The sequence below is a fragment of the Solwaraspora sp. WMMD1047 genome (genome assembly GCF_029626155.1).
Lineage (GTDB): Bacteria > Actinomycetota > Actinomycetes > Mycobacteriales > Micromonosporaceae > WMMD1047.
In genome coordinates this window covers 3,373,187-3,603,872 of sequence record NZ_JARUBL010000001.1, presented here as the reverse complement: position 1 = coordinate 3,603,872, position 230,686 = coordinate 3,373,187, and the positions used below count along the sequence as shown (strand labels likewise).

Below are 230,686 nucleotides of genomic sequence, written 5' to 3'. Positions count from 1 at the left end.
CAGCGCGTTGCTGCCGCCCTCGGGCAGCAGGTGGAACCGACCCCACCGCCGACCCAGGCCGGCGAGGATCGACGCTTCGTGTTTGCGCCGGTACGTCGTCCGGTCCAGGTACGTCAACCGCATCCCCTGGCCCACCGCGTACGCCAGGGACGGGTTGAGCGGCAGCCGTGGCTCCCCCCGGATCACCCCGACCGTGCCGAAGCCGAAGCGGCGGCCGGCCGCCGCGGTGGCCCGGATGTGGTTCGAGTACGCCCCGCCGAAGGTCAACAGCGTGTCGTGTCCGGCGGCGGCCGCCGCCGTGAGGTTGTGCTTCAGCTTGCGCCACTTGTTGCCGGGCAGCTCGGGGTCGATCAGGTCGTCCCGTTTGACCAGCACCCGGACGCCCGCCCGGTGCAGCCGCGGGTCGCGCAGCTCGACCAGGGGCGACGGCAGCCGCGGCGCCGGGCCGGTCAGGAGACTCCGATCGGGCCGTCCCGGGGGCCGTCCTCGTTGGCGGGCTGCACCGACAGCGACGGGAAGTCGGCCAGTTCGCCGCCCGGCTCGGCGTCCCATTCCGGGAAGACCAGGTCGCTCTGCAGGTACAGGCAGGTCAGCTGGGCGAGGTGCCGCAGCCCGTCGAGGTGGGTGCGCTCGTGGCCGTGGGTGGCGTCGACGCCGAAGCCGAGCAGCGCCACCCGGGCGTGCGCGCCGGCCTCCAGCGCGGCGGCGACGTCGGAGCGGTAGTAGTCGAAGACGTCCCGGACCAGCTCGACGCCGTGCTCGGCGGCGAGGTTCGCGAGCTTGCGGGTGAGGTGGTAGTCGAACGGCCCCACCCCGTCACCCATCGCGACGACCGCCGCGTCCTCCCGGGACTGCTGCCCGGGCGCCACCACGGCGGCGTCCACCGAGACGATCTCCGCGACGTCCGGGTCCAGCCCGTGGCTGGCGCCGTGCCCGATCTCCTCGGTGCAGGTGATCAGCAGGTGGGCGGTGACCGGGGGCTGCAGCCCGGCGTCGACCATCGCCTTGAACGCGGTGAGCACGGCCGCCACGCCGGCCTTGTCGTCCAGGTGCCGGGACCGCACGTAGCCGCTCGGGGTGATCGAGGGCTGGGGCAGGATCGCCACGAAGTCGCCGACGTCCACCCCGAGCGCGCGCAGGCCGGCGATGTCGTCCACCCGCTCGTCGACCCGCACCTCCACCTGCTCCCAGCCGACGCCCTGCAGGTCGACGTCGTCGTTGTAGCGGTGCCCGCTGGCCTTCAGCGGCAGCACCTGGCCGGTGAGCACCCGCTCCAGATCGTCGGTGAAGATCCGCACGTAGGCGCCCTCGGCGAACCGGGCGCTGTGCGTGCCGATCGGCTTGAGCTCCAGCCGGCCGTTCTCCTTCAGCCGCTTGACCATGCCGCCGATGGTGTCGGTGTGCACCACGACCGCCCGGTCCGCCCCGGTGTTGCGCGGGCCCGGCAGGGAGGCGCTGAGCGCGCCCCGGCGGGTCACCGTGAAGGGGATGCCGAGGGCGTCCAGCCGCTCCCCCACGTACTGCATGACGTGGTCGGTGCGGCCGGAGGGACTGGGAATGTCCAGCAACTCCAGGAGCACCTGCCGCAGGTATTCCAGGTCGAGCTTGAGCGGCTCGGGGGCGCGCGGAGTCACGGGCATCGGTACACCATCCTTTGCGGGCGGCCGGCTGACACGGCCGCGAGCGGGGCTCATCGCCCAACCGCCGGCAGGCCGCCGAATCCGGCGACCGTGAACGGGTGGGTGGGGGCGACCGCGCGGGTCGCCCGACCGCACCGTACCCGTCCCGCCGTCAGTCCGGTGGATTCGCCTCGCCGGGACCGGCCGGCGTCCACCGCCGCTGCTGCGCGCTGGTCCCCGGGAAGAGCAGGTCGACGAAGCGTTCGGCGGTCGGCTGCGGCTCGTGGTTGGCCAGACCCGGCCGTTCGTTGGCCTCCAGGAAGACGTAGTCCGGGTGCCGGGGCGAGGGAACCAGCAGGTCGAGCCCGGTCACCGGGATGGCCAGCGCCCGGCTCGCGGTCACGCAGGCGGCGGCGAGGTCCGGGTGCAGCTGCCCGGTGACGTCGTGGATGGTGCCGCCGGTGTGCAGGTTGGCGGTCCGGCGGACCGCGAGCACCTCCCGCTCGGGCAGGATGTCGTGCATCGCGTACCCGGCTTCCCGGACGACCTCCCGGGTCATGTCGTCGACCGGGATCCGGGACTCGCCGCCGGTGGCCGCGGCCCGGCGCCGGCTCTGCCGGTCGATCAGGGTGGCGATGTCGTGCACGCCGTCGCCGATGACCGACGCCGGCCGGCGGACCGCGGCCGCGACCACCTCGTGGTCGATCACCAGGACGCGCAGGTCCTCGCCCTCACAGAGCTCCTCGATCAGGACGTCCGGGCAGTGCCGCCGGGCCAGCTCCACGGCCGCGCGCAGCGCCTCGGCGGTGCGCACCCCGACCGTGATGCCGGCGCCCTGCTCGCCGCGGGCCGGCTTGACCACCACCGCCCCGACGTCGGTCAGGAACTCGACGTCGGCCTCGTCGCCGGTCGCCTTGCGCCCGCGCGGGATCCGCAGCCCGGCGTCGGCGAGCACCCGCCGGGTGACCCGCTTGTCATCGCAGCGGCTCATCGCGACCGCCGAGGTCAACTCGGACAGCGACTCGCGGGTGACCACGATCCGGGCGCCGTTGGTCAGCCGCAGCTCCCCCCAGGCCGGGTCGATGACCTCCACCCGGATGCCCCGCCGCATCGCCTCGTCCGCCACGATCCGGGCGTACGGGTTCAGCTCGTCGTAGCCCTCGGGCAGGCTGGCGATGAAGAGCCGTTCGTTGATCGGGTTCTTCCGCTTGACGCAGAGCATCGGGATCCGCTCGAAGCCGATCCGCTCGTAGAGCCGGATGGCCCCCTCGTTCTCGGCCAGCACCGACAGGTCGACGAAGAGGCGGCCCCGGGCGGTCAGCCGGGCGGCCAGGTCCAGCAGCAGGGTCTGCCCGGTACCCGGCGGCGCGTGGTTCGGGTCGACGGTCAGGCACCAGAGGCTGGCGCCGTTCTCCGGGTCGTCGAAGACGGCCACATGGTCGACCCCGGTGATGGTGCCGACCACCTCGCCGGTGGCCGACTCGGCGACCAGGTGCAGGAACTGGTCGGTGGCGGCGTTCTCGACCAGCACGTCCACCGGGGCGGTCACCATGCCGTTGCGGGCGTAGATCCCGTTCACCGCCTCGGCGTCCGCCTCGTCGCGCAGAGTCCGGATCCGGAGCCCGGGATCGCCGACGTCGGTCGGGCGGACCGTGCTCAGGTCGAGGCGGTAGGTCAGGGACGGGTCGATGAACAGCTCGTCCGGCAGTCGGGAGACCAGCACGTGCGGGTCCGGCAGGTAGACACAGATGTCCCGGGAACCGGCAGCCTCGGAGCGCAGCACGTCGGCCACCCCCGACGGGTACGCGAAGGTCTGCCCGAACACCAGCCGGCCCCAACCGCAGTCGAGCACCACGTCGGTGCCCGACCCGGTGCGGCGGCGGTGCTCGCCGGGCACCACCGGATCGCCGCCCGGTCCGACGTGTTCGCGCCGCTGGGCCGGGGCGGCACCGGCGGGCGGCGGTGCGTGGGCGTTGTCGATCCGCATGCCGTCAGTCGATTCCATGAGTCTGTAGCCACATCTCCAGGAGTCCGAGCTGCCACAGCTTGTTGCCCTGCAGCGGCGTGAGTTCGGCGTTCGGGTCGCGCAGCAGCGCATCGACGTACTCGCCGCGGAACAGGGCCCGGCCGCGGGCCTCGGGGGCGGACAGCGCGTCGCGTACCCGGTCGAGCAGCTTGCCTTCGAGATGGGTGAGACCGGGAACCGGGAAGTAGCCCTTGGGCCGGTCGATCACCTCGTGCGGCAGCACCCGGCGGCCGATCTCCTTGAGTACCCCCTTGCCGCCCTGGGCGAGCTTGAGCTCCGGTGGGCAGGTGGCCGCGAGTTCGACGAACTCGTGGTCGAGGAACGGCACCCGGGCCTCCAGGCCGTGCGCCATCGTCATGTTGTCGACCCGCTTGACCGGGTCGTCGATGAGCATCACGGAGGTGTCGATGCGCAGCCCGGCGTCGACGGCGGTCTGGGCGCCGGGTCGGGCCAGGTGCGCGGCCACGAACTCGCGCGCCGGGTCGCCGGGGGCGAGGTGGTCGGGGTTGAGCACCCGGGCCAGACCGGCGGCGTCGCGGTCGAAGAACGCCTTCGCGTACGTCGGCAGCGCCTGGTCGCGGTCGACCTCGGCCAACGGCGGGTACCAGTGGTAGCCGCCGAGGATCTCGTCGGCGCCCTGGCCGGACTGGACCACCTTGACGTGCCGGGACACCGTCTCGCTGAGCAGGTAGAACGCCACGCAGTCGTGGCTGACCATCGGCTCGCTCATGGCGTGCACGGCGGCTTCCAGCGGCGGCACCAGGTCACCCGCGGCGACCCGGATCTGGTGGTGGTCGGTGCCGAACCGGGCGGCCACCTGGTCGGAGTAGACGAACTCGTCGCCGCTGCGGCCGCCCACCGCGTCGAACCCGATCGAGAAGGTGGCCAGGCCGCGCTGGCCCTCGCCGGCCAGCAGGGCGACCACCAGGCTGGAGTCGAGGCCGCCGGAGAGCAGCACGCCGACCGGGACGTCGGCGACCATCCGACGCTGCACGGCGGTGGTGAGCGAGCCCAGCAGGGCGTCCTGCCAGTCCCGCTCGGTCCAGTCCGCCCGGTCCGGGTGCCGGGTGAACGGCGGGTCCCAGTAGACCCGGTCCCGCTGCCGGCCGTCCGGCTCGTAGATCCGCACGGTGGCGGGTGGCAGTTTGGTCACCCCGCGCAGGATGGTCCGGGGCGCCGGCACGACGCTGTGGAAGCTCAGGTAGTGGGCCAGCGCGACCGGATCGATGGAGGTGTCCACGCCGCCGCCGGCCAGCAGCGCCGGCAGGGTGCTGGCGAACCGCACCACGCCCGGCGTCTCGGCCAGGTAGAGCGGCTTGATCCCGAGCCGGTCGCGGGCCAGCACCAGCCGGCCGGTGTCCCGTTCGGCGATCGCCACCGCGAACATGCCGATCAGATGGTCGACGAACTCGATCCCCCACTCGGCGTACGCCTTGACGACCACCTCGCTGTCGCCCTGGGAGAAGAACCGGTGGCCCTTGGCCTGCAGCTCCGTCCGCAGCTCACGGTAGTTGTAGATGCACCCGTTGAAGACCCCGGTCAGGCCGGCCACCGAGTCGACGATGGGTTGCCCGCTCGCGGTCGACAGGTCGATGATCTTGAGACGCCGATGGCCGAGGGCCAGTCCGCCGTGCGACCACGACCCCCCGTCGTCCGGTCCCCGGTCACCCATGGTGGCCGCCATCCGCTCGACCGTCGCCACGTCGGCGCGGGAGCCATCTCGGCGGGCCTCGCCAGCCAGTCCACACATGCGTCCCGATCCTGCCAGACGCGAGGGCCGGTCGCCCACTCGACCATGATCGGCTCAGGAACCGGGTGTGTCCGAGCCCACACGGTAAGCTGCGGCGAAAAGCCCTGGCAACACGCCGGAATCACGACGTTCATGCGCGGCCGACGGGGTCAGTGGGCGCCGGCCACATTGAGGATCACCACGCCCGCGATGATCAGGACGATGCCGGTGACCTTGGCGACGGTGATCGGTTCGGCGAGGAACAGCGCGCCGATCACCGCGATCGCCGCCGTGCCGAGGCCGGACCAGATCGCGTACGCGACGCCGACCTGCAACTGCCGGAGCGCGAGGCTGAGCAGGTAGAACGACCCGGCGTAGCCGGCCAGGCAGGCCAGCGTCGGCCCGAGCCGGGTGAAGCCCGCGGTGCTCTTGAGCAGGCTGGTGGCGGCCACCTCGAAGGCGATCGCGGCGCCGAGGAAGAGCCAGGCCATGGCGGCGGCTACCCGGCGTAGAGCCGGCTAACCGTCTCCGCCACGCAGACCGGCTTGCCGCCGGCGTCGGACTCGACCGTCACCGCCAGCACGAGCTGCGCCCCGCTGTCCACCGGCTCGGCCGAGGCGATCACCGCGCCGGCCCGGATCGCCGTGCCGACCCGGACCGGGGCCGGGAAGCGCACCCGGTTGAGCCCGTAGTTCACCGCCATCCGGACCCCGTCGACCCGGTAGAGGCCGCCGACCAGCGCCGGCAGCAGCGACAGCGTCAGGAAGCCGTGCGCGATCGTGCCGCCGTACGGGCCGGCCGCGGCCCGGGCCTGGTCGAGGTGGATCCACTGGTGGTCGTCGGTGGCGTCGGCGAACCGGGCCACCCGGGCCTGGTCGATGGTGAACCAGTCGCCGGGGCCGAGCTGCTGGCCGACCGCGCCGGTCAGCTCGTCGAGCGAGGCGAAGCGTCTCATGCCAGGTGTCCTCCGATCGCGGTGTAGCCGCGCAGCAGGTCGCGGGAGATGATCAGGCGCTGCATCTCGTCGGTCCCCTCGAAGATCCGCAGCAACCGGACCTGCCGGTACCAGCGCTCGATCGGGAGTTCCCGGGTGTAGCCCATCCCGCCGTGGATCTGCATCACCCGGTCGACCACCCGGTTGACCATACCCGCGCCGTAGAGCTTCGCCATCGAGGACGCGTGTCGGGGGTCGGCGCCCTGGTCCACCGTCCAGGCCGCCCGCAGCACCAGCCAGCGGGCCGCCTCCAGCTCGGTCTCCGAGTCGGCGATCATCCACTGGATCGCCTGGTTGGTGGCGATCGGCGCGCCGAAGGTGACCCGGGTGTTGGCGTGGTCGATCGCCATCCGCAGGGCCCGCTCGGCGATCCCGAGGGCGTGCGACGGGATGATGTAGCGCCCCTTGCCGATCCACTGCATACCCAGGGCGAACCCCTGGCCGAGCTCGCCGAGGATGTTGCGGGCGGGCACCCGCACGTGGTCGAAGACCAACGAGGCCGGGCCGCCCTCGCCCATCGTGTCGATCGGGGTGGAGGTCCAGCCCATCGAGCGGTCGACGAGGAACGCGGTGCTGCCGCCGCCGCGTACCCCCTTCTCCCGGTCGGTGACGGCGACGACGATCGCGAAGTCGGCGTCGTTGCCGTTGGTGATGAAGGTCTTCTCGCCGTTGAGGATCCAGTCGTCACCGTCGCGGCGGGCGGAGAGCCTGATGTTCGCCGCGTCGGAGCCGGCGCCCGGCTCGGTGATCGCGAAACAGGAGATCCGCTCCCCCTCGATGGTCGGGAGCAGGAACTCGCGCCGCTGCGCCTCGTCGGCGTAGAACAGGATGTTGTCGGCCTCGCCGCCGAACCGGAACGGCACGAACGAGCGGCCGATCTCGGTCCAGATCAGCGACTGGACGACGGCCGGCAGGTCCATCCCGCCGTACTCCGTCGGGGTGGCCAGGCCCCAGAAGCCGAACTTGCGGGCCTTGAGCTGGAGTTCACGAAGTTCGTCGCGGCGCAGGCCGGGCTGGTGGGCGCGCTCGCGGCGCAGCACCTCCTGCTCCAGCGGGACCACCTCCCGGGTGATGAAGTCGCGGGCGGTGTCGCGGATCGCGCGCTCGGTGTCGGTGAGCGAGAAGTCCACGGTTTCCTCCGGTGGGCTCGTGGCGGCTAGCGGGCGCCGCCGTTGACGTAGAGGGTCTGCCCGGAGACGTACGAGGCGTCGTCGCTGGCCAGGAAGGCGACCACGGCGGCGATCTCCGCCGGCTGGGCGACCCGGCGCAGCGGGGTCTGCTCCGCCGCCCACTGCTGGTGTTCGGCCGGGGTGCTGCCGACCCGCTCGGCGGTGGCAGCGGTCATCGCGGTGGCCACGTAGCCGGGGGCGACGGCGTTGACGGTGATGTTGAACGGCCCCAGCTCGATGGCGAGGGTGGCGGTCAGTCCCTGTACCCCGGCCTTGGCCGCGGCGTAGTTCGCCTGGCCGCGGTTGCCGAGGGCGGACCGGCTGCTGAGGTTGACGATCCGGCCGTACCGCTGCGGCACCATCTGCTCCTGGGCCGCCTGGCAGCAGTGGAACATGCTGGTCAGGTTCGTGGTCAGCACCGCGTTCCAGTCGGCCGGCGACATCTTGTGCAGCAGGTTGTCGCGGGTGATGCCGGCGTTGTTGACGAGCACGTCGAGCCGGCCGAAGGAGTCGACGACCCGGGCGACGGCCGCCCGTACCGCGTCGCCGTCGGTCACGTCGCAGCCGAGCCCGAGGGTGGTCGCGCCGGTGGCCCCGATCTCGGCGGCGGCCACCTCGGCGCGACCGGCGTCAAGGTCGACGACCACGACGGTGGCCCCCTCGTCGGCGAGCCGGCGGGCGGTGGCCGCCCCGATACCCTGTGCCGCGCCGGTGACGACGGCGACCTTCCCGGCGAATCTGGTCACGACGGCTTCGACCTCCTGCGCTGTGGTGGCTCGGCCACTAGAGTGGCTTCGGCCACTAAACTAGCGCTGTAAGTTTTAGTAGTCCAGCGATTGTGAGGAGGTGCGATGCCCCGCCCTCGGCAGGCCCTGCTCAGCCGGGACCGGATCGTCGAGACGGCCATCACCCTGATCGACGCCGACGGGCTGGACGCGTTCTCCACCCGCCGGCTCGCCGCCGAACTCGGCGTCGCCGGGCCGTCGCTCTACAACCACTTCCCCACCAAGGACGCCATCCTGGACGCGGTCGCCGAGACGATCACCGCCCGGGTCGACGTGTCGTTCTTCGGCACCCTCGACTGGCGGGAGGCGCTGCGGCGCTGGGGACTCTCCTACCGGGCGGCGCTCGCCGACCACCCGCACATCGTGCCGTACCTGGCCCAGGGACCCGGCCGCCGGCCGGCCGCGCTGGCGATGGCGGACGCGGTCTACGGCGCGCTGGTGGCGGCCGGCTGGCCGCCGGCCCGGGCGACCCACATCGGCGCCGCGATGCGCTATTTCGTCGCCGGATCGGCGCTCGGCTCGTTCGCCCGCGGCTTCGTCGAGGACCCCACCGTGTACGCCGAGCAGTACCCACACCTGGCCCAGGCGCACCGCCTCGCCGAACACCAGCGCAGTGTCGACGAGGGCGCCTTCGTACTCGGCCTGGACGCGCTGATCGACGGGCTGTCGCGCAGCTACCAGGAGACCGTCGGCGCGAACGCCAACCGCCCGCCCGCACCCGATGGAGCCTGATGGATCTCACCCGGAACGCCATGTATGTCGACGGACGCTGGACCGCGCCGTCGTCGACCGACACCATCGCGGTGGAGAACCCCGCCACCGAAGAGGTCATCGCCACCGTCCCGGCCGGCACCCCGGTCGACGTCGACGCGGCGGTCCGCGCCGCCCGCGCCGCCTTCGACGGCTGGGCCGCCACCGACCCGGCCGACCGGGCCGCCGCCCTGGACCGGTTGCACCGGGCGTTGACCGGCCGGGCCGACGAGATCGCCCGGACCGTCGCCCTCGAACTGGGTGCGCCGCTCAAGGTCGCCACCCGGGTGCAGACCGGCCTGCCGCTGACCGTGCTGCGCAGCTTCGTCGAGCTGGCCGGTCAGCCACCGGCGGCCGAGATCATCGGCAACTCGCTCGTGGTCCGGGAGCCGGTCGGTGTGGTCGGCGCGATCACCCCCTGGAACTATCCCCTGCACCAGGTGATGGCGAAGCTGGCCGCCGCGCTGGCCGCCGGCTGCACAGTCGTGCTCAAGCCGGCCGAGCTCACCCCGCTGGTGTCGTACCTGCTCTTCGACGCGGTCGACGAGGCCGGCCTGCCGCCCGGGGTGGTCAACCTGGTCGCCGGCACCGGACAAGTCGCCGGCGAGGCGCTCGCCGGCCACCCTGACGTCGACCTGGTCTCGTTCACCGGGTCCACCGCCACCGGCCGGCGGATCGCGCACCTGGCGGCCGACCGGGTGGCCCGGGTCGCGCTGGAACTCGGCGGCAAGTCGGCGAATCTGATCCTCGACGACGCCGACCTCGCGACCGCGGTGAAGGTCGGCGTCGGCAACGCCTTCCTCAACTCCGGCCAGACCTGTACCGCGTGGACCCGGATGCTGGTCCACCGCGACCGGTACGCCGAGGCGGTCGACCTGGCGGCCGCGACCGCGGCCGGCTACCGCCTGGGTGACCCCTTCGACCCGGCGACCAGGCTCGGGCCGCTGGTCTCGGCCGAGCAGCGCGACCGGGTGCTCGCCCACGTCGAGCGGGGACTGGCCGACGGCGGCCGGCTGGTCACCGGCGGGCCGGGGGCCGCACGGCCGGACCGGGGCTGGTTCGTCGCGCCGACCGTGCTCGCCGATGTCGACCCGGACAGCGCGCTGGCGCAGGAGGAGATCTTCGGGCCGGTGCTGGCCATCCTGCCGGTCGACGACGACGACCACGCCGTCGCGGTGGCGAACAACTCCCGGTACGGGCTGGCCGGCGCGGTCTGGTCCGGCGACCAGGAGCGGGCCCTCGGGGTGGCCCGCCGGCTGCGGACCGGCGCCGTCGACATCAACGGCGCCGCCTTCAACCCGCTCGCACCGTTCGGCGGCTACCGGCAGTCCGGCTTCGGACGGGAACTCGGACCACACGGCCTCGCCGAGTTCCAGCAACTCAAGGCGATTCAGCGATGACCGGCGGCCGGGAGTCGACGGTCCGGGCGCTGGTGGTCGACGGCCCCGGGGCGCCGCCGACGGTACGGCCGGTGCGGCTGCCGGCGCCGGGCGCCGGGCAGGTCCGGGTCCGGGTCCGCGCGGCCGGCGTCTGCCACTCCGACCTGTCCATGGCCGATGGCACCATCGCCGCGCCGTACCCGCTGGTGCTGGGGCACGAGGCCGCCGGGGTCGTCGTCGAGGTCGGGCCGGCGGTGACCCGGGTGGCGCCGGGTGCGCACGTCGTCCTGAACTGGGCGCCGCCGTGCCGGGCCTGCTGGTTCTGCGGGCGCGGCGAACCCTGGCTCTGCGCGGCGATCGGCGGGCCGGCCGCCCGACGTGGGCGCACCGCCGGCGGCGATCCGTTGCACGTCGCCCTCGGGCTGGGCGCCCTGGCCGAGGAGGTGGTGGTCGAGCAGGCGGCGGTGATCCCGGTCCCGGCCGACCTGCCGTTCGAGGCGGCCGCGCTGCTCGGGTGTGCGGTGCTTACCGGGTCCGGGGCCGTGCGCCGCACGGCCGGGGTGGCCGCCGGCGAGTCGGTGCTGGTGATCGGCCTGGGCGGGGTGGGGCTGGCGGCGGTCGCCGCGGCCCGGGCGGCCGGCGCCGACCCGGTGCTGGCGGTCGACCGCGCCGCCGCGAAACGGGAGTTGGCGCTGGCGGCGGGGGCCTCGGCGTTCCTGCCCGCCGACGACACGCTGAGCCGCGCGGTACGGGAGCTGACCGGTGGCCGCGGGGTCGACCACGCGCTGGAGTGCGTCGGGCGGGCCGCGACGATCCGCGCCGCCTGGCGGGCGACCCGGCGCGGCGGGCAGGTCATCGTGGTCGGGATGGGCGCCAAGGACGACCTCGTCGGGCTGAGCGCGCTGGAGATCTTCCACTCCGCCCGGACGCTGCGCTCCTCGGTCTACGGCTCCTCCGATCCGGACCGGGACCTGCCGGAGCTGGCCGGCGCGGTGCTGTCCGGCCGGCTCGACCTCGCTCTGCTGATCTCGGCCGAGACCAGTCTCGACGGTGCGGCGGCGGCGCTGGACCGGCTGGCCGCGGGCGAGGGAGCGCGCACCGTCGTACGTCCCTGACCGGCCCCGCCGCGCAGGTCCGCAACCACCGTTGCGTAATCACGAATGGTTACATTGACGTTCTTCACCGTGTGGCCTAGCGTCCTGACCGACGTGCTTCTCCGAGCCGCAAAACGTTGTCGTGCAACGGATCTCGGCCCGCCGTCGACCGAACCCACCACCTCGGCGAAGGAGTACCCAGAGTGAAAGTCACCCTGTTCCGGCATCGACTGGCGGTCGGCCTGACGATGATCCTCGCGATGCTCGCCGGCTCGCTGCTGGCCGCCGCCCCGGCCCACGCCACCTACGGCGCGCAGCTGCCCGTGAACGTCGGGGTCTCCGCCTACAGCGCGAGCCGCGGCAGCGTCTCGGGGTGGGTCCAGTTCGACGACGGCCGGACCCAGTTCCGGTACGAGCTCACCTTCTGCCGCAACTCCAGCTTCTCCCCGCCGACGCTGGAGATCCATGTCAACAACGCGCTGTACCGGCACGTCCACCACAACGGTGGCGGGTCGAGCAGTCCCGGCTGCTCGTTCGCGCAGGGGGTGGCGATAACCGAAAGCTACGGCGCCGCGGTCTCCAGCGTGCAGTTCGTCGTGGTCGGATCGAGCTTCAACCAGAACGTGTACCGGGTACACCGCAGTTCCAGCGGCTCGTCGTACGGCAAGGTGATCAACCCGTACTACTGAGCCCGGCCGCAACCTTCGCCGGAACCGGCCCCGGACAGCGTCCCGGGGCCGGTTCCCGGCTGCGAATCCTGGCTAGGATCCCTCTCCATGGACATGCTGAAGGGCGAGCAGATCGCCGCGGCCAATCTGACCGACTGGCGCAAGCTGGCCCAGGGACTGCATGCCCGCTACCTGATTGACGACTTCAGCACCGCCGCGCGATTCGTCGCCGCGGTCGGCGAGGCCGGCGACGCGCTCGACCACCATCCGCGCGTGACGATCGGCAAGGGGCACGTCGACCTCAAGTTGGTGAGCGACGACGCCATCTACCGCGACGACGAGGGCACCGAGCACGTTGTCGAATGGGTGACCGAGCGGGACGTCGACCTCGCGCGACGGATCACCGAGATCGCCGCCGAGCACAAGGCCGTCGCCGACCCGGCCTCGGTCAGTGACATCGAACTCGGCCTCGACACGGCGCGATCCGCGACCATCGCCCCGGTGTGGGCCGCCCTGCTGACCGGAAGCGCCGCAGCGCAGGGCCGCGGAACCCCCGGCGACGAGATCCGGGACGCCACGGGTCGGGTGCCGAACCTGTGGTTCGCGGACGCCGACGAGCACCGGGCCCCGGGTCAGCGGTTCCACATCGAGGTGTACGTGGCGCCCGAGGTGGCCGAGCAACGGGTCGCCGCTGCCGTCGCCGCGGGTGGGACCGTGGTCGACGACAGCGGCGCACCGTCACTCATCGTGATCGCCGATCAGGACGGGAACAAGGGGATCGTCTGCGTCGACGCGTCCGCCGCCAGGACGGATTGAGTCAGGCGCAGAGCCGCCGGTACTCGGCGGGCCGCTGGGATCACGTCACCGCCCGCGCCGGGGTGCCGCGGGTCATGACGGCGATGTAGAGCACGGCACCGATGATCGCGCCGATCACCCAGGCGAAGCCGCTCAGGTCGGTCAGCCACGGCACCCAGACCGCCGCCACCGAGAAGACCGCCGCCGCCAGGAAGGCCGCGATCGCCCGCAGGTTCCAGCCGCTGGTGTAGTGGTACCGGCCGGTCGGCTCCATGGTGTACAGGTCGGCTACGGAGAGCGTGCGACGCTGGACGACATAGAAGTCCGCGACCAGGATTCCGTAGAGCGGCGCGAGCACCGCGCCGAGGGTGTCGACGAACTTCGGCAGTCCGATCTGGTCGATCACCGCCACCCAGAGGGCGCCGATGACGAAGCCGAACACGGCGGTCAGGTAGCCGCCCCGCTTGAAGCTGATCCGCTGCGGCGCCAGGTTGGACAGGTCGTACGCGGGTGGGATGAAGTTGGCGACCAGGTTGATCCCGATCGTCGCGACCAGGAAGGTGAGCGCCGCCACGACGGTCAGCGCCGTATTGCCGACCTGGCCGACGATGTCGGCCGGGTTGGTGAGCGGGTCACCCTGCCCGTCCTGGTAGACCACGTACGCACCGGCGGTGATGAACAGTGACAGGAAGGTGAAGAAGGCGAGGCTCAGCGGAAGACCGGTGAAGTTTCCGATCTTCATGCCCCGTTCGGTCTTCGAGAAGCGGGAGAAGTCACCGAAGTTGATGATCACCGCGGAGAAGTAGGCGACCATCGTGCCCACCACGCTGAGGAATGCCGTGACCGCGGCCCAGCCCTGGACGTCCGCGTTGCTGAAGATGCCGGTGACCGCCGGGATCAACTCGTCGCCGGCCTGCACCCAGATCGCCACCAGCAGCGCGACCATGACGAGGTAGACGCCGGGGCCGGCGACGTTGAGGAACTTCTCGATCCACGCGATGCCCCGGATGAACAACACGATCTGGATGGCGGCGACGATCAGGTACGACAGCCAGTCCACCGCGGTCATCCCGAGTAGGGTCCGGCCGCCCGGGGAGCCGAGGAGCGCGTTCAGGGCCAACGCCACCGCCGTCGAGGCGAAGTAGGTCTGCGCGCCGTACCAGAAGATGGCGACGATGCCGCGGACCAGCGCGGGGAACATCGCGCCCCGCACGCCCATCCCGCTGCGGGCCATCACCGCGTACGGGATGCCGTAGGTCACGCTCGGCCGGCCGGTGAGGTTGACCAGGTAGTTGACGAAGAGGCCAGCCAGCACGATCGCCGCGAACACCCACCAGCCGCTGATTCCGGCGGTGATGAACAGGCTCGCCGCCAGCGTGTAGCCGGCCAGGCTCTGGACGTCGTTGGTCCAGACGTTGAAGATCTCGAACCAGCCCCAGCGCCGCTTCGCCGCCGGCAGGGGCGCCAGGTCCTCGTTGTAGAGGCTCGGGTGTGGGTCGGCTCCCACCGCCAGCCGGTCGGGCGGTGGGGCGGCTTGGGTTTCGGTGGACACAGCGCCTCCTTGCAACCCGGTACGATCCCAGCGGAAGGCCCTTAAGTTATTGCTTAAGAGATGCGGCCTCGGTGTTACATAGGTAAATATCGTGTTACCGAGGTCAGGACCGGTCCGGGCGATGAGCAACCTGGCGCAGCGTGAGCCAGATCGACACACCGGCGACGTCCGGCGAGTTGTTGACCACCCGGTGCGGCCGCTCGGCGGCGAACGACAGCGACCCGCCCGCGCTCAACTCGATGGCGCCCTCGGTGAACTCGAAGGTGAGCGTGCCCGCCACCACGCTGCCGATCTCGTAGCCGTCGTGGGTCAGCATCGCACCGTCGATGCTGGACGACGAGCCCGGCGGGTAGTACGACTCGAAGATGTCGACACCCGGGATCTGCACCGGGCTCAACCGCCGATAGACGACCCCCTGCCCCAGGTCGACCCGGGCGCCCCCGTCGGGCCGGGCCACCACCACCCCCGGCAGCATCTCCACCACCGAGCCGTCCGCCACGTCGACCACCGGCGGCGCCGACGGCACGAAGAGCGCGGTGACCGGAAAGCCGATCGCGGCGACGATCTCGATCAGCCGGTTGACCGACGGCTGCATGGCGCCGGTCTCGATCTGGGAGAGCGCGCTGGACGAGATCCCGACCTGCTGGGCCACCGAGGCGAGGCTACGGCCGGAAGCCAGCCGCAGTTCCCGGATCCGGGCGCCGATGCGCAGCCCCGAGGCACCCGACTCCGGGTCGGCGCCCAGGCCCGGGTCCGCGCCGGTCACCGGCCGGCGGGCTCGGCCAGCAGCGCGCCCACGGTCCGGGTCATCACCGCGCGGGCCTCGTCGACGCCGAGGCCGAGCCCGTCGCGCAGCATCGACCACGCCGACCACGTGCTCGCCGCCACCAGGGCGTGCACCAGCTGCCGCCGGCCGTCGCCGGCCCGCTCCAGTTCGACGGCGAACAACTGCTCCACCTCGGCCCGGACCCGTTCGACGTGCTTGAGCCGGTTGCGCCGTAGCTGCGCGGAGACCGGTTCCCGCATCTGCGCGGCCCGGGCGGACGGCGCGACCAGTTGCAGCAGTCGGGCCCGCTGCCGGCAGTACGCGTCGATCCGCTCGGCGAGCGGCAACTCGACCGGGATCGGCCGGTGGGCCGCGTCCTGCTGGGCCAGCAGTCGCTCGCCGCTGGCCTCGAAGAGGGTCTCCATGTCCTTGAAGTTGGTCCAGAGCGCCCGCAGCGACACCCCGGCCCGGTCGGCGATCCGCTCGCCGGTCGGCCGCAGATCACCCTCGGCGATCAATGCCAGATGCGCCTCGACGATCGCGGCCCGGGTGCGTTCGGCCCGGGCGGTCCGGCCGTCGACCCGGCCCGGCGCCGCCGCCCTGACGCCCATCCGGTCTCCCCCCTCCCGACCACCGGCTTTCCGACCACCGGCCTTCTGACCACCGGCGGCGCGGCCACCGGGCGGCCGGTCGTCGGATGGCCGGTCGGCTGCGCGGTCACTGGTCATGGTCGCCCACCGGTGAGCGACCGCAGGCCGAGTCTAGACGGCTGGGAGCGATCCCCCGGAGCGGTGCCGGGTCGGCGCGGCCCGGACCGCGCGGCCGGCACCGGGCGGCCCGCGGTTGCGGTAACGTTGCGGTGCTACGCCGCTGCGGCCCGAGGAGGTGGGACCAATTCTCGTCATGACCGGCGGGCAGCTCCCACCGCCCGAGCCGAGGGCCGCGACCACCGTCGCGCCACGGTAGCCGCGGGAGCGCCCAGAGGCGTCCCGAAGGATCACGCATGGCTACCTCCATCTCCCGCTCTCTCCCCCGGCCGGCTGCCGGCCCGTCCCGGGCCGCCGTTACCGAGCGGCTCCGCGCCGCCGGCTGCGTCTACGCCGAGGAGGAGGCGGCGTTGCTGCTCGACACCGCCGGCAGCCCGGCCGAACTCGCCGGCATGCTCGACCGGCGGGTGGCCGGTCTGCCGCTGGAACACGTGCTCGGTTGGGTCGAGTTCTGCGGCCTGCGGATCGCGGTCGATCCCGGGGTCTTCGTGCCCCGCCGCCGCACCGAACTGCTGGCCCGCCGCGCCGCGGCGCTCACCCGACGAGGTGGGGTCGTGGTGGACCTGGGCTGCGGCTCGGGCGCGGTGGGCCGGGCGATCGCCGCGCTTGCCGGCGTGGTCCGGCTGCACGCCGCCGACATCGACCCGGCCGCCGTCGCCTGCGCCCGCCGCAACCTCGCCGGATCGGGCGGCCGGGTCCACGCCGGCGACCTGTACGAGGCGCTGCCGCAGCGGCTGCGCGGCCGGGTCGACGTGCTGGTGGCGAACGTGCCCTACGTACCCAGCGCGGCGGTCGACCTGCTGCCCCGGGAGGCCCGGATCCACGAACCGCTCGTCGCGCTCGACGGCGGGACCGACGGCCTGGACGTGATCCGCCGGGTGACCGGGGCCGCCGGGGAGTGGCTCTCCCCCGGCGGCCACCTGCTGCTGGAGGCCAGCACCGGGCAGGTCCCGGCGGTCGTCGCGGCGCTCACCGCCGCCGGGCTGGTCCCGGCGGTGGTGACCGACGAGGAGCTTGGCGCGACGATCGTGATCGGCCGGCACCGGCGACGGGCCGGTCAGGACGCGGTGGGGATGCCGTCCGCCGGCGGCGGCTCCGGCGTGGCCGGATACTCGTTCACCGGGCCGTCCGCCTCGTCGGTCTCGTAGGTCGGGCCGAAGTACTCCTGGACCCCGCCGCTGACCCGGGTCATCCGCTCGCCGCCGTACCCGGAATGGTCGTCCGGCGAGAAGCGCAACGGCGCGACGGCGGGTCCCCGGTAGCCACCCCGCCGCACCGCGTCGAGCAGCGACTCGCGGGTCAGCTCCTCGCCGGCGGCCAGGAGTACCTGCACGAACAGGTAGCCGACCGCCATTCCGTAGACGGTGTTGCCGTCGAACGGCGCGTCGCCGTTGTGCTCCCGGTTGACCCGGGTGAAGAGCTGGATCCACGGGTCGTCGGTGTCGGTGGCGATCGGCAGGTAGTTGACCGCCAGCATCCCCTCCAGCAGCGGCGCGGCCTCGCCGAGCTGCGCGGCCAGGGTCGGATGGTCGGCGCCGACGTTGGAGACCAGCCACTGCGGGGTGAAGCCCAGCCGAGCCGCGGTGCCGATCGACAGCGCGGTGAAGCCGGGTACGGTCGCCAGGATCACCACCTGGCAGCCGGCCGCCTGGAAGGCGCCGATCTGCGGCGCCACATTCGTGTTGCTGGTGACGTAGGTCTGCCGCTCGATCACGGCCTCCGCGCCCAGGACGGTCTCCACACCGACCAGGCTGTCCCGGCCGAAGCCGTCGTCCTGGCCGAGGAAGCAGACCCGCTGACCGGCGAGGTTGGTCCGCACATGGTGGGCCAGGATCTTGCCTTCGACGGTGTAGTCGGGGTTGAAGCCGAAGGTGCCCGGATACTTCTCGGGCTGATCCCAGCTGCGGCTGCCGGAGGCCACGAAGAGATCCGGCACCCGGTTGCTGGTGAGGAAGTCCAGGACGCCAGTGTGGGTGGGGGTCCCGAGCCCGTTGAGGATGGCGAACACCCGGTCCTGCAGGACGAGTTGGCGTACCACCTGCTGGGTGGTGGCCGGGTTGTAACCGTCGTCCATGATCTTGTAGGTGATCTTCCGGCCGTGCACGCCGCCCCGGGCGTTGACGTAGTCGAAGTAGGCCCGGGTCGCCGGGGCGATCTTGGAGTAACCCGCCGAGGCGGGGCCGGTCAGCGGCATGTGGGTGCCGACCACGATCTCGGTGTCGGTCACCCCCGGCACCGGGGCGGCAGAGCCGTCCCCGGCGTCGCCGCCGCAGGCGGACGCGGCGACGAGCACGGTGACGCAGGCGGCGATCGCGAGAGCGCGCCGGGTGGTGGTTCGCATGACGAGGGCACCGACCTTTCTGGATTCTGGGAGCCGGACTTGCTGGAAATCACCGGGTCGCCCCGGCACGGCGCCGCCGCGACCACCGGGCGACGGCCGCCCGGCCGGCGCGCGTCAGCGCCCCCTGCAGGCCGCCGGGAGCGGCCAGCATCACCACGATCAACACCGCGCCGAAGACCGCCAGCGGCAGGTTGCCCGCCAGCCGCTGGGTCGCCGCCGGCGACAGGTCGAGCAGCCCGGTCACCGCCCGGGCCAGATCGGGGAGCGCGACCAGGAGCAGCGCTCCCCAGACCGCGCCGGCGATCCCGCCGAGTCCGCCGATGACGATGGCCACCACCAGGAACAGCGAGAGGTTCAACGCGAAGGCACCGGGCGACACGCTCTGCGCCAGCACGGCGAGCAGGCCGCCGCCGAGCCCGGCGCCCGCGGCGCTGACCACGAACGCCAGCACTTTGGTCCGGGCGACGTGGATACCGGCCAGCCGGGCCGCGATCTCGTCATCCCGGACCGCCCGCATCGCCCGGCCGAACCTGCTGCTGATCAGGTTGGCCAGCACCAGCAGGGCCGGCAGGGTGGCCGCCCAGGCGATCCAGACCTGCCAACGCTCGGTCGGAAAGTACGGCCCGAGCGCAGCCGGTGGCGGTGGGACGGGCACGGACAACCCCTGCTCCCCGTTGAGGAACCCGTCGAAGGTGACCGCCACCGCCGGCACCACCACCGCGACCGCGAGGGTCACTCCGGCGAGGTAGGGGCCGTGCAACCGGGCCGCGGCCACCCCGATCACCGCACCGACGGCGACCGTCACCGCGACCGCCGCGAGCAGCGACACCGGCAGCGTCCAGCCGCTGGTGTACGCCCGTTCGCCGAACGCCCGCTGGCTGAGCGCCACGGTGTACGCGCCGATCGCCATCAGCGCCCCGTGCCCGAGCGACAGCTGCCCGGCCAGTCCGGTCAGGACGGTCAGCCCGGCGGTCGCGCAGAGGTATCCGGCGACGGTGGCGAGCTGGTAGTTGCGGAACGGTTCGAAAGCGCCGCTCAGGACGGCGAGCAGCAGCGCGGCGGCCGCCACGACGGCCAGGTGCCGCAGCAGGGTACGGTCGGGCGCCCTCATACCCGCCTCGCGGTGGCGGCGGAGAAGAGGCCGGCGGGCCGCATCAGCAGCACCGCGAGCAGCAGGATGAGCACGGCCAGCCCGGTGAGGTCGCCGCCGAGGTAGCCGCCGACCCAGGACAGGACCAGCCCGACCGCCAGCCCGCCCACCACCGCGCCCGCGGGGCTGTCCAGGCCGCCCACCACGGCCGCGGTGAACGCCGACACGAACACCAGATCCATCGCGTGCGGATGCAGGCCCAGCTCGGTGGGGATGACGAGCATCGCGGCCAACGCACCGACCCCGGAGGCGAGCGCCCAGCCGAGCGTGAGCATGCCGCCGACATCGACGCCGAGCAGTCGGGACACCTCCGGCGCGAACGCCGAGGCCCGCATCCGCAGACCCGTCGCGGTACGGGTGAACAGCCAACCGAGCGCGGCCACCACCAGCCCCACCGCGGCGAGGACGAACAGGTCGTACGGGGAGAGCACCGGCGTACCGCCGACGGTCAGCGGGGACCGGGAGAACGGCGCCCCGGCCGGCCGGAACTCGTTGCCGTACGCCATCCCGAGGCCGGCCTGGATGAGCAGCACCAGCCCGATCGCGACGATGACGGCGTTGAGTGGTGAGCCGGTCGGAACGAAGCGCATCACGGCGCGGTCGACAACCGCCCCGAGCAGCAGACCGGCGGCGAGCGCGGCGGCGAACCCCAGCCAGTAGGAGCCGCTGGCCGAGGTCACCGCGTAGGCGACGTAGGCGGCGGCGACCGCCATCGCACCCTGGGCGAAGTTCACCACCCGGGCGGCCCGCCAGATCAGCACCAGCGCCAGCGCGAACGCCGCGTACACCGATCCGCGGGACAGCCCGTCGACGGTGAGGAACACCAACCGGTCCAATCCGTCTCCTCCCTCCGGTGTGGATGGCAGACCGGCTACGCCGGTCAGAAGCCGAGGTGGGCGTGCCGTAGCTGGTCGTCGTCGCGAAGGTGGGCCGCCGGTGCCGCGAGGACCACCCGACCCAGTGACAGCACCGCCGCCCGGTCGGCGACCGAGAGCGCACCCCGCACGTTCTGCTCGACCAGCAGGACGGTCAGCCCGGTCCGGTCGCGCAACTGCCGAAGCAGCGTCATGAGCTGGCCGACCAGCCGGGGAGCCAGGCCGAGCGAGGGCTCGTCGAGCAGCAGCAGCCGGGGCCGGCCGACCAGTGCCCGGCCCAACGCCAGCAGTTGCCGTTCCCCGCCGGAAAGCTGGTGGCCGGCGTGCCGGCGGCGCCGGGCCAGCGGCTCGAAGAGCTGGTAGACCTCGTCGAGCGCGCGCCGGGCGTCGGCCCGGTCGCGTCGCCACAGCCCGCCGAGGCGCAGGTTCTCCTCGACGGTGAGTTCGACGACCACCCCGTGCCCCTCCGGGACGTGCGCCAGGCCGCGCCGGACCAACTGCTCCGGCGGTACGCCGCGCACCGGCTCGCCGTCGAGGAGAATCTCACCGGCCGTCGGCCGCAGCAGGCCGGAGAGGGTACGCAGCACGGTGGTCTTGCCGGCGCCGTTCGCGCCGATGAGGGCGGTGACGCTGCCGGCCGGCACGGTCAGGTCGACCGCGTGCAGCACCGGGGCGGCACCGTAGCCGGCGTGCAGGCCCCGCACCACCAGCAGGCCTTCGCCGGGGGGTCGCGGGTCGGCCGGCGGCCCGATGTGGCCGGGCGGCCCGATGTGGTCCGGCGGGCCGGTGTGGTCCGGCGGGCCGGTGGTCATGCCGGCTCCGGGGCGGCTAGGCCCAGGTAGGCGTCGGCGACGGCGGGGTCGGCGCGGATCTCGGCCGGCGTGCCGGTGGCGACGGTCCGGCCGAAGTCGAGTACGGCGATCTCGTCGCAGACCGCCATCACCACGTCCATGTGGTGCTCCACAAGCAGGACGGCGCACGGGTCGGCGGCCCGGCGGGGCAACTCGCGGATCAGCGCGGTAAGCGCCTCGACGTCCGCACCGCCGAGGCCGCCGGCCGGTTCGTCCAGCAACAGCAGCCGGGGCCGGGCGGCGAGCGCCCGGGCCAGGGCCACCCGCTTGCGAACGGCGAAGGGCAGCTCCGCCGGACTGGCGCTGGCATACCCGGCGACCTCCAACTCGGCCATGATGGAGAGTGCGTGGGCGCGCAGCCGCTCCTCCTCGCGGTCGCCGCGAGGCAGTCCGAGCAGGGCGGGCAGCAGGCCGACCCGGGCGGAGCGGGTGGCGCCGGCCATCACGTTCTGCACCGCGGTGAGCCCGGCGAAGAGACCGACGCCCTGCAGGGTGCGGGCGATGCCGACCGAGGCGAGCCGGTGTGGCCGGGGACGGAAGGGGCGTCCGTCGAGGGTCATCGCGCCGGCCTGCGGGGTGACGAACCCGCAGATCACGTTGAACAGGGTGGTCTTGCCGGCGCCGTTGGGGCCGATCACCCCGACCACCCGGCCCGGTGGCACCCGCAGCGACACGTCGTCGAGCGCGGTCAGGCCGCCGAAGCGCACTCCGATGCCGTGCAGCTCCAGCCCCTGCTCCGCCATCGCGCATCCCTCACCCGAGCCAGGTTATTACACTGGGAGTGTACATTTCTGAACCGGCTCGTCAATGCCGTCGACCTGGTGATCCGGGCAGCGGCGGGCGGCCGGCATGGCCGGCGGCGTGGTGCTGGCGTGCGACGGTGCGTGTGGGTGTGTGTGGGTGCGGCAGCGGGATGCGGTTGCCACCCAGGTCAGTCGGCGGCCCGCACCGCCAGGGTGAGGAACTCCGTCCGGCCACCGTCGAAGAGGAAGTCGGTGGTCTGGGTGAGGGCCATGGCGATCAGGCCCCGGTGCGGGTCGTTGTACCAGACCGTGCCGTATCCGCCGTCCCAGCCGTACCGGCCCGGGACCGCGGACACCTCATCCGGCCGGGTGGCGACGGCCAGGCCGTATCCCCAGCCCTTCGGGTCCAGCAGCATGCCGGCGCTGTCGATCTGCTCAGCGGTGAGATGGTTGCTGGTCATCAAGGTGACCGACTCGGCCGACAGCACCCGGCGGCCGCCGTGGTCACCCTTATTGATCATCATCCGGGCGAAGGCGAGGAGGTCGTCGGCGGTCGACAGCAGGCCGCCCGCGCCGGACGGGAAGACCGGTGGGTTGGTCCACTCGGACGGCGCCGAGAGCGGTTGCCTGGTCAGCTCGCCGGTGTCGAGGTCGGTCTGATAGTAGGTCGGAATCCGCCCGGCGTTCGCCGGAGCCGTCCAGAATCCGGTGTCGGCCATCCCGAGGGGCTCGAACAGCCGGGACGTCAGCACCTCGCCCAACGGCCCGCCGCCGGCCCGGGCCACCAGGACTCCGAGTACCAGCGCGGCGGCGTTGTAGTGCCATCGCTCGCCCGGCTGGCTCATCAGCGGAAGACCGCCGAACAGCTTCATCCACTCATCGGGCGGGTGCGGCGTGCGGGGGTCGGGCTGGGCCAGCACCAGCCGCAGGTCGTCGGCGGCGGTGACGATCGGGTACGGCGGATTGAACGACGGCTCGGTCAGGATGCCCAGCCCCAGCCGGGAGGTGAGCAGGTCCGCCACCGTGACCGGGCGGTGGGCCGGCACGGTGTCGTCGAGTGGCCCGTCGATGCGCCGGAGCACCCGCCGGTCGGCCAGTTCCGGCAGCAGCCGGTCGACCGGCTCGGCGAGGTCGAGCAGACCATCCTCGACCAGCCGCAGGGTGGCGGCCGCCACCAGCGGTTTGGTCAACGAGCCGATCCGGAACAGGGCATCCCGGCGGATCGGCTCGGCGCCGTCGAAGGAATCCGAGCCGATCGCCTCGACGTGTAGGTCGTCGTCACGGGCGAGCACGGTGACCAGGCCGGGAAGCCGACCGGCGGCCACCCGGGAAGCCATCGCCTCGCGCACCCGGCGCAGCCCGTCCGGGTCCAGCGGTCCGGCGCCGGTCACCGCCCCGTCCCGTCCACCGGCCCGGCCGCCCGTGCGATCACCGAGAACTCGGCCCCGAACGGGTCGGTGATGGTCGCCAACCGTCCGTAGACCATCTCGTCGACCTCGCCCGCCGAGCCACCGGCAGCCCGCGCCCGGTCGACCGCGACGTCGGTGTCGGCGACCTCGAACGTGGTGACCCAGCCGGACGCCGGGGCGTCGGGGCTGCCCAGGATGCCACCGATCTCGTGGCCGTCCGGACGGCGCAGGAAGGTGAAGTCGAGATCCGGCAGATCGTCGTTGCCGTCCAGCGTGAAGTCGAAGACCGCCGGATAGAACGCCCGGGCCACGCCGGGCGCCGGGGTGACCAGGTCGTTGCGGACCAACGAGCCGGGCTCGTTGACGATCTCCGCCCCGATGTGCCGGCGGCCCTGCCAGAGACCGAACTGCGCGCCCGCGGGATCCCGCACGAGCGCCATCCGGCCCTGCTCCATGACGTCCACCGGTCCTTCCACCACCGTGCCGCCGGCGTCGGTGACCCGTTGTGTCGTGCGGTCGCAGTCGGCGGTGGCGAAGTAGACGCTCCACCAGAAGGTGGTGGCCTCCGGGTCGGGGTTCGGCACGATGGCCGCGACCGGCCGGCCGCTCAGCAGGCACGTCGTGTAGTGGCCGGCCGCCGCCGGTCCGACCCGGAACTCCCAACCGAACAGCGCGCCGTAGAACTCCATGGCCCGCTCGAGATCGGGGATGCCGAGATCGACCCAGGTCGGAGTGCCGTCCGGTTGGTTCGCGGTCACATAGCTCATCGCCGGCTCCTTCGTCGCGGCCCTGACCCGTCGGGTCGGTCGCAACGACGCTACCGCCGACCACCGACATTCCCGCTGCGGGCCGGGCGGGCCGGGCCGGGCGGGCCGGGCGGGCCGGCGGCGTCAGGTAGGGACGGTCGCCGAGGCCAGCTCGCTGAGCGCGATCCGGTCCGGCTGGCCGGTCTTGGCGATCAGCCGGGCGACGTGCTTCTCCACCGTGCGCGGGGACAGGTGCAGCCGGTCGGCGATCTCGCGGTTGCCGAGCCGGTCGATGAGCAGTCGCAGGATCTCGTACTCGCGGACCGTCACCCCGGCCGAGCGCAACGTCGCGGGGATCTCGTCCGCGCCGTCGCGCCGCTGGGTCACCGGCACCCCGGCCCGGCGCAGCAGGGCCCGGCAGGCACTCGCCACCGCCGCCACGTCCGCGCCGTGGAAGTACTCCTCGGCCGTCCGCAACCAGCGCACCGGCTCACCCCAGCCGTCGGCCAGCGCAGCCTCGCCCACCAGCCGCAGGCCGAGGTGCCGGCTCATCTGGTACGGCTGGGCGGCCCGCAGCGCCTCGGCGAGTGCCGCCTCGGCCCGCGGGCGGTCGCCGGCCCGGCCGGCGATCACGGCGTCGGCGAAGAGCCCGAACTGCTGGTTCCAGCGCAGTCGAGCGGCCGGCGCGGCCACCGCCGCCCGGTGCCCGACCGGGTCCGCCGGCCCGTCCACGGCCGTCAACAGCAGCCGCAACCCGTACCGGCCGGAGAGCGGGAAGATGCTCGGGTTCTCCTCCTCGGCCGCGAGTGCCCTGGTCAGCTCCTCGTGCGCCCGCGGGCGGTTCTCCTCCAGCAGCGCGCAGAACGCCCGGGCCAGGCCGTACACCTTGGGCCCCTGCTGGGCCGGGTTGCCGCCCCGGCGGCGCACCTCGGCCAGCACCGACTCCATCTCCCGACGGCGGCCCTGGTGCCCGGCCGCGATCGCCCGGGTCAACTGCAGGTGCTCGACGGTCTCCAGCAGGTTCAGCCGGGTGGTGGCGGCCAGAGCGGGGTCGACGATCGCCGCCGCCCCGGCGAAGTCGCCGCGCAGCGCCACCTGCAGGGCGATGCTGGACTCGGCCTGGTAGCCGGCGGTCACCGCCCCACTGCCGGCGGCCACCTGCCGGGCCTGCTCAAGTCGGTCCAGGTCCCCGTCGCGGACCGCGTCGTCGTTGCCGAGCCGGACCAGTGAGTGGATCTCCCAGATCGGCAGCCGGTGTTCCACCGCGATCGACCGGGCCCGCTCCAGGCAGGCCGTCGCCTCGTCCGGGTCCCGCCCACGCGCCAACGCGCCGAGCAGCTGCCAGGCCTGGCAGGCCACGATCGGCAGTGGCGCCCGCTCGGCGACCGTCGCGGCCCGACGGGCCATCTGCTCGGCCCGGACGAGCTGCTCCGGGCCGGGCAGGTCGAGCAGGAGGTGCGCGGCGACCACGTCGACCGGGGCGCACTCCTGCGCCGGCGCGTCCGGACCGAGCAGCCGGCGGGCGATGTCGATCTGGGCCAGCCCGTCGGCCGTCCGGCCGGCGATGTTCGCGGCCCAGGCCAGCCTCGTGTGCAGCGCGGCCCGCCGGCGCCGGTCCAGTCCGGCGCCGAGGGCGTCCAGGGCGCCCACCGACGCGAGGGCACGCTCGATCAGACCCGCCTCGACCAGCGCGTAGAACAGCGATTCCAGCACCCCGGCCCGCGTCGTGTCGTCGTCGGCGACCAGGTCACGGGCCTGTTCCAGCAACCGGACCGCGGAATCGGCGGCACCGGCGTGCAGCGCCCGCTCGCCGGCCTCGGCGAGCAGCCGGCCCGCACCGCCCCGATCTCCGGCGTCCAGCCGCAGCAGGGCGGCGAGCTGGCACCACTCGCCCGGCAGTCCGGGATGGACGGTCGCCACCGCGTCGGCCGCGGCCAGCGCCAGTCGGGACCGTTCCGCCGGGGTGAGCAGGCCGAGCAGCGCCTCCACGGTCAACGGATGCCCGAAGGCGTACCAGTCGGGGGTCTGGTCGTCCGGAGCGACCAGTTCGGCGGCGAGGCCGCCGTGCAGGTGGCGCAGCAGTTGGCGGTCGTCCAGGCCGGTGACGGCCTGCAGCACGGTCAACGGGAACCGGCGACCCAGCACCGCCGCCACCGCCAGCAGCTCCCGCTCCGGCGGGTCCAGCCCGTCCAGCCGTTGGGCCAACCGGCGGGCGAACGCGGCCGGCACATTTGTCTGCAGCGTGCCGGTGACCCGCCAGCGGTCCCCGACGCGGATCAGCAGACCGGTGTCGATCATGCCGCTGATCAGCTCTTCGGCCAGGAACGGATTGCCGGCGCTGTTGGCCCACAGGTGTGCCGCCACCTCGTCGGGGACGATCTCGGGTCCACCACCCAGACAGGACCCGGCCAGCGTACGCAGCTCCGACTCGTCGAGTCGGTCCAGTTCGATCAGCAGACAGTCGCCGCGCTGTGCCGCGGCCTGGGCCAGGTCCAACGCCGGGCAGCTCTCGGCCCGGATGGTACCGACCAGCGCGGTCGGCTGGCTGGCCACGTTGTCCACCAGGTACTCGATCACCGCGAGCGTCTCGGCGTCGGCGTGCTGCAGGTCGTCCAGGACCAACAGACAGCCCTTGTCGCGACCGGCCAGTCCGGTCAGTCGCAGCACCCCCTCCGCGAGCACCACCAGGGAGACCGCCTCCGGGTCGGCCGCCGGTGCCCCCCACTCCGGAATGAGCCGACCCAGAATCGGCCGGTACGGGCCGAGTTCGTCGACCGGAACCAGGTCGGTGGCCCGGGTCAACGACAGCAGTGCCTCGCTGAGCGACCGGAACGGCACCATCGGTCCGATCGCGCTACCACGGCCCCGCAGCAGCGTCATCTCGGCGGTGGCCGCGAGCTGCGCCGCGACGGCGGCGAGCCGGGATCGACCGATCCCGGCTTCACCAACCAGAAATATCGTCGCGCCCTGCCCGGCCCGGGCCCGGCTCAACGTCCGCCGGAGAGTCTCCACCTCGCGGTCCCTGCCGACCATCGCCACAGCTCGGGTCCGCATGGTCCCAGACGGTACCGACGGGATTAGCGGGGAGTCTATGAACCGATCGCTACACAGTTTATGGCCGGTCAGTCGATGGCGGCGTGATCATCATGGCCGGGCCGGGCCGGGGCCGACGCCGTTAGCTGGGGTTGATGCAGCAGGTGCTGATCGGAAAGGCCTCGGCGCTTCCGGTGTCCACACCGCCGATCACGGCCGCGACGGCCAACCCGGTCAGCGCGGCCACGCCGACCCCGAACGCGACGAGCGTCCGCCGGTGGGATCCGTCGTCCTGAACCTGGTACGCCGGCTCGGTGGGCTGCTCGTTCCGCTCGGTGAGCTCCTGGTCGGACATGAGTTCCTCCTCGTGCATCGGTGACTTCACTTCCACGGGTCGGACCCGCTCATCTGGGTTTGCCGCCGGGCTGCAGCAGCAGGGCCGACGGCACCTGGTGGGCGAAGCCCAGCCGCAGCAGTCCATAGCCGATACCGGCCAGGCCGGTCAGCAGACCGGGGGTGGGCACCCCGTCCGGGGTGCCGCAGTCGAAGGCGCGGTTGTTCACCGCGTCGACGATCAGCGGTGCGCGCTGCCGGATCGCCCTCGCCGCGGCGGGCACCTGTCCGGACAGGAGGGTCAGCGCCTCGGTCACGCCCAACTCGCCCCGGTCGAGGCTGAGATCCCGGAGCACCGGGCGGCCGGTGAGCAGGCCGAGCCGGGGGACGGCCCGGCCGTCCTGGTCGGATCCGAGGCCGGCGGTACGGGCCGCCAGCACCCCGGCCAGTCCCCGACTCCAGCCGGTGCCGGCCACGTCGGCGAACTGACCGGACAGGTCCGCACGGTCAAGGGTGGACCGGCCGGCCTGCGCGTGCCGGCCGGTCGGATCGCCGTCGGCCGCGTACCGGATCAGCGCCCAACCGATGCCGGCCGTGCCGTCGGCGAAGCCGGCCGGCGCCGGGCCGGGGCCGGGCGCGCACCAGCCGTCGGTTCGGTCCGCCAGGTCGGCGAGCCGGTCGGCGCAGCGTGCCGCCAGCCGCGCGGCCGCCGGTGAGCCCGACTCGTGGTGTACTGCCGCCATCGCCGCCAGGCAGCCGGCGGTGCCGGCCGCCACCCCGGCCGGGCCGGGCGGGGTGGCGGCCACCGTGGCCAACTCCACCGCCACCTCGATCTGGTCCCGCAGTCCGGCGTCGTCGAGTAGGGCAGCCAACCGGGACAGCGCGTAGGCGATGCCGCCGAGGCCGTGGTACCCCCCGCAGCCGATCGCCGCGACCAGGTCGGGACGCCGGGCCAGTCCGGCCAGCAGCGGCGGGACGGCGCGCAGCGCGCCCAGCGCGGCGTCGCCGTAGCGGGACACTCCGGTCAGCTCGGCCAGCTGGGCGAGGAAGAGCGCCACGCCGCAGTACCCGCTGCCGAAGCCGGCGCCCATCGGCAGCACCAGCCACTGTGCGCCATCGACCAGCTCCAGACCCAGCCAGTTGATCCGGTCCCGGTTCGTCATGCTGCGGACGACGATCTGGTCGGCGATCGCGCAGGCGGCGGCGAGCAACCGGCTCGGATCGGCGCCCGAGCCGGCCGGCCGGACCTGGCGCCGCGCCGGCCCGCTGGTGCCGGTGGCCGGCCGCCGGCTGGCGAGCGTGGCGGCGAGCAGCCACTCCTGGTCGAGCCGGTCCGGGCCGCTCATCGCGGCGAGCCCGGCCCGGACCGCGCCGATGCCGGTCACCGGGAGCAGATCGGGCAGCGGCGAGCCGTCGGAGGCGAGCAGCTCGGTCTGCCCGGCGCGGGCCGAGAAGTACGGGACGTCGCCCGCCCAGAGGTCCCGGATCTCGTGCCCGGTCACCCGCCGGCGCACCGGGTGCCCGGCCGCGTCCGCCCAGAGCCGGGCCAGCAGCAGATCCCGGTCGAGACCGTCCCGCAGCACCTCGGGTCGCCTCGCGTCGGTCAGCAGGGTGGCGTACCGCTGGGTCGGCCGGACCACCACTCGGACGCTGTCGTCCGCGGCGGCCTCGACCAGATCCGTGAACTCCGACCGGCGTCGGTGGATGGCGTCGTAACCGCGCCGGAAGCCGTCCACCAGCGCGGCGCGGAAGTCGGCCGGCTCGACCGGCCGACCGTCCAGCCGCGGCCGGTTGGCCCCGCCGGCGAACGGCGCCGGCCGGTAGGTCAGCCGCATCCGGTCGGTGCCGGCGTCCGCCCAGCTGGCCGCCGAGACCGGGGCCGCCCACCGGCTGTCACCGCCGAGCCCGGAGATGTCGACCACGCCGTGCTCCGCGGCGACCATGTCGGGCAGCAGCCCGGTCCGGCGTACCGAGCCGGCCAGGGCCTGCGCCGCCGGGTCGTCGGGTACCGCCCCCGGCGGGGTCGGCGGGGTGAGGTCCGGTTGGAAGATCGTCTCGGCGTCGGTGATCACCGGCTGATCCCCGTGGGCCAGCAGGTTGCCGTGGTGGATGTCGGTGGCCCGTACGGCGTGCAGCAGGGCGAGCAGGGCGCCCTGCCGGCGGTAGAACCGCTCCGCGCCGTCCGCATCGGTAAGCGGCGTGGCCAGGACGAACTCCATCCAGCCGTAGCCGGACCGGGGGACGGTGGCGACGGTCGGCAGGTCGAGCCCCGGTTCCAGCCGGTCCAGCCAGCGGACCAGACCGTGGAACCGGACCTGGCCGGCCAGGCTGCGTGGCTTGTAGACCACCCGACGGTCGGCGGCGAAGAGCAGGAACGCCACGGTCCGGCCGCCCTGGTGCGGGTCACCCCGGCCGGTCTCCACCCCGAGTGCCGGACCCGGGTCGACCCCACCGAGCAGGTCCGCGACGATCTGCGGACGGTCGGTGGCGTACCGGTCGAGCAGTTCCAGGTGCGCCCGGACGGCACGCCGGCACGTCTGCGCCAACAGCCGGGCCAGCACCGGGTACCGCTGGCAGAGGCCGGCCAGGCCGGCCGGCGAGGCGACCTGGCGGACGAAGTCGGCGAACCGGTGCTGGGCGTCCGCGCCGGTCAGTCGGCCGGATCTGCGCCAGTCGTTCAGCTCCCCCACCAGCGTCGGGGCCGCCAACCGGACCAGGTCGGCGCTGAGCTGGGTGGCGAACCGCAGACCGAGCGCCCCAAGATCGGCCTCGGCCGGGGTCAGCCGCGCCGGCAGCCCGGCCAGCATCCGCTCCCGGGCGACCGCGACGAACGGGCGCACCGGCAGCGCGAACGCCGCGTCCCAGCTGGCCGGTACGTCCGGTGGCATCGGCAGGTCGACGCTGCGCCGCACCGCACATTCGGCCAGCTCCGCCCAGTCCGGGTAGGGCAGTCGGGCGGCGAGCCGGTCCGGGGCTTCGGCCAGCAGGCCGGCGAGGGTCACCTCGTCGATGCCACCGTCGAGCCAGCCGGCGAGGGGTTCGGTACCGTTGCCGGTCGGGTGGACGGACCGCCACCGGTCCAGCCGTTCCCGCACGTGGTCCCCGCCCGGCGGGACGACCGGACCGTCGGAGCCGACCCCGGCGATCCGCTCGTGCAGCGCCGTCCCCCGAGCCCACCAGCCCGTTGCGAGCCGGGTGGGCTCGGCCGCGGCGGCGGTCGGCTCCAACTCCACGCCGGTAGGTTGTCACGCCCCCGGCCGGCCGGTCATGGGTAGAGAGTACGCATATTTTCTCGGTCCCCCACCGCCGGTGACCGGTCGTACCGGCCGGGCGGTGACCAGCGGCGGATGCCAACCGGTCGGGACGGCGGCTCCCGCCGCACGGGGCCGGCCCGGACGGCGCCGGCCGGCCGGCGCGGAATGTGGGGGTCGGCGCGGCATGCGCCCGCCGCGCCGGCCAGCCACGCTGACCACCATCCGCACGGTGAGGAGACGCAGGTGGTCGAGGAACTCCCCGAAAGGGCTCCGGCCGGTTCGCCGCTGGTCGGCCGCACACGTCAGGTCGAACTGCTGGATGCCGCGGTACGCAGGGTCGCGGCCGGCCAGTTCGCCGTGGTGGAGATCTGCGGTGAACCGGGCGTCGGGAAGACCCGGATGCTCGCCGAGTTGGCGCACCGGGCGAAGGCGGCCGGCCTGCGGGTCTGCTCCGGTGCCGGGACCGAGTTCGAACAGTCGGTACCGTTCGCGGTCTACACCGAGGCGCTCGGTGGGCCCGTCGAGCACTCCGCCGGCCGACCTGGCGGCGACGGCGCGCTCGGCCAGTTGCCGGGCGGGCCGGTCTCGCCGGCCGACCGGTTGCGGGTGCACGCCGCGACCCGCCGCCAGCTCACCGGGTCCGCGCTGCTCCTCGACGACCTGCACTGGACCGACCAGGCGTCCCTGGACCTGACCGAGTACCTGATCCGCAAGCCACCGACACCGGCGCTGATCGCCGTCGCCTACCGCACCGCCCGACCACACCCGGGCGTGATCGACGCGATCGGGCACCTCGGTGCGGCGGGATTCCGGATGACCCTGCCGCCGCTGGACGCGATCGACCTCGCCGCCCTGCTGCCCAGGGTGCCGGCCCACCGGCGGGCGCTGATTCTGAAGATCAGCAACGGCAACCCGCTCTACATCGAGGCGCTGGCCCGGCTCGACGACGCGGCGTTGGCCGACCTCGCGCTGGACCCGGGACCGGCGACCCCGGACAGTACCGACGGTTCCCGGCGCCAGCTTCTCGGCTGGCTGGCCAGCGAGATCACCGCCCTGGACCCGCCGGCCCAGCTGGTCGCCCAGGCCGCGGCCGTGGTCGGCGAGCACGCCGCGATCGACCTGCTGGCCGAGGTGGCCCAACTGCCGGTGGATACCGTGGTGGAGGCGGTCGACCAGATGTACCGCGCCGGCCTGATCGCCACCGACGGTCCGTGGTTCCGGTTCCGCCATCCACTGCTTCGCGCCGCCGCGCACGGCCTCGCCGGCCCGGCCTGGCGGGTCGCGGCACACGGTCGGGCGGCGGACTACCTGCGCCGGCACGGCGGGTCCGTCCACGTCGTGGCGCACCACACCGAGCGCTCCGCCCGCCACGGTGACGAGCAGGCCACCGAGACTCTCGTCGAGGCCGGCTGCGCCCTGGTCGCGGTCGCGCCGGCCGAGGCGGCCCGCTGGCTCGGTGCCGCGCTGCGCATCCTGCCGGGCAGCCAGCGGTGGCGGGACCGGCGCCCCGACATCCTGCTGAACTACGCCCGCGCGCTCGGCCTCAGCGGGGACCTGCGTCGCAGCTGGGAGGTGCTGCAGGAACTGCGCGACGCCGACGGCCAGATCCGGGCCGAAGCGGTGGCCTTCAGCGCCATCGTGGCCCGGATGCGCGGCGACATCGAGGAGGCCGACGCCCTGCTGCACGCCCAGCAGGCCGGTGGATCGCTACGACCCGCGGCCGAGGGTCGGCGCCAGGTCGAACTCGCCGCGCTGGCCGCGCTGCGGGCCGACCCGAACGCCGCCATCGACCACGGCGACCAGGCGTTGCGGCTGCTCGCCGGCGGGCAGAACGAGCTGGCCGCCGCGGCCGGCGCGCTGCGCGCGTGGGGGACGCTCTCCCTCGGCCGGGCCGACACCGCCATCGAGTACGTCCGGGACGCCGCCCGGCTGGCCGACGCCGCGAGCGACCGGGCGCTGCTGCCCAGAATCGAGCTGTTCGGACCCCTGGCCTGGGTGGAGCTGCGGCTGGGCCGGGTGGCCGCCGCGACCCGGCACCTGGCCCGTGCCCGGGCCATCGCGGAGCGGATGGGCCGCAGCAGCGCTCTGCCGTACCTGCTGGTGGTCGAGGCCATGCTGGAGACCCGGCTGGGCCGGTTGCCGGCCGCGTTGCAGCGGGCCGAGGAGGCCGCGGTGGCGGCCCGGCAGATCGGTAGCACGGAGATGCAGGCGATGGCCGACGCGGTCCGGCTGCGGCCACTGACCTGGGTGGAGGGACCGACGGCCGCGATCGCCGTCGCGCGGCGGCTGACCGGCGCCGGCCGCCCGCGGTCGGGCACCTGGTCCCGGATCGCCCAGCTCGATCACGCGATCGCGCAGGCCGCCGCGGGTGCCACCGACCGCTGTCTGCCGCTGTTGGCCGACTCGGACGAACCCTGGCCGGTCGACCCCTACACCACCGTCTGCCGGCTGGCGACCCGGGCGATGGTCCTCGCGCGGGCCGGCGACCACCTCGCGGCGGCCGAGACGGCGACGCGGGCCGAGTCCGCCGCGGACGCTGCCGGTCTCGACTACGAGCGGGGTCTGGCGGTGTTCGCCGGCGCGTACGTGGCCACTCGGGCGGAGCGCCACGCCGACGCGATCGAACTGGCCGCCGTCGCCACCGCCCGGTTCGCCGGTGCCGGCGCGGCCTTCGACGAGGCGCGGTCCCGGCAGTTGGCGGCGCGAGCCCACAGCCGGTCCGGAGACGACCGGGCGGCCGCCCGGGAGTGGGATCGGGCCGTGGCCGGCTACCGGGACTGTGGCGCCGGTTGGCTGCTCGGCACGATGGGTGCGGCCGCCGGCACGAGCACCGTGCCGGACCGGCGCACCGGTCCGGCGGCCGCCGAGCCGCGCCAGACCGTCCCGGCGCCGGCCAACCCGATGCCGCCTGCCGCGCCAGCGGCGCCCGGACTGGCGGCGTCCGGGCCCGCTGCGTCCGGGCTGGCGGCGCCCGGGCGGGCGGCGTCCGGGTGGCCGCTCGACGGCAGGGCGTCCGCCGGCCGACTGGACAAGGTCGGGCCGCTGACCAGCCGCGAGCGGGAGATCGCCGATCTGGTGGCGACCGGACTGACCAACCAGGAGATCGCCTCCCGGCTCTTCCTGAGCCGGCGGACCGTCGAATCACACGTGGCCCGGATCTTCACCAAGCTGGACGTCAGGTCCCGGGTCAGCATGGCGAACCTGATCAACCGGTCGGGTTGACCGGCCGCCGGTAGCGCGATCCGCCCCGACCGCCGGCCGAGCCGTCAGCCCGCCAGTTCGACCGGCAGCGTCTCCAGGCCCCGCAGCATCGGGGTGTCCCGCCACCGCAGGCCGGCCGCCACGTCCGCCAGCCGGAGCTGCGGGAACCGGGCGAAGAGCCGACCGAGGGCCACCTCGCCCTCCAACCGGGCCAGCGCGGCGCCGAGGCAGCGGTGGGCGCCGTGCCCGAACGCCAGGTGCCCGGTCGCGCCCCGGGTCAGATCCGGCCGGTCGGGGTCGGCGAACCGGGCCGGGTCGCGATTCGCGGCGCCGATCGCCAACAGCACGAACTCGCCGGCCGGCAGGTCCACCCCGCCGAGCCGCACCGGCTCCCGGGTGAACCGGAGGGTGGCCATCGCCACCGGCGACTCCAGCCGGAGCAGCTCCTCGATGGTGGCCGGCAATCGGGTCGGGTCGGCCAGCACCCCGGCGCGCAGTCCAGGTTCCCGCAGCAGCTGGAGGGTGGCGTTGCCGATCAGGCTCACCGTGGTCTCGTGGCCGGCGATCAGCAGCAGGATCGCCATCGACAGCACCTCGTCGTGGTCGAGCCGGCCGGCGTCCTGGGCGCGGAGCAGGTCGGTGAGCAGGTCGTCCGCGGGTGCCACCCGACGCCGCGCAAGCTGCCCGGTCAGGTACTCCCGAAGCTGCGCGGTGGCCTTTGCCGCCACGCCGGGTTCACCGTGCGTCACCAGGGCGGTGGACCAGTCGCGGAAGGTCGACCGGTCGCCGGGGGGCACCCCGAGTAGGTCGCAGATGACCGCCAGCGGCAGCGGGAACGCGTACGTCCCGATCAGGTCGACCGGGCCGGTACCGGCGGCCATCGCGTCGAGCAGGTCGTCCGCCGCCCGGACGATCGCCGGCCGCAGCGCGGCGACCCGGCCGGCCGAGAACGTCCCGGTCATCACCCGGCGCAGCCGGGTGTGGTCGGGCGGGTCGCTGTTGAGCATGTGCACGATGCCGGCGCCGACGTCGACCCCGGTGACCCGCTGGTCGGCCAGCGCCTGCGCGCGCGGGCCGTCCTGGCCGAATCGCGGGTCGGCCAGCGCGGCGCGTACCTCGTGGTAGCCGGTGACCAGCCAGACCGGCAGGCCCTCCGCGGTGTGGATGAGGGTCACCGGTCCGGCGGCGCGCAGCGCCGCCAGGGTCGGGTACGGGTCGTCGGGGACGGCGGGCGCGGTCGGCTCGACGGCGGTGGTCATCGCGGCCTCCTAGACCAGCAGCGGTGGGAACGGCCAGCGGCGGATGCGCGCCGGCAGCCACCAGAGCTCCCCGTCGCGTTCCAGGGTCAGGCGGGCCTCGGCGAAGGCGGCCCGGGCGTCGGCCGGCACCGCTTCCGCCGGGACGCCCTCCCCCATCACCAGGACCGCGTCGATCCACTCCGGGTCGTCGACGGTGAACAGCTCCAGTGTGCCGAACCGGCGGTCGCGGATCTCGATGAAGTCCGGCCCGCATCGGTAGACGCACTTGGCCGGGAAGAACCGCTCCCGCCAACGGCGGGTGGTCTCGGCGGAGTCCGGGCCGCACCAGACCTGGGTCGGTGGCCAGAGGTGGCCGAGCAGTTCGGGATCGCGGCAGGCGGCCCGGCAGCGAGCCGTCCACTCGACCGCGATCCCCCAGCTCGTCAGCTCGCGGATCAGGGCCAGCGTGCCGCCGCTGCCGGCGGCGCAGAGGTCGACCGGTTCCTCGATCCGCGCGCCGCGGGCCCCGGTCCGGTAGAACTCGGCGGCCCGCCCGGCCCGGTCGGCGGGCACCCGGTGCCGGCCGAGCGCCATGCCCGGCCGGTCGCGCAGCGCCGGTTCGTGGTCGCGCCACAGTTGCACGGTGACCCCGGTCCGGTCGGTTGTCGTAGGCACGTCGCGTCTCCTCTCCGCCCGCGGGGCGGCTCGGCCGGCGGTGGTCACGACCGGACCGGCTGCCGGGCCGGTTCGTCGGCGGCCGGTCCGTGGGCCGGCCGGTGCCGGTGCTGGACCCGGAGCAGCATCTGATTGTTCGCCTCGGTGGCCACCTGGATCCAGGTCCCCGCGTCGGTGAAGACCAGGCCCAGGTCGGACCAGTCGGCCAGGATCGCGGCGACCCGCGCGGGGTCACCGCCGACCGCGGCGGTCCGCTCGGCGAGGACCGCTGGTGTCCGCGGCTGGTGCAGCAGCCGGAACAGCGCGAGCTCCAGGTCCGCGGTCAGCTCCAGCACCCGCCAGTCGTACGCGGCCCGCTGGCTGACCAGGACGATCCGGTCGCCGAGGTCGTGGTAGCCGAGCCGGCTGTCCGGGTACGCCTCGCGCCACTCGTCGAGTCGGGCGCGCAGGGTGCCCCCCAGCTCCTCGCCGATGCCCTGGGGCGGGGCGGAGAAGAGGTAGGCGAGTTCGGCCAGCTCCGACTCCGGCAGCAGGTACGTCTCGGCGTACTGCGGGGCCGGGCGGAGGTCGGCGAAACCGAGCTCCGGCCGGTTGAAGTACGGGCTGAAGCGTTCGATCGCTATCCGGCTCACCCCGACCGGCGGCGCCAGGTGGTGCAGCCGGGGCACCTGTTCGATGATGTCCAGGTAGTCCGCCGGGGTCTCGCCCGGGAAGCCGTAGAGGTAGTTCCAGGTCGTGGTGACGCCGGCGCTCTCGGCGTCCCGCAGCGCGCGCACGTTCTGGCAGCCGGAGACGCCCTTGTCCATCAGCTTCAACACGTGACTGTTGAGGCTCTCGATGCCGGGTTGCACGTAGACCGCGCCCGAGTCGGCGAGCCGCTGGAAGTGGTCGCGCCGCAGGTTCGACTTGACCTCGTACTGCATCCGCAGGTCGTAGCCGGATTCGACCAGCCGGGCCAACACCGAGTCGAAGTAACCCATGTCCAGGATGTTGTCGACGACGAAGAAGTCCAGCAGCCGGTGCCGGCGGGCCAGCTCGACCACCTCGGTGTAGAAGCGGTCCGGGCTCTTGCTGCGGAACTCCATGAACGACCCGTTGAGCCCGCAGAAGGTGCAGTGGTGCTTCTCCCCCCACCAGCAGCCCCGGGCGCCCTCGACCACCAGTCGGGGCTCCACCCAGCCGCTGGCCGCGGAGGCGTCCAGCCGGTCGAAGAAACCGTCGAAGGTGGGCGGCAGGATCTCGCCGGGCGGCAACGGTCGACGGGCCATCGGGTTGGCCACCGACGTCCCGTCCGGTTTCCGCCAGCACAGCCCGGGGATGGCCGCCAGCTCGGCGTCGACCCGGCCGTCCGGCGGCTGACCGGCGAGCGCGGTGAGCAGGTCCGGGAACGCAATCTCCCCCTCGCCCCGTACGACGTGGTCGAGGAACGGGAAGTTGCGGTGCAGGGCCGCGCCCTGCGGCCCGTCGCAGTTGGCCCCGCCGAAGACGGTACGCACGGCCGGCAGCCGCTGCTTGAGCAGTCGGGCCGCGGCCAGGCTGGCGGTGTTCTGCTGGAAGGTGGTGGTGAAGCCCACCAGGTCGGGGGCCAGGTCGGCGAGGTCGGCGACCAGGTGTTCGATGAACTCCGGGGCGAGCTGGTACAGCTCGGCGCTGAGCTCGATCTCGTCCTGGCCGGCACCCTCCCGGGCCAGCAGGTGGGCGAACCGCTCGGCGTGGCCGTCCCGCGGGTGGTAGAGCGCGCTGGAGAAGACCCAGTCGCCGGCGCCCTGGAAGTAGGACGACTCGGAGTAGAACTGGTAGCTCCCCAGGTCGAACGAGGTCCGCTTGGTGAGCCAGTCGACGAGGTCGAGGTTGGCGTACCGGACGTGCACCTCGTGGCCCTGTCGTTCGGCGGCCGTCCGGAGAATGCCGAGCGCGAGGGAGGGGATGTCGATGGGCGCCCACGGCATGTGGACGAGGACGATCCGCATGGTGCCGCACCTCCTGGGGGGCGTCGTTCCGGGGCGCCGGTCGGCGCCCCGGAACGGGCCGCATACGTGTGTTCCGGTCGGGGGTGGTAGTTCGGGGTCACCGACGGCCGGTACGGGGCTGGGCGCCCGGGTCGACGTCGGTGGCGCCGTCGCCGGTCGCCGGCGCGGGATCGACCGCGTTCAGGAAGATCCGGATCGGGACGACGAGTCCCCGGTCGCGCTCCGCGGTGGTGATCGGGTCGTTCTGGATGCTGCGTCGCTTCACAGTTTTCACCTCCCTCCCCTGTCGTGGCTGGCCACCGGCCGGCGCGCGCGGGTCAGCGCGCGCCGGCCGGTTGAGCCGGGCCCGGCAGCAGGCTCGTGGCCGGCTGCCGGGCCGGTGCGTCCGTTACCTCGATCCCGGCGCGGCGCGGCGCTCGTGGCCCGTCCGCTCCGGAGACGCTCGTTGTCGCACCGCCGAACACCGCGCGGGCGAAGTCACGCATCGCGATCAGGACCGCGACGTGGTCGGCCGCGTCCCGGCTCGCGTGACCGCCACCGGTGCGCAGCAGCCGGTACCGGGCGCCGCGGCGGCGCAGCGCGTCGGCGTACCGCTCGACCTGCGTCCAGGGACACTTCGGGTCGTCCGGGGCGGCGGCGATCAGCACCGGCGCCCGTACGTCGTCCACATAGGTCAGCGGGGAGGCGGTGCGGTACCGGTCGGGCACCTCGTCCGGGGTGCCGCCGAAGAGTTCGCGGTCCACCTCGCGCAGCGCGGGGGTACCGGTCCGGTAGGCGGCCGGGTAGTCCGCGACCGGTGCGCCGGCCAGCCCGACGTCCCACAGGTGCGGCGTCGCGCCGAGTCCGAGCAGGGTCAGGTAGCCACCCCACGAGTGACCCATCAGGCCGATCCGGCCGGGCTCGGCGACCCCGGCGCGGACGAGCTGGGCCCGGACGGCCACCAGGTCGTCGAGCTGGGCCAGGCCGACCCGGTCGGGGTCGATCCGGCGCCAGCCGGCGCCGTAGCCGGTGGATCCCCGGTAGTTGGTCCGCACCACCGCGAACCCGGCGTCGACCAGCAACTCGACCCGGGGGTCGTAGCAGTCCCGGTCGTGGCTGGCCGGCCCGCCGTGGACCAGGAACAGGGTCGGCCAGGGGCCGGGGCCGGGCGGGGTGGTCAGAAAGCTGTGGATCTGGCCGTAGCCGCGGCTGGTCGACAGATCCCGGTCCCGGGCGGCCCGGACGTCCGGGGCGCCGGCCGGGACCGGCCGCACCGGTTGGGTCGCCGAGCCGGTGGTGGTGGTGGGCAGGGTCAGGATCCGGGGCGGCTGGCCGATCCGGCTCCAGACGCAGCGCAGCGGACCGCCGGGAGCGGCGTACGTGTCGGTGATGGTGCCGGGTGGGGTCGGTACCGGGTCGACGGCGCCGCTGTCCAGCCGGACCGTACGCAGCCGGCTGCGGCCGGCCCAGTCCTGCTGCACCAGGACGGTCCGGTCTGGGCCGTACCACTGGGCGGAGATCTCCGACTGGAACGGCAACCAGTCGTGCACCCGCAGGCCGGCCGCCGGGCGCCAGGTGGCGAGGGTGTACCGCCCGCGGTCGGCGACGATCAGCAGCAGCTCCGGCTCGGCGTCCGGGTCGGGCCGGAACTCCATCGGCCAGATCGGTCGGCGCGGGTCGCCGGCGATCCGGGCCACCGGCCGTCCGGTCTGCGCGGCGACGACCGTGACGGCGTCCCGGCCGCCGGGTGCGCCGGCCAGCACGAGCAGGTCGGCTCGGGGTGCCAGGTCGATCAGGGCCTGGTAGCCGGGGGCGGACCAGACCAGCCGGCCGGTCCCGCCCGGTTCGCCGAGGTAGCACCGGCTCTCCCCGGCGATTCCCAGGCCGATGGCGGCGGTGGGTGCCGCGTCGGTCGGGTCGGCCAGTCCCGTGCCGTACATCCGGCCGGCCGGTAGGCCGGCCAGGACCGGGCGTACCGGCCCGCCGGAGAACGGCTGCCGCCGCCAGCGGCCGACGCCGTCGGGGTCGGCGTCGAACCACCAGAGGTACGCGCCGTCCGGCTCGATCTCGCACTGGTCCACACCGTGCGGCGCCGTTGTCGCCTGCCGCCTGTGTCCACTCACGACATCGCGGGTGAAGATCTGGCAGGTGCCGTCCGCGTCGCCGACCTCGACGGTCCGCTGTGGGCACCGCTGCGCGGCACGCGGGACGCTCAGCGGCGTCAACCGGTACCGACCGTGCTGCTGGTGCATGACGTCCTGCCTTCTTCCGTACCAGCCGCCGTGGCGCGGGCTGCAGACCCGCGCCACGGCCGGCCCGGATCAGTTGATGATGATGACGCGGAGGGTCTTCGACATGGTGTTCACCTCCTTCACCAGCTGGAGGAACGGGTCACCTGGTCGCCGGATGCCGGGGCTGTCACCCGCGATCGGCGGCGGCCAGCGGTCTCCCCTAGTTGTTGATGACAATGACGCGGAAGGCCTTCGACATGGTGTTCACCTCCTTCGCGGTGCCGACGCGGTAATCACATGCGCCGGCCCCGCGAACGGAGTGGTCGGTAACCGCCACCCCAGTCGCGAAGGTCCGCCGGTCGCAGCACGAACGCTGTCACCGGCCGTCGCCCGGCACATCCGTAGGAATACGCAACCGGAGTTACCGAATCGGTGGGGCGGCGGTCGGCGGGGCACTGGCGTACGCCTTTGCGTGTTCCTACCGATGTAGCGGGACGGCCACGGTGCGAACGTCGTCGCGGGACCGGTCTCGGGCCGGCAACCACCCGAGGTGATCGGAGTTGACACGTGACCGCCGTATCGGAGGCACCTCAGCGGGACGCCGGCGCGCCGGTCGCTGACCGGCGCGACGAGCAACCGGACGGGCCGGCGAAGTCCGACGCGCGACCGGCCGCCCGGGCCGCGTTGTTCGCGGTCTGGAGCGCCAAGGCCGTGGCCAGTACCGGCCGGACGGTGAGCGTCGTGGCGCTGCCCTGGTTCGTCCTGCAGATCACCGGCAGCGGAACCCAGACCGGTCTGGCGGTGGCGAGTTCGGGGTTGGGTATCGCGCTTGTCGGGTTCTTCGCCGGGGCGCTCATCGACCGCACCGGCGCGAAGCGCTCGTCGGTCGGCAGCCTGGTCATCGCCGGATCGGCGATCGGTCTGGTGCCGCTGCTGTTCAGGTTGGACGTGCTCGCCCTCTGGCAGCTGCTCGCGCTGGTCTTCGTCGCCAGCGCGCTGGACTCGGTGGCCAGCGTGGCGGTCGAGGCCCTGGTCCCGGACGCCGCCCGGGCGGCCCGGGTGTCGCTGGAATCGGCGAACGCGGTCCTCGCCGCGATCGACCGGTTCGCACTGTTGATCATGCCGGTGGTGGCCGGCGTCGCGCTCGCGCTGCTCGGCGCCGACACCGTGCTCTGGGTGGACACCGCCGCCTGCCTGGTCGCCGCGGTACTGCTGCTGGCCGTGGTGCCGGGCCGCCGCCGCCCGGACGCGCCCCCGGCGGCCCAGCCAGCGGCCGCCGCCGGGTCCGCGGGAGCGGCCGACACCCCGGCTGCGGCGCAGGCTGACACCGCCACGGCCCCAAGCGGGGTACGGGGGTACGGGCGGTCGCTGCGGGACGGGCTCGCGGTGCTCTGGCGGGACCGTCTGCTGGTCGCTCTGACCCTGGTCGGGACCGCGCTGAACACGCTGATCAGCAGCCTCTACTCGATCGTGCTGCTGGCCTACGCCGCGGAGGTGTTCGGCAGTGCCCTGCACTTCGCCGGCATGCTGGCTGCCGTCGGCGGCGGGGCGCTGGCGGGTGCCCTGCTGTTCGCGGTCGTCGCCCGCCGCCTGCCCCGCCGGGCCTGGCTGTTGATCTCCTGCTTCGGCACGGCCGGTACGGTCCTGGCGCTGGCGGCCATTCCGGGTCCGGTCGGCACGGCGGTCCTGATGGCCGCGTCCGGCCTGGTGATGGCGCCGCTCGGCCCGCTGGTCGCGACCGCGTTCCAGGAACGTACGCCGGCCACCGCGCTGGGACGGGTGTTGTCGGCCCGCAACGCGCTGATGCTCGCCGGCATCCCGGTCGGCGGGCTGCTGGCCGGTGTCCTGCTCGACGTCGCGGGACTCACCGGCACGATCCTGGTGATCGGTCTGCTGACCGCGGCGGTCGCGACGGTCGCCGTCGGCCTGCCGGCGCTGCGCGGACTGGACGCGCCGCGGCGGGATTCGGCGGTGCCGGCATGACCACCATGGCCCGGCCGGTATCCGTCCCGGCCAGCCGGACGGTTCCGGCGCCGGCCGGCCGGCGGCTGACCCGCTCGGCCTGCGCGCCCACCGTCGACCTGCTCGCCCGTCACCTCACCGCGATCGGCGTGGTCCCGGGCGACCGGGTGCTGCTGCTCGGCGAGAACGATCCCGGCTATCTGACCGCGATGCTCGCCCTGATCCGGCTGGACGTCTCGCTGGTGCTCGTCGACGCCCGCCAGACGGCCGCGGAGTCCGTCGGGGTGGTCGGCCGGGCCGGGGTCCGCTGGGCCCTGCTCGGCTCCACGGCGGACCTCGCCGACACCGGTCGGGCGCTGACCGCCGTGCTCGGCGTCGACCGGGTACGGGGATACGACGAGCTGATCGCCGCCGGCGAGGAGGGCGTCGACGACACCGCCGGCCCGGCTTCGGCCGGCGCGGTCGAGTGGGCCCGCTCGGGTGATCGGGCCGGCGCGGGTGAATCGGCCGGCTTGGTGGGCGGCCCGGCAGGGCCGTTCGGGGCCTGGGCGGCGCGCCGGGACGCGGCCCTGCTCTGGTCGTCGGGGACCACCGGCCGCCCCAAGGGGGTCGTCCGGTCGGCCCGCTCCCTGATCGCCAACACCCTGGTCACCATGCGGGTGATGGGTTACCGGCCGGACGACGTGCTGTTCCCGCTGCTGCCCTTCTCCCACCAGTACGGCATGTCGCTGGTGCTGATCTGGTGGTTGACCGGTTGCTCGCTGCTGGTGGCGCCGTACCGGCGACTGGCCGACGCGCTGGACTCGGTGCGGGAGCACCGGGTCACCGCGGTGGACGCGGCGCCGCCGACGTACCACGCCCTGCTCGGCCTGCTGGAGCGGCGGCCGGCCACCCGGGCCGGGCTGGCCAGCGTCCGGATGTGGTGCGTGGGCGGCGCGCCGCTGCCGCCCGCGCTCGCCGACCGGTTCGCCGCCGAGCTGGGCGCCCCGCTGCTCGACGGGTACGGCCTCTCCGAGGTGGGCAACGTCGCGCTGGCCACGGCGGACAACCCGGTCGGCTGTGGGAAGCCGCTCCCCGGCGTGTCGGTACGGATCGCCGAGCCGGCCGGGAGCACGGGCGGCGGCGCCGGCGGGAGCGCGGGCGGCGGTGGCGCGCCGCCGCCGCCCGGTAGCCCCGACCGGTCGGGTGCGGCGGGCGGGTACGGCGAGGTGCAGGTGCGCTCGGCCGGGCTGATGGAGGGCTACCTCGACGAGGAGGGACGGCTGCGGCCGGTGCCGGACGGCTGGTTCGGCACCGGCGACCTCGGCCGGCTGGACGAGGACGGCAACCTGCACGTGGTGGGCCGGCACCGCGCGGTGCACCGGATGGGCTACACCCTCTACCCGGAGAGCATCCAGCGGCAGGCCGAGGCGTGCGGCGCCCCGATCTGCCTGGTGAGCGTCGACGACGAGCGGCGCGGCTGCCAGCTCGTGCTCTTCGTCGAGGATCCCCAGGCCCGGCCCACCGGCTACTGGCGGGATCGGATCGACGCGTTGCTGGCCTCGTACGAGCGGCCGAACGCCATCGAGGTGCTGCCCCGGCTGCCGGTGGGCAGCACCGGCAAGGTCGACCGCGCCCAGCTGACCGAACTGGCCGCCCGGCGGCGCGGCACCGTGCGGCGGGATCCACCGGCCGCGACGCGACACAATCAGGAGGATTTGTGAGCAGCCCCGCACCGGCGGCGGCCGAGGCGCTGACCGACCCGCAGCTGGCCGGCCGGATCGACCGGCTACTGGCCGTCCGCAGGTTGATCGACGCCGAACGCGACACCGTCCGCGCGATCCTGACCGAGATCTCCACCTACACCGCGGCGAGCTACGAGATCGACGCCGCGCTGGCCACCCTGGACGGCGCCGCCGCCGAGGTGGCCACCCACCGCCCGGTCACGCTGCGCGAGTCGGCGGTGTTCATGCCGTCGAACGTCCTGCTCTACTCGTACGTGCTGTACCTGCTGGTGCCGAGCCTGTTCGTGCGGCGGGTCACCTTCCGCCCGGCCGGTCAGGTCCGGGCCCAGACGGTCGCCCTGCACCGGCTGCTGTCCCAGGTCCACGACCTGCCGATCGAGCTGGCCGAGGTGAGTCAGCGCGCCTTCCTCCGGGACGCCGTGGCCCCGGCCGAGCTGGTGGTCTTCACCGGCCGGTACAGCAACGGCGCGGAGATCCGCGCCCTGCTCGACCGGGAGCAGCTCTTCCTCTTCTTCGGCCAGGGCGTCAACCCGGTGATCGTCACCGACGTCGCCGACCTGGACCGGGCGCTCGCCGACATCATCGAGATCCGGCTGCTCAACTCCGGGCAGGACTGCCTCGGCCCGGACGCGATCTTCGTGCACGAGGCGGTGCTCGACCGGTTCGTCGACCGCCTGGTCGACCGGCTCGGTCGGCTGCGCTGCGGCCCGTACACGATGCCGACCGCGGACTACGGGCCGATCTGCTACGACAGCGCGCTGGAGGGCGCGGCACTGTTCCTGCACCGGCACCGCAACTGGATCCGGCACGGCGGTCGGGTCGACTTCCGGACCCGGATCGTCGAGCCGACCGTGCTGGTCAGCCGGCTCGGCGAGGAACCCGCGCTCACCGAGTTCTTCACCCCGATCTTCAACGTCATCGGCTACCACGACGAGGGTGCCCTGCGCACCACCCTGACCTCCAACGGGTACGCCGACCGGGCCCTCGGGGCGAGCGTGTACGGCGACCGGGACGGCGCGCTGAGCACCCTGCTGCGCCGGCGGCACACCGTCACCGTGGACGCGCCACTGACCTCGGTCGACGACGGCAACCAGCCGTTCGGCGGCTGGGGACACATGGCCAACCACCTCAGCCACCGGGGCGAGCGGCAGGCCGGACCGATTCTGATCTCGAAGGCGGTGGCGCAGCGATGCGGAACGATCTGACCACGCCCGACGGCCCCGCGTCGTACCCGACCGGGTGGCACGCCGTCGTCGACACCTGGCTGGCGGCCGGGGTCCGTACCGTGTTCGGGTTGCCCGACGACGAGCTGACCCTGCTGGCGGCGCTCGGTGACCAGCCGATCCAGCTGGTGCTCTGCCGCGACCAGCGCAACGCGGTCTTCATGGCCACCGGGCACGCGGTCGCCACCGGCCGGCCGGCCTACTGTGTGGTCGGGCGGGGTCCGGCGGTCGGCAACGCGGTCGCCGGCCTGGTGGAGGCGGCGACCGGCCGGGTTCCGCTGGTGCTGCTGGCCACCGGCACCGACGCCACCCGGTTCGGTACCGGGGCGTTCCAGGAACTCGACCAGCTGGCACTGGTACGCCCGGTGGTGAAGTGGGCGGTCCGGGTCGAGGATCCGCGGCTGCTGGCCGGCACGCTGGAGAAGGCCGCGCTGGTGGCCGCCGCCGGCGCCCCGGGACCGGTCTATGTGGAGATTCCCGCCACGGTCGGGACCTCGCCGGTGCCCCGCCGGCCGTCCCAGGAACCGATGCCGACCGGATCACTGCCGACCGCACCAGCCGCGCCAGTGGTGGCAACCGCGCCCGACGTGCCGGCGGTGCTGGCCCGGGCACGTCGGCCGCTGCTGCTGGTCGGCGGCGGGCTGCGCCACCGTGACGAGGGCGGTGCGGTGCAGCGACTCGCCGAGCGGCTCGGTGCCGGCCTGGTCGTGACCGCTTCCGGCCGGGGCGCGGTGGACGAGCGGCATCCGCTCTTCTGCGGGGTGGCCGGCCTCTACGCCGCGCCGGCGGTGCGGGAGCTGTGGCGGCACGCCGACGTCGTGGTCACCCTCGGGTCCCGGCTGGAGGAGACCGCCGTCGACGGCTGGGACGCCCTCGACCCGGCCGTCCAGGTGGTGCAGGTGAACATCGAGGCCGCCGACCTCTCCCCCGGCTGGCCCGGGCCGAAGGTGGTCGCCGACGCGGTGGTCACCGCCGCGGCCTGGGCCGACGCGGACCGTCCGGAGCCGGACCCGGTCTGGGTCGAGCGGGTCGGCCGGGCCCGGTCCGAGGCGCTCGCGACCGCACAGTCCCGGGGCAAGCGGCTGCGGTCCGGGCCGGCACTGAGCGTGCTCGACGTACTCGACGCCTTGGACGGCGCGGTGCCCCGCGACCGAATCCTGGTGCAGGAGAACGGGCTCGCCGACATGTGGTCGTACTTCTGGCCCTACTGGACCTGCCACACCCGGGGCGGGTCGGTGGTGCCGAGCGAGCAGACCACGCTCGGGTTCGGCGCGGCCGCGGCGGTCGGGGTGGCGCTGGCCGTCCCGGACCGGCCGGTGGTGGCGTTCGTCGGCGACGGCGCCTTCAACCTGTTCCGCGCGGACCTGGCCACCGCGGCCAACGCCGGGGTGGGCGTGCTCTACCTCGTCCTGGACAACGGCGGCTACGGCTGGCTGCAGCATCAGTTGACCGAAAACGCGGCGGAGGCCGCCGACCGGTTCCGGTTCGCCGACCCGGCCGGCGCCGACCCGACAGCCGCCGGCCCGGGTCACCACGAGCGGGTCACCCGCCGCGGGGACCTGGCCGCGGCGCTGGCCCGGGGGTGGGCGCGCTGCGCCGCCGGCCAGCTCGCCGTCGTCGAGATCGCGGTACGCCTGGACGACACCCCGCCCTGCCTCTGGCCGGCGGACCCCACGCACCCCACGGAGCCGGCCGAACCGGCGGACCTGTCAGCACGCACCACCGAGAGTGGGGAGACCAGCTCGTGACCGCCGTACAACCCTTCTCCGAGCTGCTGCCGGCCGCGTTCGACAGCCCGCTGCGGGTGCCGGTCGGCATCTGGGGCGTCGGCGTGCACGAGCCGCCGGAGGTGGTGACGAACGCCGACCTGGTGGCCACCCTGGACACCACCGACGAGTGGATCCGCAGCCGCACCGGGATCCGGGAGCGCCGGTTCCTGGGCGCCGGGCAGCAGACCTCGGACATGTGTCTGGCGGCGGCCCGGGAGGCGCTGGACCGGGCCGGCGTGACCGGCCCGGAGCTGGACGCGATCGTGCTGGCGACGTTCACCTTCGACCAGCCGCTGCCGTCCACCGCACTGATCGTCAAGGAGGCGCTCGGCGCGGACCGGGCACTGCTGCTCGATCTCAACCAGGCGGCCTGTGCCGGCGGCGTCTACGGCATCCTGACCGGGGCGCACCTGCTGCAGAGCGGGGCGTTCTCCCGCGTGCTGGTGATCGGTGCGGAGTGCCTGTCGCGGGTGACCGACCCGGCCGACCGGGGCACCCGGGTCTTCTTCGGCGACGCGGCCGGGGCGGTCGTGCTGGGCCGCACCGAGGACGGTTCCGGGCTGCTCAGCTGGGACGTCGGCTCGGCGCTCTCGTACGGCGTGCAGATCCCGGCCGGCGGCAGCCGGCAACCGACCACCGCGGCGACCGTGGCCGACCGGCAGCACTACCTGAAGATGGACGGCCGGACGGTCTGGACGGAGGCCACCCGGCATCTGCCCCGCACCATCACCCGGGCGGTCCGCCGGGCCGGCCTGGACGTCGACGCGGTCGACCACTTCTTCATCCACCAGGCGAACCTGAACATCGTCCGGGAGGTGCTGGACACGCTCGGTGTGCCACCGCAGCGGGCGGTCACCACCGTCGAGCGGCTCGGCAACACCGGTGCGGCGACCGTCTTCACCGTGCTGCACGCGGCGATGACCCGCGGCGCGGTACGCCCCGGCGACGTGCTCGTGCTGGCCGCCATCGGCGCCGGCTTCCTCTGGGGTTCGCTCTGCGTCCGGCACGGCCGGATCGCCCACCACTGACCCGCCAACCGGCGGCCGACACAACTCAGGAAAGGACGGACATCCCGTGGTCGAGCAGCAGGTACGCACCATCTTCGCCAGCGTCTACGCCATCGATCGGCCGGCCGAGGGGATCGACCTCGACGAGCCGCTGTTCGGGCCGGAGTCGGCCTTCGGGCTGGACTCCCTGGACACGCTGCGGTTCATCGCCGCCCTGCAGGACGCCTACCGGTTCGACGTGGGCGCCTGCGGCACCGACACCTTCCGCACCATCCGCAGCATCAGCGACTTCGTCGCCGCCTGACGGCGCCCACAGACCAAGGAGACGACAGCGATGCAGGGATACCTGGCCCGCCTGGTGGCGGTCGAGGACGCCGACTACGAGCTGATCACCCGCTGGGTGCAGCCGTCGCACGCCGGTGCCCTGGGAGCCGGTGGAGACACCGAGTTCTACACCCTGGAGACCATCCGGGCGGCGATGAAGAAGAACCCGATGGCGATGATCGAGTCCCGGGACGGGCGCAAGGTCGGCCTGGTGCAGTGGCACACCCAGCGGCACGCGCGCAGCTACGAGCTGGGCGCGATGGTCGGCGACCCGGAGCTGTGGGACAGCGGCTGCGGCGCGGAGGCCAGCCTGCTCGCGCTGGACTACCTGTTCCGCTGCAAGGACGCGCACCGGGTCCAGTTCATGACCGGACTCTACAACCGCCGGGTGCTCAACTTCCTGTTCAAGACCGACGTGGTGATCGAGGGCGTGCTGCGCGATTACTTCTACTTCGACGGCCGCTACCACGACGCGGTGGTGGCCTCGGTGCTGCGACCGGAGTACGACGCGCTCGTCGCGGCCGGCGACGACCTGCTGCGCGCTGCCGAGCAGGTGCCGACGGAGGAGAAGGAGCTGGCGGCCAAGGAGTTCCGCACCCAGATGCGCGAGCGCTGGGAGCGGATGTTCGCCGACCTGGTGGAACGGGACTGACCATGGAGCTCAGTGGACGGACGGCGCTGGTCACCGGCGGCTCGGGCGGCATCGGCGGGGAGATCTGCCGGCTGCTCGGCCGGGCCGGGGCCACCGTCGCGGTCGGCTACCACCGGTCCGAGGAGGCGGCCCGCGAGGTGGCCGACGAGGTGACCAAGAGCAGCGGGGTGGCCGCCGTCACCTGCCGGTTGGACATCCGGGACGCGGAGCAGGTCCGGTCGGCGGTCAACGACCTCACGGCCGCCACCGGCCGGATCGACATCCTGGTCAACAACGCGGCCGTGGGCACCGCCTCGGCGGTGCTGCCCACGGTCGGGGTGGAGGACTGGGTGGCGGCGGTGCAGACCAACCTGATCGGGTCCTTCCACTGCGTACGCGCGGTGGCGCTGCACATGCTGGTGGCCCGGCGCGGCGTCATCGTGAACGTCGCGTCGATCGCCGGGCTGACCGGGATCGAAGGGCTCAGCGGCTACTCGGCCAGCAAGGCCGGGCTGCTCGGGATGACCCGGTCGCTGGCCCGCGAGTACGCCCCGCACGGGGTACGGGTCAACGCGGTGGCCCCCGGCTACACGGCGTCGACCGGGATGATCGACCGGGTGGCCGGGCCGCGCCGGGCCCGGCTGCTCGACGACATCCCGCTCGGCCGGCTGGCCACCGGCGCCGAGATCGCCGAGGCGGTGGCCTTTCTCGCCTCCGACCGGGCCAGCTACGTCACCGGGCAGACCCTCGTGGTGGACGGTGGGCTGACCGCATGACCGCCGCGCTGCTCTCCCCCCAGATCCGGATCCGGCCCGGCGAGTACCGGGGACTGTACGACGGCAGCCCGGCGGTCCGGCGCCGGCTGGCCGAGGCCGGTGAGGTGCTCGGCCAGGACCTGGCGGCGGCGCTGCTGACCGGCACCGACGAGGAGGTGAACCGGGGCGCGGTGGCCCGGCCGGTGATCATGGCACTCAGCGTGGCCTGCTACGAGGAGTTCGTCGACCACCGGCCGGCACTGATCGCCGGGCTCAGCCTGGGGCAGATCACCGCCGCGCACCTGGCCGGCTGCCTGAGCTACGCCGACGCGCTGCGGATGGCGTACGCGATGGCGACCATCGAGGCCGAGGAGTTCGACGGGACCCGGCACGGGGTGTACTTCTACTCGCAGGTGGACGTCGGGCGGCTGCTCGCGGCGGCGGACGAGCTGGTCGAACAGGGTCACTACCTGCGGACCTGCGCCTTCCTCGCCGACGATCAGGTGATCATGAGCGGCGAGCTCGCCGGCCTCGGCCTGCTCGCCGGCACCGCGTTCCGGCTGGGCGGGGCCGGGGTGGTGATCCCGTACGGGCCGCCCGCGCACTGCGACATGATGGCCGGGGTCCGGGACCGGTTCGCCGCCGAGTTCAGCCCGCGCGACGAGGTCCGCGACCCGGTGATCCCGCTGGTCTGCAACCTCACCACCGAGCCGCTGCGCTCCCGGGAGGCGGTGCTGGCCGCGCTCGTCGACCAGTACACCAGCACGGTCCGCTGGTCGGACTCGCTGCGCCGGATGGCCGCGCTCGGCGTCCGCCGGGTGCTGGTGCCCGGGCCGGGAGCGTTCCTGAGCCGCTCACTGCGCAGCACCTCGGTGTCGCTGGCGGTCAGCGACGGACCGGGGGTGGCCGCGGTGGCGGCCCGGCCGGCCGGCGTGGGAGCCGCCCGATGAGATCCGTCGTGCTCTTCCCGGGACTCGCACCGACCAGCTTCGCGGCGATCGGCGACTTCCTCGCGCGCAGCGGCCCGGGGCGGCGCCGGATCGCCGCCGCCGACGAGGTGCTGGGCTATTCGCTGCTGGCCGCGTTCCGCGACGCCGGGGCCGGCCAGTGGGCCGTGTACGACTGCGCGTACCTGGCCTGCACGCTGGCGCTCGCGGACCACCTGCACGACCAGCTCGACGGTCCGGCGGGGTTCGCCGCCGAGCAGCTCGAACCGCCGGTGGCCTGCGCGGGGCTGAGCTTCGGTGGCTTTCCGGCGGCCGTCTACGCCGGCGGCCTCGACTACGCCGACGCCATCGGACTGGTCAGCCGCAGCGCGGCCCGGCAGGCCCGGTTCCTCGCCGAGCTGCCGGAGCCGGCCGGCTGCCACTTCTTCTACCGGCTGGACCGGGCGACGGTGGAGGAGATCGTCGCCGAGCTCCGGGAGGCCGGCCGGTGGATCGAGATCTCGGCGGACCTCGGACTCAGCGTGCACGCCGTGTCGGGCACGATGCAGACGCTCGAACTGGTCCGGCAGCGGGTCAGCGAGCGGGGCGGGTCGCCGATCTACACGATGGACCGGCCGCAGCACTGCGCCGCGATGGCCGAGCTGCGCGACGAGCTCGGCGAGCAGGTCTACCCGGACGCCAGGTTCCGCCCGCCGGCCATCCCGGTGGTCTCCGACGTCGACGGGTCGCTGGTCCGCTCCGCCACGCAGTTGAGCTGGACCCTGCTGCAGGGCTGGACCGAACCGGTGCACATCCAGATCACCCTGGACGCGCTGATCCGGCACCGGATCGAACGGGTCTACCTGGTCGGGCCGCGGACCATGTTCGGCCGGTTGCTCGGCGGCCTCTTCGACGTGGTGGTGGTCAGCCCGGAGACGGTGCTGGCGGGGGCGCTGCCGCTGCGTCGCGACGAGGTCGGGGTGCTGCGATGATCGGCCGGCTCGCGCTGGCCGCCTCCGACCCGGACCTGCTGGCCGAGGCGGTGGCCGGCTGCGACCCGGCCCGGCTGGCCGGCCCGCCCGGGTGCCACGCCGACCTGGCCGCGGTGACCGGCGCCGCGCTGGTCGACGCGTTGGGCACGGTCCACCCCCGGCACCGGGCCGCCGCGCCGGTGGTGCTGGCGGTCAGCGGTCCCGCGGTGGCGGTCGCCAGCCGCTTCGCGGCCCGGTGTCTGGAGACCACCCGGCGGCTGCGGCCGTCCGACTCGGTCCGGATGGAGATCGCCGACCTGGTCCGCGCCGCCGGTGCCGCGGTCGGCTGGCACGGACCGGCGTACCTCATCGCGTCGGTCGGGGCGGACGGGCGGCAGGCCCTGCTCGCCGCGACCGCCCTGCGCGCCCGACACCCGGCGGTGCTGGTCGGCGAGCTGCTGGCCGAGCCCGATCCGACCGGCGGTACCGCCGGTCCGTACGGCACCGCGCCCGGCGTCCTCGCCGTCGTGGCCAGTTGGGAACCGGCCGTGACCGGGCACCCGGCGGCGGACGGTGGAGGCGGTGGGGTCCGATCGGCCGCCGACGGGACCGGCGGCCGGTCGGGCCCGCGCGGCAGCGTGCTGCTGCCGCTGGCCGGACACCTGGTCGAGTCGCTGCCGATGAGCGAGGTGGGACAGTCATGAGTCCGGCGGAGACGGCCGTCGCGGTGACCGGGCTCGGCCTGGTCACCAGCTACGGGTACGGCGTGGACCGGTTCTGGAACGGGCTGCTCAGCGGCCGGCCGGCGATCGGGCCGGCCAACCGGTTCGCCGGCACCGAGGGCGAGGCGGTCGGCGAGGTACCCGATCCGCCGGGCGGGGTCGCGACCCGGCGCGCGTACACCGACGCGGTGGTCGCGCAGGCGCTGGCCGACGCCGGCTACCGCGGGGTCCCCGACGGCGCGTTGGTGCTCGTGGTGGGACAGACGCCGGACGTGGTGGGGCCGGGTCGGGTCACCAGCTCGGACATGGTCGGCCCGCCGCCGAGCGCGGTGGCCGGCGTCCGGTTGGCCGGCGGCGCCCCGTACTTCCTCACCCACGCCTGCGCCTCCGCGGCCTTCGCGGTCGGGCTGGCCCGGGAGCTGATGGCCGGCGGCGTCGCCGATGTCGCGCTGGTCGTCGGCGCGACCGTGCTGAACGCCACCGAGTACGCCAGCATGCGCGCGGTGCGGGCGGTCAGCCCGGACCGGGCCCGGCCGTTCGACCGGAGCCGGGACGGCATCACCCTCGGCGAGGGTGCCGGCGCGCTGGTGCTGGAGACCGTGGCCCGGGCCGCCGGCCGGGACGCCCGGCACGACGTCGAGGTCGCGGGGGTGGGTTGCCGGGTCAGCGGCGCCAAGGCCGCCGCCTCCGACCAGGAGGTGGTCACCGGTTGCCTGGACGAGGCGCTGGCCGACGCGGGGACCGACCGGGTGGACTACGCGCAGGCGCACGCCACCGGCACCGTGCAGGGCGACGCGGTCGAACTGGCCGCGTTGGAGACGATCGCCGGCCGGTCCGGCGACGCGGCGGTCCCGGTGAGTTCACACAAGGGCGCGACCGGGCATCTCTTGCACGCTTCCTGCTTTCCGGCGATCGTCGCCGCCACGCTGGCGCTGCGGACCCGGCTGCTGCCACCGACGCCCGGGCTGCTCGATCCCGAGCCCACCGAGAGGCTGCGGCTGATGCGCCATCCCGAGCCGGCGCCCCGGGCCCGGCACGCGCTGGTGGTCAGCGCCGGCTTCGGCGGCAACAACGCCGCGCTGGCGCTGGCCCGACGCTGACCGAACCGGCTGCCCCTTCGCCCGGTGACCGCTGGCGTACCGGCTGGTAGCTTGCCGGGATGGACGTTCGGGCCGGTCCGCTGCCGGTGGCCTGCCGGCTGGTGACCGTCGCGGCGGTGGTGGCCGGGATCGGCTGCACCGCGGCCGGCCCGCCCACCGTCACCGGCCTGCTGCCGTACTTCACCATCCAGAGCAACCTCGCGGTCGGACTGCTCGCCGGCTACGCCGGATGGCTGGCCTGGCGGGGTCGACCGGACCCGCCACCGGCGGTCAAGGGTGCGGTCACCCTCTACATCACCATCACCGCGGTGGTGTTCCACCTGGTGCTGGCGAACCCGGCGAGCCCGTTCGCGATGGCGCAGCCCGACCGCGACCTGGTCGCGGCCGCCGGCAACCAGCTCCTGCACACGATCGTGCCACTGCTCGCCCTGCTGGACTGGGCGGTGTTCGATCCGCGTGGCCGGCTGCGCCCGCGATACGCGCTCTACTGGCTGGCGTTTCCGCTCGGCTATCTCGGCTTCGCGCTGGTCCGGGGCCTGATCGTGGGGAGCTACCCGTACCCGTTCCTCGACGCCGGTGCGCTCGGCTACGGCGGGGTCGGAATCAGCACGGTGTTCTTCGCGGTCGCCTTCTGGCTGCTCGGTCTGGCCCTGGTCGGCGTCGACCGGGCGCTGCGGCCGGCCGCCGGCGGCGGTGGGCGGCAGGGCACGGCGGCCGCACCGGTCGACTGATCAGGAGCCGGGTTCTCAGTCGTCCAGATCGGGTGCGGCCGCCGGGCCACCCGGTGAGCGCCGACCGCCCCGTCGGCGGTCACCGGGCGTCTGAACTGGTCGGGTGCGGTTACACGGTGCCGCTGATCGACCACATCCCCATCTGCGGGGTGATCGGCAGGTCCGGCCCGACCGGACCCTGCCCCCAGAAGTAGTCGCCGATGTTGTTCACCCCGTCCCAGCGGTACGCCCCCATCGACCGGTACACCACGCCACCGGGCTCCTTGTCGATCGCCATCAGCGCCCAGGCGGTCTGGACCCGCTGCGCGGGCCGGATCGTCCACCACAGGAACTTCTTCGGGAACAGGTACTCGGCGAAGCTGCGTCCGGTACCGCCACCGACGCAGTAGGCGTTGGTGTGGAACCCGTTGAGGATGTGCAGCCCCTGGAAGGCCTGCCGCCACCGGCTGAAGTAGTTGTGCGTGCCGTTGGTGTCGCGCAGCACCTGGCAGGACTCCAGTTGCAGCCACTCCAGGTCGCGGTTGCCCCACCGGGAGTCCCCCGGCACGATCCAGTTGTCGTTGACGCTGCTCTTGAAGGTGAACCCGCTGGGCGAGCCGTGGCCGGTGTACCAGGTGGCGTCGACGTTGTCGACGTAGGAGTTGTCGCCACCGCCGAGGCTCGGGTCCTTGAAGTCCCACTCCCAGGCGTTGTGGCCACGCCAGTCGAACACGGTCGGTACCCCCTTCGAGGTCATCACGTTGCGGAATCCGTTGGCGCTGTCCTGAGCGCACTGCCATTCGTCGACGGTCTGTTCGATGCCGACGTCCACCGGCCCGACCGCCAGCACGCCGAAGCCGCCCCCGCCGGGCACCGTCTCGACCGAGGCGTCACCGTCGCCGTCGAGAGCGACGGTCGCGGTGGCGGTCAGCCCGTTGGCGTCGGTCACCTCGACGGTGAGCTGCTCGCCCGACGCGGCGTTCTCCCGGGCGGTGCGCAGGTAGGAGATCGAGTCGCCGCCGCGGGCGTCGTCGAGCACCGTGCTGGACGACGACCACGCGTAGGAGTACGGCTCGGTGCCGCCGCTTACCGAGATGGTGGCCTCGACCTTGTCGCCGGACCGGCTGGCGGTCAGCTTGCCGCTCGGCGCGCTGTCGGCGACGGCGGGCACCAGCCGGTGGGCGAGATTGCCGGTCTCGGCGACCGGGTTGCAGGTGTACTGCGGCACGATCGTGGCGACCCGGCCCTTGCCGTCGGCGTTCGTGGCCGCCAGCTCGGGGAACTGGTAGCCGAGGGTGGGCGTCTGCTGGCGGACCCCGGCCGGATAGAGCGCCCGGCAGGCCCGGCTGGCCTCGGCCGGGCTGATCACGGCCACCTCACCGGCCCGTTCGACCTTGCGCAGCGCGTGCGAGAGCTGGCTGACCGTGCCGTCCGGCGCGAAGGTCATCCGCAGCCGGGCGCCCTGCCCGGTCACCGGCAGGCCGGCGAGGCTGAACCGGTGGCTCACCGTGGTGTCCAGGGCCTGTACCCGGGTCGGCCGGCTGTGCTGATCGGCCAGGGTCAGCTCGGAGTGCGACACGGTCGGTTCGGCCTTCAGCTCCGGGCTCAGTCCGGCCAGTTCGACGAGTCGGCCGGCGCCGCGCAGCGCCTCCTCCGCCGGGATCGGCTTGATCCGGTCCAGGGCGGCCAGGTCGAGTGCCTGGGCGAGCACCGGCCGCCCCGACTCGTCGCGGCCCTCGCCGACCTCGGTGAGCGGCACCGCGTTGAAGCTGGCGGTGTCGACGTAGCTGAACGCGCCGGTGGTCTCCAGGGCGTTCGGCAGTCCGAACGCCTTGCCCAGGGCCGCCCCCTCCTCGACGGTGAGACCCTCCTGGACGACCGCGAAGACCGCGGCCGTCTGCTCCGCCGCGCCGGCCGTCCCGCCGACCATCAGCGTGCCGGCCAGCGCGAGGACCGAGCCCGCCGCCAGCCCGCGCGCGACCGGCCCACGGCGGTGTGCTCCTCTGGACATGGCTCTCCCTTCACCCTGCTGGGTCGGGCGCCTGCCGCGCCGCCCACACCGGACGAGAGCCGGCTGGCCGGGGTTTGATACCGACCGGCCGTCAGCAATTTCTGTCGGGCAGCGGACAACGGACGGCGCGGGCGGAGGACCAGCCGGGCGCCGGCGGAGAACGAGCCGGCCGGGACGGATGGGACCGGGAGGGTCCGGCGGGACGAGCGGGCCGGACCGGACGGGGTGTCGGGCGGGGTTGCCGGTCAGCCGGCGCCGAAGCAGGGCTTGCCGGTCAGCCGGCGCCGAAGCAGACGAAGGCAGCGGCGGTGGCCCCGGCCGGGCCGGCGCCACCTGCGGCGAAGGCCTGCTGGGCGGCGGCCAGCGCCGGCGCCGGACCGGCACCGGCGCGCATCCGCCGGTGCAGGTCGACCATCAGGGCGGTGGTGAGATCCGCCGGCACCGGCAGCACGGCGGCGATCAGGCTGCGGGTGCCGAGCGCGAGCAGCACCGCCGTGAATCCCATCACCTCGTCGCCGGGTCGGACCCCGGACAGGCCCGCGTCGCAGGCCGACAGCACCACGCAGCCGGGTGGCCGGGGCAACCGCTCCAGCTCGTACGCGGTCAGCGGCCCGTCGGCGAGTTCCAGGGTGGAGAAGAGCGGGTTGTCGGCGCGGAAGGTGCCGTGCGCGGCGATGTGCGCCAGGCCGGCACCGTCCATCGCCTTGGTCACGGCCGCCACGGAGGCCGCATCGCCGGTCAGCCGGGTGGCGGCCGGCAGCACCGCGCCGAGCTGACCCACCTCGGTCTCGGCGGCGGGCAGCCGCGGCCCGGCGGCCAGCAGCGGCGTCCCGGCCGGCGCGAGCCGGCGGGTCGCCGCCGACCAGACCGTCGCCGACGGTGCCACCGTCACCGGCCGGCCGGCGCAGGTCGGCAGGCCCGCCCACCCGACCGCGTGCAGTTCGCCGATCGGCACGAGCACCAGCGGCCGGTCGGCGAGCCGGGAGCGCAGCGGACCGAAGAGCAGTTCGTCGAGGGCGGAGGCGGCGTGGTCGGCGCCGCCCCGGGCCCGCTGCGAGTCACCGAGGGTGACCAGCCGGCGCAGGCCGAAGCGGTGCAGCCGGGCCAGCCGGGACGCCTCCGCGAGGGGGCCAAGGTCGTGCAGGCTGGCCCGGCCGTCGCGTACCAGCACCGCGCGTAGCCGTTGGTCGTGGGCAACCAGTTCGACCAGGACAGCCTCGCCGAGGGATTCGGCCAGCGCGCGTACCCCGGGTGGCGCCAGCAGCGCCCCGCCCCCGGAGACGCTGCGGGTCAACTCGCGGATGCGCTGCTCCAGCCGGGTCTGGTGGCGGCGCAGCGCGGCCACCGGCCGGGCGCCGAGCAACGCGTCCTCCAGCGCCGCGCTGACCATCCGCAGCTCGGCCAGCGCGGCCGCCAGCTCGGGGTCCTGCGGCGGAACCACGGCCCGGGTACGCAGCGCATTGGCCCGCCAGCGCTCCGCCCAGGCCAGCGCCCGGGCCGCGGAGCCGGCCCGGATCGCGATGTCCAGGCCCTCCGCGGCCAGCTCCCGGCCGTAGGCGCCGCTGTGCGCGCGCAGTTCGGTGGCGCCGAGCGCGGCCCGGTGCCCGTCCAGGACGGCCAGCCCGCGGCGCAGCGCCCGGGCCGCCGCCGGTTCGTCGCCGTCGAGACGGCGGGCCAGGGCCAACGCGTACCAGCCCTGGGCGCGGTGGGTGGCGGTACCCCGCCGGTGCGCACCGGCCGCCTGACGCAGCAGCTCGGCGGCCCGCTCCGGGCGGGCCAGCGCGACCGCGAGTTTGGCCGCCTCGATCCGGGTGGTCAGGGCGGGACCGGGCCAGCCGGTCGCGTCGAGCTGACCTGCCGTCCTGGTCATCGCGGCGAGCAGGCCGGGAGTGCGGGTGCCCCGGTCGAACTCGGCACGCAGTTCGACGTGCCGGGCGAACGCCGCCCAGGTCCGCCGCCCCTGCCGGCGGAACCTGACCCGGGCCTGCGCCGCCGCCGCGGTGGCGGTCTCCAGGTCTCCACCGAGCAGCGCGGCCCGGGCCTGGGCCAGCAGCGCCTCGGCCAGGTCGGAGGCCATCCGCCGCTGGCGCAGCTCCCGCACCGCGGCGCCGGCCACCTCGACCGCCTCGTCGACCAGCGGCACCGACAGCAGCAGCTCGAATCGGTCCAGCAGCAGGGCCGGTCGCGGCACACCGAGCCGGTGGTACTCCTCGGCGACGGTGCCGAACAGCCGCAACGCGCCGGCGATGTCGCCGCGTTGGCCGGTCGCGATCCCGATGTTCCAGCGCACGTCGGCGGCGGCCAGCTCCATGCCGAGCCGGCGGAAGATCTCGGCGGCCCGGCTGAGGTCGTCCTCGGCGCCGCGGGCGGCGCCCCGGTGGGCGTTGAGCAGCCCGCGGTTGTTCCGGGCCCGGGCCTCCAGCAGCGGGTCGGCCTCCCGGCGGGCCACCTCGACCGCGACCCCGTAGTCGCGGACCGCCTCGTCGAACCGGCCCCGGTAGTGCAGCACGACGCCCCGCTGCATCCGGGCCCGACCGGCGTCGGCGCCGGTCAGCCGGGGCAGGGCGGCGGTGACGGCCCGCAGCGCGGCGGCCGTCCGGCCGGCGTTGGCCAGCACGTAGCCGAGGCTCATCTGGGCCAGCGCCCGGACCCGCGGCGAGTCGGCGAGCCGTTCCGCCCGACGCAGGTGCCGCAGCGCCCCCGGCAGGTCGTTGAGCTCCCGCAGGGCGAGGCCGATGGCCCGCTCGGCGGCGGAGCGCTCGGCCGCCGACACCGCACGGTCGGCGAGCACCCGCCGGCCGATCGAGATCGCCTCGCGCGGGTGTCGCTGAACCTGGTCGAGGGCCGCCCTGCTGTCGACCATGGAAAGAAGAGTCCACGATGCGGGGTGCGGGGTCAAACCACCTGCTGGTCGAAAAATGTCATTTATCGGTCTCAGCCTGGTACCACTATAGACACTCAGCTATCTTCTGAAGGATTCGGTATCGCCGGTGGGGCGGCGACCGACCACTGGCTTTCCGCCGGGCCGGGCCTTCCCCGACGCGTCGAGGAGGAGACGGATGCACCCAGGACCAGCGCCGACCGAACGCCGCGTGCCGGACCGGCCAGCCACCCGGCTGTCCCGCCGCCGACTGTTGGCCGGGTCCGCACTGGCCGCGGTCGCCGCCTCGCTGACCAGCCTGCCCCGGGCGGCGCCCGGCCGGGCCGCCGAGTCGGCGGACGAGGCGTACCAGCGGGCGTTCCTGCTGGCGGTGGCCGAGGACCGCAACGTGCGCCGCCACCTGGAACCCGGCCGGGAGTTCCTGTACCGGCCCCGGCAGCTCCTGGCCGCCGACGCGGACGCCAAACGGGTGCAGGCCCGGTTACGCGAGTACGGCCACCAGGTGGAGCCGGCGGGCCGGTTCGCCGGCGTCACCCGGCTGGCCTTCGACCGGGAGGCCGACATCCCGGGCCTGGTCCAGAAGCTCCGCGACCGGCAGCAGTGGCCGGGCCAGCGACCGCCCGCCGTGCAACCGCACCACGTCCTGGTCGGCTTCGGCAACATCATGGGCAACCCGGGCGGGCCGCCGCGGCCGGCCGCCGCGCTGGCGCCCCCGGACCCGGCCCGGGCCGGCGAGGGCGCCGGCGTCACGGTGGGCGTCTGCGACACCGGCATCTGGCGCCACGCCGGCGACTACCACCCGGACTGGCTCGACGGCTGGTACCTGCCCGAATCCGACGACGAGGACGCGGTCTACCTGTACGACGACACGCTGGCGCTGCAGGGCGGGCACGGCACCTTCGTCGCCGGGGTGGTCCGGCAGGCCGCCCCCGGCGTCCGGGTCGATCCGGAGGCGGCCCTGGACGCGACCGGCATCGGTGACGAGGAGATGCTGGTCGCGGCGCTGGCCGGGCTCGGGCACGCCGATCCGAAGCGGAGCGCGGCCGAGATCGTCAACCTGTCGCTGGGCGGCTACACCGCCGACGACCTGCCGCCGCTGCCGCTGGTCAACGCGCTGGCCGCCCTCCCCAAGGAGGTCGTCGTGGTGGCGGCGGCCGGCAACTCCGGCACCGACCGGCCGGCCTGGCCGGCGGCCCTGGACCCGGTGCTCGCGGTGGGTGCGGTGACCCGTGACCAGCACGGTGTCACCCCGGCCGCCTACAGCAACTACGGACCCTGGTTGGATGTCTGCGCCATCGGGGACCGGTCCAGCACCTACGTCAAGGGTCAGCTGCTGCTGCCCGGGCTGCCCGCCACGCCCTTCGACGGGTTCGCCGACTGGGCGGGCACCTCGTTCGCCACCGGACACGTCTCGGGTCGACTCGCCGCGATGATGACCGCGGGCGGCCTGACCGCGCAGGAGGCCCGGCTCGCGCTGCTCGCCGAGCCACGCTGGCATCCCGACTACGGCGTACTCGTCGAATGAGGAGGCTGGAGGGCGGCCACCCGGCGGCGCGACCGACCGGCGGCGACCCGGTCGAGTTGGTCGGCGCCGCGGCCGGCGGTGACGAGCGGGCCTGGGCGGAGCTGGTCCGCCGCTACACCCCGCTGGTGCTGTCGGTCGTCCGCTCGCACGGCCTGACCGGAGCGGACGCCGCGGACGTCAACCAGACGGTCTGGTTGCGCCTGGTGGAGCACCTGGACCGGCTGCGGGCACCGGCCGCCCTGGCCGGATGGCTGGCCACCACCACCCGGCACGAGTGCTACCGGATGTTGCGGGTCGGCCGACGGAGCGTGCCGTTCGACCCGTACGACGATTCCGCCACCGGGCAGTTGGGTGCTTCGCTGTTGGTGGACACGACGGCACCGGACGAGGACCTGCTGCGGGCCGAACGGCGCCAGGCGCTGCGGGAGGGCTTCGCCCAGTTGTCGCCGCGGTGCCAGGAACTGCTCGCGTTGCTGACCGCGGACCCGCCGGCCAGCTACCGGATGATCGGCGACCGGCTCGGCATGCCGGTCGGCAGCGTCGGGCCGACCCAGGCCCGGTGCCTACGCAAGCTTCGCGGATGCCCGGCGCTCGCCCCGTACCTCGGGACGTGCCCGGCTCAGGAAGGGGGAGGTGAACGTGATGGGGTCGTGGCCGCCGGCCGATGACAACACGCTGCTCACGGAGTTGGGCGAGGCTTTGCGGGAGGCCGGACCGGTCCCGCAGGAGTTCGAGACGTCGGCCCGGGCGGCGTTCACCTGGCGCACGGTGGACGCCGAACTGGCGCTTGCCGAGTTGACCTTCGACTCCGCCTGTGACGCCGAGCCGGCCGGACTGACCAGGTCCGGCGGCCGGGACGCCGGTGCCGCGCGGACCCTGGCGTTCCGCAGCGGTCCGGTCGTGGTGGAGATCGAGGTGACCGAGGCCGGCATCGTCGGGCAGCTCTCGCCGGCCTCCGGTGGGCGGGTCACCGCCCGCACCGCGAACGGAGCCTACGACGAGGCCGCGGTCGACCCGGTGGGCTTCTTCTCGCTGGCGGCTCCGCCGCCCGGCCCGGTCCGGCTCTGCGCCCACACCGCCGGCTACGCGATCGCGACCAGCTGGGTGAGCCTCCGTTAGGAGGCATGGAAGCTGGGTGAGCCTCCGCTGACGCCTGGACGTTGGGTCACAGGTCGAGGTCGACGTAGGCCGGGTCGTGGTCGGTGCCGTCGCCGGTGAGTTGGGTGCGGCGCATCACGTGGGTGGCCGCCACCGGCAGGTCGTCGCTCGTCCAGATGTGGTCGTACAGTCCGAAATGCGTTACCCCCTTGGCCCGGTGCCGATGGGTCCACATCGCGGGATGCAGGTCGGCGAAACGATCGGACACCGGCTTGCCGGTCCGCGACGGTCCGGCCACCGTGCTGGCGTCGGTGACCCGTTCGATCAGACCGGCTCCGGCCAGCGCGGCAAGCGTGGGGCTCGTCGGCTCGTCGTTCATGTCGCCGACCATGACGATCCGCCGGGTCAACCGCTGGTGCCGCAGGATCGCCGCGATCGCCTCCGCCTGCGCCGTGCGGCGGCGGGCTATCGCGGCCCGCTCGGCGGCGACCTCCTCGGCCGTGAGCCGGAACTCGTTGGCGACGAAGTTGCTCTTCAGGTGGTTGACGAAGATCCGTAACGGCTTGCCGTCCGGCGCTCTGACCTCCACCTGGAGCAGGTCCCGGCCGAACACCGGCCGGCCCTGCCGGTCGGGCCAGAACCGCCAGGAGCTGGCCCGGGTGATCGGCAGCTTCGCGCAGACCGCCACGTCGATCCGGCGCGGATCGTTGCCCTCCACCACCACCCGGTACGGATACTCCGCGCCCAACGGTCGCAGGTCGTCGCGGCAGAACACGTCCACCGCGTTCTGGTCCTCGACCTCCTGGAGACAGAGCACGTCGGCGTCCACCGCGGCGACCCGGCGGGCCAGCCAGGCCCGCGCCTTCGGGTCCTTGCCCTGCACGAGCCGTCCCTGGAAGGTGCGCAGCACCCCGGTCAGCTCGCTGCCGTCGTCGAGCCGGACCTTCACCACGTCCGGGTGGCCGACCGGTTCGCCCGGGGTCGCGGCGCCGCCGGCCAGTTCGTCGGCCGCCCCCGGGTCGGTACGCAACGTGGCAAGCGCCCGGTCCGCCACCGCCCGGGGCAGGTCGAGCTGGAACGACCAGCGGGAGAAGAGATTGTTGGCGTTGAACGTGGCGACCCTGACCGCCATCCGAACCACCCCCACCCGAGGCGACCGACCCGCATCACCGACCGTACGGGTTGCCGGCCGCTGACGGTGTCGTTCTCACGACCGGGCGTGACCCGGTTGGACGGCACCGGCGGGCGCCAATCGCGCAGCAGCAGACACCCGACAGGTAGCCGTCGGCGCGAGCGGGTGGCCGCGCCGCCGGACCGGGTACGCCAGCAGCCCGATGGCGGCGACGACCACCGAGAACGTCCCGACCGCCCGGCCGAGCACGCGGGCTGACATCGGTTCTCCCTAACCTACGGTGATGACGGTCTTGCCGCGGGCCGCGCCGGCCACCAGGTGGCGCATCGCCTCCGGCGCCCGGTCCAGCGGGTAGCTCGCGCCGATGCTCGGGGTCAGCTGCCCCGCCTCGACGAAACCGAGGAGCCGACGCAGGTCGGCGGAGCGCTCGACCGAGATGGCGAGGGTCAGCCGCTGGCTGACGAACGGGGACACCAGCAGCGCCCGCAGTTGCCGGTCGAGACCGCCGGTGAGGCTGCCGTCGCCCTCGCCGCCGACGATGACGGCCGTGCCGCCGGGGGTCAGCGCGCGGCGTAGCCGGCGCACGCCGGGATTGCCGGCGATGTCGAGGATCAGGTGGTAGCGGCGGCCGGTGGCGGCGAAGTCCTCGCGGGTGTAGTCGAGGACGTGGTCGGCACCGAGCGACCGGACCAGATCGTCCTTGCCGGGACCGCAGACCGCGGTCACCTCGGCCCCGGACGCCTTGGCCAGTTGCACCGCGTAGCTGCCGACGCCACCGGACGCGCCGGTGATCAGCACCTGTTGCCCGGCGGCGACCCGGCCGACGTCGATGAGCGCCCGCAGCGCGGTGACGCCGGAGACCGGCAGCACGGCGGCCTGTTCGACGGCGAGCCCAGGCGGCCGGTGGGCCAGCTTCTCCGGCTTCGCCACGGCGTACTCGGCGAACGAGCCCCGGGCGGTCCCGAACACCTCGTGGCCGACGGCGAATCCGGTCACCGCCGGGCCGACGGCGACCACCGCGCCGGCGACGTCCAGGCCGGGTACCAGGTTGCGCGGCCGGCGCGTTCCGGTGCCGAGCCGCATCAGGTACGGCAGTCCGGTCATCTGGTGCCAGGTGCCCCGGTCCAGTCCGGCCGCCCGGACCCGGAGCAGCACCTCGCGGTCGCCGGCCACCGGCCGTTCGATGTCGGCCAGTCGCAGGACGTCGGCGGGGCCGTACCGGTCCCGGATGATCGCCCGCATGGTGGTGCCCGGGTCAGCTCCGCCGCCCGCCGCGCCCTGGCTCGCGGTGCGAGCGCCGTCAGCTTCCATCGCCGTTCCTCGTCTTCGTCAACCGGCGGGTCGAACCCCACCGTACTAAGTACGAAGGTACCGTACAAAGTACGGTGAAGCTATGGGTCAGGGGGCGGAGATGACGGAAACATCCAGCGACGGTCCGGCGGCGCGGGCGGCGCTCAGCCGGGAACGGGTGCTGCGGGGAGCCGTCGCGGTCGCCGACTCCGGTGGAATCGCAGCCCTGACGATCCGCTCGCTCGCCACCGAGCTGGGCGTCAAACCGATGGCCGTCTACCATCACGTCGCCAACAAGGAGGAGATCCTCGACGGCATCGTCGACCTCGTCTTCGCCGAGATCGAACTGCCGAGGATCGGGGGCGACTGGCGGGTGGAGCTGAGCCGGCAGGCGCACTCGGCCCGGCGGGTCCTGCGGCGACACCCGTGGGCGACCCCGCTGCTGGATTCCCGCACCTCCCCCGGCCCCGCCACCCTGCGGCACCACGACGCGATCATCGGCACGCTGCGCGCGGCCGGCTTCTCGGTACCGCTCACCGCGCACGCCTACACCGTGCTGGACAGTTACGTCTACGGCTTCGCGCTGCAGGAGGCGGCCCTGCCGTTCGAGCCGGACTCGGTGGCCGACGTCGCCGACTCGATCGTGCAACGGTTCGCCACCGGCCAGTACCCGCATCTGGTCGAGATGGCGACCGAGCACGTGATGCGACCCGGCTACGACTTCGGCGCCCAGTTCGACTTCGGGCTCGACCTGATCCTCGACGGGCTGGCCCGGCGGGCCGAGAGCGAGGCCGGCGGCGCCGGAGGACCACGGTTGCGCGGCGGGACGGATCACCGGGCGTAGGCTGTCGGCGTGGATCAAGAGGATCGCATCGCCCTGTTCCTCGACTACGAGAACCTCGCCCTGGGAGCCCGCGACCAGCTCGGCGGGATGACCTTCGACCTGCGGCCGATCGCCGACGCCCTGGCCGAGCGCGGCCGGGTGGTGGTCCGCCGGGCCTACGCCGACTGGTCCTACTTCGACGAGGACCGCCGGATGCTCACCCGCTCGCACGTGGAGCTGATCGAGATCCCGCAGCGGATGGGCGCCACCCGGAAGAACGCCGCGGACATCAAGATGGCCGTCGACGCGGTCGAGCTGGCGTTCGAGCGCGGCTACATCTCCACCTTCGTGATCTGCACCGGCGACAGCGACTTCACCCCGCTGGTCCACAAGCTCCGCGAACTGAACAAGCGGGTGATCGGCGTCGGGGTCGAGAAGTCCACCTCGGCGCTGCTGCCGCCCGCCTGCGACGAGTTCCTCTACTACGACCGGCTGGAAGGCGTCGACCTGCCGGCGGCCCGCAGTCGCCGCAACCGCCCGGTGAGCCGGACCGGCGGCGGGCATCCGCAACAGCGGGTCGAGCCGGAGCCCGAACCGCAGCCGCCGGCCGACGAGCCGGCCCGCGACGTGGACACCCTAGCGGTCCTGGTGGCCCAGACGGTGGCCGGCCTGCAGGGCAGCTCCAGCGGCGCGGTCACCGCCTCCACCCTCAAGCGCACCCTGCTCCGCAAGGACCCGACCTTCAGCGAGTCCGACTACGGGTTCCGCACCTTCGGCGAGCTGCTGCGCCACCTGGCCGACCAGAACGTGATCGAGCTGGCCGACGGGCCCGCCAAGGGCGATCCCGAGGTGTCGCTGCCCGAGCACGGCGACCGGGAGGTGGCGTTCGGCCTGCTCCGTTCGGTGGTGCAGGACCTGGCCGGCGGCCAGGGCGCGGTGGCGTTGTCCGGCCTGAAGAACCAGCTCAGGCGGGCCCGGCCGGACTTCAGCGAAAAGAAGCTCGGCTACCGCAGCTTCCTGCAGTTCTGCAAGGCCGCCGCCACCAGCGGCGTGGTCGAGCTGGCCTGGAGCCCGGAGGCGGACGACTACCTGCTCACCCTCGCGTCGGCGGACCGGGTCCGGTTCGCCGACCGGACCTGAGCCCGCCCGAGCCAGGCGCGGGTCAGCCGGGATAGGGTCGGCGCCCATGCGCACGAAAGCGGAGCTGGACGAGGCGATCCGGCTGCGGAGGCGGGCCGTCCTGGTGGTCAACGCGCGGTCCCGCCGGGGGCGTCGGCTCTACTCGGCCGCCCGGTCCCGACTGATCGCGGCCGGCTTCACCCTGCTGGGTGCGTACCCGGTGGACCGGCCGGGCGAGCTCGAGACGAGCCTGGCCAGGGCCTCGGACCTGGCTCCGGACCTGCTGATCGCCGGCGGTGGCGACGGCACGATCGGCGCCGCCGCCCGGCTGCTCGCGCACCGCGACATCGCCCTCGGTCTGCTGCCGCTCGGCACCACCAACAACTTCGCCCGCACTGTCGGCATCCCGCTCGGGCTGGACGCGGCGGTGGCGACTCTGACCGGTGGCAAGGTGGTCGACGTCGATCTGGGGCTGGCCGGCGGGATGCCGTTCGCCAATCACGTGGGCATCGGGCTGTCGGCCGAGGTGATGCTGCGGGCGCCGGCCCGGCTCAAGCGGGCCGCCGGCCGGCTCGCCTACCCGGTGACCGCCCTCGGATTGCTCCCCACCCACCAGCCGGTGCGGTTCACGGTCGAATCCGACGGGCAGACCCGGATGTTCCACACCCACCAGCTCTACGTGGCCAACGGCGGCTTCCAGGCCGGCCGCCCGATCACCGCCGACGCGAACGCCGACGACCGACTGCTCGTCGCGTATCCGGTGGGGGGCCCGGGCCGCGGGGACCTGTTGCGCGCGACGGCGCGCAACGCGGCAACCGGCCACCGCCGCACCCTTGCCGACGTACCGTTCCTCGCCACCGGGGAGCTGCTGCTGCGCACCGACCGGCCGGCGCCGGTCGAGGTCGACGGCGAGGTGCACGGTCAGACTCCGATCCGGATCGGGCTGGACGCCAACGCGCTGCGGGTGATGGCCCCGATCGACACCGTCGACCGGTAACCGGCACTCCCCCGGCGCCCGGCCATAGGATGGTGATCGACTACCGACGGAGGGAGCCACGCGTGGCAAGTGTTGAACCCGTACCCGGCGGCGAGTTCGCCGGCCTGGTGGCGGTCGTCACCGGTGGCGCATCCGGCATCGGTCTGGCGACCGCCCGGTTCCTCGCCGCCCGGGGCGCCCAGGTGGCCTGCCTGGACCGGAACCCGCCGGAGGTGCCGGCACCACTGCTCGGCGTCACGGCGGACGTCACCGACGACGCCGCGGTCCGCGCCGCCATCGAGACGGTCGTCGCGCGGCTCGGCGGCATCGACATCCTCGTGAACAACGCCGGCATCGGGGCGGTCGGCACGGTCGAGGAGAACACTGACGAGCAGTGGCACGAGGTGCTCGACGTGAACGTGGTCGGCATCGCCCGGGTCAGCCGGGCCGCCCTACCGCACCTGCGCCGCTCCCGGCACGCGGCAATCGTCAACACCGCGTCGATCTGCTCGCACACCGGCCTGCCGCAGCGGGTGCTCTACAGCGCCAGCAAGGGTGCGGTTCAGGCCCTCACCCTGGCGATGGCCGCCGACCACGTCACCGAAGGCATCCGGGTCTGCTGCGTCAACCCCGGCACGGCCGACACCCCCTGGGTACGCCGGCTGCTCGCCGCCGTCGACGACCCGGACGCGCAGCTGGCCACGCTGCAGTCCCGCCAGCCCAACGGCCGGCTGGTCAGCGCCGACGAGGTGGCCGCGGCGATCGGCTACCTGGCCAGTCCGTTGGCCGGCGCCACCACCGGCACCGTGCTCGCGGTCGACGGTGGCAGCCACGCCGTGCGGCTGCCGCCGCCGGCTGACATTCGGCGGTGAGCCCCCGGGAAGCGACCGGTGGTCAGGGTGCCGGTCGTCGGCTGTCGAGCACCTGCTCCCGCAGAATGTCCGCGTGTCCGCAGTGCTGGGCCAGCTCACGCAGCACGTGCAGGTAGACCCAGCGCAACGGTAGCGGGCCACGCCGGTTGCCCGGAAGCACGTCGTCCAGTCCCAGCGCGGCGGTCACCGCGCGGGACGCCCGGCACGCCTCGTGGTGCGCCTGCCGGACACTGTCGACAGTGTCGTCGGCGGTGAGGAGGAAGGACTCGTCGGGGGTGGCCGGGATGCCGATCTCCGAGCGCGGCCGGCCGGTCACCGCCTCGTCGAACCAGACCTTCTCCACGAAGGTCGCGTGTTTCACCAGACCCAGCAGGGTGGTACGGGAGGAGACCAGGGACCGACGCGCCTCCTGTTCGGTCAGCCCGTCCAGGCAGGCACCGAGCGCCGCCCGGTGCTCGTCGAGGAAAGCCTCGAACTGTCGCTGGGCCGGATACCCGACGGCGTTGTCGGCGGAAGCCGCCGATGGGGAGGACACGATCGCATCATGCCAACTCGGTCCGGTCGGAGCAACGACCGGCAGCGGGTCGGTCGGGCTGCCCGCGTACCGGATGGGGGGTTTGGTCGGGCGGCCCGCCGAGGCGGGCCGCCCGATGGGGTGCGGGCCCCACGCGGCCCGGCACCGGGGTCAGGTCATGGCGTGGTCAGGTCGAACCGCCGGACGGTGACGGCACCGCCCAGCGCCTGGGTCGCGTAGTTGAAGATGGCGTACCGGTAGCCCATGAAGAACTGCCAGGCGTTGTTGAGGGTGAAGGCGGGGCCGAGGGTGGTGAAGTTGACCCCGTCGGTGCTGTAGGAGAAGCGCGCCTGCCGTCCCGAGCCGGGCCGGATGTCGGCGTTGGTACGCAGCCAGATCCGCCCGCCGGAGACGTTCGCGCTGGCCACCTCAGTGCCGGTGCTGGTGGTGTTCCAGTTGCTGTCCATGGTGAGGTTGTTCGTCATCACGACCCGGGTGGTGCCGGCGTCGCGTCTGAGGCCGATCCAGGCCGACGACTGCCGCAGCATCGCCAGTCCGGCGCGGTCGCCGTCGCGCATGGCGGAGTAGTCCAACTCGATGGTGGCGGTCGAGGTGGGTCCCTGGATCCGATGGGTGACCGTGTTGCGGGCCGAGTAGAGGTCATTGGTGACGGTCGCGGTCTGCAGCCGCAGCCCGTTGTTCACCGACCACCGGCTGTTGTCCGGGTTGTGGTTCCACTCCCACTGCGGGCCGAGGGTGCTACCGGCGAAGGTGTCGGTGCCGGTCATCGGCTTGACCTGCCGAGGCGGCCGCGGCACGTTCGGGTACGGGTAGTTGGCGCCCCACCGGCCGTTGACCGTCTGCAGCACCGGCCAACCGTCCGCGGTCCACGAGACCGGAGCCAGCGCGGGCACCCGACCGCCCGGGTAGGCGTCGATGAAGCTCATGTAGTACCAGTCACCGTTCTGGGTCTGCACCAGCCCGCCCTGGTGCGGCACCCCGCCGCCGCTGATCGGGCCGGGCAGGTCGAGCAGCACCTGACGCATCTCGTACGGCCCGAAGGGGTTGTTCGCCTTCAGCACGTACTGGCCGTTCGCCGGTCGGGTGAGCCAGATGTAGTAGCTGCCGTTGCGCTTGTAGAACCGGGCACCCTCCAGGACGCCGGGGTTCGACGGCGTGCTGAAGACCTGCTGCGACCGCACCTGGGACCGACCGTCGGCGGAGAGCTGGGCGACGCTGATGGTGGTGTTGCCGTACGCGACGTACATGGTGTCGTTGTCGTCGACAAGCAGTCCGGCGTCGAAGTAGCAGTTGTCGATCGTGGCGTGCCGGGTCCACGGACCCTCGACGGAGGTCGCGGTGTAGATGTAGGTGTTGTCGAAGTCGATGCAGCCGGCCCAGTAGAACGTCCGGTTGCTCGGCCGGTAGTTCAGGGTCGACGCCCAGGTGCCGCGGACGTAGCCGCGGGCGCCGGTCAGGTCGTACTTGCTGCCGAAGTCCAGCCGGGGCACGGAGTGGCCGGCGAACTCCCAGTTGACCAGGTCATACGAGCGCAGGATCGGGGCACCCGGCGAGTAGTGCATGTTGGAGGCCGAGTAGTAGTAGGTGTCTCCGACCCGGATGATGTCCAGGTCGGCGAAGTCCTGCCAGACCACCGGGTTGGTGAAGGTGGACGAGGGCGGCCACGGGCCCGGCGGCGGCGTGGTCGGCGGCGGCGTGGTGGGGGGCGGGGTCGTCGGGGGCGGCGTGGTGGGCGGCGGTGTGGTCGTGGGGGGCACGCCGGTGGTCGGGGTGACGGTGCCGGTGCAGGTGACCCCGTTCAGGGCGAAGCTGGCGGGGACGGGGTTGGACCCGGTCCAGGCGCCGTTGAAGCCGAAGCTGGTGCTGCCGCCGCTGCCGATGGTGCCGTTGTAACTGGCGTTCGTCACCGTCACCGCCGACCCGGACTGGGCGACGGTGCCGTTCCACAGCTGGGTGATCGTCTGACCCGCGGTGAACGACCAGGTCAACCGCCAGCCGTTGATGGCGTCGCCCAGGTTGGTGACCTCGACGTTCGCGCCGAAGCCGCCCTGCCACTGGTTGGTCACGGTGTATCCGACCCGGCAACCGGCGGCCTGGGCGGAGACGGCGGTTACCGCCGTGGTGGCGCTGACGGCGGCGACCAGGGTCGCGGCGAGCCAGAGCCGGGGACGAGAGTTTCGCACGGGATTCCTCATCAATCAGCGGGACGCCGCCCGAGCGAACCTCGGACCAGCGCGAACAGACAACTGATCGGGGCGTGCCCGGCGCCCCGCCGCTCCCAGCCCGGAACAGTTGCAAGTATCGATGGAAACGCTTCCGGTCGCAAGCCCTCACAAACGCCGCTGTTCAGGGGGCAGATCCAGGGAGGTCGACCCGACGATCCCGGCAACGGCACCGGAGGCCGGACGGGGAGTCCGGCGAAACGATTTCAGTGACGCGGCGGAGCCGTGCTGCCCCGCACCACGAGCGTGGTGGCCAGCTCGATGCGGCTCTGCGGGGTCTCGCCGGCGGCGAAGGCGAGGATCAACCGCGCGGCGGCGGCCGCCATCTCCTCGAACGGCTGCCGCACCGTGGTCAGTGGCGGACCGCACCAGTTGGAGCAGTCCAGGTCGTCGAATCCGATCACGCTGAGGTCGTCGGGGATGCGCAGACCGATCTGCCGGGCCGCCTCGTAGACGCCGAGCGCCTGCAGGTCGTTGCCGCAGAGCACCGCGGTGGGCGGGTCCGGCAGGGCCAGCAACTCGCGGGCGCTGGCGAGGCCGTCCTCGAAGAAGAACCGCCCGGTCCGGACGAGCCGCTCGTCGAGCACCACGCCCTCGGCGTCCATGGCCGCCCGGCACGCCTCCAACCGGGCCCGGGCGATCAGCGACTTGGCCGGTCCGCCGATCACCGCGATGCGGCGGTGCCCGAGCTCGAGCAGGTGCTGGGCGGCGGCCACCCCACCGTTCCAGTTGGTCGCGCCGACCGAGGGCACGGTGCCCGGCGGTATCCCCGACGGATCCAGGGCGACCAGCGGAATGCCGCTGGCCATCAGCATGGCGTGCTCTTCGGGGGTGAAGTACGAGTGGGCCGCTATCACCCCGACCGGCCGGCGTGCCAGCAGCTGCTCGGCCCACGGCCGTTCCGACGCGGTCCGGCTGAGGACGTCGGTGAAGCCGACCGTCATGTCCCGGTGCCGGACCACACCCTCGACGCCTCGCATGATCGAGACGGCCAGGTACGCCTCGAGCCCGTAGAAGACGACCTCGATGCTGGGCGCCGGTTCCAGCGCGTTGGGCCGCCGGTAGCCGTGCTCGCGCAGCAGCGCCTCGACCTGGCGCCGGGTCTCCGACGCCACTCCGGACCGCCCGTTGAGCACCCGCGACACCGTCGGCGCCGAGACCCCGGCAAGGCGCGCGATCACGGCCATTGTCGGCTCGTCCCGACGTTTGGTCCGTCGCGTCTCCTTCGGGATCCTCCCCGTCACCGTCGCAGTCTACTTCCATTCATCGACCAGCATCCAATACGCGCGGGCCACGGCATCGGGGCAGGGGTGTGCGGTCAACAAGCGCGAGCCGCCACCGTGCCGTCGTGGCCGTCGACCCTCGGCGGGATGGGCGATTTCAGCGCGTTACCGGACTGTGCGGAAAGGGTCACGCCGCGGCCGGGCCAACGCCGGGCAAGTCGCGGCATTGAGGTGGCGCCGATCACAGTGATAGATGCAACTTTTTCATCATCAGTCCGGGCAGCTCGCGGCTGGTCTGTGCGACATAGTGACATTTGTCTCTCTCGACAACGTGTGGTCACACGTTCACGATATGAAACGCGGTGATCGAGACGGGCCAGAGGGTGTTCACCACGGCACCGCCGGCCGGCCCGCTGACACCGACGCAATCACGACCACCCGAGGTGCCCACGAGGACGTCGGCGCCCGACCACTCATTGCAGCCGAGGACGGGACTCGCCGCGCTGGAGGGTAAATGGATGCTTCGTCCCTTGCCGAGCGCCTGAGTGACCAGCTCCGACAGCTCTGCGAGGTGGTCGGAGCGGACTCGACGGCACCACTGGACCTGCTGGCGGATCTGCTCGGGCCGGCCGGCTCCCGGCCACTGTCCGAACCGCCGGCCTGGCCGTCCAACATCGCTGACGACCACACGCCGGTCGAGTTCTCCATCGCGTACAACGAGAACGAACCGCCGGCTCTGCGCATCCTGGCCGAGGCGCAGGGATCACCGCCCGGTGTGCTGGCCAACCTCTCCGCCGCGCACCGGTTCATGGACCGCCAGGGGCACCGCTTCAACCTGTCGAGCAGCCGGTACGAAGCGGTACGGGACATCTTCGCCTCGGGTCAGCCGCGCGGCGACTTCGCGCTCTGGCATTCGCTGGTGTTCCGCAGTGGACGGCGGCCGGAGCTGAAGGTCTACTTCAATCCCGAGGTGCAGGGCACCGAGCGGTCCCCCGCGCTGGTGGCCGAGGCCGTGCGCCGGTTGGGGCTGAGCCGGCCGTACCGGGCCGTTCTGGAACGGGGTGTCCGACCCGGCAAGCTGGGCCGCCAGGACCGGCTCACCTTCTTCTCGCTGGACCTGCACGACGGCCCACAGGCGCGGGTCAAGCTCTACCTGTCACATCACGATGCCGAGGCGCGCGACGTGGCCCGCACGGCCGGCGCCGTGGACGGCGTGGACGAGGCCGTGGTCGAGCGGTTCTGCGCGACCGCCGGAGGCGGACCCGGCCCCTTCCGCGGGCGGCCGATGGTCAGCAGCCACACCTTTGCCGGCGGGGTGGAGCGGCCGATCGGTTACAGCGTCTACGTGCCGATCCGCAGCTACGTCGCCGACGACGCCGAGGCCCGGTCCCGGGTGCTGAGTCTGCTGGCGCGGCACGGGTTCGACGGGGCCGTCCTGGATCGGGCGATCGCCGCCGTGTCCCGACGCCCGCTGCACGAAGGAGTCGGGCTGATCGCGCACGTGTCGCTGCGTCTCGGCCGGCCGCGCCCCGGAGTCACCGTCTACCTGTCGGCCGAGGCGTACCGGACCGATCCTCCCCGCCACCGGTGGGGGCCGCCCGCCGACGCGCAGCGCGAGACCTCCACCCCGCACATCGCCAGCCGGCAGCCCTGAACCGCCCGGCAGCCCTGAAACCGCAAGGAGCGAAGGATGCCCCTGCATTCCCACCCGGTGCTGCCGCCGTACCGGATCAAGGTCGTCGAACCGATTCCCTTTCTCAGCCCGGCGGAGCGCCGCCGGGCGCTCGACGAGGCGGGTTACAACCCGTTCAACCTGCGCGCCGACCAGATCACCATCGACCTGCTCTCCGACTCCGGCACCGGGGCGACCTCGGCCGCGCAGGAGGCCGGTGCCGCCGAGGGCGACGAGTCGTACGCGGGTGCCCGGTCCTGGTTCCGGTTCCACGACGAGCTGCGCGACCTCACCGGATACCCGTACCTCCTGCCGGTGCACCAGGGCCGGGCCGGTGAGCGCATCCTCTTCGCCAGCCTGCTCAAGCCCGGACAGATCTGCCTCAGCAACACCCACTTCGACACCACCCACGCCAACGTCGTCCTGGCCGGGGCCGAGGCCCGCAACCTGCCCTGTCCGGAGGCCGCCGACCTGGACAGCGCGGACCCGTTCAAGGGCAACATCGACCTGGTCGCGCTGGAACGGACCCTGGCCGGTCCGGACGGCGACCGGGTCGGGGTGGTTCTGATGACGATCACCAACAACGGGCTCGGCGCGCAGCCGGTGTCGATGGCCAACCTCGAGGCGACCCGCGAACTGTGCCGGCGACACCGGGTGCCGTTCTTCCTCGACGCCGCCCGGTTCGCCGAGAACGCCTGGTTGGTCGTTGAGCGCGATCCGGCGTACCGGGACTGGACGCCGCGGCAGGTCGCCACCCGCGCCTTCGAACTGGCCGACGGCTGCGTGGTGAGCCTGAAGAAGGACGGCCTGTCGGCCATCGGCGGCTTCATCGGCCTCCGCGACGCCGACCTGCACGCGTCCTGTGAGGCGAACCTGATCGCCACCGAGGGGTTCTCCACCTACGGCGGACTGGCCGGGCACGACCTGGAGCGGCTCGCCCAGGGGGTACGGGAGGTCGTCGAGCCGGACTACCTGCGGGCCCGGGCCGCCTCGACGGCGCGGCTGGCCCGGCTGATCAACGAAGCCGGGGTGCAGACCGTTCAGCCCGCCGGCATCCACGCCCTGTATCTCAACGCCGGCCGGCTGCTGCCCCACCTCTCCCCGGCCGAGTTTCCCGGTCACTCACTGGGCTGCCAGCTCTTCCTCGACGGCGGCATCCGCAGCGCCGAGCTGGGCTCGCTCTACCTGGGTGAGATGGACGACGAGCACCGACTGGTCGCCCCGGCGCCGTTCGAGCTGGTGCGGTTGGCGATCCCGCGCCGGGTCTACACCGACACCCATTTCGAGTACGTGGCGTCGGTGCTCGCCGACATCGCCAAGGATCCCGAGCGGGTGAGCGGGTACCGGATCGTCTCGTCACCGCCGCTGCTGCGCCACTTCAAGGTGCGACTGGCGCCGCTGGCCGGTTGACGCGACGGGCGGCCAGCGGCGGCCGGTCAGCCGGCGACCGGCAGCCGGGACATCGCGTGCCGGACCAGGTTGATCAGCGCCTGCTTGCAGGAGGCGCGGTCCCGGGCGTCGCACCACAGCAGCGGCACCGCCGGGTCGAGCTCCAGCGCCGACCGGATCTCGTCCTCGGTGTAGGGGCACTCGCCGAAGAACCTGTTGACCGCGGCGACGAACGGAATCCCCCGTCGCTCGAAGTAGTCGACGGCCGGGAAGCTGGTGCTCAGCCGCCTGGTGTCGACAAGCACGATCGCGCCGACCGCGCCCTGCGCCAGTTCGTCCCAGATGAACCAGAACCGGTCCTGGCCGGGGGTGCCGAACAGGTAGAGCACCACCTCGGAGGAGATCGTGATCCGGCCGAAGTCCAGCGCGACCGTGGTACTGGTCTTGTCCTCCACACCGGTCACGTCGTCGACGCCGATGCTGGCCTGGGTCAGGACCTCCTCCGTGGTCAGCGGCGGAATCTCGCTTACCGATCCGACCAGGGTGGTTTTACCGGTGCCGAAGCCGCCCGCGACGACGATCTTGACCGATGTGCGATCCACGTATCTCAGTCCCTCTTGTCTACAGTCTTTCGAGACCGGCGAGAACCGTCGCCAGCAGCCGATGGTCCGCGATCTTCTGCTGCGCCGGCGTTCCGATGTCCAGGTATCCCTGATCCAGCAGGACATCCACCATCACCTTGGTGATGGTGAGCGGGTGGTGCAGATAGGCGCCGATCTCCGCGATCGACATCCAACCGGCGCAGCGGTCGAGGATCTCGCGGTACTCCGGCTCCAGCCGCGACCTGTCCCCCGGCAGGGCGACGACCTGGGTCGCCAGGTCGAGGTTGGTGTTGCGCGGACTCGTCCGCCCGTTGACCAGGATGTAGAGCGGGACGAGGCGGCCGGCCTCCGCCTCGTCGTCACCGTCCCAGATGTCGTACGTCATGGTTTCGGTCCGTGCTGGCCGTTGACCGCGGGGGTCGCGGTGCGGGCGTCGGAGCCGAGGTAGTCGCCGATCCGGGTGACCAGCCGGCTCATCTCGTAGGCGACGGTCCCCATGTCGACGGTGTGTTCACAGAGGACGGCCAGTCGGGCGTTGTGCCCGGCGGCGGCGATGAACAGCGTGTGGCCGCCGTACTCGACGATGACCTGCTGCACCGCTCCGCTCTCGAACCGGCGGCCCACTCCGGCGGCCACGCTGTGCAGCGAGGACGCGCCGGCCGAGAGGAGTTCGGCCTTGTCCTGCGGGAGCGAGGTCGACTTCTGGATGATCAGCCCGTCGGTCGACAGGACCACCGCGTAGACGACGTCGGGAACCTCTACCAGACCGTCCAGCATCCAGGTCAGATCGTTGTGCGGATTCAGGTTGGTCACGCTTTCCTGCCTTGGTCATCCTTGGTTGCCGTGTCGTCGGTGTCCGCGACCCGACCTGCGTTCCATGCTCGCTGGTAGCGGGCGATGCGGTTGCGGGCCTCCTCCGGCGACCGGGCCGGTTCGGCCGTGCCGGCGGGGTCCGGGTCGGACGTGGTGTCCTCGCGGAGTTCGGGGGCGATGTGCTGCTGCGGCTGCCGGTGCGGCAACGGCGGTCGGCCCGCCGGCGGGGCCGCCGGCCGGCCCGCATCGGTCGGCGGCGGGGCCGCGACCTCCGGGGACCGGCTGGTCCGCGCGACGCCGTTCGCCTGGTGGTTTGTCATCTCGCCGCCCGCCCGGTCAGGCCGCCGACCCGCGCCGGCGTCGGGATGCTCTCGTTCCGGCGGCGCGGTGCGGGTCACCGTGGCGACCCGACCGACGGCGGGCGCCGGAGCCGGGCGGGGCAGGTGCCGGCCCGAGCCGTTGAGTGGGCTGACGGCGACCGCACCGACGGTCGCCAGGACGGGGTCGTCGGCCGGGTCGGTGTGCCCGGTGACGATCACCCGTTCCGGCAGCAGCACGATCGCCAGCAGACCGCCGTAGGCCGAGGTCCGCAGGCTGACCTGGATCCCGTCCCGCTTGGCCAGCTCCGCCACGACGTGCAGACCGACCTGCGCACCGTCCTTGAGCGCGGTGATGTCCGGGGTCGGCGCGGTCTCCAGCAGCTCGTTGGCGCGTTCCAGCGCCTCCGGCCGCATGCCCACCCCGGCGTCCTCGATCTCCACGGCGACGCCGTGCCGCACCTCGTTGCAGGTGACCCAGACGGTGGTCTCCGGTGGTGAGAAGGAGAGCGCGTTGTCCAGCAGTTCGGCGAGCAGGTGCACGGTGCCGGCGACCGCGTGTCCCTGCACCGCCACGTCCGAGGCGTGCCGCAGGGTGATCCGCTGGTAGTGCTGCGACTCCGCGAAGGCGGCCAGCAGCACCCGACGGACCGGCACCGGCTTCTTGAACCGCCGACCGATCTGGCCGCCGGCCAGGATGACGAGGTTCTCCAGGAAGCGCCGGGTCTGGGTGAGCTGGTGGTTGATGTCGAAGAGCTCCGAGAGCAGTTTCTCGTCGCCGATCCGGTTCTGCAGGTCCTCGATGACCTTCAGGCCACGCTGCAGGGGTCGCTGCGGGCGGCGCGCCACGCCCATCAGCATGGCGACACCGGCGGCCCGGGTCTTCGCCTCGTCGACCGCGGCGCCCGCCGCCACCTTCAGCGACCGGTTGATCACGTCGGCGACCTGGCCGATCTCGTCGGTGCCGTAGTCCTTGGTGTGCAACTCGGCCGCGAGGTCCACCCGCTCGTGCCGCCGCAGCCGCTCCATCAGCGCCGGAAGTCGCTGGTCCACCATCGACGCCGCGTCGGCACCCAGCTGCGCCAGCCGCAGCGAGAGGGCCTGGTCCACCAGGAGCTGCGACTGCCGGACCGCCCAGATGATCGCGGCGACCGCGACGGTCAGCGCGACCAGACTACCCAGCAGGGCGGTCAGCAGCTGGTTGTTACCGGTGCGCAGGGTCTCGGCCGAGACCGCGTCGGCCTGGACCACGGTCAGGTCGATCAGATCGTCGGAGACCTGGGTGATCAGGGTCTCCCAGGAGGCCTGGTCGACCGGCAGCGTCCGGGGCACGCCGTTGCGCCAGTAGCCGCCGGTGATGAGGGCGTTCTCGGCTCCGGTCAGCCGCTGCCAGGCTTCCCCCTCGGTGAGCTGCTGATAGCGCTGACGCGCCGTCGGCTCCAGGTGGGGCGCGACGTTGTCCAGCGCCGAGCGGTAGGCCCCCACCAGGCCGACGTAGTCGAGATAGACACGCTGGTTCAACGCCTTCGCACCGAACGCACTGTCGATCGTCGACCCGGCCCTGGACATCAGGTCACTGGCCCGGAAGACCTCGGTCGCCGCAATGCCGCCCTGGGTCGCGGACACATCGGGTACGACCCGCGCCTGGGTGTCGAAGAGGCTCGTGGCGGCGTCAAGCAGGTCGTTGTAGAAATCGTACGCTTCCTGCTCGCTGGCGGAGCGGGAATCGATTTTCGTGCGGATGCCCGGAAGCTGGTCCAGATAGTCGGTCAACGTCTGCCAGCGGGTGGTGATCGAATCGGGCGCGTTCGCCAATGCCGGTTCGGCCGCGGACCGAAGGGCGGCCAGGCGTTCGTCGGTCTGTCGCCGTTGATCGAGCATTACCTGCAGGTCGGAGGAGGGCTGCGCCAGATAGGCGACCCCCAGCCGCCGCTCCTGCTGGACGGAGGCCAACGCGGGGACCGCCGGGATCGACACGTTGCGGACGCTGTTGGCGACCTGCCGGTTGTAGAAGCCCTGGAAGACCAGGTATCCGGAAGCCGCGAACCAGAGTGCCAGCGCCGCCACACCGGGGATGAGCACCAGCCGAATGACTCGGCGTTTGATGGACTGCTGCCGGCTGCGGCCGCCGCCGGAATTCGCCGCAGAATCGGTTGTCTTTGAATCAGGTATTGCGCTCTGGCGGTCGGCCTGTTCGCGTGCCAACTTCTATCCAATCATGGGCAGCATAAAAAACCAGCGGGCGCACATTACTGGCCATCGCCGATATGTGGGGCACACACTACCGGTATGTCCACTCTCGCACCAGCCCGGCCCATCCCCGTCGGTCAAACCACTCCGAAAGCGGCTTCGACCAGCAGAAATGCGACCGCCAGGCAAAACCGGCCGCCGAGTGACGGCGGCGGCACAGATAGTACTAAATATGTTTCCGGGCCACGTCACGGGAATGACCGTCAGATGAAACGGCTGGTGGGACCGGTAGGCTCAGGTGGTGCACGTTGAGGTTGACGGGGAGCCCGCCGACGCTGCCGGCCTGAGCTTCGCCGCGCTCGCCACCTACGGTCACCTGACCACACTCCAGGTACGCGACCACACGGTCCGCGGCCTGGACCGGCACCTGCGGCGGCTCGACGCGGCCAACCGCGAGCTGTTCGACCGCCCGCTGCCGGGCGAGATCGTCCGCGGTTACCTGCGACACGCACTGGACGGGGTCGGCGACGCCGCGGTCCGGATCGTCGTGTTCCGACCCGACGACGCCACCCGACCCCGCGTCCTGGTGGCCGTCGGGCCGCCCACCGAGCCCGCCCGGCTGCCGCAGCGGCTGCGGTCCGTGGCGTACCTGCGGCCGTTCGCCCACCTGAAGCATCTCGGCGGGTTCGGCCAGGCCCATCACGCGACACTGGCCCGCCGGGCCGGGTACGACGACGCGCTGCTCACCGGCCCGGACGGGTTGATTTCGGAAGGATCGGTCGCCAACATCGGATTCTTCGACGGCGACCGGGTCGTCTGGCCCGAACCGCCCTGGCTGCACGGCGTCACGATGCAGCTCGTCGAGGACGAACTCGCCAGTCGCGGCACCCCCTCGGTCCGGCGCCCGATCCGGCTGCGCGACGTCACCGGCTACCACGGCGCGTTCCTGGCGAATTCGCGGGGAGTCGTCCCGGTGTCCGGCATCGACGATCTACCGATCCCGGTCGACGACGCCCGGATGGCCGAGCTCGCCGCCGTCTACGCCGCCGCCCCCGCCCAGCAGGTCTAGGTCGCACCCGGTTCAGGGTTCCCGGCCTGGTCGGCATGCGGCACGATCGCCACCGGGCACTCGGCGTGGTGCAGCACGGCCTGGCTGACCGAGCCGAGAACGAGTCCACTGAACGGGCCGCGCCCGCGGGCGCCGACCACGATCAGGCCCGCCCGTCGGCTGGCCTCGACGAGGGTACGCCGGGTCGGCGCGCGGACCAGCCGCGCCCGCACCGGCACCTGCGGATACTTCTCCCGCCAACCCGCCAACGCCTCGGCCAGCAGTCGTTCCTCCTCGCCCCTGGCGAGTTCCGGGTCGTGCACCGGCGGCAGCATGTCGCCGGGCTCGCGAGCGGTCGGGTGGGTCCAAGCGTGCACCGCCGCCAGCTCCACCCGGCGCGCGGCGGCGACTTCGAAGGCGAACCCGATCGCGGCCGCGCCGCCGGGCGAGCCGTCGACACCGACCACGACCGGACCGGACGGCTCGGTCCGGCCGCGGGCCACCAGCACCGGGCAGTGGGCGTGCGCGGCCAACTGCACGGTTACCGAGCCGACCAGCAGGCCGGCGAACCCGCCGAGGCCACGGTCGCCGACCACCACCGTGGCGGCCCGTTCGGACTCGGCGATCAGAACCGGGGCGGGGAACCCGGTGACCACCTCGCCGGTGACCGGCACTCCGGGAGCGGCGGCCCGGGCCCGGTCGACCGCTTCGGTGAGGAGTCGGTCCGCCTGGTTGCGCAGACCGCTGTCGGGCGGTCCGCCCACCGGCGGATCGAGCGGAACCCGGAAGTACGGCCAGACGAACGCGTGCACCAGCCGCAGCGGCCGGCCCCACGATCCGGCCTGTTCCGCGCCGAGCGTCACGGCGGCCAGACTCGGCGCGGAACCGTCCACGCCGACGACGATCGGTCCGCTGTCCATCGTCCACCTCCGGCGGGGTCAGCCTGATCCCCGCACTCCGAACATCCCACGGCTCCGGGTCGCCGACCAGGGCCGAAGGACCCCCGGTCAGCCTCGGGGGTTGTCGTCCCCGGTGGCGACCGGGCGGCCGGGCTCGTTGGACCACTGCGACCAGGAACCCGGGTAGAGGGCGGCGGGCAGGCCGGCGATCCGCAGCGCGGCGATCTGATGGCTCGCGGTGACGCCGGATCCGCAGTAGACGGCGACCGGACCGCCGCCGGCGCCGAGCCGGGCGAACCGCTCCGCCAGCTCGGCGGCCGGCCGGAACCGGCCGTCCGGAGTCAGGTTGTCGGTGGTGGGCGCGGACACCGCGCCGGGGATGTGACCGGCGCGGGGGTCGACCGGTTCCTGGTCGCCGCGGTAGCGTTCGGCCGCCCGGGCGTCCAGCAGCACACCGTGCGTCGCCGTCCGGGCCGCGCCGTCCGCGTCCACCACGGGCAGGGCGCCGGGGCGCAGGGTCACCGTACCCGGGGCGGGTTGGACGTCGCCCTGTTCGACGGCGCCGCCGCCGTCCCGCCAGGCCCGGTAGCCGCCGTCGAGCAGCCGTACCCCGGTGACCCCGGCCCAGGTCAGCAGCCACCAGGCCCGCGCGGCGGCGAGGTTGCCGGTGTCGTCGTACGCGACCACGTCGGTGCCGTCGGAGATTCCCCACCGCCGGGCCGCCGCCTGCAGTCGCGCGACGTCCGGCAGCGGGTGCCGGCCGTCCCGGGCTGTCGGCGGGTCGGACAGCTCGGTGTCGAGATCCACGTAGACCGCTCCGGGCAGGTGCCCGGCCAGGTGGTGCCGCCGCCCGTCCGGGTCGCCGAGCCGCCACCGCACGTCCAGCAGGACCGGCCGCCGGCCGGAGCCCAGGGCCGCGGCCAGCTCGTCGACGGTGATCAGGACGTCACCCGGGTGGCGGGGCATCACGCGGTCCGATCCGGCGGCACGGTCACCGGCCAACCGTACCGGGGCCGATTCAGCCGGCGTCGCAGCCCGACCGGTGCGGGTTCCGACAGTTGCCGGTAGTCCGGACCGCCGCCGCCGGCATAACCTACCCGCTCCAAGGTGGTGCGGACCGAGCGACGAGGAGTGCGGATGGCACGCATCGGCAGATCATGGGGTGCCGTGATCGCGACCCTCCCGCTGGCCGTGGTCGCCATGTTCGGCGGCACGGCCCCCGCGTACGCCGGGCCGGCGCCGTCGATCGTGGTGGCGGACGGGGTGACCCAGCCGGTCTTCGGCTACGCCGACGCGATCCGGGAGAAGCTCTTCATCGACTCGACGTTCGACAGCGACGGCGACGGGTTGCGCGACGTCATCGCGTTCGACGTCATCCGGCCGCGCGCCACCGAGGACGGGCTGCGGGTGCCGGTCATCATGGACGCCAGCCCCTACTACACGACGCTGTGCCGGGGCAACGACTCGCAGTGCAAGCAGGACCTCGACGGCGACGGCCTGCTGGAGAAGTGGCCGCTCTTCTACGACAACTACTTCGTGCCCCGCGGGTACGCGGTCATCCTGCTGGACATGGTGGGCACCGGCTCGTCGACCGGCTGCCCGACCACAAACGCCAACCAGGACAATCTCAGCGCCAAGCAGGCGATCAACTGGCTGAACGGCCGGGCGACCGCCCGCGACGCCGCCGGCACGGTGGTCCGGGCGGACTGGCACAACGGCCACACCGGCATGATCGGCAAGTCGTACGACGGTTCGCTGGCGATGGCCACCGCCGTGACCGGCGTGCCGGGGCTGACCACGATCGTGCCGATCGGCGGCCCGTCGGAGTACTACGACTACACCCGCAGCAACGGCGTGGTGACCCGCGGCAACGACTACCCGTCGTACCTGGCCAACATCGTCACCAACCCGGACCGCCGGGAGTACTGCCGGCCGGTCCGCGACGCCCTCGCTGCCGCCGACGGCGACGAGCACGGCAACTACACCGCCTTCTGGAACGAACGCAGCTACGTCAAGAAGGCCGGCAAGATCACCGCGAGCGTCTTCCTGGTGCACGGCATCAACGACGACAACGTCCGCGCCGACCACATGAGCAAATTCTGGTACGCCCTCGCGGAGCACGATGTCGACCGCAAGCTCTGGATCACCCAGACCGGGCACGTCGACCCGTTCGACTTCCGCCGGGCCGAGTGGGTGGCCACCCTGCACCGCTGGTTCGACTTCTGGCTGCACCAGGTGCCGAACGGGATCACCGACGAGCCCCGGGTCGACGTGGAGCGGGCGGCCGACGTGTGGGAGACCCACGCCGACTGGCCGGTCCCGGGGTCCACCGACACCGAGGTGTTCCTGCAGCCGGCGGCCGGCGGCGCGGGCGGGCTCGGTCTGGTGCCGGTCGCGAAGCCGTCGGCCGCGACGTTCCAGGACAACCCGACGCAGAGCCAGAACACGATGATCGGCAACCCGGACGCGGTCCAGCCGAACCGGCTGGTCTACCTCTCCGAGCCGCTGACCGCGCCGCTGCACGTCTCGGGCACCCCCCAGGTGCGGATCCGGGCGTCGGCCGATCAGACCGACACCAACTTCGGCGCGATCCTGGTCGACTACGGCACCGCCGAGCGGGTCGCGCACCGGGCCTCCGGCGAGGGCATCACCACCTTGGACACCAGGGACTGCTGGGGCGAGAGCAGCGCCACCGACAACGGCTGCTACCGGCAGACCGTCAAGCGGGTGGCGACCGCCGACACCGAACTGGTCAGCAAGGGCATCCTGGACGCGACAAACCGGCAGTCGCTGCGCGAGGACGTGCCGCTGGTGCCGGGTACGGCGTACAACTTCGGTTTTCCGCTGTTGCCGGAGGACTACGTCTTCCAGCCGGGGCACCGGATCGGGGTGATCCTGGTGGCGAGCTACCCGCAGTACTCCAGCCGGGCCGACCAGACCCGGGCCAGCATCGAGGTCGCGCTGAAGAGCAGCCGGATCGTGCTGCCGGTGGTCGGCGGCACCGCCGCCGCGCACGCCGCCGGCCTCTGATCCGGGACGGATGGCGCCGGCGGCCCGAACGGGTCAGGGTCTTCGGTGATAGTGGTTGCGGCGGGGTAGTCGGGTGGGGTCGAGCCAGGCGGGCGGGAGGAACTCGGGATGTCCGTCCGGGGCGAGCCGGACCTCCCACTGGCCCTGATGGACAACCCGGTGGTGGTGCCCGCAGAGCAGAACCGCGTTACCGAGGGCCGTCGGCCCGCCCTGGTGCCAGGCCCGGACATGGTGGCCGTCGCACCAGCGCGGCGGCCGGTCGCAACCGGGAAACGCGCAGCCACGGTCGCGTAACACCAGCGCCCGGCGGAGCGGGCCGGTGATCAGGCGGCGTTGCCGGCCCAGGTCGAGGACCTGGCCGTTGCCGCCGAGCACGGCGGGCAGAATCGCCGCGTCGCAGGCCAGCCGCCGTACCGTCGTCGGGGTCAGCCTCAGCCCGGTGTCGAGGGTGCCGGCTCCCAACTGGCGGGCGACGGCGTCGAAGCCGGTGGTGATCACCAACTGGGGCCGATCCCCACCGGAGGCGGGCAGGTCGCCGGTGCGTAACGCCAGTCGACACACCTCCCCGAGGGCATCGTGGCGGCGTTGCCCCGGGCTGCGGTCGTCCCCGACGCCTGACGGGCCGGCGAGGGGGTCGAGCGCGGCGTGCAGCAGCCCGGCGGTCTCCGCATCCAGCATGCCGGTCAACCGGACCGCACCTTCGGGGCCGGCCGAGAGAGTCACATACCGCCGCGTGCGGGTGCGCTCCTCCTGGCGGTCCAGGGACGCCAGGTCGGCTGCCTCGGCCTCGTCGGGCGCGACATGGTCCAGGACCCGCCGGCCGAGCCGCCGCAGGATCGCCGGTTCGAACTGGGTGCCGAAGCCGACCAGCAGATCGGCTGCCTTCGCCGTCACCTCGGAGCCGACCTGACCGGGCAGGTCGGTGATGCTGTGGACGATGGCCTGGCTCTGCTCCACGGTGATCCGCCCCGCGGCGAGCGCGTCGGCGACGACCGGCGGCGCGACGGCGAGGGCCGCGGCGAGGTCGACGGTGCGACGGGCCGCCGGTGCGCTGATCCGCAACCGGTCGCGTAGCCACGCCGCCGTCGACGACGCGCCCTGCGCGACCGCGATCCCCCGAGCGTCCACCTCCCGCACGCAGGCCAGCCGGATCGCCGCCGCTCGCTGCTCCAGCGCGTGGGCGGCCGCCGCGGCCTCGATCAGGTCCGCGTCGGACAGCGGCCACGTGGGCCGCTCGACGGCCTGGTCCACCAAGCCGTCAATCCGTCGCAGCAACTCCAACACGCCACCAATTTAGAACATACGTGCGACACTTTCCGCGGACGAATCCGGACGACGACACGGTGTGCGGCCGGGTCCGCATCGCACTCGACGGTTGCCGGTCCGGGCACGGTGGCGACGCCCGATCATGCTCGGTCGGTCGGTCGGGTCGATCCCGTAGCCTGGTCAGGTGGACCTGGAGTTCAGTGGCGAGGTGTGGTTCTGGCGGGGACCCTCGCCGTTTCACTTCGTCACCGTCCCCGAGCGGGAGTGTGCCGAGTTGGCGGCGGCCTCCCCGGTCGTGTCGTACGGCTGGGGCATGATCCCGGTGCGGGCGCGGATCGGGGCGAGTGAGTGGCCCACGTCGCTGTTCCCGAAAGACGGGCGCTACCTGGTCCCACTCCGAGCCCGGGTGCGCCAGGCAGAGCGGATCGACGTGGGTGACACGGTGCAGATCCGGCTGACCGTCGGCCGTTGACCGCGCCCGATCATTGCGTGGCCGCGCCGTCCGGGTAGATGGTGACCATCCCGTCCAGGTACCGGTGGTAGGTGCCGGCCAGCCGGACCCGGTCGCCGTCGACCTCGCAGACGACCGTGCCCCCACGCGCCGACAACTGCCTGGCGGTCAGGCGGCGGCGTCCGAGACGTGCCGCCCAGTAGGGCGCGAGCTGGCTGTGCGCCGAGCCGGTGACCGGGTCCTCCCCAACCCCCGAGTTGCCACCGAACCAGCGGGACACGAAGTCGAACCCGTCACCGCCGGAGCCGCCCCCGTCTCCGCCGCCGGTGCCGTCACCAGGGGCGGCGACCGCCACGCCCCGGATCGGAAGCCGCGCCAGCGCCGAGAAGTCCGGCGTCACCGCCCGGACCGCCGCCGGCTCGGGGAGCACGAGGAACAGGTCGGTCCCGCGCAGAGCGTGCGGCGTCGTAACGCCGAGCGCGGTCGACGCCGCCGACAGCAGCGGGTCGCCGGCCGGCACCGGGGTCAACGGCTCGGCCGGAAAGTCCAGCACCAGCAGTCCGTCCCGGTCGCCCCGGCGCACATGCAGCCAGCCGCTGCGGGTCCAGAACGACAGCCGCCCGCCGTCGGGGTGGCGGTCGTCGAAGAGCTGCCCGGCGGCCGCGAGGGTCGCGTGCCCGCAGAGGTCGACCTCGACCGCGGGGGTGAACCAGCGCAGATGGTAGGCGCCGTCGCTGCCGTCCGGCCGGTCGACCCCAGCTGGCAGTGCGTCGGTGTAGAACGCGGTCTCGGAAAGGTTGTTCTCCGCCGCGATCCGGTGCAGCAGGGCATCCGGCAGCCACCACGGCAGCGGCATCACCGCGGCCGGGTTGCCCTCGAACGGCCGGTCGGCGAAGGCGTCGATCTGGACCAGGCGTATCCGCATGGGGTCAAGGCATACCAGGTCCGCCGGGTACGGATCGTCGAGGGCTGACGGCCTGGCACGATGATCGGGTGCCGGAACCTCAGCCCGCCCTCCGCCCGCACTACCCGGTCCGCACCCCACGGCTGTCGCTGCGTCCGCTGACCACGGGCGACGTGGACGCCCTGGTCGCGTACCGCAGCCTGCCCCACGTCTGTCGGTACGTCCCGTTCGAACCGATGACGGAACAGGTCGTCCGCGACCGGCTCCGCACCATCTGGGCCAATTCCGACCTGACCGACGAGGGCCAGGCCCTCACGCTCGGGGTGACCATCACCCGAAGTGGCCGGCTGATCGGCGACGTGGTGCTCTTCTGGCACAGCCGGACCCACGGTGGGGGCGAGATCGGGTACGTCCTGCATCCGGACGTGCAGGGCCTGGGCTACGCCACCGAGGCTGCTCGGGCGCTGCTGGGCCTCGGCTTCGACGGGCTCGGCCTGCACCGCATCGTCGCCCGGATCGACGAACGCAACACCGCGTCGGCGCAGGTTGCCCGCCGGCTCGGGATGCGACAGGAGGCCCGGCTGGTGCGCAACGAGTTCTTCAAGGGCGAGTGGAGCACGGAGCTGGACTTCGCGATGCTCGCCGACGAGTGGCCCGCGCACCGCGAACGCGACGGTGGGCGGCGCGGGTGACACCGGCGGACCGCCCATGACCGCCACCGAGCCGGGGAGGAACAGCCTGATGTCGGGGCAGAATAGCGCAATGCGCCTGCACGTCGGCTGCGCGATGTGGACCCACCGGGCGTGGCAGGGACGCTTCCTCCCCCACCCGCTGCCCGCCCACGAACGGTTGCGCTCCTACGCCAGCTGGTGCAACGCGGTGGAGGGCAACACCACCTTCTACGCGACCCCGGCCGGGGAAACTGTGGCGTCGTGGGCGCGGCAGACCGCTCCCGATTTCCGATTCGTGGTCAAGCTGCCGAAGGTGATCACCCACGAACGGCGACTGACCGACGTTGACGAGCCGTTACGCGCCTTCCTGACCGCCATCGAGCCGCTCGGACCCCGGGCGCACGCCCTCTGGATCCAACTCCCCGGCTCCTTCGCCCCGGCCGACGTACCGGCGCTGGCACACTTCCTGCGCCGGCTGCCCGACACCCACCGCTACGCGGTGGAGGTCCGCCATCCCGACTTCTTCACCGACCCGGCCGCAACCCGCCTGCTGGAGCGGGCGCTGGCCGGCGCCGAGTGGACTCCGTTCGACACCACCGCCTTCTTCCGGGCCGCGCCGAGCAGCGACGCGGAGCGGGAGGCGTGGACGAAGAAGCCGCGCCTGCCACCGCGCTCGCGGGCGTTGACCGATCGGCCCATCGTCCGCTATCTGGGCCGAGACGACACTGCGCGGACGGTTGAGGGGTGGCGACCGTGGGTCGAGGTCGTCGCCGGCTGGCTACGCGAGGGGCGGACGCCGACGATGTTCATCCACACCCCGGACAATGCGGACGCGCCGGCCCTCGCCCGCCGCTTCCACGACGAGGTACGGACGCAGCTGCCCGGCCTCGCGGCACTGCCCGAGCCCGTGCCGGCCGAGCCGCTGACCCTGTTCTGACGGTTAATGTGGCAGCCGCCGCTCGTGAGGTCGCCGGCAAGCTGATATCCCAAGCACTTGCTTGACAAGCGTCTGCTGACATTCGAGACTCCAAACATGTCCTTGGAAAACGATCCCGAACGGCGGGTCGTCAGTGATCCGCTCGCCCTGCGGGCGCTCGCCCATCCCTTACGCCTCAAGCTCTGCGGCCTCGTCGGTCGCGAGGGATCGCTCACCGCAGCGCAGGCCGCCCGGCAACTTGGGATCAGTCAGGCGCTCGCGTCCCATCACCTGCGTCAGCTGGCCAAGTACGGCTTCGTAGAACCCGCCGACGCTGGCGACAACCGCGAGCGGCCCTGGCGGATCACAGCCGCCTCGCACCAGTTCGAGGCGGCAGACGGGTCGTCCGAGTCCTGGGAACCGGTCGAACTACTCAACCGCTACCTCGTCGAACAGGCCGCTGCTCAACTGGAGGACTGGCAACAGCGCCGGGCTGACGAGGACCCTCGCTGGGCTGAGCACGTTGGCGTCTCGCAGAGTCTGCTCTACCTCACGATCGAGGAGTTCGTCGAGGTGAAGCGGCGCTGGGACGAACTCGTGGCGCCGCTCGCGCACCAACGGCCGCTCGGCGACCCGAGTCAACGGCCCGTCGACGCAGTCCCGGTGAATCTGACGCTCGTGGCCGCGCCGCTGCGGCCGACACCGTCGGGAGGATGACGTGCGACGGCTCTGGCGGATCCTCGCCAGAAATGGGGACCTACGTCTGTTGCTCGGCGCGAACCTGATCTCACTTACGGGTGACTGGATTTTGCGAACCGGGCTGGCCTATCAGGTCTATGTTCTGACGGGTTCGACGCTCGCCTCGGCAGGCTCTGTACTGGCCTCGCTTCTCCCGCAGATCGCACTCGGCTCGGTCGCGGGCGTCTACGTCGATCGGTGGGACCGCCGCCGTACCATGATCGTCGCCAACCTGCTGATGGCCGTCGCCCTGCTCCCACTGCTCGCCGTCCAGCACCCTGGTCAGGTCTGGCTGGTCTACCTGGTGATCGCGGCGCAGAGCTGCCTCGCGCCGTTCTTCACCTCGGCCGAGGCAGCGCTCGTGCCGTCCTTGGTCGCGGACGACCACCTCATCACCGTCAACTCGCTCAACGGTCAGGCCCGCGACGTCGCCCGGCTGGTCGGCGCCGCATTGGGCGGGGCGATCGCGGCAGTCGGTGGCGTCGCTCTGCTGGGCCTCGCGGACATGATGACCTTCGCGCTCGCGGCCGGGCTGCTATGGCGGATCCGCACCCGACCTCGATCCGGCTCGGCGGCACGTCCACCTGTGCTGCGCGAGTGGTATGAAGGCATGCGGATCGGGCTTTCCAGCCGCGTCCTGCAGGTATTCCTAGCGTTCACCATCATCACCGGTACCGGCGAGGCGATCATGAGTGTGCTAATTGCACCGTTCGTTCGCGATGTGCTGGGTGGTGACGCACGCGCGTTTGGAGCAATAATGGCAGCCCAGGCGGTCGGCGGCATCGTGGGAGGCATCGCCGCAACGCTGATCGGGCACCACTTCGCGCCCCGGGCGATGTTCGGTTGGGGAACGCTAGCATTCGGCGCACTGGACCTGGTCCTGTTCCTGTATCCGCTGGCTACGCACGTGCTTTGGCCCGCCCCGGTACTCATCGCGCTCGTGGGGCTGCCCGCCGCTTTCCTGACCGCCGGCGGCATGACCATCTTCCAGAACGCGACAACCGACATTCACCGCGGACGGATCTTCGGAGCGATGGCGGCCATGAACAGCGCGGCGATGCTGTTCGGCACGGTTGCGGCGGGCACCCTCGGCGAACGTGTCGGCATCCTGCCTGTTCTGGCCGCCCAAGGCGCCGCGTACTGCCTGGCTGGTGTAATCGTGCTGCGCGCCCTCCCAGTATCGCCGCCGATGCAGCGTTCGCCCCGTGGACGCCAGGCGGCCACCGCGTGATCCTCTGTGCCCGGTGGTCACCGACATCGAATCCGTCGATGGATGCATGACAATGTAGACACCGTGTGGTGGCGACGGGTCCAAGCCGCGGAAAGTCAGATGGGCTTGGACCACATCAGGTCCGCCACCTGATCGACATCCTCGTCATCAACCCGAACGCGACACCCGGCGGGTTCAGGGGGCGAGGACCAGGTCGGCCAGGAGCCGGTCGAGGGTCGGCGCGTCCACACCACCGGGAAAGCCGCGCAGTAGCGCGCCGCCCCGGGCCACCAGCACCACGGCCGGCGGCTCGCGGACCGCGTACGACCGCCAGAAGCGCTGCTCCGTGTCGACCAGGACGGGGTAGCCGACCCGATGTGTACGCAGGTAGTCCTGCACGTCCTCGGCGGTGTCCTCGCCGACCACCCCGACGAAGGCGACCCGGCCGGCGTGGTTGCGGGCCAGGTCACTCAACGCGTCCTGGCGCTGCGCGCAGGTGGTGCACCAGGAGCTGAAGAAGCTGAGCACCACCGGCCGGTCGGCCCACAGGTCGGCGACCGCCAACGGGGTGCCGTCAGTGAGCGGGCCGGTGATGGCCGGCGCCGGTGGGGAGTCGGCCGGGGCCGGGCGCAGCGCGAGGTCGCTCGGGGTCGGGCCGGGCAGCGCGGCGGCTCCCCCGGCCACCGGCGGCGCCGCGACCGGCTCGTCACTACACGCGGCGACCGGAAGGATGGTGACGACCGCCAGCACGGCGGCCACCGACCCCCGTGCCACGCGTCCGAACCGGGCCGGGTGTGCCGACCCGCCCGCCGGGTTCGACCCGGCCGTGTCGACGGTGGACGGTGCGGGCGCGGTCACGAGGGCACCACCGCGACAAGTGCCGGGCCCTCGCTGTCGTCGCGGGTCAGTTCGATCGGGGTGCGGTCGTCCACCACCAGCCGGTAGCCGTCCCGGGTGGCCACCTCGACCGGCACGGCGAACTCGCAGTAGGTCGGGATCCGCTCCACCTCAAGGTCCTCCTCGAAGGTCCGCACCGAGGTCCCCGGCGGCAGTTCACCCTCGGCCAGCACCTCGCCGGCCGGGTCCAGCAGCCGGAACGGGGCGCGGTTGTGGAAGTGGGTGTAGGGGCCGGTGCCGGCGCAGTCCACCCCCTCGGGACGGATGTTGATGTCGCGCACCAGCACCCGCACCGTCAGCGCCGACCGGGTCTCCTCGTCACCTGCGCAGCCGGCCAGTGCCGGCACACCGGCGAGCAGCGCGCAGAGCAGCAGGTGGCGCGGGTGTGGCATCGGACCTCCCGGGAAGCCTGCGCACGCTGGCATGGATCATCCGGCTCGTCGGCGGCGGGCACCACCCCGGGCGGTGCGACGCGCACCGGCCCGGGGCGGGTCCGCCGGGTCAGGACTTCTCGACGCGGCACTGCCGGGTGACGGTCTTCGTCGGGTCGCTCTCCGAGGTGGCGGTGAGCTTGACGAAGCCGGTGTCCGCCGCGGCGGCGGTGGCCCCGACCGACACCTTCACGGTGGTGCGGCCCTGGAACGTGGCGGTCGCCAGCTCGTTCGGCAGCTCGGCCCGCCAGCCGCGGCCGGCGACGGTCGCCGACAGCCGGTAGACGTCGGACTTGAGGTAGCCGGTGACGTCCTCCGGGTGCTGCTGGCCGCCGGCCGACCAGGTGCCGGTGTTGGTGAGGTCGAAGGAGCAGGTCACGCCCCGGTTGGTCGGCCTGCTGTTGGGGGTGGTCACGGTGCCGGCCGACAGCGCCACGCCTTGGGTGCTGGGACCGCCGGCGCCGTCCAGCGACCGCACCGCCACCGTGTACGACAGCACGCCGTCGCGGTCCCGCCTGAGGTCGAGGACGTAGAAGTGCAGCCGGTTGGCCTCGTCGACGTACTCGTACTCGCTGCCGGAGCCGGTGCCGGCGTGGAACAACGCGTCCGAGAGCTGCCGGTAGTCGCCCATGGTGATCTTCTGCGGGGTGCCGTCCGGCCGATAGAAGTCGATCATGTCGATGTCCTGCGGGTTGGCGTCGACCACCCACACGAACGGCGCGCTGTCGGCGTTCTTGGTCTTGCTGAGCAGTACGCCGCTGTCCGGGGTGAACGAGTCGGCGCCCATCCGGTCGACGACCTCGAGGGTGTAGTTGTTGAAGTTGCCGCCGTCGCAGAGCGGGTCGGTGCCGGTGTTGCAGGCCGGCGAGAGATCCTCGTTCAGCGCGATGTTGATGCCGGTCAGGCCGTTCGGGCCGGCGTCGACCGCTCGGGAGGTGACCGGGGCGACCACCATCCCGGAGGAGGCCAGCGCCTCGCGGGAGAGCCGCAGCAGGTGCTCCTCACCGAGCAGACCGATCTTGATCTTGTCGCGGACCATGTGCAGGGACCCCATCGATCCGCCGTTCACCGGCGGGATCTGCCATCGGGTGTGCGGGCCACCCGGCCCGTTGAACGAGCCGCGCGACATCATTCCCCAGATCCCGGTGTACGAGCGGCGCAACGGCGTGCCGTACGGGTTGTTGTAGTTGTCCCCGATCGACAGCAGGTGGCTCAACTCGTGGGCGTAGACGCCCATCCCGGAGCTCTCCGCCTGGGTGGACGAGCCGCCGCCGGCGTTCGGCCAGATCGTCGCCGCGGCCTTCCAGGACGTCCACTCGACGTACCGGGTCCGGGCGTAGTTGGGCAGGTTGGGGTCGGGCGGTCCCCAGGCATCCGGCACGTCCTCCTTGTTCTGGAACATCATCTGGCCGAACTCCTGCCAGGTGGATGACTCGTCCTGGCCGGCGGAGAGGATGAAGACCAGCTCGTACGAGTCGGCCACCTCGTCGCCGACCGCCGCCCGCCAGGCGCCCAGCCCGTCGGTGCGGATGTTGCGGGCGCACTGCTCGCCGGCGGGGCAGGCGCCGGGGTTGAAGCCGTTGTCGATGCCGTACTGGTAGGACTTCGCCGGCATCTCGTACGGGCCGAAGCCGGTCAGGTCCACCCCGTACCGGCCGTTCGAGTCCTGCATCCAGTATTCGTGCAGCGTGTGGCCCCTGTTCAGGTCGTTCGGGGTGTTCAGGAAGTCGGTGTAGAACTGGGCCACCTGGGCGCGCGGGATGTTGGCCGCGGTCGCCTGCGGGTTGCCGAACACCGTGGACCGGGCCCGTTGGGTGACCACGAACGGTTGGTCCGGGTAGTCGAGGGTGACAAGGGCGATGTCGAAGTTGCGTTCCGAGCCGGTCACCGCCGGGTCGGCCCAGTTCCGGTTCGGCACCGGCACGTAGTCGTCCCAGGTCATCGTGTCCGGGTTCTGCCAGTACTGCGGGTCCAGGACCTGGAACGGCCCGCCCCCGCCGGCCGGGTTGCCGGGCGCGGCGGCGGCCGGCGCGGCGGCCAGCGAGGCGATCAGCGCGGTCGCGACGGCGGCGCCCAGCGCCGCGCGCCGCACCGGATGTCTGGCGGTCAGCAGGTGCATCGAGTCACCTCTCGTGGGGGTGGGTGCGGTCACGCCGGTCGTCGTGATCACGCGGTGCTGAATCTATGAGCCGGGTGAGGGGCCGGTCACCGTGCAGATGTCGGCAGGTCGTCCGGTGCCTTCCGACACCTGCAGGACCCCCCGCAGCGCCCGTGCCAGCCCGGCCCGCAGGGCAGCCTGACCGGCCGGCGGCAGCGGCCCGCGCGGCGGCCGGCACGGTCCGCCGTACCGCCCGGACAGTTCCATCGCGAGCTTGGTGAGCTGGCTGGACTCGGGCCGCGAATCCCAGTCCAGCACCGGATGCAGCGCCGCGTAGAGCGGCAACGCGGCGGCCAGGTCCCGGCCGGCGCAGAGTCGGTAGAGCCGCAGGGCCGCGCCGGGCAGCGCGTTCGGCAGCGCGCCGATCCAGCCGGTGGCACCGCAGACCAGCAGTTCCAGCAGCAGGTCACCGGCGCCGGCGAGCACGTCGACGTGCGGGCTCAGGTCGCGGATGCGGTGCAGGCGGCGGACGTCGCCGCTGAGTTCCCGGACCGCCACCAGGCCGTCGGTCTCGGCGACCACGGCCAGCAGCTCCGGGGTGAGGTCGGTCCGCCCGCCGGCCGGACTGTTGTCGGCCACCACCGGCAGCCCGACGGCGGCCACCTCGCGGTAGTGCGCGACCACCTCGGCGGCCCCGGCCGGGTAACCGGTCGGCGGGGGTGCGAGCACCGCCGGGGCGCCACTGGCCGCCGCCTGCTCGGCCCGGTGCCGGGCCTGCCTGGCGCCGTACCCGCCGATGCCCGGCACCACCGCGAACCCGGTGGGGGCGGCGGCCGTGGCGGCGCGCACCACGTCGGCCCGTTCGCCGTCGGTCAGGCTCTGGTATTCGCCCAGGTCGGCGCCGGGTACGACGCCGTCGCAGCCGGCGTCGGCCAGCCACCGGACCTGCTCCTGCAGCCGGTCGAGGTCGACGCCGAGGTCGGACCGGAACGGGGTGGGGAGCGCGACCAGGACGCCCTGCCAGGGCCGGCGGACGGTCACCCGGGAAATCCCTTCCATCGTCGCGTGGGGATACTCGGCCACGGTAGGCACCGCGGACCGCCCGGTCATCGGACAACTGCAGCAAGCCCGCCCGCCGGATCGGAACGTCTGTCGGTAGCTCGGCCCCGCCCCTTGCGCGCCGGCCGCCGACATCGCAGGGTAATAGCGGGACGACCTGGGGGGACATGCACGCGGAGCTGCAACGCATCGTCGACACGGTGGCGGCGCGGGTCGGCCGGCCGGCGCTGATCGAGGACCGGCGGCAGCGGGTGGTGGTCTACAGCGAGCACACCGGACTGATGGACGACGTGCGACGCACCTCCATCCTGCGCCGACAGACCACTCCGGAGGTCATCGCCTGGTTCCGGTCCGTCGGCATCATGAAGGCCCGGGAGCCGGTACGCACCCAGGCGTGCCCGGAGTTGGACCTGCTCCCCCGGGTCTGCGTGCCGGTCTGGCATCAGGACCTGCTGCTCGGCTTCGTCTGGTTCATCGACGCGGACGGTGCGATGACCGACGCGGACCTGGCCACCGTCACCGAGGCGACCGCCGACCTGTCACTGGCGCTGTACCGGGAGAACCTGCTCGGCGAGTTGGCCTCGCAGCGGGAGGCAGAGGCGGCCCGTACCCTGCTCGCGGAGAACGCCGAGGCGCGCGACCAGGCGGTACGGTCGCTGCTCGCCGACGGCGCGGTCGCCGCCGACGGGCCGAGCACGGCGCTCGTCGCGCAGCTGGTGCCCGCCCGCGGCCAGGTCCTCGACGAGGTGGCCCGGATCGCCCTGGAACACTCCCTGGTGGCCACCCGGCGGTGGATCGGCGCCCGGGAGGCGCTGCACCTGGTCCGGCACGACCACGGTGTGCTGCTGCTGCGGTCCGGCGGGTTGGCGGGCCGGGCCACACCCGACGCTGTCGCCGGCCGGCTCAGTCAGGCCCTGCAGGACGCCACCCGAGGGCTGGCCACGGTGCTGCGGACCGTGGTGGGGGTGGGCGCCGCCCGGCCGCGGCTGGCCGATGCCGTGCACTCCTGCGAGGAGGCGGTGCGGTCGGCCCGGGTGGGGGTCCAGCTTCCGGCGCTCGGCCGGGTGATCAGCTGGGCCAACCTCGGCATCTACCGGGTGCTGTCCAGCATGGACGGCCGGCATCTGGATCTCGCCGGGGTCCATCCCGGGCTGGAACGGCTGCTGCGCGACGACACCAACCAGGTGCTGTTGGAGACGCTTGAGGCGTACCTCGACCTGGCCGGCAACGCGCACGCCACCGCCGAGCAGCTCCGCCTGCACCGGACCACGCTCTACTACCGGCTGCAACGCGTCGAGCAGCTCGCCGACACCGACCTCAAGGACGGCAACGAACGCCTCTGCCTACACCTGGCTCTGAAACTCGCCCGCCTGACCGGCCACTACCGCCCGGACAGCTGACTCAGCAGTGGCGCTACCGCTTGACGGACCGGAGGAAGCCGCGCCATCGGGCGGGGGCGAAGGTGAGCGTGGGGCCGCTCTGGTCCTTGGAGTCCCGGACGAGCACCCGGTCGGGGAGGTTGTCGGCGACCTCGACGCAGGCTCCCGCGTTGCTACCGCTGCGCGTGCTCTTGCGCCAGTTTGGCTTGCTGCTCATGCTCATCGATCATCCTCAGCATCAGATTTCTGGACGCCTCACAGGGTAGCGCCCGCGCGCAGACGTCCTCCCAGGCGATCATCGCGTGCCGCACCTCGCGGATCCGGATGCCAATCTTCCCCTCGACTAGGTCGTCGAGATAGACGACCGGGGTTCCATTGGGCATCGACGCGATCACGAACGCCCCGGTGAGGCCCGCGTGGAGCCCGGCTCCGAACGGGACCACCCGGATCCGCACGTTCGGCCGGTGGCCGATGTCCACCAGGTGTTCGAGTTGGTCTTTCATGATCGTCGGATCGCCGTGCCGCAACGCGGCCTCGCCGAGGATCGCGGTCATTTCGACCGGATCGGACCGCTCCAGTGTGACGGCCTGCCGCTTCATCCGGATCTGCACGGCCTCCTCTATCTGGTCAGGAGTGTGCGGGCCAGCCTCGATGACGGCCCGGGCGTACGCCTCGGTCTGGAGCAGGCCGGGCACCAGCGAGTGCTCGAACCAACGGAGAAGGTGCGCGCGTTCCTCGTTCTCGCGCCACGGACGTAGCCAGGGGGCGACGGCTTCACCTCGGGCGTCCTTCGCGGTGCGGGTCAATTCGCCGTCGGCGCCGAGAAGCGCGTCGATCGCGTCGGCGACGGGTTCCGGGGGGACCGAGCGACCGGTTTCGTAATGGCCGATCTGAGAGCCGCTCATGTGCACCGCCGCGCCGACGGCATCCTGCGAGAGGCCCCGCTGCATCCGCAGCGCGCGAAGTAGATGGCGGAATTCATTCTGGTCACCCAACTCGATCCCTCCCAAGGACGTGGGACGCCAGTACCACCGGTCCATCCTCCGGGAGTTGTTTCGTCGAATCCAGGGTGGAGGGAGCTATTAGTGTCGCTAATCCAATGGCGGAAACGAGTGTTCCCCGGACGACTCCTCAGTCGACCAGGCGGCGACCGCCCAGCGTGCTCTCCCGGGCCACCAGGCGGAACGGCGGCGCCACGTCGGCCGGCGGGCTGATAGGCCGGCCCTCGATCCGGGCCACCAGCGAACGCACCGCCAGCCGGCCGATCTGCTCCTTGTCCGGCGCGATGGTGGTGAGCGTGGGGTTGCTGAACCGGCCCTCCTCGATGTCGTCGATGCCGATCACCGCTATCTGCTCGGGCACCCGCAGGCCGGCCTCGGCGATCGCCCGCAGGGCGCCGATCGCGACCAGGTCGTTGTAGCCGAAGACCGCGTCCGGCGGCCGGTCCCGGGCGAGCAGGTCACGCAGGGCCAACAGACCGTCGCGCCGGCCGAACTGGGCGGTGGTGGCGACAAGCGCCGGGTCGAACGGCAGCCCGGCGGCCTCCAACGCCTCGCGGTAGCCGCGCAGCCGCAGATGCGCCGACTGCCGGTGATCGCCGGCCTGGACGCCCTCCCGGGCGCCGGCATGAACACCATCCCGGTCGCCGGACCGGGCGCCCTCTGGGTCGCCGAACTGCGCACCGACGAAGGCGATCCGGCGGCGGCCGAGGGAGACCAGATGCCGTACCGCGACGTGGCTGGCGGCGATGTTGTCGATGGCGATGTGGTCGTACGGGACGTCGTAGACGCCCTCGCCGATCAGCACCAGGGGCGTGTCGCTGGTGCGGGCCAGCACGTCCTCGCGGCTGAGCCGGACCGGACTGAAGATCAGGCCGTCGATGGTCCGCCGGTGTGACCCGCCGGCGAGCGCCAGCTCCGCCGCCCGGTCGGCGGCGGTGTCCTCCATGACCAGGGTGTAGCCGAGCCGGGTGGCCTCCCGCATCGCGGCCCCGGCCAGCTCGGCGAAGTACGGGTTGTTCAGCTCGGGGATGGCCAGCGCGATAATGCCGGTGCGGCCCCGGCGCAGGTGCCGGGCGCTGAGGTTCGGGGCGTAGCCCAGCTCGTCGATGGCCTGCTGGACCCGCCGCCGGGTCTGCTCGCCGACCGGCCGGTAGCCGTTCACCACATTGGAGACGGTGGCCAGCGAGACGCCGGCCCGCTCGGCGATCTCCTTCAGGTTGACGCCCACCCGCGCCGCCCTCCTCGCCTCGATCCAGCCCCGGTCGCGCCTCGTCGGACCCGGCGACCAGTATCCCGCACCGGCTGCGGCACATCGACGATCAACCATTGACGCGCGCTCGCCGGGCGCTCTATAACGTTATACATCCGGTCGACCCCGGACTCCGCCCCGTCCCCGACGGAGGACGAAACATGACCCCACCCCACCACCGCCCGCCGGTCACCACCGCCGCCCGCGCTCTGACCCGCGCCGCCACCTCGAACCGCACCGCCGTGTCCCCGCTGCGCACCGCGACCGCCTACCTCGCGGCCGCCGTGATGCTCGCCGCCACCGCCCTCGCCGCCGTGCTCGTCGGCCCGCTGGCGCGTCCACAACCCGCACAGGCCGCGCCCGCCAAGACGCCGCCGCTGACCACCCCGTGGACCGCGCAGGCGCTGGCCGGCACCCCCCTGCCCGAATACCCGCGTCCACAGATGACCCGACCCGACTGGCGCAACCTCAACGGCGAATGGCAGCTGCGCCAGTCGGCCACCGACGACCCGCCGCAGTTCGGCGTCAACCTGCCCGAACGGATCAACGTGCCGTTCCCGGTCGAGTCCGCCCTGTCCGGCGTCATGCGGGCCGCCAACGACAACCGCCACTACCTGACCTACCGGCGTACCTTCACCGTCCCGGCGGGCTGGGCCGGACGCCGGGTGCAGCTGCACTTCGGCGCCGTCGACTGGCGCACCACGGTCTGGGTCAACGGCCGCCAGGTCGGCGCGCACACCGGCGGCTACGACGCCTTCACCTTCGACATCACCGGCCAGCTCAACGGTGCGACGAACGAGCTGGTCGTGCAGGTGTGGGACCCGACCGACAGCCGGCAGCACGGCAGCCTGCCGCCGATCGGCAAGCAGACCAAGACCCCGGGCGGCATCTTCTACACCCCCAGCTCCGGCATCTGGCAGACGGTCTGGCTGGAGCCCACCCCGGCCGCCTCGATCAGCAGCGTGGACGTCTACCCGAACCTGGCCACCAACACCCTGCGGGTCCGGGTCTTCACCCGCGGTGCCGTCGCCGGGCACAGCGTCCGCGCCGAGGCGCTCAACGGCAGCACCGTGGTCGGCTCGGCCACCGGCGGCTTCACCGACTTCTCCGTACCCGTGCCGAACGCCCGCCGGTGGTCGCCGGACGACCCCTTCCTCTACAACTTACGAATCACGCTGCGCAACGCCGCTGGCGCGCAGGTGGACCGGACCACCCACTACTTCGGGATGCGGGAGATCAGCACCGGAATCATCAACGGGGTACGGCGTCCGATGCTCAACGGGCAGTTCGTCTTCCAGGTCGGCACCCTGGACCAAGGCTACTGGCCGGACGGCCTCTACACCGCCCCCACCGACGCGGCGCTCGCCTTCGACCTGCAGAAACACAAGGACCTCGGGTTCAACATGGTGCGCAAGCACATCAAGGTCGAACCGCAGCGCTGGTTCTACCACGCCGACCGGCTCGGCCTGCTCGTCTGGCAGGACATCCCGTCGATGACCGCGCAGGAGATCGACGCCACCGACGCCCAGCAGGCGCAGTTCGAGGCGGAGGCGCGGGAGATCGTCGACGAGCACCGCAGCTCACCGGCGGTGGTCGCCTACGTGGTCTACAACGAGGGCTGGGGCGAGCGGGCGCTGGCCGACACCCGGCGGGTCGGCCAGAACGTCAAGAACCAGGACCCGACCCGGCTGGTGAACACGCACAGCGGCCACAACTGCTGCCAGTCCCTGGGCGACCCCGGCAACGGCGACATCGACGACTGGCACCGCTACGTCGGGCCGGACTCACCGGCACCGTCGAGCAACCGGATCGCGGTGCTCGGCGAGTACGGCGGCCTCGGCCTGCGCTCACCCGGACACGAGTACAGCCCGAACGGCGCCTTCAACGCCTACGAGTGGCAGCCGAACTCCGCCGCCCTCACCGACCGGTACGTCGGGCTCGTCCAGGGCAGCCAGAACCTGATGCTCGGGCACGGACTGAGCGCCTCGGTCTACACCGAGATCACCGACCTGGAGGGCGAACTGAACGGCTTCCTCACCTACGACCGGCAGGTGGTCAAGATGGACCAGGCCCGGGTCCGGGCCGCCAACCAGGCGCTGATCGCCGCGTCGCGGTCGCTCGGACCGGCGAACCCGGTGGCCCTGCCGGTCGGCGCCCGCCAGTCGCTGCGGGTCACCACGCCCGGCTACACCGACCGCTACCTGCGACACCGGGAGAGCCTCGCCTACACCGACGTGGTCACCTCGGCCAGCCCGGCGCTGCTGCGCGAGGACGCGACCTACACCATCCGGCCCGGCCTGGCCGACGCCGGCTGCTACTCGTTCGAGTCGGTGAACTTCCCCGGGCAGTACCTGCGGCACTACGAGTCCCGGGTCCGCAACTCCCCGCTGGACGGCTCGGCGCTGACCCGCGCCGACGCGACCTGGTGCGCCCGGACCGGGCTGACCGGTTCCGGGGTGTCGCTGGAGTCGTACAACTTCCGGGGTTCCTTCCTGCGGCACTACGCCGCGGAGGTCTGGCTCAGCGACGGCGCGGGCGGGGCGGCGTACAACGCGCCGACGTCCTGGACCGCGGACAGCACCTGGGCGACAACCGCGCCCTTGGCGCCGTGAAAAGCGGTGCCGGCGCCGCTGGACGGCGCCGGCACCGCTTTCTCATCACGATCGAACAAGATCTTCGTAGCTGGTCGGTTTACTCCCCCGAAATGCGGTTGGACGACCATGGGAGCGATCGACTGATGTTCGACTACGACGGACGAACCGGCTATGAGCCGATCAACGACACCGACCGGAAGGAGTTCCACGAGCAGGGCTACCTACTGCTGCGGCGGGTCCTCACCGAGCCGCACCGGGCGGCGCTGGAGGCCGCCGTGGACCGGATCCACGACCGGATGGCCGCCACCGGCAACACCGCCGCGGACGGCACCCTGCACCTGCTGGGCTTCCTGGGACGCGACGACCTCTTCGGTGACCTGCTCACCCACCCGATCGCGTTCCCGTACGTCTGGGGACTGGCCGGCTGGAACGTCTACAGCCACCACAACCACCTGGACGTGACGCCACCGGCAGCCGAGCCGGAGCGACCCTACTGGGGCTGGCACCAGGACGGCTACCGGCAGAACTCCGACCCGGAGACGATGGATCCCGACCTGCCCCGCCCGATGTTCTCACTGAAGGTCGCCTACGTGCTGTCGGATCTGTCGGTGACCGGGCGCGGAGCGACGAAGGTCATCCCCGGCAGCCACCTGCGCAACAGCCTTCCCCGGCCGGCCGACGTGACGGTGCCCCAGCCGGACCCGGAGGGCACGGTGGAGATCACCGCGGAGCCCGGGGACGCGTTCGTCTTCGACCGGCGGCTGTGGCACTCCCGGTCCACCAACCTCTCCACGGTCACCCGCAAGATGCTCTTCGTGGGCTACACCTACCGGTGGATCCGACCGCTCGACGAACCGCACATCGACCGGACCGGAGCCTGGTGGGCCAACCGCACACCGGTGCAACGGCAACTGCTGGGCGACGGCACGCACACCGCCAACTACTGGGGGGTCAACTGGGACGGATACGTCGACGACGACATCCCGCTGCGGGCCGCACTCAAGCGCCGCGGGCTGCTCGACCGAGGCATTCCGTGGCTGCGCTGAGGCGGCCCCGGCGGCTACCCTCTGCCACGTGGCGAAGGGACTGACCGCCACAAGACGGCACTGCGGTATCACTGTCGGTGAGCGATTGGCGGGCTATGAACGGACGGATACTGGTCGCTGAGGACAACCCCAAGCAGGCCAACCTGGTGCGCCTCTACCTCGAACGCGAGGGGCACGACGTGCTGGTGGTAGACAACGGACGGGCCGCGCTCGACCAGTGCCGCGCCCGTCGACCCGATCTGGTGATCCTCGACGTGATGATGCCGGTGCTCAACGGTCTGGACGTGTGTCGGATCCTGCGGGCCGAGTCCGATGTCCCACTGCTGCTGCTCACCGCCCGTACCACCGAGGACGACGTCCTCCTCGGCCTCGACACCGGGGCCGACGACTACATCACCAAGCCGTACAGCCCCCGGGAACTGGCCGCGCGGGTCCGGTCGCTGCTGCGCCGGTCCGGGGTGCTGGCCGCCGGCGGCCAGGCCGTGCTGCGGGCCGGCGACCTGGAGGTCGACCCCGGTCGGTTCGAGGTGCGGGTGGCCGGCCGCCCGGTGGTCCTGACGGCCAAAGAATTCGGCATCCTGGAAGTACTGGCCGGTGAGCCTGGCCGGGTCTTCACCAGGGCGCAGATCATCGACCGGGCGTTCGGCTTCGACCATCTCGTCCTGGAACGCACGGTCGACGCCCATGTCATGAACCTCCGCCGCAAGATCGAGACTGACCCCGGCTCGCCGGGCCGGGTCCAGACGGTGTTCGGCCGCGGCTATCGGCTCGTCGCGGTCGGGCCGTCGGACCCGACGCCGCCCGCAGTCGCCGCGCCGACCCCGCCGCCGCCGCGGCCGCCGGCGTGAGCTTCCGGCTGCGGGTCCTGCTGCTGGTCGTCGCCGTCGCGGTGACCGCGACCGGGGCGACCGCCTGGCTGACGCTCAGTCAGGCGTCCCGGCAGTTCGCCGCATCGGCGACGGTCGACGAGGCACAGATCGAGATGGTCGGCTCCCGGCTCCGCGAATACGGCGAACGGCACGGCACCTGGGAGGGCGTCCCGGCCGTAGTGAACGAACTGTACGAACAGACCGGTCAGCGCCTGCACCTGGTCTCCGAGTCCGGGGTCGTGATCGTGGACACCGACACCCTGCAGCAACGCGACACCCGGCCGCTCGGCAGCGCGACCACCTTCGTCGATCCGCGCCCGCAGCTCGCCCTGCCCGGCGGGCTGGCCGACGCCGCCGCGATCACCACGAAGGCGATAGTCGACTACCGGGTCGAGGTCCGACTCGCCGCCTGCCTGACCCGCCACGGGCTTGACGTCACCGTCTCGCCGGGCCCGTTCGGCGTACCGCGTTTCTCTCCCGGCGTCGGGTCCGACATTTCCGTCGACGCAGATCCGGTGGACCGCTGCCGACAGGAGTCGGGCACCTCGGGCGATGAGGTCGAGTCGGCCGTAGCCCGGGTCGACCGGTGCGCCGCGGCGATCAGGGCGGGACCGGTCATCGCCACTCCGCCCGAGCTGGGGCGGACCGACCTCGGAGCCGCCGAGGTCCTGAACCAATGCCTGTCCCAGGCGTTCACCGACGAGATCGGCGACGTCGCGCCCGTACCGGCGCAGGTCTTCCTCGGCACCCGGGGCGAGCCGGCGTTCAGCCTCTCCACCGGTCCCCTGTTGGCCGCGGCCAGCGGGGTGGCGGCCGTGGTCATCGTCGGCACCGTGCTGCTCAGCCATCGGGTGCTGCGGCCGATCGGCACCCTGACCGCTGCCGCCCACCGGCTCGGCCGAGGCGACCTGGCCAGCCGGGTCCCCGTCCGGGGCACCGACGAGCTCGCCGAGCTCGGCCGCTCCTTCAACCGGATGGCCGACTCGCTGCGGCGCGGCGAGGAGCGGCAACGGCGGATGGTCGCCGACGTCGCACACGAGTTGCGGACCCCCCTGGCCAACCTGCGCGGATATCTGGAGGCGCTCGCCGACGGCGTGGTCGCCCCCACCCCCGAGCTGTTCGCCTCGCTGCACGAGGAGGCGGTCCTGCAGCAACGGATCGTCGACGACCTGCAGGAGCTCGCCCTGGCCGAGTCCGGGCGGCTCGCCTACCACCGGGGCCGGGTGGATCTGGCCGACCTGCTGGAGAACTGCCGGACCGCGCACCAGGCGATGGCGGCGACCGCCGGCGTGACCCTGACCGTGGTCGCCGACCGGCCGGGCCCATCCGGGTACGCCGACCCGGACCGGCTCCGCCAGGTGCTCGGCAACCTGATCACCAATGCGCTGCGGGCCACACCGCCGGGCGGCACGGTGTCGCTGGCCACCGAACCGGCCGGCGACGGCGCCGTGATCCGGGTGACCGACACCGGGGTGGGCATCGACGAGGCGGCCCTCCCGTACATCTTCGACCGGTTCTGGCGGGCGGACGGGGCGCGCGGACGGCGGACCGGTGGCGGCGGGCTGGGGCTGGCCATCGCCCGGCAGATCATCACCGACCACGGCGGCACGATCACCGCGACCAGCCGGCCCGGAGCCGGCACGGCCTTCACCATCACCCTGCCGGCAGCCGGCGGACCCGACCATCCTCCGGTGCCCGGGTCATAACCCCGGCCGACCGATCCGCGTTGCACAATGGTCGGGTATCGCGACCACGGAAGCGCAGGCGGCGAAATGGCCACCCAGGACACCGAACGGTTCACGAGCACGACACCGCCGGCCACCGCCACGGTGGCCGAGCAGTTCACGCCCCTGCTGCGGGCGACGCTGGGCGACCGGCCGCCGGTCCAGTTCGCCTTCTGGGACGGCAGTTCCGTCGGCCCGCCGGACGGTCCGGGCGCCGTCGTGGTCCGGTCGGCCCGGGCGCTGCGGCGGATGTTCTGGTCCCCCGGTGAACTCGGCCTCGGCCGGGCCTACGTCGCCGGCGACCTCGACCTGACCGGCGATGCGTTCGAGGTGCTCCGCGCACTGCAGACCGCCGCGCCGCGTGACGCCCGGCTCGGGCTCGGCGCGGCCTGGACCGCGCTGCGGGTGGCCGGCCGGCTCGGGGCGCTCGGTCCGCCGCTGCCGCCCCCGGCAGAGGAGGCCCGGCGGCACGGCCGGCTGCACTCCCTGCGCCGCGACGCCCGGGCGATCAGCCACCACTACGACGTCGGCAACGACTTCTACCGGCTGCTGCTCGGCCCGAGCCTGACCTACTCCTGCGCCCGGTTCCCCGACGACGACGTCGGCCTGGCCGAGGCGCAGCGGTCCAAACACGAGCTGATCTGCCACAAGCTCGGGCTCGACGAGCGTGGCGGCGCCCGGCTGCTCGATGTCGGCTGCGGCTGGGGATCGCTTGCCCTGCACGCGGCGGCGGCGCACGGCGTCGAGGTGGTCGGCGTCACGATCAGCCGGCAGCAGGCCGAGCTGGCCCGGGAGCGGGTCCGCGCGGCCGGGCTGGCCGACCGGGTGGAGATCCGGTTGCAGGACTACCGCGAGCTGGCCGGCGAGACCTTCGACGCGATCAGCTCGGTCGGCATGTTCGAACACGTCGGCGCCCGACGGATCGGCGCCTACTTCGAGATCCTGCGTGGGCTGCTGCGGCCAACCGGTCGGCTGCTCAACCACGCCATCTCCTCGGTCGGCGGCTCCCGGGTCGGATCGCGCACCTTCATCGGACGGTACGTCTTCCCGGACGGGGAGCTGATCGACGTCGGGGAGGTGGTGCTGGCGATGCAGCGCGCCGGCTTCGAGGTACGCGACGTGGAGGCGCTGCGCGAGCACTACGCCCGGACGCTGCGCGAGTGGTCGGCGAACCTGGCGGGCGGTTGGGACCGCGCCGTCGAGCTGGTCGGCGAGACGCGGGCCCGGATCTGGCGGCTGTATCTGGCCGCCTCCCGGGTCGGCTTCACCGACGGCGGTATCTCCGTGCACCAGGTGCTGGGTGTGGTGCCCCGTCCGGACGGCTCGGCCGCGATGCCGGCCACCCGACGGTCCTGGCCCTGACCCGGCCGCGCCGAACCGGCTTGACCTACAGCGCACTCCAGGTTCTACCGTCTCGCCGGGAGGTAGACGATGAGCATGGAGGTCACCGCGTGGGTATCCCTGCACCACGCGATGAACGCCCGGGACGAGCGACCACTGTCCCGCCAGACATTCAAACGGATCGCCCGGTTCACCCGGCCGCACCGTACGCCGATCATGCTGTTCCTGGGGCTGAGTGTGGTGACGGCGGTGTTGACCGTCGCCGCGCCGGTGCTCGCCGGCCGGGTCGTCGACGCGATCGGGTCCGGGGCCGACCCCGGGGTGGTGGTCCGGCTGGCGGTGCTGATCGCGGTGATCGCACTCGCCGAGGCCGGACTCGGCCTGGTCACCCGCTATCTGTCGGCAAGCATCGGGGAAGGGCTTATCGTCGCCCTGCGGACGGCGGTCTTCGACCACGTGCAACGGATGCCGGTCGCGTTCTTCACCCGGACCCGCACGGGGGCGCTTGTCAGCCGGCTCAACAACGACGTCATCGGGGCGCAGCGGGCGTTCAGTGACACCCTGTCCGGAGTGGTCGGCAACGTCGTCACGCTGCTGCTGACCCTCGCGGTGATGCTCAGCATCTCGTGGCAGATCACCCTGCTGACCCTGTTGCTGTTGCCGGTCTTCGTGCTCCCGGCCCGCCGGATGGGCTCCCGGCTGGCCCGGCTGCAACGGGAGGCGGCCGAACACAACGCGGCGATGAGCAACCGGATGACCGAGCGGTTCTCGGCACCCGGCGCCACCCTGGTCAAGCTCTACGGTCGGCCGGCCGAGGAGTCCGCCGAGTTCGCCGCCCGGGCGCGCCGGGTCCGCGACATCGGCATCCGCACCGCGATGCTGCAGTGGGTCTTCATCACCGCGCTCACCGTCGTCGGCTCGCTGGCGCTGGCGCTGGTGTACGGGCTGGGCGGCTTCTACGCCCTGACCGGCCGGCTCGACGCCGGGGCGGTCGTCGCTCTGGCCCTGCTGCTGTCCCGCCTCTACGCGCCGCTGACCGCGCTGGCCAGCGCCCGGGTCGAGGTGATGAGTGCCCTGGTGAGCTTCGACCGGGTCTTCGAGATCCTCGACCTGGAGCCGCTGATCACCGACCGGGCCGGCGCCGGAGCACTGCCGGACGGACCGGTGGCGGTCGAGTTCGACGACGTCCGGTTCGGCTACCCGGCCGCCGACCGGGTGTCGCTGGCGTCGCTGGAGGACGTCGCGAAGCTCGACGACCGGGGCGGCGAGGAGGTTCTGCACGGCGTGTCGTTCCGGGCCGAGCCCGGCGAGATGGTCGCGCTGGTCGGCTCCTCCGGCGCCGGCAAGTCCACGATCGCGCAACTCCTGCCCCGGCTCTACGACGTGGACAGCGGTGCGGTCCGGCTCTCCGGTCGGGACGTACGCGAGCTGTCGGCCGAGTCGATCCGGTCCGCCCTCGGCGTGGTGACCCAGGACGGCCACCTGTTCCACGAGTCGATCCGGGCGAACCTGCTCTTCGCCCGGCCGGCGGCCACCGAACCGGAACTGTGGGAGGTGCTGCGCCGGGCCCGACTGGACGACCTGGTGGCCAGCCTGCCCGACGGCCTCGACACGGTGGTGGGCGAGCGGGGCTACCGGCTCTCCGGCGGGGAGCGGCAGCGACTCACCATCGCCCGGCTGCTGCTGGCCCGGCCCCGGGTGGTCATCCTGGACGAGGCAACCGCCCATCTCGACGCCACCTCCGAGGCCGCCGTGCAGGCCGCCCTCGGCGCGGCCCTGGCCGGCCGGACCAGCGTGGTCATCGCCCACCGGTTGTCCACCATCCGGGCCGCCGATCAGATCCTGGTGGTGGAGGACGGCCGCATCGTCGAGCGGGGGCGGCACGCCGAACTGCTCGCTGCCGGCGGTCGATACCGGGAGCTCTACCGCACCCAGTTCGCCCAGGAGGGACCAGGCCGGGAGGCGCCCGACCAGGCCGGACCCGACCGGGGCGGACCCGATCTGGTCGGATCCGCCCCGGGCGGCCGGTGAGTCGCCCCGGATCAGGTCAGGGGCCGACGTGTAGCAGCAGGTTGACGGTGTCGGAGGTGACCCAGTTCAGGGTGTCGGGGGTGGCCTCGGCGACGATCTCGTCCCGGACCTGTTGCGGGGTCCGGGACGGGTCGGCGCCCAGAATCAACGCGGCGGCGCCGGCCACGTGCGGCGCGGCCATCGAGGTGCCGCTGCGGTAGACCTGGTGGGTGTCGGAGCTGTGTCCGGCGGAGACCACGTTCAGACCCGGCGCGAAGAGGTCCACGCAGGGGCCTTCGTTCGAGCTCGGCCAGGTGCCGTCGTTGCTCTGCGAGGCGGCCACCGTGATCGCGGCCGGCGTCCGGGACGGGGTCTTCGCGCAGGCGTCGCCGTTGTCGTTGCCCGCCGAGAGAGCGTAGGTGATGCCCGAGGCGATCGAGTTGTTCACGGCGGTCTCCAGCGTGCCGGCCGGATCGGAGGAGACCTGGTAGCCGAGGCTGAGGTTGGCGACCGCCGGGTGCACGGCGTTGGCGGTGATCCAGTCGACGGCGGCCACCACCCGGTCCAGGCCGCCGGTGCCGATGCAGTCGAAGACCCGCACCGCGACCAGGGTGGCGAGCTTGGCCACCCCGTAGCTGGTGCCGCCGGCGGTGCCGGCGACGTGTGAACCGTGGCCGTGGCAGTCGTCGGCGGCGCCGCCGTCGACCAGGTCGACACCGTTCACCGCCCGGCCGCCGAAGTCCTGGTGGGTCATCCGGATGCCGGTGTCCACGATGTAGATGTGCACACCTTGGCCGGCGCTGCCCGGGTAGGTGTAGGAGCTGTCCAGCGGGAGGTCGAGCTGGTCGATCCGGTCGAGCCCCCAGGACGGCGGGTTGGGCTGGGTGTCGTCGAGCTGGACGGTCCGGTTCTGCTCGACGAGTTCGACCGCCGGGTCGGCCGCGATCCGGCGGGCCACGGCGGCGCTGGCCCGGACCGAGAAGCCGCGCAGGGCGGCGGTGTAGCGGTGGCCGATCGTGCCGCCGTAGCGGGCGGTCAGTGCGGTGGCGGCCCGGCCGACGTCGGCGCGGGCCGGGCCGGTGTCGCGCAGCACCACCAGGTAGCTGTCCGGGATCGCGGCGTCGGCCGGCGCGAGCCGCAGGCGCGCGGCGGCGGCGGTGGACCCGGTGTCGGGTCCGGACCGGGTCTCGGGTTCGGAGGTGGCGATGGCCGTCGACCCGGTGCTGGCGACCAGCACGGTCACGGCGGTGGCGAGTGTGGCGATTCGGCGCAGGACGGTGCGCGCAGGACGCATCCCCGTGTCTCCCCTCGGACCGGCGCCGCTGTGGTCCCCCGTGGACCCCGTTCCCGTGGGCGGAACCGATCGGTGAAAGGCTATGCGTTCCGCCTCGGGGGCGGCACCCGGAGCAGACCACGAATAGTGAGGCCGGCGACACACCGGTAAGGGCTTGCGTCCGGCGACGGCGGGCACCGGACATCGACAAGGATGGCTTGACAAAGCCATGGCGGGCCTTAACACTTCGACACATCCTCGAAACATCCTCATGAGCCGACCCCACCAGGTCGCGCGATGTGAGCGATAACATGGGAGTTCGCCGATGCGAAGCCGGACCGCGCTGGGGATGTCCATCCTGCTGGCGGCAGTTGCGGTGATCGTCACCGGCGGGCCGGCCCGGGCGGCCGCGCTGCCGACCGGCGCCCGATCGCTGGAATCGGTCAACTACCCGGGCCGGTACGTGCGACATCTCGACTTCGTCGGCCGGCTCGACGCGATCAGCTCGGCCAGCGGCGCGCAGGCCGCCCAGGACGCCACCTTCACGGTGGTGAACGGGCTGGCCTCGCCGACCTGCTATTCGCTGCAGACCCGGTCCGGACTCTTCCTGCGGCACCGGGACTGGCTGCTGCGGGTCGACGCCAACACCGGCGACCCGGGCTTCCGGGCCGACGCCACCTTCTGCCCGGTGGCCGGCTCGGTCGCCGGTTCGGTGTCACTCGTCTCGTACAACTATCCGCAGCACCGGATCCGGCACCGCGACTTCACCCTCCGGCTCGACCCGTACGCCGACACGGCGGCCTTCCGCGCGGACAGTTCGTTCCGGATCACCGCGCCGTGGGCGCCGAGCACGAACGTCGGGCCGGTGGTGCCGGGGCTGTTCGCCGACCCGCACCTGACCACCTTCGACGGCCGGTACTACCTCTACCCCACCACCGACGGGTACGCGGGCTGGAGCGGCACCTACTACAAGGCGTTCTCCTCCCCCGACCTGGTGAACTGGACCGACCACGGCGTGATCCTCGACCACGGACCGGACGTGTCGTGGGCCGACAATTCCGCGTGGGCGCCGGCGGTGACGACGCGGAACAACCGCTACTACCTCTACTTCAGCGGCGGATCGGCCACCGGTAACACCGCCAAGCAGCTCGGCGTGGCGGTGGCCGACTCGCCCACCGGACCGTTCCGGGATGCGCTCGGCCGGCCGCTGGTCAGCAGCGGCCAGTTCCCCGGCGGCCAGGCCATCGACCCGATGGTCTTCACCGACGACGACGGCCGGTCCTACCTCTACTGGGGGCAGGGGGTGGCCCGGATGGTCCCGCTGAACGCGGACCTGGTCTCGTACGACCCCGCACAGGTACGCACCATCACCCCGGCCGGCTACAACGAGGCCCCGTTCGTGTTCAAGCGGGCCGGCCGGTACTACCTGATGTGGTCGGAGAACGACACCCGCAGCGAGGACTACCGGGTCGCCTACGGGATCGCGACGTCACCGGCCGGCCCGTGGACGCGGCGCGGCGTCGTCCTGCAGAAGAACCTGGCGGCGGGTGTCCGCGGGCCGGGCCATCACTCCGTGGTGCGGGCGCCCGGCACCGACACCTGGTACATCGCCTACCACCGCTTCGCCATCCCGGCCGGCGACGGAACCAACCGCGAGCTCGCCATCGACCGGATGGAGTTCAACCCCGACGGCACCATCCGGGCGGTCGTCCCCACCCGGTGACCCGCGCCGTCGCACCGACCCGCCCGTCGCCCCGACCCGCCCGTCGCCCCGATCGCTGTCGCCCGAAGGAGAACCGTTCATGTCGAGAGCCCTCACCAGGACCGGCGCCCTGCTGATGCTGGTCTGTCTGGCCTTCACCTCGCTGACCGTGACCACCCGCCGGGAGGCGGCCGCCCTGGAACCGTTCACCGGCTACCTGATGGCCCACTTCACCGGTGAGTCGGCGAACGGCGAACAGATCTACCTCGCCCACAGCCGGGACGGGCTGAACTGGAGCGACCTGAACAGCGGGGGTCCGGTCCTGCTCTCCACGGTCGGTACCCGGGGGGTCCGGGACCCCGCGCTGGTCCGGTCCCCGGCCGGGGACCGTTACTGGATCGTCGCCACCGACCTGCGGATCGCCAGCGGCACCTCGTGGAACGACGCGGCGAACCGGGGCAGCACCTCACTCGTCGTCTGGGAGTCGACCGACCTGGTGAACTGGTCCGCGCCCCGGCTGGTGAACGTCGCCGCCGGCATCCCCGGCGCCGGCAACGCCTGGGCCCCGGAGGCGATCTACAACCCCGCCACCGGCGACTACGTGGTCTACTGGGCGACCAACTCGGCCCGCAACGGCGTGACAAAACACCGCATCTGGTACGCACGCACCAGCGACTTCCGCAGCTTCACCGCACCGCAGCTCTACATCGAGCGGCCCGGTAGCCAGGGCATCATCGACACCCAGCTGGTCGAGGTGCCGAACAGTGTCGGCGGTTACCGCTACTACCGGGCGTCGGCCGACGGCCACATCACCATCGAGGCCAGCAACTCGGTCCTCGGCTCCTGGACGACACTGGGCAACCTGTCGCACCTGGGCATCTCCAACGGCACCGGCGGCGGCAACGTCGTCGAGGGTCCGATGTGGGCACAGTTCAACGGGCGCAACGAGTGGGCCCTCTGGCTCGACCAGTACGCCACCGGCCGGGGCTACCTTCCCGTCACCTCGACGAACCTGGGCGCCACCGGCAACTTCCAGCACCGGTCCGGATACAGCATGGGCGGCAACCGCAAGCGGCACGGTTCGATCCTGAACCTGACCGCCGCCGAGGAGAGCCGGGTGCTGGGCCGGTGGGGGGCCAGCACCCCGGTCAACCGCCTCCAGTCGTACAACTACCAGGACCGGTACGTGCGGCACGCGAATCTCGACGTGCGCATCGACCCGAACGTCAGCCCCGCCCAGGACGCCCAGTTCCGGCTGGTCCCCGGGCTGGCGAACAGCTCCGGATACCTGTCGTTCGAGTCGGTCAACTACCCGGGCTACTACCTGCGGCACTACGGGTACGACTTCGTGCTGGCCGCCAACGACGGCTCGGCCACCTTCGCCGCCGACGCCACCTTCCGCCGGGTCGCCGGGCTGGCCGACTCCGGCTGGTCGTCGTTCCAGTCGTACAACTTCCCGGACCGGTACCTCAGGCACTACGGGTACCTGCTGCGACTGGATCCGATCACCGACGCGCAGGGCCGCAGCGACGCCACCTTCCGCGTCACCTCCTGACCGCCGCGCCGGGCCGCCACCCGCGCGGCCCGGCGGGACCGGCGCCCGGTTCAGTCGCGGGGTGCCGGGCCGGCGCTGGCGAGGACGTTGCCCACCATCCGGCGCACGGCGTCGGTCGGCGGCCGGGCGCCCCGCCGGTCGGCGTAGAGGAGATGCCCGGTGCCGATCAGCATGGCGGCGAGCGTCTCCACGTCGGCGTCGACCGCCAGCCGGCCCACCGCCTGCTCCGCGGCGAGGTAGTCGGCGATCATCGTGGCCGCCTCGGTCAGGACCGGCACCCCGGCCGGCCAGGTCTGCCGCAGCCGGCTGCGCAGCTCGTCGCGGAAGCTGACCAGCGCGACAACCGCCACCGCGACCGATTCGAAGAGCGCCGTCAGCGCGCCGGTGAGGTTGTCGGCGACCGTGCCGGTCCCGGCTGACTCGCGCAGCGCGGCGGTTCGGGCGTTCATCCGACCGCTGCGATCCAGCACGAAGGCGGCAAGAAAGTCGTCGAAGTCGGCGAAGTGCCGGTGCAGGACCCCCTTGGCACAACCCGCCTCCGCCGTGACCGACCGGCTCGTCAGGGCGCTCGGACCGGCCCGGAGCAGGACCTTCTCGGCGGCGTCGAAGAGTTGTTCGCGCACGTCCCGGATGGCCACCCCTGTCGGCACCGGCACTCCTCTCGATTCCTGCCCGCCCTGCGTCGCCCTTCGGAGCTTGCCAGAGTGGGCATCTGCCCACTACTGTGGGCGCATGCCCACTCTGGCTGGTGATCCGTCCCGTCCCGCCCCGCCCCGACCCGGTTCCGACGGCCACCGCCAGGTGGCGGAGTCGTTCGGCATCGACCCCGAACGCTACGACCGGACCCGACCGCGCTATCCCGACGCCCTGGTCGAACGGCTCACCGCCGACAGTCCCGGCGGCCGGGTCCTCGACGTCGGCTGCGGCACCGGCATCGCAGCCCGGCAGTTCCAGGCGACCGGCTGCCGGGTGCTCGGGGTCGAACCCGACCCACGGATGGCGGAATTCGCCCGCCGCCGGGGACTCGACGTCGAGGTGGCGACCTTCGAGGACTGGGAGCCGGCCGCCCGGCGGTTCGACCTGGTGACCGCCGGCACGGCCTGGCACTGGATCGACCCGGTCGCCGGCGCCGCCAAGGCGGCGCGCATCCTGCGGCCCGGCGGTCTGCTGGCCCCGTTCTGGTGCGTGTCCGACCTGCCCGCCGAGGCGGCGGGCGCCTTCGCCGCGGTCTACCGGCGGGAGGTTCCCGACGCGCCCTTCGATTTCGCCGGTGCGTCGGCGCAGTCGGGGCCGGCCGGCTATCAGCCGCTGTTCACCCGCGCCGCCGAGGGCATCCGGGCGGCCGGTGGATTCGCCGAACCCCGGCAGTGGCAGGTCGACTTCCAGCGCGCCTACACCCGCGACGAGTGGCTGGACCTGCTGCCCACGTCCGGGGCCCTCACCATGCTCCCGCCGGACCGACGGGCGGCGGTGCTGTCGGGGGTGGGGGACGCGATCGACGCACTCGGCGGCGGTTTCACTGTGCCCTACAGCGCGGTTGCCGTCACGGCGGTACGAACCGGCGCCGACGGGGCGGCCGCCGACCCGGCCGACCGGCGCCGACCCCGCTGACCCCGTCCGGTCAAGAGGTGATCTCCAGGAACCGGTCGATCATCGCGTTGACCTGCGTCGGCACCTCGAGCTGGACGAAGTGGCCCGAGCCGACGGTCTGCCCGATGCTGGCCTGCGGCGCCAACTCGGCCAGCCGGGCGTAGTCGGCGAACGGGGCGTTCGAGCCGACGTAGAGCAGTGGCCGGTCCCAGGCGGTCAGGGCGGCCGCGTCCGCCTCGTTGGCGATGTACTCGGCGAGCCCGGCGATGGGCTCGTAGGCGACCTGGGTGCTGGGCTGGGACATCTGGGCCACCACCCACTCGACCAGGCGGGGATCGGACTGCGGGAGGAAGTACGACCGCACGATCGACTCCCGGACCTCGCCGGAGGTGTCGTCGCGCAGGCTCTCGGCCACCTGGGCGATCCCCTCCGCGGCGCCCGGCGGACCCGCCACCGCGGAGTCGAGCATGATCAGCCCACGGAAGCGGTCCCGGTCCCCGGCGGCGGCGGCCAGCGACCAGACCCCACCGAGGCTGTGCCCGATCACCACGATCCGGCGCAGGTCGAGCTCGGCGGCGAACGCCTGGAGCCGGGCGGCCATCTCGGGCACGCCGTAGCCGTCCGGCGGCGGTGGGCTCTGGCCGTGCCCGGGCATGTCCACCGCGATGACCCGCGCGCGCCGGCGGGCCAGATGCCAGGCGATCGGGGTCATGAACTGGTGGTTGCAGCACCAGCCGTGCACCAGCAGGAAGGGGTCACCCCGGCCGCGTCCGTAGGTCCAGTACCGGATGCCGGCCGCGGTACGCCCGTCCGGCGCCGGTCGCGCCTCGGCACCGGGGTACCAGCGCGTCGCGGTGGGGTCCATCGCCACGTCGACTTCCTCGGACATCGGAACCTCCTGGCGAGCGAGACGTCGACGGGCCGGATGACCGGACGCACCACAAGCGTAATTGACGATACGTGACTCGTACGCCACCGATCGTGAATCCTTCGGGCGGTTCTCGTTGACGGCCGAGTAAGCCATTTCACCTATCCGCCCCCGCTTGCCAACGCAATCATTTCAATCGATACTTGGAAGGCTTGCGGAGCCGGGCCGGCGAGGATCACGGGCAGTCCTCGGGTCGTACCGTCGGCGCCCCGCCCGTCCCAGTAGACGGGCATCCAGAGCTCGACCGCGGGATCGCCGGCGGTTCGCGCTCCTCCCCCACCTCACCAGGCCGTTCGGTGACCAGCTGACCCCACGGGCGATCCGAACGGTCCTCCCCGCGAGCCCGCGGGCGCCCTTCCGGGCGCCGCGCCGAGCCCGTAACCACCACAGAAAAGGATTCGACATGATTGGCAAGAGAGCGTTGCTGGCCACGGTGACGGTTGCCGTCGCCGGTGCACTCGCCGCCGGGACGGCGGTGTCGATGGCACCGTCGGCCAGTGCGGGTACGACCCTGCGGGCGGCCGCGGCGGAGAAGGGTCGTTACTTCGGTGCGGCGGTGGCGACCGGGAAGTTCTCCAACAGCACCTACCTGACCATCCTGAACCGCGAGTTCAACAGTCTCGTGGCCGAGAACGAGATGAAATGGGACGCGACCGAACCCCAACGCGGGGTGTTCAACTACAGCGGCGGTGACCGCATCGTCAACCACGCCCGCGCCAACGGCATGACCGTCCGCGGCCACGCCCTGCTCTGGCACGCCCAACAACCCCGCTGGGCCGAAGGACTGTCCGGCACCGACCTACGCAACGCCGCCATCAACCACGTCACCCAGGTCGCCACCCACTTCCGCGGCCAGATCCACTCCTGGGACGTGGTCAACGAAGCCTTCGCCGACGGCGGCAGCGGCGGCCGACGCGACTCCAACCTGCAACGCACCGGCAACGACTGGATCGAAGCCGCGTTCCGCGCCGCCCGCAACGCCGACCCCGCCGCCAAACTGTGTTACAACGACTACAACACCGACGGCATCAACGCCAAGTCCACCGGCATCTACAACATGGTCCGCGACTTCAAAGCCCGCGGCGTGCCGATCGACTGCGTCGGCTTCCAGTCCCACCTCGGCACCACCCTGGCCAGCGACTACCAGGCCAACCTGCAACGCTTCGCCGACCTCGGCGTCGACGTCCAGATCACCGAACTCGACGTCATGCAGGGCGGCAACCAGGCCAACATCTACGCCGCCGTCACCCGCGCCTGCATGAACGTCACCCGCTGCACCGGCATCACCGTCTGGGGCGTGCGCGACTGCGACTCCTGGCGCGGCTCCGACAACGCCCTGCTCTTCGACTGCAACGGCAACAAGAAACCCGCCTACGACACCACCCTCAACGCCCTCAACGCGGGGCCCGGCATCACTCCCCCGCCGAACCCGACGACCCCGCCGCCGAACCCCACCACGCCACCGCCGAACCCGACCACCCCACCGCCCGGAACCGGCGGCTGCACCGCCACCGTCACCCTCAACTCCTGGACCGGCGGCTTCGTCGCCGCCATCCGCGTCACCGCCGGCACCAACGGCACCACCGGATGGACCGTCACCACCACCCTGCCCAACGGCGCCACCGTCACCAACACCTGGAGCGCCACCGCCAGCGCCAACACCGGAACCATCCGATTCACGAACGTCAGCTACAACGGCCGACTCAACCCCGGCCAGACCACCGAATTCGGCTTCCAGGGCAACGGCACCGCCACCGGCATGACCCCCACCTGCACCGCCAACTGACCCACCGAACCGGCGCGCCGGCGGTGCGGGAACCCTTACCGGTTCCCCGCACCGCCGGCGCGTTCCGCGCTCGGCGGAGGACCACCGGGCGGGTGGTGCCGATCGGCACCACCCGCCGGGTCGGGGAAGTACCGCGGGGGACGTCAGAAAGCGGCCACCGGCCGGCGGTTCGGCGTACCGCCGGCCGGTGGCCTTCAACCCGGCTCCGGGAGCCACGACCGGACCGGGTGGCTGGGGTTCAGGCGTCGATCAGGAGGTCGTGGTGCAGGTGAGGTTCGTCGGCGGGTTGTTGGCGCCGGTCACCGCGGCGATGAAGCCGAACGTGGTGGAGCCGCCGGCGGGCAGGGCACCGTTGTACGCGGCGTTCGTGACCGTGACGTTCGCCCCGCTCTGGGTGTGCGTACCGCCCCACACCTGGTTGAGGCGCTGACCATCGGTGAACGTCCAGGCGACCGTCCACCCCCGGATCGGAGCCGAACCCGCGGTGACGGTGACCTCGCCCTGGTAGCCGCCCGGCCAGGAGTTCGTCACCCGGTAGACCGCCCGGGCGCCGGACGGCGCGGGCGGGCTGGTTGTGGTCGGGATCGCGGTCGGGGTCGGCGTCGGGGTCGGGGTCGGGGTCGGGGATTCGGATGGCGTCGGGGTGGGGGTCAGCGTCGGGGTGGGGGTCACCCCGGGGCGGGCCGCCCGGTACGTGTGGCCGGCGCGGACGTCGAGGGCGACAACGTCCGTCTCGGGGCGGGTGGTGGCCGGCGTGCTGCCGTCGGCGGTGTCGACGAGGGTGAAGGCTCCGGTGAAGAGTCGGGAGCGCAGCCGCACCGAGCCGTCGCGGTCGGCCCGGACGACGAACTCGTCGGTCTGGCCGCCGGTCCAGGCGATGCCGACGGTGTAGCCGCCCCGGCCGCGTAGTCCCGCCACCTGGCCGGTGGGCCAGGCACTCGGCAGCGCGGGCAGCAGATGCAGCTCCCCGTTGTGGCTGTGCAGCAGCATCTCCGCGATGCCGGCGGTGGCGCCGAAGTTCCCGTCGATCTGGAACGGCGGGTGCAGGTCGAACATGTTCGGGGCGAGCCGATCGGTGCGTACCAGGTCCCGCAGCAGCTTGTGGGCGCGGGCGGCGTCCTCCAACCGGGCCCAGAAGTTTATCTTCCAGGCGAGTGACCAGCCGGTTCCGTCGTCGCCGCGCAGCTCCAGGGTCCGGCGGGCGGCCTCGTAGAGCTGTGGGGTTCCTCGCCTGGTGATCTGGTTGCTGGGATGCAGCCCGTAGAGGTGGGAGACGTGCCGGTGGTTGCGCTCGGGCTCGATCCAGTCGGCGAGCCACTCCTGGATGTTGCCGCGGGAACCGACGCGCATCGGTGGCAGCCGGTCCCGCGCGGTGCGGGTCTGGGAGCGGAAGGTGGCGTCGACGCCGAGCACCTCGCTGGCCCGGGCGGCGGCGTCGAACAGGTCGCGCAGGATCTGGTTGTCCATGGTGGGTCCTGCGCAGACGCTAACGTCGGCGTGATGCGCCAGCTCCGGCGAGTTCGACGGGTTCGTGACCAGGTAGCCAAGGGTCGGATGGGCGACCAGGGTGTCGAGGAAGAACTGGGCGGCGCCCTTGAGGGCCGGGTAGTTGGCCCGGAGGAGCTCGATGTCGCCGGTGAACAGGTAGTGCTCCCAGATCAGCGACGCCAGCCAGGCGCCGCCCGTCTGCCACATGCCCCAGAACGCGCCGTCGACAACCGAGGCGCCGCGCCAGGCGTCGGTGTTGTGGTGGGTGACCCACCCGCCGGCTCCGTACTGCGCCTGGGCGACCCGGGCTCCGGTCACCGCGAGATCCCGGACCATGTCCAGCACCGGCCGGAAGCACTCGGAGAGATTCGTGGTGTCGGCGGGCCAGTAGTTCATCGGCAGGTTGGCGTTGATCGTGTACTTCGAGTCCCAGGGCGGGGTCATCGAGTCGTTCCAGATGCCCTGCAGGTTCGCCGGCTGGGTGCCCGGCCGGGAGGAGGAGATGAGCAGGTACCGCCCGAACTGGAACAGCAGCGCCGAGAACTGCGGGTCGTTGGTGCTGGCGTGCTGGGCGATCCGGACGTCGGTGGGCTGGTCCGCGGCGGCGGTCCGACCCAGGTCGATGGTCACCCGGTTGAACAGTGCCTGGTAGTCGGCGAGGTGGCGGCTGCGCAACTGGTCGAGGCCGACCTGGCGGGCCGCGCTGAGCCGGTTGCGCGCCATCGCCTGGTAGTCGCCGTTGACGATCCGGTAGTTGACGTAGCTGGAACCGATCGACACCAGGACCGTCACGCTGGTGGCGCCGGACACCCGCAGGGTGCCGCCGGAGCTGCTGACCGTGCCACCGGTCACGGTCGCGTTGGCCAGGGCCAGGAAGCGCACCGAGCCGGTGACCCCCTCCATGTTGCCGGAGATGCCGTCCAGCGCGATGGTGGCGCCGTCCGGACTGGACACCGTGGTCCGCTGCGGGCTGTCGAAGGTGGCGTTGAACGAGATCGAGTTGGCGCGGTCGGCGGTCAACCGGATCACGATCACCTGGTCGGGCGCGCTGGCGTACATCTCGCGCTGGTACCGGACCCCGTTGAGCACGTAGGTCGTGGTGACGGTGGCGGTGGTGAGGTCGAGGGTCCGGTTGTACTGCGACGCCCCGCTGGCCGACCCGAGGGCCAGCCGGAGGTTGCCCACCGGCTGGTAGGCGAGCTGGCCGCCGGGGCTCCCCATCATCGTCTGGTTGATCAGATCCTGCGCCTGGCCCCACTGGTCGGCGAAGACCCGCCGCCGGATCTCGGCGAGGTTCGCCGCACCCCGGGGGTTGGCCGAGTCGTATGGGCCGCCGGCCCAGACGGTGTCCTCGTTGAGCTGGAGCCGTTCGGTGTCGACGTTGCCGAACACCATCGCGCCGAGTCGGCCGTTCCCGATCGGCAGCGCACGGAGCCAGTCGGTCCCCGCCGGCTCGTCGTACCACAGCGCCATGTCCCCCGCGGCCAGCACCTCCGGCGGCGCCACCGCGCCGGCTCGGGCGACGGCGCTCCACGCGACCGGCAGCAGCGCCGCGCCGGCGCCCGCCGCCCCGGCCATGAGTACGTTCCTTCGTGTCACGTCGGGCATGTTCTCTCCAAGCCGCGCAGATCGGATGGTGGTGCGGTCGCGGGGGGTGGCGCCGGTTCCCCCGGTCAGGACGCGGTGCAGGTGGGCGTCGGGGTCGATGCCGTGCCGCTGCCAAGGAAGCCGAACGTTGCCGATCCCGCCGCCGCAAGGGCACCGTTGTAGCTGACGTTCGTCACCGAGGCGGTCGAGCCGCTGATGCTCAGGTTGCCGTTCCAGACCTGGGCGATGCTCTGGCCGCCGGCCAGGTTCCAGCGCACGGTCCATCCCCTGATCGCCGAGGCGCCGGCGGTGACGGTGACCTCGCCCTGGAAGCCACCGCTCCACGTGCTCGTGGTGCGGTAGGTGGCGGTGCACCCGCCACCGCTGGGCGGCGGCGTGGTCGTGGGCGGCGGGGTGGTCGGCGGCGCGGTGGTCGGCGGCGGAGTCGTGGGTGGCGGCGTGGTGGGTGGCGGCGTGGTCGGCCCGGAGCCCTGGCTGAACTGCCACCAGTTGACGTTGAACAGGTTGCCGCTGCCGCCGGCGAACCGCAGGAACACGTCCTGGGTGCCGGTGGCGCCGCTTACCGGACAGGTGACGGTGGTCCAGGTCTGCCAGCCGCCGGTGCCCGCGACGGTGCAGGTGCCCACGGTGGTGCCGCTGGCGCTGCCGAGCCGCACCTCGATCCGTCCGCCGCTTGTCGCCGAGGCCACCCGGGCGGTGAACGAGGTGGCGCCGGAACCGAACGCGACCCCCTTGACCTTGATGTAGTCGCCGTTCTCGAGCCAGCCGACGTTCATGCCGCCCTCGCTGGCCGGCTCGGTCTCCACGCCGGAGGACCAGGCGATCGTCTCGGCCTCCTGACGCAGATACGGGTTGAGCGTGCCGATCTGAGGCGCCCCGGTGGTGGTCATGTTCATCGTCGGGATGGTGCCGTCGGACCGGTAACTGAACTGCTCCACCGCGACCGAGCGGGCGTAGCCGCCCCCGCCGGGCAACGCGCCGTTGTGGTAGAAGAAGTACGAGCCGCCCTTGTAGTCGATGACGCCGGGGTGGTTCGTGAACGAGCTGCCCTGCCTCGGCATGACCGTGCCCCGGTAGGTCCACGGCCCGGTCGGGCCGGGGGCGGTCGAGTAGGCGATGAACTCCGAGCAGCATTCGGCCGCGAAGACGTTGTAGTACGTGCCGTTGCGCTTGTAGACCCAGGGACCCTCCTCGTAGAGGGTCGGGCGGCTCGTGTTGCCGCTCCGGGTGCCGAAGCCGGCGGTGGTGAGCGGGATCTGGGTGGCGCTACCCGAGTACGAGATCATGTCGGAGTTCAGGCGCACGTACCACAGGTTCGGGTTGCCCCAGTAGAGGTACGCCTGCCCGTTGTCGTCGATGAACGCGTGCGGATCGATCTCGCCGTTCTCCACCAGCGGACGGCCAATGGCGTCGCGGAACGGACCGGTGGGGCTCTCGGAGACGCCCACGCCGATCGCCATCCGTCCGGTGGCCCGGTTCTTGACCGGCACGTACCAGTAGAAGCGCCCGTTGCGTTCGATGGTGTGGCCGGCCCACGCGTCGGCGCTGGCCCAGCTGAACGTGGCCAGGCTCATCGGCGAGCCGTGGTCGGTCCAGTTGACCATGTCCACCGAGGAGAAGACGCGCCAGTCCCGCATGGTGAAGTAGGTGGACCCGTCCTCGTCGTGACCGGTGTAGAGGTAGACCCGTCCGTCGTGGACGAGCGGCGCCGGGTCGGCGGTGTAGATCGTCTGCACGATCGGGTTGTCGGCGCGGGCCGCGCCCGGAACCGCGGCGAGCACGCAGAGCAGGCTAGCGAGCAAGGCGACACCGCGCCTCCGGGCAGATCTGTTCACGGTCGCCCTCCTTGGGCCGGGACGGAATCTGAAGCCATGGTGGAACGTCGATGTGAGCGCTAACAGGCGCTGCCACTCGCACCTGACATCGATATGTACGATTGTTGAGCTGATGCACCGGGCCCCCGGCGACCCGCACCACCGCTCATATGGACTCTTGTCGATGACGATCCGGTCGTCAAGATGTGTGGTGAAGGTTTCGCGAAAGGTTTCACGCTCAGCGCCACCGGCCAGCCGGTGGCCGCAACCGCCCCAGCCTGGGCTAACAGGCCGGTCCTGTCGGTCGGGCGGACCGTCCACGCGCGGTTGCCAACGAAATGTTGACGCTAACATTTCGGCCCAGCCAAGCATCGTTTGCTGCTGGGCGCCATGATCAGGCGTTCACCGTAGACTTTCGGTCGTGATCGAAAGCGGCAGGCGGTACCGCGCCCGCAAGCCCCGGCGCGGTGACCTGCCCATCGCGACGATCGCCGAGCTGGCCGGAGTCTCCCCACCCACGGTCTCGAAGGTCCTCAACGGCCGCAGCGGGGTGGGTGAGCAGACCCGGCAACGGGTCGAGGCGCTGCTGCGCGACCACGGCTACCGCCGCCGCCCGGACGGCGGGCTGATGCACTCGATCGAGGTCGTCTTCCATCAGATGCTGCCGGCGATAGCGATGGAGATCCTGCGCGGTGTCCAGGAGGTCGCCAGCACGGACGACTGCGCGGTCGGCTTCACCGATGTCCGGCCCCGGATGCGGGCCGGGCTGCCCTGGGTGGAGCCGCTGCTGCTGCGGCAGCCGACCGCCGTCATCACCGTCTGTTCCCTGGTCACCGCCGAGCACAGCGAGAAGTTCGCCGCCAGCGGCATCCCGTTCGTCGTCATCGACCCGGTCGGGGACCTGTTCCCCACGCCCACCGTCGGGTCCAACAACTGGAGCGGCGCCCTCGCCGCCACCCGGCATCTGCTAGACCTCGGTCACCGGCGGATCGGCGTGCTGACCGGCCCGGTCAAGGATCTGTCCGCGCGGGCCCGGCTGGACGGATTCCGGGCCGCGCTCGACTACGCCGGCGTGCCGTTCGACCGGAAGCTCGAACGTTGCGGCTTCTTCACCTTCGAGGACGGCCAGGACCTCGGCGGCGACCTGCTCGCTCTGTCCGAGCCACCCACCGCCGTCGTCTGCGGCAACGACCTGCAGGCCCTCGGCCTCTACGCCGCGGCGCACCAGGCCGGCCTGCGGATCCCGCACGACCTGAGCGTGGTCGGCTTCGACGACATCGACCAGGCGGCCTGGCTGGCGCCGCCGCTGACCACGGTGCGGCAGCCGTTCGCCGAGATGGGCGCCACCGCCGCCCGGCTGGCGCTGACGCTGGCCGACGGGCGTCCGTTGCCCCAGGAGAGGTACGAACTCGGCACCGCACTTGTCGTCCGTGGCAGCACCGCACCGCCCCGATGACCAAAGACTTTTGTTCGGTTCCTACAACTGATGCGCCGAGGGCTTCGGAGCTCGCGCTATGGCGCCGCCCGCCGCCAGCCGGCAGGGTGACCACTGTCGGGGCAACGTCCCGACGGGCGGTCGTGGGTCTACCGGAGGGGTCGATCGGGTGTTCAGCCGTATTGCCATCGTCAACCGTGGTGAGGCCGCGATGCGGCTCATCCACGCGGTCCGGGAGCTGGCAGCGGAGACCGGGAGGCGGATCGAGACAGTCGCCCTCTACACCGACGTCGACCGGACCGCCACCTTCGTCCGGGAGGCGGACATCGCCTACGAGCTCGGCCCGGCCGCGGCCCGCCCGTACCTCGACCTCGCCGTGCTGGAACGCGCACTGGTGCAGACCGGCGCCGACGCCGCCTGGGTCGGGTGGGGCTTCGTCGCCGAATCCCCCGCATTCGCCGAGCTGTGCGAGAAGGTCGGCGTCACGTTCGTCGGCCCCAACGCGGACGCCATGCGCCAGCTCGGCGACAAGATCGGCGCGAAGCTGATCGCCGAGGAGGTCGGCGTACCGGTCGCGCCGTGGAGCCGGGGCGCGGTCGAGACCCTGGACGCCGCCCTCGCCGCGGCCGCCGGCATCGGCTATCCGCTGATGTTGAAGGCGACCGCGGGCGGCGGCGGACGCGGCATCCGGGTGGTCACCAACGAGGCCGACCTCGCCGACGCGTACGAGCGCACCAGCCAGGAGGCGGCGCGGGCGTTCGGCAGCGGCGTGGTCTTCCTGGAGCGCCTGGTCACCGGCGCCCGCCACGTCGAGGTCCAGGTGATCGCCGACGGTCAGGGCACCGCCTGGGCGCTCGGGGTGCGCGACTGCTCGGTGCAGCGGCGCAACCAGAAGGTCATCGAGGAGTCCGCGTCGCCGGTGCTCAGCCCGGCGCAGGCCGAAGAGCTCAAGGCGTCGGCCGAGCGGCTGGCCGTGGCGGTCGGCTATCGGGGCGCCGCCACGGTGGAGTTCCTCTACCACCCCGGCGACCGCCTCTTCGCCTTCCTGGAGGTCAACACCAGGCTGCAGGTCGAACACCCGATCACCGAGTCGACCACCGGTTTCGACCTGGTCAAGGCGCAGCTGCACGTGGCCGCCGGCGGTCGACTCGAAGGCCGGCCGCCGGTGGAGCGTGGGCACGCCATCGAGGCCCGGTTGAACGCCGAGGACCCCGACCGCGACTTCGCCCCCTCCCCCGGCCGGATCGCCCGGCTGGACCTGCCCGCCGGGCCGGGCATCCGGGTGGACACCGGGGTCAGCGAGGGAGACACGATTCCGGCCGACTTCGACTCGATGATCGCGAAGATCATCGCGTACGGGCGGGACCGCGACGAGGCGCTCGGCCGGCTGCGCCGGGCGATGGCGGACACCACGGTGATCATCGAGGGCGGGGCGACGAACAAGAGCTTCGTGCTCGACCTGCTGGACCAGCCCGAGGTGATCGACGCCAGCGCGGACACCGGCTGGATCGACCGGGTCCGGGGCGCGGGCCGGCTCGTCGCGCACCGGCACTTCGGGGTCGCGCTCGCCGCCGCCGCCATCGAGGCGTACGAGGAACAGGAGCGCGCCGAACGGCAGCGGCTGCTGGCGACGGCGGCCGGCGGTCGCCCCCAGGTGCAGCACTCCGGCGGTCGGCCGCTGGACCTCAAGCTGCGCGGCGTCAGCTACCGGATGCGGGTGGCGCGCACCGGGGCGTACCGGTTCCGGGTGGGCATCGAGGCCGGCGGTGCCGTGCACGGCGCCGACGTGCAGCTCGACCGCTTCGACCGGCACACCGGTCAGATCGTCGTCAACGGCGCCCGCCACCGGTTGGTGACCGGAACCCACGGGCCGGTGCACCTGATCGAGGTGGACGGCGTGACCCACCGGGTCAGCCGCGACGAGGGCGGGGTGCTCCGCGCCCCGATGCCCGCGCTTGTCGTCGCCACCCCGGTGCCGGTCGGCGCCGAGGTGGAGCAGGGCGACCCGGTGCTGGTGCTGGAGGCCATGAAGATGGAGACGGTGCTCCGGGCGCCGTTCCGGGCCCGGCTGAAGGAGTCGTCGGTCGCGGTGGGCAACCAGGTGGAGACCGGTGCGCCGCTGCTGCGGCTGGAGCCGCTCGCCGACGACGACGCCGAGGCCGCGGACGACCCGGCGGCCGGCGCCGTCGAGCTGGACCTGCCGGCCGCCCCGGCACAGCTCCCGGCGCAGGCGCGCGCCGCCCGCGGTCAGGAGGACCTGCGCGGCCTGCTGCTCGGTTTCGACGTCGACCCGCACGACGACCGCCGGGTGCTCGACGACTACCTCGCCGCCCGGCGCGCCACGATCGAGGACGGCCATCGGCCACTGGCCGCGGAGCTCGACCTCGTCGAGCTCTTCGCGGACCTCGCCGAGCTGAGCCGCAACCGGCCGACGGGCGAGGAGAGCGGCGACGGCCACCTGCACAGCGACCGCGAGTACTTCCACACCTACCTGCAGAGCCTCGACGTCGAACGGGCCGGGCTGCCGGCCGGCTTCCAGGCCAAGCTCGCCAAGGCGCTCGGCCACTACGGCGTCACCGAGCTGGAGCGCTCCCCGAACCTGGAAGCCGCCGTGTTCCGGATCTTCCTCGCCCTGCAGCGGGGATCCGCCGACGCCCTGGTCGTCACGGCGCTGCTGCGGGCCTGGCTGCGGGAGCCGCCGCCGGAGCAGAACCTGCACGAGCCCGCCGGTCTCGTACTGGAGCGGCTGGTGGCCGCCACCCAGGTCCGGTTCCCCGTGATCGCCGACCTCGCCCGCGGCGTGGTGTTCGCCTGGTTCGCCCAGCCGCTGCTGCGCCGCAACCGGGCCCGGGTCTACGCCGAGGTACGCCGGCATCTGCGGCATCTGGACGCGCACCCGGACGCGCCGGACCGCGCCGAGCGGATCGCGGCGATGGTACGCAGCACCGAACCACTGGTACGGCTGCTCGGCCAGCGGCTGGTCCGCGACCATCTCGACAACGCGGTGATGCTGGAGGTGCTGACCCGCCGCTACTACGGCAACAAGGGGCTGGCCGCCGTCCGCTCCCGTACCGTCGCGGGCTGCACCTTCGTGGTGGCCGAGCGCGCGGACTCCAGCGTGGTCTCGGCGGCCGTACGCTTCGACGCGCTGGGCGCCGCGCTGCGCGGGCTCGCGGAGCTGGCCGGCGCGGCCGACTCCATCGACGCCGACATCTACCTCGCCTGGGAGAACCAACCGGCCGACTTCGACGCGATGGCGGCGGCGCTGCTGGAGGTCATCGCCGCCCATCCGCTGCCGCCCCAGGTCCGCCGGGTCACCACCACCGTCGCGGGTCGCGCCGGGGCGGTGATGCACCACCACTTCACGTTCCGCCCCGCCAGCACCGGCCTGGCCGAGGAGCGGCTGATCCGCGGCCTGCACCCGTACATCGCGCAGCGGATGCAGCTGGAGCGGCTGCGCAAGTTCGACCTCACCCGGCTGCCGTCGCTGGACGAGGAGGTCTACCTGTTCCAGTGCGTGGCCCGGGAGAACTCGTCGGACGAGAGGCTGGTCGCGTTCGCACAGGTGCGCGACCTGACCCAGCTGCGCGAGCAGGACGGCCGGCTGGTGGCGTTGCCGACCACCGAGGACACCGTCGCGGCGTGCCTGGACTCGATTCGTCGGGCGCAGTCGCAGCGCCCGGCGAGGACCCGCTTCAACACCAACCGGATCGTGATCTACGTCTGGCCGCCGAGCGAGCTGACCCGCGCGGAGATGGAGATGATCGCCGGGCGGGTCCGTCCGACGACCGCGGGCGCCGGGCTGGAGGAGATCCTGTTCATCGCCCGGCAGCGGGATCGCACGACCGGCGCGCTGACCCGGGTGGCTGTCCGGATCTCCTTCGACGCGACGGGCGGGGCGGCGCTGACCGTCGGCGAGCCGCCGGTCGAGCCGCTCGAACCGCTCGACGACTACCGACTGAAGGTGCTCCGCGCGAGCAGCCGCAACACGGTGTACCCGTATGAGCTGACCGCACTGCTCGGCGACTTCGTCGAGCACGACCTCGACGAGAACCACACGCTGGTGCCGGTCGATCGGCCGCGCGGTCGCAACCGCGCGGCGATCGTCGCCGGCCTGGTCACCGCCGCGACGCCCCGGCACCCGCAGGGCGTCACCCGGGTGGTGCTGCTCGGCGACCCGACCAAGGCGCTGGGTGCCCTGTCGGAGCCGGAGTGCCGCCGGGTGATCGCGGCGCTGGACCTGGCCGAGCGGATGCGCGTTCCGCTGGAGTGGTACGCGCTGTCGGCCGGCGCCCGGATCTCGATGGACTCGGGCACCGAGAACATGGACTGGGTGGCCGCCGCGCTCAAGCGGATCGTCGAGTTCACCCAGGCCGGTGGTGAGATCAACATCGTGGTCGCGGGGATCAACGTCGGCGCCCAGCCGTACTGGAACGCCGAGGCGACGATGCTCATGCACACCAGGGGAATCCTGGTGATGACGCCCGACTCGGCGATGGTGCTGACCGGGAAGCAGTCGCTGGACTTCTCCGGTGGGGTCTCCGCCGAGGACAACTTCGGCATCGGCGGCTACGACCGGGTGATGGGGCCGAACGGGCAGGCGCAGTACTGGGCGCCGAACCTGGCCGCGGCGCGGGACGTGCTGATGGCGCACTACGACCACACGTACGTCGTACCGGGTGAGAACTCGCCGCGACGGGCGGTCACCGCCGACCCGGTGGACCGGGACATTCGGGCCTTTCCGCACCTGCTGGCCGGCAGCGACTTCAGCACCGTCGGCGAGATCTTCTCCGCCGAGTCCAATCCGGACCGGAAGAAGCCGTTCGACATCCGGATCGTGATGCGGGCGCTGGCCGACCAGGACCACCCGGTGCTGGAGCGCTGGGCGGGGATGGCCGACGCGGAGACGGCGGTGGTGCAGGAGGCACACCTCGGCGGCATCCCGGTCTGCCTGCTCGGGATCGAGTCGCGGACCGTGCCGCGGCGGGGCTTCCCGCCCACCGACGGTCCGGACACCTACACGGCGGGGACGCTGTTCCCGCAGTCCTCGAAGAAGGCCGCCCGGTCGATCAACGCGGCCAGCGGGAACCGGCCGCTGGTGGTGCTGGCGAACCTGTCCGGCTTCGACGGCTCGCCGGAGTCGATGCGCAAGCTGCAGCTGGAGTACGGCGCCGAGATCGGCCGGGCGATCGTGAACTTCCGTGGCCCCATCGTGTTCTGCGTGATCTCCCGGTACCACGGCGGCGCGTTCGTGGTCTTCTCCAAGGCGCTGAACCCGAACATGACCGTGCTCGCGCTGGAGGGCTCGTTCGCCTCGGTGCTGGGCGGCGCTCCCGCCGCCGCGGTGGTCTTCTCCCGCGACGTCGACGCGCGGACCGCGGCCGACCCGCGGGTGCGGGACCTGGAGGCCCGCGCGGCGGCCGCGTCCGGTACCGACCGCGCCGCGTTGGCCGCGGAACTCGACGAGCTCCGTTCGTCGGTGCGGGCGGAGAAGCTCGGCGAGGTGGCCACCGAGTTCGACCGGCGGCACAACATCCAGCGTGCCGTGCAGGTCGGCTCCGTGGACGCTGTGGTCCGGGTCGCCGAACTGCGCCCGCGGATCATCGACGCGATCGAGTCCCGGATGACCTGACCGGTCGGCGCCACCCGTCGCGGCGGCGGCCGGGTCAGCTGGGGAAGGCGAGCAACCGCAGCAGCTCGGCCAGCCGTTCGTGGTCCTTCGGCGTCACCGCCGCCAGCAGGCCCAGCTCCACCGCGTGCGCGGACTGGCGTGCGCGGGCGAAGAGGGCCCGGCCCGCGTCGGTCGCGACCAGCACGTTGGCGCGCCGGTCGGCCGGGTCGGTACGGCGCTCGACGAGCTGCCGTTCCTCCAGCTCGTCGACGAGGGCGACGACCTGGCTCGGGTCGAGGCGCAGGAAGTCGGCGAGTTCCCGCTGCGTCGGGCGGACACCGTCGGCGGCCAGCGCGAGGATGGAGTACGACCGCGCCTTGAGCCCGTGCTGGGAGAGGGCGGCGTTCGCGGCGGCGAGGGTGAGCGCGTTGGCGCGGGCCAGCAGGAAGCTCAGGTCCCCGCCGAGCACGCTGTCGCGCAGACCGGCGGTTCCGGTCGGCCTCGTCCTGCCGGTGGGGGGCATGGCGCGGATGGTAGCAAGTTCTCGGATAATTGACATTTTCAACGGTCCGTGCTCAGATCGGCTTCGACGCGAAGGAGTTTTCCCATGTCTCTGGCCGGCAAGGTCGCCATCGTCACCGGGTCCGGCCGTGGTCTCGGCCTCGCGTACGCGCGAGAACTGGCCCGGCAGGGCGCATCCGTCGTCGTCAACGACGTGGATGCCCAGACGGCGACGGACGCCGTCAAGACGATCGAGGAACTCGGCGGTCGGGCGGTCGCGGTGGCGGCGCCGGTCGGGCCCACCGAGACCGCGAAGGAGCTCGTCCAGACCGCGGTCGACAGCTTCGGGCGGCTCGACATTCTGGTCACCAACGCCGGGGTGCTGCGCGACACCGTGCTGTGGAAGATGACCGACGACGACTTCGACACCGTCATCAACGTGCACCTGCGGGGCACCTTCACGACCGTGCGGGAGGCCGTGCTGCACATGCGCGCGGCCGGCGAGGGTGGGCGGATCATTTGCATCGGGTCCCCGACCGGCCAACGGGGCAACTTCGGCCAGACCAACTACTCCGCCGCCAAGGCGGGCATCGTCGGCATGGTGCGCACCTGGGCCCTGGAGCTCAAGCGCGCCGGTATCACCGCCAATGCCGTCATCCCCGTCGCCGCGACCGCCATGACGGCCACCGTTCCCTACTTCGCCGCGGCGATGGCGGCCGAGGCCAACGGCGAGCCGATGCCGCCGTTCTTCCGGCACGATCTCGGCTTCGGCACCTCGGACGACGTGGCCGGCCTGATCGCCTTCCTCGGCTCCGACGCGGCGGCGACGGTGACCGGGCAGGCGATCGGGGTGGGCGGCGACCGGCTCCAGATCTGGACCCACCCGGAAGCGGCGCTGACCGCCTACCGGGAGGGCGGATGGAGCTACCAGGCGCTGGTCGAGGCGTGGCCGGCGCAGTTCGCCGGGGCGCTGCAGAGCGTCGGGGAGAGCTTCCCCGAGCTGCCCGAGGAGTTCAGGTCCGCCGACGCTCGTCCGGCCTGACCGGGGGTCACCAGCCGTGTATCAGCCCGCCATCGACCTCGACGCCGTCACGGCGATCGACATGCACGTGCACATCGAGGTCGACGACCATGGGCACCCCGCGCTGCCCGACCCGCTGGCGGCGGCCGCGTCGAAGTACTTCCGGGCGGACGGTCCCCGGCCCGCCGTCGACGCGGTGGCCGACTACTACCGGGAACGCGGGATGGCCGCGGTCGTCTTCACCGTTGACGCGCGTACCCAGCTGAACCATCAACCGGTGTCGAGCGTCGAGATCGCCCGGGCGGCGACCCGGCACGCCGACGTGCTGATCCCGTTCGGGTCGGTCGACCCCCGGACCGGGCCGGCAGCGCTCGACCTGGCCGCCCGGCTGATCTCCGACGAGGGGGTACGCGGCTTCAAGTTCCACCCGACCGTGCAGGGCTTCGACCCCAGCCACCAGGAGTACGCCCCGCTGTGGGGGCTGCTCGAGCGGGCCGGCGTGCCCGCGCTCTTCCACACCGGCCAGACCGGCATCGGGGCGGGACTGCCGGGCGGTTACGGCCTGCGGCTCGGGCTGTCGAACCCGATGCTGCTCGACCCCGTCGCGGCGGACTTTCCCGAGCTGCAGATCATCATGGCCCACCCGTCGGTGCCCTGGCAGGACGAGGCGTTGTCGGTGGCCACCCACAAGCCCAACACCTGGATCGACCTGTCGGGGTGGAGCCCCAAGTACTTCCCGGCGGCACTGGTACGGCACGCGAACTCGCTCCTGAAGCGCCGGGTACTCTTCGGCACCGACTATCCGCTGCTCACCCCCGACCGCTGGCTGCGCGACGTGGCGGCCACGGAGCTCAAGCCGGAGGTGCTTCCGGACATCCTGAAGCACAACGCCGCCCGGCTGCTGGGGCTGGCGCCGGCGGACGGGGAAACGACGACGAGAGGGAACCCATGACGACGACGATCACCTACGATCAGCTCGCCGACATCGCCGGCACCGACCTCGGTTACACCGAGTACCGGACGGTCACCCAGGAGCAGGTAAACCTGTTCGCGGACGCCACGGATGACCACCAGTGGATCCACGTCGATCCCGAGCGGGCGAAGAACGGTCCGTTCGGTGCGCCGATCGCCCACGGCTTCCTTACCCTCTCGCTCGCCGTGCCGTTCTGGACCGAGCTGATCGAGGTCAAGGGCGTGTCGACGAAGGTGAACTACGGCCTCGACAAGGTGCGCTTCCCGGCCCCGGTCACGGTCGGCTCGCGGGTACGCATGCAGGCGACGATCGCCGAGGTGGTCGAGGTGTCCGGCGGCTACCAGCTCACCGTGGACCAGACGATCGAGATCGAGGGCATGGCCAAGCCCGCGGTCGTCGCGCGGGGCCTGTACCGGTTCTACGCGTAGCTCCCACCCCTGGCCAGCACCTCCCAGGAGACTGACGATGAACCCACCCGGACTCGGCAGCTGGCTGGACAAGCGCCGGCTCAGGTCGCCCGACAAGGTCGTGCTCATCTACGGCGAGCAGGCGACGATGACCTACCGGCAGCTCGCCGACGGCGCGGACCGGGTCGCCGCCCTGCTCGCGGGCCTGGGCCTGCGGCGCGGCGCGACCGTGGCGTACCTGGGTGAGAACAGCCCGGAGTTCCTGCAGGTGATGTTCGGGGCGGCGCGGCTGGGTGCCGTCTTCGTGCCGGTGAACACCCGGCTCGCCCCGCCCGAGATCGCGCACGTGTTGACGGATTCCACGGCGCACCTGCTGATCCACGACCCGGAGTTCGCCGAGCGGGTGGCGCCCGCCGTGGCCGCCGCGCGGACTCCGCACGTCATCGTCACCGGGACCGGAACCGCGGACGCCCCGGGGTTCACCCGGCTGCTGGACTCGGTGGCGACGACCGCGCTACCGCCCATCGCCGGCACCCCCCAAGATCCCGCCGCGATCGTCTACACCTCCGGGACGACCGGCCGGGCCAAGGGTGCCGTGCTGACCCACGAGAACCTCACCTGGGTCGCGCTCAACTGCATCGTCGACTACGACATCGTCTCGACCGACGTGGCGCTGATGATCTCGCCCCTGTTCCACGTCGCCTCGCTGGGCATGGGGGCGCTCCCGGTCATTCTCAAGGGCGCCACGGTCGTACTCGAGAAGGGGTTCGAGCCGGGGCGGGCGCTCGCCCAGATCGAACGGCACGGCGTCACGATGCTCTCCGGCGTGCCGACGACGTACCAGCTGATGGCCGACCATCCGGCCTGGGACTCGACCGACCTCTCGACGCTGACGAAGCTGACCTGCGGCGGTTCGGCGGTGCCCGCCCGCATCCTCAACGCTTACGAGGAGCGCGGGTTGTCGTTCTCGCAGGGTTACGGCATGACCGAGACCTCGCCGGGGGCGACCTCCCTGCCCGCCGCGATGACCCGCGCCAAGCAGGGCAGCGTCGGTCTACCGCACTTCTTCACCGAGGTGCGGATCGCCGACGGAACCGGTGCGGTCGCACCGCCGGGCACCGTCGGTGAGATCGAGGTGGCCGGTCCGAACGTCTTCCCCGGCTATCACGGCCTGCCCGCCGCGACGGCCGCCGCCTTCACGGCCGACGGCTGGTTCCGCTCGGGCGACCTCGGCCGGCTGGACACCGACGGCTTCCTCTACATCTCCGGGCGGATCAAGGACATGATCATCTCCGGCGGAGAGAACATCTATCCGCCCGAGGTCGAACTCCTCATCAGCGAGATCGATGGGGTGACCGGGGTGGCCGTCATCGGCGTGCCGGACGAGCGGTGGGGCGAGGTGCCGTGGGCGATCCTGACCGTCCGGGACGGGTACCGGCTCGACGCGGAGACGGTCCGGGCGCGCCTCGACGGCAGGCTCGCCCGCTACAAGCTGCCGAGGAACGTCATCATCGTCGATGAGCTGCCGCGGACCGCTTCGGGGAAGGTGCGAAAGGCGGACCTGCGCGACCGGTTCGTGGCGCCGGCGCGGCCCGGGGATTGACGAGCGCGGCGAACTCCGCCTCGGACGCCTCGATGAGGCTGTCGTGCATCCGCCGGTAGACCTCGGCGGAGAGGGCGGCCGGCCACTGCGCGTCCATGAACTCGCGGGGCAGTCTGGGATCGGCGCGCAGCAGCGCGAGCCAGTCGGCCACCAGCATCGTCCGGACGGTGAGCGCGCTGGGCGCCAGCTCCGCCGCGGTCGGCTCGCCCCAGATCTCGATGAAGGCGAGATGTTCCCGCCGTATCGCCTCGACGTCCCACGCGGAGCGGACGCTGTCGCCGATCGGGAAGCCGGCCAGTTCCCGGGCGTGGAAGGCGACCACGGCGTTGGGCGGCAGGTCCTGCTGCAGCGGCTCGAGGGAACCGGCGAGGTCGACCTCGCCCGGCGCGAGCCAGAGTCCGTCCCGGATGGGCGCGAAGCCCTCCCAGGTGAGGGTCGAGCGCAGCCGGTGGCGCAGCGTCCGCTGTCCTTCGGGGATGGAGAAGGTGACAAGAGTCCAGCCCTCCCCCTGCGGATCGAACGGCCGTGGACCGCGCACCCGGTGCGTCGCCTCCCGCAGCACCGCCACGCCGTGCTCGGTGAGCGAGAACCGGATCTCCCGCCCGCTCCTGCTGCGCACGAGAATTCCACTGTGTACGAGACGGTCCAGGGTCGCCCGGGTGGCCGGGGCGCCGATGCCCGCCCCCTCCAGGACGCCGATCAGGGCGCTGGCGCGGATCGGTCCGGTAGCGTCGTCGACGACGTGCTCACCGAAGAACGCGAGCAGCAGCTGCTTCGGCTGACGACTGCGCACAGCCCTCCCTCCCGGCTGGTCCGTCTTCACCGGCTGGTCCGTCGTCGACGGGGGTCACCGGGCCGGATGCGGGGCGACAGCCTCTCCGCGCTTGGCTCGCTGGATCTGATCGTAGACATGCGTGCGCAGCTCCGTGAAGCGCCGCAGGGCCCGGGTCGCGAGCTGGTCGCGCTCCGGCGGGAGGTCGACCGCGAGGTCCTCCTGGATCCAGGTCGGTGAATTCGACAGCACCAGGACACGCTCCCCCAGGTACACCGCCTCGTCAATGTCGTGCGTCACGAAGAGCGTCGATATCTTGCGGGTCGTGTGCAGCTCGCGGACGAGGTCCTCCAGGTCCGCCCGGGTCTGCGCGTCGACCGCGGCGAACGGCTCGTCCATGATCAGAACCTCGGGCTGGTACGCGATGGCGCGGGCGATCGCCACCCGCTGCTGCATTCCGCCGGAGAGCTGCCACGGGTGGCTGCGGGCCGCGTGCGGGAGGCCGACCGCCTCGATCGCGTCGGTGACCAGCCGGTCCCGCTCGGCCCGGGAGAGCTTCTTGTGGCGCAGCGGGAGTTCGACGTTTCCGCGCACCGTCAACCACGGGTAGAGGCTGCGGCCGTACTCCTGGAACACCACGGCCATCGCCGGGCTCGGACCGGTGACCGGCGCGCCGTCCATCTCGACCAGCCCGCTGGTGGGCCGCAGCAACCCGGCGAGGCATTTCAGCAGGGTGGTCTTGCCGCAGCCGGAGGGACCGACGATGCAGACGAGTTCGCCGGCGTTCATCGCGAAGCTGATGTCGCCGATCGCCTCGACGTCACCCGCCGCGGACTGGTAGACCTTCCGCAGGTGTTCCACCCGCAGCAGGGCGCTCCGATCAGACACGGTTGACCTCTCTCATTCCGTGGTACCAGCGTAGGACGCGCCGCTCGACGAAACCGAAGACGACGGCGAGCACGACGCCGATGAGGCCGAGCAGGAGGATGCCGCTCCACATCTCGGCGATGAGGTAGTTGCGCTGGAAATAGGCGATCCGGTAGCCGAGCCCGGACGACGACGCGAACATCTCCGAGATGACCATCAGGATGAGGGCGACCGAGAGTCCCTGCCGGACCCCGGTCATGATCCGCGGACTCGCCGCCGGTAGGACGAGGAACCACAGTCGTTCCCAGCGGGTGAGCTGGAACGAGTCGGCGGTGTCGGTCATCACGCTGTCGGTCGACCGGACGCCGTCGATGGTGTTCAGCAGGATCGGCCACACCGCGCCGGAGATGATGACGACGACCTTCATCGTGTCGGTGATGCCGAGCAGCAGCATCGCGACCGGGATCAGCACCGGCGGCGGGATGGCCCGGAAGAACTCCAGCAGCGGCTCGAGGAGTTCCCGCAGCCAGTGCACGAGTCCGATCACGGCACCGGCGGCGACGCCGATGACGATCGAGGCGAGGATGCCGAGGGCGAGCCGGTACAGGCTGGGCAGCACGTCGTCGATGAACGCCCGGCCGACCCAGGTGTCCACGAACGCCTCGGAGATGGTGAGCGGGCCGGGGAAGAACCGGTTCGTCGACCTCGTCGCCCAGACGCCCCAGAGCACCACGCATCCGAACGGCAGCCCGAACGCGAAGAGGAGGCTGGCGGTGATGCGGGCGCCGGCGCGGCGCAGCAGCGGACCGGGCGCGGTCCGGGTCGGGTACGGGGTCACCGGGGCTCCTCTCCGCGTACCGACTGGTGCCAGGCCAACGAACGGCGCTCGATGAAGCGGAAGACCAGGTTCACCAGCAGGCCGAGCAGCCCGGTGACCACGACGAGGGCGTACAGGCCGACCGCGTCTCCGGCGGAACGGGAGAGTTCGATCATGCGCCCGAGGCCGGGATTGCCGATCACCATCTCCGCGGTCACCGCGAGGATCAGGGCGACCGCCGCGGCGAGCCGCACGCCGGTCATGAGGTACGGCAGGGCGGTCGGCAGCACCAGGTAGGCGAGGCGTTCGCGGCGGGTGAGTCCGAAGCTGCGGGCGGTGTCGCGGGCTACCGCGTCGACATCGGCGACGCCGTAGATCACCTGCACGAAGACCTGCCAGAACGACGCGTAGATGATGATCACGAGGGCGGCCCGCATCTGCAGTCCGAACATCAGCACGGCGAGCGGAATGAGGGCGACCGACGGGATCGGCCGCAGGAACTCCACGAGGGTGTGCGTCGCCCGGCGCAGGAACGGCACCAGGCCGACGATCGTTCCCAGCGCGACGGCGGCGAGCGTCGCGATCGTCAGCCCGATCGCCCACGACCTCATGGTCAGCCCCAGCCGGCGCCAGAAGGCGAGATCGCGGAACTCCTCAAGCAGCCGCCCGGCCACGTCGGTGACGTACGGCAGGTACTGCGAGCTGATCAGTCCGAGGGTCGGGATCAGTTGCCAGACGAGGAGAAATCCCAGCAGGCCGACGGTGCCCAGCAGCGCCTTGCGCAGCGAACGCAGGCGTCGGGTGGGTGGTGCTCGCATATCACTCCCGGGGTCGGTCGACGGGTGCGCACCCCCTCCCCGGGTCCCCGTACGCCTGGGAAGGGGGTGCGCCCGCCGCCTACTTACTGCTGCTGGACGAAACCGTTACTGCTGCTGGGCGGAACCGTTACTGCTGCTGGGCGGAACCGTTACTGCTGCTGGATGAACCGGTCGAAGTTCGGCTGCTTGTCGAGCACGCCGTACTTCTGGGCGAGCGAGGCCAGCGTCTCCATGCTCGCCCGGTCGAGTTCCCAACCGAACTCCGGCAGCCGCACGGAGTCCGCGACGGCGTCCGGCAGTTCGAGGTTGTCCTTGATGGCCTGCCGGACCACCGTCTCGTTGGCGGAGTCCTGCGCCCACTCGAGCGTCTCCTTCATGGCGGCCGAGAAGTCGGCCACCAGGTCGGCGTCGGACTCCTGGAGCTTGGTGGTGGTGATGGCGGTGAGGGTGGCCAGACCCGGCACGACCGCCTGGTACGGCTCGACCACGAGGGCGTCACCGCGGCTCTTCAGCTGGGTGACGAACGGCTCCGGAACCCAGGCGGCCTCGATGTTGCCGGCTTCGAGTTGGGCCGGCACGTCCGGGAACGCGACCTCGACGAACTCGATGGCCTTCGGGTCGCCACCGTCCTGCTCGACCGCCGCCATGATGGTGACGTCGCCAGCGGCGCCGAGGCTGTTGACGGCCACCTTGCGCCCGGCCAGCTGGGCCGGCCGGGTGATGCCCGACTTGGCCGACGCGACCACGGCGTTGATGTCGTCGCCGTCGGCGTAGGACGACGCGTAGTTGCCGACGATCACCACGCCCAGGTCCTGCACGTCGGCCCGGAACACGCCGAACGGCTGACCGATCGCGAAGTCGATGTCACCGTTGATCAGGGCCGGGATGGCCTGCGCGCCACCCTGGGCCGGCAGCACCTCCACCTGGAGTCCATGCTTCTCGAAGACGCCCGCCTTGATCCCGCCCCACAACGCGGCGGTCTCGGTGATGGGTAGCGCCGCGACGCGGACCTGGCGAAGCTCGCCGCTGGTCTCGTCGGACGGCGTGGCGTCCGAATCCGTACATCCGGTGAGGGCGATCGCGACGGCGGCGATCAGCCCGACGGTGGTGACCTTCTTCATAGAGACAGGCCCTTCCTGGGCGGGGATGGGTGGAGTGCAGCTAAACCGGGCAGATGGGGCGAGAAACTGCAGGTGTGGTGCGCTTCACGTTTGGGCGGGCGCGCCGCCGTGTTGGCCATGCTCAGCCACCGCGCCAGGAATGTCAAGAAAAATCTGACGACCGTCATGGATTAGTTGAATGATTGTGCCCGGACAGCGATGCACACGGGCGCGACCCGTCCCGGCCACCACGGCCGGAGACGGGTCGCGCCCGGTCGGACCAGCGGTCAGCTCCGCAGGCTCCACTGCTGGTTCGCGCCACCGTGACAGGTCCACAGGTGCAGCTTGGAGCCGTTGCCAGTCGCGGCGCCGCTGACGTCGAGGCAGAGCCCGGACTGGGCGCCGGTGATCGTACCGTTGGCGTTCAGGTTCCACTGCTGGTTGGCTTGGCCGTTGCAGTCCCAGATTACCGCCAGGGTTCCGTTGCTGGTGCCCTGCCCCGAGGCGTCCAGGCACTTGTTGCCGTACACCATGAGCTGCCTGCCGGCGGTGTGGGTCCACCGCTGGTTGGTCCCGCCGTGGCAGTCCCAGATCTGGGCCTGGGTGCCGTTGGTGGTGCTCCAGTTCCCGATCTCCGCGCAGCGGCCCGACTGCCCACCCACGAGCTGGACGTTCTGCCGGACCTGCTGGTCACCGTTGCGAACGCCGGCGGCGGCCATCACCGCCTGCGCGCCCGCCGGCCAGTTGCCGCCGGAGACGGTGACGTTGTTGTTGACGACGTTGCCGCGGTCACCGTTCGTCACGTTCGTACTGTTGTTGGTGGACCAGTTGTTCGTGACGGTGAAGTTGCCCATGTTCTCGGCGAACCAGTAGTTGGCGGTGGCCCAGGTCCCGGTCGCGGAGAAGACGTTGCTGCGGGCGGTCCAGTAGCGCGAGCCCTCGTCGAAGTAGACGCCGAAATAGCCGTTGGTACGCAGGCAGTAGTTGTCGCTGATCAACCCGCCCTGGTTGGCCGAGAGGGTGTAGATGCAGCCGCCGTCGTTCATCTGCTGCATGACGTCGTGCACGTAGTTGCCGATGAGCCGGTTGTTCGACGCGGTCGTCGGCGTCGAGTAGCGCGGCTGGTAGTTGTAGAGGCCCCGCCCGGCGTAGTGCTCGCTGCCGCCGGCGTCGTTCGCGCCCCAGCCGTACCCCATGGACATGCCCGTGTACGGCATGTTGTAGACCTCGTTGTGGGAGATGGTGGCGTTCGTGACGTAGGTGGTCAGCACCGAGACGATGCCCCGGTGGTCGACCCCCAGGTCGTGCAGGCGGTTGTCGCTGATGGTGATGTCGCGGTTCACCATGCGCTGGTCGCTCGGGTGATGGGCGTCCGCCCGGACCCCACCGATGACGATGCCGTTCGACGAGTTGCGGGCGATCTCGGAGCGGCTGACGGTGATGTTGCTGGCCCCCAGACCGACGCCGCTGGCGTGGGCGTTCGCGTCGTTGCCGATGCCGATGGCCGTCTGTCCGAGGTTGACGAACCGGGAATCGGTGAAGGTGATGTTGTTGGCTGCCGAGACCTGCACCGCGGCGGGCGACTGGTTCCAGTGCGGTCGGGCCGCCTCGAACTGCGGGCAGCCGTTGTGGCAGGACGAGAAGGCCGGCCAGCTCCAGTTGCCGGTGATGTAGGCGCCGGTCTGCTGGTCGACGTAGCCCTGGTTGCTGCTGGGCCCGAGCCAGCTCGTGCCGGTGAAGGTGATGCCGCTGAAGGTGAGGTGGTGTGCCGGGGCGTCGTAGCTGCCTCCGACGTTCACCAGCGACTGCAGCGTCGGCAGCTCGACGCTGACGCTGCTCATGTTCTGCCCGGGCAGTGGGATGTAGGACAGGGCGCCGGTGGTGGGATTCAGATGCCACTCCCCCGCGGCGTCGAGGAACTCGTACGCGTTCGACAGGTAGAGCGGTCCCGCCCGGTGCGGGCTGGTGAAGGTGTCGTACCCGAAGTTGTTGTTGTTCCAGGCCGGCTGTTGCATCGTGATCAGGTTGCCGCTGATGCTCTGCACCGGGGAGTAACGGTCGGTGAACGATCCGACGCTCTCCATCTCGATCCGGTTCTGGTCCGCCAGGTTGTTGAGGTAGGACAGCGCCCCGTTGCTGAACCGCATGCCGGTGCTGCTGGCCGTGAAGTCGGCCCGGTTCACCTGGGTACGCGCCCGGGTGGCGAGGGCGCCGTCGACGTAGAGCTGGCGGGTGTTCGTCCCGGCGCCGACGTTGGCGCGCCAGATGTTGCGCGCGGCGTCGACGAGCGACCAGCCGGTGACCGCGCGCGCCCCGCTGATGACCGGAGTCGCCGACGCGGCATTCCGCCACACCACCCGGTGGCCGTTGGTGCCGGAGTCGGCCGCGGTCAGCCGCAGCGGCGCGGAGAGCCGGTACACGCCCCCGGCGAGTTCGACGACGATGTCGTCGGACATGCCGCTGGTGCGGGGCCGCACCGCAGCCTGGGCGGCGGTGAGTGAACACGGCTGGGCCGCCGAGCAGTCGGCGCCGGTGCCGGTGGGCGATGCGTAGAGGGTGGTGACGGCGGCGCGGGCTGGGGCGGCGGGAGCCACCAGGGCGGCGGCAGCGGCCACCGCCGCGGCAGCCGCGGTGGCCAACGCCTGCCGGCGCCCCGAGGACGGTACGGACACGGACGGTCTCCTCACGTGACGGTGTGGGCGGGAAGGGCTCCGAGGCGGTGGGAACCTCCCCGGCCGCGCCAGGTGGGATGGGCGCGGGCCGGACGGACGGTGGCAGCGGCGGTCGGCTACGGCCCGTACGTCGCGACGGACCGCCTCCGTTGCCCGGATCGCTGCCCTCCGGCGGGTGGCGCGCGGGTCGACCCGAGAACCCGGTCATCATACGTCATACATCTGTAGGGGTCAATTGTCCGCCCGGCGTCCGGAGGCCTTGACGAACGGGATGTTATCGCTCACAGTCGATGCACCGCGGGACCAGTTCAACGGCTTACCGGGCAGGCCGGGTCAGCGGTCACCGTTCGCTGCCTGGGGAACCACCATGCGAGTCCGCCAGTTGCCAGCCGTCCGGGCGTCCACAGGCGAGCAGCGACCACCACCGCACCCAGGGACCAGGTATGAAGCCCAAGAGCGCACTGCTGGCCGTCGCGCTGGCAACGATCCTGGCGACGGCGACCACCGCTGCCACCATCCCCGCCCCGGCGGCTGCCGCGTCGCTGACGCAGGTGACCAACTTCGGCGCCAACCCGACAAACCTGCAGATGCACCTCTACGTGCCGGACAGCTGAGCAGGCTGGTGATGCGGCAGACGGCGCGGCTACCGCCGCAGGCGGACCGGATCGCCCACTCCGGCGCGGCGCACCAACCATGCCTCGGTGATGTGGGTGAACACCGCCTCGGCGGCGCCCTCCGGGTCACGGGCCGCGATGCGCTCGTAGACCCGCCGGTGTCCACGGTTGGATGCCACGCAGAGTGCCCGTTCGGTCCGGCCCATGTACCGGGCGGTGTTGACGACCTGGCTCTCCAGCGCCCGGACCACACCGCGGGCGATCCGGTTCCCGGAGGCCTGCATGATCACGTCGTGGAAGGCCCGGTCGTGCTCGTGGTAGGCGACGTGGTCGTCCACGAGCTCGTCCATCCGGTCGACGAGCGCCCGCAGCCGGTCGAGTGTCTCCTGATCGGCCAGTCGGGCGGCGACGTTCGCCATGTCGGACTCCAGGACCCGGCGGGTGACGACGAGATCGTCGAGGATCGCCAGGCTGTCGTCCTCGACGATGGTCGCCGCCAGCACGAGCTCGTCGAGCATGTCCCACCGCGAGGGCGGGTTGACCAGGGTGCCGGTGCCCTGGCGGACCTGCACCAGACCCTTTTCCTGGAGGATCTTCACCGCCTCCCGGACGACGGTCCGGCTCACCGAGAAGGTCCCGCACAGAATCGGCTCGGGCGGCAGGGGGGTGCCGGGCGGATGCACTCCGCGCACGATGCGTTCCACCAGCTCCGCGGTGACCGCTCTGGCCAGATTCGCCGGCCGCTGCGTCCAGGCCGGAGGCACGGAGGTCTCCTGTGATGCCGCCATTCTTCCCTCCGGATGACCGCGAAGTGGTGCCACGACGCCCGCCAAGTGTACGCGGCATGTTATTGACGTCACACGTCATACGAGTTACGTTCTCGTTCGCGCGAGCATCGTCCGGCCGGTTCGACCCGGCCACGCCCAACCGGAGGTGAGCACCGATGAAGCAGCGGGTAGCGTGGTCCGTCGTCCTGGTCGCGGGACTGGCCCTGACTGGCTGTGGGAGCGCCACAGGATCTGATCCGTCGGACCAGGGTTCCGACGGCAAGCTGGTGGTCTGGGACTGGAAGTCCGGAGAGCCCACCGCGGCGCGGTATATCGAGAAGGCGAAGGCCGACTTCGCCGAGAAGCACCCGAACGTGACGGTCGAGTTCGTGGCGCAGCCGTTCGACCAGTACTACACCCTGCTGGGCACCGCCATCCAGGCCGGCAAGGGACCCGACGTCATCCTCTTCAACGGCGGCGGCCAGATCCGCGACCGGGTGGACTCACTCGTCCCGCTGGACGAGTACCTGGCCGCCGACCGGGACCGGCTGGCCGGCTGGGACGCCTTCACCAAGGAGGACAAGATCTACGCCGGCCCGGTGACCCTGCAGGGCCATCCGATCTACTACAACCGGACGATCTACGAACAGGCCGGCCTGGATCCGACCAGCCCGGCCACCACCTGGGACGAGTTCCTCGCCGACTGTGCCGCCATCGCCGAGAAGACCGACGCGAACTGCATCGCACTGGGCAACAAGGAGGGCATCGGCATTGAGTTCTGGCTCTCCGGCCTCGCGTCGGGAATCCTCACCACCGCCGAGTACGACGACTGGATCGCCGGGAAGCGGGACTGGACCTCACCGAACGTCAAACGGATCTTCCAGTTGTGGAAGGAGGCCGGGGACGCGGGCCTGAACAACGACGGGGCGAACTCGACCGCCATGTTCAACGACGCCTTCGCGCTCTTCCAGTCCGGGAAGGCCGCGCACATCATCGGTCTGATGTCCGACGTCGGCCACTGGAAGGACTTCGGCGAGTTCCTGCCCGCCGAGCAGCTCGGCGTGATGAACGCCCCGGTGGTCACCGCCGGTACCACGCCGAGCCTGCCGTACGACGGCGGAATCGGGTACGGGGTCGCCAACTGGACGAAGGACCCGAAGGTGGCCGCCGACCTGGTGCGCTCGCTGACCTCCACCGAGGCGCTCACCGCGTTCTACGCCGACGCCGGCGCGATCGCCGCCGACACCACGATCGACGTGTCGCAGGGCGGTCCGGCGGTGGCCACGCTTGTCGCCGGGCTCAGGACCGGTCGACCCGCACTGCACGTCGCGCTCCCCTCGGCCGCGGTGGATCTGATGCGCCGGCTCTCCCAGCAGCTGCTCAGCGGCTCCATCACGGTCGACGAGGTCGTCAAGCAGATGGCCGCCGCCGACCAGCCGGGCTGACCGATGCCGATCCGAGCATCGACCTCCCCGGTCGGCCCGGCCGCAGCCGGCCGGGCCGACCGGGTGGCGCCCGTCCGGCGCGGCGGCACCCAACCCCGGCCCCGGCGGCGGTCCCGGGGGTCACGGTCGGAGCGGCTCGCGCCCTTCGTGCTGGTGGCCCCGGCAATCCTGATCATCGTGGGGTTGCGGCTGTGGCCGCTCCTGCTCGGGATCAACTTCTCCTTCACCGGTGACGGCGACCGCAACGGCATCGCCGTCGGCCTCGACAACTACCGCCACCTCTTCGACGACCCGCTGTTTCTGCAGGCGCTACGGAACGTGGGGCTGCTCGTCCTGCTGCTTCCGGTGGCGGTGGCGATCCCCGGGCTGCTCGCGACCTTCATCTACCTGCGGGTGCCCGGCAACCGGATCTACCGCAGCGTCTACTTCTTCCCGGCGGTGCTCTCCCCGGTCATCGTCGGGGCGATCTTCAACCTGCTGCTGGCCTTCGACGGTCCGGTCAACACCGTGCTCGGCACGGTCGGACTGGGCCCGGTCGACTGGCTCGGCGACCCGGACGTGGCGATGTTCGCGGTGGTCGGCGTACACATCTGGGCCACCTTCGGGATGGCGCTGGTGGTGTTCCTCGCCGGCTTCGCGACGCTGGACGCCGGGCTGCTCGACGCCGCCCGGGTGGACGGGGCGTCACTGCCCCGGACCATTTGGCACGTGATCGTGCCCGGCCTCACCCGGACCATCCAGTTCGTCTTCGTGACCACCATGATCGGGATGCTGACCTCGATGTTCGGTCTGCTCTACGTGATGACGAGCGGCGGCCCGGAGGGCTCGACGTACCTGCCGGAGTACTACGTCTGGATCCAACAGGGGCAGATGAACCGGCCGGCGCTCGCCTCGGCCGCGTCGACGGTGCTCTTCCTCATCATGCTGGTCGTCGGCCTGCTGCAGATCAGTCTGCTCCGCCGGTCGGGAAGGGTGGACTGATGTCGGGCGTACGGGTGGGCAGGTGGCTGGTCGCGGTCCCGATGGCGCTGCTCGCGCTGGCGACGGTCTATCCGCTCCTGTTCACCGCCAACGTCGCCATGAAGACCCGGCGGGAGTACATCCTGGACCGGTTCTCCCTCGCGGACGCCTTCCGGTGGGAGAACATCGCCACCGCCTGGACCAGCGTGGGGATGGGGCGGTACTTCGCCAACTCGCTGATCGTGGTGACCTCGGCGGTGCTGCTGCTGCTCCTGCTCGGCTCGATGGCGGGCTTCGCGCTGAGCCAGCTCCGGTTCCGGGGCTCCTCGGTGCTCTTCCTGGCCTGCCTCGCGGGGCTCTTCGTCCCGTTCCAGGTGATCATGGTGCCGCTGACCCGGATCATGGCCGACACGTCCCTCATCGACACCTACCCGGGCCTGGTCCTGGCCTACGTCGCGCAGTTCCTGCCCTTCACCGTCTTCCTGATGACGAGCTACTACCGGACCATCCCGGTGGAGATCGTCGACGCGGCCAGGATCGACGGCAACAGCGTGTACGGCGTCTACCGGCGGATCATGTTGCCGCTGGGCGCTCCGGCGCTGCTGTCGGTCGGCATCCTCAACGCCCTGTTCTGCTGGAACGACGTGCTCATCGCGCTGCTCATGATGCCGTCTGCCGAACACCGCACGCTGATGGTCGGGGTCACCTCGTTGCGCGGCCAGTACTCGGCGGACATCCCGACCTTCGCCTCCGGGGTGCTGATCGCCGCGGTTCCCGTTCTGCTGGTCTACCTGTTTCTCCAGCGGCAGATCGCCGACGGCGTCGCCGCCGGTTCCACGAAGGGCTGACATGCGGATCACCGGATACCGAACGTTCGACACGATCCAGGAGTGGGGGCGGCCGGTCGGCGACGCCAACGGGGTGTTCGCCGACGGGGTGACCTCCGTCCCGATCGTCATCGTCGACACCGACGAGGGGATCAGTGGGATCGGGTTGGGATCGCACGTGGAGATCGAAAGGATCTTTCCGGCCATCGACGGGGAGGATCCGCGGGCGGTGCCGGCCCTCTACGACCGGATGCTGCGGCAGACCTTCAAGACCGGGCACGCCGGCCCGGTGTTCGGGACCATCGGCGCGCTCGACACCGCGCTCTGGGACATCAAGGCCAAGCTCGCGGGTGAGCCGCTCTGGCGGCTGCTCGGCGGACGGGACCGGCGGGTGGCGGCGTACGCCTCCGGGCTGGACATCCGCCTGACCGACGACGAACTGGTCTCGGAGTACGAGGTCTATGCCCGGCACGGGCTGCGGGCCGCGAAGCTCAAGGGCGGGCTGGACATCGAGCGGGACCGGCACCGGTTGTGCCTGGTTCGGGACGTGCTCGCCGCCGCGCACGGCCCGCGGCCCGGCCTGATGCTCGACGTGAACGAGGCCTGGACCCGCAAGCAGGCCGTCCGGCACGTCTGCGAACTGGAGCGCACCCTCGACCTGACCTGGATCGAGGAACCCGTCCGGCGGTGGGACGCCGAAGGGCTGGCCGCTGTCGGCCGGGGGGTGCGGACCTCCGTCGCCACCGGGGAGAACCTGACCGGTCTGGAGCAGTACCGCCCGCTGATCGCCGCGGGCGCGGTCGACGTCGTGCAGATGGCCGCCGTCTGGGGCGTCACCCACTTCCTGCGGGTGGCCGCCCTGGCGCACGCCCACGACCTGCCGGTCAGCCCGGTCGGCAACAGTCCGGTCGGTCTACTGCACGCCGCGACCTCCGTGCCGAACCATCTGGTCAGTGAGCTGCAGGACCTGATCCCGCCGGCCGGCATCCGGGTCGACCACCGGGTCGAGGAGGGCGCCTTCGTGCTCGGTGACGCACCGGGCCTGGGGGTCAGCATCGACGAGAGCGCGATCCGGTCGCCCGCCGACCGGTCTCGGATGGCGACCGCCGAGAGCCCCAACGTGCGTCCCGAGTGGGCCGGCCGACGGCTGTTGACCACGACCGACGGCGCCCCGCTGGACCCGCGACCCGGCGTCGACGGCCGGCCCGCGCTGCGGATCGAGTCCCGGAACGAGGTGTCGCCGATCGCCCCGCGCTGACCCCGGCCGGCAGGCCACCACCATCCATCGAAGTTTGGCATTATGTTGACGGTCGTCACTGACCTGTCTAAGGTGATTGATAAATGCCTATCGATGGAGGGTGCTCGTGAGAAGAACCAGAGCGGTGCTGGCCGGGTTGGTCAGTGCCCTGTTCCTCGCGGTCGGCGGCATTGCCCTGTCGTCGCCGGCGTCGGCGGCGTCGTTGGTCGAGGTGACGAACTTCGGTAACAATCCGGGTGGCATGCGGATGCACATCTACGTGCCGGACAACCGGCCCGCCAGCCCGGCGATCGTGGTGGCGATGCACGGCTGCGGCGGTTCGGGTCCCGGTTTCTACTCCGGTAGTGAGTTCGCGTCGCTGTCCAACCAGTACGGGTTCATCGTCATCTACCCGTCCGCGATGCAGGAGGCCGGTTTCGGTAGGTGCTTCGACACCTGGTCGGCCGCGTCGAAGCGTCGGGGTGGGGGTAGTGACCCGGTCTCGATCGAATCCATGATCAACTACGCGCGGCAGCAACACAACGGCGACATCAACCGCGTCTACGCCACCGGCAGCTCATCCGGCGGCATGATGACCCAACACATGCTCGCCGTCTACCCCGACCTGTTCCAGGCCGGCGCCTCCTTCATGGGCGTGCCGTTCAACTGCTTCGCCAGCGCCGCCGACTACCCGCCCGGCGGCTCCTGCACCAACGGCAGCATGAACCGCACCCCCCAGCAGTGGGGCGACCTCGTCCGCCAGGCCTACCCCGGCTACACCGGCCGCCGGCCACCCATCCAACTCTGGCACGGCACCAACGACACCCTCGTCCCGTACTCCCTGCTGCAGGAATCCGTCGAGCAGTGGACCAACGTCCACGGCCTGAGCCAGACCCCCACCTCCACCGACACACCCCAGGCCAACTGGAACCGCCGCCGCTTCGGCACCCAGGTCGAGGCATACGCCATCCAAGGCGCCGGACACAGCCTGCCCTCCACCGGCATGGCCCGCGCCGCCATCGGGTTCTTCGGCCTCGACCGCACCCAGCCCACCACCCCACCACCCACCACCCCACCACCCACCACACCGCCGCCCACCACCCCACCGCCGACCACACCGCCGCCGACGACCCCACCGCCGACCACGCCGCCGCCGGGCACGTCCACCTGTCGCGTCGCGTACACGGCCAACAGCTGGGGCAACGGCTTCACCGCCAGCGTGACGGTCACCAACACCGGTAGCAGCACGATCAACGGCTGGACGGTCCAGTGGAGCTGGCCGGGCAACCAGCAGGTCACCAACGCCTGGAACGCGACGATCAGTCAGAGCGGCAACCAGGCGACCGCCCGCAACGTCAGCTACAACCCCACCATCGGTGCGAACCAGAGCATCAACTTCGGTTTCCAGGGCACCTACAGCGGAACCAACAGCACTCCAGCACAGTTCAGCCTCAACGGCGCAACCTGCAGCTGAGGCGATGCCGCCGGCAACCGGGAGCCACCGGCCGCATCCGGAGCCCGGACCAGTGTCCGCACTGGTCCGGGCTCCGCAGTGCGTGGGCTCCGCAGTGCGCGGCCCCCACCAGGCGGGCCGGGCCGGTGCCCGGTGGCGCCGCGAATCCGGTCAGACTTTCATCCAGTGCAAGCCCCGGTCCCCACCGCGGGCGTACACCGGGATCATTCGAACCGACGCCAGTCCACCCGATGAGGAGGTTCGCCGGCATGGTGTTCGCGCGTAACCAGTGGTATGTCGCGGCGTACGGCAACGAGGTCGGGCGGGACCTGCTCGCCCGGACCGTGCTGGGCGAGCCGCTGGTCCTGTACCGCACCGAGTCGGGGGCTGCGGTGGCACTGGCCGACCGGTGCGTGCACCGGCGCTACCCGCTCTCCGAGAGCCAACTGGTCGGCGACGCGATCGTCTGTGGCTACCACGGATTCACCTACGACCCGACCGGCGCGTGCATCGCCGTACCCGGTCAGCAGCGCATCCCGCGCACCGCGCGGGTCGCCTCCTACCCGGTCGTCGAACAGGATTCCTTCGTCTGGGTGTGGATCGGCGAGCGCGACCGGGCCGATCCGGCCACCATCCCCCGGGCACCGTGGCTGACCGACCCGCGCTACGCGGTCGTCCGCGGCATGGCTCCCCTCAACGCCCGGTACGGCCTGCTGGTGGACAACCTGATGGACCTGTCCCACGAGACCTACCTGCACGGCGGCTACATCGGCACCCCCGAGGTGGCGGAGACCCCGATCGTCACCGAGGTGGACGACGAGAAGGGCATCGTCTACGTCAGCCGACACATCGACGATGCCGAGTGCCCCCCGTTCTACGCGAGGTCGACCGGCATCCAGGGCCGCATCACCCGCTGGCAGGACATCGAGTACCACCCGCCCTGCCTGTACCTGCTGCACAGCCGGATCGCCCCGCAGGGCCACTACCCGCCGGCGGAGGGTCCGGACGACGGGGCCTTCCACGCCGAGATCGTGTACGCCATCACGCCGGCGACCGAGAACACCACGTACGACTTCTGGGCGGTGGCGCGCGACTTCGCGATCGAGGACGAGTCGGTGAGCGAGTACCTGCACCAGAGCAACCACACCGTGGTGATGCAGGACGTCACGGCGTTGGACATCCTGGAGAAGGTGATCGCCGCCGAACCGGAGCGGTACCAGGAGCTGAGCATCAACATCGACACCGGGGGGTTGGCCGCCAGACGCCTGCTCGGCCGGCTGGTGGGTACCGGGACGGTGGAGGCGACCCGGTGAACCCGCGGGCCGGCGATCCAACCGGCAGCCGGCTCTACCGGATCCAGTGGGTGCCGGGCACGGACACCCTGCGCGGCGTCTGTCACTGCGGCGCCGAACGCACCGCGGAGGAGCCGGTGGAGCTCTGGGAGTGGCTGCTCGCCCACCCGCGCGACCACCGGACGCCCGAGCGGCTCCGCGAGGTCCCCGACCCACCGGCCCGGATCGAGGTGCCGGTGTGACCGGCGACGACCCGACCGGTAGGCAGCTGGTGGTCGCCGACCGGGCGGAGGTGGCCGACGGCGTCGTGGTGTTGACGCTGCGCCCGGCCGACGGTGCGGCGGCCCCCGCCTGGACCCCCGGCGCCCACGTCGACCTGGAGCTCGGCGCCGGCCTGGTGCGTCAGTACTCGCTCTGCGGTGACCCGGCCGACCGGTCCGGGCTGCAGGTGGCGGTCCGGCACGACCCGGTCGGTCGCGGCGGCTCCCGGTTCGTGCACGAGCGGCTCACCCGCGGCGCCACGGTCCGGATACGGGGTCCCCGGAACAACTTCGAGCTGCTCCCCGCGCGGCGGTACCTCTTCATCGCCGGCGGCATCGGCATCACCCCGATCAAACCGATGATCGCGGCCGCCGACGCCGCCGGCGCCGACTGGCGGCTGGTGTACGGGGCCCGCACCCGCGCCGCGATGGCGTTCGCGACCGCGCTGCGGGCCAGCCACGGTGACCGGGTGAGCCTGCACCCGCAGGACGAGACCGGGCTGCTCGACCTGGCCCCGCTGTTGTCCGGGCCGCCGGACGGGCTCGTCTACTGCTGCGGCCCCGAGCAACTGATCAAGGCGGTGGAGGAGCACTGCCTGCAGTGGCCACCCGGTGTGCTGCACGTCGAGCGCTTCACCCCGGTGGCTGGGGACGCCGACGCCGGGAGCGCCATCGAGGTGGAACTCGCGCTCTCCGGTCGGACCCTTACCGTGCCGCCGGGCACCCCGATCCTCACCGCCGTCGAGGAGGCCGGCGTCCAGGTGCTCTCCTCCTGCCGGGAGGGCACCTGCGGCACCTGCGAGACGACCGTGCTCGACGGGGTGCCGGACCACCGCGACAGCCTGCTCACCGAGGAGGAACGGGCCGCGGGCGACACGATGATGATCTGCGTCTCCCGGTCTCGCACTCCCCGGCTCGTGCTGGACCTGTAGCCGGCGGAGGCGACGGCGATGATGATGGCAGGGTGCGTACGCCATCCGGCCGATCGGTCACCAGCAAGGTGCTGGCGCTGCTCGACGCCTTCACCCCGACCGAGCCGACGCTGACCCTCACCGAGCTGGCGCGGCGGGCCGGGCTGTCGCTGCCCACCGCCTACCGTCGAGCGGCCGAGCTGGTCGCGTGGGGTGCGCTGGAACGCGGTGCCGACGGGCGGTACCGCGTCGGCCTGCGGCTGTGGGAGGTGGGTTCGCTCGCCCCCCGCGGACTGGGGCTGCGGGAACTCGCGCTGCCGATCATGGAGGACCTCTACGAGGTGACCCATGAGAACGTCCAGCTCGCCGTCCGGGAGAACCTGGAACTGGTCTTCATCGAACGCATCGCCGGCCGGCACGCGGTGCCGGTGCTCACCCGGGTCGGTGGCCGCTTCGCGCTGCACGCCACCGGGGTCGGCCTGGTGCTGCTCGCCTTCGCGCCGGCCGAGGTTCAGGAACAGGTGCTGGCGGCGCCGCTGGAGCGGTACACCGAGCGGACCGTCGTCGATCCCCGACGGTTGCGCCGGATCCTCGCCGACGTCCGCCGTGTCGGCTACGCGACGAGCGACCGGCAGGTGACGATGGACGCCCTCTCGGTCGCGGCGCCGATCCGTGGCCCGAGCGACACCGTGCTGGCGGCGATCTCGCTCGTCGTCGCCCACGACCGGGCGGACCCGGTGGCACTGGCGCCGCTGGTGCAGGCCGCCGGCCGGGCGATCTCCCGGGCCCTGGGCCCCTCGTTCGGGCCGGCTGGTTGAGCCGATGGCAGCCGGCCGACCGGCTGTCGGCACCGTCCGGCGGGCGGCGGACCGCCGCCGGCGCTGCCGCCCCGCCCCCACCCGCCGGCTCATCGCCTGGGGCGGAGTCCCAGCTCGGGTCGGTAACGCACCGGGATCGGGTCGGTGAGTTCGCCGACGAACGTCCCGCCGGCGTCGTGGTCGATGAACCCGATCATGCTCCAGCCGCCGTCCAGGTCGCGGAGCAGGCGCGGGGCGTACAGAGCGGGGTGCGGGAACGGCCGGGCATCGGCGACGTCCCAGGGGCCGGTGACACCCTTCCCGGGCGCCGTCCAGACCCGGTGGTCGCCCCGGCCGTTCTCTCCGGCCACCGCGTTGGTGCAGAAGAGCAGGAGCGGCTGGTCGTCGATGACGACCACCTGCGGCACCTCGAGATGGCCGAAGTCGGCCGGCGTGGACAGCGGGGGGCGCACCCGCCAGTTGACCAGATCGTCGGAGGTGGCGTGGCCGACGACCCCGCGCCGGTCGGCGGCACCGTGGTTGGCCCGGGCCGTGAGGAGCATGTGCCAGCCGTCGCCGGCCGGGTCGGGGAAGACCCACGGATCGCGCCAGGCCTGCTCGTACCAGGCGTCCGGGTCGAGCAGTTCGTACCAGGTGGGGTCCGCCTCGACCAGCGGTCGGGTGCCGTGCCGGTGCCAGCTGACCAGGTCGTCGGAGACGGCCAGCCCGACGCGCTGGACCAGCCCTCGCTCGGCGCGGCTGACGCCGGTGTAGAACAGGTACCACCGGCCGTCCGGTCCTCGTACCGTGCTGCCGGTCCAGGTGGCGAGGTCGTCCCAGGCCGGGCCGTCGGCGGGGACCAGCGCGTCGGCCACCAGTCGCCAGGATCGCAGGTCGGTGGAGACCGCGTGGCCGATCGCGGCGCGGTGGTGGCGTCGGTGCGGGTCGAGCAGCGCCCGGGAGGCACGCAGGAAGAACGCGTGCCAGAGGTCGTCGTCGTCCCGTACGTACCAGCTGTCCCACACCCAGTGGTCCGGTAGCCGCAGCATGCGGTGAAACCTAGCAGTGAATCGGTTTAGCGCAAAGCTCGGGAAAACTCGGCTCAGGTGGCCGGCGGCCCGATCGACCGGCGCCGGCGCAGCGGCATCGGGACCCGGTGCGCCGCGGTGGGCTGCCCGTCGAGCAGGATCTCCACCGCTCGCTGCCCCATCTGCTCGTGCGGGAGGGCCGCGGTGAACAGGCCGGGCCGCAGCCAGCTGGCGATCGGATCGTCGTCGAACGAGACGACCGACATGTCCGTCGGGATGGCCAGCCCGGCGTCGGCGAGCGCCTGGTAGGCACCGAATGCCAGCCGGTCGTTCATGCAGATCACCGCGGTCGGCGGCGCGGGCCGGCGCAGGATGGTCCGCATCGCGGTGTAGCCGTACTCCGGCAGCCACTCCGCGCAGAACGCCTCGGCGTACAGCTTCACCCCGGCGCCGGCCAGCGCCTGCCGGATGCCCCGCAGCCGCGCCTCGGCCGCCAGCGAGACCTCCGGGTCGCGCTCCTTGAGGCGGTTGCGGCCGATCAGCGCGATCCGCTCCCGGTGCCCCTGCTTGAGCAGCGCCTCGGTCACCGCCCGGCCGGCCAGCTCGTCGTCCGGCAGCACGCACGGCAGGCTGTCCTGGCTGGTGGCGTTGAGCAGCACCACCGGGCCGCCCAGCAGCGCCGTCGGCACGGTCAGCCGGCGGGTGGCCATGGCGGCGTAGATGACCCCGTCGACCCGGCGGTCGAGGATGGCCTCGATCGCGTACCGTTCGAACGCCGCGTCGCCCTGGGTCTCGGTGATGAGCAGCACGTGGTCCCGTTCCCGGGCGGCGTCGAGCGCGCCCCGGATCAGCCCACCGGCGAACCGGGTGGTCGCCACGATGTCAGACACGAAGGCGATGGTCGCGGTCTTGCGGGTACGCAGGCTCCGGGCCGCGACGTTGGGCCGGTAGCCCAGCTCCTCGGCGGCGGCGAAGACCCGCTGGTGGGCCTCGACCGAGAGCCGGGTGCCCTCCCGGCCGTTGAGCACCATCGAGGCGGCGGTCTTGGACAGGCCGGCGCGCCGGGCGACGTCCGCGAGGGTCGCCCGTCGCACCTCTGGTCCCGTCGATGCCGTGTCGCTGTCCAAGGATTCCTCCGCCGGTCAGGTTGTCATCATGATGCGACGCCCGCGCGAGCCGGCCGGCAGCGGGCTACCCGGCCCGGCGTGAACAAGCCGTTTCCGGGTCGTTGCCAACTGGTCCTTGACACCGACGAGCCCTGCGCATCATGCTCTGCTAAATCAGTTTAGCTAGGTTCCCGCTCAAGCCAGCCGGCCGCCACGAGGACCCCCGTCGCGGCCGGGCCGGCCCTCGACCGGCGACGGCCGGGGGCGCGGACTACGGGCGTAGTCGCTGACTATCGACTGCCAGGTACCGTTTTTTCAGGTGAAGAATCGAGGAGTCCGGAAAAATGCGGAGAAACGTACGGAGAAGCCACTCTAGCCGACCGCTGGCGATGGCGGCACCACTGCTGGCAGCCGCCCTCGCGATCGGCGCCTGCCAGGCCCCGGGCTCCGACCCGGCGACCTCCACCGACAACGACACCGACGTCAGCACCGAACTCGGCACCGACCCCATCACGCTCGAGATGTACGCGGAGACCGGTTTCCCCCTCGCCAAGGCGCTCGCCGACGAGTTCACCAAGCAGCACCCGAACGTCACGTTCAACGTGCGCGAGGACCAGTTCACGGTCATCGTGGAGAACGCCCCCCGGGTCCTGGCCAGCGACAACTCGCCCGACATCATCCGGCTCCCCACCATGGTCGACCTGGTCAAGGACGGCCTGCTGAAGAACCTCGACCCCTACTACGAGGCGCACGGCTGGGACGCCTTCCCCGCCTCCCAGCTCGAACAGCTGCGGATCGCCGAGGGCGGCCGGCCGCGCGGCACCGGATCGCTGTACGGGCTCGGGCTCGGTTACAGCGTCACCGGCGTGTTCTACAACAAGACCCTGGCGTCTCGGGTCGGGATGACCGAGCCACCGGCGACCGTCGCCGAGTTCGAGGAGCTGCTCGCGGCGGCCAAGACGGCCGGCGTGCCCCCGATCATGCAGTTCAACAAGGACACGGCCGGCATCAACTTCCCGCTGCAGGCCCTGCAGAACCAGTTCGGGGACCCGCAGCAGATCGCGGACTGGATCTTCCAGAAGGAAGGTGCCACCTTCGACACCCCGGCCGCGCTGAAGGCCGCGGAGACCATCGAGCGGTGGGCCAAGGCGGGTTACTTCCCGGCCGACGCCAACGCGATCGACTACACCACGATGATGGGCAAGTTCCAGGACGACGGCGGGCTGTTCATGTTCAACGGGGACTGGGAGTCCGGCAACCTGGGCAAGTCGATGGCGGACGAGGTGGGCTTCTTCCTCTTCCCGCCGGAGACCGCGGGCGGCAAGCACGTCGCGATGTCCGCGCCCAACACCTTCGGCATCGGTGCCAAGGCCAAGAACCCCGACGCCGCGGCCTTCTTCCTGAACTGGGCACACACCAACGAGAAGGCGCGGGAGATCGCGGTCCAGATCGGCGGCTCCAGCCCCGGCGGTCCGTCCGACCTCAACGTCCCCGTCCCCGCCGAGGGGACGGTGCTGGCCGAGACGCTCGCCGCGAGCCAGCAACTGGCGGCGGAGAACGGCGCGGTGGACTTCACCGCGAACGCCACCGGCTCGATCTTCGCCTCGGCCATCACACCGGAGCTGCAGAAGCTGATCGCCGGCCAGCAGACCCCGCAGGGTTACGTACAGGCGGTCCAGGCCGAGTACGAGAAGGAACTGTCTCGATGACCCGAAGCACCACCGGCGGCGCCTCCTCCGCGTCACCCGGGCGGGTCCACCGGAACCGGTGGGCCCGCCCGGGCCGGTGGGGCGGCTGGCTCTACGTGCTGCCCGCGCTGGCGATGTACGCCGTCTTCGTGGTGCGCCCCCTGACCCTGACGTTCCAGTACTCGCTCTACGACTGGAACGGCATCGGCGTGGCCCGCTGGGCGGGCTTCGACAACTACGTCACGGTGGTCACCGATCCCGACCTGCTGAAGATCATCTCGAACGCCTTCGTGCTGATCGTCTTCTTCAGCTTCATTCCGGTCGGGATCGGGCTGCTGGTCGCGAGCCTGGTGCGGCGGATGGCCGGCGGACCCTTCGGCACCGTCGTCCGTACCATTCTCTTCCTGCCCCAGGTCATCCCGCTGGTGGCCGCCGGCATCGCGTGGAGCTGGCTGCTCTCCTCGACCGGGCTGGTCAACCAGACACTCGACGTGATCGGCCTCGGCGGGCTCGCCCGGCCCTGGCTGGGCGACTTCGGCACCGCCCTGCCGGCGGTCGGGGTGATCGGCGCCTGGGTCTCGCTCGGGCTCTGCACCATCCTGCTGATCACCGGCATGAGCAAGATCGATCCGAGCCTCTACGAGGCGGCCCGGATCGACGGCGCCGGGCCGGTCCGGGAGTTTCTCGCGGTCACCCTGCCCGGCCTGCGCCGGGAGATCGGGGTCTGCCTCACGGTGACCGTGATCGCCGCACTGGCGAGCTTCGACATCGTCTACATCTCGACGAGTGGCGGTCCCGGGCTGCAGACCACCGTTCCAGGACTGGAGATCTACCGGCTCGCCTTCGCCCAGCGTCAGGTCGGGCTCGCCTCGGCGCTGGCCGTGGTCCTGATGCTGCTGGTGCTGATCTGCGTACTGCCGATCCAGCGGCTGACCCGGGAGGAGAAGGCATGAGGCTCGGCCGCAACGAGCAGCTGACCGGGCAGATCTTCCTGGTCGCCCTCATTCTCGTCACCCTGCTGCCGTTCGTGAGCATGCTCTCGGCCGCGCTGCAGCCCCGGGGCACGGTCCCCACCGGGCTGACCTGGCCGTCGGATCCACAGTGGGGGAACTTCGCCGACGCCTTCACCGTGGCCAACATGGGGGCGCTGCTGCGGTCCAGCGTGCTGATCGTCGCCGGCGTGGTGCCGTTCGCCGTGGTCATCGCGACGATGGCCGGCTTCGGCCTGGGCCACCTCAAGGTCCCCGGCCACCGGATCGCCTTCCTGCTCTTCCTGCTCGGCCTGACCATGCCCTTCGAGGCGGTGATCACCCCGATCTACTACCAGATCCAGGGCATGGGCCTGCTCAACACCCGGTGGGCGATCATCCTGCCGCTGATCGGGCTCTACATGCCGTTCGGCGTGTTCTGGATGCGCACCCACTTCGTCAACGTGCCGCCGGAGCTCTCCGAGGCCGCCCGGGTCGACGGCAGCAGCACCTGGCAGCTCTTCTGCCGGATCCACCTGCCGCTGGCCCGCCCCGCGATCGCGTCGTTGACGATCCTGCTCTTCCTCTGGACCTGGAACCAGTTCCTGCTCGCCATCGTGCTCGTGGACGACGGCACCAAGCGGACCATGGCCGGCGCCCTCGGCGCCTTCCAGGGGCAGTGGGGCACCGATCAGGTGCTGCTCTGTGCCGGCGCACTGCTTATCCTGACGCCCAGCCTGCTCGTGTTCCTCATCTTCCAGCGCCAGTTCATCAAGGCCCTGCTGCAGGGGTCCGTGAAGGGATAGCCGTGCCAACCGAGACAACGGTCCAGGGCGACGTCGACGAGGGCTTCGGACCGGTCGCCGACATCTTCCGGGACAACTTCGCGTCCCGTGGCGAGGTCGGCGCCGCCGTCGTCGTCTACCACGACGGCCGCCGGGTGGTGGACCTGTACGGCGGGGTGGCGGACCCGCGTAGCGGCCGGCCCTGGACCCGGCAGACCCCCGCCGTCGTCTTCTCGTGCACCAAGGGTCTGCTGGCGATCTGCGGGTACCTGCTGGTCCAGCAGGGTCGGCTCGACCTCGACGCGCCGGTCACCCGGTACTGGCCGGAGTTCGGGCGGGCGGGCAAGGACGGCATCCCGGTGCGCGCGCTGTTCACCCACCGCGCCGGTCTGCCGGCCCTGGACCGGCCCTTCACCCGGGCCGAGGTGATCGCCTGGGACCCGGTCATCGAGGCGATCGAGGCGCAGGCCCCGCTCTGGGAACCGGGGACGGCCCACAGCTACCACGCGCTCACCTACGGCTGGCTCGTCGGTGAGCTGATCCGCCGGGTCACCGGGGTGCCGCCGGGCGAGTTCTTCCGCACCGCGCTCGGTGATCCGCTCGGTCTGCGTACCTGGATCGGGTTGCCGGCCGCGGAGCGGGACGGCGTCGCCTGGACGCTGGCACCGCCCGGCACGGCGCAGCCGTACCCCGACTCGGTGAGCGAGAGATCGCTGACGATGGGCGGTGCCTTCGACTTCCCGGCCGACAGCGACGGCCTGGTCAGCTTCAACGATCCCGCCATCCAGGCGGCCGGGGTGCCCGGCGCCGGCGGGGTCAGCTCGGCGGACGGGCTCGCCCGCGGGTACGCGGCCTGCGTGTCGGAAACGGTCGGCCCGCGGCTGCTCACCGCCGCCTCGGTGGACGACGCGGTGGTGATCAGGTCCCAGGGCCAGCAGCGGTTCGGATGGCCCGACGCCGGCCAGCGGTGGGGCACCGGCTTCCTGCTCGGCTCGCCGCGGGTGCGGCCGATGCTGGGCGAGCGCAGTTTCGGCCACGACGGCGCCGGTGGCCATCTCGCCTTCGCCGACGACAGCTACCGGGTCGGCTTCGGCTACGTGATCAACCAGATGGGCGGGCCCGAGGACGACCGGGCGAACCGGCTCACCGCCGCGCTGCGCGGCTGCCTGGACTGACCGCGAACGGCCTGAACCAAACCCGGGCGGCCGCCGTCAGCTCCGGGCGGCCGCGGCCGCCCGGGTTTCGCGATCATTTCCAGTCTGTGTCTTGACATAGGTGATCATGCCGCGCATGCTCCCTGCTAAATCAGTTTAGCGCCGTCTCGGGATGACACCGGCAGCGACTGTCCGGGCCAGGACGGCATGCCTGCGCGGAAGGAAAGCTTGGATGGCTCCTCGTAAGAGAACGGTCGCGTTGATCGCGGCGGCCCTGGTGCTGGTCTCGTCCAGCACGGCGTACGGGGCACACGAACGGGCCGGTGGACCCGGTGCCGGCGGCGGCGTACGGAGCATCACGCCGATCACCGAGGTCTACACCTACGGGCAGAAGGTCGCCGCGGTCGCGGTCGAGTACGCCGACACCGTCAACCCGCACACCCTCGACCGGCGGACGTTCACCGTCTCCGACACCATCTACAACTTCCGCTTCAACCCCATCGAGGACCTGCCCAAGATGGCGGAGCGGACCGTCACCCGGGTCTACACCAACAGCGGACCGACCACCCGGGCCGACCACCGATCGGTACGCGGCCGGTTCGTCATCGTCGAACTCGACCCGGCCGACACCGGCGGCTGGACGGTCATCGTCTCGAAGTGCCCCACCTTCCTCTGCACCGTCAAGGTGAACCCGGACCTGCCGACCACCATCGTGCAGCGCAAGGACGTGCACGCCCAGCCGGGACGGGGCAAGGGGAAGGGACCGGTGCTCGCCAAGGCGGCGCCCCACCGCACCCTCCGGATGACCGAGGAACCGGTCAACCTGATGGTCGACCAGTTCACCTACGGTTCCTTCCTGAGCGGCGGGATGGTGCTGCCCTACCACTACCACCTGCCCAAGAACTACGACCCGCGCCGGAAGTACCCGCTGATGGTCGTCCTGCCCGGCCACGGCATGGGCTGGGACGGCGACAACACCGGCGTCCAGATCGCCGCCGACATCCCCGCCACGGCCTGGCTGCAGCCGCAGTGGACCGGCAGCCGCGAGGACGTCATCGTGCTGGCCCCGCAGAACCAGCGGGTCGGCGCCGTCGCCGAGACGGACCTGCTGGTCAAGATGATGGACCAGTTCGTCAAGGACTTCGCGGTCGACACCGACCGGGTCTACGGGACCACCGTCTCCTACGGGTCGCAGCTGCTGTGGCAGGCGTTCGCCGCGCGGCCGGGCCTGTTCACCGCCGGGTTGGTGACCGGCGGCTTCCAGGTCGGCGCCGCGCAGGCCACCGCGATCGCCGCGGCCGGGACCCCGGTCTGGATCACCCACGGCGTCAACGACCACCTGCTCAACATCTCGCTGGCCCGCAACTCCCGGCAGGCGCTGCAGGACGCCCACCGGGCGGCCGGCAGGACCCCGGAGCAGATCGCCGACCTGGTCCGCTACACCGAGTACGGCAACGAGGCGTTCACCCTCCCCGACTACCACGCCGCCTACGGCCCGACCTACGCCGACCGCGACATCCTGCGCTGGCTGCTGGGCCAGCGCTGATCCGCACGGGCCCCGCGCATTGCGATGCGCGGGGCCCGGTGGCTGTCAACACCACCCCGAAAAGGTAAGGCTTACCTTCGCCATAGGCCACAACAAAGTGCAGCCTTACCTTTCTTTCGAACCTCCAGCCGCGAATTCACAGTTCTTCCGCCACCCCGGAAATCCGCTCTGAGCAGCCATAACTCCGCTGAGGTGAGGGTGCGACCTCGCAGAGAAAGGTGTAGGCGGACGGTTTTGTGGATATTCTTGGACCCGATCGCGCTTCGGTCGATCCGGGTAGGGAAACAGCGAGTGGAGGAACCATGAAGACTCTTTTGCAGATGCCCGCCGTCCGTGAATGCGCCGCCGTGGCGTGCAGCTTCAACGACGGTGGCTGCCACGCCCCGGCCGTGACCGTCGCGGCGGCCGGCGAGGCCGCCTCCTGCGCCACGTTCGTCGAGTCGTCGGTGCGCGGGGGCATCGCGGAGATCACCGGCAGCGTCGGCGCGTGCGCCCGCACCGACTGCACCTACAACACGAACCTGGCCTGTACGGCGCAGTCCGTCCAGGTCGGCCCGGGCGCCACGGTCAGCGACTGCCTGACCTACCAGCCGGCCTGATCAAGCGTCATACCCTACCTCCGGCCTCCCTCCGGCCCGGTCCGCTTGAATAAGGCAAGCCTTACCTATTAGGCTCGCCTCAACCGGACCGCGCTGGAAGGAGGCCGGGTGGCATTCGACAGCACACCACCGTCGGCGTTGACCGACGACCGGCCGTCGACCGCGGCGGTCGAGGTGCGTTCCGCCCTCGTGACCTGCACCTCGCTGCGGCTGGGGGTGGCCGACACGGCCACCGACCTGATCGACGCCCACGCCGTACTCCCCGACGGCACGGTCGTTCTCGCCATCGACGCGATGAGCCCGCTCGGCGGGCTGCTCGTCGCCGCCCGGGGCGCCGACGGCGCCGTCCGGCTCGACCTCACCCACCTGGTGCCGGTGCCGGTGCGCGCCCGGGTCCGGGCCCGGGTCCAGGTGACCGGCGGGGTCCGCCGGTTCGACCCGGCGATGCTCGACTCGTGCGACGACGACGCGATCATGGCGCTGCTCGCCCTGCCGCCGGTGGCGCTCTGGGCGGTCGAGCCCGCCGACGTCCGCGTCGAGCGGGACGCAGTCGTCACCGAGATCCCGGTCGCGGCCTACCACGCGGCCCGGCCCGATCCGGTCGCCGCGGTCGAGGCCGCCCAACTGGCCCGCCTGCTCCGGCACGACCGCCACGTCGGAGACCGGTTCGCGGCGCTTGTCGACCCGGACCTGACCGCCACCGGCGCCCGGCTGGTGCCGGTCGCCGTCGACGCGGGCGGACTGACCCTGCGGGCGGAGACGGCGCACCGGCACCACGACATCCGGGTGCCGTTCCGCGTCCGGGTGACCGACGAGGCCACGCTCGACCGGGAGCTGCGGCTGCTGCTGCCCGGCGTCCAGGCCCGCCGGCACGGCGAGAGCTGAAACCGCGGCGACCCGACCGCCGACCACCATCCGTCGAACGCCGACCCGGCCGCGCCGGACCGGTTTTCCGGTCCGGCGCGGCCGGCGAGCGGGTCAGCTCAGCGGCTCGACCCAGATGTTGCGGTACTGCACGGCGTTCTGGTGATCCTGCAGCCGGATCGACCCGGTCGCCGGCCCCTCGGGGATGTTGCCGCCGGTCGGCCCGGTGATGGCGACATCGTCGTGGACCGTCACCCCGTTCCAGACCACCGTCACCCGGGCGTCCTCGGTCTTGGTGCCGGCGGCGTCGTATCGGGCCGCGCGGTAGGTGATGTCGTACGTCTGCCAGGTCTCCGGCGGCCGCGCGGCATTGACGTCCGGCGGCTTCTGCAGGTAGATCGCGCCGGCCTCGTTGTTGTCGAGGGTCGGATCGCCGTACGAGTCGAGCACCTGGATCTCGTAGCGCTCCTGCAGATAGACGCCGCTGTTGCCCCGGTTCTGCCCGGTGACATCCGGCGGCAGCGCCGGCACCTTGAACTCGACGTGCAACCGGAAGTCACCGAACGCCTGCCTGGTGCGCAGGTCGCCGCAGCAGACCTCCATCGCCCCACCGGCCACCCTCGGCCAGCTCGCCGAACGCCCGTCGGTGTGCTGCCACTCCGCCAGGTCGCCGCCGTCGAAGAGCACGATCCGCTCACCGGGCTTGCGCACCGTGACCAGGTCCAGGTTGACGTGACCGGTGTCGCCGGTGTCCACCCGGTACTCGATCCGGTTGACCCCCCGGCGCAGCGTCAACAGCTCGGTCTTGGTGGCCCACTCCTTCCAGGTGACGGTGCTGGGCAGGACCGTCTGCCGCACCTTGTCACCGTTCACGTACACGCTGACGGTCTTGTCGCCCGCGAACGGGTTGGGGCCGTTGCTGTAACGCAGGCCCACCTCGTACTCGCCGTTGCGCTTGACCTCGACGTGCACGGCGGTGGCGGCGTTGAGCGAGCCGAATCCGTCCACGAAGCCGACGCCGGAGAAGCCGGCGTGCTCGGTGTCGATGCCGGCACCGCCCTGCCGGTGGCCCTCCTCGGCCTCGTAGAAGACCCGGTCCGGCTGCACTCCCGGGATGGCGTTGAGGGTGTACCAGGCCTCGGTGCTCCACAGCTCCTCGCCGTTGGAGGCGGTGAACGACCGGGGCGAGCGCAGGTGCACCACCCGACCCTGCTGGCGGCCGTCGACGGTCAGCCAGACCGTCCTGCGGTCGTTGGAGACCTTCACCGCGCTGACGCTGAGGGTCTCCTCGTCCACCTTCGGCCCGCCGTAGGTCGGGGTCGGCGCGTAGCGCCACTGCTCGACCTGGTAGCGCCCGGCGATGTCCTGAATGGTGGCGGTGGAGAGCGGCCGGGTGTATTCGATCTTGAAGCCGTCCGGGGTGGCGCTCATCGACTTCATGTCGAACGTCCGGTTGCCGTTCGGCGTGAGCTTCTGCAGCCCGTACCGGAGCTTGCCGGGTTGGCCCCAGTTGCCGTCGGCGCCGAGCCCGCCGACGTAGACCGCCCCGTCCGGACCGACGGAGACCTCGTTGACGCCGGCCTCCAGTCCCTGGGTGTGCCGGAACACCGCGCCCTGGTACTCGCCGTGCACCTGCTCCAGGTACGCCCGCTGCAGCCCGCCGTAGGTGACGTCGCCGATCAGCAGCTGGCCGCGGTACGGGCCCTTCGTCAGCAGCACCGGGGTGCTCGGCGAGTTGGCGATCTCGTTCTGCGGCAGCCAGAGCACCGGTTGGGTCACCGGGTTGGCGTCGAAGGCGCCGGCCGGGTTGGTGTAGTGGTTGAAGAACCGGTCCTGCTCGATCCGCACCAGCTTGGAGGCGGGCAGGTAGCCGCCCTGGTTGTCGGTGACGAAGAGTTCCTTCTCCGGCCCCCAGCCGATGCCGTTCGGGGTACGCAGACCACCGGCGACGTAGCTGACCTTGCCGGTGCGACGGTTCACCACGACGCTGGTGCCACGGTTGGCGACCGGCTGCGGGTCGGTGGTGGCACCGCCGTAGTCAATCGCCACCGAGAGGTTCAGGTAGAAGTTGCCGCCCCGGTAGAGCAGGCCGAAGGCGAACTCGTGGAAGTTCCCGCCGTACGGCCAGCGCGCCACCGTCCGCAGCTCGTCGGCGACCTCGTCGCCGTCGGTGTCGCGCAGCTCGGTGAGCTCGTGCTTCTGCGAGACGTAGATGATGTCGTCGACGACCGCCACGCCCATCGGCTCGTTCAGGCCGCCGGCGACCTTCTTGTAGGTGACCTGATCCGGACCGGTCTGGCCGGTCACGTTCGAGACGATGAACACCTCGCCGCCGAACTGCTCGCTGCCGCCCCAGGTGGCGATGACCAGCCGGCCGTCGGCGGTCCAGTCCATTCCCGAGACCGCCGGCTGGAAGCCGTCCGGCCGCAGGTCGGTGAGGGTGTAGTCGGGGTGCACACCGGCCAGCGGCAGGCCGTCGCCGGGTACGTCGGTGCCGCCCTGGCACTCCTTGCGGCCGGGTGCGGTCACCCGGACCACGCCGGCGTCGGTGCTGAGCACGGAGTTGGGCACCACGACGAACTCCGAGGAGCCGGGCGGCTGCCAGGAGAGGGTGAGCTGCTGGCCGCCGCCGGCCTCGAAGAACTCCACCCGCAGGGCGTGGTACCCCTCGGTCAGGGTGACCGTGCCGTCCTTTGTCTCCGCGCCGTGCAGTCCGTCGTGGTCGACCACCACGGCGTCGTCGAGGTAGAGCCGGGAGCCGTCGTCGCTTGTCAACCGGAACGTGTACGTCCCGGCGGTGGTGATGTGCAGGTTGCCGAGCGCGTGCGTGACGAAGTTGTCCTCCTGGCCGAAGTCGGCGGCGCTGGACCAGTCGACGACCGGCATCAGCTTGTCGACGTTCGGCGTCTGTCCCGGCTTGAGGGTGCAGATCTCGGTCAGCGGCACCCCCACGTCGTAGGTGCGGAGCGTGACGCCCGGTTCCTGGGGCGGCAGGTCCTGGGCTCGGGCGACGGTCGGCGCACCGACGATCGACGCACCGAGCAGGGTCGCGACAAGGAAGGCGAGTGGACGGCGGGTTCGTGGCGGGCGTGGAGACATCTGCTCCCCCTTCGACGGTGCTGGTGGGAGCCGTAATCGGGAGCACCGCCGAGGGAACGGCCGGTTGCGCGATGATCCTCGATCACGACTGCGGCAAATCATCAACCACATTCGTCGAAATGGCAAGATCTTCCGAGTGGGACGATCGAACTTTTGTACTTGAGGACAAAAGATCGGGGTCGTTCCTCCGCCGGAGCGGCAGTCGGCCGCTAGAACACCTGGCGCCGGAACCGCCGGTAGGTCACCGCGAGCACGGCCAGGTGGTAAGCGACGGCGACCCCGGCCACGACCAGCAGCGCCGCCGGCCGGTCCGCGTCGAAGGCGGCGTAGATCCAGTAGGTGGGGATCAACGCCGTGAGCCAGGTCCACCAGCCGGGTACCGCCACGCCGAGGGCCGCGAACACGACCACGAAGAAGATCGCCTTGAACAGGGTCAGACCCTCGATCTTGTTGCTCGCGGTGGCCACCACGAAGAGCGTGGCCACCGGCGAGCCCAACGCGCAGAGCAACGCCAGCACCAGCACCACCGGCAGCGTCCGATCGGCCAGCCCCGAACCCAGCATCAGCAGCAGCGGATAGACCAGGCTGAGCACCGCCACCACCAGCAGCCGGTAGCCGAGCAGCCGGGCGGGTGCGACCGGCAGCACCCGCTGGGCCGCGAACAGCCCCTGATCCTTCTCGTCCAGCATGATGAACGAGGTCATGAAGGCCGGGAACGTGCCGGCGATGAGGCAGCACGCCGCCAACGCCAGCACCCGGTAGTCGGCGACCTCCGGCACCTGCCGCTCGATGCGCGGAAACCCGAACCGGAGCAGCACCAGAAAGATCACCGGTACGACCAGCAGCACCCCCGCCGTACGGTCCCGCACGATGTTGCGCAGGTCGTTGCCCCAGACCGCCCGCGCCGCGCTCATCGCGCACCGGCCTGTCGGATCCGGCCTTCGAAGGACCGTTTCGCCCAGCCGAAGGCACCGGCGACCGCGGCCGACAGGTACAGCACCCCGTAGAGCTGCTCCCACCCGGGCCGGGTGGTGACGGCCGCCGCCAGCAGGACCAGCGAGGCGTGGGTGGGGAAGAGATAGAACAGTGGCGACTCGACCAGACCCACGGTGTCCAGGATCGGCAGCACCGCCGGGACCAGGAAGACGGGGACGATCAGCAGATACTCGTTGACCGACCGGACCCGGGCCACCGCCACGAAGCCGACGAACACGAACAGCACCGACGAGAGCGCGACACCGGCGACGAGCAGCGCCGGGTTCACGGCGGCCCCGTGGCTCGCGACGGCCATCGCCAGGCCGCAGGGCACCGCCACCGTGGTCAGCGCGATCGCCTTCGACCACAGGTACTGCCCGCTGGACAGCGGCGTCACCACCACCGCCTGCAGCGTGTTCGCCCCCCGCTCGAACAGCACCAGCACCCCGATGAACAGGAAACCGATCATCGTGGGGTCGGAGAAGACGAGCAGCACGGCCACCGCGTCGGTGCGGGCGGCCGGAATCGCGCGGAACACCAGGACGTACGCCGCAGTGACGGCGACCGCCACCGTGGCGACCTGGTACCGCGTCAGCAGCCGCAGATCCCACCAGACCGCGCGGCGCAGGATCCGCGCCGGTCGGCGTCGCCGGTCCGGCACCGCCGGGCCGGTGCCGACGACGCTGTCCGGCAGCGCCGCGCGGGCGCCGGTCACGTCAGCCTCCGGCCGGTCGTCTCCACGAAGACGTCCTCCAGGGTGGGCTCCTGCGAATGCAGCGAGACCACCTCATGGTCGCGCAGGATGTCGAGGAAGGCGGCCTCGTGACCGAGCCGGTCGAGCGGGAACTGCGCCGACCGGGTCTGACCGTCCTGCCGGTACTCCACCAGCACGCCACGCGGGCCGCCCGCGGTGCGCAACTCCCCCGGCGCGCCGATCCTGCGGATCTCGCCGTCGACCAGGAACGCCACCCGGTCGCAGAGCTCCTCCGCGTCGTGCATGTTGTGGGTGGTCAGGAAGACGCACTTCCCCCGCCGCCGCTGCTCGATGATGATGTCCTTGAGCAGCCGGGCGTTGACCGGATCCAGCCCACTGGTCGGCTCGTCCAGGAAGAGCACGTCCGGATCGTGCAGCAGGGCGCGCACGAAACTCAACCGCATCTTCATTCCCTTGGAGTACTGCTCCACCCGCTGGTCGGCCGCGTCGGCGAGCCCGACCATGGCGAGCAGTTCCCGAGGGTCGGCGGTCTCGGCGTAGAAGGAGGCGAAGAACCGCAGGTTCTCCAGGCCGGTCAGCTTCATGAAGTGGTTCGGCAGTTCGAAACCCACCCCGATCTGCTGGTAGTACTCCGGACCCTGACCGCGCAGGTCCCGGCCGAGCACCCTGACCTCGCCCTGGTACGGGGAGAGCAGCCCGGTCAGCACCTTCTGGGTGGTGCTCTTGCCGGCGCCGCTCGGGCCGAGGAACCCGAGGATCTCCCCCGCCCCGACGGTGAAGCTGACGTCGCGAACCGCCGCCTCGCGGTCGGGCCGGTAGCCGTACGACAGGTTCTCGACCTCGATCACCGTCCCATCCTGCCGTATGACGGCGGGTCGTCCGCGGCTCGCCGTCACCGATGACCCGCGAGCCCGTGGTTATGCTGCTCGGGGCATGGTGCGCCGGCTGTGCCGGGGTCGAGTCGAGTGGCGGTGCGATGAACATCGGGGAGATCGCCCAGCGGGCGGGCGTGTCCCGGAGCACCGTCTCCTATGTGCTCAGCGGCAAGCGGGCCGTGTCGGAGGCGACGCGCCGGCGGATCCAGGCGGTCATCGACGAACTGGACTACCGGCCGAACGCCAGTGCCCGGGCACTCAAGGAGGGGCGGACCCGAACCCTGGGGCTGGTGATCCCGCCGGCGAGTCAACGGTTGACCGACATGCAGTTGGGATTCGTGGCCAGCGTCGTCGAGGCGGCCGCCCGCCACGACCTGGACGTCCTGCTGTCGCCGTCCGGGGGCGACCACGACCGGTCCTTCGAACGGATCGTCACCGGCCGGCGGGTGGACGGTGTGGTCCTGATGGAGATCCGGTTGACCGACGAGCGGGTGACCCGGCTCGCCCGGGCCGGTCTGCCGTTCGTCACGATCGGCCGGACCGCCGAGCCGCACGGCATGAGCTGGATCGACGTCGACTACGCCGGCCTGACCGCACGCTGCGTGCACCACCTGGCCGATCTGGGACACCGGCACGTCGCCCTGGTGAACCGGTCCGCCGAACTGGTCGCGGCGGGTTACGGCCCCAGCCACCGGGCGCTTGCCGGTTTCCAGGCGGCGGTGGCCGAACGGGGCCTGACCGGAGTCGAGGTCTGCTGCGGCGACGACGCCGCGTCCGGCGAAACGGTCACGGCACAGCTGCTCGCGCGGCATCCGGACGTCACGGCGGTGGTCACCATCAACGAGGCCGCGCTGCCCGGGGTGCAGCGCGCCCTCGCCAGCGCCGGGCTCGGGGTGCCGGGCGACTTCTCGGTGACCGGCGTCGCCGCCCGACACTGGGCCGAGGACTTCCACCCACCGTTGACCGCCGCCGACGTTCCGACGGTCGACATGGGAGCGGAGGCGGTGGCGCTGCTGCTGGAGAGCATCGCCGCGCCCGGGGGCGCGCCCCGACACCTGCTGCACAGCCCGCCCATCTCGTTGCGATCGAGCACCGGTCCGGTCCGCGACCGCCGACCCGGCTAACCGTCGGCTGCACGCCGCCGGTGGGCCGCGGCGAGGATGAGATAGCCACTGGCGGTCCAGGTGTACGCGCGGTCCCGGAGCCCGACACCGGTCTCGGCGTCGAAGTTCTCCGCGAAGCCGGACTTCTCGCAGAGGGCGCGGAAGCGCCGGGCGATCTGGTCCGCGAGGCCGGTGTGCCCGGCCCGCCGCAGGCCGTCCTCGACCAGCACGGTGGCCGGCGCCCAGATCGGGCCGCGCCAGTAGCCGTCGGCCAGGTAGTGCGCGGAGTCGGTCGGCTCGGTGGCGAGTCCGTGCGGGGTCAGGTGGCCCTGGACGCCCCGGGCCAGCGCGGCGGCGACCGGGGCGGGCAGGTCGGCGCCGAGCGCCACGGGCATCAGGTCGAGCAGGCTGCGGCTCGCCCGCCGTTGCCCGGTGCCCGGGTGGCGGGCGGTGAAGCGTTCGCCGGTCCACAGGTCCCGGAGCATGGCCGTGTGGATCCGGTCGGCCTCCCGGCGCCACCGGTCGGCGGGTTCGCCCAGCTCACCGGCGAGGTCGGCCAGACAGCGCAGCTGCGAAACCAGGAAGGCGGCCAGGTCGGCGGTCTGCAGGATCCGGTCGTCGTCGAAGATGCTGGCGTTGTCCCAGCCGCTGTCGTTGCCGTGCTGGTAATGGGGCAGCGGTTGCCCCGGGGCGCGGCGGGCGTCGAGCCAGAACCCGGTCCAGCGGGCCAGTCGCTCGTACGTCTCGGCCAGCATCGCCCGGTCCGGCGGCCGGGGCAGGCGGCGGCGCAGCTGCCGCAGCGCCCAGCCGTGGATGGGCGGCTTGACGTAGTTGTGCAGCACCTCCGAGTGGGTGATCGAGTCGGGCAGCGCGCCGGATTCGTCCTGGTGGTCGAAGGGCAGCTGGAACTGGTGCCAGGCCAGTTCCGGCTCGCCGGCGGCCAGGGCGATCGCGTTGAAGCAGTGGTCCCAGCTCCACACCTTGTCCATCCAGTGCTTGGACATCAGCACCGCCGGCCGGGTGACGAAGCCGGCCGGGGCGACAGTGGCCGACCACAGGACGTACGCGGCCAGCTCGGCGGCCGGGGTGTCCGCGCCACGCCACGGCGCGACCGCGTCGACGAACGCGCCGAACTCGGCGCCGCGGGCCGCCCGCACCTGGTCGAAGGTGGCGGATCCGCGGTACGGCCGACGGGCGGTGGCGTACTCCTCGATGGCGATCTCCCAGGGCTGGTCACCGGCGAGGTCCAGGAACCGGTCCGCCTCGCCGAGCGCCGCCGCCCCGGCGGACCGGTGGAGCAGTCCGGTCAGCACCGTGACCCGGTAGCGGCGGCCGGTCTCGTAGGAGGTGAACACGTGGGACCCGTCGACCGGGTCGAGGTACAGGTAGGTGCCGCTGAACGGGGTGAGCGTCCGTTCGGACGCGGCTATCCGCAGTCCGAGCCGCCGACCGCGGATCCGCAGCGTCTGCGGGCCGTCGTAGACGGCCTCGATCCGGTCGCGGCCGGCGCGCCAGGTCAGCACCGAGGGGGTGGCGGTGACCGCGGGGCCGGCGACCGCGGGGGTGAGTCGCAGCACCGGGTGCATCCCGGTCTGGTGGGAGACCAGGTGCAAATCGTCGGCGTACGTCCGCTCGCCCACCACCGGCGAGAGGTTGAACCAGGATCCGCGGCAGCTGAACGGAATGTCCTGGATGGGGAACTCCGGACCGGGTGCGGGGGCGGTCATGGGTGGCGGGCACCTCTTTCTCGTCCGCAGGCGCAGTGGGATGCCGCCGACAACGCTCGAATCGATTCGGCCAACCGGCTCGCACGACGATAGGTCGACCCGCGACGACCGGTCAAGGGAGCGGCCGTCGAGCGCCGAGTCCTTTCTCGGGCCGGCCTGGTCACCAGTCGTTCCATTGACACAGTTCGCTGGCCGGTCCTAGCATCCGTTCGAATCGATTCGCAAGCGCAGTCTCCGAAGCGCGTCGCCCGTCCCGACCCAGGAGCCGCCATGAACCCCCCGTCCGGCCGCAGCACCCGACGGTCCCGCCTGCTCACCGCCCATCTCCTCGCCACCGGCCTGCTCGTCGTCGCCGCCGGCACCGTCGCCGCCACCCCGGCCCGGGCCGCGGACGAGTCGCTCACCGTCGACTTCGCCACCACCAGCGGAACCCCGACCTACCGCGCGTCGGGCTGGATCTACGGCATGACCGAGAACGGCAGCGGTCCGGCCGACCACTTCTACCGGGACGTCAGGTTCCGGTACATGCGCGCCGGCGGCGCCCAGCTGCCCGGCAGCGGCTGGGTCGGCGGAAACTACGACCGGCGATGGAACTCCACCCTCGCCCAGGCCCGCCGGACCGCCGCCCTCGGCGGTGAGTTCATCCTGCTGCCGCACGACCTGTGGGGGGCCGACGGCGCCGCGATCTCCCGATTCCCCGGCGACAACGGCAACTGGACGGACTACGACACCTTCCTGACCCGGCTCATCAACGACGTCCGGGCAGCCGGGCTGACCGTGCAGTGGGACATCTGGAACGAGCCCAACATCACCCTGTTCTGGAACCGCCCGATCTCCCAGTACCTCGAACTGTGGCGCCGCACCCACCAGCGCCTCCGGGCGGCGTTCCCGGACCAGCTCATCGTCGGGCCGAGCTGTGCCTGCGTGCCGTCGACAAACCACACCTTCTGGAACCAGTATCTGGACTTCGTCCGCTCGACCGACACCGTGCCGGACATCGTCAGCTGGCACTCGCTGCCGGGCGACCCGGTGGCCAACGTCGCCGCCGCCAACGCCACCCTCGACCAGCGCGGCATCCCCCACCCCCGCCCTTACCAGATCAACGAGTACGGCGCGACCGACGAGCAGAACCCGGCCGACGGCGCCTGGTACATCGCCCGGCTGGAACGGGCCCGGGCGGACGGCCTCCGCGCGAACTGGGCCGGCGGCGGCAACCTCCACAACGACCTGGGTAACCTGCTGGTCCGCAACCCGGCCGGCCAGCACCAGCCGAAGGGCGAGTGGTGGGCCTACCGCTACTACGGCTCCCAGACCGGGCAGGTGGTGTCGGTGACCGCCAGCCGGTCGTACGACGCGTTCGCCACCAAGGCGACCGGCGTGGCGAAGATCCTGGTCGGCGGCGGCCGAACCACCGGAAACCTCACCGTCGACCTGCAACGCCTCGACACCACCAGCGGCATCGTGCAGAACAACCAGGTACGAATCCTCACCCAACGCATCCCGCACAACGGCGGCGGCCCGGTGCAGGCGCCGATCACCGTCGCCAACACCGTGGCCATCCTGGCCGACGACCGCGTCGCGGTGGTCCTGCCATACGCCAACCAGACCGACACCTACACGGTCACCCTGCTGCCGCCCTCGGACGGCACCTTCCAGTCGGTGGCGGTGGCCCAGCACTCCCAGCAGTGCCTGGACAATCCCGGCCGCGGCACCGCCGACGGCAACGTCGCGCAGCAGTACCACTGCGACGGCGGCGACCAGCAACTGTGGACCTTCCAACCGGTGACCGGCGTGGCCGCCACCTACACGGTGGTCAACCAGCAGAGCGGCAAGTGTCTGGACGTCAGCGGCGTCTCCACCGCGGACGGTGCGGCCGTCCACCAGTGGACCTGCCACAACGGGCCCAACCAGCAGTTCAGCCTCCGCCGGGTGACCTACGGCGGCAACGACCCGCACGACTACCAGCTGGTGGCCCGGCACAGTGGCAAGTGTGTGGACGTGAGCGGCATCTCCACGGCGGCCCGGGCGCCGGTCCATCAATGGACCTGCAACGGCGCCGGCCAGGCCAGTCCGCTCAACCAGACGTGGCGGATCTGGGGGCGGTGAGCCGCGTCAACCGTCGCCCGCGCGCAGGATCTCGCTGAGCCGCAGCCGTCGCCGCAGCGCCGACTCGATCGGCACCGCGGCGGCGGCTGCCGCCACGAACGCGACGCCGAGCAGCCCGACCGCCCACCAGGCGACCGTCACCGCCGGATCCCGGTCCGACGCGGCGAGCAGCCGCAGCGCCAACGGACCGACGGTCAGGTGGCCGACGGCCACCCCGAGCAGCGGCCCGCCGACCGCGGCGAGCAGCACCGGCGGGACCAGCTCCACCGCGGTGACCCGGCGCGCCTCCCCCGCGCGCAGGCCGATGGTCCGCAGCCGGCTCAGGGTGAGCCAGCGCTGGGGTGCGCTGGTCGCGACGCCGAGCGCCAGCCCGAGCAGACCCAACGCCGCCAGGGTGAGCGCCGAGGCGCGGGCCAGCAGCAGCAGCCCGGCGGTCAGCGGGGCGGTGCGGCGTTCGCGCAGGACCTCGGCGCGCAGCACGGCGTCCGCTCCGGCGGCGTGCGCGGCGACGGCCGCCGCCGTCGCGGGACCGCGTACCCAGATGGTGTTCGGGTCGGCCGGGACCCCGGCGGCGGCCAGGACCGCGGAGTCCACGATGACGACGTCGTCGGCCTCGCCGACGGTGGGGGCCGCGCCCACCGCGACGAGTTCGATGTCCGGCCGGTCCTGGCCGGACAGGCCCAGTCGCATGCCGGGCCGCAGGCTGCCGTCACCGGAGTGCACCAGCGCCGGGACGGCGCCCTCGGTGGGCGTCCGGAGCCGGGCCAGCTCGGGGGCGTCCGGCAGCGCGGTGGCGGCCAGCATCCGTTCGAACTCCCCGGTCTCGACGACCACCAGCCGTCCGGTGACGGTCGCCGACTCGGTGGTGATGCGGACACCATCGACGATCTGGGCGGCGACGGCCTGCTCGACTCCCGCCGAGGCCGCGATGCGTCCGGCGAGCGCCGGCACGTCCATCTCCGCGGCGGGGTCGACGTCGAGCCGGACGTCCGCGCCGACGGTCCGCCAGGCTCCGTCGGTCAGCCCCTGCCTCGTGGTGGCGTCGACCGTGAACGCGAACGACGCCAGGCCGGCGCAGGTGACCATGGCCAGCAGCGGCAGCGTACGGGCGGCGGTGGCGGCCGCGCGGGCGGCGCCGAACGCGACCAGCGGGTGCCGGGACCGCAGGCCCTGCCGCAACGCGGCGCGCAGCGCCCATGGCAGCGGCCAGAGCAGGACGAACGTGGCGGCGAGCACGCCGAGCGCCGGGGCACTCGACGGCAGGACGGCACCGCTGTCCGGGCGCGACCAGGCGCCCAGGGCGCCGCCGGGAACGGTCTGCAGGATCCCGCGCTGGTGCAGCGCGACAAGCGCGGCGGCCGCCACCAGCAGCAGCGCCGCCTGCGCGGTGCCGGCGCGCAGGCGCGCGGTCCGGCGTAGCCAGCGACGCGCGCCCGGGTTGGCCGGTGCGCGGCGGTCCCGGGTGCCGCGGGCCGCGACCAACGAGCCGAACGCCGGACCGGCCAGCGCCGCGGCGACGATCACCGGGATCGCCCACCACCAGGAGACCCCCGGGGTGATCATCCGGGCCGCGACGAGCGCGACTCCGGCGGCGGCCACGGCGACCGTGGCGGATTCGATCAGGAGTTCCGCGCCCAACCCGGGCAGCCCCACCCCGCGTTGACGCACCGCGGTCAGCGCGCGGCTCCGGCGCCGGACCAGCATGTCGGCGGCGAGGATCAGGATCAGGACCGCACCGAGCAGCACGCCGATGAGCAGCACCGACGCCTGCGCGGCGGCCGCGTTGACACGGACCTGGACGTCCCGCAGCAGCGAGTCGAGCTGCGATTCCCACCGCAGCGTGGCGTCGCGGACGGCCGAGGAACCCGAGTTCGCCTTGATCGAGATCAACGTCGCCGTGATCGACTCGGCGCTGTCCGCGCCCAACGCGGCCGGTTCGGGCGAGAACCTGATGGTACGGACGAGTTCGTCGGGGTCGAATGCCAGCCGGGCGTCGGGCAGCGATTCGGGCGACAGCAGCCCGCCGAGCCGGGTGCTGGTCACGCCCCGCCCGCCGGTCACCGGTCCCAGTAGCTCGGGTGCCAGCCGCCAGTCGGGGTCGGTCTCGTCCACCGGCCGGAAGATCCCACTGATCTGTACGTTCTTGATGTTGCGCTGCTGGTCGGCGAGGGGAATCCGATCCCCCGGGCGAAGTCCGAGCGCGGTTGCGGTCGCCTCCGCGAGACCGACCTGGACCGGCCAGGGCGGGCCGCTGTTGGGGACGGTGACGCCGCTGTCCGCGGGCGGCACCGAGGCCGCCGGCGCGGCTCCCGCCAGCCAGGACACCGCGGCGGCGCTGTGCGGGCCGTCCTCGTCGGCGAGGTAGGTCAGTCGGAAGGTGCGCAGCAGGCTGCCGTCGGTGACGTTGAGCGCGGGGCTGGTGACCACGGCGGCGGGCGGGCGCAGCACGTCGCGCAGCCGCGGATCGAGGACCTCGGTGGCCCGGACCCGCAGGTCGTCGACGTCGTCGGCGAGGCGGGGGTCGCGGACCCGGCCGCCGTACCCGTAGTCGTGCAGCCAGTTGGCGTGGGCCAGCACGTCGGCTTCGCCGGCGGCGTCCCGGACGGCGGCGCGGACCGCCTCGTCGGCCACGGCCCGAAGCAGCGGCGGCGCCGTACCGGCCAGCAGGGTGACCACCGCGACGACGACCGCGACCAGCAACAGCGAGCCCGCGTCGGCGCGGGCCCGGCCCCGCACGCTGGGCCAGTGGACGGTCACGACGCCACCCGCAGTTGGGCGGCGTCGGCGCGGCGGGCCTGGGCGAGCACCACGGCGGTCGCCGCGACCGCGCACCCCAGCAGTAGGAGGGCGACCAGGACGGTCTCGGCGACCCACGGCCAGGTCGGCGCGACGGCGGGGACCGGCGTCCCGCCGAGGTCGGAGCGGATCATCAGGGGAGCCACGACCCGGGTGGCGAGCGCGCCGACCACCACGCCGGCGGCCAGCAGGGAGAGCACCACTCCGGCGTGCTGGCCGAGCAGCACGGCCTGGATCTCGCGCCGGAACATGCCCAACGCCCGCAGCCGCGCCACCTCGACGGCGCGGACCCGCAGGTCGAACGAGACGTGCAGGATCACCCCGGCCAGGAGCAACGCCGCCGCGGCGGGAACGAGCAGCCGCAACGCGGCCGGCAGGCCCGCGCGCGGCGGGCTGCCGACCAGTCGGGCGGCCTCGCCCGCCCGGGTGGTGACCGGGCCGAGGTGCAGGTCGGCCGCCCGGGCCGCCGCGTCGGCGCGGGCCGGTTCCCCGACCCACCAGGCGTCCACCACCGGCTCCAGGTTCCCGTTGAGGACCAGGGCCCGGGAGAGGGCGTCCCAGTCGGCGAGGATCGCGGCGGCACCGGGGGCGGCGGGGATGGCGGGCAGCACCTCCACGACGGTGACCGGGACCGCGATGGTGCCGACCGAGAGGCTGAGCGGGGTGCCCGGCCCGGCGTCGAGTTCGTCGGCGAACCGGTCGGAGACGGCGACGGGTACCGGACCCGGATCGGGGAAGGCCGTGGCCACCAGGGTCCGGGCGGCGATCTCCGGGCTGGTCAGCTGCACCCGGGCCGTCATCCGCAGCTCGGCGCCCCGGGCGGTGCCGGTGACCGTGACCGCCGCCCCGGAAAGCTGGCCCGGGTTGGGCGGGGCGGAGGTCGCCGCCCACCCCGCCTCGGGCCGGGAGTCCGGCACGGCCAGCGTGACCGCGATGTCGGTGCTGGTGCCGTCCGCGGCGGGGGTGGCGGCCAGCGAGACGGCGACCAGGCGCAGCTCGTCGTCGGGGGCACAGTTCGTGAGCGGCCGGGTGGCACCGTCCAGGGGAACCGCCTCGCCCGTGCAGGCGGTACGCATCCCGGTGCCGTCCTGCCACAGCAGGCGGGGGGTCACCACCGTCGGCGACGCGCTCGTCGACGTCCCGGCGATCGTGGGCACCGCGCCGGCCGGCACGACGATGCCGGCGACCGGGGTCGCCGGCGCGAGTCCAGGCCCCAGCTCCGCCCAGCTGCCGCCGTCGTCGTCGAGGCGGCCGCGCAGCAGCTCAGCGGCGCGGGTGCTGTCCGTGGCGACCAGCCGGGGCGGTTCTCCCCCGCTGCCCACCCACTGGCCGACCGCGACGCCGCGGTCGGCGGCGGGGCGCACCGTGCCCCCGGTCGCCGCGGCGATCGCGGCCCCGTCGCCGGCGTCCGGTGTCCCGGTGACGGCGACCACGAGGTCGGTGCCGACCGACAGGTCGGCCTGGTCGCGCTGCGCGCGGTCCCAGGTGGCGTTGAGCCCGACGCCGAACGTGGCGGCGGCGCACGCCAACCCGATCAGCAGGCCCGCCGCCATCGCGTGCGGCCGCCGGGCCGCCTCGAAGACCGCCACGGTGAACGCCAGCCCGCGGGACCGGCGGGCCAGCCGGTCGAGGCGGCGCAGCGCGGGCGGGACCACCCGCAGGGCCAGCGCCACGCCGGCGGTGAGAATGAGCGCGGGTGCGATCACCCGGACCGCGTCGGTCCGGATGCCGTCGGGCCGGCCGTGCAGCTGCCACCAACCGATCACGGCGAACGCCACCAGCAGCAGGTCCGCGCCGGAGCGGGCGAGCAGTTCCCGGGTCTGGTGCCGGTCACCGGGCGCGGCGACGCGGCGGATCCCCGAGACGACGAGGACCGTGGTGAGGGTCAGCGCGGTCCCGGCGACGGTGAGCAGCTGCGCGAGGTTGACGGCCGGGCCGGCGGCGAGTCCGGCGTCGGCCAGTGGCGACAGCTGGGTGAGGCCGGCGTGCAGGGCGGACGAGGCGGGCACCGCGAGCGCGGCCGCGACGAGCGCGAGCACGCCGCCCTCCACCGTGGCGGCGGCGGCGAACTGACCGCGGCTGACCCCGAGCGCGGAGACCAGGGTGGTCTCGTCGGTCCGGACGCCGGCGGTGAGGCGACCGGCCAGGGTGAGGGTGGTCGCGGCCAGCACGCAGCAGATCACCGCGACGGCGAGCACCGCGGCGGCGGTCACCTGTTGCTGCTGGCGCGCCTTGCGCATGGTCGGCGGCAGGCCGGACTGCAGGTTGAGGATCTGGACCCGGTCACCGAGTACGCGCTCCAGCCGCCGGTCGGCATCGGCGAGGTTCCCGGTGACGGTCCGCAGCTCGCCGCGGGTGGCCCCGGACAGGTCGGGTCGGGCGGTGACCTCCAGCCGGGCCAGCAGGGAACCGCTGTCGAAGAGGGTGTCGAGGTCGAGCAGGAACGGCCCGTAGGCGTGCACCGGCTGGACGGTCCGGCCGTCCTGGTAGGCCAGGTCGTAACCGGTGCCGCGCAGCGGGTCGCGCTCCCAGCCCCGGCCGGCGAGCGGGCGCACCACACCGACGACGGTGACGTCGAGGGCGGGCGCCGGGTCGATGGCGAGTTCCGCGCCGATGCGGACCCGGCTGCCGGGGGCCAGCCCGAGCAGCCGCGCGGTGTTCTCCAGGACCACGGCCTCCGGCCCGGCCGACGGGTCGGGGGCGGAGCCCGGCCACCGGCCGGCGGTCAACGCGGCGCGGGAGGGCAGGTCCTGCACCGCGGAGAGGTAGGTCTGCGCCGCCGTGCCGTCCGCCGCCGTCGCCGACGGCAGTTCCCGCGAGACGGATGAGGCCCGCGCGTTCGTGGTCGTCGGGAACGGGGCCAGGGCCGCGGTGAGCAGGGCACGGGTGTCCGCCGTGACGGACCGGCCCGCGGCGCCGGGAACCTGGACGGTGTAGGCGGTGGACTCCACCTCCTCGGCAGCGGTGGTCGCCGCGACGACCTCCAGTGCGCGGTCGGCCGTGCGGGTCACCAGCAGGGCGCAGACGCCGAGCGAGGTGACACCGATCGTCACCACCGCCAGCAGCCCGGCCAGCAGCGGCCACTGTGCGCGGGCTCGGCGGGCGAGCAGTCTCAGCACGGGCGTGCCCGACCGACCCTCACGGGTCGACCTGTCCGTCGTGGATCGGCAGCACCCGGTCGGCCAGGGCCATCATCACCGGGTCGTGGGTGGCCACCAGGGCGGTGACCCCCTCCGATTCGACGACCCCGCGCAGCAGGGCCAGCACCGACCGGCCGGTCTCCGCGTCGAGCTGCCCGGTCGGCTCGTCGGCGATCAGCAGCCGGGGCGAGGCGGCCAGCGCCCGGGCGATCGCCACCCGCTGCTGCTGGCCGCCGGAGAGCTCATCCGGACGCTGCTCGCCGTGGTCGGCCAGTCCGACCAGCTCCAGCAGGAGGGCGACGCGACGCTCGCGCTCCGGCGCCGGGGTACGCGCCATCCGCAGCGGAACGCCGATGTTCTCGGCCGCCGACATCACCGGGATCAGTCCGAAGGTCTGGAAGACGTAGGCGACCGTCCGGCGCCGCAGCAGCGAGAGTCCGTCGTCGTCCAGGGCGGTGACCTCGGTGCCGTCGACGACGATCGTGCCGGCATCGGGTCGGTCCAGGCCGCCGACGACGTTGAGCAGGGTCGTCTTGCCGGAGCCCGAGCGCCCCACGAGGGCGACCATCGTCGCGGGCGCGACGTCGAACGACACGTCCCGCAGCGCCTGCACGGCGGTCGGTCCGGAGCCGAAGCGCCGGTGGACGCCGCGCACGGTCAACAGTGGTTCCGCCACCGGGACGCCACTCACCCGCCGTCGCCCGCGACGTCGGGGCGGATCTCCACCCGGTCGGCCGCCAGCGTCAGCCGGACCCGCCTGGTCAGCGCCAGCGCCTCCCGGTAGTCCCGCGGCACCTGGACCCGGCCCGCGCGATCCATCACGGCGTACTCCTGGGCGACCAGGTGGGTGCCGCCGTCGGCCGCGGTGGCGGTGTGGCGCAGCACCTCGCTGCTGGTGCGCCCGTCGCGGATCGCGACGGTCCGTTCCACCTGGCCGCTGACCTCCGGGTCGTGAGTGACGATCACGATGGTGACCCCGAACTGCTGGTTGACCGTCCGCAGCGCGGCCAGCACCTCGGCCGAGGTCGCGGCGTCCAGCTCGCCGGTCGGTTCGTCGGCGAGCAGGACCCGCGGCTCGTTGGCGAGCGCGACGGCGATGGCGACCCGCATCTGCTCGCCGCCGGAGAGCGCCGCGGGTCGCCGATCGGCGCAGTCGGCGACCCCGAGGGCGGCCAGCAGCTCGCCGACCCGGGCGCGGCGGGTACGGACCGGCACCCGGGCCGCTGTCATTGGCAGGTCGACCATCTCGCCCGCGGTCAGGTACGGCACCAGGTTGCTCGCCGTCTGCTGCCGGACGAAGCCGACCGTGCGCCGCCGGTAGTGCACCCGGTCGGCCCGGCTCATCGTCAGCAGGTTCCACCGGTCGACGTGGGCCCGACCGGCGGTGGGGGCGTCGATGCCGGCGAGGATGGCGAGCAGCGTCGACTTGCCGGAGCCGGACGCCCCGACGACGGCGACCATCTCGCCGCGCTCCACCACCAGGTCGAGGCCCTGTAGTGCCTGCACCTCGACCGACCCGGTCTGGTAGATCCGCACCAGACTCTCACAGACGATCATGGTCTCCGGTCCGGCGTCCGGCGCCGCCCGCTGCGCACGGGGCCGGGAGGACAGCCTGATCATCCCCCGCTCCTTCGTCCGGCGCCGCCCCAAGGTCGAGTCAGATCGTCGACCGTGGCGGCGCCGACGTCAACCCGCGTCGGCACCACCGGTCGCCACCGTGCGCCAGGCGGCGCGAGCCCGGCGGCGCACGGCCAGGCGGCGCACGGCCAGGCGGCGCACGGCCAGGCGGCGGGCCGGCTCAGGCGGCCGGCGTCGCGACCTGGACGGCGAGCATCCGGGCCTCGCGCGCCGCGGTCCGGGCCTGTTCGTGGAAGTCCGGCGCGGCGCAGGCGAAGAGGGTGGTGCCGGCGGCGCCGCCCAGCGCGCAGGCGTACACCGGGCTGCCCGGCCGGATCTCGTCGGTGATCTCTCCACCCTCGACCACCCGCACCAGCCGTTCGCCGATGGCGTCGGCGATCCACAGTCCGCCGGCGGCGTCCAGGCAGGCGCCGTCGCCGGCGATCCGCAGCTGGGTGAGCGCCCGCTCGACGTCCCGCTCGGTGGGCAGCGGGCCGAACTCGGCCCAGATCCGGCGGTCGGTCAGCGCGCCGTCCGCGCCGACGGTGAACGCGGTGACCCGGTTGCCGAACGTCTCCACCACCAGCAGGACGCCGTCGCCGGTGATCACGGAGCCGTTGGGGAACCACAGGTCGTCAGCCACCTCGGTGACCCCGCCGTCCGGGTCCACCCGGTGCAGCGCGGCCGGCTCCAGCGGCTCGCCGGCCATCAGGTCGAAGCCGAAGTTTCCCACGTACGCCCGACCCCGGTCGTCCACCACCATGTCGTTCGCGTGGCCGGTCGCGTGCCCGGCCAGCTCGGCGTGGACGACGAGCGACCCGTCCGGCTCGCGGCGCAGCACCCGGCGGTCGCGCATGGAGACGATCAGCAACCGGCCGTCGGGAAGCCAGCCGAGGCCGGACGGTTGGCCCGGCACGTGGGCCTGGACCGTCAGGTCCGATCCGTCCTCGGCCACGGAGTGGACCCGGTGACCGTAGAAGTCGGAGAACCAGAGCCGCCCGGCGCGCCAGCGCGGCGCCTCCAGGAAGTGGAAGCCCTCGGCCACCGTCCTCGTTTCCACTGTCATGTCGTCCTCCCTGTCATCTGATGAACGCATCTGACCTGGCCGGGGCGGCAGGCTAGATCGACATGCCGCCGTCGACGGGCAGCACCACCCCGGTGATGTACGAGGCCTCGTCCGAGGCCAGGAACGCGACCGCCGCGGCCATCTCCGCCGCCGCGGCGAAGCGGCCCATCGGAATGGCGCCGGTGAACTCGGCCAGCTTCTCCTCGGGGATGGACGAGATCATGCGGGTCTGGGCGTTCGGCGAGATCGCGTTCACGGTGATGCCGAAGCGCGCCAGCTCCTTGGCGGTGGTCTTGGTGAAGCCGATGATCCCCGCCTTGGCCATCGCGTAGTTCGCCTGACCGGGGTTGCCCCGCAGACCGGTGTAGGAGGTGACGTTGATGATCCGGCCGGTACCCTGGCGCCGCAACTGCGGTACGACCGCCCGGGTGAACCGGAACGTGCCACCGGCGTGAACCGCCATCACCGCCTCGTAGTCGTCGTCGGTCAGCTTCCACACGACGCCGTCCCGGAGGTTTCCGGCGTTGTTCACCAGCACGTCCAGCCGGCCGGTCTCCGCGACCACCCGGTCCACGGCCTCGGTGACCTGCCCGGTGTCGGAGACGTCGGCGGCGATGCCGATCGCCCCGATCCGCTCGGCCGCCTCCTTGACCGGCTCCGCCTCGAGGTCGACCAGACAGACGGTCGCGCCGGCATCCCGGAAGTGCCGGCCGACGGCGAGCCCCACGCCGCGGGCGGCCCCGGTGACCACGACCGTCCGGCCGGTGAAGTCGAAGGTGAGATTGCCCATCAGGAAGTCCTCTCGAGAGTCATTGCGTCGGCCATCGGGCACTCCTGATCCGGTCCACCAGCTGGTGCAGGCCGGGGCTCTCGATCGCGACGATCACGGCGAGCAGCGCCGCGTAGAGCAGCTGGGTGGAGAAGTCGGGCAGGGCGGTGGTCACCACGATCTGGGCGAGCAGCGCCACCGACAGGGCTCCGGCCAGCAGCCCCACCGCGTTTCCCCGGCCGCCGGTCAGGGAGACGCCGCCGAGCAGCGCGGCCACCGCGGCGAGAATCAGCGGCTGCAGCCCCGGATCCGGGTTGGCCGAGGCGTAGCTGTAGCTGAGCAGGGCACCACCCAGCGCCGACAGCGTCCCCGAGACGGTGAAGATCCCGACCAGCCGCCGGTCCACCCGGACGCCGGCGACCCGGCTGGCCCGCCGGTCCCCGCCGATGGCGCGGAGCTCCCGGCCCAGTTTCGTGCCGCCCAGCACGAGCCCGGCGACCAGGAACGCGGCCAGGGTGAGCAGGCTGCGCGGGGAGAAGATCCCGGCGATCGTCTGGTCCACCCAGAGCGTCGCGGCGCTGTTGGGGTAGGTGACGCTCAGTCCGCCGGAGAGCACGCTGGTCAGCCCGAGCAGCGCGAGGTAGGTCGCCAACGTGACCGGCATCGACGGGATGCGCAGCCCGGCGATCAGGCCGCCCTGCACCGCTCCCACCGCGGCGCCCGCACTGACCGCGGCCGCGATGCCCAGCACGGGTGACGACGCGCCGGCGCTCACCGCGACCATGCCGCCGAGCGCGTACGTCCCGACGACCGAGAGGTCGAACTCGCCGGCGATCATCGTGATCCCGATGGCGAGGGCGAGCAGCCCCAGTTGGGCGAAGCCCTGCAACGCGTTGTACCCGTCGAACAGCGCCAGGGGGCGGCCGCTGACCAGCGGGGAGGCGGTGAAGGCGACCAGGACCACCGCCAGCGAGACCGCGGGCATCAACCGGTCCGGCCGGGACCAGCCGCGGATCACCGCCAACCCCTGGTGGTACGCAGGTGCACGGTGACAACGACGGCGAGCACGAGGAGGCCCTTCACGAGAATCTGCAGTCCGGTGGAGAACCCGCGCAGCAGCAGTACGTCGGAGATGACGGAGAGCAGGACCACGCCGCCCAGGGTCCGCAGGGCGGAGCCGCGCCCACCGGCGATCGCGGTCCCGCCCACCAGGACGGCCGCGATGGTGTCGAGGGTGAGGGTGCCGCCGAGGGTGACCGTGGCCGACGTGTTGAACGAGGCGAGGAAGACGCCGGTGATGGCGATGCACCCGCCGAAGAAGGCCCAGGCGAGCACCGTCACCCGGCCGACCGGCAGGCCGGCGGCGCGGGCCGCGGCCCGGTTCTCCCCGATCAGGTACATCTGCCGGCCGGCGGTCGTGCCGCTCAGGATCCAGTGCGCCAGCGCGGTCACCGCGAGCAGGACGTAGACGGCGACCGGGAGGCCCAGCAGGGTGGAGTTGAGCAGCTCGTACCCACTGGCCCGGGGGTAGACCGGGGTCCCGCCGCTGAACCAGAGGGCGGCCCCGCCGATGGCGAACCCGGCGGCGATGGTCAGCACGATCGGGTTGGCATTCCAGTAGCCGACCACCGCGCCCTGCACCGAGGTGAGCACGATCCCGCAGGCCAGCGCGACAAGTACGGCCGTCGGCAGGCCGGCGTGCTGGGTGGCCAGGTAGACCATCGCCACCACGGTGGCGGTCTGCGCGGTGGCCAGCGACACCGCGGACCCGACGATCATCACCAGCGTCGCGCCGATCGCGGTGATGCCGACGAAAGCGGCCGAGGCGACGATCGCGCGGGCGTTGTCGAGGGTGAGGAAGCGTTCCGTCGTCACCGCCAGGACCACCAGCGGCAGGACCAGAAGCAGCGGGATCACCGTCCGCGCGTCCGTGAGCCGCCGCGCGGTGGCGTCGATCGCGGCCGTCATGTCCGGCCCACCTCCGCCGGATGGGTCATGTCACGCATCAGCGCCGAGCCGTCGACGTCGCCGTCGTAGTGGCCGACGATCCGGCCGTCCTTCATCGTGACGATCTCGTCGCCGAGTTCGAGCAGTTCCTCCAGTTCGGTGGATGCGAAGACCACGACGAGTCCGGCGTCGGCGGCCTGGCGCAGCATCCGGTGGATCGCGGCCCGCCCGCCGATGTCGACGCCCCGGGTGGGTTCGTCCAGCAGCAGCGCCCGCACGTCGGCGCGGCCCAGGCACCGTCCGACGAACGCCTTCTGCTGGTTTCCGCCGCTGAGCGCCCGGACGGGTTCCCGGAGCCGGTCCGCCGGCAGACCGGACCCCCGGGCAAGTGACCGGACGGCGTCGTGCTCCCGGCGCCGCCGCAGCAGGCCGCCGCGGGCCAGGCTCGGCAGCCGGGTGGCGACCAGATTCCAGGCGATCGACTTGTCGAGGAAGAGGCCCTCGGATTTGCGGTCGTTGGAGACGAAGGCGATGCCGGCGCGGGCGGTCGCCACCGGGTCACGCAACGGCACCGCCCGGTCCCGCAGTTCGACCCGGCCGGTCGCCTTCGGCGACAGCCCGGCGGCGGCCCGCAGCACCTCGGAGGCGCCGCTGCCGAGCTGGCCGGCGAGCGCGTAGACCCGACCTGACCGGACGGTGAGGCTGAAGTCCGAGAGCCGACCGGGTACCCGCAGGCGCGTCATCCGCAGCGCGTACCCGGGGTCCTGGTCGGACCGTCGCCCGGCGGCGAGCCGGCGGGGCGCCTCGCCCAGCATCTGCACGATCAGCCCGTCGACCGTCAGCTCATCGGCCGCCGTGGTGGCGACGGTGCGGCCGTCGCGCAGCACGGTCACCCGGTCGCAGAGTTCGAGCACCTCCGGCAGGCGGTGCGAGACGAAGATGATCGAGCAGCCGGTGGCCGCGACCCGACGGATCGCCGCGAAGACGAGCGCGCTCTCCACGTCGCTGAGGGTCGCGGTGGGCTCGTCGAGAATCACCAGCCGGGCGTTCTGGCTCAGCGCCTTGGCGATCTCCACCAGTTGCCGCTCGCCGAGGCTGAGCGTGGCGACCGGCTGGTCCGGGTCGAGGTGGGCAAGACCCATGCCGGCCAGGATCTGCCGGCACCGGGCCGTCGCCCGGCGCGGGCGGTTGACGAACGGCGCGTCGATGTCGCCGAGGAGCAGGTTCTCCGCGACGGTCAGGGCGGGCACGACGCTCAGCTCCTGGTCGACCAGGGCCACCCCGGACCGCTGCGCGGCCTGCCGGGTGGGCAGGTCGACCGCCGTACCGTCGAGGACGATGCGCCCGCTGTCCGGTGCCAGCTGCCCGGAGAGCATCCGGACGACGGTGCTCTTGCCGGCGCCGTTGTGGCCGCAGAGGCCGTGGATCTCGCCGGCGCCGATCGTGAACGACGCGTCCCGGACGGCGGGGACGCCGCCGAAGGCGCGGGCCAGGCCCTCGACCCGCAGCACGGCGCGGTCGAGGGCCGGTCCGGTCAGACGTTGCTGCATTGCTCGGCAAACTGGTCGAGCGTCGCGGCGGTGACGCGTCCCTCCTCGACGATCTCGCGCTGCGGCGGGTTCTGCCCGGTCAGGAACCGTAGGGCGTAGTCCGCGGTCTGTTTGGCGATCGTGCCGGGGTCTTCGGTGGCGGTGCCGTAGAGCTCACCGGCCCGGATGGATTCGATGCCCGCCTTGAAGCAGTTGCTGCCGGTGACGATCAGGCCGTCCTCGCCGCCGACCGGAATACCGGCCTGCTTGGCGGCCTGGATGATCGGCAGGGCCATGTAGTCGGCCATGCCGTACGCCGCCTGCACGCCATCGCGGCCGTGCTTGGCGAGCAGTTGCTGGGCGATGGTGCCGGAGAGCTGCGGGTCCCAGTTGGCGTCCTGCTCGTCGACGACCCGGTACTGCGGTGCGGTGGCCAGCACCCGGTTGAATCCGGTCATCCGGTCCTGGGTGACCAGCATCGACTTGGTGCCGGTGAGGACGATGATGTTGCCGGACTCGCGTCCCTGGGCCTGCAGGCCCTCGATGATGTTCTGGGCGGCGTACTCGCCGAGCTTCTCGTTGTCCGACAGCACGGACATCACGTCGTCGGCCACCGCCGGGTCGGGCGGGCCGTCGAAGGCGAGCACCGGAACGCCGGCGGCCTTGGCCTTCTGGATCGGCACCACCATCGCCTGGGTGTCGAGGATCGACAGCGCGATCAGGTCCGGCCGCTGGGCGACCGCCTGGTTGAACTTCTGGACCTGGGTACCCGGATCCATCGTGGTCAGGTCGGTGATCTCGACGCCGGTCGAGGCCAACTGCTCGGCGAAGACCTCGTTGAAGTAGGCGCCCCACGGGTTGGTGTCGCCGTAGCCGACGAGCGCGATGGTCTTGCCCGCGAGCGGGGTCGCGCTGTCGGGGTCGGCTCCGGACGACGAGTTGCCGGCGTCGCCACCGCAGGCCGTGATCAGCAGGGTCAGGGCGGCCGTGCCGGCGGTGAGACCGACACGGGGTGATCCGGTGCGGAACATGCGCTCTCCCTTGGGTGGTCGGGGTGAGAAGCGGCCGCCCGGCCGGGTCGGCGGCCGGCGGAAATTTTTGCGGTGATGTTGCTCAGATGTTTCAGTGGTTGGTCTAGGTGACTAAGCGCATAGTCACCTAGTAGGCTGCCGGTGTCAAGGCTCACAGCGACCGCCACCTGCGGGGACAGGGCCGGTGCGGTCCCGGCGGACGGCATCGGGCAGTCTCGACCGGACGGCGCGACGGAGGCGAGGATCACGGATGGCCAAACGGCAGGCCAGGTTCACCGCGCAGGATCTGGCGGACGACCCACGGCTGCAGGACGACTCCCCCGCGCTGTGGAGCGCGGACCAGGGCGAGGTCCGTCGCGGCCTGCTCACCTCGGCGGTGCGCTGCTTCGCCTCGAACGGCTTCCACGCCACCACCACCCGCGACATCAGCGAGGGGATGGGACTCAGCCCGGCCGCGCTCTACGTCCACTTCCCCTCGAAGGAACTGGTGCTGTTCGAGATCATCCGAGTCGGCCATCAGCGGGTGCTGGAACACATCCAGGACCCGTCGGTGCTGGCCCGGACGCATCCTCCCGACCGGCTCCGGGCGATCGTCTCCCGGTACACCTCCTGGCACGCCCGGCACCACGTGGCCGCCCGGGTCAGCCAGTACGAGCTCTCCGGCCTCACCGCCGAGCACTACGGCGAGATCCTCGAACTGCGGCACCAGACGAACGAGTTCTTCCGGGACGCGGTGGCCCGCGGCGTCGCCGACGGGTCGTTCGCGCCGGTCGACGTCAAGCGGTTCACCCGGGCGATGCTCTCGCTGAGCATCGACCTCGTCCGCTGGTACCGGCTCGAAGGCTCGGACTCACCCGAACAGCTCGGTGAGTTCTACGCCGATCTCGCACTCAAGCTCGTCGCCCATCCCGGTGCCACCCCGGCACCCCGGGGCGACACGTTCCCTGACGGGCAGTCCCGGTAGTCCCAGGCAGTGCGGAGGCGCCATGCGTGGTCTGATGCAGGATCGGCCGTTGGACATCTCGACGCTGATGCGCCGGGCCGGACAGGTCTTCGGTCACAAGCGGGTGGTCACCGCGACCACCACCGGCGAACAGGTCACCACCTGGCGGGCGGTGGTCGACCGGGCGCAGCGCCTCGCCGCGGCCCTCGATCTGCTCGACGTGCCGCACCAGGCCAGGGTGGGCAGCCTCGGTTGGAACTCCCAGCGACATGTCGAGCTCTACCTCGGCGTACCGAGCAGCGGCCGGATCCTGCACACCCTCAACCACCGGCTGTTCGCCGCCGACCTCGCCTACATCGTCAACGACGCCGCCGACGACGTCCTGTTCGTCGACCGCTCGCTCCTGCCGGTCCTCTGGCCGCTGGTCGACCAGCTGCCGACCGTACGCCAGATCGTGGTCATGGACGACGGCGGCGGCCAACCGATTCCCGACGATCCCCGGATCCGGGACTACGAGGCGCTCCTCGCCGCCGCCCCCGCCGCTCCCGAGCTACCCGCGGTCGACGAGCGGGACGCGGCGGGGCTCTGCTACACCTCGGGGACCACCGGCCGGCCCAAGGGCGTGTTGTACAGCCACCGCTCGATGGTCCTGCACGCGATGCTGCTGCTGGCCGCGGACAGCTTCGCGATCAGCGAGCGCGACGTGGTGCTGCCCGTCGTGCCGATGTTCCATGTCAACGCGTGGGGCCTGCCGCACGCCGCGATGCTGGCCGGCGCCGACCTCGTCCTGCCCGGTCCGGCGATGAGCCCGGCCGCGCTCGCGGGGCAGCTGGCGCGGCACCGGGTGACCTTCGCGGCGGGCGTACCGGCGATCTGGCGCAGCCTGCTCCCGCACGTCGCTGCGGCCGACCTCTCCGCGCTGCGGATGGTGGTCTCCGGCGGCAGCCCGCTGCCCGAGTCACTCGCGCGGGCCTGGCAGGAGGCCACCGGCGTCATGATCACCAGTTCCTGGGGGATGACCGAGGCGAGCCCGCTGGTGGCCTGCTCCCGACTCGCGACCGTGCACGACGGGCTCGACCCGGACGCCCGGCGGGCGCTGCTCGGCACCCCCGGTCCCCCCGTGCCCCTGACCGAACTACGGTTGGTCGGCGAGTCCGGCCAGCCGGTCGAACACGACGGCGCCACGGCCGGTGAGCTCCAGGTCCGCGGCCCCACCATCGCCGCCGGCTACTTCGGCGCCGACGCCGGCACCGACGGATTCACCGCGGACGGCTGGCTGCGCACCGGCGACGTCGCCACCATCGACCGGTACGGCTACCTGCGCATCGTGGACCGGATGAAGGACCTGGTGAAATCCGGCGGCGAGTGGATCTCCTCGGTGGAGCTGGAGAACGAGATCATGACCCACCCGGACGTGCTGGAGGCGGCCGTCGTCGGCGTGGCCGACGACCGGTGGGGCGAGCGCCCGCTGGCCTGCGTCGTCACCGTACCCGGATCGCGCCTCGACGTGGCCGACCTGCGCGCCCACCTGAGCGGACGGCTCGCCGCCTGGTGGATTCCGGACCGGATCTGGGTACTGCCCGAGATCCCCCGGACCGCCACCGGCAAGGTCGCCAAGGTCGTGCTCCGCGAGCGGTACGCGGCCCGCCGGCCGACCGACGGATGAGGAACAGGGCGCGGACCCGGGGCCGACCACCGTGCGGCAAGCTGGCGGGATGCGTGCGCGTGTCAGGGCCGGCGAGGTCGATCTCCCCCGGTCCCAGGTCGGCCCCAACCCGCAGCACCTGCTCACCACGATCCTCGGGGAGTACCTCGACTCGTCCGAGGCCGACCTGCCGTCCGCGGCGGTGGTCGCCGTGCTGCGGGAGTTCGACATCACCGAGGCCAGTGCGCGGGCGGCACTGTCCCGGCTGACCAGGCGCGGCCTGGTCGCCGCCCGTCGGCCCGGACGACCGACGGTGTACCACCTGACCCCGCAGGCGATCGCCATGCACCGCTCCCGGATGAACCAGTTCCTGACCTTCGGTGCGCGTCCGCGCGCGTGGAGCGGCGACTGGACGGTGGTGACCTTCTCCCTCGCGGAGTCCCACCAGGCCCGGCAGGCCGGTCAGGCGCAGCGGCACGACATCCGCCGGACCCTCGGCGCGCTGGGCTTCGTACGGCTCTACGACAGCATGTGGATCAAGCCCGGGCGCGACCTCGCCGACGCCGCTCGGGCGATGCGCGAGGTCCTTGGCGACGCGGCCCAGGGGCGGTGGTCGGTGATGTCCGCCCGGTTCCACGAGGAGGACGGTCCGCACGGGCCGGCCGCCGCCTACGATCTGGCGGGGCTGGCAGAGGCCTACACGGACTTCATCGACCGGTACTCCCCGCTACTGGCGTCCGTGCGCGGCCGGACCATCGGCGGCGCCGAGGCGCTTATCGCCCGCACCTCCGTGATGGACTCGTGGCGCGTCTTCGCGGTCACCGACCCGGACCTGCCCGAACACCTGCTGCCCGCGCGGTGGCCCCGGCGGGCCGCCCGGGAGCTCTTTCTGGAGATCCACACCGCGCTGGGGCCGCTCGCCGAGGCCCGCCTGATCGAGATCGTCGCGCCGTTCTGGCCGGACGCCGCGGCCTGGATCACCCACTTCCAGGCGGGCGACGACGCCACCTTCGATTGATGCACATCGCTTGACTGTTACTGTCGCGATCGCGATGATAACTGTCATACCAATGGTCGGGGTGCCGACGACCCCCGCGCCGACACCCTGACCGCACTGGAGGACCGATGCGCCGCACCCACCATCCGTACCGGCAGGTGATCGCCGTGACGGTCGGACTCGCCCTGGCGGTCGGGGCCGGCCTGCTGGCCACCGCCGCCCACGCGGCCGCCGGCTGTCGCGTCGCCTACACCGTCTCCAGCTCCTGGCCCGGCGGCTTCGGCGCCAACGTGGCCATCACCAACCTCGGCGACCCGGTGACCAGTTGGCGGCTGACCTGGTCGTTCGCCGCCGGGCAGACGATCACCCAGCTGTGGAACGGCACGCACACCCAGTCCGGCGCACAGGTCACCGTCAACAATGTCGGCTACAACGGGTCGATCGGCACCGGTGCCACCACCTCGTTCGGGTTCAACGGCTCCTGGACCGGGTCCAACCCGACCCCCACCAGCTTCGCCCTGAACGGCACCGCGTGCACCGGCGACGTCAGCCAGACGCCCACCCCGACCACGCCGGCCCCGACCACGCCGGCCCCGACCACGCCGGCCCCGACCACGCCGGCGCCGACCACGCCCGGGCCGACCACCGGCCCCGACGTCCCGGTCCCGGCCGGTTACGAGACCTCACCCTCGCTGCCGAACCACACCATCTACCGCCCCGACAGCCTTCCGTCGTACCGGATGCCGATCGTCGTGTGGGGCCAGGGCGCCTGCAGCGCCAACGGAACGGCCATCCTGCCGTTCCTCCGGCACATCGCGTCGTACGGCTTCCTGGTGCTGGCCAACGGCAGCCCGAACGGTTCCGGCACCACCACCTCCGCCATGCTCACCGAGTCGATGAACTGGGCGGACACCGAGAACGCCCGGCAGGGCAGCAAGTACTACGGCAAGCTCGACACCGGCAAGATCGCCGTCGCCGGCTTCTCCTGCGGTGGCCTGGAGGCGTACGACGTCTCCACCGACCCCCGCGTCACCACGACCGGGATCTTCAGCAGCGGCTACCTGAACGCCTCCGACCGGGCCAGGCTGCGGCAACTGACCAAGCCCATCGCCTACTTCATCGGCGGCCCCAGCGACATCGCCTACAACAACGCGATGGCCGACTGGGCGCAGCTCCCGGCCGGACTGCCCGCCTTCATGGGCAACCTCAATGTGGGACACGGCGGAACCTACAACCAGACCAACGGCGGCGAGTTCGGCCGGGTCGCGGTGCTCTACTTCCAGTGGCGACTGAAGGGCAACCAGACCGCCGGCACCACCTTCGTCGGCCCGAACTGCGGCCTGTGCAATACCCAGTGGACCGTCCAGCAGAAGAACCTGACACTCTGAGCCCACTCCACAGCCACCGCAACGCCTGCCCGTCCCGGCAGGCGTTGCGGTGGCGCATCAGCCGGCGCCGTGAGCCGGCAGATCCACCACCCGGGTGGTCCAACGGGCCAGCAGGGCCGGGTCGTGGGTGATGACGAGTACCCCGGCGGCGTGCTGGCGCTGGTAGTCGCTGACGACCGCGGCGACGTGGGCCTGGGTGGAGGCGTCGAGCATCGCGGTGGCCTCGTCGCAGAGCAGGTAGCCGGGCCGATGGGCGAGGGCCCGGGCGAGGCAGGCGCGTTGCAGCTGGCCGTCACTTACCGCGTGCGGACGACGGGCCAGCAGGTCGGGGGTGAGGCCGACAAGATCGGCCAGTTCGGCCGTCCGGTCCGCCGTCGGCTCCCTGGGAGTACCGGTGGCCCGCAGCGGCTCGGCGATGATGTCGGCGAGGCTCAGCCGGGGGTCGGTGGCGGCACGAGGGCTCTGGAACAGAATGGCGACCCGGGTCCGCACCGCGGCGGGGAGCCGGTGCCGGGCGCCGGCGACGGGCTGCCCGTCGAGGACGACGTGCCCGGTGTCCGGGGCGTGCAGGAGCGCGAGAACCCGGGCCAGGGTGGACTTGCCGCTGCCCGACGGGCCACGCAGTCCGACCGTCTCGCCCGGAGCGAGGTGCAGGTCGACCCGGTCGAGGACGGGCCGCCGGCCGTAGGAGACGGTGACCTGGTGCGCGCCGAGTCCGGCCGGTGCGCCCACCCCGGCGTCCGGTACGCCTACCCCGGCGAGCGGTACGCCCGCCGCGTCGTCGACCGTGGATGTCATGCCGACGCCCCCGGGCTGACCGGGTGGTGGCAGCTGACCCGGCCCGCCCCGCTGGCGACGGGGTGCGGTGGGGTGCGGCAGATGTCGGTGGCGCGGGGGCAGCGCGGAGCGAAGGCGCAGCCGTCAGGCAGGTTGGTGAGCATGGGCGGATGACCCGGTACCGGGGTGAAGGACCGGTCCGGCAGGGCGTCGAGCAGACCGGCGGTGTAGGGATGCGCGGGATCGTCGAACAGGTCCGCGGTGGGGCGGTGTTCGACCGTGCGGCTGGCGTACATGACCGCCACGGTGTCGGCGACCCGCCGGGCGGCGGCCAGGTCGTGGGTGATGAGCAGGACGGCGGCGCCGCTGTCGCAGCGGCGGCGCAGCAGGTCCAGGGTCTGCTCGACCAGCGGCCGGTCGAGGCCGCTTGTCGGTTCGTCGGCGAGCAGCAGCGGCGGGTCCGGCGCGAGGGCCAGGGCGGTGGCCAGTCGCTGGGCCATCCCGCCGGAGAGCTCGTGGGGGTAGCGGTCCAGCTCGACCGGGTCCAGTCCGACATCGGCGGCCAACCGGTCGGCGGCGGCGGGCGCGGCGCGGCGCGGGTGGCCGTGGGCGCGCAGGGTCTCCGCCAGCAGGCGCCGCCCGGTGCGCACCGGGGTGAGGGCGGTGGCCGGGCTCTGCGGGACCAGCCCGATCACCCGGCCACGTACCTGCCGGGCGAGCTGCCGTTCCCCGACCCCGATCAGGTCGACCGACTCGCCGGCGACCAGTTGCAGGCGGGCGCGTCCGGTGACGGTGGCGTTGCGGGGCAGCAGGCCGAGCAGGGCGTGGGCCAGGACGGACTTGCCACAGCCCGACTCGCCGACCACCGCCAGCAACTCACCCGGGTGCAGGTCGAGACTCAGATCGGTGACGGCGTGTACGACGGCGTCGCGGAGCCGGAAGCGGACGGTCAACCCGTCGACCTCCAGCAGGGCAGGCCGCCGGGCGACCTGTTCGACGGGGGTGGCCGACGGCGCGGTGGTGGTCACAGGTTCAACTCCGCTCGGACGCGGGGATCGAGGCGGTCCCGCCACCGGCCGACGAGCACGGCGAGGGCGAGGGTGACGGCGACGAGGAGCAGGCCGGGCACGATGCTGGCCCACCAGGCGCCGGTGAGCAGGGACCGCTGACCGTCGTTGATCATATTGCCGACCGAGGCGAGATGCGGGGGGAGGCCGAGGCCGAGAAAGGATAGTGCGGTCTCGTGCCAGACGGCGTGCGGCACCATCAGCGTGAGCGCCAACGCCAGGCGGGGAAACACGTGCGGCAGCAGGTGCCGGGTCAGCACCCGGGCGCGGCCGGCACCGCCGGAGACGGCGGCGTCCACGAACGGCCGGGTACGCAGGCTGAGCAGTTCGGAGCGGACGATACGGGCGGTGGACAACCAGTGCGTCAGCGCGATGGAGGCGATCACCGCGCCGAGGCTGGGCCGCAGCATCGCCACGATGAAGATGCCGAGCAGCAGGTGCGGCAGGGCGGCGATGGTGTCGACGACGCGCATCAAAATCCGGTCGACCCGGCCGCCGATCCCGCCGGCGACGGCGCCGACGACGCCACCGATGACGGTGGCGACCAGCGCGGCGACCACGCCCACGAGCAGGGAGACGCGCAGACCGTAGACGCTGCGCAGCGCCACGTCCCGGCCCAGGTCGTCGGTGCCGGCGAGGTGATCCCAGGAGGGAGCGAGCCGGGTGCGGTCCAGGTCTACCGCGCTCTGGTCGAGCGGCCAGACGACCGGGGCGAGCAGGGCGGCGGCGACCGCACCGGCGAGCATGGCGGCGGGGACGGCGACGCCGACGGCGGGCGGCCGCCACCTCCGTCGGTCGCGGACGGGCAGGGCGAGGTCAGCCATCGAGTCGCACTCTCGGGTCGGCGGCGGCGTAGGCGAGGTCGGTGGCGAGGTTCGCGGCCAGCACCGCGACGGTGGTGATCAGAGTCGTCGCGGCCAGCAGCGGGAAGTCGGCGCCCAGCGCGGCCTGCACGGTGACCGCGCCCAGACCGGGCAGGGAGAACACGGTCTCCACCAGGACCGCGCCGCCGACCAGTTCGGGCAGGTGGGTGCCGATCAGGGTGAGAAACGGCAGCAGCGCGGTGCGCAGCGCGTGTCCGAACAGGACGGTGCGCCCCGACAGGCCACGGGCGCGGGCGGCCAGGACGTGGTCGTCGCGCAGGCTCTCGGCGACGGCGTCCCGCACGAACAGCACGAACCACGGGGCCTGGGAGATCGCCAGCACCGTCACCGGCAGGACCAGGTGTCGGGTCACGTCGGCCACGCCGGTCCCGGTGGCGGTGATGTCGGTGAGCCCGCCGGCGGGCAACCAGCCCAGGGCGAGCGCGAAGACGGCGATCGCCGCCAGGCCGATCCAGAACACCGGCATCGACTGCACCGCGTACGCGGTGGACCGCAGGGTCCGGTCGAACCAGCCGCCGCGGCGGTACGCGGCGAGGGTGCCGAGCAGCACGCTGGCCACCAGCACCAGGGCCAGGGCGGCGCCGACGAGCAGCAGGGTCCAGCCGGCCCGGGCGGCCAGCACGGAGGTGACCGGCTCGTGCCTGCTGGTCGACCAGCCCAGGTCGCCGCGGAGCAGGTTCGCGACCCAGCGGGCGTACTGCACCGGCAGGGGGTCGTCGACTCCCCAGTTCGCGCGGATCTGCGCGAGGTTCTCCTCGCTGGTGGTGAACGCCGCCGCGCCCGCGTACTGCTGGGCCGGGTCGATCGGCGAGGCGGCGCCGAGGGCGAACATGCCGGCGCTCGTCGCGACCAGCACCGGTACGGCCACCAGCAGCCGACGCCGGACCACGGCACCCGCGCCGGCCAGCCGCCGCCGGCCGGCCGGGGCCGGGGCGGGAGCGGGAGCAGGGGCCGGCGAGTCGGCCGGTGGGGCGGCGGTCATGGTGTCTTCGTCCAGCTGTCGACGTTCCACCAGAGGCTGTTGGCGATGTCGTGCTCGTGGGGCTCCACCCTCGGCGTCACCCCCGCCACGGTCTCCTTCGTGACGTAGGTGTGCTGCAGGTAGGTGAGGAACACCCACGGCACGTCGATGGCGAGTTGCCGCTGGAACGCGGCGTAGGCGGTCTTGCGGGTGGCCGGATCGGCACTCTCCCGGCCGTCCCGCAGCGCCTGGTCCGTGACGGCGGATCGGTAGGAGCCCGGGTTGAAGAAGCCCTGCCCGGCGAAGGCGGAGCCGAACAGCTTGTAGGAGACGAAGTCCGGGTCGTACGGGGTGCCGTAGCCCATGATCAGCGCGTCGGTCTTCATCCGTGGGGTGATCGCGTCCCAGGTCAGGCCCTCCGGCGTGACCTTGATCCCGACCTTCTTGGCGTCCGCGGTGACGGCGAGCGCCAGTTCCTTGCGGAGGCTGTCGGCGGCCGGGTACATCAGCGTCAGCGCCGCCTGCCGGCCGTCCCGGACCCGGATGCCGTCCGGTCCCGGTGTCCAGCCGGCGGCGTCCAGCACCGCCGTCGCGGCGGCCGGATCGGCGGCGGGGTTGCCGGCGATCGACGGTTCCGCGAACTCCGACGTCGGTGGCACCGGCCCGAATGCCGGCTCGCCCGCGCCGCCGAGCACACCGGTCACCATGGCCTGCCGGTCCACGGCCGCGTTGAGTGCCCGCCGGATCGCCAGGTCGCCGGTGACCGGGTGGTCCATCGGCAGCATCACGCCGCGGTAGTCGGCGGTCGGCACCCGCTGCACCCGGTAGCCGTCCTGCTCCGCGAAGCCGGCAGCGAGCTTCGGGGGCAGCTCGGCGGCGTCGAACTCCCCGGCCAGCGTCCGCTGGGCGCGTACGTTGTCGTCGGCGACGAACGCCACCACCAGACCGGAATTCTTCGGCTTGCCGTCCCAGTACCTGTCGTTGGCCGCCAGCACCAGCCGGTCGCCGGGTGTCCACGACTCCACCCGGTACGGCCCGGTGCCCACCGGCCTGCGGTTGAACTCGGCCTTGTTGATGTCCTGCCCGGCGAAGGCCTTGGCCGGGACGATGCCCAGCGCCAGCCGCTGCAGGAACGGCGCGTAGGCGTACTTGAGGGTGAACACCACGGTCGCCGGGTCGGATGCGGTGACCGAGGCGAGCATGTCCAGATCCGACCGGAGGGTGGAGTCGACCTTGGGGTCCAGCACCGCCTGGTACGTGAAGACCACGTCCTGCGCCGACAGCGGGCTGCCGTCGTGGAACAGCACCCCGTCGCGGAGCTTCGCGGTCACGGTCCGCCCGTCCGGCGACACCTGCGGCAGTTCCCGGGCAAGGGCCGGTACCAGTTCGTTGCGGGCGTCACGGGCGACCAGTCCGTCGAATATCAACGACGCGCCGTCGACGCCGTAGTTCAGCACCGGGTTGAGGGCCTCGGGTTCACCGGCCGTCGCCACCACCACGGTGCCCGAGTCGATCGGGCCGCCCGGCGAGGTCGCCGGCGCGGCGCAACCGGCGGTGGCGAAGAGGGCGGCGGCGGCCACCGCCGTGCCGCGCACCCACGGGGCCTTGAGCATGTCGTTCTCCTGAGCTGGCGGACGCATTAGCACCAGCATCATGTAGTTGCCAGTATTTGGCAACAAGTGTGATCATCTGTTGGCGTGATCGTCACGGCGGGGGCACCGCCTGACCGGGTCAGCGGGCGCCGGGACGGCCGGCCAGTGAGCCACCACACGTTCCCGCGCCGAACGGGGCGTTCTGTCGGCCGGGCCTGTGATTCTTGTCGGGATTCCGGCGGCCTGGACCACCCCGGCCGGCGGGGAGCCTGAGGTGGAGAATCACATGTCCAATCAACCCATCGCCGCGGCGCCCGAGAAACTCGACGCCAACGTCCTCAAGATCGCCGGGGTGGTCGTCCTCGGCGCGATCATGTCGATTCTCGACGTGACGGTCGTCAGCGTGGCGCTGCCGACCTTCCAGACCGAGTTCGACGCCAGCTACGCCCAGGTCGCCTGGACCATGACCGGCTACACCCTGGCGCTGGCCACGGTGATCCCGCTCAGCGGCTGGGCCGCCGACCGGTTCGGCACCAAACGGCTGTACATGCTCGCGCTGCTGCTGTTCACGCTCGGCTCGGCGCTCTGCGCCACCGCCGACTCGATCGGCCAGCTCATCGCGTACCGGGTGTTGCAGGGCCTGGGCGGAGGCATGCTCATGCCGCTCGGTATGACGATCATGACGCGGGCCGCCGGGCCGGCCCGGATCGGCCGGCTGATGGCCGTGCTCGGCATCCCGATGCTGCTCGGCCCGATCGGCGGGCCGATCCTCGGGGGCTGGCTGATCGAGGCGGCGAGCTGGCACTGGATCTTCCTGATCAACGTCCCGATCGGCGCGATCGGGCTGGTCTACGCGGCTGTCGCGCTGCCGAAGGACAGCCCCGAGCCATCCGAGTCGTTCGACTTCATCGGCATGCTGATGCTCTCCCCCGGTCTGGCTCTGTTCCTCTACGGCGTCTCGTCGCTGCCCGAGACCGGCACGGTCACCGCCACCCGGGTCTGGTCCACGATGCTGGTCGGCGCGCTGCTGGTGGTCGGCTTCGTCCGCTACTCCTTCAAGCCGCGACACCCACTGCTCGATCTGCGGCTGTTCCGCAACCGCAACCTGGCGATCGCGTCGGTCTCACTGTTCGTCTTCATCATCGCGTTCATGGGCGCCGGGCTGCTCTTCCCCAGCTACTTCCTGCAGGTGCGGGGCGAGTCGACGCTGAACGCCGGGCTGCTGATGGCGCCGCAGGGCCTCGGCGCGATGCTCACCATGCCGATCGCCGGCATGCTGGCCGACAGGATTCCGGTCGGCCGGACCGTGCCGTTCGCGATGGCGCTGATCGCCGCCGGCTTCTTCACCTTCACCCAGGTCGGCACGGACACCTCGTACCTGCTGCTCTGCGGTTCGCTGTTCGTGATGGGGCTGGGCATGGGCGGCACCATGATGCCGATCATGACCTCGGCGCTGCGGACGCTGACCAACCACGAGACGGCCCGCGGCTCCACGCTGGTGAACATCCTCCAGCAGATCGGCGGCTCGATCGGGGCGGCGGTCATGTCGGTCATCCTGACCAGCAGGCTGAACGGCTCGGCGCCGATCCCGGGCCTGACCGATCCCCGCACCGGCGACCCGGTCACCGAGGCCGAGGCGGCCATCGCCAGCCAGCACGGCACGCAGTTGCCGGTGGACCCGACGGTCATCCAACGCGGCCTGGAGTTCGTCGCCGACTCGTTCGGCACGACGTTCTGGGTGGGCTTCGCGCTGGTGCTGGCGACCTTCATCCCGCTCGCCTTCCTGCCCCGCCGGCGGCAGGCCTCGCCGCTCAAGGCGGAGCAGGACATCAGCGGTGGCGAGCAGCCGGGCACCCCGGTGCTGACGCACTGACGCCAATCCTCACGCGGCGCCTGGCCCGCCCCGCCAGTCGGGCGGCCAGGTCCGCCGAGTATGCAGCTGCCCTGGCCCGGACATCTGGCCGATGGACGTCCCACGCCCGGCTTCCTAGCGTCGGCTCATGGATGACTGGTTCTGGTCCGACGCCGAGCGGCACCTGGTCCGCTACTCCGGACGGGGTCGCTTCGTCCCCGAGATCATCGAACGCGCCGAGGGCAGCTTCGTCTACACCGCCGACGGGCGGCGGCTGCTCGACTTCACGTCGGGGCAGATGAGCGCCATCCTGGGCCACTCCCACCCGGCCGTCGTCGCCACCGTGCATCGCCAGGTCGCCACCCTGGACCACCTCTTCAGCGGAATGCTCAGCCGCCCGGTGGTCGACCTGGCCCGGCGGCTGGCGGAGTCGCTCCCCGAGCCGCTGAGCAAGGTGCTGCTCCTGACCACCGGCGCCGAGTCGAACGAGGCGGCGATCCGGATGGCGAAGCTGGTCACCGGCGGGCACGAGATCGTCTCCTTCGCCCGCTCCTGGCACGGCATGACCCAGGCGGCGGCCAGCGCCACGTACAGTTCCGGCCGCAAGGGGTACGGGCCGGCGGCGCCCGGCAACTTCGCCATCCCCACCCCGAACGCGTACCGGCCGGACTTCGTCACCGCCGACGGCGACCTGGACTGGCGGCGGCAGCTCGACTTCGCGTTCGACCTCTTCGACGCCCAGTCGGTGGGCAGCCTCGCCGCCTGCGTCGTGGAGCCGATCCTGAGCTCCGGCGGGGTGATCGACCTGCCGCCGGGCTACCTGGCCGCGCTGCGCGACAAGTGCCATGAGCGTGGCGGGCTGCTGATCCTCGACGAGGCGCAGACCGGGTTGTGCCGCACCGGGGACTGGTACGCGTTCCAGCGCGACGGGGTCGTACCGGATCTGCTCACCCTCTCCAAGACCCTCGGCGCCGGCCTGCCGCTGGCGGCCGTGGTGACCAGCCCGCAGATCGAGCAGACCGCCCATGAGCGGGGATTCCTCTTCTTCACCACGCACGTCTCCGACCCGCTGGTCGCCGCGGTCGGCAACACCGTGCTGGACGTGCTGGCCGCGGAGCGGCTCGATTCCCGGGCGGCGGAGCTCGGCGCTTACCTCAGGAAGGGTCTGCTGGAGCTGGCCGACCGGCACCCGGCGATCGGCGACGTACGCGGCCGCGGTCTGCTGGTCGGCCTGGAGCTGGTCCTGGACCGGGCGACCCGGCAACCCGCCGACGACCTCGGCGCGGCGGTCACCGACCGCTGCCGCGAACTCGGGCTGCACATGAACGTGGTCCAGCTGCCCGGCATGGGCGGGGTCTTCCGGATCGCGCCCGCACTGACCTCGACCGAGGCTGAGCTCGACCTCGGGGTGGAGATCCTGGACCGGGCGATCGGCGAGACGGCGCCCCGGTTCATGGGCTGAGGACCCGACGTCGCCATGCCTGCGATCCGGACCGCCGGGTCCCGATCCCGGCCGCCGACTACGGCTTGCGAGCCAGGATGAGCCGCAGTCGGGGACTGCCGTCCCGGTGCCGGCCCAGGTCGGTCAGTGCGACCGATGTCGTGGTGAAGCCGGCCGTGGTCAGCTCGTCGTGCACCGCGGCGAGCGGGCCGGTGCGGTAGTACATGACGAACGGCGGTCGCCACACGGCGTTGCGGACCCGCATCGTCAGGTCGAACCCGAGCGCGGCCCAGTGCCCGACCGAGGCGAGCGGCGGTGGCGTGCCGATCGGGAGGGCGAGCAGCCCGCCGGGGCGCAGGGCACGGTGCACCCCCGCGAAGAGTGCCGGTCGTTCGGCGGGCAGGAAGTGCCCGAACGCCCCGAAGGTGACCGCCAGGTCGAACCCCGCCGTGAACGGCAGAGCCCGGGCGTCGGCCCGCACCCAGGTGGCGTCGGGGTGGGCGCCGCGGGCCCGCGCGAGCATGCCGGCGCTGAAGTCGACGCCGGTGATCCGCCGCCGGCACAGCGGCCGGAGAACCAGGGCACCGGCGCCGGTGCCGCAGCACACGTCCAGCCCGTCGTCGAACGGCCCGAGTTGCGACAGCGCGCGGGTGGTCGCACCGAGAATGCTCTGCGGGGTGCGGAACGGCGTGTGGTCGAACTTCGGCGCCAGCAGGTCGTAGCCGCGCTCGACCGAGGAGAGCGCCTGGACGCACAGCTCGCGCAGCGTCGGGCCGTCGGGCGAGAACACCGGTCGAGGGTACCCGTCCCGACCAGGCAGGTGATCCTCACAGAACGAACACTTCTCGCTTACCCGACAAGTTACCCTGAGTGACGTGACGGACGAGGTCGACCGGTTTCTGGAGACCCTCGGCGAGACGTCGCCCGGGCGGCTGCCGCCGCCGCTACGCGGAAGTCTGCGACTCGAACTCGTCCGGCCCGGGGGGAACAGCCACTGGCTGGCGACCTTCGCCGGGGGCAGGGCGACCGCGGTACGCGAGCCGGGGCCGCAGACCGGGCCGCCGGCCGACTGCACGGTGTGCGTCTCCGCGCAGGCATTCGACCGGCTCCTCGCCGGCGAGGACCAGGTCATCGCCATGCTGTTCCGCAACTGCGTCGCGGTCGAGGGTGACCTGTCGTTCTTCCTGCACCTGCGGCGCCTGCTGCCGCCGCTCCCGGAATCCCGCTTCCAGGCACCGCCCATCCGGACGCCGCGGCGTTCGGAGCACCACCGGACCGCGAGCCCGCCGATGACCCCGGTCAGCATCTTCCACGGCAACCTGTTCATGATCAGCGACCGCGCCGGGGACATCGAGTCCGCGCCGGCGTCGCCGCTGGGCCTGTTCTTCTACGACACCCGCTTCCTGTCGACCTGGCGGCTGCGCGTCAACGGCGAGCGGGTCCAGCCGCTCTCCGTCGACGATCTGCAGTTCTTCGAGGCGAGGTTCTTCCTCACTCCGGGCGAACCGACGCACTATGTGGACTCGTCGCTCTCGATCTTCCGCCACCGCTGGGCCGGCGACGCGCTCCAGGAGAACCTGACGATCATCAACCACGCCAACGAGGCGACCGAGCTTTCCGTACGCCTCGATGTCGACGCGGACTTCGCCGAGGTGCTGGAGATCAAGGCCAATCTGCCGCGCGAACGCACCACGACCGTCTCGATAGCAGACCGGGTGCTCCGGCTGCGGTACCAGCGGAAAGCCTTCGTGCGCGAGACGGTCATCAGCGCCAACGTGCCGGCGGCCGTCGACGAACGCGGCATGACCTTCACGGTCCGGATCGAGGCGCACGGCGCCTGGTCCGCCGAACTCCGGGTCGACCCGCTGGCGCCCAGAGCCAGCAGCGGAGACATCCGCAAGATGCTGCGCAGCTATCAGGTACGGACCCGGAGCCAGATCGACGAGGAGCTGCGCACCTGGGTGAGCGGTGCGCCGAGCCTGCGGACCGATCACGAGCCCCTGGACCGGGCGTACCGGCGCGGCCTGGTCGACCTCGCCGCGCTGGAGTACCGCGGCCTCAATCTGGAGCAGTCGCTGCCCGCCGCCGGCATGCCCTGGTTCATGACGCTCTTCGGCCGGGACGGTCTGATCAGCTCCCTGCAGGCGCTGCCCTTCCTGCCGGAGCGCAGCATCCCTACGCTGCGGGTCCTGGCCCTGGCCCAGGGCGCCCGGTGGGACCCGTTCCGGGGTGAGGAGCCCGGCAAGATGCTGCAGGAGGTGCGGTACAGCGAGTCGGTGGCCTTCAACGAACTGCCACACGCGGCCGACTTCTCCGCCGCCGACACCACCCCCCTGTTCATCGTGCTGCTCGACGAGTACGAGCGGTGGACCGGCGACAGCACCGTTGCGCGGGACATGGAGTTCGAGGCCAGGGCGGCGCTGGACTGGATCGACGGCGCCGACCTGCGGGGCGACGGCTATCTCTGGTACGAGGCGCGCCCGACCGGCGAGGGACCGGTGAGCCAGAGCTGGAAGGGATCACCGGAGGCGATCTCGTTCCACGACGGCCGACTCGCCAGCTACCCGCAGGCGAGCTGCGAGATCCAGGGCTACGTGTACGACGCCAAGCGCCGGGCCGCCCGGCTGGCGCGCCGGGTCTGGAACGATCCCGGGTACGCCGACCGGCTCGACCGTGAGGCCACCGAGCTGCGGGAACGCTTCAACCGCGACTTCTGGATCGCCGACCGCGGCTACTACGCCCTGGCGTTGCAGGGCGACGGCGAACAGGTCGACGCCCTCGCTTCGAACATGGGGCACCTGCTCTGGAGCGGGATCGTCGACCCCGACCGCGCCGGCGCGGTCGTCGAGCGACTACTCGGCCCGGCCCTCTTCTCCGGTTGGGGCATCCGCACCCTGGCCACCACCGAGAGCCGCTACAACCCGGTGGGCTACCACACCGGTACGGTCTGGCCCTGCGACAACTCGATCATCGCCTGGGGACTGCGCCGGTACGGATTCAACGCCGAATCGGGACGGATCGCGCATGCGATCATCGACGCCGCGCGCTACTTCGACGGGCGGCTGCCGGAGGCGTTCGCCGGCTACGAGCGGACCCTGACGAAGTATCCGGTGCTCTACTCCTCGGCGAGCATTCCGCACGCCACCTCCGCCGGCACGCCGCTGTTGTTGCTGCGGACGATGCTCGGCCTGGAACCGGTCGACGAACGGCTCATCGTCGACCCGGCGGTGCCACCCGGCCTGGGGCAGATCGAGCTGCACGACATCCCCGGGCGCTGGGGCCTGCTCGACGCCCTCGGTCGCGCTACCCCCGATCCGGATCGGGGGTAGCGCACCCCTTCAGGACGAGATGGTTCAGAAATGCGGATCGAGACCGCTTCCCCAGGTGTATTCACCGTCCGAGCTCAGCCCGAAGTAGCACCGGATGTGGTATCCCCAACCGCCGGACGTCTCGGTGAGATAGCTGTCGTGCCGGTAGACTCCGGCGCCGGGGCTCCCCGGCCAGAGCTGGTCCGTCCAGGAGTACGTGCCCGCGAGGATGTGCCCGGTGTAGGTTTCGCAGGAGTCGTTGAACGGGAAGTTCCACCAGCCGTAGGTGCCGGCCGCCAGGGTGATCTCCCGGCTCACCTGCGACAGCGGCATCGAACTTGTCGGCGCGGCCGTCAACCACTGCCGCCTCTGATTGAACGAGGTCTCGGCCGCGTGTGCCGGGCCGGCCGTGATCGGCAACAGGACCGCCACGATGGCCACCGCGGTGATCAGACGAAGCTTTCCCAGCCAGGTGCGCATGGATCCTCTCTCTCCGGTCCACTCTGTCGTTGGGCGAATCCGACCTGCGACCACGTCGCGTCGCCGCGGTCCTGGCTCCAGGATGTCCGTACCGCCCGAGCCGGTCGTTACTGGTGCGCGCACACCTGTTGTGTCTGCGCGCACTGCTGCCGGAACTGGCGCGGGGAGAGGCCGTAGGCGCCGCGGAACGCCTGGCTGAAGTGCGCCGGGCTGCTGAATCCCCAGCGGGCCGCGACGGCGTGGATCGGACGGGTGACGAACAGCGGATCGGCGAGGTCCCGCCGGCACTGCTCCAGGCGGCGCTCGCGGACCCACCCGGCGACCGTCCGCCCGTCCTGCTGGAACAGCTTGTGCAGGTAACGCAGTGAGATGTGATGGGCGGCCGCGATCGCGTCGGGGGTCAGCCGCGGATCGCCCAGGTTCTCCCGCACGAAGGCGTGGATCTGGGCCATCAGCGCCCGCCGCCTGGTCTGTGCCGGCACGACCCGCTGGGCGTCCAGGGCATCGGCCAGCGCCACGGTCAGCACGTCGAGGATCAGCACGGAGAGCCGGGCGGCGTCGGGCGGGCTGAGCTCGTCCAGGTGCCGGGCCAGTTGCAGCAGGAACTGGGAGGACAACGCGCCGACACCGGCGGCTCCGGAAATGCGGACACCGCTCAGCGCCCGCAGATCCCGGGCCGGCAACGGCAGCAGCGATCGGGGAAACCGCAGGAGCAGCAGCTGGTTAGCCTGGAACTCCGTGGTGAAGCCGGACAGGTACGGACGCGAGGTGTCATACAACATCAGGTCCCCCGGTCCGAAGTCCGCCCGCCGGCCGCCCTGCATCATCACCGCGGCACCGCGGACCAGGCAGGCCAGCTTGAACACCTCCGGGTCGGCCTGACGAATCAGCCGGGACGTGCGCCGGACCGAGTGCGGCATGGCGGTCATGAGCGCCGCCTGCACGGAGCCGAACTCGCTGACCCCGACCCGGGCCCGGAAACCCGGTTCGAGCCGGCGACGGCAGCGCAGGTCGTAGGGCACCCAGAGCTTCGAACTCACCTCACGCCAGTAGCCGAACCGATCCGCCGGATCCACCCCGGCGGTGCTGATCACGTCCATGACTCACCAGAGTGTCGTTAGGGAACCGGACCATCCACCGCGCCCACGCTACCGAGGGGGCCCGGACCCAAGAAGTCTCTCCGGTGGTCAGTTCGGTCCGGACGGTGCCAACTCGCCGAACCATCGGCCGGCGTCGCGAAACACCTCGCGGACCGCCAACCCGGCGGTGGCCGCGGTGTCCCGCACCGCCGTCACCCCCAGCCGCGCCCAGCGGAACGCCGGGCTCAACCGGGCCGGGCCGGACGCGGTGGTGGTGACCACGTGCGCGTACCCGAGCCACAGGCCCGTTCCGGGCGGCTCCAGCTCGACCAGCACGGTGCCCTGTGGATGCAGGAGCGAGCGGCAGCGGCGCAGCAGCGCCACCGGGTCGCCGCCGATGCCGATGTTGCCGTCCAGCAGGACGGCGTGCCGCCACCGGCCCTCGCCGGGCAGCGGGTCGAAGAGATCCCGATGCACCGCGACCGCACCGCGCGCGCGGGTCAACGCCACCGCCCGCGCCGACACGTCCACCCCGACCGCCGTCACCCCGGCGCTGGCGAGCGCGACCGTGAGCCGACCCGGCCCGCACCCGAGATCCAACGTCGGCCCGCCGCACCGGGCCACCACCGCGGCGGTGGCCGGCTCCACCGGCCCGTGCCACCGCTCCACCGGCAGCCGCCACCGGACTCCGTCGCCCTGCACCAGCCAGTGCCCGCCCGCCACCGGGGCGTGCAGCGCGGCCGCGAAACCGCCGTCTGGAGCCGGTCGGCCCGCGACGGTGGTCACCGGCCGGCCCCGGCGGCCATCGGTCGTCCGGCCGACCGCACCGCCGCCACCTGGCCGGCGAACCTGCTCCCCGGGACGGCCCGCGACACCAGCAGCGCGTCCGGCCACTCGTCGACGTCGCGCAGCAGCGGCAGCGCCGCCACCGACAGGCCCTGGGCGTGCAGCGCCGCCCAGGTGTCCCACCCGGTGTGCGGCGTCGACATCGGCACCCCGCGCAGCACCTCGGCGTGGCGGGGCTCGCCAAGGCCCAACGCCCACCAGCCGCCGTCCACCGCCCGACCGAGGACGGTACCGGCAGCGGCCAGGCTGGCAGCGGCCGATGCCAGCCGCGCCCCGGTCAGCTGCGGGGTGTCCATGCCGATCTGCAGCACCGGCCGACCGGGGTGACAGGCCACCGCGTCGGCGTACGCGTTGGCCAGCCGGTCGGCGAACCCGTCACCCCGCTGCGGCAACACCGACCAGCCGTCGGCGGCCGCGGCCAACTCGTCGCCGACCCCCGGGTACGCGTCGGCGTCGGCCAGCCGGCCGGCCAGCGCCAGCACCGGCGTCACCCCGGGAGTGGCCCGAACCGCGGCCATGGTGTCCAGCAGCGCGGCGGCGGCGATCCGGGCCGCCTGCACCGGACTGGCCGGCGGGCAGAGCCGGGTCTTCACCCGCCCGGCGACCGGCGACTTCGCCACCACCAGCAGGACGGTCACCGCGAGCCGTCCACGGTCCGCAGCACGCCGACGAAGTCACGGGTCGCCCGCAACGTACCGCGCACCGAGCCGGAGACCTTCGACCTGGTGCCGGCCGCCCGGGGCGCGTACCGCACGTCCAGCTCGACGATCCGCCACCCGGCGGCGGCCGCCCGGATCATCAACTCCAGCGGGTAGCCGAACGCCCGGTCGCCGACGCCCAGGTCGAGCAGGGCCTGCCGGCGGGCCACCCGGATCGGGCTCAGATCCCGCAGCGGCACGCCCCGGTGCCGCAGCAGCGCCGCGACCAGCGCCGTACCCGCCCGGGCATGCCAGGGCCAGACCCGCGCCGACACCGGCCGGCGGCGGCCGACCGACAGCTCCGCCCGCCCCGCCGCCACCGGCTCGACCAGCGCCGGCAGCTCCGCCGGATCGAACGACCCGTCGGCGTCGAGCACGCAGACCAGCTCCGTCTCGGCCGACATGATTCCGGTGTGGACGGCGGCCCCGTACCCGCGGCGCGGCTCGTGCACCACCCGGGCACCGTGCCGGGCAGCCACCTGCGGCGAACCGTCCCGGGAACCGTTGTCCACCACGATGGCCCGGTACCCCGGCGGCAGGGCGGCGAGCACCCCCGGCAGGGCGGCGGCCTCGTCGAGGCAGGGCAGCACCACGTCGATCGGCATCGGCATATCGGCGACGCTAGGGCGTGCCACCGGCCCCCGACGACGGATCCGCGGTTACGGAAGTCTTACGGCGGCACGAGTTCTTACCGAAGGGTTACGGCCGGCCCGGCGCGCCGCCCGGCCCGCCCGACAGGCCGTACCGTCCGCTGGTCATGACAGCTGATCCCGACCGGCCGCGCGACCGTCGGCCCGGCCGCGCCGACGCCGTCACGCTCGGCGTCGAGCTGGTGCTGATCGCCGCCGCCGTGGTCGTGGGGGTGGTCCTCAACCAGCGCGGCGTACGGCTCCACGCCGACACCGCGCCGATCTACGCCAGCTGGCGTCCGCACGTCGGCTGGGGCACCCCGGTCGCCGTCGCGGTCGCCGCCGCGGTGGTCGGCTGGGGTCCGCGGTGGGCCCGTACCGCCCGGTGGGGGCCGCTGCTCGCCGTCGGCTACCTGGGCGCGGTGGCCTGGACCCTGTCGCTGGCCATGATCGACGGGTGGTCGGCCGGGGTCGCCGAGCGCCTCACCGCGCAGGCGGAGTACCTGCACGAGGTGCCACGGATCACCGACATCGCGGCGATGGTGGCCGGCTTCAGCGATCGGATCATCGACTTCCGGCCCGGGTCCTGGTCCACCCACACCGCCGGTCATCCACCGGGCGCGCTGCTGGTCTTCGTCTGGCTGGACCGGCTCGGCCTCGGCGGCGGCGCGGCGGCCGGCCTGGCCTGCATCCTGACCGGCGCGAGCGCGGCGGTCACCGTGCCGACCGCGCTGCGCTGGCTCGGTGCCGCCGAGGCCGCCCGCACCGTGCTGCCGTTCCTGGTCCTGCTGCCCGGCGCGGTCTGGATCGGCGCGTCCGGCGACGGTGTCTTCACCGGGGTCGTCGCCGCCGGGCTCGCCCTGCTCGCCGCCCGCCATCCGGCCGCGCTGCTCACCGGCGGGGTACTGCTCGGCTTCGCGCTCTACCTGTCGTACGGCTTCGTGCTCGTCGGACCGCTCGCCCTCGCCGTGCTGGCGCTGCGCCGGGGGCGGTTCCTACCGGCGCTGTTGATCGCCGGGGTCGGCGTCGCGGCCGTGGTCGTCGCGTTCACCGTGGCCGGCTTCTGGTGGTGGGACGGTTACCAACTGGTGGTGGAGCGCTACTACCAGGGCTGGGCCGCCGAACGGCCGTACGCCTACTGGGTCTGGGCCAACCTGGCGGCGTTGCTGCTCTCCGCCGGTCTGGTCGTCGGCCCGGCGCTGCGGCGTACCGTGGTCGCGGCCTGGCACGCCGGTCGCCGGGAGGGCCAGGCCGGCGTCGCCCGCCCCACCATCGTGCTCCCGATCGCCGCCGCGGTCTCGATCGTCGCGGCGGACCTGTCCGGACTCAGCAAGGCCGAGGTGGAGCGGATCTGGCTGCCGTTCGTGGTCTGGCTGCTGGTCGCCACCGCGCACCTGCCGGCCGGCGGTCGCCGCTGGTGGCTGGCCGGGCAGGCGGCCACCGCGCTGGCGGTCAACCACCTGCTCTTCACCGTCTCCTGATCCGGCGCTCGCCCGGCCGGGGCGGCTCAGGCCGGGGCGGCTCAGGCCGGGGCCGACAGCGCCGCCGGGTCACGCAGCGGGTCGGTGGCGAACGCGGCCACCCCGGCGGCGAAACGCACCCGGGCGGTGAAGCCGAGCAGCCGCGCCGCCCGGCCCGGATCGGCCACCACGTGCCGCACGTCCGCCGCGCGGGCCCCACCGGCGACCACCGGCGCCGGCCCGCCCATCGCGGCGGCGAGGGTGCGCGCCAGCTCGCCGACCGGGTGTGGCTCACCGGAGCAGATGTTCACCGGCACCATGCCGGCCGGCTGCTCGGCGGTCACCGCCAGCAGGTTGGCCCGCGCCACATCGGTGACGTGGACGAAGTCGCGCTGCTGCCGACCGTCCTCCAGCACCAGCGGCGCCCGCCCGGCGGCCAGCGCCGACCGGAACAGCGACGCGACCCCCGCGTACGGCGTGTCCCGGGGCATCCGGGGGCCGTACACGTTGTGGTAGCGCAGCGACCAGCCGCCACCACCGGTCTGCCGGGCCCAGGCCGCCGCCAGGTGCTCCTGGGCGAGCTTGCTCGCCGCGTATGTGCTGCGCGGCTCCACTGGCGCGTCCTCGGGCACCAGCGCCCAGCCCAGCGCGGCGCCGCAGGTCGGGCAGCGCGGATCGTACCGGCCGGCGGCCAGATCCTCGGCCCGGCGCGGCGCCGGCCGGACGACGCCGTGCCCCGCGCAGGTGTACCGACCCTCGCCGTAGACCACCATCGAACTGGCGAGCACCAGCCGGGTCACACCGGCCCGGTGCATCGCGGCGAGCAGCACCGCGGTGCCGTAGTCGTTGTGTCCGGCGTAGGCGGGCGCGTCCGACGGGTCCAGTCCGTGACCGACCATCGCGGCCTGGTGGCAGACCGCGTCCACCCCGGGCAGCAACCGGTCCAGCAGATCGGCGTCGCGGACGTCGCCGCGGATCAGGTCGTGCCGCCCGACCCACTCGGGCGGCTCGCCGCCGTGCGCCTGCGGCAGCAGCGCGTCCAGCGCCACCACCTCGTGGCCACAGTCGACGAGCAGGTCGGCGATGTGTGAGCCGATGAATCCGGCCGCACCGGTGAGCAGGATCCGCATCCGCCCACGGTAGGGCCGGTATCCCCACGACCGGTCCGGATCCGGGCCGCCGTCAGACTTCCGTAAGATCCGCCCGGCGACCCGGCGGGCCCGGTAAGAAATCCGTAACCGCCGCGTCCGGTCCCGGCCGGCACGGCCCCGACTAGCGTGCCGAAACATGCCCGCCACCACCGATCCGGACCGGACACCGGGTGACTCCGGCATCGCCCACCGTTGGCGCAGCCCGCTGCGCGGCCCCTGGCTGACGTCGATCCTCGGCGCCGTCCTGCTGGTCGGTCTGCCGCTGGTGATCGTCACCGGACTGCTGGACTACCTCGCCTACGGCCCGCGGTACGGCCAGGCGTTCCCGGAGAACGTCGGCTGGCTGCGGCCGCCGCACGTCGACTGGCCGACCCGCCCCTCCTGGCTGTTCCGGGTCAGCCAGGGTCTGCACGTCACCCTCGGCATCGCGCTGATCCCGGTGGTGCTGGCCAAGCTGTGGTCGGTGATCCCGAAACTGTTCAGCTGGCCGCCGGTACGGTCCGCGGCGCAGGCGCTGGAGCGGTTCTCCCTGCTGCTGCTGGTCGGCGGGATTCTCTTCCAGACGGTCACCGGCGTCCTGAACATGCAGTACGCGTACCTGTTCGGGTTCGACTTCTACACCGCGCACTACTTCGGGGCCTGGGTCTTCACCGCGGCGCTCGTCGTACACGTCGCGCTGAAGCTGCCCCGGATGGTCACCGCCCTGCGGTCCCGGTCGCTCCGCGCCGAGCTGCGGACCTCCCGGGCCGACACCCGTCCCGAGCCACCGGACCCGGACGGGCTGGTGGCGCCGCGCCCCGGCCCGCCGACGATGAGTCGGCGTGGGCTGCTCGCACTGACCGGAGGTGGGACCGCGCTGCTCGCCGTGCTGACCGTCGGGCAGAGCCTGGACGGCCCGTGGCGGCGGCTCGCCGTGCTGCTGCCCCGGGGCCGGACCGCCGGGTCCGGGCCGAACGGTTTCCCGGTCAACCGGACGGCCGTCGCCGCCGGCATCCGGCCGGCCGACACCGGCGCCGACTGGCGGCTGGAGCTACGCGGCGGCGCCGGCACGGTGCGCCTGAGCCGGGACCAGCTGCTCGGCCTGCCGCAGCACACCGCCCGGCTGCCGATCGCCTGCGTGGAAGGCTGGTCGACGTTGCAGACCTGGACCGGGGTACGGCTGCACGAGCTGGCCGCCCTGGCCGGGGTGCCCGAACCGGCCTCGGCGCGGGTCGACTCGATCCAGCGCGGTGGGCTGTTCAGCAGGGCGATCCTGCAGGCCAACCAGGTGCGCGATGGCGATTCACTGCTCGCGTTGCGGGTCAACGGGGTGGACCTCTCCCCCGACCACGGCTACCCGGCCCGGATCATCGCGCCCGCGCTGCCCGGCGTGCACTGCACCAAGTGGGTGGCGAGCATCGAGTTCCGCCGGGCCGGTGCCGGCGATGGGTGACCGCACCGCACGGGCGGCCGGGGTGGCCCACCGGTTCCGGGTCGCCTACGGCGCGCCGCTGTGGCATCTGCCGCTGCTGGCCGGCTGCTGTACGGTCGCCGGCTGGGTCGCGCTGCGGCTCGCCGGGGAGGCCACCGCCGGCCGGATGCTCGGCTGGTTCGTGGCCGCGGTGGTCGTCCACGACCTGGTGGTGTTCCCGATCTACGCCGCCGCCGACCGGGCTCTGCTGGCAGCCGCCAGCCGGATCGGCCGGCCGGCGGCCGGGGCGGTCCGGCTGGCGGCGGTGAACCACATCCGGGTGCCGGCACTCGGCTCCGCGCTGCTGTTGCTGGTCTACCTGCCGGGCATCCTGCGGCTCGGCGGCGACACCTTCACCGCCGCGACCGGCCTGACCCAGCAGCCCTACCTGGTCCGGTGGCTGCTGATCACCGCGGCGATGTTCGCGGTCAGCGGACTGTGGTTCGCCGCCCGCCTGCGTCGGGTGCGGTCGCCGGTCCGTCGGCCGCCACCGGACCGGCGCTGACCCGGCGGCGCGGTCAGCCCAGCTCCAGCGTGTACTCGGCGGTGTGGACCTCGCCGCCGACCTGGAAGTCGAAGTACGCCCGGTACCGACCCGCGCTCGGCGCGGTCAGCCAGAACTTGACCGCCCCGTCCACCAGCTCCGGCTCGGGATGCACGTGCACGTAGCCGAGGTCGCCCTCCCGGATGACGACCAGGTGGCCGTAGGCCCCCAGGTACCGCTCAAGCGGTGCGGGCTCGGGCGCGTCGGGGCGGCTCACCCGGAGGAACATCGGCGCCGTCACGCCGATGGTGGGCGTACCCTCCAGCGACACCGCGAACGGCCCCGCGGTTGCCTGCGGTCGGGGCGGCGGCAGCTCCGCGGGCGTGTGCGCGCCGGGTACGACGTGGTCGACACCGAGGACCAGGGGCTGCCCGGTGGTGCCGTCGGCGCCGATCACGGTGAAGTCGGCGTAGATCCGGTAGCCGCCTGGCCGGACCAGCTTCAGCGGTACGGTCCACGTGCCGTCCGGCGCCATCGTCGGGTGCAGGTGCTGGTATCCCGAGAGGTCCCGGCCCACCACGATCATGTGTAGCGGCTTGTCGTGCACGATCGCGAACCGGGTCGCGGGCTGCCGATCGGTGCCCAGGATCCGGAAGGCGTAGTCCACCGTCTCGCCAGCCGGCTGGGTACGCCGCACCGGCTGGAGCAGGTAGCCGCCCCCGTTCACCGCCGTACCCATGGCCAACGCCGTATCGGCATCGCCGGGATGGGTGTGCGGACCGGTACCCGGTCCGTGCTGGTGGCCGTCGGTCGCCGACTGCGGGTTGCCCGTCGCGGCCTGGACACCCACCGGCGCCGACCCGCCCGGGGTGCGCTCGGTGCCCCCCAACCGGCCGAGCCCGAAGCCCGCCAGAAGCGCCACCACCAGACCGCCGGTCAGCAGCGCGAGTCGCGTGTTGCTCGGTCCGGCCGCGGTCGCCGGCGGGGAGGTGTCCGCCACCTCCGATTCGACCGTCGACGCGCCGGGCGGCGGCGGAGCCGTCGCCTGGACGGTGCCGACCGCCCCGCCCTTCCGCGTGGACGGGACCGCTGCCCGCCGGCCCGATCCCGTCGGTTCCTTGACCCGGGTAGCGGTGGCCCGTCTGCGCTCGCCGCTCGGGCGGCCGGATGGGCCACGTTTCGCCGCCGGCACCCCTTTGGCGCCGGGCCGGCCGGAGCGGGTCCTGGTGGATCCGCGCCACTCACCACGACGCCAGAGCGCGAGTCCGGCGAGCACCGTCACCAGCGCGACGACCCAGCCGGTCCACCCGATCCACCCCGGCGGGCCCGGGTCCTGCGCCGTCGCGGGCGGCGCGGCCAACGGCGTCGCGGGCGCCGGTCCCGGTGGGGTGGCTGCCGCCGATGGTGGTGCCTGGCCGGAGCCGTGGCCCTCCGCCGCCGCCAGCAGCGCCGGATCCGGCTGGTTGGTCGGTGGGCTCCAGTCCTGCGGGGCGGGTGTCGGGCGGCCGGTGTATCGGAACGTCAGTGTCCCTCGCACCGGGTCCCCGTCGGAGGCCACCGAGAGGTAACTGACGGAGTACTGTCCGGCGGCGGGCAGGTGCGCCACCGTCACCAGCGCGGGGTAGCCGACGGTGTACTCCCGTGGCTCGAACTTCCCCTCCACCAGGAAGTATTCGCGCACCGGCTGGTCCAGGGGCTTGGCTGATCCGTAGGCCCAACCGTTGTCGACCCGGCCGCCGCCCGGAGCCGTGACGGTGAAGTACGCGTTCGAGGCGACCTGCTCCGTGAAGTACAGCTCCACGATGGTCAACGGCTCGGTTACGGTGCTGCCCTCGGCCGGCGTGGCCATCCCGAGGGTGCCGTGCGCGGCTGCGGGTGGCGCAGCTCCGAGCGCGGCGACCGCGGTGACGAGTCCGACGGCGGAAAGCGTCGCGAGGACGCGGCGGGGCCAGGTGGAGATTGGGCGCATCGAACCATGCTCTCGACATTGATCATTTAGTCAAGAGTCGACCAACTTTTTGCGCAGATGGCACAAGTTCCGTCCGGGCTTTCCGTTCGGAATTGCGATCGACACGAAAGTACCCCCGGTGGCCACCTGCCGGTCCTGGACGGGCGCAGCCGCCCGTCCAGGACCGGTGGCGGTCAGGATGCGCTGCAGACCGGGGTCATGCCAGTGGCGGTCCCGGTGCCCTGGAACCCGAACTCGGTGGTCTGGCCGGCGTTCACCGAGCCGTTGTAACTGACGTTGCTGAACTGGACCGTGCCGCTTGAACCGGAGCGGCTGGCGTTCCAGGCGTTGGTCACGGTCGCCCCGGACGGCAGGGTGAGCTGCACACTCCAGCCGTTGATCCGGGCGGCACCGGCGGTGACCCGGACGGTGGCGACGAAGCCACCGGTCCACGAGTTCAGCGAGACCGTCGCCGAGCAGCCGGTGCTCGGGTTCGGCGGCGTGGTCGGCGGCGTCGTCGTCGGCGGCGGCGGCGTCGTCACCGGCGGGGTGGTCGGCGGCGGCGTGGTCGGGTCGACCGGTGGGGTGGTCGGCGGCGGGGTCGTCACCGGCGGCGTGGTCGGCGGCGGGGTGGTGATGTTGCGGCCCTTGTTCAGCTCGTCGAGGACCGCGTGGTAGGCGGCCTTCTTCTGGTAGCTGCCATTGCCACCGGTGAAGAGCAGGCCCCGCTCCGAGGAGCGCCACGACTCGCTGTCGGCGATGCCCCAGACGGTGATGCCGGTGCACCTCGCGACGTTCAGGCAGGCCCGCACGACCTTGCGGTAGTTCTCCGCCTGGCCCGCACCGATGTCGTTGTTGCTCAGGTCGTCGTCGATGTCCACCTCGGAGAGGTGCACCTCCACGCCGAGGTCGGCGAAGCGCTGGATGTTCGCCTGCAGGTCGTCGGTGATGATGCTGTTCGGGTTGTCGTTGAAGTGCGCCTGGAACCCGACGCAGTCGATGTACTGCCGGTAGTTGCGGACGATGTCGTACAGCGCGTTGGACTTGCGGTTCGGGGTGCCGCCCCGGACCGTCAGCCCTTCGACGTCGTAGTCGTTGATGCAGAGCTTGGTGTTGTATCCGCCGGCCTGTACGACCTGCCTGGCCCGGATGAACGAGTCCCGGATGACGTCGGTGTCACCGGCGTCGAAGAAGTCGCCGTCGCCGTTGGCGTCCCGGTTCATGGTGTGCGGCCACTGGTTGCGGCGCCGGCCGGTGTTGTTGTCCTCCAGTGCCTCGTTGACCACGTCCCAGTAGGCGATCCGGCTGCCCCACCGGTTGATGGCGTTGCCGATGAAGTTGTTGAGCGTCGCCTGGCTGGCCCCCTGCAGCGCGCCGGCCTGCGAGTGCCACACCAGGGTGTGACCACGGACCAGCATGTTGTTGCTCTGGGCGTGGTTGACCAGGCTGTCCGCGCCGCCGGTGTTCTGCAGTCCGCCGCTCGAGGTGGCGATCCGGTCCGGCTTCATGTCGTTCTCGCCGGTCAGTTGGTTGAACTCCTGCCCGACGATCGGGTAGAGCCGGTTGGGTGAGGCGGCCACGCCGAAGAACAGTCCGGCGTTGGCGGCCGCCGCCCGCAGGGTGGTCTCGGCCGCCGCGGCCGGCGGGATGGACTGCACCGCCACCGCGCCGCCGACCAGCATCAACACCGCCGTCGGCACAGCTATCCTGGTAATTCTCTTGCGCTGTCTGAGGCTGTTGTTCACGGGCCCTCCTTGCTGCTGGACGCCGGTGATCGAAGTCCATGTATGCCTTTCGAACCGTCAGTATCGATACCAGCCGGCAGCACTGTCAACAACTTCCGGAAATGCTCCGGAAACTCAATAGACACCGTGAGTGATGGTTCGCACCCTTTCCGTACCCGGCCTGTCCGGTGCCGTCCGGCGGACCCGGCGGCCGGCAGCGGCACCAACCGGTCACGGAGCCGGCACTGTCCGGAGGCGTCCGGGTTCGCGGACTAGCCGGCTCCGGAAACAAAAAGATTGACCTTGGTCTTTCCGTTGACCGGTCCGGGACCCGGCGGGAGCGGCAGACGACGCTACGCCGCCACGACATCCGACGGTGGCGGCACATCGACGCAACGACTTCCTGAACTGGAGTGCGGCATGGGAAAGGTAGCCGGCAGTGACCGATCGGGCGCGGTCCCGACACTCCCCCGCGAACTGCGCGTCCTGGCTGCGCCGGACCGGCCGCAGCCGCCGACCCGTCCGGTCCACGTCCCGCTGGACCAGCTCGTACCGGCCGACTCACCCCGGCTCGCCGGCGCGGACCCCGCGTACGTCCGGCTGCTGGCCGAGATCGAGACCCGCCTGCCCCCGATCCTCGTGCACCGGACCCACATGCGGGTCATCGACGGCGTGCACCGCCTGCACGCCGCCATGCTGCGCGGTCAGCGGACGATCGACGTGCACTTCTTCGACGGCACCGAGGAACAGGCGTTCGTGGAGTCCGTCCGCGCCAACACCGGACACGGCCTGCCGCTCTCGCTGGCCGACCGCACCGCGGCGGCGCGCCGGATCATCAGGTCGTTCAGCTCCTGGTCCGACCGCACCATCGCCGAGATCACCGGCCTGGCACCGGTGACCGTCGGCACCATCCGCCGATCACTGCCCACCGTACCGGCGCCCGCGTCGCGGATCGGCCGCGACGGCCGGGCGCGTCCGGTCGACCGCAACCAGGGCCGCCGGATCGCCGCCGAGATCATCCGACGCGATCCGCAGGCGTCGCTGCGGGAGACCGCACGCCGCGCGGGCATCTCCCCGGCCACGGTCCGCGACGTCCGCGCCCGCCTCGACCGCGGCGAGGATCCCACCCTCGACGTCCGACGACCGGCGGCGGTGGACGGCCAGGTGACGCGGACCATCGGACGGGTCGGCGCGAACATCGACGACCTGCTACGCAGCCTGCAGCAGGATCCGTCGCTGCGCTTCACCGACTCGGGCCGGCAGTTCCTGCGCTGGCTCAGCCTCCGGGTGGTCAACGCCCCGGAGTGGCACCAGGTGCCGGCCGCCCTGCCACCACACTGCACGTACGCCGTGGCCCGGCTGGCGCGCCAGTGCTCCGAGGGATGGCTCGCCTTCGCCGAACTGCTGGAGCAGGAAGCGGAGGACACGGCCTAGCTGACCGGCCGACCAGCCCCCGCAGACCGCGACCAGACACCAGGAGGTGCCGGATTGTCCACGGCTGACGGTGCCGCAGGCACCTACCCGCTGAGCTGGGGTCAGGCCTGGCCCTGGCTCGACCAGTACCGCTTCCCCGACCGCCGCACCTTCGACCCGGTCGGCTTCCGCGTCGCCCTCGCCGAACCCGGAGATCGCCGAGGGCCGCGACACCGGCCGGCACAGCGTGCACGTCGCCCGCCTGCGGTCACCGGCCGCCGCGTTGGCCGTCGAGTGGTTGACCGAGCGGTACCGGATCCCCGCCTCCGCGGTACTGCCGAGGCGGGCCGGGCCACGCTCCACGCCGACGTGCTGACCCGCCCGGCCGGACCCGACGCCGTCGGGGTGCACCGCTGGCTGATGGCGCGCCTCGATCCGCACCCCGCCGCGACCGCCCCCGCAGCTACGCGGTGACCACGGATCCAGCGGCCTTCGGCGCGTCCGGCCCGGCTGCCGACGGGCGCGGCCGGCCGGCCCGGCCCCGGCCGCCCCGGACCGAGGGCGAGTGGGCACTGCTGGCCGCGGTGCACGCCGACGCGGCGCCGCGGGCGCTGCTGGAGGACCCCTACGCGCTGACCGGCGGACGGCTGGACCGGGTTCCGGCGGTGCTGCGCCGGCTCACTCCCGGCCGATGCCCAGCGCCGCCGCCGGCTCGGCCGGCGCCGCGTGTGCGCAGTCCTCCTCGTCGACACAGCGCACCCGGTGGGTGGTCGTCGCGCAGCGGTGCATCGCCTCGTCGATCGCCGCGGTCCGCAGCGCGTTGCCGCCGACCCGCATGTGTTCGCTGCCGTTGGTGAGATACAAGACGACCGGACGGTCGCCGGTGCTGACCGAGCCCATCAGGGTCAGGTCCTTTCCAGACGTGTCGATCCGGTCCCGTGGTGGGGTTGCGTCACGTTCGTGGGGGCATCCGCAGCAGCGCGCATCCGACCCGGCCCTCGGCATCGGTCGCCGTGACCGCCGCGATCCGCCCGGCCAGCGCCGGATCGGTCAGCAGCCCGACGATCTGGAAGGCCGCCGCGACCGCGTCGGTGTCCCCCAGCGCGTCGTGCAGGGCCGACACCACGGGCACCTCGCCGAGGACCACCTTGATCGCGAGCGCCTCCTCGCCGCCGCGCGCGTCCACCGCCGGTGACGGGACCACCGCGCTGATCCGGTCCGCCGGCACGCCGGTCCGGGCCAGCGCCCGGGACAGGCAACCCGCGAGTGCGGCCCGGACCGCACCGGCACTCGGTGCGAACCCGAACTCCACCGTCAGCAGCTCGGCGAGCGCCGGCCGTTCGGGGACGATCCGATCGGCCGACTCGACCAGGAAGATGACGCAGCCCTCGCCCGGCGGCCGGCGTGGGCCGGGCACCGCCCGGGCCGCCGCGTACGCCGCCCGGGTCTCGCTGTCCTCCTCCACCGCACCGCAGAGCACCACCCGGGCGTGCCCGCGGCGCAGCAGGCGGCCCGTGTAGCGGAGCGCCAGCAACGAGCCGAGGTGACTGCCGCTGATCGTGGAGTTGGGCCCCCGCAGCCGGTGCCAGATCGCACACTGTCCGGCGTGTACGTTCATCAGTGTCACCGGCAGCCGCGCCGGGTCCACCCCGTAGGGGCGCGACGCGGTCCAGCTGTCGCGGTTGAAGTCGACCACGGTCTGCACGTTGTCGCTGGTGGCCAGCACCAGGCCTAGATCGTCGTCGGCGTGGTCGGTACGGTGCTGCCGGTCCAGGGCGAACCGGGTGAGCAGCCGGCCCGCGGTGGCGACCGCGAGGCCGCTCGCCCGGCACATGGAACGGGTCCCCTTGGCGCCGAGTACCCGCCGTACCTCGAAGTCGGGCACCCGGCGGGGAGCGTCGTCCCGGCCCGCCACCAGCGCCGCGGCGCTGGTGTGGGCGTCGGTGCCGTGTCCCAGGGGTGAGTGGGTCTCCCAGCCGGTGATGACGGTGCGCGTCGCGGTCATGAGTAGGCTCCGAGCAGGAGGACGGCGTTGTTCCCGCCGAACGCGAGTGCGTTGTTCTGCACCCGGCGCAGCGACGCCGGTCGCGCCTGGTTCGGCACGCAGTCGATGGCTATCTCCGGGTCCGGTTGTCGATAGTTGATCGTCGGCGGGATGAATCCCTCGGTGAGCGACAGCACGCACGCGATCGCGGCCAGCGCGCTCGCGGCGCCCATCGTGTGTCCCAACATCGACTTGATGGAGATGGTCGGCGGGAGCCGGTCGCCGAAGACCTGGCGGATGGCGGCCACCTCGGTGACGTCGTTGGTCTTCGTTCCGGTGCCGTGGGCGGATATCAGGTCCAGGTCGTCGGGTCCGACGCCGGCGTTGGCGTGGGCGCGGGCGATGCAGTCGGCCACCCCGTCGCGGTCCGGCGACACCGCGTGGTGCGCGTCGCAGCTCAATCCGTACCCGAGGACCTCGGCGTAGATCCGGGCTCCACGCGCCAGACTCGCGTCGAGGCGCTCCAGCACCAGGATCCCGCTTCCTTCGCCGGTGAGGATGCCCCGCCGGTCGCCGTCGAACGGCGCGCACACGGTGGGTGCGATGGTGCCCAGCCGATGGAATCCGATGAAGTTGGTACGCACCATGGCGTCCACTCCGCCGCAGAGCGCCAGTTCCGCGTCGCCGTCGACGATCGCGTCGTAGCCGTAGCCGATCGCGTAGTTGCCCGCGGCGCAGGCGGTCGGCACGGTCACCGCCTCGACCTCGGTGAGGTCGAGCTCCCGGGCGATGTCCGCGGAGAGCCGTCCCGACCGGGCCCGGCGGGCGGCGGCCGGCTCGATGTCCGTCGCGCCGGTGGTCAGTTGCCGCTGCAGCGCCAACTCCACCTCCCGGGTCTCGCCGCTGGTGGTGCCGACCGCCACCACCGCCGGCCGGGCGCGCAGGTACGCCGGGCTGAGCCGGGCGTCCGCGAGGGCCAGGTTGGCGCCGGAGACGGCGAGTTGGGTGGCTCGGCCCAGCTCCCGGGGATCGAGCCGGTCGATCCACGCCGTCGGGTCGAAATCGGTCACCTCGCACCCGTTGGTGTGCTCGAACCCCTCGGTGTCGAACGCCCGGATCGGCCCCGCCCCGGACCGGCCCGCGCGCAGCGCACGCGCGAACTCCTCGGCCCCGGTGCCGATGCTGCTGATGACGCCGAGGCCGGTAATCACCACGCGCGGGCGCGTCGACTCGACCGGCATGCCAGTTCCCTCCGCTCCGCTACCGGTTCGCCACGATCTCGGCGACGACGGCGTAGGTGCTCGACAGGTCGGTCATCGTGGGCAGCAGGGACTCGTCGATCGTGATGCCGAACCGGCGTTCCAGGGCGGTGAGCAGTTCGATGCGCTGCAACGAGTCGGCCTCGTGGTCGTGCTGGAAGCTGCTGGTCCAGGTGATCTCATCGGGCTCGATCTCCAGGATTTCGGCGACGGCTTCCCGGATGTCGTCGCGCAGTGATGTGTCGAGGTCTGCGATGGACATGTCCACCTCCGTGTTGACTGTCGGTAGGTCGGGGAGTCCCGGGGTCATGCGGTCACGCCCGCGTCCTCCGGCTGCGCGGCCCGCAGGCGGTTGAGCCCCTCCCACAGGGTCGCGGGGGTCTCGAACATGTCCAGGACCAGCCGCCCGCCGGGGATGCTGACGTCGTAGAGGTGCTCCAGCGAGATGAGCAGCTCCACCGTGGAGAGCGAGTTCAGGCCCAGGACGGCCAGCTCGGCGTCCGCGGTGAGCTCCGCGTCGTCGGGCAGGGCCGGAAGCACGGCCCGCAACAGTCTCTCGAACTCGTCGTCCCACGGCTGGTGACCGCCGGTCGAGGCGTCCGGGGCGGGCAGCTCCGGCAGCGCGTCGGGGTCGACCTGCCCGCTGGCGGTCAGCGGCCAGGACTCGACCGGGATCAGGATGTCCGGCACGAGCCGGCGGGGCAGCCGGCCGGCCAGGGTCCGGCGGATCTCGACCGGTTCGACCGCCGCGCCGGGGACCGGCCGCAGGTACGCCACCAGCTGGTGGCCGTCGCCCGCCGCCGGCCGCAACCGGACGTACGCCTCGCGTACCGCCGGGTGGGCAGCCAGCGCCGCGCGGATCGCGCCCAGGTCGACCAGCCCCGAGTCCGGGGTGCGGTACCACCGCCGGGGGCCGAGGAGTTCCAGCCGGCCGTCGTCGTGGAACCGGGCGAGGTGCCCGGTCCGCAGGAGCCGCTGATCACCGTCGGGGGCGGGGACGAAGTGCTCAGCGGTCGCCACCGGGTCCCCGTGGTACCCGTCGGCGAGCGCCGGCCCGCCCACGTACAGCTCGCCGAGCACGCCGATCGGCACCGCCCGCCGCTGCGGATCAAGCACGTACGGCGTCCGGCCGGGTAGCGGCCGACCGGCGAGGGTCAGCCAACCCGGTGCCGTGTCGCAGCCGCCCACCTCGACCACCCGGGCGCCCTCGCCGGTCGCGGCCGGACGCGCCACCCCGAGCAGGGGGTCGCCGCCGGCGAGGACGACGACCGGGCCAGCTCCGACCCGACCGGCGGAATCGGACCCGACCTCCCCGGCGGTGGCGTACCGGTGGGTGACGGCGGGCGCCGGCCCGAGGACGAGCTGCCCACCCGTGACGATCGGCAGCAGCAGTTCGGTGAGCGCCGGCCAGGACGGGAACGAGCTGGCGAAGAGCCAGACCGACTCCTCGGTCGACGGCGACCCGAGCTCGGCGAGGCCGGCCCGCTGGCCCGCCAACGCGTACGCCAGCGCGCGGTGCGAGAGGACCGCGCCGCCACCGGGCGCGGTCCGCGGGTCGGGCAGCACGGCCGCGACCGGACCGGCCGGCCAACCGGCCCGCGACCCGTCGGACGTCACCGGCCGCAGGTCCGTCACGGTGGTCGCCTCGACGAGGGCGTCCGCTCCGGCGGCGCGGGCCGCCGCGGGCCGCTGCTCCGGCGGGAGCCGGCCGTCCAGGGCCAGCCAGGCGGCGCCCGCCTGCCAGATCCCGAGCAGCGTCGCCGGCAGCGAGACGTCGTGCCGCGGCGCCACCGCGACCAGCCCGCCCGGGCGTACGCCGACCTGCCGCAGGCGGTCCGCCACCTGCCGCGCCGCCGCGTCGAGCTGCGCGTAGCTGAGCTGGACGTCGGCGGAGCGGACCGCGACCGCGTCCGGACGGCTCCGGACCCACCCGGCGAAGGCGGCCGGCACGGATTCCGGCTCGGTCGCGAGGGCCGTCGCGTCCCGGACGGCCGCTAGCCGGCGCGCGTCGGCCGGCGGCAGGCACGCTGCCGTGGCGTCTCCCCCCGGGCCGCGGGCCATGTCCTGAAGCACCGCCCGGTACATCTCGCCGAGCCGCCGCGTCGCATCGCGGGTCAGCACGTGGTTCGTGGTGTTGAGCCGCAACACCCCGGAGCGATCCCCGGCGAGGGTGAAGACGTGCAGGGCGAACTCGTTCTCCGACTCGTCGACCGTCGCCTCCCAGTGCACCAGGTCCTTGTCCACCTGGTGGAAGTCGAGGTAGTTGAACATCACCTCGACCAGCCGGGTGCCGGGGGCGAACTCCTGCTGGACGATCGGCATGGGGAACCGGCGGTGCGGCCACATCTCGGTCAGCCCCTGGTAGACCAGTCCGACCAGCTCTCCCCAGGTACGCGCGCCGGTGGGCATCGCGAACGGCACGGTGTTGATGTAGAAGCCGGGGATCCGCTCGGCGCCGACCAGCTCCGGGCGGGCGTCGGTCACCAGGCCGGTGCAGAAGTCCTCCGCCTCGGTCACCGCGCCCATCACCGTCAGGTGCGCGGCCAGCAGCACCGCCTTCAGCGAGGTTCTGGTGTCGGCGGCGAGCCGGCGCAGGGCGTCCTGGAGGTCGTCGAACCAGACGCTGTGCTGGTAGCGGTCCCGGGCGGCGTCGGGGTCGTCCCGCCAGGCCGTCGGAAGCTTGCCCGGTGACCGTCCCTCGATGACCCCCCGCCAGTAGGCGCGATCACTCTCCGACCGCAGCGAGGCGAGTTCGGCCGCGATGTAGTCCGCGTACCGGAACGGCACCGGCTCCGGGGTGGCCGGCACCTGACCGGACCGGAAGTCCCGGTAGGCGGTGAGGATCTCCATCATCAACGTGTGGAAGCTCCAGCCCTCCAACACCGGGTGGCATTCGGTGACCGAGAAGCACCAGTCGTCGGTGCCGGCCGCCTGGTGGGCGTGGAACCGGACCAGCGGCGCCTCGGTCAGGGACATCGGGTTGCGCCGTCGCTCGTCGAAGTACGCGCGCAGCCGGGGCTCCCAGCCCTCGGGCCCCAGTCGTTCACCGCGGGTGACGCCCGGTCGGTAGCTGACCTCGCGGTGCACCAGTTGCAGGGGAACCGAGTAGCTGCTCAGGTCGAAGGTGGTGCGCAGCACCTCGTGCCGGTCCACGACAAGCTGCACCGCCCGCTCGAAGGCCGACGCCGAGAACGGGCCGTCGCCGCGGATCAGGAAGGAGGTGGAGTCCTGGTAGAGGTTCAGGTCCGGTCGGGCCAGCATCTCGATGATCATGCCGAGCTGCCCGGCGCCGACCGGGTAGGCATCCGCCAGGTCGGTCGGCAACGCGTCCCGGTCCGCGGGGCTCACCATCGCGAACGGGGGGATGCCGGTGGGCACCTCGGCGCGGCTGCGCAGCGCGACCGCCCGGCCCAGTTCCTCGACCGTCTGGTGGGCGAAGAGGTCGGCCGCGGTCACGTCCAGGCCCCGCGTCTTCAACCGGCCGGCCAGCGCGACCGCCCGGACCGAGTCCCCACCGATGTCGAAGAAGTTGTCGTCCGGCTCGATGCGGTCCACCCGCAGCACGTCCCGCCACACCTCATCGAGCGTGGCCAGCAGCTCCGCGTCGGGTTCGGCGCCGGCGGTTCCGGACGCCGACGGCTGCGCCGCGGCGGCCGGCGTCGGACCCGGCAGGGGCGGCTGCGGCAGCAGCTCCAGCCGCAGCTCCGGCTCCCGGATTACCGTGTCGAGCAGCCGGCCGTAGTGGGCGGCGAGGCGCTGCGCCGTCTCCTCGTCGAACAGCGCCCGTGCGAATTCGAGGTAGGCCGACAACCGCCCGTCCGGCGCCTCCTCGACGTGCACCGTGAGGTCGAACTTGGCCACCGTCCGCTCCGGCGCCCCGACCGGCGTCACCTCGACACCGGGCAGGTCGAACACGCCGTCCTCGGTCGGGTTCAGATCGAAGGCGACCTGGAACAGCGGGTTGCCGCCCGGGTCCCGCGCCGGCCGCAGCTCGTCCACGAGCAGCCGGAACGGCACCTCCCGATGGTCGAGCGCGGCCAGGGCGGCCGTCCGGACCTCGGCCAGGACGGCGGCGAACGTCGCGTCCCGCGGGCATCGCGCGCGGACCACGACCGTGTTGATGGTATACCCGATGAGCTGGTCGAGCTCGGGCAGCGCGTGCATTGTCACCGGCGTGCCCACCGCCACGTCCTCGTGCCCGGACAGCTGCGCGAGCATCGTCTGGAACGCCGCGAGCAGCACCAGGTAGGGCGTGGCCTGCCGGGCGCTCGCCAACCGCCGGATCTGCTCGGTCAGCTCCGGGCCGACCGGAACCTCGACGGTGCCGCCGCGCCAGTCCGGTCGCGCCGGCCGCGGCCGGTCGGTGGGCAGCGCCAGCTCCGAGAGGCCGTCCAGGTGACGGCGCCAGTACTCCAGCTGGGTGCGCAGGCCGTCGCCGGCCACGCGCCGGCGTTCCCAGCCGGCGTAGTCGGCGTACTGGACCGGAAGGTCCGGCAGCGCGGCCGGCCGGCCGGCGGCGCGCTCCGCGTAGTACGCGCTCACCTCGGCGCCGATCCGCCGGTACGACGCCCCGTCGCAGGCGATGTGGTGGGTGACCACCACCAGGAGGTGCCGCGCCGGCGCCACCCGAATCAGCGTGACCCGCAGCGGATGCTCGGTCTCGAGGTCGAACGGCTGCTGCCGACGCGCCGCCGCGATCCGCACCGCGTGTTCCTCCCGCCCGGCCGCCGGCTCGCCAAGCAGGTCGACCACCGGCAGCTCGAAGCGGGCCGGCGGGTCGAGGTAACCGACCGGCTCGTCGCCCGGTTGGCCGTAGCGGGTCCGCAGGATCTCGTGCCGGTGCACGAGCCGCTCCCAGGCCCACCGCAGGGCCTCGACGTCCACCTCGCCCACCAGCCGCAACGTCCAGGCCATGAGGTACGCGGGGCTCGCCGGATCGAGCCGGTGCAGCACCCACATCTGCTGCTGCCCGGCCGACAGCGGCAGCGGACCGCCCCGGTCGACCCGGTCGATCACCACGGTACGGCGGGTGGAGCCGAGCAGCCGCTGCCGGATCTGCTCCGCCCGCTGCGCCGCGTCGAGGTCACCCGTACGGCTGCCGGCCTTTTCCACGGTCACGATAGGTCCTCCTCTGTCCGGCCCGCGGTCCTACGACCCGCCGGCGCGGACGCTCAACGGACGCAGATCGGTCCAGACCTCGGTGATGTGGGCAAGGCAGTCCGCCTTGGTGCCGACGGTGCCCTCGCCCCGCCAGCCCGCCGGCGGCTCGCGGTCAGCGGGCCAGATCGAGTACTGCTCCTCGTGGTTGACGACCACCTGGTAGGTGTCGCCCCCGGTTTCGCTCACCGCGGCTCTCCTTCCGCCAGGGGCCGACCGGGACGGGTCGGGCGCCCGGTCATCAGCGCACCCCGGCCTGGTCGCCGGCGAGCTCGGCCCGGTGCGAGTCGCGCAGCGCCGCCGGCCAGTTCTCGGGATCGGGGCCGTGCTGGCAGAGCAACGCGTAGACCAGGCGTTCCAGGCCGAACCCGGCACACCCGCTGACCTGGGGGACCCCATCCGGCCGGGTGATGTCGAAACCGCGGCCGAAGAAGTCGCCGTGAAAGTTGAACGAACCGACGGCGACGTCCCGCTCCGGTCCCAGTCGCAACCGCAGCTCGTACTTGAGTTCCAGCTGCCGCTGCGACCAGGCCCGGGCCGCCCGGTCGGCGCCCATGAAGAACGGGTCGCTGGCGACCTCACAGTGCCCGTCCAACCCCAGCTCGTCGACGAGCGCGAAGACCAGCTCCATGAGCCGCTCGCGGGCGTCCAGGACCGCGCCCCGGCCGCCGAAGAAGACGGTCTCCCGGATGGTGAAGTCCCAGAGCCGCTCCAGGGTCGTGGCGTACCGCGACTCGTACCGGAACGACTTGCCGCGGGAGGTCACCACCTGCACTCCGTCGGCCGGCAGGACCCGGCCGCGGTACTGGGCGAAGGTGTGGTAGCACATGGTCGGAGGCAGGCAGTAGTCCACGTTGGAGCACTGCCGCAACGCCTCGCCGTCCAGCCTCCCCGAGGCGTCGTAGGAGCGCTGGAAGTCGCGGTACACGTCCAGGTCCTCGTGCAGCCGGGTCACCAGCATCAGGTACTGGGGGAAGGCGCCCGGATAGCCGGCCGTGTCGAGTACCCGGGTGGGGATCAGGGTCGGGTACCGGTACTCGGTCGCCCCGAACGTCTCCACCACCAGGTCGCGCAGGCGCCGGTCCAGGGCGGCCAACAGCGAGATCAGGGGTTCCCCGACCGCGATCTGGCCCTCGCCGGCCTCGCTGATCACGCCGGCGGCCAGCAGCGGCGCGTACACCTCATGGGTCGTCCGCAGGTTGGCCGACCGCCAGACCACCTTGGTCGGCTGCTCCGGCTGGCTGCCCAGGTCGTTCTCGACCAGGGAGTCGAGCTTCGCCGCCAGGGCCTGCCGGTCCAGTGCCGCGGTACTGAACAACCGGACCGCGCGGACCGTTCCGTCGTCGACCACGAGTCGGAACGACTCGATCTGCGCGGAGACGTAGAACATCCGCCGCTCGAGTTCCGCGACCCGGGCCCGCGGCACCGGCGTACGCAGCACCACCTCAGTCTCGATCATCGTCCCTCCTGGATTGCCAGTAACGCACGGCCGACCTGCGCTTCACAGGCAACGGCGACGGCAACTCCCGGCGCCGGACTTGCCGGCCAAATTCCTGGTACGCCCGCCGCCCGCTGATGACGATCGGGATGCACCCGAGGGCGGGAGATGGGGATGACGGCGGTCGACGCACCCGGTTCCCGGCTGGACGAGTCTCTGCTCACCTGCCGGACGATCGAGGAGACGGTCTGCGAGGTCTGGCGGGGTGTCCTGCGGACCCCGGTGGGGCCGTACGACGACTTCTTCGATCTGGGCGGGGACTCGCTCTCCATCATCGACACGGTGGACGAACTCCGGGCGCGCGGGATCGCCGTGCGGACGTCGGTGGCGCTGCGCAACCCGACCCCGGCCCGGCTGGCGGAACACCTGACCGTCGGCAACGAGCGCGCCCCGGCGCCGGGACGGGCCGTGTTCCCGGAACTGCTCGCCGACACCGCCACCGGCGCCGGGTCCCGCTGGCGGGCCCGGTCCTGGGCCGAGGTGCGCTGCCACCCGACCCCGGTCGGGACGGGCGGCGCCGACCCGCCGCTGTTCCTGCTGCACTCGGAGAGCCACGCCCGGCCCGAACGCGAGGCGGCCGCGACCTGGCCGGCCGGCCGGCGGATCATCGGCCTGCCGGCGCCGGGCGTACGCGATCCGCTGCCGCCGGACGCCGGGCTCGCCGGTCTCGTCGAGCGCTACCTCGACGCGGTGCTGGCCGCCGCGCCGCACGGGCCGTACCTGCTGGCCGGCTTCGGATACCGCGCCGTCGTCGCGTACGAGGTGGCCCGCGCGCTGCGCGGCCGGGGTCACCAGGTCGCGCTGGTGGCGATGATCCTGCCGCCCGCCCCCGGACCGGCCACCGGACTGCCGACCGAGGTCGGACAGCTGCTCGATCTGCGCTGCACGGCGCTGGCCCGCCGGATGGCGCTCGGCGGCCCACAGGACGCCGGTCAGGTGCTCACCCGGCTGCGCGAGGCGGACTGGTACGACGACGGGATGTCCCGGCTCGACGTGGCCCGGGCGCAGCTCGCCTGGGCCGAGCTGGCCAGCGAGGTGCACCGCCATCGGCCCGGCGGGTACGACGGTCCGGTGGTGCTCTGTCTCGACGGGCCGGCGGCTCCGGCCGTCGCCGAGGCCTGGGGTGCCCACCTCTCCGACGCCCGCGTCCACCTCTTCGAGTACGGCCTCGAGTCGCCCGCCGGGGTGCTCGCCGACGCCCGGCTCGGCGCCATCCTGCACCAGGAGCTGGCCCGTTGAGGCCCGGTCCCGCGCCCACCCGCTGGCTCGCCCGTCCACGCCGGCTGGCCGATCCCCGGCTCCGGCTGATCTGCGTACCGCACATCGGCGCCGGCGGGGCGGCCTTCAACTCCTGGGTCGAGCGGCTGCCCGCCGAGGTCGAGCTCTGCGCCGTCCGGTTTCCCGGCCGCGAGAACCGGCTCGGCGAACCGCTCATCGACGAGCTGGGCGCCCTGGTCGACGGCCTGCTGCCGGCGCTCACCCCGCTGCTGGACCGACCGTTCGTGCTGCTGGGCCACTGTTCCGGCAGCGTCATCGCCTTCGAGTTGGCGCGGCGGCTGCGGGCGGACGGCGGGGCCGCGCCCGCCCTGCTCGTCGTCTCGTCGTCGGAGGCGCCGCGGTTGCGTCCCCGCAGCGAGCTGCACCTGCTGGGCCGGGACGAGCTGCTGCGGCGGGTGGTCGAGTTCGGCGGGATGCCCAAGGAGGTGCTCGACGATCCGGACCTGCTGCCGATGCTCGAACGGATCATCCGGGCCGACTACCGGGTGGTCGAACGGGTGCGGTACGCCCCGGCACCTCCGCTGGACGTGCCGATCACCGTCATCGGCGGCCGCCGCGACGGGTTCGTACGCGACGCCGACATGGCCGCCTGGTCGGCGGAGACGACCCGGGAATTCACGTTCCACCTGATCGACGCCGAACACTTCATCCTGCCCGAGGCGGGCGAGTTGGTCGGCCGGCTGGTCCGGACCCTGATGGGACAGACATGACCACCACCTCCCCCACCGTCGGCGGCGCGGACCCCGGCACCGACCACGACCTCGCGCGGGTCGCGGTCGGGTACGCCGACCTGGTGGACGGGCTGCGGACCCGGTTCGGCGACGCGCCGCTCACCGCCGTACTGCTCGCCGCCCACGTCAAGGTGCTCGGCATGCTGGCCGAGGAGCGGGGGTGCCGGGCCGACCTGCTGCTGGCGGCCGGTGACCGCGGGCCGCGCCGGGTCGAGCTGGAGCTGACCGACCCGACCTGGCGAGGGCTGGTCGAGCGGGTGTGGCGGATGGCGCACGCCGCCACCCCGCTGGCCGCGGACGCCGGTCCCGCCGGCGACACCGACGCGATCCTCGTCGCCCCGGGGGCCGCCGCGGCACCGGCCGGGTACCGACTGCGGGTCGAGATCCACAACGGTCATCTCCTGCTCCGCGCGATGTCGGACGCGGTCTCCGTGGCCCGGTTGGAGTGGCTGGCGGCGCTGTACCGGGCCGTGCTGGCCGCCATGGCCGCGGGGCCCGACGACGCCCGCCGCGCCTGCCTCCCACCCGAGCAACGACGCGCCCTGCTCGGCGACTGGGCCGCCGGCCCCCGCGTCGACCGGGACGGTCCGACCGTGGTGGAGCTGATCGCCGCCCAGGCGGAACGCCGTCCGGACGCCACCGCCGTGCGGTACGCCGACGCGACGATGACCTATCGGGAGCTGCAACGGCGGTCCAACCAGATCGCCCACCACCTCATCGGTCTCGGCGCCGGGCCGGACAACCCGGTGGGGGTGTGCCTGCGTCGGCAGGTCGACCTGCTCGCGGTCCTGCTCGGGATCTGGAAGGCGGGCGCCGCCTACGTCCCGCTCGATCCGGACCATCCGGTGGAGCGCCTCCGCCACATGATCGGCACCGCCGGCTGCCGGCTGGTGGTCAGCCGGACCGGCCAGCTGCCCGCGCTGGGCTCCACCCCGGGCTGCCGGTTCCTGCTGCTGGACCAGGAACGGGCGGATCTGGCCGGGTCGCCGGCCACCCCACCGGCGACCCGGCTCGAAGCCGCCCACCTGGCGTACGTCATCTACACGTCGGGGTCGACCGGCGCGCCCAAGGGGGTGCTGGTCCAGCACGGCGGGTTGCGCAACTATCTGCTCTGGACAGTGGAGGCGTACGCGTCCCGCGGTCGGGGCGGTGCGCCGTTCTTCGCCTCGCTCGCCTTCGACCTCGGCATCCCGAGCCTCTACACGCCGCTGCTGACCGGCGAGCCGGTGCACCTGCTGCCCGATCCGCTGCCGGCCGCCGACCTCGGCGACGCACTGGTCGCCGGCGCACCGTACAGCTTCATCAAGCTGACTCCCGGGCAGCTCAACCTGCTCAGCTTCGATCTCGACCCGGAGCAGGCCCACCGGCTGGCCGGGATCGTGATCGCCGCGGGTGACGCGTTTCCCGCGGCGCTGGCCCGCCGCTGGCGCGACCTCGCCGGCCCCGGCGGGACGCTCGTCGCCACCGAGTACGGACCCACCGAGATCACCATCGGCAACTCCGGGCAGCCGATCATCGACGACCCGGCCACCGAGTTGGTCCCGCTCGGCACGCCCATCCCGAACACCACGATGTACGTCCTGACCGACCGGTTGGAGCCGACCCCCGTCGGGGTGGCCGGCGAGATCCACATCGGCGGGCTCGGGGTGGCCCGCGGCTACCTCGGCGACCCGGCGTTGACCGCCGACCGGTTCCGACCCGATCCGTTCGGGGCCCCGGGCGTCCGGCTCTACCGCAGCGGTGACCTCGGCCGCTGGCTGCCCGACGGCACGCTGGAGTTTCTGGGCCGGGTCGACCACCAGGTCAAGATCCGCGGGTACCGCGTCGAGCTGGGCGAGATCCGGGCGATCCTGCGGGACGACCCCCAGGTACGCGACGCCGTGGTCCTCGCGACGGGTCCGTCGTCGCGGCCCCGCGGGCTCGCCGCGTTCGTCATCGCCGCCGACGGCGAGCCGGTGGACGTCCGCCGGCTCCGCGCCGGGCTGGCCGCCCGGCTGCCCGAGTACATGATTCCGGCCGACTTCGTCGCGGTCCGCGAGATTCCGCTGACCGCCAACGGAAAGGTCGACACCAGGGCGCTGCTCACCCTGCTCTGACGGCTCCCGGACGGTCAGGCGGATGACCGGGCGGGGTGATCGCAGGCGGGGCGGGTCAGACGGGCACCGGGGACGCGTCGAGGTCGGCGCCGACCACCTCGCCGACGTACGGCATCAACCGGTACCGGTAGAGATGGTCGCGGCAGGCGGTGATGAGACCATGGTCGACCAGGTCGGAGAAGTGGCACAGCACGCTCTCCTGATCCGCACCCGCCGCCGCCAGCACCTGTTCGTGGTCGAACTCGGCGTGCGGCAGTCCGGCGATGTGCCGCAGCAGCCAGCGGTGCCCGTCCGAGAGCAGATCGATGCTCCACCGGATGCTGCCGGCCACCGACCGCTGGTGCGGGGCGAGCGAGTGGTCACTTGTGCTCAGCATGCTCAGGGCCGGTCCGGCCGCCAGCAGCGACCGGATGGGAATGGTCCGCAGGCGCTCCGCGGCGAATTCCAACGCCCGGGGGATGCCCGCCAGCCGTCGGCACAGCTCCACCACCTGGGGCAGGTCCCGGGCCAGGTCGGCGGCGGCCGGCAGGCCGACGCTCGCCCGCCGCAGGACGAGTTCGACGGCGGGCGCCAGCGAGCCGCCCTCCTGGTGCTCCGGCTCCACCGGTAGCGGGCGGATCTCCCGGCTCAGCCCCCACCGGTCGGTGACCGGGCGGCGCGAGGTGATGAGGATGTGCGCCCGGGGATAGGCGTTGAGCAGTTCCTTACCGGCGGCGGCGACCGCCGACGGCAGGTGTTCCGCGTTGTCGAGCAGAATCAGCAGGCCGGCGTCGGCACCGGGGGCGTCGCCCCCGGTCCGTCTGTCGGTCCAGGTCGACTCGGGATCGATCAGCCGCGTGACGCGTTCCAGGATCACCGCGGTCGGGGGCGGCGCCACGGGTTCCTCGGCCGGGATGTCACCCAGCTCGACGACGATGACGCCGTGCCGGAACGTCGAGGCGATCTCGGCCGCCACCCCCAGCGCGATCCGGGTCTTGCCCACTCCCCCGGGCCCCACCACCGCCGTCAGGCGGCTGGCCAGCACGGTCCGCGCCAGTTCGTGCAGCTCGGCGCGCATGCCCACGATGGGGTGCCGCGGCGGGGGCAGACCGCGCCAGCGGTCCGGGGCGGTCGGGAGGCCACGGGGGCCTTCGGTCACCTCGCCGGCGTCGAGCGCGCGCAGGATCAGCTTGACCGATGAGCGACGGGGGTCGACCGATCCGAGCTCGACGTTGCGGATCGTCCGCACGCTGAGGCCACATCGCTCAGCGAGTTCCTCCTGCGTCCAGCCGCGCAGCCGACGCAGCAAAGCGACATTGTTTCTCAGGCCCATATCTCTCCGCTCAACGCCGAAAGCGCGCGGCTTTCCTTATTGCGTCGCGAGCGCGACAGTCACCCCTAATCACCCGAGGTACCCGACCGGGGGGTCTTCGATCAAGCACCATGCGGAGATTATCAGCCCCCTTCCCACAGACAAAGAGGAGTGACGGCGATCAAATGATCAAAGCTCGACCTTGACCCTTAGCCGCGGACCCGATATTAAACTGGCGTGACATTTCCCCGCCCGTCGGCAGCCGTCACCGGACTCCTGGCACTGCTTCGGCTACTGCCCAGGGTGAGCCGGCTCAAAGCGGTTCTCGGCGCTCTCGGAATCCTGTTCGCCTCGGTGCTGCCGGTCGCGGTCGGCATCGCGACCGGCGCCCTCATCGGCGCCATCCCGGACGCCGTACGCGGCGGTGCGGACTCCCCCCAACGACGGACAATGCTCGTGCTGCTGGCGGTGGTCGGCGTCCTGGTGATGCTGGAACGCATCATCTCGCCGCTGCTGCGCACCCTGGCCGAGACCCTCGGCCGGCAGATCGACCGCTACCTGCAGGAGCGGG

At 72.5% G+C, this 230,686-nt stretch carries 188 protein-coding genes (2 of these 188 cut by a window edge); 87 read left to right on the top strand and 101 right to left on the bottom strand.

Features of this window, described 5'->3' with window-relative positions:
* From O7627_RS16300 to fabG (O7627_RS16265), 8 genes are all read right to left on the bottom strand, one after another.
* Nucleotides 1-375 carry the start of a pyridoxal-phosphate dependent enzyme gene (locus tag O7627_RS16300; RefSeq protein ID WP_278094367.1) on the bottom strand. 420 nt of this gene lie to the left of the window's left edge, so the window shows 375 of its 795 coding nt (coding positions 1-375); it begins with the start codon at nt 373-375; its stop codon lies beyond the left edge, outside the window.
* 74 nt (nt 376-449) lie between these two features.
* Nucleotides 450-1,634, bottom strand: coding sequence for an osmoprotectant NAGGN system M42 family peptidase (locus tag O7627_RS16295; protein ID WP_278098299.1), 1,185 nt, complete (start codon nt 1,632-1,634; stop codon nt 450-452).
* Nucleotides 1,635-1,791: 157 nt separating this feature from the next.
* On the bottom strand, nt 1,792-3,606 hold the full coding sequence (gene ngg, locus O7627_RS16290; RefSeq protein WP_278098298.1) for an N-acetylglutaminylglutamine synthetase: 1,815 nt from the start codon (nt 3,604-3,606) through the stop codon (nt 1,792-1,794).
* A gap of 4 nt (nt 3,607-3,610) precedes the next feature.
* Nucleotides 3,611-5,395: an N-acetylglutaminylglutamine amidotransferase gene (locus O7627_RS16285; RefSeq protein WP_278094366.1), complete on the bottom strand. Its 1,785-nt coding sequence runs from the start codon at nt 5,393-5,395 to the stop codon at nt 3,611-3,613.
* 149 nt (nt 5,396-5,544) lie between these two features.
* Nucleotides 5,545-5,865 carry a multidrug efflux SMR transporter gene (locus O7627_RS16280; RefSeq protein ID WP_278094365.1) on the bottom strand — a complete coding sequence of 107 codons (321 nt, stop codon included), beginning with the start codon at nt 5,863-5,865 and terminating at the stop codon, nt 5,545-5,547.
* Nucleotides 5,866-5,873: 8 nt separating this feature from the next.
* Complete coding sequence (locus tag O7627_RS16275; protein ID WP_278094364.1) at nt 5,874-6,329, bottom strand: MaoC family dehydratase; 456 nt, start codon at nt 6,327-6,329, stop codon at nt 5,874-5,876.
* The gene (locus O7627_RS16270; RefSeq protein WP_278094363.1) at nt 6,326-7,498 is read right to left on the bottom strand and encodes an acyl-CoA dehydrogenase family protein; all 1,173 of its coding nucleotides are present in this window, start codon (nt 7,496-7,498) and stop codon (nt 6,326-6,328) included. The genes O7627_RS16275 and O7627_RS16270 overlap by 4 nt, the downstream gene beginning before the upstream one ends.
* Nucleotides 7,499-7,524: 26 nt before the next feature.
* Nucleotides 7,525-8,283, bottom strand: a complete 759-nt coding sequence (gene fabG, locus O7627_RS16265; RefSeq protein ID WP_278094362.1) for a 3-oxoacyl-ACP reductase FabG — start codon at nt 8,281-8,283, stop codon at nt 7,525-7,527.
* Nucleotides 8,284-8,388: 105 nt separating this feature from the next.
* Between fabG (O7627_RS16265) and O7627_RS16260 the strand changes: the two genes are divergently transcribed.
* The 5 genes from O7627_RS16260 to O7627_RS16240 all read left to right on the top strand — a co-directional run bounded on the left by O7627_RS16260 (nt 8,389) and on the right by O7627_RS16240 (nt 13,029).
* Nucleotides 8,389-9,054, top strand: coding sequence for a TetR/AcrR family transcriptional regulator C-terminal domain-containing protein (locus O7627_RS16260; RefSeq protein WP_278094361.1), 666 nt, complete (start codon nt 8,389-8,391; stop codon nt 9,052-9,054).
* Nucleotides 9,054-10,472: an aldehyde dehydrogenase family protein gene (locus O7627_RS16255; RefSeq protein ID WP_278094360.1), complete on the top strand. Its 1,419-nt coding sequence runs from the start codon at nt 9,054-9,056 to the stop codon at nt 10,470-10,472. Before O7627_RS16260 ends, O7627_RS16255 begins: the two co-directional genes overlap by 1 nt.
* Nucleotides 10,469-11,566 carry a zinc-binding dehydrogenase gene (locus O7627_RS16250; protein WP_278094359.1) on the top strand — a complete coding sequence of 366 codons (1,098 nt, stop codon included), beginning with the start codon at nt 10,469-10,471 and terminating at the stop codon, nt 11,564-11,566. Before O7627_RS16255 ends, O7627_RS16250 begins: the two co-directional genes overlap by 4 nt.
* A 182-nt stretch (nt 11,567-11,748) precedes the next feature.
* The gene (locus tag O7627_RS16245; protein ID WP_278094358.1) at nt 11,749-12,234 is read left to right on the top strand and encodes a hypothetical protein; all 486 of its coding nucleotides are present in this window, start codon (nt 11,749-11,751) and stop codon (nt 12,232-12,234) included.
* A gap of 87 nt (nt 12,235-12,321) precedes the next feature.
* Nucleotides 12,322-13,029: a 4a-hydroxytetrahydrobiopterin dehydratase gene (locus O7627_RS16240; protein ID WP_278094357.1), complete on the top strand. Its 708-nt coding sequence runs from the start codon at nt 12,322-12,324 to the stop codon at nt 13,027-13,029.
* Nucleotides 13,030-13,069: 40 nt separating this feature from the next.
* Here the strand turns inward: O7627_RS16240 and O7627_RS16235 are convergent, their stop codons facing one another.
* From O7627_RS16235 to O7627_RS16225, 3 genes are all read right to left on the bottom strand, one after another.
* On the bottom strand, nt 13,070-14,560 hold the full coding sequence (locus O7627_RS16235; protein WP_278094356.1) for an NCS1 family nucleobase:cation symporter-1: 1,491 nt from the start codon (nt 14,558-14,560) through the stop codon (nt 13,070-13,072).
* Between the two features lie 103 nt (nt 14,561-14,663).
* The gene (locus O7627_RS16230; RefSeq protein ID WP_278094355.1) at nt 14,664-15,326 is read right to left on the bottom strand and encodes a helix-turn-helix transcriptional regulator; all 663 of its coding nucleotides are present in this window, start codon (nt 15,324-15,326) and stop codon (nt 14,664-14,666) included.
* On the bottom strand, nt 15,323-15,937 hold the full coding sequence (locus O7627_RS16225) for a TetR/AcrR family transcriptional regulator (protein WP_278094354.1): 615 nt from the start codon (nt 15,935-15,937) through the stop codon (nt 15,323-15,325). Before O7627_RS16225 ends, O7627_RS16230 begins: the two co-directional genes overlap by 4 nt.
* A 392-nt stretch (nt 15,938-16,329) precedes the next feature.
* Between O7627_RS16225 and O7627_RS16220 the strand changes: the two genes are divergently transcribed.
* The gene (locus O7627_RS16220; RefSeq protein ID WP_278094353.1) at nt 16,330-17,241 is read left to right on the top strand and encodes a putative protein N(5)-glutamine methyltransferase; all 912 of its coding nucleotides are present in this window, start codon (nt 16,330-16,332) and stop codon (nt 17,239-17,241) included.
* Here the strand turns inward: O7627_RS16220 and O7627_RS16215 are convergent.
* From O7627_RS16215 to O7627_RS16170, 10 genes are all read right to left on the bottom strand, one after another.
* Nucleotides 17,151-18,434, bottom strand: coding sequence for an ABC transporter substrate-binding protein (locus O7627_RS16215; RefSeq protein ID WP_278094352.1), 1,284 nt, complete (start codon nt 18,432-18,434; stop codon nt 17,151-17,153). The two genes, O7627_RS16220 and O7627_RS16215, sit on opposite strands and share 91 nt — an antisense overlap.
* Before the next feature lie 49 nt (nt 18,435-18,483).
* Nucleotides 18,484-19,545, bottom strand: coding sequence for a branched-chain amino acid ABC transporter permease (locus O7627_RS16210; RefSeq protein ID WP_278094351.1), 1,062 nt, complete (start codon nt 19,543-19,545; stop codon nt 18,484-18,486).
* The gene (locus tag O7627_RS16205) at nt 19,542-20,420 is read right to left on the bottom strand and encodes a branched-chain amino acid ABC transporter permease (RefSeq protein WP_278094350.1); all 879 of its coding nucleotides are present in this window, start codon (nt 20,418-20,420) and stop codon (nt 19,542-19,544) included. Before O7627_RS16205 ends, O7627_RS16210 begins: the two co-directional genes overlap by 4 nt.
* 44 nt (nt 20,421-20,464) lie before the next feature.
* Nucleotides 20,465-21,271: an ABC transporter ATP-binding protein gene (locus O7627_RS16200; RefSeq protein ID WP_278094349.1), complete on the bottom strand. Its 807-nt coding sequence runs from the start codon at nt 21,269-21,271 to the stop codon at nt 20,465-20,467.
* Nucleotides 21,268-22,053: an ATP-binding cassette domain-containing protein gene (locus O7627_RS16195; protein ID WP_278094348.1), complete on the bottom strand. Its 786-nt coding sequence runs from the start codon at nt 22,051-22,053 to the stop codon at nt 21,268-21,270. The genes O7627_RS16200 and O7627_RS16195 overlap by 4 nt, the downstream gene beginning before the upstream one ends.
* A 188-nt stretch (nt 22,054-22,241) precedes the next feature.
* Complete coding sequence (locus O7627_RS16190; RefSeq protein ID WP_278094347.1) at nt 22,242-23,444, bottom strand: serine hydrolase domain-containing protein; 1,203 nt, start codon at nt 23,442-23,444, stop codon at nt 22,242-22,244.
* Complete coding sequence (locus tag O7627_RS16185; RefSeq protein WP_278094346.1) at nt 23,441-24,229, bottom strand: VOC family protein; 789 nt, start codon at nt 24,227-24,229, stop codon at nt 23,441-23,443. Before O7627_RS16185 ends, O7627_RS16190 begins: the two co-directional genes overlap by 4 nt.
* Before the next feature lie 123 nt (nt 24,230-24,352).
* On the bottom strand, nt 24,353-27,262 hold the full coding sequence (locus O7627_RS16180; protein ID WP_278094345.1) for a LuxR family transcriptional regulator: 2,910 nt from the start codon (nt 27,260-27,262) through the stop codon (nt 24,353-24,355).
* A 121-nt stretch (nt 27,263-27,383) separates the two neighbouring features.
* Nucleotides 27,384-27,596, bottom strand: a complete 213-nt coding sequence (locus O7627_RS16175; RefSeq protein ID WP_278094344.1) for a hypothetical protein — start codon at nt 27,594-27,596, stop codon at nt 27,384-27,386.
* 49 nt (nt 27,597-27,645) lie between these two features.
* Nucleotides 27,646-30,807 carry a type 2 lanthipeptide synthetase LanM family protein gene (locus O7627_RS16170; protein ID WP_278094343.1) on the bottom strand — a complete coding sequence of 1,054 codons (3,162 nt, stop codon included), beginning with the start codon at nt 30,805-30,807 and terminating at the stop codon, nt 27,646-27,648.
* 264 nt (nt 30,808-31,071) lie between these two features.
* Here O7627_RS16170 and O7627_RS16165 point away from each other — a divergent pair, with 264 nt between their 5' ends.
* On the top strand, nt 31,072-34,050 hold the full coding sequence (locus tag O7627_RS16165; protein WP_278094342.1) for a LuxR family transcriptional regulator: 2,979 nt from the start codon (nt 31,072-31,074) through the stop codon (nt 34,048-34,050).
* Nucleotides 34,051-34,094: 44 nt separating this feature from the next.
* On the opposite strand, the gene O7627_RS16160 is transcribed toward O7627_RS16165, so the two are convergent.
* The 5 genes from O7627_RS16160 to O7627_RS16140 all read right to left on the bottom strand — a co-directional run bounded on the left by O7627_RS16160 (nt 34,095) and on the right by O7627_RS16140 (nt 40,143).
* Nucleotides 34,095-35,288, bottom strand: coding sequence for a cytochrome P450 (locus O7627_RS16160; protein WP_278094341.1), 1,194 nt, complete (start codon nt 35,286-35,288; stop codon nt 34,095-34,097).
* Nucleotides 35,289-35,297: 9 nt separating this feature from the next.
* Nucleotides 35,298-35,942: a DUF5825 family protein gene (locus O7627_RS16155; protein ID WP_278094340.1), complete on the bottom strand. Its 645-nt coding sequence runs from the start codon at nt 35,940-35,942 to the stop codon at nt 35,298-35,300.
* A 44-nt stretch (nt 35,943-35,986) separates the two neighbouring features.
* Nucleotides 35,987-37,912 carry a RiPP maturation radical SAM C-methyltransferase gene (locus O7627_RS16150; RefSeq protein ID WP_278094339.1) on the bottom strand — a complete coding sequence of 642 codons (1,926 nt, stop codon included), beginning with the start codon at nt 37,910-37,912 and terminating at the stop codon, nt 35,987-35,989.
* Nucleotides 37,913-38,009: 97 nt separating this feature from the next.
* The gene (locus tag O7627_RS16145; protein WP_278094338.1) at nt 38,010-38,177 is read right to left on the bottom strand and encodes a hypothetical protein; all 168 of its coding nucleotides are present in this window, start codon (nt 38,175-38,177) and stop codon (nt 38,010-38,012) included.
* Between the two features lie 52 nt (nt 38,178-38,229).
* Entirely contained in the window at nt 38,230-40,143 is a 1,914-nt protein-coding gene (locus O7627_RS16140) for an alpha/beta fold hydrolase (protein WP_278094337.1), read from the bottom strand.
* Nucleotides 40,144-40,689: 546 nt separating this feature from the next.
* On the opposite strand from O7627_RS16140, the gene O7627_RS16135 reads away from it, so the two are divergent.
* Genes O7627_RS16135 through O7627_RS16075 form a run of 13 tightly spaced genes read left to right on the top strand, consistent with a single transcriptional unit; the run spans nt 40,690 to nt 53,967 of the window.
* On the top strand, nt 40,690-42,105 hold the full coding sequence (locus O7627_RS16135; RefSeq protein WP_278094336.1) for an MFS transporter: 1,416 nt from the start codon (nt 40,690-40,692) through the stop codon (nt 42,103-42,105).
* Nucleotides 42,102-43,787, top strand: a complete 1,686-nt coding sequence (locus O7627_RS16130) for a class I adenylate-forming enzyme family protein (RefSeq protein ID WP_278094335.1) — start codon at nt 42,102-42,104, stop codon at nt 43,785-43,787. Before O7627_RS16135 ends, O7627_RS16130 begins: the two co-directional genes overlap by 4 nt.
* Complete coding sequence (locus O7627_RS16125) at nt 43,784-45,013, top strand: aldehyde dehydrogenase family protein (protein WP_278094334.1); 1,230 nt, start codon at nt 43,784-43,786, stop codon at nt 45,011-45,013. Before O7627_RS16130 ends, O7627_RS16125 begins: the two co-directional genes overlap by 4 nt.
* Nucleotides 44,998-46,779 carry a thiamine pyrophosphate-binding protein gene (locus tag O7627_RS16120; protein ID WP_278094333.1) on the top strand — a complete coding sequence of 594 codons (1,782 nt, stop codon included), beginning with the start codon at nt 44,998-45,000 and terminating at the stop codon, nt 46,777-46,779. The genes O7627_RS16125 and O7627_RS16120 overlap by 16 nt, the downstream gene beginning before the upstream one ends.
* Entirely contained in the window at nt 46,776-47,828 is a 1,053-nt protein-coding gene (locus O7627_RS16115) for a ketoacyl-ACP synthase III (protein WP_278094332.1), read from the top strand. The genes O7627_RS16120 and O7627_RS16115 overlap by 4 nt, the downstream gene beginning before the upstream one ends.
* A gap of 46 nt (nt 47,829-47,874) precedes the next feature.
* Nucleotides 47,875-48,111 (top strand): acyl carrier protein, encoded by a 237-nt coding sequence (locus O7627_RS16110; RefSeq protein ID WP_278094331.1) that lies wholly within the window; start codon nt 47,875-47,877, stop codon nt 48,109-48,111.
* A gap of 30 nt (nt 48,112-48,141) precedes the next feature.
* The gene (locus tag O7627_RS16105) at nt 48,142-48,783 is read left to right on the top strand and encodes a GNAT family protein (protein WP_278094330.1); all 642 of its coding nucleotides are present in this window, start codon (nt 48,142-48,144) and stop codon (nt 48,781-48,783) included.
* Nucleotides 48,784-48,785: 2 nt separating this feature from the next.
* Entirely contained in the window at nt 48,786-49,538 is a 753-nt protein-coding gene (gene fabG / locus O7627_RS16100) for a 3-oxoacyl-ACP reductase FabG (RefSeq protein ID WP_278094329.1), read from the top strand.
* A complete protein-coding gene (locus O7627_RS16095) occupies nt 49,535-50,467 on the top strand; it encodes a hypothetical protein (RefSeq protein ID WP_278094328.1) in 933 nt (310 codons plus the stop codon). The genes fabG (O7627_RS16100) and O7627_RS16095 overlap by 4 nt, the downstream gene beginning before the upstream one ends.
* Nucleotides 50,464-51,435: an ACP S-malonyltransferase gene (locus tag O7627_RS16090; RefSeq protein WP_278094327.1), complete on the top strand. Its 972-nt coding sequence runs from the start codon at nt 50,464-50,466 to the stop codon at nt 51,433-51,435. Before O7627_RS16095 ends, O7627_RS16090 begins: the two co-directional genes overlap by 4 nt.
* The gene (locus tag O7627_RS16085) at nt 51,432-52,118 is read left to right on the top strand and encodes a hypothetical protein (RefSeq protein WP_278094326.1); all 687 of its coding nucleotides are present in this window, start codon (nt 51,432-51,434) and stop codon (nt 52,116-52,118) included. Before O7627_RS16090 ends, O7627_RS16085 begins: the two co-directional genes overlap by 4 nt.
* Complete coding sequence (locus O7627_RS16080; RefSeq protein ID WP_278094325.1) at nt 52,115-53,236, top strand: beta-ketoacyl synthase N-terminal-like domain-containing protein; 1,122 nt, start codon at nt 52,115-52,117, stop codon at nt 53,234-53,236. The genes O7627_RS16085 and O7627_RS16080 overlap by 4 nt, the downstream gene beginning before the upstream one ends.
* A 59-nt stretch (nt 53,237-53,295) precedes the next feature.
* A complete protein-coding gene (locus tag O7627_RS16075; RefSeq protein ID WP_278094324.1) occupies nt 53,296-53,967 on the top strand; it encodes a Pr6Pr family membrane protein in 672 nt (223 codons plus the stop codon).
* A 109-nt stretch (nt 53,968-54,076) separates the two neighbouring features.
* Here the strand turns inward: O7627_RS16075 and O7627_RS16070 are convergent, their stop codons facing one another.
* Together O7627_RS16070 and O7627_RS16065 are read right to left on the bottom strand one after the other, a co-directional pair.
* Nucleotides 54,077-55,957 carry a DUF6345 domain-containing protein gene (locus O7627_RS16070; RefSeq protein ID WP_278094323.1) on the bottom strand — a complete coding sequence of 627 codons (1,881 nt, stop codon included), beginning with the start codon at nt 55,955-55,957 and terminating at the stop codon, nt 54,077-54,079.
* A gap of 274 nt (nt 55,958-56,231) precedes the next feature.
* On the bottom strand, nt 56,232-58,820 hold the full coding sequence (locus tag O7627_RS16065) for a CHAT domain-containing protein (RefSeq protein ID WP_278094322.1): 2,589 nt from the start codon (nt 58,818-58,820) through the stop codon (nt 56,232-56,234).
* A 196-nt stretch (nt 58,821-59,016) separates the two neighbouring features.
* Between O7627_RS16065 and O7627_RS16060 the strand changes: the two genes are divergently transcribed.
* The 3 genes from O7627_RS16060 to O7627_RS16050 are packed head-to-tail and all read left to right on the top strand — an operon-like array spanning nt 59,017 to nt 61,482.
* Nucleotides 59,017-60,363: a S8 family serine peptidase gene (locus O7627_RS16060; RefSeq protein WP_278094321.1), complete on the top strand. Its 1,347-nt coding sequence runs from the start codon at nt 59,017-59,019 to the stop codon at nt 60,361-60,363.
* Nucleotides 60,360-61,031 carry a sigma-70 family RNA polymerase sigma factor gene (locus tag O7627_RS16055; RefSeq protein WP_278094320.1) on the top strand — a complete coding sequence of 224 codons (672 nt, stop codon included), beginning with the start codon at nt 60,360-60,362 and terminating at the stop codon, nt 61,029-61,031. The genes O7627_RS16060 and O7627_RS16055 overlap by 4 nt, the downstream gene beginning before the upstream one ends.
* Nucleotides 61,006-61,482, top strand: a complete 477-nt coding sequence (locus O7627_RS16050; protein ID WP_278094319.1) for a hypothetical protein — start codon at nt 61,006-61,008, stop codon at nt 61,480-61,482. The genes O7627_RS16055 and O7627_RS16050 overlap by 26 nt, the downstream gene beginning before the upstream one ends.
* A 46-nt stretch (nt 61,483-61,528) precedes the next feature.
* On the opposite strand, the gene O7627_RS16045 is transcribed toward O7627_RS16050, so the two are convergent.
* From O7627_RS16045 to O7627_RS16035, 3 genes are all read right to left on the bottom strand, one after another.
* Entirely contained in the window at nt 61,529-62,593 is a 1,065-nt protein-coding gene (locus tag O7627_RS16045) for an endonuclease/exonuclease/phosphatase family protein (RefSeq protein WP_278094318.1), read from the bottom strand.
* Between the two features lie 75 nt (nt 62,594-62,668).
* Nucleotides 62,669-62,854, bottom strand: a complete 186-nt coding sequence (locus tag O7627_RS16040; protein WP_278094317.1) for a hypothetical protein — start codon at nt 62,852-62,854, stop codon at nt 62,669-62,671.
* Nucleotides 62,855-62,863: 9 nt separating this feature from the next.
* Entirely contained in the window at nt 62,864-63,904 is a 1,041-nt protein-coding gene (locus O7627_RS16035) for an NAD(P)-dependent alcohol dehydrogenase (RefSeq protein ID WP_278094316.1), read from the bottom strand.
* Between the two features lie 100 nt (nt 63,905-64,004).
* On the opposite strand from O7627_RS16035, the gene O7627_RS16030 reads away from it, so the two are divergent.
* The 4 genes from O7627_RS16030 (at nt 64,005) to O7627_RS16015 (ending at nt 67,673) form a co-directional block, all read left to right on the top strand.
* Complete coding sequence (locus tag O7627_RS16030; protein ID WP_278094315.1) at nt 64,005-64,727, top strand: TetR/AcrR family transcriptional regulator C-terminal domain-containing protein; 723 nt, start codon at nt 64,005-64,007, stop codon at nt 64,725-64,727.
* A 9-nt stretch (nt 64,728-64,736) separates the two neighbouring features.
* On the top strand, nt 64,737-65,846 hold the full coding sequence (locus O7627_RS16025) for a PIN domain-containing protein (RefSeq protein ID WP_278094314.1): 1,110 nt from the start codon (nt 64,737-64,739) through the stop codon (nt 65,844-65,846).
* A 46-nt stretch (nt 65,847-65,892) separates the two neighbouring features.
* Nucleotides 65,893-66,822 (top strand): YegS/Rv2252/BmrU family lipid kinase, encoded by a 930-nt coding sequence (locus tag O7627_RS16020; RefSeq protein ID WP_278094313.1) that lies wholly within the window; start codon nt 65,893-65,895, stop codon nt 66,820-66,822.
* A gap of 62 nt (nt 66,823-66,884) precedes the next feature.
* Nucleotides 66,885-67,673 carry an SDR family oxidoreductase gene (locus O7627_RS16015; RefSeq protein WP_278094312.1) on the top strand — a complete coding sequence of 263 codons (789 nt, stop codon included), beginning with the start codon at nt 66,885-66,887 and terminating at the stop codon, nt 67,671-67,673.
* A gap of 22 nt (nt 67,674-67,695) precedes the next feature.
* Here O7627_RS16015 and O7627_RS16010 read toward each other — a convergent pair whose 3' ends face one another.
* From O7627_RS16010 to O7627_RS16000, 3 genes are all read right to left on the bottom strand, one after another.
* The gene (locus O7627_RS16010; RefSeq protein ID WP_278094311.1) at nt 67,696-68,208 is read right to left on the bottom strand and encodes a DinB family protein; all 513 of its coding nucleotides are present in this window, start codon (nt 68,206-68,208) and stop codon (nt 67,696-67,698) included.
* A gap of 155 nt (nt 68,209-68,363) precedes the next feature.
* Nucleotides 68,364-70,403 (bottom strand): family 43 glycosylhydrolase, encoded by a 2,040-nt coding sequence (locus O7627_RS16005; RefSeq protein WP_278094310.1) that lies wholly within the window; start codon nt 70,401-70,403, stop codon nt 68,364-68,366.
* A gap of 233 nt (nt 70,404-70,636) precedes the next feature.
* Nucleotides 70,637-71,674: a substrate-binding domain-containing protein gene (locus tag O7627_RS16000; protein ID WP_278094309.1), complete on the bottom strand. Its 1,038-nt coding sequence runs from the start codon at nt 71,672-71,674 to the stop codon at nt 70,637-70,639.
* 493 nt (nt 71,675-72,167) lie between these two features.
* Between O7627_RS16000 and O7627_RS15995 the strand changes: the two genes are divergently transcribed.
* Nucleotides 72,168-73,307, top strand: a complete 1,140-nt coding sequence (locus tag O7627_RS15995) for a tryptophan dimethylallyltransferase family protein (protein WP_278094308.1) — start codon at nt 72,168-72,170, stop codon at nt 73,305-73,307.
* A gap of 36 nt (nt 73,308-73,343) precedes the next feature.
* Nucleotides 73,344-74,735: a tryptophanase gene (locus tag O7627_RS15990; protein WP_278094307.1), complete on the top strand. Its 1,392-nt coding sequence runs from the start codon at nt 73,344-73,346 to the stop codon at nt 74,733-74,735.
* A 26-nt stretch (nt 74,736-74,761) separates the two neighbouring features.
* On the opposite strand, the gene O7627_RS15985 is transcribed toward O7627_RS15990, so the two are convergent.
* From O7627_RS15985 to O7627_RS15970, 4 genes are read right to left on the bottom strand one after another with little or no spacing between them, the layout of a single operon-like run.
* A complete protein-coding gene (locus O7627_RS15985; protein WP_278094306.1) occupies nt 74,762-75,316 on the bottom strand; it encodes an ATP/GTP-binding protein in 555 nt (184 codons plus the stop codon).
* A 19-nt stretch (nt 75,317-75,335) separates the two neighbouring features.
* Nucleotides 75,336-75,701, bottom strand: coding sequence for a DUF742 domain-containing protein (locus tag O7627_RS15980; protein ID WP_278094305.1), 366 nt, complete (start codon nt 75,699-75,701; stop codon nt 75,336-75,338).
* Nucleotides 75,698-76,129 carry a roadblock/LC7 domain-containing protein gene (locus O7627_RS15975; RefSeq protein ID WP_278094304.1) on the bottom strand — a complete coding sequence of 144 codons (432 nt, stop codon included), beginning with the start codon at nt 76,127-76,129 and terminating at the stop codon, nt 75,698-75,700. Before O7627_RS15975 ends, O7627_RS15980 begins: the two co-directional genes overlap by 4 nt.
* The gene (locus tag O7627_RS15970) at nt 76,126-78,528 is read right to left on the bottom strand and encodes a nitrate- and nitrite sensing domain-containing protein (protein WP_278094303.1); all 2,403 of its coding nucleotides are present in this window, start codon (nt 78,526-78,528) and stop codon (nt 76,126-76,128) included. Before O7627_RS15970 ends, O7627_RS15975 begins: the two co-directional genes overlap by 4 nt.
* Before the next feature lie 409 nt (nt 78,529-78,937).
* On the opposite strand from O7627_RS15970, the gene O7627_RS15965 reads away from it, so the two are divergent.
* Nucleotides 78,938-79,705 (top strand): aminotransferase class IV, encoded by a 768-nt coding sequence (locus O7627_RS15965; RefSeq protein WP_278094302.1) that lies wholly within the window; start codon nt 78,938-78,940, stop codon nt 79,703-79,705.
* Here O7627_RS15965 and O7627_RS15960 read toward each other — a convergent pair.
* Both O7627_RS15960 and O7627_RS15955 read right to left on the bottom strand, forming a co-directional pair.
* Nucleotides 79,702-80,604 carry a universal stress protein gene (locus O7627_RS15960; protein WP_278094301.1) on the bottom strand — a complete coding sequence of 301 codons (903 nt, stop codon included), beginning with the start codon at nt 80,602-80,604 and terminating at the stop codon, nt 79,702-79,704. The genes O7627_RS15965 and O7627_RS15960 overlap by 4 nt on opposite strands.
* Nucleotides 80,605-80,691: 87 nt before the next feature.
* Nucleotides 80,692-81,549 (bottom strand): sulfurtransferase, encoded by an 858-nt coding sequence (locus tag O7627_RS15955; RefSeq protein ID WP_278094300.1) that lies wholly within the window; start codon nt 81,547-81,549, stop codon nt 80,692-80,694.
* Nucleotides 81,550-81,720: 171 nt separating this feature from the next.
* Here O7627_RS15955 and O7627_RS15950 point away from each other — a divergent pair, with 171 nt between their 5' ends.
* Nucleotides 81,721-83,613 (top strand): CocE/NonD family hydrolase, encoded by a 1,893-nt coding sequence (locus O7627_RS15950; RefSeq protein ID WP_278094299.1) that lies wholly within the window; start codon nt 81,721-81,723, stop codon nt 83,611-83,613.
* A gap of 33 nt (nt 83,614-83,646) precedes the next feature.
* Here the strand turns inward: O7627_RS15950 and O7627_RS15945 are convergent, their stop codons facing one another.
* Nucleotides 83,647-84,897, bottom strand: a complete 1,251-nt coding sequence (locus O7627_RS15945; protein WP_278094298.1) for an HNH endonuclease signature motif containing protein — start codon at nt 84,895-84,897, stop codon at nt 83,647-83,649.
* Nucleotides 84,898-85,063: 166 nt separating this feature from the next.
* On the opposite strand from O7627_RS15945, the gene O7627_RS15940 reads away from it, so the two are divergent.
* Nucleotides 85,064-85,351, top strand: coding sequence for a DUF1905 domain-containing protein (locus O7627_RS15940; protein WP_278094297.1), 288 nt, complete (start codon nt 85,064-85,066; stop codon nt 85,349-85,351).
* A 10-nt stretch (nt 85,352-85,361) separates the two neighbouring features.
* On the opposite strand, the gene O7627_RS15935 is transcribed toward O7627_RS15940, so the two are convergent.
* On the bottom strand, nt 85,362-86,255 hold the full coding sequence (locus tag O7627_RS15935; protein ID WP_278094296.1) for a PhzF family phenazine biosynthesis protein: 894 nt from the start codon (nt 86,253-86,255) through the stop codon (nt 85,362-85,364).
* 68 nt (nt 86,256-86,323) lie between these two features.
* Between O7627_RS15935 and O7627_RS15930 the strand changes: the two genes are divergently transcribed.
* The 4 genes from O7627_RS15930 (at nt 86,324) to O7627_RS15915 (ending at nt 89,790) form a co-directional block, all read left to right on the top strand.
* Nucleotides 86,324-86,926, top strand: coding sequence for a GNAT family N-acetyltransferase (locus O7627_RS15930; protein WP_278094295.1), 603 nt, complete (start codon nt 86,324-86,326; stop codon nt 86,924-86,926).
* A gap of 94 nt (nt 86,927-87,020) precedes the next feature.
* Complete coding sequence (locus O7627_RS15925; protein ID WP_278098297.1) at nt 87,021-87,842, top strand: DUF72 domain-containing protein; 822 nt, start codon at nt 87,021-87,023, stop codon at nt 87,840-87,842.
* Between the two features lie 96 nt (nt 87,843-87,938).
* Complete coding sequence (locus O7627_RS15920; RefSeq protein ID WP_278094294.1) at nt 87,939-88,538, top strand: helix-turn-helix domain-containing protein; 600 nt, start codon at nt 87,939-87,941, stop codon at nt 88,536-88,538.
* Nucleotide 88,539: 1 nt separating this feature from the next.
* Nucleotides 88,540-89,790 (top strand): MFS transporter, encoded by a 1,251-nt coding sequence (locus O7627_RS15915; protein ID WP_278094293.1) that lies wholly within the window; start codon nt 88,540-88,542, stop codon nt 89,788-89,790.
* A gap of 174 nt (nt 89,791-89,964) precedes the next feature.
* Here the strand turns inward: O7627_RS15915 and O7627_RS15910 are convergent, their stop codons facing one another.
* The 4 genes from O7627_RS15910 to O7627_RS15895 form a co-directional block, all read right to left on the bottom strand.
* Nucleotides 89,965-90,627 carry a TlpA disulfide reductase family protein gene (locus O7627_RS15910; protein ID WP_278094292.1) on the bottom strand — a complete coding sequence of 221 codons (663 nt, stop codon included), beginning with the start codon at nt 90,625-90,627 and terminating at the stop codon, nt 89,965-89,967.
* Nucleotides 90,624-91,058 (bottom strand): hypothetical protein, encoded by a 435-nt coding sequence (locus O7627_RS15905; protein WP_278094291.1) that lies wholly within the window; start codon nt 91,056-91,058, stop codon nt 90,624-90,626. Before O7627_RS15905 ends, O7627_RS15910 begins: the two co-directional genes overlap by 4 nt.
* 109 nt (nt 91,059-91,167) lie before the next feature.
* A complete protein-coding gene (locus O7627_RS15900) occupies nt 91,168-93,216 on the bottom strand; it encodes a M6 family metalloprotease domain-containing protein (protein ID WP_278094290.1) in 2,049 nt (682 codons plus the stop codon).
* Between the two features lie 63 nt (nt 93,217-93,279).
* Entirely contained in the window at nt 93,280-94,236 is a 957-nt protein-coding gene (locus O7627_RS15895; protein ID WP_278094289.1) for a dihydrodipicolinate synthase family protein, read from the bottom strand.
* A 185-nt stretch (nt 94,237-94,421) separates the two neighbouring features.
* On the opposite strand from O7627_RS15895, the gene O7627_RS15890 reads away from it, so the two are divergent.
* On the top strand, nt 94,422-95,654 hold the full coding sequence (locus O7627_RS15890) for a PucR family transcriptional regulator (RefSeq protein WP_278094288.1): 1,233 nt from the start codon (nt 94,422-94,424) through the stop codon (nt 95,652-95,654).
* 13 nt (nt 95,655-95,667) lie between these two features.
* Here the strand turns inward: O7627_RS15890 and O7627_RS15885 are convergent, their stop codons facing one another.
* From O7627_RS15885 to O7627_RS15875, 3 genes are all read right to left on the bottom strand, one after another.
* Entirely contained in the window at nt 95,668-95,856 is a 189-nt protein-coding gene (locus O7627_RS15885) for a DUF397 domain-containing protein (protein ID WP_278094287.1), read from the bottom strand.
* Complete coding sequence (locus O7627_RS15880; RefSeq protein ID WP_278094286.1) at nt 95,807-96,628, bottom strand: helix-turn-helix transcriptional regulator; 822 nt, start codon at nt 96,626-96,628, stop codon at nt 95,807-95,809. Before O7627_RS15880 ends, O7627_RS15885 begins: the two co-directional genes overlap by 50 nt.
* A 136-nt stretch (nt 96,629-96,764) precedes the next feature.
* A complete protein-coding gene (locus tag O7627_RS15875; RefSeq protein WP_278094285.1) occupies nt 96,765-97,862 on the bottom strand; it encodes a LacI family DNA-binding transcriptional regulator in 1,098 nt (365 codons plus the stop codon).
* A 182-nt stretch (nt 97,863-98,044) separates the two neighbouring features.
* Here O7627_RS15875 and O7627_RS15870 point away from each other — a divergent pair, with 182 nt between their 5' ends.
* The 6 genes from O7627_RS15870 (at nt 98,045) to O7627_RS15845 (ending at nt 107,488) form a co-directional block, all read left to right on the top strand.
* Nucleotides 98,045-100,495 carry an AbfB domain-containing protein gene (locus O7627_RS15870; RefSeq protein WP_278094284.1) on the top strand — a complete coding sequence of 817 codons (2,451 nt, stop codon included), beginning with the start codon at nt 98,045-98,047 and terminating at the stop codon, nt 100,493-100,495.
* Nucleotides 100,496-100,620: 125 nt separating this feature from the next.
* Complete coding sequence (locus O7627_RS15865) at nt 100,621-101,523, top strand: phytanoyl-CoA dioxygenase family protein (RefSeq protein ID WP_278094283.1); 903 nt, start codon at nt 100,621-100,623, stop codon at nt 101,521-101,523.
* A gap of 95 nt (nt 101,524-101,618) precedes the next feature.
* Nucleotides 101,619-102,371, top strand: a complete 753-nt coding sequence (locus tag O7627_RS15860) for a response regulator transcription factor (protein WP_278094282.1) — start codon at nt 101,619-101,621, stop codon at nt 102,369-102,371.
* Nucleotides 102,368-104,098: an ATP-binding protein gene (locus O7627_RS15855; protein ID WP_278094281.1), complete on the top strand. Its 1,731-nt coding sequence runs from the start codon at nt 102,368-102,370 to the stop codon at nt 104,096-104,098. Before O7627_RS15860 ends, O7627_RS15855 begins: the two co-directional genes overlap by 4 nt.
* Before the next feature lie 66 nt (nt 104,099-104,164).
* Nucleotides 104,165-105,478, top strand: coding sequence for a class I SAM-dependent methyltransferase (locus O7627_RS15850; RefSeq protein WP_278094280.1), 1,314 nt, complete (start codon nt 104,165-104,167; stop codon nt 105,476-105,478).
* Between the two features lie 111 nt (nt 105,479-105,589).
* Nucleotides 105,590-107,488, top strand: a complete 1,899-nt coding sequence (locus O7627_RS15845) for an ABC transporter ATP-binding protein (protein WP_278098296.1) — start codon at nt 105,590-105,592, stop codon at nt 107,486-107,488.
* Nucleotides 107,489-107,504: 16 nt separating this feature from the next.
* Here the strand turns inward: O7627_RS15845 and O7627_RS15840 are convergent, their stop codons facing one another.
* Nucleotides 107,505-108,761 (bottom strand): S8 family peptidase, encoded by a 1,257-nt coding sequence (locus O7627_RS15840; RefSeq protein WP_278094279.1) that lies wholly within the window; start codon nt 108,759-108,761, stop codon nt 107,505-107,507.
* A gap of 304 nt (nt 108,762-109,065) precedes the next feature.
* On the opposite strand from O7627_RS15840, the gene O7627_RS15835 reads away from it, so the two are divergent.
* Together O7627_RS15835 and O7627_RS15830 are read left to right on the top strand one after the other, a co-directional pair.
* Complete coding sequence (locus tag O7627_RS15835) at nt 109,066-110,463, top strand: family 43 glycosylhydrolase (RefSeq protein WP_278094278.1); 1,398 nt, start codon at nt 109,066-109,068, stop codon at nt 110,461-110,463.
* A 79-nt stretch (nt 110,464-110,542) separates the two neighbouring features.
* Complete coding sequence (locus O7627_RS15830; protein WP_278094277.1) at nt 110,543-111,997, top strand: glycoside hydrolase family 43 protein; 1,455 nt, start codon at nt 110,543-110,545, stop codon at nt 111,995-111,997.
* 50 nt (nt 111,998-112,047) lie between these two features.
* Here O7627_RS15830 and O7627_RS15825 read toward each other — a convergent pair whose 3' ends face one another.
* Entirely contained in the window at nt 112,048-112,647 is a 600-nt protein-coding gene (locus O7627_RS15825) for a TetR/AcrR family transcriptional regulator (protein WP_278094276.1), read from the bottom strand.
* An 82-nt stretch (nt 112,648-112,729) separates the two neighbouring features.
* Between O7627_RS15825 and O7627_RS15820 the strand changes: the two genes are divergently transcribed.
* Nucleotides 112,730-113,608 (top strand): class I SAM-dependent methyltransferase, encoded by an 879-nt coding sequence (locus O7627_RS15820; protein WP_278094275.1) that lies wholly within the window; start codon nt 112,730-112,732, stop codon nt 113,606-113,608.
* A gap of 10 nt (nt 113,609-113,618) precedes the next feature.
* On the opposite strand, the gene O7627_RS15815 is transcribed toward O7627_RS15820, so the two are convergent.
* On the bottom strand, nt 113,619-114,476 hold the full coding sequence (locus O7627_RS15815; RefSeq protein WP_278094274.1) for an alpha/beta hydrolase: 858 nt from the start codon (nt 114,474-114,476) through the stop codon (nt 113,619-113,621).
* 442 nt (nt 114,477-114,918) lie between these two features.
* Between O7627_RS15815 and O7627_RS15810 the strand changes: the two genes are divergently transcribed.
* Nucleotides 114,919-116,301, top strand: coding sequence for an endo-1,4-beta-xylanase (locus tag O7627_RS15810; RefSeq protein WP_278094273.1), 1,383 nt, complete (start codon nt 114,919-114,921; stop codon nt 116,299-116,301).
* A gap of 249 nt (nt 116,302-116,550) precedes the next feature.
* On the opposite strand, the gene O7627_RS15805 is transcribed toward O7627_RS15810, so the two are convergent.
* Both O7627_RS15805 and O7627_RS15800 read right to left on the bottom strand, forming a co-directional pair.
* Nucleotides 116,551-119,397, bottom strand: a complete 2,847-nt coding sequence (locus tag O7627_RS15805) for a glycoside hydrolase N-terminal domain-containing protein (protein WP_278094272.1) — start codon at nt 119,395-119,397, stop codon at nt 116,551-116,553.
* A gap of 65 nt (nt 119,398-119,462) precedes the next feature.
* Nucleotides 119,463-121,178, bottom strand: coding sequence for a family 43 glycosylhydrolase (locus tag O7627_RS15800; protein WP_278094271.1), 1,716 nt, complete (start codon nt 121,176-121,178; stop codon nt 119,463-119,465).
* A gap of 454 nt (nt 121,179-121,632) precedes the next feature.
* On the opposite strand from O7627_RS15800, the gene O7627_RS15795 reads away from it, so the two are divergent.
* Both O7627_RS15795 and O7627_RS15790 read left to right on the top strand, forming a co-directional pair.
* The gene (locus tag O7627_RS15795; RefSeq protein WP_278094270.1) at nt 121,633-122,667 is read left to right on the top strand and encodes a LacI family DNA-binding transcriptional regulator; all 1,035 of its coding nucleotides are present in this window, start codon (nt 121,633-121,635) and stop codon (nt 122,665-122,667) included.
* Between the two features lie 148 nt (nt 122,668-122,815).
* Complete coding sequence (locus tag O7627_RS15790) at nt 122,816-128,278, top strand: carboxyl transferase domain-containing protein (protein WP_278094269.1); 5,463 nt, start codon at nt 122,816-122,818, stop codon at nt 128,276-128,278.
* Nucleotides 128,279-128,312: 34 nt separating this feature from the next.
* Here O7627_RS15790 and O7627_RS15785 read toward each other — a convergent pair whose 3' ends face one another.
* Nucleotides 128,313-128,780 carry a MarR family winged helix-turn-helix transcriptional regulator gene (locus O7627_RS15785; protein WP_278094268.1) on the bottom strand — a complete coding sequence of 156 codons (468 nt, stop codon included), beginning with the start codon at nt 128,778-128,780 and terminating at the stop codon, nt 128,313-128,315.
* 84 nt (nt 128,781-128,864) lie between these two features.
* Between O7627_RS15785 and O7627_RS15780 the strand changes: the two genes are divergently transcribed.
* From O7627_RS15780 to O7627_RS15765, 4 genes are read left to right on the top strand one after another with little or no spacing between them, the layout of a single operon-like run.
* On the top strand, nt 128,865-129,800 hold the full coding sequence (locus tag O7627_RS15780; RefSeq protein ID WP_278094267.1) for an SDR family NAD(P)-dependent oxidoreductase: 936 nt from the start codon (nt 128,865-128,867) through the stop codon (nt 129,798-129,800).
* Nucleotides 129,801-129,816: 16 nt separating this feature from the next.
* The gene (locus tag O7627_RS15775; RefSeq protein WP_278094266.1) at nt 129,817-130,731 is read left to right on the top strand and encodes an amidohydrolase family protein; all 915 of its coding nucleotides are present in this window, start codon (nt 129,817-129,819) and stop codon (nt 130,729-130,731) included.
* Nucleotides 130,728-131,180 (top strand): MaoC family dehydratase, encoded by a 453-nt coding sequence (locus O7627_RS15770; protein WP_278094265.1) that lies wholly within the window; start codon nt 130,728-130,730, stop codon nt 131,178-131,180. The genes O7627_RS15775 and O7627_RS15770 overlap by 4 nt, the downstream gene beginning before the upstream one ends.
* 37 nt (nt 131,181-131,217) lie before the next feature.
* The gene (locus O7627_RS15765) at nt 131,218-132,762 is read left to right on the top strand and encodes a long-chain fatty acid--CoA ligase (protein ID WP_278094264.1); all 1,545 of its coding nucleotides are present in this window, start codon (nt 131,218-131,220) and stop codon (nt 132,760-132,762) included.
* On the opposite strand, the gene O7627_RS15760 is transcribed toward O7627_RS15765, so the two are convergent.
* From O7627_RS15760 to O7627_RS15735, 6 genes are all read right to left on the bottom strand, one after another.
* A complete protein-coding gene (locus tag O7627_RS15760; RefSeq protein WP_278094263.1) occupies nt 132,668-133,555 on the bottom strand; it encodes a PaaX family transcriptional regulator C-terminal domain-containing protein in 888 nt (295 codons plus the stop codon). The two genes, O7627_RS15765 and O7627_RS15760, sit on opposite strands and share 95 nt — an antisense overlap.
* Nucleotides 133,556-133,609: 54 nt before the next feature.
* Entirely contained in the window at nt 133,610-134,422 is an 813-nt protein-coding gene (locus O7627_RS15755; protein WP_278094262.1) for an ABC transporter ATP-binding protein, read from the bottom strand.
* Nucleotides 134,415-135,239, bottom strand: a complete 825-nt coding sequence (locus tag O7627_RS15750; RefSeq protein ID WP_278094261.1) for an ABC transporter permease — start codon at nt 135,237-135,239, stop codon at nt 134,415-134,417. Before O7627_RS15750 ends, O7627_RS15755 begins: the two co-directional genes overlap by 8 nt.
* The gene (locus tag O7627_RS15745) at nt 135,236-136,036 is read right to left on the bottom strand and encodes an ABC transporter permease (RefSeq protein ID WP_278094260.1); all 801 of its coding nucleotides are present in this window, start codon (nt 136,034-136,036) and stop codon (nt 135,236-135,238) included. Before O7627_RS15745 ends, O7627_RS15750 begins: the two co-directional genes overlap by 4 nt.
* A 149-nt stretch (nt 136,037-136,185) precedes the next feature.
* Nucleotides 136,186-137,157, bottom strand: a complete 972-nt coding sequence (locus O7627_RS15740) for an ABC transporter substrate-binding protein (protein ID WP_278094259.1) — start codon at nt 137,155-137,157, stop codon at nt 136,186-136,188.
* A gap of 266 nt (nt 137,158-137,423) precedes the next feature.
* On the bottom strand, nt 137,424-139,808 hold the full coding sequence (locus O7627_RS15735) for a ricin-type beta-trefoil lectin domain protein (RefSeq protein ID WP_278094258.1): 2,385 nt from the start codon (nt 139,806-139,808) through the stop codon (nt 137,424-137,426).
* 443 nt (nt 139,809-140,251) lie between these two features.
* Between O7627_RS15735 and O7627_RS15730 the strand changes: the two genes are divergently transcribed.
* Nucleotides 140,252-140,422 (top strand): hypothetical protein, encoded by a 171-nt coding sequence (locus O7627_RS15730; protein WP_278094257.1) that lies wholly within the window; start codon nt 140,252-140,254, stop codon nt 140,420-140,422.
* Between the two features lie 29 nt (nt 140,423-140,451).
* Here O7627_RS15730 and O7627_RS15725 read toward each other — a convergent pair whose 3' ends face one another.
* Nucleotides 140,452-141,186, bottom strand: a complete 735-nt coding sequence (locus O7627_RS15725; protein WP_278094256.1) for an FCD domain-containing protein — start codon at nt 141,184-141,186, stop codon at nt 140,452-140,454.
* Between the two features lie 179 nt (nt 141,187-141,365).
* Between O7627_RS15725 and O7627_RS15720 the strand changes: the two genes are divergently transcribed.
* The 9 genes from O7627_RS15720 (at nt 141,366) to O7627_RS15680 (ending at nt 150,392) form a co-directional block, all read left to right on the top strand.
* Complete coding sequence (locus tag O7627_RS15720; RefSeq protein ID WP_278094255.1) at nt 141,366-142,634, top strand: extracellular solute-binding protein; 1,269 nt, start codon at nt 141,366-141,368, stop codon at nt 142,632-142,634.
* A gap of 3 nt (nt 142,635-142,637) precedes the next feature.
* Nucleotides 142,638-143,615 carry a sugar ABC transporter permease gene (locus O7627_RS15715; RefSeq protein WP_278094254.1) on the top strand — a complete coding sequence of 326 codons (978 nt, stop codon included), beginning with the start codon at nt 142,638-142,640 and terminating at the stop codon, nt 143,613-143,615.
* Nucleotides 143,615-144,442, top strand: a complete 828-nt coding sequence (locus O7627_RS15710) for a carbohydrate ABC transporter permease (RefSeq protein WP_278094253.1) — start codon at nt 143,615-143,617, stop codon at nt 144,440-144,442. The genes O7627_RS15715 and O7627_RS15710 overlap by 1 nt, the downstream gene beginning before the upstream one ends.
* A gap of 1 nt (nt 144,443) precedes the next feature.
* Nucleotides 144,444-145,679: a mandelate racemase/muconate lactonizing enzyme family protein gene (locus tag O7627_RS15705; protein ID WP_278094252.1), complete on the top strand. Its 1,236-nt coding sequence runs from the start codon at nt 144,444-144,446 to the stop codon at nt 145,677-145,679.
* A gap of 106 nt (nt 145,680-145,785) precedes the next feature.
* Nucleotides 145,786-147,132: a PHB depolymerase family esterase gene (locus tag O7627_RS15700; protein ID WP_278094251.1), complete on the top strand. Its 1,347-nt coding sequence runs from the start codon at nt 145,786-145,788 to the stop codon at nt 147,130-147,132.
* Nucleotides 147,133-147,380: 248 nt separating this feature from the next.
* Nucleotides 147,381-148,424 (top strand): aromatic ring-hydroxylating dioxygenase subunit alpha, encoded by a 1,044-nt coding sequence (locus O7627_RS15695; RefSeq protein WP_278094250.1) that lies wholly within the window; start codon nt 147,381-147,383, stop codon nt 148,422-148,424.
* A complete protein-coding gene (locus tag O7627_RS15690) occupies nt 148,421-148,645 on the top strand; it encodes a hypothetical protein (RefSeq protein WP_278094249.1) in 225 nt (74 codons plus the stop codon). Before O7627_RS15695 ends, O7627_RS15690 begins: the two co-directional genes overlap by 4 nt.
* Nucleotides 148,642-149,595: a PDR/VanB family oxidoreductase gene (locus O7627_RS15685; RefSeq protein ID WP_278094248.1), complete on the top strand. Its 954-nt coding sequence runs from the start codon at nt 148,642-148,644 to the stop codon at nt 149,593-149,595. Before O7627_RS15690 ends, O7627_RS15685 begins: the two co-directional genes overlap by 4 nt.
* Nucleotides 149,596-149,627: 32 nt before the next feature.
* Nucleotides 149,628-150,392 carry an IclR family transcriptional regulator gene (locus O7627_RS15680; RefSeq protein WP_278094247.1) on the top strand — a complete coding sequence of 255 codons (765 nt, stop codon included), beginning with the start codon at nt 149,628-149,630 and terminating at the stop codon, nt 150,390-150,392.
* An 89-nt stretch (nt 150,393-150,481) separates the two neighbouring features.
* Here the strand turns inward: O7627_RS15680 and O7627_RS15675 are convergent, their stop codons facing one another.
* Together O7627_RS15675 and O7627_RS15670 are read right to left on the bottom strand one after the other, a co-directional pair.
* A complete protein-coding gene (locus O7627_RS15675) occupies nt 150,482-151,420 on the bottom strand; it encodes a glycosyl hydrolase family 32 (RefSeq protein ID WP_347404659.1) in 939 nt (312 codons plus the stop codon).
* Nucleotides 151,421-151,473: 53 nt separating this feature from the next.
* Complete coding sequence (locus O7627_RS15670) at nt 151,474-152,493, bottom strand: LacI family DNA-binding transcriptional regulator (protein ID WP_278094246.1); 1,020 nt, start codon at nt 152,491-152,493, stop codon at nt 151,474-151,476.
* A 401-nt stretch (nt 152,494-152,894) separates the two neighbouring features.
* Here O7627_RS15670 and O7627_RS15665 point away from each other — a divergent pair, with 401 nt between their 5' ends.
* The 7 genes from O7627_RS15665 (at nt 152,895) to O7627_RS15635 (ending at nt 160,130) form a co-directional block, all read left to right on the top strand.
* A complete protein-coding gene (locus tag O7627_RS15665; RefSeq protein WP_278094245.1) occupies nt 152,895-154,214 on the top strand; it encodes an extracellular solute-binding protein in 1,320 nt (439 codons plus the stop codon).
* A complete protein-coding gene (locus O7627_RS15660) occupies nt 154,211-155,146 on the top strand; it encodes a sugar ABC transporter permease (protein ID WP_278094244.1) in 936 nt (311 codons plus the stop codon). Before O7627_RS15665 ends, O7627_RS15660 begins: the two co-directional genes overlap by 4 nt.
* The gene (locus O7627_RS15655) at nt 155,143-155,967 is read left to right on the top strand and encodes a carbohydrate ABC transporter permease (RefSeq protein ID WP_278094243.1); all 825 of its coding nucleotides are present in this window, start codon (nt 155,143-155,145) and stop codon (nt 155,965-155,967) included. Before O7627_RS15660 ends, O7627_RS15655 begins: the two co-directional genes overlap by 4 nt.
* A gap of 2 nt (nt 155,968-155,969) precedes the next feature.
* Nucleotides 155,970-157,121 carry a serine hydrolase domain-containing protein gene (locus O7627_RS15650; RefSeq protein WP_278094242.1) on the top strand — a complete coding sequence of 384 codons (1,152 nt, stop codon included), beginning with the start codon at nt 155,970-155,972 and terminating at the stop codon, nt 157,119-157,121.
* A gap of 211 nt (nt 157,122-157,332) precedes the next feature.
* A complete protein-coding gene (locus O7627_RS15645; RefSeq protein WP_278094241.1) occupies nt 157,333-158,646 on the top strand; it encodes a hypothetical protein in 1,314 nt (437 codons plus the stop codon).
* A 302-nt stretch (nt 158,647-158,948) separates the two neighbouring features.
* Complete coding sequence (locus O7627_RS15640) at nt 158,949-159,245, top strand: DUF1540 domain-containing protein (protein ID WP_278094240.1); 297 nt, start codon at nt 158,949-158,951, stop codon at nt 159,243-159,245.
* A gap of 108 nt (nt 159,246-159,353) precedes the next feature.
* Nucleotides 159,354-160,130, top strand: a complete 777-nt coding sequence (locus O7627_RS15635; protein ID WP_278094239.1) for a DUF2470 domain-containing protein — start codon at nt 159,354-159,356, stop codon at nt 160,128-160,130.
* A 93-nt stretch (nt 160,131-160,223) separates the two neighbouring features.
* Here the strand turns inward: O7627_RS15635 and O7627_RS15630 are convergent, their stop codons facing one another.
* From O7627_RS15630 to O7627_RS15615, 4 genes are all read right to left on the bottom strand, one after another.
* The gene (locus tag O7627_RS15630) at nt 160,224-163,208 is read right to left on the bottom strand and encodes a family 16 glycoside hydrolase (RefSeq protein WP_278094238.1); all 2,985 of its coding nucleotides are present in this window, start codon (nt 163,206-163,208) and stop codon (nt 160,224-160,226) included.
* 209 nt (nt 163,209-163,417) lie between these two features.
* On the bottom strand, nt 163,418-164,122 hold the full coding sequence (locus tag O7627_RS15625) for an ABC transporter permease (protein WP_278094237.1): 705 nt from the start codon (nt 164,120-164,122) through the stop codon (nt 163,418-163,420).
* Nucleotides 164,119-164,898, bottom strand: a complete 780-nt coding sequence (locus O7627_RS15620; RefSeq protein ID WP_278094236.1) for a hypothetical protein — start codon at nt 164,896-164,898, stop codon at nt 164,119-164,121. The genes O7627_RS15625 and O7627_RS15620 overlap by 4 nt, the downstream gene beginning before the upstream one ends.
* Nucleotides 164,895-165,746 carry an ABC transporter ATP-binding protein gene (locus O7627_RS15615; protein WP_278094235.1) on the bottom strand — a complete coding sequence of 284 codons (852 nt, stop codon included), beginning with the start codon at nt 165,744-165,746 and terminating at the stop codon, nt 164,895-164,897. The genes O7627_RS15620 and O7627_RS15615 overlap by 4 nt, the downstream gene beginning before the upstream one ends.
* A gap of 128 nt (nt 165,747-165,874) precedes the next feature.
* Between O7627_RS15615 and O7627_RS15610 the strand changes: the two genes are divergently transcribed.
* Nucleotides 165,875-166,897 carry a LacI family DNA-binding transcriptional regulator gene (locus O7627_RS15610; RefSeq protein WP_278094234.1) on the top strand — a complete coding sequence of 341 codons (1,023 nt, stop codon included), beginning with the start codon at nt 165,875-165,877 and terminating at the stop codon, nt 166,895-166,897.
* On the opposite strand, the gene O7627_RS15605 is transcribed toward O7627_RS15610, so the two are convergent.
* Nucleotides 166,894-168,603: a trehalase family glycosidase gene (locus tag O7627_RS15605; protein ID WP_278094233.1), complete on the bottom strand. Its 1,710-nt coding sequence runs from the start codon at nt 168,601-168,603 to the stop codon at nt 166,894-166,896. The genes O7627_RS15610 and O7627_RS15605 overlap by 4 nt on opposite strands.
* A 270-nt stretch (nt 168,604-168,873) precedes the next feature.
* Here O7627_RS15605 and O7627_RS15600 point away from each other — a divergent pair, with 270 nt between their 5' ends.
* Complete coding sequence (locus tag O7627_RS15600; protein ID WP_278094232.1) at nt 168,874-170,709, top strand: RICIN domain-containing protein; 1,836 nt, start codon at nt 168,874-168,876, stop codon at nt 170,707-170,709.
* A 6-nt stretch (nt 170,710-170,715) separates the two neighbouring features.
* On the opposite strand, the gene O7627_RS15595 is transcribed toward O7627_RS15600, so the two are convergent.
* The 10 genes from O7627_RS15595 to O7627_RS15550 all read right to left on the bottom strand — a co-directional run bounded on the left by O7627_RS15595 (nt 170,716) and on the right by O7627_RS15550 (nt 184,604).
* A complete protein-coding gene (locus tag O7627_RS15595) occupies nt 170,716-173,466 on the bottom strand; it encodes an ABC transporter permease (RefSeq protein WP_278094231.1) in 2,751 nt (916 codons plus the stop codon).
* Complete coding sequence (locus tag O7627_RS15590) at nt 173,463-176,624, bottom strand: FtsX-like permease family protein (protein ID WP_278094230.1); 3,162 nt, start codon at nt 176,622-176,624, stop codon at nt 173,463-173,465. Before O7627_RS15590 ends, O7627_RS15595 begins: the two co-directional genes overlap by 4 nt.
* Nucleotides 176,625-176,643: 19 nt before the next feature.
* Complete coding sequence (locus O7627_RS15585; protein WP_278094229.1) at nt 176,644-177,321, bottom strand: ABC transporter ATP-binding protein; 678 nt, start codon at nt 177,319-177,321, stop codon at nt 176,644-176,646.
* An 11-nt stretch (nt 177,322-177,332) separates the two neighbouring features.
* Complete coding sequence (locus O7627_RS15580; RefSeq protein ID WP_278098294.1) at nt 177,333-178,202, bottom strand: ABC transporter ATP-binding protein; 870 nt, start codon at nt 178,200-178,202, stop codon at nt 177,333-177,335.
* Between the two features lie 241 nt (nt 178,203-178,443).
* Nucleotides 178,444-179,328, bottom strand: coding sequence for an SMP-30/gluconolactonase/LRE family protein (locus tag O7627_RS15575; protein WP_278094228.1), 885 nt, complete (start codon nt 179,326-179,328; stop codon nt 178,444-178,446).
* A 52-nt stretch (nt 179,329-179,380) separates the two neighbouring features.
* Nucleotides 179,381-180,118: an SDR family oxidoreductase gene (locus O7627_RS15570; RefSeq protein WP_278094227.1), complete on the bottom strand. Its 738-nt coding sequence runs from the start codon at nt 180,116-180,118 to the stop codon at nt 179,381-179,383.
* Nucleotides 180,119-180,137: 19 nt separating this feature from the next.
* On the bottom strand, nt 180,138-181,115 hold the full coding sequence (locus O7627_RS15565) for an ABC transporter permease (protein WP_278098293.1): 978 nt from the start codon (nt 181,113-181,115) through the stop codon (nt 180,138-180,140).
* Entirely contained in the window at nt 181,112-182,065 is a 954-nt protein-coding gene (locus O7627_RS15560) for an ABC transporter permease (RefSeq protein ID WP_278094226.1), read from the bottom strand. The genes O7627_RS15565 and O7627_RS15560 overlap by 4 nt, the downstream gene beginning before the upstream one ends.
* On the bottom strand, nt 182,062-183,594 hold the full coding sequence (locus O7627_RS15555; RefSeq protein WP_278094225.1) for a sugar ABC transporter ATP-binding protein: 1,533 nt from the start codon (nt 183,592-183,594) through the stop codon (nt 182,062-182,064). The genes O7627_RS15560 and O7627_RS15555 overlap by 4 nt, the downstream gene beginning before the upstream one ends.
* Nucleotides 183,579-184,604 (bottom strand): sugar ABC transporter substrate-binding protein, encoded by a 1,026-nt coding sequence (locus O7627_RS15550; RefSeq protein ID WP_278094224.1) that lies wholly within the window; start codon nt 184,602-184,604, stop codon nt 183,579-183,581. The genes O7627_RS15555 and O7627_RS15550 overlap by 16 nt, the downstream gene beginning before the upstream one ends.
* Before the next feature lie 250 nt (nt 184,605-184,854).
* Between O7627_RS15550 and O7627_RS15545 the strand changes: the two genes are divergently transcribed.
* From O7627_RS15545 to O7627_RS15530, 4 genes are all read left to right on the top strand, one after another.
* Nucleotides 184,855-185,568: a TetR/AcrR family transcriptional regulator gene (locus O7627_RS15545; RefSeq protein WP_278094223.1), complete on the top strand. Its 714-nt coding sequence runs from the start codon at nt 184,855-184,857 to the stop codon at nt 185,566-185,568.
* A 22-nt stretch (nt 185,569-185,590) separates the two neighbouring features.
* A complete protein-coding gene (locus tag O7627_RS15540; RefSeq protein WP_278094222.1) occupies nt 185,591-187,213 on the top strand; it encodes a long-chain fatty acid--CoA ligase in 1,623 nt (540 codons plus the stop codon).
* 49 nt (nt 187,214-187,262) lie between these two features.
* Complete coding sequence (locus tag O7627_RS15535) at nt 187,263-188,210, top strand: PaaX family transcriptional regulator C-terminal domain-containing protein (protein WP_278094221.1); 948 nt, start codon at nt 187,263-187,265, stop codon at nt 188,208-188,210.
* Between the two features lie 107 nt (nt 188,211-188,317).
* Entirely contained in the window at nt 188,318-189,577 is a 1,260-nt protein-coding gene (locus O7627_RS15530; protein WP_278094220.1) for a cellulose binding domain-containing protein, read from the top strand.
* Nucleotides 189,578-189,634: 57 nt separating this feature from the next.
* Here the strand turns inward: O7627_RS15530 and O7627_RS15525 are convergent, their stop codons facing one another.
* The 5 genes from O7627_RS15525 to O7627_RS15505 are packed head-to-tail and all read right to left on the bottom strand — an operon-like array spanning nt 189,635 to nt 194,906.
* Entirely contained in the window at nt 189,635-190,375 is a 741-nt protein-coding gene (locus O7627_RS15525; protein WP_278094219.1) for a dipeptide/oligopeptide/nickel ABC transporter ATP-binding protein, read from the bottom strand.
* Complete coding sequence (locus O7627_RS15520; protein WP_278094218.1) at nt 190,372-191,382, bottom strand: ABC transporter ATP-binding protein; 1,011 nt, start codon at nt 191,380-191,382, stop codon at nt 190,372-190,374. The genes O7627_RS15525 and O7627_RS15520 overlap by 4 nt, the downstream gene beginning before the upstream one ends.
* Nucleotides 191,379-192,245, bottom strand: a complete 867-nt coding sequence (locus O7627_RS15515) for an ABC transporter permease (RefSeq protein ID WP_278094217.1) — start codon at nt 192,243-192,245, stop codon at nt 191,379-191,381. The genes O7627_RS15520 and O7627_RS15515 overlap by 4 nt, the downstream gene beginning before the upstream one ends.
* On the bottom strand, nt 192,238-193,317 hold the full coding sequence (locus O7627_RS15510; RefSeq protein WP_278094216.1) for an ABC transporter permease: 1,080 nt from the start codon (nt 193,315-193,317) through the stop codon (nt 192,238-192,240). The genes O7627_RS15515 and O7627_RS15510 overlap by 8 nt, the downstream gene beginning before the upstream one ends.
* Nucleotides 193,284-194,906, bottom strand: coding sequence for an ABC transporter substrate-binding protein (locus O7627_RS15505; protein WP_278094215.1), 1,623 nt, complete (start codon nt 194,904-194,906; stop codon nt 193,284-193,286). Before O7627_RS15505 ends, O7627_RS15510 begins: the two co-directional genes overlap by 34 nt.
* A 238-nt stretch (nt 194,907-195,144) precedes the next feature.
* On the opposite strand from O7627_RS15505, the gene O7627_RS15500 reads away from it, so the two are divergent.
* Complete coding sequence (locus O7627_RS15500) at nt 195,145-196,731, top strand: DHA2 family efflux MFS transporter permease subunit (RefSeq protein WP_278094214.1); 1,587 nt, start codon at nt 195,145-195,147, stop codon at nt 196,729-196,731.
* Nucleotides 196,732-196,858: 127 nt separating this feature from the next.
* Nucleotides 196,859-198,172, top strand: a complete 1,314-nt coding sequence (locus tag O7627_RS15495; protein ID WP_278094213.1) for an aspartate aminotransferase family protein — start codon at nt 196,859-196,861, stop codon at nt 198,170-198,172.
* Nucleotides 198,173-198,230: 58 nt separating this feature from the next.
* On the opposite strand, the gene O7627_RS15490 is transcribed toward O7627_RS15495, so the two are convergent.
* Nucleotides 198,231-198,941 carry a class I SAM-dependent methyltransferase gene (locus tag O7627_RS15490; RefSeq protein WP_278094212.1) on the bottom strand — a complete coding sequence of 237 codons (711 nt, stop codon included), beginning with the start codon at nt 198,939-198,941 and terminating at the stop codon, nt 198,231-198,233.
* 85 nt (nt 198,942-199,026) lie between these two features.
* Between O7627_RS15490 and O7627_RS15485 the strand changes: the two genes are divergently transcribed.
* Entirely contained in the window at nt 199,027-201,480 is a 2,454-nt protein-coding gene (locus O7627_RS15485) for a glycogen debranching N-terminal domain-containing protein (RefSeq protein ID WP_278094211.1), read from the top strand.
* A 24-nt stretch (nt 201,481-201,504) separates the two neighbouring features.
* On the opposite strand, the gene O7627_RS15480 is transcribed toward O7627_RS15485, so the two are convergent.
* The 5 genes from O7627_RS15480 to O7627_RS15460 all read right to left on the bottom strand — a co-directional run bounded on the left by O7627_RS15480 (nt 201,505) and on the right by O7627_RS15460 (nt 205,173).
* Nucleotides 201,505-201,939: a hypothetical protein gene (locus O7627_RS15480; protein WP_278094210.1), complete on the bottom strand. Its 435-nt coding sequence runs from the start codon at nt 201,937-201,939 to the stop codon at nt 201,505-201,507.
* 107 nt (nt 201,940-202,046) lie between these two features.
* Nucleotides 202,047-203,039 carry a helix-turn-helix domain-containing protein gene (locus O7627_RS15475; RefSeq protein ID WP_278094209.1) on the bottom strand — a complete coding sequence of 331 codons (993 nt, stop codon included), beginning with the start codon at nt 203,037-203,039 and terminating at the stop codon, nt 202,047-202,049.
* A gap of 87 nt (nt 203,040-203,126) precedes the next feature.
* Nucleotides 203,127-203,804, bottom strand: a complete 678-nt coding sequence (locus tag O7627_RS15470; protein WP_278094208.1) for a class I SAM-dependent methyltransferase — start codon at nt 203,802-203,804, stop codon at nt 203,127-203,129.
* Nucleotides 203,801-204,502, bottom strand: coding sequence for a DUF2064 domain-containing protein (locus O7627_RS15465; protein ID WP_278094207.1), 702 nt, complete (start codon nt 204,500-204,502; stop codon nt 203,801-203,803). Before O7627_RS15465 ends, O7627_RS15470 begins: the two co-directional genes overlap by 4 nt.
* Nucleotides 204,499-205,173: a glycosyltransferase family 2 protein gene (locus O7627_RS15460; protein ID WP_278094206.1), complete on the bottom strand. Its 675-nt coding sequence runs from the start codon at nt 205,171-205,173 to the stop codon at nt 204,499-204,501. The genes O7627_RS15465 and O7627_RS15460 overlap by 4 nt, the downstream gene beginning before the upstream one ends.
* 146 nt (nt 205,174-205,319) lie before the next feature.
* On the opposite strand from O7627_RS15460, the gene O7627_RS15455 reads away from it, so the two are divergent.
* On the top strand, nt 205,320-206,672 hold the full coding sequence (locus tag O7627_RS15455; RefSeq protein ID WP_278094205.1) for a hypothetical protein: 1,353 nt from the start codon (nt 205,320-205,322) through the stop codon (nt 206,670-206,672).
* Nucleotides 206,673-206,713: 41 nt separating this feature from the next.
* Here the strand turns inward: O7627_RS15455 and O7627_RS15450 are convergent, their stop codons facing one another.
* Nucleotides 206,714-207,781, bottom strand: a complete 1,068-nt coding sequence (locus tag O7627_RS15450) for an NAD-dependent epimerase/dehydratase family protein (RefSeq protein WP_278094204.1) — start codon at nt 207,779-207,781, stop codon at nt 206,714-206,716.
* 157 nt (nt 207,782-207,938) lie between these two features.
* On the opposite strand from O7627_RS15450, the gene O7627_RS15445 reads away from it, so the two are divergent.
* Both O7627_RS15445 and O7627_RS15440 read left to right on the top strand, forming a co-directional pair.
* The gene (locus tag O7627_RS15445) at nt 207,939-209,234 is read left to right on the top strand and encodes a molybdopterin-dependent oxidoreductase (protein WP_278094203.1); all 1,296 of its coding nucleotides are present in this window, start codon (nt 207,939-207,941) and stop codon (nt 209,232-209,234) included.
* Nucleotides 209,227-209,757, top strand: a complete 531-nt coding sequence (locus O7627_RS15440) for a hypothetical protein (protein WP_278094202.1) — start codon at nt 209,227-209,229, stop codon at nt 209,755-209,757. The genes O7627_RS15445 and O7627_RS15440 overlap by 8 nt, the downstream gene beginning before the upstream one ends.
* 13 nt (nt 209,758-209,770) lie before the next feature.
* Here the strand turns inward: O7627_RS15440 and O7627_RS15435 are convergent, their stop codons facing one another.
* Nucleotides 209,771-211,705, bottom strand: coding sequence for a copper resistance protein CopC (locus O7627_RS15435; RefSeq protein ID WP_278094201.1), 1,935 nt, complete (start codon nt 211,703-211,705; stop codon nt 209,771-209,773).
* Between the two features lie 173 nt (nt 211,706-211,878).
* Nucleotides 211,879-213,429: an endo-1,4-beta-xylanase gene (locus O7627_RS15430; protein ID WP_278094200.1), complete on the bottom strand. Its 1,551-nt coding sequence runs from the start codon at nt 213,427-213,429 to the stop codon at nt 211,879-211,881.
* A gap of 399 nt (nt 213,430-213,828) precedes the next feature.
* Between O7627_RS15430 and O7627_RS15425 the strand changes: the two genes are divergently transcribed.
* Nucleotides 213,829-214,842, top strand: a complete 1,014-nt coding sequence (locus O7627_RS15425; protein WP_278094199.1) for a ParB N-terminal domain-containing protein — start codon at nt 213,829-213,831, stop codon at nt 214,840-214,842.
* Nucleotides 214,843-215,499: 657 nt separating this feature from the next.
* On the opposite strand, the gene O7627_RS15420 is transcribed toward O7627_RS15425, so the two are convergent.
* The 7 genes from O7627_RS15420 to O7627_RS15390 are packed head-to-tail and all read right to left on the bottom strand — an operon-like array spanning nt 215,500 to nt 224,680.
* The gene (locus O7627_RS15420; RefSeq protein WP_278094198.1) at nt 215,500-215,721 is read right to left on the bottom strand and encodes a hypothetical protein; all 222 of its coding nucleotides are present in this window, start codon (nt 215,719-215,721) and stop codon (nt 215,500-215,502) included.
* A 52-nt stretch (nt 215,722-215,773) separates the two neighbouring features.
* Nucleotides 215,774-216,826, bottom strand: coding sequence for a beta-ketoacyl synthase N-terminal-like domain-containing protein (locus O7627_RS15415; protein ID WP_278094197.1), 1,053 nt, complete (start codon nt 216,824-216,826; stop codon nt 215,774-215,776).
* The gene (locus O7627_RS15410) at nt 216,823-218,046 is read right to left on the bottom strand and encodes a beta-ketoacyl-[acyl-carrier-protein] synthase family protein (protein WP_278094196.1); all 1,224 of its coding nucleotides are present in this window, start codon (nt 218,044-218,046) and stop codon (nt 216,823-216,825) included. The genes O7627_RS15415 and O7627_RS15410 overlap by 4 nt, the downstream gene beginning before the upstream one ends.
* A 19-nt stretch (nt 218,047-218,065) precedes the next feature.
* A complete protein-coding gene (locus tag O7627_RS15405) occupies nt 218,066-218,326 on the bottom strand; it encodes a phosphopantetheine-binding protein (protein WP_278094195.1) in 261 nt (86 codons plus the stop codon).
* A 44-nt stretch (nt 218,327-218,370) separates the two neighbouring features.
* Nucleotides 218,371-223,182, bottom strand: a complete 4,812-nt coding sequence (locus O7627_RS15400) for a condensation domain-containing protein (RefSeq protein WP_278094194.1) — start codon at nt 223,180-223,182, stop codon at nt 218,371-218,373.
* A gap of 30 nt (nt 223,183-223,212) precedes the next feature.
* Complete coding sequence (locus tag O7627_RS15395) at nt 223,213-223,410, bottom strand: MbtH family protein (RefSeq protein WP_278094193.1); 198 nt, start codon at nt 223,408-223,410, stop codon at nt 223,213-223,215.
* A 52-nt stretch (nt 223,411-223,462) separates the two neighbouring features.
* On the bottom strand, nt 223,463-224,680 hold the full coding sequence (locus O7627_RS15390) for a hypothetical protein (RefSeq protein WP_278094192.1): 1,218 nt from the start codon (nt 224,678-224,680) through the stop codon (nt 223,463-223,465).
* A 153-nt stretch (nt 224,681-224,833) separates the two neighbouring features.
* On the opposite strand from O7627_RS15390, the gene O7627_RS15385 reads away from it, so the two are divergent.
* The 3 genes from O7627_RS15385 to O7627_RS15375 are packed head-to-tail and all read left to right on the top strand — an operon-like array spanning nt 224,834 to nt 228,824.
* Nucleotides 224,834-225,958: a phosphopantetheine-binding protein gene (locus tag O7627_RS15385; RefSeq protein WP_278094191.1), complete on the top strand. Its 1,125-nt coding sequence runs from the start codon at nt 224,834-224,836 to the stop codon at nt 225,956-225,958.
* Nucleotides 225,955-226,707: an alpha/beta fold hydrolase gene (locus O7627_RS15380; protein ID WP_278094190.1), complete on the top strand. Its 753-nt coding sequence runs from the start codon at nt 225,955-225,957 to the stop codon at nt 226,705-226,707. The genes O7627_RS15385 and O7627_RS15380 overlap by 4 nt, the downstream gene beginning before the upstream one ends.
* Nucleotides 226,704-228,824: an amino acid adenylation domain-containing protein gene (locus tag O7627_RS15375; RefSeq protein WP_278094189.1), complete on the top strand. Its 2,121-nt coding sequence runs from the start codon at nt 226,704-226,706 to the stop codon at nt 228,822-228,824. Before O7627_RS15380 ends, O7627_RS15375 begins: the two co-directional genes overlap by 4 nt.
* Nucleotides 228,825-228,879: 55 nt before the next feature.
* Here the strand turns inward: O7627_RS15375 and O7627_RS15370 are convergent, their stop codons facing one another.
* On the bottom strand, nt 228,880-230,136 hold the full coding sequence (locus tag O7627_RS15370; protein ID WP_278094188.1) for a helix-turn-helix domain-containing protein: 1,257 nt from the start codon (nt 230,134-230,136) through the stop codon (nt 228,880-228,882).
* 216 nt (nt 230,137-230,352) lie between these two features.
* On the opposite strand from O7627_RS15370, the gene O7627_RS15365 reads away from it, so the two are divergent.
* Nucleotides 230,353-230,686 carry the start of an ATP-binding cassette domain-containing protein gene (locus tag O7627_RS15365; RefSeq protein ID WP_278094187.1) on the top strand. The gene runs 1,595 nt beyond the window's last position, so 334 of the gene's 1,929 nt are visible here — the first part of the coding sequence; it begins with the start codon at nt 230,353-230,355; its stop codon lies beyond the right edge, outside the window.

Coding starts and splice junctions, on each gene's coding strand:
- ngg (WP_278098298.1), bottom strand. CDS start 3,606: ATGCGGATCGACAACGCCCACGCACCGCCGCCCGCCGGTGCCGCCCCG.
- O7627_RS16285 (WP_278094366.1), bottom strand. CDS start 5,395: ATGTGTGGACTGGCTGGCGAGGCCCGCCGAGATGGCTCCCGCGCCGAC.
- O7627_RS16280 (WP_278094365.1), bottom strand. CDS start 5,865: ATGGCCTGGCTCTTCCTCGGCGCCGCGATCGCCTTCGAGGTGGCCGCC.
- O7627_RS16275 (WP_278094364.1), bottom strand. CDS start 6,329: ATGAGACGCTTCGCCTCGCTCGACGAGCTGACCGGCGCGGTCGGCCAG.
- O7627_RS16260 (WP_278094361.1), top strand. CDS start 8,389: ATGCCCCGCCCTCGGCAGGCCCTGCTCAGCCGGGACCGGATCGTCGAG.
- O7627_RS16255 (WP_278094360.1), top strand. CDS start 9,054: ATGGATCTCACCCGGAACGCCATGTATGTCGACGGACGCTGGACCGCG.
- O7627_RS16250 (WP_278094359.1), top strand. CDS start 10,469: ATGACCGGCGGCCGGGAGTCGACGGTCCGGGCGCTGGTGGTCGACGGC.
- O7627_RS16240 (WP_278094357.1), top strand. CDS start 12,322: ATGGACATGCTGAAGGGCGAGCAGATCGCCGCGGCCAATCTGACCGAC.
- O7627_RS16225 (WP_278094354.1), bottom strand. CDS start 15,937: ATGGGCGTCAGGGCGGCGGCGCCGGGCCGGGTCGACGGCCGGACCGCC.
- O7627_RS16220 (WP_278094353.1), top strand. CDS start 16,330: ATGGCTACCTCCATCTCCCGCTCTCTCCCCCGGCCGGCTGCCGGCCCG.
- O7627_RS16215 (WP_278094352.1), bottom strand. CDS start 18,434: ATGCGAACCACCACCCGGCGCGCTCTCGCGATCGCCGCCTGCGTCACC.
- O7627_RS16210 (WP_278094351.1), bottom strand. CDS start 19,545: ATGAGGGCGCCCGACCGTACCCTGCTGCGGCACCTGGCCGTCGTGGCG.
- O7627_RS16200 (WP_278094349.1), bottom strand. CDS start 21,271: ATGACCACCGGCCCGCCGGACCACACCGGCCCGCCGGACCACATCGGG.
- O7627_RS16195 (WP_278094348.1), bottom strand. CDS start 22,053: ATGGCGGAGCAGGGGCTGGAGCTGCACGGCATCGGAGTGCGCTTCGGC.
- O7627_RS16185 (WP_278094346.1), bottom strand. CDS start 24,229: ATGAGCTATGTGACCGCGAACCAACCGGACGGCACTCCGACCTGGGTC.
- O7627_RS16180 (WP_278094345.1), bottom strand. CDS start 27,262: ATGCGGACCCGAGCTGTGGCGATGGTCGGCAGGGACCGCGAGGTGGAG.
- O7627_RS16175 (WP_278094344.1), bottom strand. CDS start 27,596: ATGTCCGACCAGGAGCTCACCGAGCGGAACGAGCAGCCCACCGAGCCG.
- O7627_RS16160 (WP_278094341.1), bottom strand. CDS start 35,288: ATGACCACCGCCGTCGAGCCGACCGCGCCCGCCGTCCCCGACGACCCG.
- O7627_RS16150 (WP_278094339.1), bottom strand. CDS start 37,912: ATGCGGATCGTCCTCGTCCACATGCCGTGGGCGCCCATCGACATCCCC.
- O7627_RS16140 (WP_278094337.1), bottom strand. CDS start 40,143: ATGCACCAGCAGCACGGTCGGTACCGGTTGACGCCGCTGAGCGTCCCG.
- O7627_RS16130 (WP_278094335.1), top strand. CDS start 42,102: ATGACCACCATGGCCCGGCCGGTATCCGTCCCGGCCAGCCGGACGGTT.
- O7627_RS16120 (WP_278094333.1), top strand. CDS start 44,998: ATGCGGAACGATCTGACCACGCCCGACGGCCCCGCGTCGTACCCGACC.
- O7627_RS16105 (WP_278094330.1), top strand. CDS start 48,142: ATGCAGGGATACCTGGCCCGCCTGGTGGCGGTCGAGGACGCCGACTAC.
- fabG (WP_278094329.1), top strand. CDS start 48,786: ATGGAGCTCAGTGGACGGACGGCGCTGGTCACCGGCGGCTCGGGCGGC.
- O7627_RS16095 (WP_278094328.1), top strand. CDS start 49,535: ATGACCGCCGCGCTGCTCTCCCCCCAGATCCGGATCCGGCCCGGCGAG.
- O7627_RS16090 (WP_278094327.1), top strand. CDS start 50,464: ATGAGATCCGTCGTGCTCTTCCCGGGACTCGCACCGACCAGCTTCGCG.
- O7627_RS16085 (WP_278094326.1), top strand. CDS start 51,432: ATGATCGGCCGGCTCGCGCTGGCCGCCTCCGACCCGGACCTGCTGGCC.
- O7627_RS16080 (WP_278094325.1), top strand. CDS start 52,115: ATGAGTCCGGCGGAGACGGCCGTCGCGGTGACCGGGCTCGGCCTGGTC.
- O7627_RS16075 (WP_278094324.1), top strand. CDS start 53,296: ATGGACGTTCGGGCCGGTCCGCTGCCGGTGGCCTGCCGGCTGGTGACC.
- O7627_RS16070 (WP_278094323.1), bottom strand. CDS start 55,957: ATGTCCAGAGGAGCACACCGCCGTGGGCCGGTCGCGCGCGGGCTGGCG.
- O7627_RS16065 (WP_278094322.1), bottom strand. CDS start 58,820: ATGGTCGACAGCAGGGCGGCCCTCGACCAGGTTCAGCGACACCCGCGC.
- O7627_RS16060 (WP_278094321.1), top strand. CDS start 59,017: ATGCACCCAGGACCAGCGCCGACCGAACGCCGCGTGCCGGACCGGCCA.
- O7627_RS16055 (WP_278094320.1), top strand. CDS start 60,360: ATGAGGAGGCTGGAGGGCGGCCACCCGGCGGCGCGACCGACCGGCGGC.
- O7627_RS16050 (WP_278094319.1), top strand. CDS start 61,006: ATGGGGTCGTGGCCGCCGGCCGATGACAACACGCTGCTCACGGAGTTG.
- O7627_RS16045 (WP_278094318.1), bottom strand. CDS start 62,593: ATGGCGGTCAGGGTCGCCACGTTCAACGCCAACAATCTCTTCTCCCGC.
- O7627_RS16040 (WP_278094317.1), bottom strand. CDS start 62,854: ATGTCAGCCCGCGTGCTCGGCCGGGCGGTCGGGACGTTCTCGGTGGTC.
- O7627_RS16035 (WP_278094316.1), bottom strand. CDS start 63,904: ATGGAAGCTGACGGCGCTCGCACCGCGAGCCAGGGCGCGGCGGGCGGC.
- O7627_RS16030 (WP_278094315.1), top strand. CDS start 64,005: ATGACGGAAACATCCAGCGACGGTCCGGCGGCGCGGGCGGCGCTCAGC.
- O7627_RS16020 (WP_278094313.1), top strand. CDS start 65,893: ATGCGCACGAAAGCGGAGCTGGACGAGGCGATCCGGCTGCGGAGGCGG.
- O7627_RS16005 (WP_278094310.1), bottom strand. CDS start 70,403: ATGAGGAATCCCGTGCGAAACTCTCGTCCCCGGCTCTGGCTCGCCGCG.
- O7627_RS15995 (WP_278094308.1), top strand. CDS start 72,168: ATGGATGCTTCGTCCCTTGCCGAGCGCCTGAGTGACCAGCTCCGACAG.
- O7627_RS15990 (WP_278094307.1), top strand. CDS start 73,344: ATGCCCCTGCATTCCCACCCGGTGCTGCCGCCGTACCGGATCAAGGTC.
- O7627_RS15980 (WP_278094305.1), bottom strand. CDS start 75,701: ATGACGTACGACATCTGGGACGGTGACGACGAGGCGGAGGCCGGCCGC.
- O7627_RS15960 (WP_278094301.1), bottom strand. CDS start 80,604: ATGGACAGCGGACCGATCGTCGTCGGCGTGGACGGTTCCGCGCCGAGT.
- O7627_RS15955 (WP_278094300.1), bottom strand. CDS start 81,549: ATGCCCCGCCACCCGGGTGACGTCCTGATCACCGTCGACGAGCTGGCC.
- O7627_RS15950 (WP_278094299.1), top strand. CDS start 81,721: ATGGCACGCATCGGCAGATCATGGGGTGCCGTGATCGCGACCCTCCCG.
- O7627_RS15935 (WP_278094296.1), bottom strand. CDS start 86,255: ATGCGGATACGCCTGGTCCAGATCGACGCCTTCGCCGACCGGCCGTTC.
- O7627_RS15925 (WP_278098297.1), top strand. CDS start 87,021: ATGTGGACCCACCGGGCGTGGCAGGGACGCTTCCTCCCCCACCCGCTG.
- O7627_RS15920 (WP_278094294.1), top strand. CDS start 87,939: ATGTCCTTGGAAAACGATCCCGAACGGCGGGTCGTCAGTGATCCGCTC.
- O7627_RS15905 (WP_278094291.1), bottom strand. CDS start 91,058: ATGCCACACCCGCGCCACCTGCTGCTCTGCGCGCTGCTCGCCGGTGTG.
- O7627_RS15900 (WP_278094290.1), bottom strand. CDS start 93,216: ATGCACCTGCTGACCGCCAGACATCCGGTGCGGCGCGCGGCGCTGGGC.
- O7627_RS15890 (WP_278094288.1), top strand. CDS start 94,422: ATGCACGCGGAGCTGCAACGCATCGTCGACACGGTGGCGGCGCGGGTC.
- O7627_RS15885 (WP_278094287.1), bottom strand. CDS start 95,856: ATGAGCATGAGCAGCAAGCCAAACTGGCGCAAGAGCACGCGCAGCGGT.
- O7627_RS15870 (WP_278094284.1), top strand. CDS start 98,045: ATGACCCCACCCCACCACCGCCCGCCGGTCACCACCGCCGCCCGCGCT.
- O7627_RS15865 (WP_278094283.1), top strand. CDS start 100,621: ATGTTCGACTACGACGGACGAACCGGCTATGAGCCGATCAACGACACC.
- O7627_RS15860 (WP_278094282.1), top strand. CDS start 101,619: ATGAACGGACGGATACTGGTCGCTGAGGACAACCCCAAGCAGGCCAAC.
- O7627_RS15850 (WP_278094280.1), top strand. CDS start 104,165: ATGGCCACCCAGGACACCGAACGGTTCACGAGCACGACACCGCCGGCC.
- O7627_RS15845 (WP_278098296.1), top strand. CDS start 105,590: ATGAACGCCCGGGACGAGCGACCACTGTCCCGCCAGACATTCAAACGG.
- O7627_RS15840 (WP_278094279.1), bottom strand. CDS start 108,761: ATGCGTCCTGCGCGCACCGTCCTGCGCCGAATCGCCACACTCGCCACC.
- O7627_RS15835 (WP_278094278.1), top strand. CDS start 109,066: ATGCGAAGCCGGACCGCGCTGGGGATGTCCATCCTGCTGGCGGCAGTT.
- O7627_RS15830 (WP_278094277.1), top strand. CDS start 110,543: ATGTCGAGAGCCCTCACCAGGACCGGCGCCCTGCTGATGCTGGTCTGT.
- O7627_RS15820 (WP_278094275.1), top strand. CDS start 112,730: ATGCCCACTCTGGCTGGTGATCCGTCCCGTCCCGCCCCGCCCCGACCC.
- O7627_RS15815 (WP_278094274.1), bottom strand. CDS start 114,476: ATGTCCGAGGAAGTCGACGTGGCGATGGACCCCACCGCGACGCGCTGG.
- O7627_RS15810 (WP_278094273.1), top strand. CDS start 114,919: ATGATTGGCAAGAGAGCGTTGCTGGCCACGGTGACGGTTGCCGTCGCC.
- O7627_RS15805 (WP_278094272.1), bottom strand. CDS start 119,397: ATGCCCGACGTGACACGAAGGAACGTACTCATGGCCGGGGCGGCGGGC.
- O7627_RS15785 (WP_278094268.1), bottom strand. CDS start 128,780: ATGCCCCCCACCGGCAGGACGAGGCCGACCGGAACCGCCGGTCTGCGC.
- O7627_RS15780 (WP_278094267.1), top strand. CDS start 128,865: ATGTCTCTGGCCGGCAAGGTCGCCATCGTCACCGGGTCCGGCCGTGGT.
- O7627_RS15770 (WP_278094265.1), top strand. CDS start 130,728: ATGACGACGACGATCACCTACGATCAGCTCGCCGACATCGCCGGCACC.
- O7627_RS15765 (WP_278094264.1), top strand. CDS start 131,218: ATGAACCCACCCGGACTCGGCAGCTGGCTGGACAAGCGCCGGCTCAGG.
- O7627_RS15745 (WP_278094260.1), bottom strand. CDS start 136,036: ATGCGAGCACCACCCACCCGACGCCTGCGTTCGCTGCGCAAGGCGCTG.
- O7627_RS15740 (WP_278094259.1), bottom strand. CDS start 137,157: ATGAAGAAGGTCACCACCGTCGGGCTGATCGCCGCCGTCGCGATCGCC.
- O7627_RS15730 (WP_278094257.1), top strand. CDS start 140,252: ATGAAGCCCAAGAGCGCACTGCTGGCCGTCGCGCTGGCAACGATCCTG.
- O7627_RS15720 (WP_278094255.1), top strand. CDS start 141,366: ATGAAGCAGCGGGTAGCGTGGTCCGTCGTCCTGGTCGCGGGACTGGCC.
- O7627_RS15715 (WP_278094254.1), top strand. CDS start 142,638: ATGCCGATCCGAGCATCGACCTCCCCGGTCGGCCCGGCCGCAGCCGGC.
- O7627_RS15710 (WP_278094253.1), top strand. CDS start 143,615: ATGTCGGGCGTACGGGTGGGCAGGTGGCTGGTCGCGGTCCCGATGGCG.
- O7627_RS15705 (WP_278094252.1), top strand. CDS start 144,444: ATGCGGATCACCGGATACCGAACGTTCGACACGATCCAGGAGTGGGGG.
- O7627_RS15695 (WP_278094250.1), top strand. CDS start 147,381: ATGGTGTTCGCGCGTAACCAGTGGTATGTCGCGGCGTACGGCAACGAG.
- O7627_RS15675 (WP_347404659.1), bottom strand. CDS start 151,420: ATGCTGCGGCTACCGGACCACTGGGTGTGGGACAGCTGGTACGTACGG.
- O7627_RS15665 (WP_278094245.1), top strand. CDS start 152,895: ATGGCGGCACCACTGCTGGCAGCCGCCCTCGCGATCGGCGCCTGCCAG.
- O7627_RS15660 (WP_278094244.1), top strand. CDS start 154,211: ATGACCCGAAGCACCACCGGCGGCGCCTCCTCCGCGTCACCCGGGCGG.
- O7627_RS15655 (WP_278094243.1), top strand. CDS start 155,143: ATGAGGCTCGGCCGCAACGAGCAGCTGACCGGGCAGATCTTCCTGGTC.
- O7627_RS15645 (WP_278094241.1), top strand. CDS start 157,333: ATGGCTCCTCGTAAGAGAACGGTCGCGTTGATCGCGGCGGCCCTGGTG.
- O7627_RS15640 (WP_278094240.1), top strand. CDS start 158,949: ATGAAGACTCTTTTGCAGATGCCCGCCGTCCGTGAATGCGCCGCCGTG.
- O7627_RS15630 (WP_278094238.1), bottom strand. CDS start 163,208: ATGTCTCCACGCCCGCCACGAACCCGCCGTCCACTCGCCTTCCTTGTC.
- O7627_RS15625 (WP_278094237.1), bottom strand. CDS start 164,122: ATGAGCGCGGCGCGGGCGGTCTGGGGCAACGACCTGCGCAACATCGTG.
- O7627_RS15610 (WP_278094234.1), top strand. CDS start 165,875: ATGAACATCGGGGAGATCGCCCAGCGGGCGGGCGTGTCCCGGAGCACC.
- O7627_RS15605 (WP_278094233.1), bottom strand. CDS start 168,603: ATGACCGCCCCCGCACCCGGTCCGGAGTTCCCCATCCAGGACATTCCG.
- O7627_RS15600 (WP_278094232.1), top strand. CDS start 168,874: ATGAACCCCCCGTCCGGCCGCAGCACCCGACGGTCCCGCCTGCTCACC.
- O7627_RS15580 (WP_278098294.1), bottom strand. CDS start 178,202: ATGATCGTCTGTGAGAGTCTGGTGCGGATCTACCAGACCGGGTCGGTC.
- O7627_RS15575 (WP_278094228.1), bottom strand. CDS start 179,328: ATGACAGTGGAAACGAGGACGGTGGCCGAGGGCTTCCACTTCCTGGAG.
- O7627_RS15570 (WP_278094227.1), bottom strand. CDS start 180,118: ATGGGCAATCTCACCTTCGACTTCACCGGCCGGACGGTCGTGGTCACC.
- O7627_RS15560 (WP_278094226.1), bottom strand. CDS start 182,065: ATGACGGCCGCGATCGACGCCACCGCGCGGCGGCTCACGGACGCGCGG.
- O7627_RS15555 (WP_278094225.1), bottom strand. CDS start 183,594: ATGCAGCAACGTCTGACCGGACCGGCCCTCGACCGCGCCGTGCTGCGG.
- O7627_RS15550 (WP_278094224.1), bottom strand. CDS start 184,604: ATGTTCCGCACCGGATCACCCCGTGTCGGTCTCACCGCCGGCACGGCC.
- O7627_RS15545 (WP_278094223.1), top strand. CDS start 184,855: ATGGCCAAACGGCAGGCCAGGTTCACCGCGCAGGATCTGGCGGACGAC.
- O7627_RS15540 (WP_278094222.1), top strand. CDS start 185,591: ATGCGTGGTCTGATGCAGGATCGGCCGTTGGACATCTCGACGCTGATG.
- O7627_RS15535 (WP_278094221.1), top strand. CDS start 187,263: ATGCGTGCGCGTGTCAGGGCCGGCGAGGTCGATCTCCCCCGGTCCCAG.
- O7627_RS15530 (WP_278094220.1), top strand. CDS start 188,318: ATGCGCCGCACCCACCATCCGTACCGGCAGGTGATCGCCGTGACGGTC.
- O7627_RS15525 (WP_278094219.1), bottom strand. CDS start 190,375: ATGACATCCACGGTCGACGACGCGGCGGGCGTACCGCTCGCCGGGGTA.
- O7627_RS15515 (WP_278094217.1), bottom strand. CDS start 192,245: ATGGCTGACCTCGCCCTGCCCGTCCGCGACCGACGGAGGTGGCGGCCG.
- O7627_RS15505 (WP_278094215.1), bottom strand. CDS start 194,906: ATGCGTCCGCCAGCTCAGGAGAACGACATGCTCAAGGCCCCGTGGGTG.
- O7627_RS15500 (WP_278094214.1), top strand. CDS start 195,145: ATGTCCAATCAACCCATCGCCGCGGCGCCCGAGAAACTCGACGCCAAC.
- O7627_RS15495 (WP_278094213.1), top strand. CDS start 196,859: ATGGATGACTGGTTCTGGTCCGACGCCGAGCGGCACCTGGTCCGCTAC.
- O7627_RS15480 (WP_278094210.1), bottom strand. CDS start 201,939: ATGCGCACCTGGCTGGGAAAGCTTCGTCTGATCACCGCGGTGGCCATC.
- O7627_RS15475 (WP_278094209.1), bottom strand. CDS start 203,039: ATGGACGTGATCAGCACCGCCGGGGTGGATCCGGCGGATCGGTTCGGC.
- O7627_RS15460 (WP_278094206.1), bottom strand. CDS start 205,173: ATGCCGATGCCGATCGACGTGGTGCTGCCCTGCCTCGACGAGGCCGCC.
- O7627_RS15455 (WP_278094205.1), top strand. CDS start 205,320: ATGACAGCTGATCCCGACCGGCCGCGCGACCGTCGGCCCGGCCGCGCC.
- O7627_RS15450 (WP_278094204.1), bottom strand. CDS start 207,781: ATGCGGATCCTGCTCACCGGTGCGGCCGGATTCATCGGCTCACACATC.
- O7627_RS15445 (WP_278094203.1), top strand. CDS start 207,939: ATGCCCGCCACCACCGATCCGGACCGGACACCGGGTGACTCCGGCATC.
- O7627_RS15440 (WP_278094202.1), top strand. CDS start 209,227: ATGGGTGACCGCACCGCACGGGCGGCCGGGGTGGCCCACCGGTTCCGG.
- O7627_RS15435 (WP_278094201.1), bottom strand. CDS start 211,705: ATGCGCCCAATCTCCACCTGGCCCCGCCGCGTCCTCGCGACGCTTTCC.
- O7627_RS15425 (WP_278094199.1), top strand. CDS start 213,829: ATGGGAAAGGTAGCCGGCAGTGACCGATCGGGCGCGGTCCCGACACTC.
- O7627_RS15420 (WP_278094198.1), bottom strand. CDS start 215,721: ATGGGCTCGGTCAGCACCGGCGACCGTCCGGTCGTCTTGTATCTCACC.
- O7627_RS15415 (WP_278094197.1), bottom strand. CDS start 216,826: ATGACCGCGACGCGCACCGTCATCACCGGCTGGGAGACCCACTCACCC.
- O7627_RS15410 (WP_278094196.1), bottom strand. CDS start 218,046: ATGCCGGTCGAGTCGACGCGCCCGCGCGTGGTGATTACCGGCCTCGGC.
- O7627_RS15405 (WP_278094195.1), bottom strand. CDS start 218,326: ATGTCCATCGCAGACCTCGACACATCACTGCGCGACGACATCCGGGAA.
- O7627_RS15390 (WP_278094192.1), bottom strand. CDS start 224,680: ATGATCGAGACTGAGGTGGTGCTGCGTACGCCGGTGCCGCGGGCCCGG.
- O7627_RS15385 (WP_278094191.1), top strand. CDS start 224,834: ATGACGGCGGTCGACGCACCCGGTTCCCGGCTGGACGAGTCTCTGCTC.
- O7627_RS15375 (WP_278094189.1), top strand. CDS start 226,704: ATGACCACCACCTCCCCCACCGTCGGCGGCGCGGACCCCGGCACCGAC.
- O7627_RS15370 (WP_278094188.1), bottom strand. CDS start 230,136: ATGGGCCTGAGAAACAATGTCGCTTTGCTGCGTCGGCTGCGCGGCTGG.